The following is a 230,686-nucleotide window of genomic DNA, read 5'->3' as shown; positions in this document are numbered from 1 at the left end:
TACATTTATTTGTAGTACACAAGTAAATATGTAAAAAAACTCAAACATTTTTTATTACTAAATTTCAATTAAATAAAAGATAAACCAAAATTCAGATCTTCTTTTATATCATTAACATTTTCAATGCCAACTGATAACCTAATTAATCCATCTGTAATTCCAGATTTATTTCTTTCATCTTCAGAAACACTAGCATGAGTCATTGAGGCAGAATGTTGAATTAGGGTTGCCACATCGCCTAATGAAACTGCAAGCGAACATAATTCAAGGTTATTAATTAACCTTCGTCCTGCTTCAACTCCACCAACATCAAAAGAAACAATTCCCCCATAACCATACATCTGTTTCTTTGCCAATTGATTTTGAGCATTTGAAGGTAGTCCAGGATAATAAACTTTTTTAATTTTGGGATGCGAATAGAGGAAAGATGCTATTGTTAATGCATTTGAATTATGCCGTTCCATCCTTAGAGCAAATGTTTTTAATCCTCGTAATAATAAAGAGGCACTGTGAGGGGAAATAGTTCCACCAAGTATTTTACTTGTATTCCACCTAATGTTATTTATTATTTTTTGAGAACCAACTAAAACTCCTGCCATTAAATCTGAATGCCCACCTAAAAACTTTGTTGCACTATGAGCAACTACATCGACACCAAGGTCAATTGGATTTTGATTAAAAGGTGTTGCAAATGTATTATCAGCAATTGTCAAAATATTGTTAGCCTTTGCGATATCAGTAACAGCTTTTATATCTATCAGGCTGAGAATCGGATTTGATGGGGTTTCAAGATAAAAGGCTTTTGTATTTTTGTTTAAAGCTTTGTGATAGTTATCTGCATTTGTTGCGTCAATAAATGTTACTGAAATCCCATATTTATTAAGAAGTTGCTTAAACAATTGATGAGTAGTCGCATAAATTGACTTTGGGATAATGATATGATCATTTGGTTTTAAAACTGAGAATAATAGTGATGATATAGCTGACATTCCAGATGCGAATGACAGAGCGGCTTCACCACCCTCCAACTCACACATTGCTTGCTCAATGGCAGATTGAGTCGGATTTCCCATCCTGCCATAGAAATAACCATCAACCTCCCCCTCATGAATCTGTGCTCCTCTTTCTGCATTTGGAAAAATGAAAACTGATGAATTATATAGAGGTGTGTTGACTGCTCCCAAATGTTTTTCAGGATTTTCACCGGCATGAACAGCTAAAGTGTAAATTGATTTGTTCTGTTTTTCCATAGTTGTATTTGTAACCTACAAATGTATAAATAAAAAAATTATTTTTTGATACTCATTTTCATACAAATTGCTGTTGAAGGGCAAATAGATCGGAATTCTTCAGATGATTTTATACCTTCATCAACTACATCCCTCGAAACCTCTTTAAATCCAAACGATCGAAAAAAATCTGGTGCTGTTTCTGTTAACAAATATACATCTGATAACCTTCCTTTATTAATGATTGAGATTAGTTCTTTAACCAATGATTTAGCAAAACCATTTCCCTGAACTCTTTTTTCAACAGCAACGGATCTCAGTAATGCTTTGTCACCATAAACTTCATAACCGGCAACTCCGACAATCTGTTTTTGATAAATTAAAATAACAAAGTTTTCAATATTTTCTTTCACACCAATTGTTGTTAGGTTAGAACTTTTTAACAGAACTGCAATGTTTTCAAAATCTGATGGCTTGGCTATTCTTTTGTTCGTTTTTATTTTAGTTAATGTCATTATGGCCTTATTTAAAATTTTGTCCCTTTTGGTAAGAACTTTCTCGTTTTAATTTGCTTTGAATTGCCTTCTACTTTTTTCCAAACACGAATAATATTACCAGAACATATTTTTTCAATGTCTGATTCTGTAAACCCATTTTTTAATAATTTATAGATTAAATTCGGATACATAGAAACATCTGTCAGACCATTTGGTAAATTAATAACTCCATCAAAATCAGAACCAAAACCAACATGATCAACACCAACAAGATTAACAACATGTTTAATGTGCTCAACAACTTCATCAATTGAAATTTCTAAATTACTTTCATTTTTCATTCTCTTGAGTATATCTGCTCGCTTCTCGTTGTTATAGTCATTCTCTTTAGCTATCTTATCTGCTTTATCCCATAACTTTTGAAATTTTGAATTCACAAAATATGATCCAAAATTAATCATAATAATCCCTCCTTTTTCAGCCAACGACTTTATCATATCATCGCTCATATTGCGTTCTAAACCTGGTATAAAGTGCCGACACGATGAGTGAGAAGCTATGGGTGGGGTTTTACTAACTCTGAGGACATCATAAAAAGTGGAATCTGATACATGGGAAATATCAACCATTATACCCAATCGGTTCATTTCTCTTACAACATCTACCCCAAAATCTGTTAAGCCATCCGAACTTCTTTTTTTATCGAAAGATGAACCTCCAATTAGATTGTTTTTTGAATGAGTAAGAGTAATATACCGTATACCTCTTTCATAAAAATGTTGCAGATTTTTTAGATTACCATCAATCCCACTTCCGTTTTCCATACCCATTGGCAGAGAAATTATTCCAGTTTTAAAATTTGTTATTACATCTTTTACAGATCGCGCTATTTTGTATTTTTTCGGCCACTTATATTCTAATGATTCAACTATATCTATTAAACTGTCAGCCAAATCTTTACCTCCACCCTTTTCTTTATATGAAGCCGGAATATAGATTGACATAAAAGGTGCATCCAAACCTCCCTCAATTAAGCGCGGATAATCTGTATGCCCATTTATTGTTTTTTTAGAAACATCCTCATAATGTTCTTTAAGCCTATACGGTAAATCAATGTGTCCATCAATTATAAGAGTCTTTTTTGCTAATTCTTTGGCATAGCCTAATGTAATATTTGTAGGTTTAGTATTTTCTATACACCCTATAAACAAACTTAGTATTAAAATTACACAGTATTTCATTTTTATCCTTTTGGGTTATTGAAATTATATAGAACTCTGTTACTCATTATAGAGTTAAAGTTTATTCATAGAGACGTTTGAAGAACTAAAAAGACTCAATCTATTTGTATATTACAAATATCACCTCAAAAAAATATTATTTATACTTTACATGTACTATGCCATTCAGAAACAGACTTATTGAGCTTTTTTAAAAAATCAATCAACAATTCTTTTTGTTCTGAATCAAAGTTATCCAGAATTGCTTTTTCTGATTTAAAAATATTATCCCAAGATTTCAAATATACTTCTTCACCCGATTTTGTCATTTTATTAAAATAAACCCTCCCATCATTTGTATCCTGTTCTCGAATAACATATCCCTTTTTAACCAACTGATCCACTACCCTAGTTATTGTACTAATTGATAGATACATCTTTTCTGCAAGTACTCCAACTGTTAAAGATCCATGAGTATGTAGTGTTTCTAGTATATAGCACTGGCTTACAGAAATTCCACAAGATAGAATCTGATCACGATCACGAAATTGATATTTTTTAATTAATTCAACAATCTGCTCATGAAAAACTGAAACTTGGTCTTTCATTATTTTTCTCTTGGTTTGCTTTATTTTCATTTTATTTGCAAGTTACAAATAACTTACTCATATTGGTATATATTGTCAAAAAAATTTAAATCTAATAAAGTATTACATCAAAATAAAATACTTTATTTTAAGTTATTCATGTTATGGAGAAATTATATGATTTTTAAAGATATCTCATTGCGTCAAATGAAATATATGTTAGTTATTATGGTTATAACGTCCGGAGTACTTTTTGCAAGCAATAAAGTCCAAAAGCCATCAATTGATAAAACAGCAAAATCTCAAGATACTCTATCAATAGAAAATAGAGCTTATTTTGCTGGTCGGATTTATTCTGCCATTAAGAAAAACTTTGCTCATTGGGATAATATTCCAGATTTTGATTTAGACAGTGCCTTTCAATCATATTTGAATAAGGCAATGACTGCTAAATCCCGTAAAGAATTTTCTATGGCTTCACTAAAATTTGTTGCCGATCTTAATAACAGCCATTCAGGATTTTGGGATACTGATTTACTTAAAGATGTTGGTGGCTTTCATGGCTTTTCAGTTAGATATATAAGTGGACAATGGATAATTGACCAAAGTTCTATTGACAATTTACATCCTGGAAGTACCATTTCAGCTATAAATAATGTTCCAATTGAGCTTTTTTATCAAAAAAATAAAAAATATATATCAGCGTCAACTGAGAGATACCGCCGTTATCGCCTTTTTGATTATTGGCAACGTTTTCTTTTTCCAGTAAAATACAAAATTACGCTTAATAGTGGAAAACAGATTAAAATCAATCGCAGTAAAGATAATACAATCAAATCACCAGAAAAAACAATGAAGACATCAGGGAGATGGATTATTGAAAACAATATAGCATATATTAAAATACCCGCATGGAGTGAAAATCGTTTTGAAAAGAAAGCATTATTACTTCTATCCAAATTTAAGAATGCGCATAGCTTAGTAATTGATGTAAGAAATAATAGTGGTGGTAGTTCACCTTTAAAATTAATTGGGGCATTAATGGAAAGAAAATGGCGTTGGTGGACAGAATCAACTCCACTACATATTGCTGTCCATTCTTACTATGCAAAAACAGATCCCAATTATGCTGAATTTCTGAAACCTCATTTAAAATGGTCATCATTTCCTGAGAAAGGTGATTCTCTTTTTCTGGGAAAAATAGTAATATTGATGAATGAGGGGAGTCATTCTGCTTCGGAAGATTTTATAATGCCATTTAAGGATAATGGAAGAGCGATTTTAGTAGGGAGAGCCACAGCTGGCAGTACGGGTCAACCATTTGTTCAGTCATTTGGAAATGGAATGGGAGTTGCAATCGGAACCAAGCGCGAATATTTCCCTGATGGATCATCATTTGAGGGATTTGGTATTCAACCTGATATCAAGGTGTACCAACCCCAGAAAGTTTAAGAAATGGAAAGGATTTGGTTCTTGAAAAAGCGATTGAAGTCCTTTTATCCAATTGACTTCTAAAGGTTACTAATTTTCCTTTATTTTAAACTTCAACTGTTAGATTATTGATTTTTATATATCATAACTTTCTAAAAAAATTAATGACCAAAAATTTTAAGTAGTCTAAAAAATACATAAATAAAGTTCGTGAATGAATTCATCATTGCCAACAATATTAATTTCCCGCATAGTTGTCATCCCATGTCCTATCTGAATTATGGTTTCTTAAATCTACAGCATAATCAACAGCGGCTTTTAAAGATAAAAGTACAGAAACCCAGCCAGCAATCACTTCACATCTTTCTTTTGATAAGACGTTTTCATTTATCAGCGTGAGATCTGTTCCATTGTCATCAGCTTCCAAAAAAAAGTAACTTTACTATCTCCAATATATTTGACACTAAAAACCGAATTTTCAATTCTCTCCAATATTTTTCCTCTCCATTGCGTTCCATTAGGAAAAATAAAATCTACATGACCATCTGTTTCGACCGCAGACTCAGCCCAAAATTTTGCTCTTCCATCATCCGTAATGAGCATTTTAAAAACTTTATCTCTTGACGACTTGAAATGAACTTTCCACTTTATAGCGTCCACGTCTTTTTGAAAACACACTTTGCCCCCTTCTCAGTAATTTCGGATTTTCAAGAATTTCATTTTAAGTTCAGAAAAATTGCACCCCAGAGTTTTTATTTGTATGTTACAACTAAATTAAACAATTAATAATGCTCTGTCAATTTATAGGAGACTAACGCATGACATTTGATTTTGATATTCAAATTGTTGCTCAAGGTTTAAAAAAATTTTATGATGATTCTGTTTCTAACAAAAAACAGGTAATTAACCAACAAAAGTTGAAAGATATTATTTCAGCCTTAAATTTAGAAGGCTACACCTCTCGCGGTGGATTAACCGGTGAAAACCTATCCACCTTTTTAAAAAAATATCTCTCTTATTCTACTAGGTTGCACCACCCATTATATCTCGGACATCAATGTGCAGCCCCTCACTATTCAAGCGCTTTAGGAGCTTTTATAAATAGCTTCACAAATAATGTGGCTAACGTTTATGAAATGGGGCCAGCTTCTGCAAGCATAGAATATTTTTTAGTAAATTGGATGCTAGGAAAAATAGGCTGGAAAAAATCTCCTACCCAAATAGATGAAACATATTATGATTCGAAGTTTGGTGGCGGTGTATTTGTTGATGGAGGATCAATAGCAAATCTCACAGCTTTGATTATAGCGCGCAGTAAAATTGCCCCAGATGTATGGAAAAATGGGAATCCTTCTAACCTTGCAATCTTATTGCCTCAAGAAAGCCATTATTCTTTGTCAAAAGCCGCTGGTATTTTAGGTATTGGAGAAAACTCGATCTATGCACTTGATATTGATAATAATGGGGCTATTATTCCTGATAAAATAGAAAACACCTACAAAAAACTAATTAAAGATGGCAAAAAACCAATCGCTTTAGTTGCAAATGCTTGCAGCACATCAGTAGGAATTTATGATCCATTAGAAGAAATAGCTGATTTTTGTAATAAAAACGAAATCTGGTTCCACGTTGATGGAGCCCATGGAGCAAGCGCGTTGGTTTCTGATAAGTATAAAGGCTTATTAAAAGGAGTTAATAAGGCAGATTCACTCACATGGGATGCACATAAATTACTTCAAGTACCATCATTATGCGCTGCGCTTCTTGTTCGCGACCATAGATACTTAGATCAAGGAATTCACCAAGAAGCTAGTTATTTGTTTCATGAAAAAATACAGCCTGGATTTGATTTAATTCAAAGAACAATTGAAACTACAAAATCTGGATTAGGAGAAAAACTATTTTTTGTACTAGGTGCTATTGGAGAAAAAGGGCTTGCCGATTTTATCGAAGATCGATATCAACTTACGGAGGAAGCATATTTTTATATAAATCAACTCGAAGATTTTGAATGCCCTGTTCACCCACAAAGTAATATACTTTGTTTTAGAATTGAGGGCGAAGATAAAACTCAAATTGAAATAAGAAACCAAATGTCTACTGAAGGAAGCTATTATTTTACAACAGCAATGTTTAATAATAAGCGATATCTAAGACTTGTTTTCATGAGCCCAAATACAACACTTTCAAATATTAAACAACTCGTTACAAAAATCAGAAAAATTAAATCATCTATTAATGAAGAGGCTAAAGTTTGTTGCTAATAATGAATTGTTTTTTCAATAAGACTTAATTTTTTTTGTATTAAATCTAACATGTTGGTGGTAGTAACTTAAAGATTTAACACTAATTAAAATTATTTTTTTTCAACAGCAATGTTTAAATAAGCGAATTATCCAATAAAGAAATGAGGAGGTTGAAATGGCAATTACATATGATTTAGAGTTCGATTTTGAAAAAGGTCCTTACATATTTGGATTCAGGCCAAATACTGATGATTTCAGTGTCGTAGAAATTGAACAAACGAAAAAAACTGGTGGAGTTTGGAAGCTTGTTCGAAGAAGACCTTTTGTTGAAACTCATTGTCTTGAATGTGTTGGTAATATTTCCTCAGAATCTGAATCATGGGTTTTTTCAAGAGGATTTAAGTTATATCGTGACAAAACTTACCAAGCAATAATTTACTATCGCGGTGGTGGGGATTTGTTTACAACCCCAACAAAATTTTATGGGGTTAAGGGTAAAATGAAAAAAAATAATGCCCGCTTAAACTTATGGTTATGCAGAGAACAGAATTCAAAAACGCGAATTCGAAGCTTAATTGAAGTCGGAATATCCCATAAACAGTATCAGTACTTAAGTGTTATGTTTAAGGTGAGTGAAGATAGAATATATTTCTTTGGTGGACAAGCATTGATTAGAAAAAGTACTGCTAGAGTGGCTTTAGGATTAAATGGTTTAATAGCGGATAGTGGTAAAATAAACCAATGGCTATAGTTTTTATATTTAAAGCCCAAAGTACCCATTAAAGCTCATAAAAAATACACAAGTGAATAAGTTAAAAGTCAGTGTTTATCTCAATGACAGACCAGTTTGCAATATGACTCACCTTTCAAAAAAATACTTACCTTTTATAACTTTTTTTTTGCTTTGTTTTATATGGAGTTCAACCTGGGTGGCAATAAAAATTGGATTGGTTTCTTTACCACCATTTTTATCAGCAGGATTACGATTTATTTTAGCTTTTTTGTTCCTATCAGTATTTGCAATAACAAAAAAAATTGAATTTCCTAAATCGCTAAAAACGCATTTATTTCTTTTTGTTTTTGGAATGATCTTATTTACCGGAGGGTATTCATTTGTTTATTGGGGGCAACAACATATCTCCTCCGGGTTAGCAAGTGTTTTGTTTTCCGTATTTCCATTTTATGTATTACTATTTTCTGCCTGGTTATTACCAAAAGAAAAAATTAGTTTAAAAAAAGCTACAGGCGTTTTTGTAGGATTTGTTGGAATAGTTATTATTTTCTGGGATAAAATTGAATTTGAGGATTCAAGCAAATTTGCTATTTGGGGAATGGTAGCTTTTCTAATTGGTCCGATTTTCTCTTCACTGGGGACAATATTAGCAAAAAAAGCAAGCAATACAATTAATCCAATCACTTTAAACACATTGCCTATGCTTTATACTTCCATTTCATTCTTGATTATCTCGTATTTTTATGAATCAGATTTGCAGCCGGTTTTTGATGCTTATGCAATTTTTTCCATTTTATATTTGGCTCTGTTTGGCACGGCCATTGCCTTTGTACTTTATTTCTGGATGTTAAAAAATACTTCGCCAGTATTAATGTCCATGATAACTTATGTTACTCCCCCGCTTGCTTTAATTTGGGGTTGGGTTATTTTTGATGAAACAATTAGCCCAATTTTGATATTAGGTCTATTAATTATTTTTTTTGGTATCGGTATCCTCAAAAGATGATACATTTTTATGCTATTTTTCACAAGGTTTTTTATAATAGTCCTGTTTGAATTGGTGCAGAAGAAAAATCTTCACCTTCAATAGGTTTATCATTTAATCTTTGTAGCATAGAAATTTGTCCAATATGCGTTAGGATATCAGAAAAAGGCCCCTGTAATAGTCTTTTAGCGTGTTCAATTTTCAACCCTTTGGTTTTTAGAATATTGTCAATTCTTTTCAATTCTACCTTAAACCTTTCAATTTCCATTGTTAAACTTAGTTTCTCCGGGATTTCATCTACATACTTTTCTTTTTCGATAAAAGCTTTCGTAAAAAGTAAGATATGATACAAGTGATTTATTATCTCATTAATACTTCTGCTTCCTTTTCCGAGGTTGAAGCTACCGAATTTATCATCTGTGTTTTTTGTAGCTTTTTGAAACCTATAGTTTATAGTTGAAATGGTATGTCTTAAATATTCGTTTTTCATTCACTTTTCTGTTATATGGCCCCCAGATAATGATTTTCAATTTCTGCATTTATCTTTGTGAACGCCTCTCCAATAATTTGCCCTGCTCCCCAATTAGTTAAAATTACAATTCCCAAATTGTGTTCTAAGTAGAGCGTTAAAGATGAGGCATAACCATCCATATCTCCACCATGATATATGATCTGGGTATTTCTTTTCTTCGAATCTACTATAAAACAGCCTAAACCGTAACTCCATGTTTCATTAATCTTAAAGTATTTCGATTGCTGAATTTTATTGATTTCATTATTAGACAACATAATAATCATGAATTTATTTAAATCTAAAATCGAACTATAAACATTTCCGGCACCAGATAAAGCCCCCATATTCCATGGCTCTGTTCTTTTATAGGGGGATACCTCTAAGTAGGGAATTGAAAGCCTATCTTTAAAATCATCTTTGAAAATCAATGAAGTGCTCTTCATAGAATACGTTGAGAATATATTTTCATACATCAATTTTGAAAGAGATTTTCCCATTATGTTTTCCATTGCTATTCCTAAAACACCATATCCGAAATTGGAATAATTGTATCTGACTCCTATTACGGTATCGATAGAAACTAATTCAATCCCTTTCAGCATCTCTTCATTTGAGTATCCTTTTATTGGATTTGGGTCAATTCTCTTCAAATTCTCAGGGTATCTCGGAAACTCGGACGAATGAGTGGCTAAATCTTTAATTGTTACAAATTGACCTGTGGGTGAAATAGGAAATTCTATTGATGCTGGAAAGTACGAAATTATAGAATCAGATAAAGAAATGTATTTTTTGTTAATTAAGTTAGCTAGTAAATATCCTGTAAAAATTTTGGTTACAGATCCAAGTTGGTAAATTGTGTTTTTAGTCGCGGGTATTTCCTTTTCCACATTTGCGAAACCAAACCCTTTGGCAAAAACTGTTTTTCCATCTTTTACAACACCAATTGCGATACTTGGGATTTTCTTTTCAAGAATCAGGTTGTTTACCAAACTATCCAAGCATAAACCCAAAGATTTGATATTTTGCCATTCTTGAGCACTGCAAGTATTACTTAAAATCAGGATGAGTATTAATAAACCTACTTGTTTCATGTTTAGTGTTTCTCATTTTTCAATTATGTGGTTATTAAGAACATATATATATGCTGCACATGTTTTTTTACTTTTCCTTAGTACTTTCGTGGAAATCCTTTTATATTCTTTTCCTTCAAATTTATCTAACTCATCCCAATGATGATGAAGATTCTCTGATATAAATACATGGCCTTTGATATTAGCTCCGGTATCATTTAAAACAATACCTGGGTAACCTATTTTTGCACCCCACCCTTTTTCTTTGAGATGCCCTTTAACAACAGCTTCTTCCCATATCCCCCCAATTGTATTGAGGATATGTTCATTTGGCTCACCACGCCCAAGACTTCCATAAACAAACAGATATTGTTTCATTATACACCTCAATACAAAAAACACCTTTATATATAGTTGATCAATTGCAATAGAATCTTTAACATAAAGCGTTATTCTGTAAATAAGCTCTTGATAAGATTGTTAAGTTTTGACTATTAATACAGCCCCAGTAGTAATCAAAGCACTCCCGGCAATACGATTCATCTTTCTTTGTGTTGTTTTATTGGAGAATAATTGCTTAGCTTTTGATGCTGAGTATGCATAGAAAAGCATTACTGAAGCAAGAACAACACTCACAACTATGGCAATAATTGCAACTTCCATTCTAGTTAATTCTCGTAGATTGACAAAAGTTGGAAGAAAGCCAAGGTAGAAAAGGATTACTTTTGGATTGCTTAAAGTAATTGATAGCCCTGTAAGAAAACCAGAGCTTTTAGAAATCTTCGATGGTTCTTTCATGACTGTACTACTATTATTAGACCTCCATGAATTAATTCCAAGCCATATTAGATAACCTCCTCCTAAGTACTTAATTATAATAAATAATTCGAAAATGGAATCCGCAATAGCTGATAAACCATAAATGGCCATTAGAAGGAAAAAAATATCGCCTATTACAATACCTATTACAATTGGTATTGCATGATTGAACCCATGCTTTAATGAACTGGTAAAAGAGGTGAAAGCTCCAGGACCAGGGGTAAGTGCCAGTAAAAACATTGCTCCTGCAAGACTTAGAATAGTGTAAAAAGTCATATATACTACCAATCTATATAATGATTACAATAGAATATTATAAGAGCAATCACTATTATCGTTTGTAAATGATTTATAATTTCTTCCATATTATTTAACTTGTTGTGCTGGTTCTTAGTGGAGTAAATTATAATATCTCTTTCATATAAATTTATTAACATGAGACATATTGAAACAAAATGATTACATTTACTTTTCAAATTTAGTAATGAAACCCCATCCGCCAAATTGCTCAGTAACAACAAATAATATTTGATTTTCACCCTTCACTAATGGAATTGTCAATGTCTCATTATTAACACCTACAATTCCCAAAAATCTAGGAGATTTCGATCTGAATGAATTATTTCCTTGAAACATCAGTTTGCCATTTACTACGATTTTGATTTTATCACTATATCCAAATGATAAATTAATGGTTCGTTTTTTATTGGATGTAATTGTACTCAGTGCAATTACATCATCCCAGCCGTTTTTGACCGGGCTTGAATGAATCTGCGTAATCTTTTTTCTATATTTTGAGATATCTAGCATACCATTCTGATCTGTTACTACATCAACCCAATCTAACTTTTTAAGAAAATCATTATCAATCTGATCAATATTTAAATCACCCTCCTTAAAAACATTTGAGAGTTTCCATCTATCAATAAAGTTTGGATTTATTGGTTTAATTTGATTCAATTCAACTTCAACTGGTTCTGGATCAGTTTTGGTATAACTGAAATTAGAAAAGTGTCCAGGTCCGTTCAAAGCCCAAAGTCCTATTTCCCCTTCAGAAACTTTTTGTTTTAAATCTGTTATAATTAAATCTGGCTCACTAGAATCATTTACATAAAAGAATGCTTTTTTACCCTTAACTTCTAATTTTAGATGAATCCATCTGTTATGCGGTATTTCTGTATTAGCTATGTGCCCTTTATTACTATAAAGTTGCCAGCCCATAACCCCATTAAATCTTGGTGCATACTGTATTGCATTTGGTTTATTAGACAAATGACATCTCAGGTATACTAATTCGTGTGATTCTTTATTTTTTGATCTAAAAACTATTCCCGCAAAGCCCCTGTTACCATGTGCATTAAAATCTACTTCAATAGTCCCATCCGTTAGCAATAAACCTTTTAAAAAGGCAAACCCCTGATATAGAAATAGACTTTTTCTCCCCATGTATGTAGTAATTAAACCTCCTTCAGGATCGTTTATTGACCATAAATGCGGTTTGAATTCAACATCTTTCGCTATCAAATTTTTAACTGTGAGAATTATTAATACTAATAAAAATGTTTTTTTCATAACCTAATCCTAATTTAGATCAACGTATTTTTAGCTGCTTCAAAAATAGCAATGCCATTTTCTCGTCTTCTCTAAAACTCAATATCATGAATCCTAAAACATAATCATTCCAATTTTCTTTTTTCGTTTTCCGTTAACTTACTGTTCACCAAGTATCTTCTTTATTTACCTCATTTATTAGCACCGTCTCGACTAGCTTCATTTCAAAAATTTTCTTGACAAGTAATTTTATTTACTATTTTCCACCCTTCTCCAGTTTTAAGCATGTTCATATAATGAGTGTATTGAAATGTTTCATATTTTAGAGATAGCTTTACATTGGCTGCTGTGCCAACTATATCTATATAGAAGATATTCTCTTCAAATTCTCTCTCTTTTTTATTCGAAAAAAAAGTTAGATACCTTTCAATAGAAATAATTTTATATTCATTATCTCTAATGCTAATAAACTTTAAATTTGCATCCGAATGAAATACTTTTTTTATGAGCTCCTGATTATCAGTGCGTTGGCCTTCAATGTAGATTTTAATCGTTTCGTTGATAACTTCTTTATCACGTATTTCTCCAGCCAATATTAATTGCGTGGATAACATAATCAAAAGGTTTATAATTAGTTTCATATATCTGTACTCCTTTTAAATAACCAATTCTTAATCTTTTATCCTTGAATAATATTTTTCTCTTCTCATAGCAGTTAAAACATATTATTATCTATACAAATCACCATTGAGATATCTTAATCCAGAATCAATAATCACTGTTACAATTTTTTTCCCTGCACCGATAATTCTAGCCCTTTGAATTGCTGCCCAAACATTGGCACCTGACGTTATTCCTCCGAAAATCCCTTCTTTTTTTGCTAAATCATTAGCTGTCCTATAAGCATCTTCATCCTTAACAGGAATTACATCATCAATCAGATCTTTACGTAGTATAGTTGGAATAAATGAAAGACCTATTCCTTCCAAAGCATGCTTTCCAGATGTATCACCGCCAGAAATATTTCTTACGTAAAATGGTTCTATAGCAATAGTTTTCATTGATGGTATTTTTTCTTTTAAAATTTCGGAATTTCCTGAAATACAACCTCCTCCCCCTACTGCCATTACGAACTCATCTATTTCAGTTCCAAGAACGTCCATAATTTCAAAAGCCATTTTATGATAACCTTTTTTATTATCAAGATTGTTAACCTGGTCAGGCCAAAATGTATTAGGTTGACCTATTAACTCTTTTGCCCTCGCAATCATTTTGTCTATTATCTCTGCTGTTAAAATACCATTTTCAGCATGAATTATTTCTACTGTAGCTCCAAAAGCCCTCATTGTTTGTAGTTTTTCTTCGGCAAAACCGTTTGAAGAAACGAAATGTGCTTTATATCCCCTTGTTGCACAAACCATTGCCAAAGAGCTACCGGTACTACCTCCAGTATATTCAACAACCCTCCCACCAGTTGTTAATTCTCCTCTTCTCTCAGCTCCCTCAATCATTGATAACGCCATTCTGTCTTTCATACTACCTGTAGGATTTCCACCTTCATATTTGACATATATTTCTGCACAATTTGGTTCAGATAACCTTTCAAGTTTTAATAGTGGGGTATTTCCAATGGCCTGCATAAAAATTCCTTACTGTAAAATTGACTTTCTTGTTTTGAAATGGAAAAAATAATCAATTATTTGTATAATACAAATAATTGTTGCTAAAATATTTACTCTTTTGCCAAAAAGTCTCTAAATGCTTTGTTTTTTGACACCATTAACGAAATTACAGATAATATTCCTCCACATATTAAATAAATATTAGGAATGTTTTGATTGGATAAATCAGCAATTACACCAGAAAATCCCATTGCTACTGGTGCTAGTCCCATGGTGAGAGTGTTTAGGAGTCCGAAAATTCTTCCCCTAATTTCGCCTGGAGTAGTTATTTGCAAAATTGTAATTACATTTATATTAAAAAAACCATTGAGAGCTCCAATAAAAAAAACAATAATTAGAACTATTGACGGAATGAAAACCACACATAGAGAAGAAAAGCTAGATGACATTACTATAAGTACACCAATAAGTATATTACTCCTGGCCCTCCCTCTAAGCTGAATTGTGCCTGATACGGTATATCCCGTTATAGATCCAATTCCAAACGCAGCAAGTATATAACCATACCAATCTGCTGATACTTTCATAAAATCTTCTACATAAAAAGGAAATAAGACAAAGAATGGCATTGCAAAAAAATTAAGGACTGTTGCAACTAGAAAAAGTGACCTCATTCCTCTCGATTTCCATACATAATTTAAGCCTTTAATTGTATCTGTTTTAAAAGCTTTTAAAGTCTCTTGCCAGTTTAATGGTTTTTCTGGCAGAGTTTGAGGAATTGTTGTAAACAGTTCACTAACCGCTGAAAAAAAGTAACTTATTCCGTTAAAAAGAAAAAGAAAAGGAGCACCTAGTATCCTAAATAGGACTCCTCCGATCCCTTGGCCAATAAACGTAGCAATTTGAACTGAAGACTGGATTAACGAGTTTGCAGTAGAAACTTTATTTTTCGGAACAATATCAGGAATTGCAGCTGTAATTGCGGGTCTAAAAAAGGAACCAACGCTTGCAACAATGGTTGCTATAATGAAAAGTGATATAAGAATTAATGTCTTGGCGGTAGGATCAGAAAATAAAAAAACAGTAACAATTAGAACAGCTCCTCCATTTATCAAATCACAAAAAATGATGATTCGACGGCGAGAATACCTGTCTGCAATTGTACCAGCTAGTGGTCCTAATATAACACCGGGTAAGTGCGATATCATCATAAGCATTCCAACCAATGTTGCTGAGCCTGTTTCATGTTTTACCCAAAATGTCATGGCTATTACGAAAGCTTGAGACCCTATTTGACTTACTAATTGTCCCTGCCATAATAAAATAAAATTACGGTTAAAAAGTTTATTCATTTATTTCCGTAATTAAGTTAGTATTTTTAGCTCACTTAAAATCTCAACAAGAATAAAAATTATATTTGTAATGTACAAATATAATTGTGTGAAAAATTATTTCCAATATGATTTTATTAAACTCAAAAATATAATAAAGTTACTTAGAATCTACTTAATTTGGTATTACTGCATTTTTATGGGTAAGCCTTAAGAGAAAAGAGTTGACATAATTTCTTCACGCATGTTAAAACCCAATACATGGATTAAATCATGTTAGCAGAAAATCTATGATCCTTTTAAAATATTACCTTTTTCGAATTCTATTAACCATTTTTTCCTAGCTATACCACCTCCATACCCTTTCAATTTCCCATCACTACCAATTACCCTATGACAAGGAACAACGATAGCAACTTTATTTAACCCATTCGCTGAAGCAACTGCTCTTATTGCTTTTGGTTTATTCATATTTATAGATTGAGCTTTGTAGGATATGGTTTTGCCATATGGAATAGATTTTAAGAATGACCAAACTTCTTGCTGAAAATCAGTTCCTTGTATGTGTAATGGTACAGTAAAGAAAGTTCTTTTTCTTTGAAAATATTCACCTAATTCTACTTGAAGCGTATCCAAATGTTTATTTTGACCTGGTAAAATTGGTGTTTTAAAATGAATCTCCAAACTCCTTAATTGAACATCTAATATATCACGGTCACAAAATTCAACAAGGCAAATGCCCTTTGATGTAGCACATCCAAACATAGGTCCTAATGGAGTTGTGAAACGAACAATATTAATTGCATTTTTATAATTTACTTTGGTTGGTGCTTTGCCAAAAATTGATTTATCGTTGTCGATGAAACCACTTAATGAATCGTAACCATTATCAAATGCCGTTTGCGTTACTGATTTTCCTTTTGATATATTCCTTAAAGCATTGTTTGTTTTGTACATTCTTTGGTAAGCATGAAAGGTCATATTTAGATTTTTTTTAAACCATCTGCGTACAAAATTAGGTTCTATTCCGGCAATGACTAAATCTTTATCCTTTATTTTTTTAAACGGTCTATTAACTAATTCACTTAGAATATATTTAATGACGTTAGGCATACTTCCGGGTGGTTCAAGCGGTTTGCATACTTTGCATGGTCTATAACCGTTTAAAAGTGCTTCATTAACTGAATCATAGAACACAACATTTTCGGCTAATGGTTTTCTTGCACGACATGTAGGTCTACAAAATATTATAGTTGTTTTAACTGCAGCATAAAATATTCCTTCATAAGTGGAATCTTTTCTTAAAAGTGCTTCATATTTTTCTTTAAATGTTAACATTATTTAATCTCTAATAATTAAGAATCAAAGTTTAACGGCCTGGATAAATAACTTCCCACTTGTTTCTGTGTAAGTTTCATCCAAATGTCCTCCATAGATTTTGTCAATTTTAAACCCAGCCTTTTCGAGCATCAGTTGGATTTCATATCTAAAAACTGGTCTCCAATATACTTCATAATTTTGTCTTTTAACGCTTCCATCATCTTCTATTTCATCATACCAACCATATAATTTTTGTTTTTGATCAATCATCATCTTGCTCCTTGCCGCAAACCGTGTATATATATTGCCGTTATGAGGATTTTTTCTGGTAAAAAAGGGGATAGGAGTTTCATCGCCAGCAATACTTAATACTAGTGGATTCATTAAATCTAAAGCCAAAAGACCTTTTGTGCGGATATGTTTTGCAGCATTTATTAATGTTTTCTGTTGCAATTCAAAATCTGGGATGCATAGCAAACTATTAAAGGCACAAATTATTAAATCATAATCCTTCTTTTCCAATGATAATTTAGTTACATCTTGATTAATAATTTTTAATCGATTTGATATTTTATTGTTTAATTGTTTAATCTTGTTTTGAAATTGTTGGAGCAAGGTAGAAGAAAAATCAACAGCAGTTACGTCGTTTCCATTTTCAGCCAGTGGAATTGCCACCCTACCGGTACCACAACAAAGTTCTAAAACATTACTTCCAAATTGTTTTGCTAAATTATTGTATTTTTCCACGTCATTCGATAACCCTTGTGAAATAACAATTTCATCAAAATTATTTTTGTATTTTGAATACTTTTCAGAAGGATAGTCACTGTCATAATATATAATAGATGGGTGCTGCGTATTTTCTATTCCTGAATTCATAAAACCTCCAATAAAAATTTTAATGCTGAATTAGAAAGGAAATTTACATTTTAGATTTAATAAAACTACCGAAAACTTGACAACCATATTATAAACCTATCTCAAATATTTCTCTCTTTAAAAGAATACAAGAAATTTATGTTATCACCCACATTAATTTATTAACCGACAATGGTTTATAAGATTTTTTTTATTCTCCTCCATTGTGGCTTTGTTTGCCAGGATCTAATATCATTTTATGTTCATCTATTTACTTTTAGGGATGTAACTTAGATCAGGTTGGTATTTCCAAACCTCGCTTTCTACTGCTTTGACAGACTCAGAGAGTGTTTTTAAAATTCTATCAACTTCATTTGCTTCTACTTTTTTTTCTATTACGTTTGTCAAAAAAGCATTGTTTGTCCCATAACTTGACCAGTTTTCTCGCATTACCATTAGTAAATAGCTCGGCTGATCCCCTCCAACTGTTAATTCATACCAAGTGTGCTTCAATTCATCTTTTAATTGTTTCAAATTTGTATTTATTGTTCTAATGGTTTTTTCAAATTTTTTCTCATGGCCATAATTAACTTTGTAATAAAAGACTTGAATGGAATCAGAAGGTTTTTTGTGTTCTAATGGTGTTGCGGTGCTAATGTCTGATCTAAGTGTGTAGACTGTTCTATATGCAATATCAGCAAAAGGAGCTGTAGTTTGGATGAAGTCAGCCATATCACCTGAAGGATCTATCCTTGAGTCAAAAGCAGCAAAAGGGATACCAAAAGCACCATCTATAAACATCCCTGTTCTTTTACCAACTGTTACGTACCAACCATACCAAATAGTTTTATCTTTTTTTTCTTTATGCCATTGAAGATGTCTTTTATATCCTTCATGAAATAAGGATTGCATACCGTCTTTAGGATAATAAGCAAAAATAAATGCTGCTGTATCTTGGTTTGTATTAACTTGGGAGAAAGCAACTATTGGTAAAAGAAACACTATAAAAAGCATTATTACCTCTATGAAATTGTTAGCAAAATTCAAATACATAAATAATCCTCCTCCATTATTAAGGGTTGATAAATAATTCAATGTAATCTATAGTTAATAACATCAATTAATTTATCGAGCCTTAACTAAAGATGCCTTATCATTTGTTAAGAATATTAATGAGGATTAAGTTAAATATTATTTTTTAAACGGGATAGAGAGACTTCACTAATTCCGAGATATGAAGCAATGTGGTATTGAGGGATTCGTTTTAATAAACCCGGATAATTTTTAGCAAAATCAAGAAAGCGCTCTTTGGCGTCTTCAATCAGGAAACTTCTTTCTCTCAACTCTTTTTTAATTAACAACCATTCTGCCAACTTTCTTCCAAGTCGATCAAAAATTGGGTGGCTATCATAAAGGGCGTTAAACTCATTATAATTTGCAACCAATAAGCTGGTTTCTTCTAATGTATGCATGCCATAATACAATGGGATATCCAAAATAGAAAACGCAACCGGGCCTCCAAACATATTCTCACATATAAATGATTTATTAAATTCTTTGCCTTTTTGATCTAAATAATAAAGACGAAATAAACCTTTATTAACAAAAAATAGTTGAAAAAAATTTTCTCCAGGTAGTACAATATGTTCATTTTCAGAATATTCCATTATAGTAAATATACTCTTTAAATCTTTCCACTGCTTTTTCTCTAACTCGAGCCATTGGTTTATGACCGTTCTTAATTGTAAATATCTAAAGGACATTATTTGTATTTTCCTTCCAACTTTGAAAATCAACATTTTTCATTCACTTTTCCGAAAAATATTTTTCGCTATTTTAAATTCCACTCTCCTATTTTACTTTGTCCGTCCTATTACGAGTTTTTCATATTCAATATCATTAGGCTCCCATAATTCAACCTTATTACCTTCTAAATCTAGAATATGGACAAACTTCCCATATTCATAAGTCTTTATTTTATCAGTGATAACCACGCTATCTTTTTTTAATTTATCAACCAAAGCTTCAATATTTCTCACCCGATAATTAATCATAAAATCTTTTTGTGATGGTTCAAAATATTTTGTTTTTTCTGAAAACGGACTCCATTGTGTAAATCCTTTTTTAGTAGTGTCAGCACCTTGGCGCCACTCAAAATTTGTTCCATATTTATCAGTATCTAAACCCAAATATTTTTTATACCATTCTCTAATTTTTTTTGGATTTTTACTTTTAAAAAAAATCCCTCCAATCCCCGTTACTTTTCCTTCTATTGTCTCATTATTAGATTGCTCAATTCTAATTTCATTAAAAGAAAAACCAATACTAAATGATATCATAAAACCTAGAACGATAAATATTCTTTTCTTCATATTATTCTCCGGAATAGAACTATTCTTATGTTGATAACATTATTAATTTATTTAATTCTAATTCTGTTCTATATATTTTTTTAATCCTTCTGTAAAAAGTAATTTCCAACCCGATTCAATTGACTGTTTTTTTGCCTCATCAACTACTCCATATAAAGAATCATATATTTGTAAGACAGTAGTACCATTATTTTCAGACAAATTAATTTTCAACAACGAAGTTGCAGGTCCACCAAATTCAGGACGTAAATGACCAAATAATTCGATTGTTTGATCTTTATGAATTGACGAAACTGTATACCATAAACCTTCAGAGCCATCAATAGTTTTTTCGTATAAACGGCCACCGGCAAATGGCTCCAAAATTATTTGTGACTCAGCTAAAACATAGAAATCTTTGTGCCACCAACTTTCAATGTCATTTAAAAGTGCATCCCAAACTTCTCTTTTGGATTTGTTAATTGGTATCTGGACGTTAATCTGGATATTTTTTAATACCTGCATTTGATACTCCTTTTATTCAAATAATATTAATTAGCTTATTCTGTTCTAGATATAAATGAAAAATGCATAATTTCAAACCTTTCTTAGAATCAAATATTTGCAAGTTACAAATTTAAATTTGTATTTTACAAATAATTTCAAGAAAAACAAATCTAATATCTAAATTTCTGTTAAATAGAAAACCTCTATACATCAAAAAAGGAAAGGCTTATGAACAATTTCATAGGACTTATAAAAATTATTATAGTGTTTGGTATCCACCCAATAAATGTCAATCACATAGGAGCTTTTGTAATTGAATTAGCCGATCAAAATTCTTGTTCCAAAGAACTTATTGGATATAAACAATGGCCACAAGTTATGGAACCTGAATGGACTATTCATCTTCAAGATCCAAATTCCGGAGGTATTCTTGTTTATGAGGGTGTTCACCACTCCTTTAATTCATCCCATCCTCAATATGATCGGTTAGTAAAACTTTGGACAGCTTTTAAACCGACTATTTCATTTTATGAAGGGACCGGTTCAGGATTTAGTTCCTCTCTAAATGAGAGCATTAAAAAAAGCGGAGAACCTGGTCTCATTCGCTTTTTAGCATCCAAAGACAAAATTGAAGCTCGATCCCTGGAACCACCAAAACAGCTTGAGATTAACCATCTTTTAAATACTTTTTCTGCAGACCAGGTTATGCTTTTCTATGTTTTACGCAATACTGTTCAATTGAGAGAGAGAAGAAGTCTCAATATAGAAAAGCTTCAAGCAGTAACTACAAATACATTGAAACACTATTCCAAATATGAAGGTTTAAACTCATCAATTGCAAACTTTGATGAGTTGGATAAGGCTGTAGAAAAGTATTGGCCTGATAATGATCTCTCTTGGTGGCAATTTCCAAGCAACTGGTTTTCCCCTACTGCAACCTCCAAAGAAACCGGAAGTGTATTCACTAATGAAGTGAATCGAGTTTCAAGTGAGTACAGGGACAAGTATATGTTTGAAAAGCTCACAGCATCAGTTCTTGCAGGACATCGAGTTTTTGGAGCAGTGGGAAGAAACCATGTAGCAATGCAATCTCACGCATTACGGTGTGCAATTGACGGTAATAAATAATTTTTTAAACTAATATTGTTTGCAGTGGTGACAAATTAAAAACATTAGAACATTGAAAGTCACCAACCAACTTTTAATTATTTTTACAACTATAATCTATTACTCTGCCTTTATTATCAAACTCATAAATACAACAATCAAACATCATTTTTTTAACTTTTTCACGACCTCTTTGCACACGAGTTTTAACAGTTGAGTAAGGAATTGCCAACTCTTTAGCTATCTTTTTTTGGGGCACCAGCTCCAAATCAGATAATATTAATGTTTTGCGATATGGCTCTTCCAATTGGTTGATAAAAATTTCAATTGAATCGGCAACCTTTTTGAAAGCTGGCTCATTTTCAATTAAGTAACTATTATTTATAGAATTTTCTGTTTCGTTTTTTCTCTTTGATCGATAAAAGTCAATAACTGCATTTTTCGCAACACTGTACAACCAGCTTTTAATATTTTTTATACTGCTTAAATTAACTAAATCTGATTGCATTTTAAGAAAGATATTATGCACTATGTCTTCCGCATCACCCAAATTATTTATCTTATTTGAAACAAAATGTATTAAATTCGAATGGTAGTTTTTATAAACTTGTGCAATGTCCATATTATTTTCAATAATTTGTTTAATGAAATTTATTAAACTTACTAAAAGGATTCTATTTATTTTCTTAACAACCCTTGCCATTTTACATTTTTTTCAGGTTTTGGATTACAGCATGATGAATTGATACCGACGCCCTTTTCAACATTATTTTCACTTTTTCTTGATTGTGACTTACACTCAGAATTTTTGCTTTTAAATCTAAAAGTTAAAAATTTCTCATCAGTTTCAAATTGGTCAATCAAGAAATTGCTAATATTTACATTATTATTTCCGTATTCAAAAAATACCGTAGAGTCCTTATCCATTTGATTTATTCTATTAACTGTAGTTAAAATATTTAATGCTTTTTTCCCACTCATTGGATATCTTTCGGATTCTTTTTGAGGATTCCATAGTTGTAATATCGTTTCATTCCAATTATTTTCCACCCCTCCACAATCTACTGAATTTATTTTTAGATTTTTAACTTCAGTTATGTGAAAATTAGATTCAACGAATTTTCCAGGTTTATATTCAAACCTCAATGTTTTCTCTTGATTTGTTTCCAAAATATCTAATAATTCTTGCGTCTTCATCTTAGTTTCCTTTCAATGTTTTTATTCTCTAAGACGAATAGCAAAAAGAAAAGACTCAAATTAATACAACCAATATCATATTATGATAAAAAAAATAATTTATTTCAACTCAAACCGTACTTGAATTTGGAGGATTACCTTTTTTAACAAAAAGGTGTCTTTATTAAAATTGTTTAACCGATTCACTAGACCTGCACCTGTTTTTGATATATCCGTTTCGTATTTTATTTTAGTAAGCATGGATTTCATAAATTATATACTTCTTATTCATATTCATCCTCATATTACCTAGTTTCCACATTCGGGACGCTGATATGTATCATACGAATGTAATAGTATTTAAAGAATCAGGCTCAAAGAAAATCGAAGAAAAAAAATGAGATTGAATAATAATTTTGTGGAGTTGATGTAATTGATAAGGAAAAGAAAATAACATAGTACCGATATAGTACCACTTTGAGAATTTTAGGAGTTTGCTTAAAATAAAAAACCCTGCAAAGCCAGTGTTTACAGGGCCTAAGAGTGTGGCGTCTCCCAGAATTGAACTGGGGACACACGGATTTTCAGTCCGTCAAAAGCAACATCCTCCAACTTCAATAAAAACAACATAAACTTATTAAAATTCAACTACTTACCCCATCCAAAAATGGCATCAATCGTCACCATTTATTACCATAAATCACCCACAATTTACCATCTGCATGGCACGCATATGGCACGCGTTTTTAGATACTTATTTGCCTTAAATGAGTATTAAGTTCTTCTTTTTTTAGACTACTGCACCATTTTAATATTTCGTTCACACTATATAAGTATAGAGGAAGCAAAACGAAACCAATTCTTTGGAGGTGAATATGTCTAAATATTTTGTAAACAAAAATGCCCAGTCTACAGGGGAACACGAAATCCATAAGGAAGGATGTTCTTATTTACCTGATGTTCAGAACAGAATAAACCTTGGTGACTTTTCAGGTTGTAAAGCTGCAATGAAGAAAGCAAAAGACTATTACACAAATGTTGATGGTTGTTATTACTGCTCAATCGAATGCCATACAAGGTGAAAATTTGAAATAAGTTTTCATTTTCACCTGAACAAAGCATATTATTTCATAACTAATAACATAGATTAACCGGCATAACGATACTAAAACTATAAACCGAAATCACACTCTATTTGGTTAGGATTGATATTTCCTTTAATGACCTCCCATCCCAAGACTAAATCGAAAAGGCCACCCTAACTGTCCTAATTACAAGCAACCGAATTATCAAATTCATCAATCACATATTCACCGGTCTTCATCAAAACAAAGTATCCTTCATTTGTGCTAATAATATCACTATATTGCCCTTTTGGTAAGTTCACTGCTGTCATATCCAGGTCAATTCTTAAATCACCAGGGGAATAACAACCGATATCCCCTCCACTTTCTTTACCTGGGCCTTCAGAATACTTCTCAACGATTGTTTTAAAGTTTCTTCCTTCATTTAGTTCATTAATTACATTCATCGCAGTAAAACTATTTGTAACAAAAATGACGCTAAGATGGATTTTTATTTTTAATAATTTTTTAATTTTATACTTAGCATAGTCAAGGAATTCTGTATCATTTGCGGGCGATGTTTCAATAAATTTTGTAAAAGATTTTATTGCAGTACTGCCTTCACCAAGCTGTTCCTCCAAAATCGCCTTATTATAATAAGCTAATGAATATCCCGGATCGACTTCTGTTGCTTTAGAATAATTTACAATTGCTTGCTGAACATCGCCTTTTAATGCATATGAATTTCCGAGATTGTAAAAAGCTTCTTTATTTGAAGGTTCCATTTTGACAACCGCAATATAGTCTTCGATTGCCTGAGTATAAAGACCTTGAGCATGCAACAAATTTCCCCTATTAAAATAACCTAAACTATATTCAGGATTAAGTTCAATTGCAGTATTGAAATCAATCATTGCCAGATCTGAGCGCCCTACATATTTATAAATAATCCCGCGATCATTATAAGCATGATATAAACTTGGATTAAGATCAATGGCAGTATTTAAATCGATGAGCGCTTCTTCTGATTCCCCTTTAAATGCAAATAAACGCCCTCGACTATAATACGATAATGCAAAATTTTTATTCAGCGTAATGGAATATGAATAATCTGAAAATGCCTTATCATATTGCCCGTATTCTTCATATATATTTGCACGATTAAAATAGGCCAAAGCAAAGTCCGGGTTAATCCTTATGGCATTATTAAAATCAGATATTGCCAGATCAAACATTTCTTTTTTCATATAAATCAGCCCACGAAAGTTATAGGCTAGATCAAAATCTGGGACAGAAACAATAGCATTGCTAATTTCAATTATCGCTGCATCCCAATTTTCATTATCTGCATATTGTAGAGCTGGAAAGATGTTGAAAAAGTTATTACTACTATCTGAGTATATTTGGCTTTCAGTAAAATTAATATTTTCATTGAATAGTTCTTGGTAATTGGATATTGATGACAGGCTCTTATTTTCTTCTCCTGTATTTAAAAAGACTGAATCTATTGAGCCTGCATTCACACAAACCAGCATTACAAAGATAGGAGCAAATAGTTTTAGAAAAAGAAAGGTTATCCGGTTAATTGGCTTTTTCATTTTTTTTCTGAATTATCATTAATAGATTTAGAACTTTCATTTATATACTCTTGTGGATTTTCGTCAAACTGCTCTTTGCATAATTCGGAGCAGAAATAATAGACTTTGTTTTTAAATTCGCTCTTAGTTACAGGCACTTTACTATCAACCTGCATTCCACAAACCAAATCTTTTGCCATGATTTATCTCCATTGTAATATCATTGCTCAACAATTAATTTTCCTCGTAGCATACCCATAGCACATTGAAACTCATACTCTCCGGGGACATCCGGTGTAAATTCAACAGGAACTGTTGTAAAAGGTGTAAGTGTTGCTTGCTTATTAAAATCTGAAAACAAAACCTGTTCTGAGCAAAGCGCCGTTTCTTCCCTATGAAAATTTAGACGAACAGGTTTACCTGCTTGCACAACTATAATATCCGGGCTGTAGCCTCCTTTAACCTTAATCATTGCCTCCTGAACATTGCTATTGGATGATGTTACATGAGTTGCCTTCCTTTCAGAGAACCAGAAAAACCATGCAACCCACACCGATGAAAGAATACCGACAATTGTTACTATTATTTGATCAAGTTCCATTTCATTTTCCTTTCATATTCCTATTCTAAAACATACTTCGAATTATTTTTGCGGTGAAAACCTTCGTAAACGATTTGCATTTGTAACCACCGTTACCGAACTAAATGCCATTGCTGCACCTGCTATCAATGGAGATAACAGTAATCCAAAAAATGGGTAAAGAATACCAGCAGCGACCGGAATACCAAGTCCATTATAAAAGAACGCACCAAATAAGTTCTGCCTTATGTTTTTCATTGTTGCTTTTGACAATTGAATTGACGTTACCACACCTTTCAAGCTACTTTTAATCAGTGTAATATCAGATGCTTCCATGGCCACGTCTGCGCCAGAGCCAATGGCAAAACCAATCTCAGCCTGGGCCAAAGCTGGTGCATCATTAATACCATCACCTACCATCGCAACATGTTTTCCTTCCTGCTGTAATTTCTTAACATTCAATGCTTTCTCTTCCGGTAATACTTCAGACAACACTCGGTCAACATTCACCTCTCTCGCAATTGCTTCTGCGGTTCGTTTGTTATCCCCCGTTAACATAATTACTTCCAAACCCATTGTTTTTAGCTTTGCGATTGCGTCTATTGAATCCGGCTTTACAGTATCTGCAACAGCAACAATCCCTGCTGCTTCATCATTAATGGCAATAAACATTGGCGTTTTACCATTTTCAGCAAGGTGGTCACTCTTAGTTTTTAGGTCACTCAAGTCGATATTTAGTTTTTCCATCATTTTATAGTTACCTAAAGCAATTTTTTTACGATTTACATTTGCTTGTACACCATGCCCGGGAATAGCTATAAAATCTGTTGGATCCTTTAAAGAAAGAGATTTTTTCTTTGCTTCATGTAAAATTGCTTCACCTAATGGATGCTCTGAGGCTTTCTCTACGCTTGCTGTATACATCAAAATCTCATCAATCTTAAATCCGTTTTCTGTTATAACATCTGTAACTTTTGGTTTGCCTTCTGTAATTGTTCCTGTTTTATCCAATACAATGGTATTGAGCTTTTGCCCCATTTCCAGCGCTTCCCCACTGCGAATTAAAATACCATTCTCCGCTCCCTTACCAACTCCAACCATCAATGAAATCGGGGTGGCAAGCCCTAAGGCGCATGGGCAGGCAATAATCAGCACAGTTACAAATACTATCAGGGAGTAAATCAGGTTGGGTTGTGGACCAAAATCATACCAGGCGACAAAAGAAAGAATAGCGATTATCATTACAGCAGGTACAAAATAACCAGATACTTTATCAACAATCCTTTGAATGGGTGCTTTTGAACCCTGAGCCTGTTGAACAAGATCGATGATTTGAGCAAGTGCCGTATCTTTTCCTACTTTTGTAGCTTTAAACTTAAAAGATCCTGTTTTGTTGATTGTAGCACCAATAACTTCGTCACCTTGTTTTTTTGCAACAGGGATAGCCTCTCCGGTAATCATTGATTCATCCAAGGCAGACGACCCATCAATAATAATTCCATCTACCGGGATCTTCTCACCTGGTCGTACAATAATAATATCATCCAAAACCACTTCTTCTACCGGAACATCCTGTTCTTTTCCATTACGAACTACACGTGCTGTTTTTGCCTGTAGACCCATAAGTTTTTTTATCGCTTCAGAACTTTTTCCTTTTGCTCTTATTTCCAGTGCCATGCCAAGAACCACCAAAGCAACAACAACGGCAATAACATCATAAAACTGGTCGGCCAACTCAGCTTTTGGGAACACATCCGGAAAAAAAGTAGCAGTAGTTGAATATAACCATGCAGCTGTAATGCCCGTTGCAATTAATGTATGCATGTTTGCCGAACGGCTTTTTAAAGCGGACCATGCCCCGGAATAAAATTGCGACCCTGCCCAAAACATAACTGCCAAAGACAATATTGACATTATCATCCAAGTATAGCGAAGCCACTCACCGCCATGTTGAAATTCTTCAGGTAAACCAATCAAATCAGGATAACTGAAGGCCATGATGAACAGTGAGATAATTCCAGAAAAAATAAATTTCCGCATCAGTGATTTATATTCTAATAAACGGGCCTTCTGGTTTTCATCCTCTGCACTATCCTTGTTAGACGAATGTGATGATGTATCGAACACCTGATACCCTTGGTCTTCTATCTCTTTTTTTAAGTCCTTTATTTTAATAGATGATGGAATATATTTAATTTCTGCTGACTCACTACCCAAATTGACGTTGGCAGAAATGACACCTGCTTTTTTAATTAAACCTGCTTCAATATCAGTTACACAAGAAGCACAATGCATCCCGCCTATGCCTAAGGACAATCTAGCTAAACCGGATTCATATCCAGCCGTTTTAATACTTCCAATAACATCTGTCAGGGTTACTTTGTCCGGAGAATACTCAATAAATAGTTTTTCTGTTGCCTGATTAACAGAAACATTTTTAATTCCATTTAATTTGGACACTTGTTTCTCAATTGTTAAAGCACATGATGCACAATCCATACCAATTATTGGAATCTCACTACGCTGAATACCATCATTAGAAATCTGATACGTGCTTTCAGAATGCATCTTTTTCGTGCTATAATATTGTGGTGCTTCATCAAACTGTTTTTTACATGTTTCTGAACAAAACTCAAAAGTTTGTTTCTCAAAATTACTAATAAACTTTGATGAACCTTCAAGTTTCATTTCACAAACAGGATCACGATATGACATTTTTCTCTCCTATGATCATTTTCCCATACCTCTTACAATTTGAATGCCAAAAGCTTATTTAGAACAAAACTGCTATGACATGGTATGGAGGGAAACATTGTAAGTTATATTGAGCATTATCCTACAATTTGGTTGGAGAATATTCAACAAACTGTCAAATATAAAAAGGGTGAGCTCAGTTTAACTCACCCTCATTCATTCTCCCGGAGGTCACCAAGAGAAAATTTAATTTTAAAAAAAAGAGCGGTAAAAAAATCCGCTCTCTCCGGGGACTAATGGAAGGTACTCAGGGGGTTTAAAGAACGTAGACTTTTGATTATATTATCCACAATGTGGACACTTAATTTTCTTTTCTTCAGAAGATGCTTTTTTATCCTGGATATTAAAATTCCCAATACTTTTTCTCAATTTATTACTGATAAAAATTAGCACGATTAACAGGGTAAATGCTAAGACAATTAATTCAAATAAGTTGTACATAAATTGAGTCCGTGGTTTTATTTATTTGAGGGACACGTTGTTTTTATACAACTGTCACCAGATTTAAGACCACACATCAAACAGCGATTTCTTTTTTTGTTTTTATATACAAAAGCTAATGCGAACCCGAATATTGTAAAAACAAGTGAAGTATATAATATGTTCATCAATATGCTGCTCATAATAATTCTCCAACAGAAAAGTTAGCTAATCTGTTTATATTGCAACCGCTACATAACATTATGATTTACTTTTTCTGGAATCCACTTTATTATCCAGATTTGTATGATGACATGTAAAATCTGATGTGTCATGTTTAAATTTACGTCCCCTAACATTTTTAATAATCACAACAGCCAGGATACTAATTAAAACAAAAAGAACCCAAGATATGAGTATTGCACCAGGATCATGAAACATGACAACCTCCCTTGATAGTTTAGAAGAACTGTTTATGTTCTTAATACAAATGGCATGCCAATATGCTCATTAAGCTATAAACTGTTGAATTTATAACGCCTTGCATTATACATAATTAAAATATTGGACAATTAGTTGACTACTATCCTACATTCTGGTGTATAATATTCATAAAAGAATATTTTAGAAGTTTTGGATTTAGGTAAAATGAAGGCATACCAGCTTGACATTGACATTAGAGAATAAATTTACAACTCCTGCTTTAAACTATTTTAGAATACTCTCTTCAAAACTTACAACATTTTTTAAATTTTCAATGAACTCCAATGGATTAATTAATTGCTCAATATGGAATACTCCCCCATTAACAGATTTAGATTTCAAGACAAACTCAGCAACTTGTGCTGCTACCAATGCAGTGATTTTTGCTTCTCCCTCACCGCTTAATGAACATTCGTATAATACTTCCTCTTTTTGACTATTTCTCGCCTCAACTTTAACTATAAATTGTTTTGATCCAAAGTAAGACACCTTTAATATCCGAATGAGAAAATTTTGTATCGGTTTAAAATCAAATATTTTACTTAAACCAGTTTTTTTAAGAACGGCAATAAAAAGGGTAATTATCTTGGAATCAAAACACAACCATGATGAGGCAGAATTTATTTCAAGAGTTCTTGGAATTACATGTTGATCAGAAAAGTTCAATCGGTAAGCAGTTCTTTTCCCAATATTGTCAGGAAAAATTGTGTGTTTTCCATTCTCAAAACTGCTTACTTGAATTTTTTCACCAAAATCAGTAATGAAATATTTGGTATTTATATTTTCAAGTGTCCACCTAATGGCTGCTTCTCCATGTGATTCTCCAAGACCGAGCATAACATAAATATCAGCATATTTCATATCCTTAATTTTGGATTTGCATAGTTTTGCCAAAAGATTAGTAAGCCCAGGGATCAAACCGACGCTTAAAACCACAGTAGAGCTATAGTTTCTAGCTTCACTATTTAACAACTCGATTTTCGAAAGAAACTCATAAGATGCAGAAACATCGATGTAGTGAATTCCTTGACGTATGCACTCTTTAACAAATTTTATATTTTTTTGATCTATACACACTATGACAATTTTTATTTCGCTTAGTCGTTCATCGTCTATAGAAATTGAGGTTATATCCAATTCTAATGGAATGACTTTCCGATCCAAATTTATTGAAAGCTCTTTTGCTTTTTGATAATTTCTCCCAGCAACAATTACTTGATTTTGAAATATGCTTCCCAGTTTTATTGCAATTATACGTCCAACAGCGCCATAACCTCCTACAATTAAAATCTTATTATTTTCCATAGTTTTTTTTTAACGGAGGTCCAGAGTCAATATCCTCTGACTTGATGATGCATTATTTTTAGTCAGAGGTTTAATCATGTATTTTTCAGGATAGCTTTCGAATTTTTCCTTGCATCCGGGAGTGCATAAAAAATATTCTTTTCCTTTATAGATTATCACGATATGCGCATTCAAACGATTTATTCGTTTATGGCATACTGGATCCGTTTGGATAAAATTGTTTTTCATTTTGAACTCCTTTCATAATTAATTAGGGTACTTTTTTGCTTTATAAAGAATGAAGCCAGCTATTTAGTATATTCTTCCTTGTTGTGTTGACCATGGCTACCACAACCTCCTTTTCCACCATGCCCGCGATGCATAAAAAACATAAACAAAGCAAATAAAATTATATAAATTAATGAGTCTGACATGACTTCCTCCGTCTAAATTGTCTTTATTTTTTTCCAGGTCAGATGTTCGTAGTAACTTGACCACAGCATTCCAAAAGTATATGCAAACACCAATTCTTCTATGGGTATACCAATTATTGATATTCCCGAAATCGCTGATAATGTCCATACTTTCTCAACATATCCTGGCGCAATCCACGCCAAGGCGAGAAAATATATTGCATATAATAAGAGGAATAAAACTCCTCCAATCCATATTTTTGCTTTTAAATCCGGCCGACACCAAAGCGCCGCAAGACCTGCCAGAAACATTGTTAGCGTTGCTGTGTAAATCACATTCCAGTTGATAGTAAAATACAGTATCGGAAAAATTGTCAGCGGTGAAATGAGTGTATAAATATGAAACCGATGATGTTTATGATGCTTTTCATGTTCAGCCATTGCTTCGTGATCAACTCTAAAAACAATATCATACAATACAATTCCTATTCCGCCAATCGCAAAACAAAAAATAAGGCTTTCAATATCAAAACCGGTGCGGTGAGCCAAATCAAAAAGAGATGGGGGATGCCAGTATTCAGGAACAAAAATTGGTTCTGTTAATCCAAAAGGCATTGTAAGTAAACTAGCATACCACATTCTTTTTCTTGCTTTAATATTAATAATGTAAATACCAAGCCAAATAACAAGTAAACCAAGCGACCATGTAAACCATACATATGTGTCCGACATTTATCTTTCCTTATTTTGTACTATAGCGTTTTTTGCAGTGATGCAACAGTTCCTCTATTCTTAGGGGATATCAGGCAATCACTGCAATCTTCCGGCTCTTTTTCTTCATGGCAGCCTGGTGCAGATTTGTTACTTAAAGACTTTACTTTATCGCCCATTCTGAATACCAGGTAACCAAGAGAACCGATCAATACAGTTCCTGCTAAAGTGTTTAATAATAAAGATTCCACGATACCCTCCTGTTTTTATCTATGTAAAAACAAAAAACATGCCATTACTAAATGCATTATTTATACTGGTTTGAATTGATATATAGTGCTATAAATGTAGGATTTTATACAAGTGATTGTAGATCTTTATACAATCTTAAGGTTTTAAGTGAGTAGGTTGATTATTGAGCGATCATTCCACCAAATCCCATAAAGGCCAGGGCCAGGATTCCAGCTATAATCAGGGTAATAGGGCCTCCTTTAAAAGGTTCCGGTACATCTGCAAAATCAAGTTCCTCTCTTATACCGGCCATAATAATAATAGCTAAGGTAAAACCTGCACCGGCCCCAAAACCAAAGGTAACCGCTTCAAAGAAATTGTACTCGCGTAAAACCATAAAAAGAGCCAGACCAAGGATTGCACAATTTGTGGTAATCAACGGAAGGTAAATGCCCAGGCTTCGGTATAATGGTTCAAACATTTTATGAATAACCATTTCTACAAATTGGACTAATGAAGAAATAACCATAATAAAGCTAACATATTCCAAATATTCCAGACCAAGCGGATGCAGGATTTTGTGATAGATTACCCAGGTAACTACAGATGTAATTGTCATCACAAAAGTAGTGGCCAACCCCATTCCCATCGCAGATTCCCATTTCCCTGAAACCCCCAGGAATGGACAAATACCCAGGAAATATGAAAGAACAAAATTATTCGTTAATACCGCGCCTAAAAATATCAGGACTAATTTTATTTCCATAATTACCTCATAATAAATTATTTACAATGAGCTTCTGCCTGGGATTGAGTTATATAATTAACCAAGGCTATTAAAAATCCCAATGTTATAAAGGCGCCTGCTGGTAATACCATTATAACCCAGGGCTCAAACCAGTTACCAAGAACCGGAAAATTAAAGAGAGTCCCTGAGCCCAAAATCTCCCGGACGGCTCCCAGGACAATCAGCGCCCAGGTAAAGCCCAATCCGAAGCCAAGTGTATCCATTAATGAAAGCCCAATTTTGTTCTTTGAAGTAAAAGCTTCCTGACGCCCCAGAATTAGGCAATTAACAACAATAAGAGGAATATAGGGACCGAGGTTTTTGCTTATTTCGGGAACTTTGGCTGCCATAAACAGGTCGGCAATTGTAACAAAAGTAGCTATAATTACTGTATAACTAACAATCCGAATCTCTTTTACAAATACTTTTCTTAAAGCAGAAATAACCAAACCGGATGAAACTACCGCAAACAATGTTGCTAATCCCATCGATAAACCATTTTCAGCTGAATTAGTAACAGCCAAAGTAGGACACATTCCCAATAACTGTCTGAATACGGGATTTTCTTTCCATATTCCACGCATAAAAACAGACGATTTTTTTAATGTATTACTACTTGTCTTCATTATAAATTCACTCATCCGCTTACTCCGGTATGGATTTTACCTCTTGAATCCTTTTATTAACAATATTTACAACAGCGCGGGTTGATATAGTCGCGCCGGTAATAGCCTGTATTTCAAACGGCGCTTGAGGGTTTTTATTTAAGATGTACTCAATAGGTTTATTGAGTAGTTTTCCAATAAACTGATTTTGAAACTTATCTGAGGATATTTTTGAACCCAAACCCGGTGTTTCTACATTCTCCAATATTTTTAAACCGGATATTTTCTTTTTTAATATGTCAATGCCGATCATTATTTTAATAATACCCTGGTAACCACCACCTTCCGCAACAAAAGCATAACCTGTCCCAATACTGTCTTTGTTTAGCCCTTTGTAAATATTGTTTTCATTATTTACTAAATGGTATGTTTTTGTTTCTGGAAGAACAGTATAAATTGATTTTCGCAACCTGGCTTCCCTGTTTTTTTCAATCAATGGGTAAGCATAATCGGCCATTAGGGAAAGAAAAAATGCCGAAAAAAATCCTATGCCCATTAGGACACCCGCCACCCTAATAAAATGAGGCATCATTAGCTCCTTTGATTTTTGAGTTGCCCAAAGACACGTGGTTGTGAATAGCGTTCAATAAGTGGTGATAAAGCGTTCATTAATAAGATTGAATACATCACACCTTCGGGTAAACCGCTGAAATTACGTATAAGGATGATCAATAAACCTATCCCTAAACCATAAATCCAGCGCCCTTTTGATGTCGCAGGGGATGCTACCATATCTGTAGCCATAAAAAATGTTCCCAGTAGGAATCCACCTGAAAGGATATGGGAAAGTGGATCTGCGTATTGAGAAGGATCCACTTGCCACAAAATTCCACCCAATAAAATAGTGCCTAAAAATACCCCCGCGACTATACGGAAATCTGCTATTTTTCGGATTATTAAATAAAGCCCGCTCAAGGTTATAATGAAAGCGGATGATTCACCTAAAGAACCGCTAATATTTCCGATAAACAAACTTTTAAATTCTGTAAACTGATGTTGAAATTTCATGGCCGCGAGTGGAGTTGCGCCGGTTAGTGCATCCAGTTTAAAACCAAATATTTCTTTGGTTGGATTTGACCATGAGGTCATCAAGACTGGAAAAGAGGCTTGCAAAAAAGCTCGGCCAACTAAGGCTGGGTTAAAACGGTTATATCCCAATCCGCCAAAAACCATTTTACCGATAGTTATTGATACAACAGCACCCAAGGCGGCGGTCCAGAGTGGGAGAGAAGGCGGTAAGATTAATCCTAATAATATTCCCGTAATTAAAGCACTGCCGTCTTGTATTGTCGTTTCCCGTTTACGAAGTTTCTGACAAATATGCTCGGTAATCAGACTTACAACTGAACAAACAGCAATTAATAAAAACGCCCTCAAACCAAAAAAATATATTGCCGATAAGACTACCGGTATAAGCGCCCATACCACGTTAAACATAATTTGCTGCACGTCCTGGCCTTTATGAAGATGCGGCGATGTACTGATAAGTAAAACTTTTGACTTCATAAGTTGCTAGCCCTCGGTTTTGTCTATCGACCTATTAGCACAAAATTCCGATTAGGTTTCTTTTGAAATAAAAATTTTGTCGTCTTTAAGATCGACTTTATACGGTGCCAGCGGTCTTGGCGGCGGCCCGGCGATATTTATCCCATTAAGATTATAATGCCCATTATGGCAAGCGCACCAAATATGCTTATAAGCTTTTCGATACTGAACAGTGCAATCCAAATGCGTACAGATTGCACTAAAAGCTCTTAATTCACCATTTTCCAGGCGTATCAAAATAACAGGTTTTCTTCCAAAACGTATTATCTTACCACTGTTTGGCTCAATCTCATCCAACCTGCCCGCTTCTATTGAGTTGGGCACAGCCTCTGTAATTTTTGGCGGGATTAAGTACTTTACCACAGGGTAAAAGACCATTCCGATTAAAGGGATTGATGTAAACTTCATCAACATATTGAGAAATGAACGTCTGGATTTTTGAATCATTTTTAAAGCACTTTGTCCGAAGATGCTGTACTGTTCTTGCCAAGATATTTTTCAGGGTTCTTCTCAAAAGCTTTCTTACAATCTTGCGAGCAAAAATAATAGGTTTTACCCTTGTATTCACTTGTAGCAGCGGGTGTTTTTTTGTCAACCTGCATTCCACAAACCAAATCTTTTGCCATGATTTTCTCCTAAAATTGATTGGAATTGTTTACTTATTTAATAAATTTTTCCGGCGTCTTTTCGAATTCAGACTGGCATTTAGGGCAACATAAATAATAATCTGTTTTTTTATATGTAATAACTATGTGCGCTTTGTTATGATTAATTTTTTTTCCGCAAACCGGATCTATATGGATAGTTTGTTTTTTCATTTTTTTGCTCCTCGATTAACTTATTTGAGTTGTTTTTTTTAAATCAATTAATTCCTGGTTTTTTGTAGTTTTTAGTAAAAGAAAAACCATTAAAGCAACAAATAAATAGGCCAATGCTCCAAGGTTAACCGCTGTCGAAAAGCCCGCCAATATTCCAACTATGACTGCCAATACAGAACCTGTTACAGAAGCGATTCCGTTAACACCCCACATAATATTTATATAATTCTCAAGCTGATATTTTTTCATTAAACGGATAGACAGCGGAAACGGAAATCCAAGAAAAATACCCAGTGGAAATAACAAAATCACGGCAATTATTTTTGAATCCATGTTAAACTCAAAAAAGAAAGGAAATGCTATGTTATAAATAATTGTGAGCGTTACTACAAACAACGCGCTTATAATAATCGACTGTTTCAAGTACTTTAATATTTTTCCACTTAATAAGCTTCCAGCTCCCGTTCCCAGAAGAAGTGAAAACAATAAGATTGTTAAAGCCAACACCGGTTGTCCTAAATAGAGGTTTAGTTTTTGAAAAAAAGCAATTTCCAATAACATAAAACCATTCCCAGTAAGGAAAAAAATGACCAGAAATACTTTGAGTTGTGGCTTTTTTGCAAACATGTGAAACCGGCCAGATGTGTTTCGTGCCAATAATGGAAGGATAAACAAAACTCCAATTATAATGAGAAACAGCGTAAACAATCCAAAAGGATCGGGTAGGCCGACCTGAAAATTGTAGAAGAAAGGACTATCATCAAATACCGGGCTTATGTCTACTACAGCGCTTTTTATTAGTTGCTCAAACTTGAGCTCACCAGAAGCTATATCTACCAGTATTTGGTCAAACATTCTCCAGGTCTTATCGATATTTACAGATTCATCAGGGTTAACCAACATTTGATCTATAAATGGGACAAAATAGTTACCCCTGTCAAAACCCAATTTGTGCATAAAATCATGACGTATAGATGCTTGTGTCGAATCGAAAGGGCTATTTTTTATCACAATAGTCGGCATCATTCCTGAAGCAATTGTATAAATATGTTTCATAGCTTCCGAATCAGTTATTCCTTTTTCTTTAAAGGAAGAAATGGCAAGAGAAATTATTCGGTAAACCTCCTTATCATTATGGGCGACAATTATTATCCTTCCTTCAGGCGTAAGATGCTTTAGATAATCCGTCATGGCCTCCACTGTAAATAAATAATTTTCTGTCAAAGCATAACCATCAATACTTCGGCTGCTTTTAGTTATTGGAAGAGACATCATAATTAAATCAAATTTTTCAGCACTATTTTTTATATAGTTACGACCTTCGTTGACCACAACTGAAACATTTTGCAGACTACTATAAAGCCCTCCATTGAAAGATTCATAATCTTTAACTATATCTACTAAATCGGGATTAACCTCCACGGCTGTCACTGAGTTAACATCACCCAGCAAAGCCACTATCACGTCCCGGCCTCCACCTGACCCGATAATAAGGGCATTATCCTTCTCATTTTCTTCTAAAAAAAGAAAAGGGAAATATCCGCCAAAATGATATCTAAAATGACCCAGCTTAATTGAATCATTTTGAAGTTCTTGCAGATTATACATGGATGTTCCTGCCGCACCATCTACATAAAGAATCATTTGATCTGGCAAACTTTTACTTTTTACTAAATCAGTTCGGCCAAAAGCGCTCCAACGGCTTTCAACTATCTCTGCCTGTTCATTAACATTATTTAACATGCGGTTCATGTCTTTATTTATATCTTGTGTTACAGGAACCTCTGCATTCTTATCAAAAAGTATTAAAGAGCCGGCAATGGCCAATAAGATAAATACAGAATATAGAACATATCGCTTGATCTCTTTTCCTGTAAAAGCAAGTACTATCGAAGATAAACCGGCAATAACAGTGCTAATTAAAGCGGTATTTACTGCTCCCATAAATTTTATGATTGGGATAATAATTACAATCCCCGTTGCTGCGCCTAATAAATCAAATCCGTAAATAAGGGAACTTTTCTGTGCGAAATTTTTAAAAATTCCCGCCAGAGTCATTCCCAAAAAAAAGAACGGCAATGAAGCTAACAATACATAGATCCACACAATAGATCCCTGAAGGAACTTTATTTCAAACAACGGTACTTTAATTATAATTAGTGTTACCAAACCTATCATGATCGCAGATAACATTGCGTGGGTCTCGTAAGAAGTTTTCGGTGAGATCAATTTCCATCGGTCAAGTAGAAATCCTCCCATTCCAAGTCCAAACATGGCCACTGATAATATCAAAAAAACGTAATGGTAGCTCAGCATTACAGAGAATATCCGTGTTAAGACAAGTTCAAAAATAATCATGCTCATTGATATTAATGCCGTTGCCATAGTAACTAATACAACGTTTTTCCTGGCTGGTGTATTATTTTGAATGTTCATAATATTTTCTCGGAATTGAACTTTCTATAAGTTTTTCACATCCATTGTAATGGGGATAGAATTGTTTTCATCACTTTACCTTTTTTCAGGATGATGTTTTTCATGATCATCTTCATTCACTGATTTTTGTGTCGTATCTTTTGATTGCATCAACATGTTTTTCATCATTGAGTGCATATCATTATCTTTCATCATCATTTTACACATACCCATCATTTTGTCTGAATCCGATCTACATGCGTCCATCATCTTCTGCATCATTTTTGAACGCATATGATCATCTTTTGACATGTGCTCCATCATCATATTAACCATGGTCGTATCGTTCATCATTTCTGTAATTTGTTTATTTTTTTCCGAATTCATCTTTTTGTCCTGATCCTGAGCAGAAACAAATGATAAAAACAGACTTGTAATTAAGATTGTATATATTAGGTTTTTCATAGTTAAATCTCCTTTTGTTGTGAGCAAATTTTTGTTAAAACAAATTCAATTAATCAATTTCATTTTTCTTTTCTAAAAATTCTTTTTTATTTATTTCTCCCCTTGCAAAACGTTTCTTTAGAATTTCCAGGGACGTATCTTCATGGGTGTCTGTACTTTGACTGAAGATCCATTTAGTGCCCATTATTATTCCAATTATTATAAATCCCCACCAAAAGATCATCATTCCGCCACCAAACCAGTTTAGATCATGCATTTTTTACTCCTTACAGATATAAATTTCTTTGCCTAACTTTCCAATTTATCTTTGTGGAAAAAGTTATAAATTGGCACAAAAACCACAGCGGTATAAACCCCATAACCAACCGTCCCGACCAATCCAATAAGAAAGCTAGACCAGCTTATCCATGAAAATCCGGGTAAAACAGTTTCCCATATCTTGGACATTGACCATTGTGGAAAAACAAAATCAAAAAGAATACACAGAACGTAGGTGATAATTAGAAAGATAGTTGTTGTATAAGCCACCGGTATAATTGATAATTGTTTCATAATAATGCTCCTTTAGTACTAAAAAATGTAATTACCAGAACCTCTTGTTCTTCGGGATAAATGCAGGAACTTGTTCCCTGTACAAGGCATATTCCTCCCTGAATTGTGTTTCAACTTCCCCTTCTTCACGCCGTGCCAGCATATAATATGCGTACATTAAAACAGGCCACATAATAAGTGTAATTAGTGTTGGCCATTGAATTAGCATCCCGATTGTTATTAAAAATAATCCGGTGTATTGAGGATGGCGTACATGTGCGTAAATACCATCCTTTACAAATTTCCCTTTCGCACTATGGATTTGTCTCCAACCATTGCTCATAATAGACAATCCTAAAAACATAACTAACCCGCCGAGCAAGCAAATAGCATATTTCAGCCATTCCGAGGCACCAAACAATGTGCCCAACAAATGCCCGTTTACGTGCTGAAAAGGATCAACAAGAGATAAATTATCACCAAATAAAGAGATGATGACATAAATACTTAACGGAAAACCATACATCTCCACAAACAATGCAACGATAAACGCAGTAAAAACCCCTAGTGTGCGCCATTCATATTTTTTCTTCGGTCGTAAGAACCCAATAACAAACACTCCGAAAAGTATTATGTTGAAAACTACCATGGTCCATAGACCGTAATCATAAGAATCATGCATTTTTATGCCTTTTTACCTCTTAAAGAAAAACAAATCCCAAAAACATTTTAAATATCCCTTTTTAAATTTGATTAAAACTTTTATTTACTATTCAATGAGTAGCCATTTTCTACCCATTCTTGCATACCACCCTCTAAATTATAAACATTAGTATAACCTAAATCTGCTAGTTTTTGAGCAGCAATCCTGCTCATATTGCCACTTCGGCAGTACAAAATCACAAGAGCATTTTTATCTTCAGGAAGTTTATCCAAATTCATTTCGATTTCGTCAAAAGCAATTGTGTAATCAGTTTCGACTATATTTCCCGCAAGTGGTTTGTGGGTATTTATTAAAAAAATATCTTCAATCTCCATCCATTCATATAACTCGTCTGGGGAGACTGTGAAATATGAGTTTATATTCTTTGTCCAAGTATTTTCCTGTGTTTTTTCCGGACAATTTTTTGTGAACTCTACAGGTTCAATTACCTCTATTAGATTTATATTTTCAAAATCATTATAAAAATTGCCTCGTCCCGATACAATAATTGATTCACCACTGAGTTCTGTCATTAATGCAATTTCTTTTTCATATACCGGGCATTCTGCTTTGCCATTTGCATATCGGATTTGCCCTGAAGTAACAACGACACCTGAAAAAATAAATACAATTAGAAATGATTTTGAGTATTTTGAAATATTCATTTTAAAACTCCTTATGTATAGTTGATTATTAGTATTACAAAGTATATGCCAGCAATCTTGAACACGCCTAAACAGTTGATTTCCGGCGGTTTATAACTATTTGATACTTTTCAATGAGATTCAGGTGGGTAATATCCTACAAACTATTTGGGGACTATTATGCAGATAAAAAAAGGCAAACACAGAAGATAATGCTTGCCTTGGTTAAAAATAGTTGATGATTTCTTGTTTACAAACGAGAACGTTTTAATCGTAATGAGTTACTTATGACACTTACAGAGCTTAAAGCCATGGCCCCAGCGGCAAACATAGGATTTAATAAACCCAATGCAGCAATAGGGATCCCAATTATGTTGTAAATAAAAGCCCAGAAAAGATTTTGTTTAATCGTTCCCATTGTTTTTCGTGAAAGATTAATAGCTGAAGTCACACCTTTTAAATTCCCTTTTACCAGAGTAATATCGGATGCCTCAATTGCAATGTCTGTTCCTGATCCGATAGCAATACTAACATCTGCATGAGCCAAAGCCGGTGCGTCATTGATGCCATCACCAACCATTGCAACTGTACGACCTGCGGTCTGGAGTCTGTTTATTTCAGCCAGTTTATCTTGAGGGTATACTTCAGCTTTTACATTCTCAATGCCAGCCTCTTGTGCGATTGCTAGAGCAGCTTCATGCTGATCACCGGTGAGTAGAACAACATTTATATTCATTTTTTGCAAAGCCGTAACTGTTTCTTTAGCCTCTGGTTTTAAAGTGTCAGCAAGGGCAATTGTGCCTACAATTTCCTTTTTTAGAGCCACTGCAATAATAGTGGCACCCTTAACATTTGCTTTCCTTGCCGATTCTTCTTCTCCATTCAAATTAATGCCCTGATTCTTTAAAAATGCAAAGCGGCCAATTGATACTTCATTGCCATTTACCATGGCCGAAATGCCAAGCCCGGTATGCGAATTAAAATTCTCTATATTTAAAAGAGAGATGTTCTTTTCCCTGGCATAACTTGTTATAGCATTGGCTAAAGGATGTTCAGAATAATTTTCTACTGAAGCGGCTAATTGAAGTAACTCCTCTGAATCCATTCCATTAAAAGTTTTAACTTCTTTAACTGTAGGTTTTCCAACCGTTAATGTCCCTGTTTTATCCATGACAACTGTATCCACCTTATGGGCAAGTTCAAGGCTTTCTGCATTCTTAATTAGTATCCCCTTAGAAGCCCCTAATCCGGTTCCAACCATTATTGCTGTTGGAGTAGCCAAACCAAGCGCACAAGGGCAGGCAATAATTAACACCGCAACAAAAATCACCAATGCTGCCGTTAATGGTAATCCAAAAACAATCCATGCCAGAAATGAAACAAGCGAAACTGTAATGACAGTAGGAACAAAAACAGCGGCAATCTTATCTGCAAATGCCTGAATGGGTGCCTTTGAGCCCTGAGCTTGTTTTACCAACTCTACAATCTGAGCTATCATTGTATCCTTTCCGATTGCAGTTGCCCTAATCATAAGGCTGCCGTTTTGATTGATTGTTCCACCGATAACCTTGTCCCCCGGCTGCCTTTCAACCGGCAAACTCTCCCCTGTCACCATAGATTCATCTATTGCTGTGGATCCGCTAATAATAAGTCCGTCCACAGGGATTTTCTCTCCGGGTCGTACTATTAGCTGGTCATCAAGTATAACTTCACTTAAGGGAATCTCATATTCCTGATCACCACGTAATACACGAGCGGTTTTGGGTTGCAAATCAAGAAGTTGTTTTATAGCATCAGTTGTTTTGCTTTTGGCCTTGGCTTCTAAAAGCCGTCCAAGTAGAATCAGCGTGATAATCGTAGCCGCAGTATCAAAATAAATGTGCTGACCTGCGTTCGTAATCCCCAACCATTGTGAAAATAAAACTGCAATAAGACTATACCCGTAAGCTGCCCCTGTCCCGACTGCTACCAAAGTATTCATATCAGCAGTTAAATGTTTTGCTGCTCCCCAGGCCGCAGTAAAAAACCGTTTTCCCGGGCCAAATAAAACAATTGATGTAATTATCAGGAGCAACTTGTTTATTGTATCTTCTGTTACCGGGATAGCCTCAGAAAAAGCAGGCCACATCATTAGCATACTGACAATCATAACCGGCAATGCCAAAACGGCACTAAAATAAAAATCAGATTTGAGTTTCGAAAACATTCCTGATTGAATTGATTGTGCCCCTTCAGTTGCTGTAGTCTGGGTTGTATTACTATCATTTGATTGCGGCAAATGAAGTTTATACCCTGCCTCTTCAACAATTGTAGCAATTTCTTGCAAATCTTGTTTCTCTGAATCTAAATCGAGGGTGACCTCTTCAGTGGCAAGATTTACATTCACATAATTTATGCCATCAATTTTGTTTAAGGTTTTTTCTACCCTCGCCACACAACTGGCACAGGTCATTCCCTCTACAGGTAATGTCATTTTTCGTATTGACACAGCCTCCATTATATCCTCCATACTATTTTGATATTAGAGTGAAACCGGCTGCTTCAACTGCTTCATTCAGCTCATTACTTGATACCTGATCTGTTTCATATTCTACTAAGGCTGTTCCTATATTTACTTCTTTAATAGTAAGTTCCTGAAGATTACTCAGTTCTTTTGTTAATGACATAACACAGTGCTGGCAAGACATTCCTTCGATCTTAAGATTTTTGACAGACATAATATTCTCCTTATGGTTTGGTTTATTTAAATAATTTGGAAGAATATAAGGACACCAAAAATCAAAGCATTACACAATTTCGGGATTTTGTTATAGGATTTTAAGATGGATTATAAACGTTTGAAAAGCGATTTGAAATAAAGCGGGTTAAACTACCTTGTCAAGAGGTTTACGAAGGTTGGCAGTCATGTTTTTAAACTGGCTGGCGGTTAAACCGGTAACATTTTTGAATTGAGCAGACAAATGTTGGACACTACTATACCCTAATTTATATGCGATTTCACTTAAGTTATTTTCATCATATTTGAGAAATTCCTTGGCCCTTTCAATCTTTTGCAGAATGATAAATTGCTCAATTGTAATGTTGGCTACTGAAGAAAAAAGGCCGCTAAGATAATTGTAATCCATATGCAACTCATCTGAGATATATTTTGAATAATTCGTTTTTTGGGGATCATAATCTGCATCCTTTTGGATTAAACGAATAACAATATTTTTTATGGTTTCAATTAAACGAGCTTTTTTATCTTCGATTAATTCAAACCCATTTTGAATAAGCGTGCTACGAATTAAGTCCTCAGGCGGATCGTTCACATCTGAATTTATTTCAACTTCGCCAAGTTCAACATGCGAGACCTTTAAACCAATGTTTTGTAATTCGTCCTTAACTACACGAATACAGCGATCACACACCATATTTTTGATATAAAGAGTTGTGTTTTCATTTTTTTGCATAATTAATTGTTAAAATAATACATGATTATTATGATATTGAATACCAATCTAATCCTTATCTGAATATTCGTCAATCTTATGAAAAATTCTTACCGCTATTTTTTTATATGTCAAAAAGGAAGCGAAATCCAAATGACGCTTTCCAGTCTTCTACTAACTGAAAGCTATCCCAACTATTAATTATTGGATATTGAAAAGATGATTCAACCAGCCAGCGGGAGCCAACGACAAATTGTAAACCCGGGGACAAAAAAAGAGAGCTCCCGCCCGTGTCGTTTATAGCATTACCAGAGACTTCATCTTTATATTTTATTAATCCATTCAGTTCAAGAAATATATTTACTTGGTCCATGGGATATTGGTTATAAATTCGTGGCAAGAGCCGATATCCAAAAGCCAGGTTATAAAAAAATGTATCCCCAAATTCACGGCTCTTATAAGAGCCCGTTAAAGCGTATTTAGCTTCAAGGTAGATCCCAACCCGGTGTTTGATCCAACCGGCAATAGTAGAAAAGACAATATCCGTTGAACCGCTTCCCAAAGCTGGCTGTAATGTGGCATCCCCATTGGCAAATTTTATGTTTGTCTTTGCTGCAATCCTGAAAGTTTCATTCTTGGCATCCTTTTGAAACAATAGATATTTTACAAATATTTGACCGTCACCCATGCCACTTGTTTTATTTTTGTTTCCATTTAGTTTTAAAGAAATATTCATATAAGGCAAAATGAACCCGGCCTGGAATTTATCATTAAATAGATTTACAGGAATGACCAATGGAACGACAATTGCTGTTACTTTAGGATAATTTTTGCTTTCGTCATCAACTGATTTATGGATAATTTTTGCAAAACTGCGCACTCCGCTCCCTTGCAAACCGAGCATTATAGGCGTTTCGGTATTAATGGGAGGTCCCTGGGTAAGTAAGTTTTGTGAAAAGAAAAAACAGATCATTATTAAAAACTGATTTACAGTTTTATTCATCAGCTATCCAGCCAGCGTAAAAGAGGCGTTAAAAAATAGGCAAAAAAGAGTCCGATGAAATAAATTATGATTGAGATGTAGAGCATCACTTTTGAAAAATTCCCTGCAACCTCACAACCATCACCACCGGTAATTGTGCAAGCTAATTTACTTTGGGGACGGAAAGTAAAAACAGCACTTATCAGAAGTAAAACACCTGCTATCAGGAAAACCCACTCTTTGTTTTGAGATAAGGGAATAAGCCACGGCAATGTACTTATTAATGATGTAACCGCAGTCCCACCTGCAATAGCTGCCAAAATCGCCGGGAGGGCGCAACATAATAATGTTCCGGTGGATGTGAACAGGGTAAAGAAACTGACAGCTTTTTCACGTAACATTATTTATCACCAGAGTTGTTTTTAATTTCATACTCTTTCCCATCAACAACGAGCTTGCGAAATGTAAACCCTGCTTCGGCTACTTTTTCCCGGATTTCCGTTTTACTGATTTGTTTGTCTTTTTTTAAAAAGATTTTAATCAAGCCTTCATTTATATTTATATCAAGTGTATCTATACTGTCCAGGGCTTTTAACTTTTTTTCCAGGCCATAAGCGCAAAATGGGCAGGATAAGCCATCCACTTCTATATGGATTTTCTCACCTTTAATAATGTCATTGTTTTTATCTTCAGCAAGAACAGAAACATTAACAATAGAAATCAATAAAAAGAGATAAATGTAATTATATTTTAGACTTATTAAATTATTCATAATTATGCCTCTTTTACACTTAATACAATGGGGGGAAATGAATTTCTAAACCAAGAATATATTCATTACCTGGTAATTTTTGTGAACCATTTAAACCATTCAGAATGGGAATTTTTATACCTGCCTTAAGCATAATATTACGGTAACTGAACAAAAGACCGGGGGCAATACTTATCAAATTTCCCCCACTATCAGGATTATTAACGCCGTTAAGACTGTTTTGGTCAATTATCTCACCAGTCAGTTCAATCAAGAAAACAGGATCCGGTTGCAAGTATTCCAGTAACCAGGGGCGTATCCCGTAAGCCACATCATATTTGAACACATGCCCTCGTTCCAGGTTATCAATAGGTCTATTATAACGAAAACGGGCAGATGTAAAAAAATAATGGCGACGTGATTCATACCCAAATGAGAGCCCCGCAAAAAAATCAGTAGCATCAATACTGTTTTTACCTGTTGGTAACTGGATACCTGCATGAATAGCAGCCTGTTTACTGGCACCCTTCATATCATCACGGTAAAAACGAAACTTACTGCGCAGGGTCAATCTTCCCAAGCTGCCATTTTTATTATCATTGGTAAATTGATAAGGCAATGCAATAGTTACGGCCCAATCAGGTGTGAAGCCATAAAGCAGTTCAAGCTGGTTTACAAGTTCATCATCACTCTTTTCAAATTCTGTCTCAATGGCATATCCTGCTTCATAGATAGTATGTGGCCCCAGGCCAAACAAAGGCTCATGGGCGAACAACGCGCCGGATAATACGATCACAATTAGAATGGTGAATATTTTATTTCTGTTCATCCTGTTTTTCATCTTTTGCTTGCTTTTTGATTTCAAAATTGGTTTTCTTAAGGGCTTCTTCAATTTTTACTGCATTTGTTACTTTAGGATCAAACTCCACCACGGCAAGATTTTCTTTACGTTTTACATCATAACCTGTTACCCCATTAACTGCCTTCAATGTTTCCTGAACATGCTCAACACATCCTTCGCAGGTCATTCCGTTAACCGTAAAAGTAATCTCGTATGATGTTTTAGCTTTCTTGTTTTCATCCTGGGCAAAAAGGTTTGCGGCTATTAATACCAGGTTGATAATTATAATTTTGAATATCTTCATTCTATGCCCTTTCTTTGTTTTAATTCTTATCGGTGATTTATGTGCCTGCTATGTGGCACAACAGCTCAATTCTTCTACACTTTTACTAAAGGTGATGGCCGCCAGCTTTATTCCTTCGCCTAAAATAAGGTAAGGATGAAACATTTCTATAATCTGTTCTGTGGTGATACCAAACTTTATGACCATGGCCACTTCCATCAAAAGTTCCGAACCTTCCGGTGCAAGTATGCGGGCGCCAATCAGTTTATCTGTATTTTTATCACGTATCAATTTTATAAAACCACGAGTATCTTTAGCGGCAATAGCACGCGGTACATGGCTCAAAAGTAAAACAGCCGTATCAGCCTCAATGCCTTTTTCGGCTGCCTGGTTTTCATCCAGACCAACACCGGCTACTTGCGGATCAGTAAAAACAACCCAGGGAAGGGCAGTATAATCGCGTTCCTTCTGAACAGGGTTAAACATATTGTTTGCCGCCAGCTTACCTTCATAAGCAGCAGTATAAACAAACATGTTCTCGCCTAATACATCACCTGCAGAATAAATAGTTGATACAGATGTTTGCAGGTTATCGTTTACCTTTACAAAACCAGAAGAGTTCAATTCAACTCCAATTTCTTGTAAACCCATGTTGCTTGTGTTCGCCTGACGCCCTGTAGCAACGATCATTTTTTCCGCTTCAAAATGACGTGTTTCACCATTTATAAGTGATTCAACACTAATCTGTCCATCTTTTTTATTCACGCTCACTAAATTATTACCGGCTACAACAGTTATACCTTCCTCTTCAAAATAGCCAGTGAGCTCATCAGTTAAATCTGCCGTCTCTGTGGGCAAGATACGATCCGAACGCTGAAGAATGGTTACTTTACTTCCTAATCGTGAAAACATCTGGGCTATTTCCAAAGCAATATAACGCCCACCTAAAACAATGACAGACTTTGGCAATTCTTCCAGTTCAAAGGCTTCTTCATTGGTTAAGAACGGTACATCATTCAACCCGGGAATATTTGGGATGAGCGGCCTGGCGCCTGTGGCAAGCAAAATATGGCTACCGGATATCGTTTTGCCATTTACCTCTACAGTTGTGGGTGAAGTGATTTTAGCCCGGCCTTCAATCTTCCGGAAATTTTCCATATCCTTGATGACATTTATATATTTTTGCTGGCGCAGATCAAGGACAAGATCACTTTTTTGTTTGATTAAATCCTTAAAGCTTGTCAGACGTCCACTACTTTCAACACCCGAAAACGGATTATGATTGGCTTTATGCATGGCTTCGGCAGCTCTGATTAGGTTTTTCGAAGGTACACAGCCCACATTTACGCAGGTCCCACCAATGGGCAGCCCACCATTGATCATGGTTACTTTTGCTCCATGCTTACGGGCTTGAATAGTTGCAGCAAAAGCTGCTGAGCCACCACCAATTATAATCAGGTGATTTTCGTTTCCAAAGTTTTCCTGCAACTCTGAAGAACCAGTTACTTTATAATGACCAAGGCCATTTACTAGATTGGTAATATCTTCGCTGCTTATTTTATTTTCATCAAAAGAGATCTGACCGCCCGCTTCCTTGTAGCTGACACTTTTTTCAATGATACCATCCGCATCCAGCTTTTTTTCAATGCTCGTCGCACAATGGTCGCAGGTCATACCTTTTATATCGAGTTGCAAGGTTTTAATTTTCATTTCATTCCTCGTTTAATTTTTTATCAACGGGTGTTGATGGATAACCGGCATTGGTCGTCGCTTCAATCATTTTTTCTAAACTGACTATAGCCGGGTTATAAATTACGACCGCTTTTTTATCTTCCAATGTTGCCTTGGCCGAGACAACGCCATTCAGCCTTTTCAAACTTTTTTGAACAGTGAACGGGCAGGCCGGGCAATTCATCCCGGGGACATCCAAAGTAATTTGCTTTAAATCCGCCAGTTGTTCACTAAGTCTATCTGCCTTAGCATTTTCACTGGAAACCAATTCTTCCGCGATATAGGGATTTGCCAGCAACCCTAAAACAAAAACAGTGCTAATCCATAAAGTAATTTTATTGATTTTATCCGACTTGGGATTGGCGCAATAGCTGCCCGGTTCGCAGATTTCAGCCTTGGGCTTGTAGATTTTATAAAAAGCATAACCCAAAACGCCAAATGTAAGTGCCTTTAAATAAGGCCGAAATGGTTCAAGTGCTGTAAGATTTCCCACCCATGCGCCGCCAACACCAAGGCCAAGTAATACCAATGGGCCAACACAACAAACAGATGCCGCTAAAGCCGCTATAATAACACCAGCAATAGTACGCCTTTCTTTTTTAGTTGGATCAATAGCTGCCTTCATAAAACTCTTTAAAACCTCTTGTTAAATAATCTTATCTTAATTAGATGCGCTGAAGTGTGATTTAGGGCTTCAATTAGTTTTCCAAAACGCGTAAAATAGGACAGGAATCTGTTGATTTGTCTGGGGAACATTGATCAATAAGCTCTTTTAATACTTTTTTAATCCTTGTTAACTCATTTAGCTTTTCTTCTACGATTTTTAGTTTTCCCCTGGCCAGCTCATGAACAGGTTCGCATGGCTGATCTGTCTCAATCCGCAAAGTTAGAAGTTCCCGGATATCATTCAGGGTAAAACCGATTTTCTTTGCTTTTTTGATAAAAAGAAAACGTTTTAAATCTTCATCGCTAAAAATGCGGTACCCCGATTCTGAGCGTTCAACATTTTCGATTAACTCCATTTTTTCATAATAACGAATTGTATCAATTGAAAACCCTGTTTCTTTAGATATGTCTCGAATATTCATCTTTTATCCATTTTTCTATTAATATATTTGACTGGAGTATAGTCCAGTCAATTATTTTTACACTGGTATAAACATTTAAGGACTTAAGATAAAAACTGTCTTTTTAACATTATTATTCTTTATGACAATTTCATGTAACAAAGAAAACAGTCAGGAGCTAACAATGAACATTGAATTATACTATTTTGAAGGATGCCCTTCTTATGTTGAAACCGGTGACAATTTAAAAAATGCTTTGAAAGACCTTGGATTTGATTCCAGCTACAACATCATTGAAGTATTGGATGCGGACGATGCTGTTAAAAAAAAGTTCTTGGGCTCACCCACTATCCGCGTGAATGGAATTGATTTTGAAGAAAAAGATGGTAATTACATTTTTGGCTGCAGGATTTTCTCAATTGACGGGAAAATGACAGGCACTCCAACCAAAGCCTTTATTAAGGAAAAATTCTCTGTTCTGTTAAAATATCCAAAGTAACAATATGTTATTTGAGCAAAAGCATTTTTCGACTTTGCGAAAAACCATTAGACGTAATTAACCTGTAGAAATATACCCCACTTGGTAAACCTGCTCCATCAAATAATACCGACTGTTCCCCAGCATTTTGTTGTTGATTAACCAGTGTTTTTATTAAACGCCCAGAAACATCATAGATTTTTAAGGAAACAAAACTATTTTGTGCTAAGTGATAATTTATTTTAGTAGATGGATTAAAGGGGTTGGGAAAGTTTTGACCAAGTTTATATTCTTTGGGGTTATGGTCTTTTTTTTTAATTGATGTTATAAGATTATATGAATATAATCCCTTTTTTGTACCAACGAATAACTTTTGGGTTGTTGAATCAATAAATAAATTTGCGTTTTTTCCTTGAACACCAGAGCTAAAGTTCAAATCCAAATATTGAGACCCCTCCATTAATGTCCACAACTCCGCTCTGTTAATTGTTATATAAACACCGAGTTTTGTTGACATATATAGCACATTTGGGTCTTGCGGATCAATTATGCTGAACCAATATTTCCAACCAGATGGAAGGCCGTTGTTTGCATTGATCCAACTTCCCCCCCCATCTTCTGAGCGAAGTGGAAAAGCGAAGACATATATTAAATCACTTTGACTCCAATCAACAATAATTTTATCCGATGAAACAGAGCCTGCCATAAAATTCCAATTGGCCCCTTGATTGTTGCTTATATAAAACCAGTGTTCTCCAAATTTATCATCTATTGCTGCATACATCTTCGTGCTGTCCACAGGATCATAAGCAAAAACTAGAGTTGAGCCATGACTTGACGAGGGAAAACCACCATTGATATATTCCCAATTTATGCCATTATTATTAGAACGATATAGATAATCAATGGTTGCCCCGCTCCGCGTTTGAATTATCCCAAAAAGAGTGTTTTTGTTATGCGGTGAAACATAAATATCCGTTACCTCTGTATTTTGGGGCCAAGGTTCTTGGTCAGGGTAAATTACTGTCCATGCTTTACCAGCATCTGTACTTACTACACCCCGACCCTTTTTTGTACGGGCATAAATTATTAAACCATTATAGGGGTTCACCTGAATTAACTTTAACCAACCACTTATTAGTGTATCTGTATCTGAAACCTTGTTCCAGGTATCGCCTGCTGTAAAGCTATAATGAACCTCGCTTTTAAATGTTGAATCAATTGTACTAACCCATATTGTATCACCATTGACATAAACATGCTCAATTGAAAAATCCCCAAACCCAACAAGCCGCCAGTTTTCTTGTGCAGTCAAAAATGAATTAAAAAGTAGAACAGTAATTATCGTTAAAAACAGTTTTAAAACAATCATATCGTCATTTTTTGTAATTAAAGGCGTCCCTCTTTTCAATAATATAATTAGTTTCAGGGGGATACGCAGTGCTATTTAACCAGTACTATCTTTTTCTTATCTGTAAAAAGCCCGGCTTTTATTCTATAAATATACGAACCGCTGGGCAAATGTTTTGCATTAAACTCAACCGTATAGCGTCCGCTTTCCTGAAATCGATTGACCAATAGCGCCACTTCCATGCCAAGCATATTATAAACAACCAGGTTTACAAAAGTGTTTTCAGGTAGGTCATAACTTATCTTTGTGGATGGGTTAAATGGGTTGGGATAAGCCTGTTTTAGATTAAATTCTTTGGGAATAGTATTGTCGTTTTCACTAACAAGTGGATCCACCCCTGATTTATTAAGACCGCTGTATTGTGTACACTTTTGCCATGCTTGAGCTGATTCACGGCCGGTAATATTAAAAGCAGATACTTTATAACAGGCATATGGGGCAAATTTTCCGCTACCTATTATAACACCGCCATCTTCAAAAGAAGTGGTGTTTCTGTCAAGCGTTATAAGCAAGTTATAAGCCCCGCCATCGAGTGACCTATAAAGTTTATAACCATCCAATCCAGTGTCGGTGCTCGCATTCCAGCTAATAATTGGATTCTCGGTAGGATTGCCCGAAACTGATACTCCCGTTGGTGTCGTGATGGTTGGCAAAACATCAAAAATGTAAAAACCTTTATTAAAGCTTCCGGCATAAACTATACCGGGCCGATTAGGATCTGGGTAAACTCCATAAACTCCTTGATACCAAGGGCTTCCAGTGCTTATGCTTTTCCGGAAAAAATAATCTGAACCACCAACGACACTTAATGTGGGATAATCATCATAATAACCGATTTCTTGGGGGCTTTCGGGGTCGTAAATATCAACCACTCGCATGCCTTGAGCATAGTGTGCAATATATAGACAATTACCTTTTGCATACATTTGATGAACGCTGCTTGGAACCATAGTATTGTTTATGCTAGTTAGGTCTGTTACCCCAGCGGCTTGCCCCTGAGGTGCATAGTGTCCGCTTTTTAAGGCACTGGAAGTTCCAAGCTGTGATGTTTTCCAGGTACGCAGAAAATCGCCTTGGCGGTGGGCATCTTTTAAAACACCCGTAACATATAGATTAACATCTGTTGCAAGATTAACATTTTCATTATCCGGTGGCCAAACGCTTAATTCATCTGTTGTGAAAACATAAGCACCGTCATCGGTTGGCCAAGCACTATGGGTGTTTCTGAAATCGAAGGATGCATCTGTTGAGTTGGTTTTATCTGCGTCTGCTTTATCAGCATCATATAAATGTTGCGTTATTGTATAACTAAAGCCCATACCAGACATATCTAAGCTAATTACCTGTAAGCCATCCCGCTTGCAAGACGCATAAATTGTAGAGGTTGCAGAACCCGTACTTTTTACATACATTTCATGTACACCCCAGCTTTTTAAATTGTTTGTGGGGGTTGTAATTACGCCCTTGTAGGAAGGGTTTGTGGGGCTAGCGTTTAAATCATAAACGGGTAGTTTGTCTTTTTGAGAGGCAATATATAAATATCCACCCGCTATTGTTAGCGTATGGGCTTCCCAGGCAACAGATGTCGGAAATTCAGGAGATGGAAACGGATTTTCAATCCTACCAACAAAAACAACATCAAGGCTCCCTTCTGGATCAATAATCTTCTCTCCGCCCGATGGGATATTCTCTTCTTTGACGGCTTCATTAAGGTTAATTATTAATATATAATTTTCTTCTGATGTTGAATGAATTGCCAGGTAGGCATATGTTTGACCACTGGAAGTAAATGTTTCTACATCAACCGCATGTATTTCTCCGGGGGAAGCACGGTTTATGTGAACAACCTCGTCCGGCGATGTTGTGTTGTCAGTGTTTACAATACTTAGCCCACCATTTAATGTAATTAACGCATAGTGTGTTTGCCCGTTCTTCCAACCCCAAACATCCGCAACACTACCACGACTATAATCCGTAACACATTTAAGTGTTATGTTGCTACTCCATGTTTGTCCAACTCCCTGGCCACTAACAATACCAATGCTACCAATAACAAATATGAAAAAAAAACAATCTAAGCTTATTCATAAAAACCTCCTTGGGTTTGTTATGTTGAGTGAATAAAATAGATTTGAATTGTCCAGATGAAAAACGGGGTGGTTTATGTGAGGTGTAAAAGAGTAGGAAGTAATTTTCTTTTGAGGAGTGGCCACGTTTTTTCTCCGTGTTCTCAGAGACAAGCCCCCCTCGGTCATGTATCAGAAACTTTTCTTTTTTATGAAACAGTTTGTGAAAATTTTAACACGTATAATAATTACGTTATATTTTGGTTGCGCATAATATATGTAGATATTTTCAAAAAGCAAGGCAAAATTATTTTCTCCGGTTAATCAATTCAACAAAAATATACCTTGTTGGATATTTCACGTTCTTTAAGATTAGTATATTTCCGCCAAATAGAAATACAATTGTGTATCAATTTATTAGAGCCCCGTCAACCAACTGAATATTGCGTGTTGCGAATTGTAAATTCTGCTCATCGTGAGTTACCATGATAATTGTTTGTCCTTGTTCATTCAATTGTTTGAATAATTTCATTATAACATTTGTTGTGCCAGAATCCAGATTACCCGTCGGCTCATCAGCAAGGATTATTGGTGGCTCATTAACCAAAGCCCTTGCAATAGCAACCCGTTCCTGCTCACCGCCGCTTAGCTCATTTGGTAGTCTTTTAGCTTTGTTATCCAGACCTACTTTTCTTAACATTAACATGGCCATGGCCTTTTTTTGAGATGGTTTTATATCGCTGATCGCTAAGGGGATCATAACATTTTCGAGTACAGTTAAGTAAGGCAGAAGATGAAAAGATTGAAATACAAAACCTATATACTCTTTACGAAAATCAGCGCGCTGTTCTTTTGATAAATCATATATATCTATTTCGTCTATTACCACAGTTCCCTTTGCCGGTTTACTCAATCCTCCTAAAAGAGTTAAGAGTGTGCTTTTTCCAGAGCCAGACGCCCCGGTTACAGACACAAATTCCCCAAGGTCAATTTTCATGGAAATATTATTAACTGCTTTGACAATTTCATTACCGCTTTGATATGTTTTTTTAAGATTCTTTATTTGTATTAAGCTCATGTTTATTTCCTGAATCACATTTCTGTTTTTTTAGTTATATCGACTGCAGAGCAATAGTTGGATCAAGCCTCGAAGCTTTAATCGATGGATAAAGACTTGCACCGATTCCGATAAAAGTTGATATCAGCAAAGAGAGAGCAATCATATTAAAATTTATCGATATGCTGACAGAATCTGCTCCTATCATTGGGGCGGCAAATATTGAAATCAGTAAACCAAAAAAGTAACCGAAAACCCCCGCGATACTACTAAGCAGTAGAGCTTCCTGCAGTATAATCTGGATTATATGTGATCGCCGATATCCAATTGCCCTGAAAATACCGATTTCCCTTTTACGCTCATTTACCGATGCACTCATAGTTGTAAAAACAATAAGTCCTGCTACCAGAAGGATTACAATTGAAATACCCATTGAAAAATTCTCAAATTGATTAATTGATTTCATTTTTGTTTTAATAGTTTGCTGAATAGCAGTTACCTTTGCCCCTGGCAACTGCTCTGATGTTTGAGCGACTATTTCCTCAATCGGGCAATCATAACATAATGCGGCAACTTCAATAAGGCTTATGGCGGATTCCTTTTTAAACAATTGTTGTGCTCGATTAAGGTCGATTAAAACGAGCTGATCATCCTGAGAACCGCTTTCTTCAAGGATACCTTTTATTTTAAAAGGTTCGCCATTTATTAAGATGGCCTGGTCAAGACCGAGATTTAGTTTCTTTTTAACTTCTGCTCCAATCAAAGCTTCGTCTTTTTCTCTGGGAGCTTTCCCAATTATTGACCACCATTTTTTTAATGCCAGTTCCTGCTCAAAATCAACACCAACCACCATTACCTTTTTTTGTTGAATGTCTGTTACATTAAGCAGCTTGGGAGAGATAATCTTAATATTATCTTTGTTTTTTATTTGTTTAATTTTAGAAATATCAACTTGTTGCAGTGGTTTTACATCAAATGACACTCCTGATACAGTCATTCCTCCATATGAAAGAGAGAGTTCATCCGATAGTGGAACGATTAAAATATTCGCGCCATATTCATCAAGCTTATTGGCAATATCACTGTTCATCGTTTGAGAAATATTCAATAATATTACAACTGTGCTTACAGCAATAAGCAGCCCCACTAATAGAAAAAACATACGTGCTTTACGGCGCCAAAGACTGTTGAGCGAAATGTTATATAACTTCATTTTTCACCCCTCATATTCTTCGCCGCCAATTGGCAACAAGAGATTCGTCTATTTGGATTTCGTTTCCAACAACTATACTGGGCAACGCATCCGGTGGATATTTCTGACATGAACCTTCAAGACCATTTAAGTTGTCCAGCTCCCAGGTTGTACCGCATGAATTACAGACCAGTTGGTCACCACGAATATGAAATGTTGTTGAATTACATGGTTCACACATGCTTACAGCAGTAACTACTTTTCCTTCTTCTGATATGTAAGCCAGAAGTGGTGTGTTTAAATTATTTGATGAATAATTAAATTTTAAGAACTTTTCTTTTTTTAAAGCATCAAATGGGATGACAATTTTTCCATCCCGAACTGTTGCCTTAGTTGCTGACATTCGCTTTGGTAAATTTGGATATTTAAATTCAGCTACTACAACCGGCTGCTTTTCAATAACCGGATTGGCTAATGCAGGCAGACTATCATAAAAAGCCGCAAAACCCATTAGTGCTAAAACAGAAATAATAGAATAAACCGTTTTTTTATTACCAGGCTTGGTATTGTTCTTAGACAATACTTTTTGCCGTTTTAATGAAAAATTTGGTTTATTGACTGATCTGTTTTTTTTATCTTCTTCAGATTTATTTTCTTTAATCTCATTTCCGCAATTATTACAAAACTTTGCGTTTTCAGTAAGCTGCTTACCGCAGTAGGTGCAAAAATATGCCATGTTACTCTCCTTATCTAATTCTTGCTCCATATTGTGCTTCCACAAGTTGGATTATGTTTTCTTTTGTATATTTTTCTTCCTGGATTTTTTGATCAATATATTTTTTAACTTCTATTGCACCACCAGGATGATTACAACTGCAATCTTTTAGCTCGTCAATCTGACATTGTCCACATGTACAGGCAAAGCTTGATATAATGGCTTGGCGATCAGCGAAAGATGCCACTTTCATTTCATTTTTCTGGGCCATAATATCTAAACCCGGTGTTAAAAGTGTTTTTTGGTTTGAGCCTAATTTAAACTTTCCCGGGCCATATTGAGCTGCAAATTCCGGTTTTATCCAGCCGTATTTAGAATTGACAGACTTGATTATTGTTTCTTGATCCATTTTATTTTGCAGACCGTTGCGAATAAATTGTCTTTCTGTTTGAGCAACTTCACATGTGCAGGTATTTAAAGGTTGTTCACCGCAGGTGCCGCAAGAACAAATAAATTTAGAGGCGATATCCATTGCCGCAGTTTCCATTACAGGATCAGCAAGTTTTTGCTCAACAATTCGTGATGTTTGCACAGTTCTCTGAGCAGTTTGAGGTTGATTATCATTGAAAGCCAGGAAATAAGCAGCAATTGCTACCACCGCTATTAATACAATTTTTAACGGTTGAGATGACTGTTTTGTCTGAACTTGTTTTTTTCCCCTTGCTTCTCTATTCTGTTGCTTTTGTTTTAACTTTTTGGGAATCTCTTTTTGTTTAAACTTCTCACCACATTTAAAACAAAATTTTGAATCATCATTATTTGGAAAATCGCAATTTTCACATTTCTTTTTATCCTCACCCAGAAGTAGCTCATTACCGCATTCATCACAAAATTTTGCATCTATTCTATTTCGAGCATTGCAGCTTTGGCATATTTTATTCTCTTCCATAATTATTGTCCCCCACTAGGTATTGTGGTTTTTAAATCTAAAGTACGCCTCTTCATTGCTAGTATTGTTCCTAATGTAAGTAGTATAGTTCCAATCCAAAGCATACTCATAAAAGGTTTATTGCTAACTTCAACAACAATCTGACTTGACTTTTCCTTAACCGGTTTTTCTTCATTAAGGCCTTCAAAAGAAAGTTGTATATTTTTTGTATCAGGATTCATACCACTTAATGATATTTGGGCTTTTGAATTCTGATTTTTAATAAAAGGAAGATGGGCCGGCTCATTAATTTTTTCTTGCCCTTTTAAAACGATTGCCGGCTTTACTTCGAATGTTTCATTGTCTTTACTAAATTGAAGAACCGCAGCTACTTTGAAGTCTCCTTCTATTTGTTCATGGTTGTCCATATCAAAGCTGCTAAACTGGACATCATAACCTGCGAATTGCTTTTTTTCGCCTTTCTTCATTGTAAGTGTATTTTCTTTCCCTGCTTCCGTTTTATCCATTACTTGTAAAGGAGCGATGTACAAATCACTTAAGAAATTTTCTTCAACATGGGGTTCACGCATTTCACTTTTAGTGTAGCTATTTTGATACAAACGCGGATTTGCCGTAAATTTTGAATTGCCGTTCTTCACTTCAATTAACACACCATTTTTTCCATCCGGACCATTGTATTTTCCCTTGTAAAGCAAATCATAGCCTAGAACATTATTAGCTGTGTTTTCAGTTAAAACTACTCTTTCGGATTTATCAAAGACTCCGGAAATAATAATTCCTACTAACATTAAAGCAACACCAACATGTGCAAGAGGCGCAACAATCAATTTCCAACCATATTTTATATTTTGAATCAGAACCATCATATTACTGGAAAAAGCAAACACGGCTGATATAAGAAATATAGTATTCAATATACTCACCATACCAAAGCTAATTGCTACAACTGCACTGAGACCGGCAATTATAACAGATACAGAAAGCTTAGAAATAACTGTTTTTAGTTCTTCAGTCTTCCATAATAATACAGGGGCTATGCCTAAAGAGAGTGACATCAAAATCCCAATTGGTAAATTAATTCTATTATAAAAAGAAATATTAACCTGGGCTGGTTTTCCAAGTAATTCAGTAATTAAGGGTGAGGAAGTACCCAAAAGAATAAAAAATGCACTGGTAACAATGATCAAAACAGCAATTACCAGGATGTTTTCTTTTGTAAGACTGTCAAAAGATATCCCTACAAAGGGAATTTCATTTTTTCTTTGGTACAGTAATGCAAATCCCACTAATAAAGAAGCAAGTATATAAAGTGTCAAAATGCCATTAATACCTAAATCTTGAAAAGAGTGTACAGAAAAATCGGCAAGGACCCCGCTTCGTGTTAAAAACGTTGCATAAAGAACAAGGGCAAAACTTAATATTGCCAAAGCAAAGTTAGTTTTTTGAAAACCTTCCCTAAAACGACTGACCAGCAAACCGTGAAAAAGAGCCAATACCACAAGCCAGGCAATTAGTGATGAATTCTCAACAGGATCCCATCCCCAATATCCACCCCAGCCTAAAACTTTATATGCCCAATAACCACCAATTATTATGCCTGCCCCCATCGTAATTGACGCAAATAACGTCCATGGAAAAGCAATTTTAATCCATTCTTTAAAATCACGATTTAGTAAAGCAGCTATGGCAATCGCGAATGGAACTGTTGTAGCCGCATACCCCAGGAATAAAATTGGAGGGTGAATAACCATCCATGGATTTTGCAATAAAGGATTCAGTCCTGCGCCTTCTGGAGGAATACTGCCAGACAGGGCAAATGGATTTGCTTTAATCAGCAATAGAAGAAATGCGCCCTGAACGATATTTACTGTCAACATCGAAATGGATTCAAGCTTTTCAGCATATCGAACGAAAATTACACCCATCAGAGCGATCATTAAAGCCCAAAACAAAAAGGATCCCTCTTGCCCTGCCCAGAATGCAGAAAACAAGTAACCTGTCCCTAGGTCACTCGATGTATATCTATAAATATAATCTACCTGGAATTGGTGAGTAAAAATCAAGTACCACAAATAGAAAGAAGCAACACTTATCCATGCTGTCATTGCATAAAACCCAAAGCGGGCGTGCTTAATATTGTGATTGAAATTGTTATCTTTTTGCTTATTCGATTTATGGTTTCTATCCGTTTTATGTGCCTGGTAATAAAACCATGAAGAGTAGATAATCGAAATCAGTGCTACATAGATACTTAGGTTTCCAAATTTCATATATTGTCCTTTCAGTCAATAAAGCTATATTAATAAGTTGTTTTTTCTTGTTGAATAGTAGACCATACAACTTCCCCGCTACTTGTTTTAATCAGGCTGAGGCTCAATTCTATTTTGTCTTTTTGTTTAGCAATATATCCTGTTATAAAACCCTGTACTCCAATTAGGCTACCAATTTTTACCGCCTTTGTACTATCTATTGTGCCGGTCAGCGTAAGACTTTGTTCAGATAATAATTCATCAAGATGTTCTCGTGACACAACTTTGATTGAAGTATTATTTACAAGACTGTTTATAATTTTCTGGCGAACATTTTCACTGTCTAAACCAGATCCTTGTGATTTAATATCCCAAACAGCTATAAATTCAATTGACTTTTTTTCAGATTTAGAAAGGTCTTTAATTGCATTATCTATAAGCTGATCGATCAACCCTGATTCGTTCAATTGCTCCGATTTAGCTATTTCAGAACCAGTTAACCGACCTAATTTATGAATACCCATCATACAACTTGTAAGAATGGATAACCCGATTAGCAAAATAGAAAGCCGAATTACATTATTTAATTGTTTTAACGGAGGGGAAGGATATGTTAGTTTCATAGGGTAAAGTTTCTATTTATAATGTGTTTAAAAATATTATCCTGTTTCAGGCTTTTTAATCTCTTTTACAAATTAAGTGCCAGTTTTCACAAATATTAGTTGTGCTTATTTTATAGGGTTCATCATGAGATACAGGAGGGATACAATTGTGAAATAGAAGATTATTCTACAAGGAGTTGGAGAATATCCTACAAATGAAATTTATTGATCAAACAGATTGTTTGGATGGTTGGCTTTAGTAATTCATTCATGCTCGAATTAAAAGTTTTAAGGAATGTATTTATCTTTAAAGTGGGGCTTTATTAAACCATATTCTCTGTTTAGAGCTACGATTATACTATCAGGATGCTCTTTTTTTATTAATTTTTCCCTTATAAACTGCCGTTCACGAATTGCTACATCACATTTACATATATCGAGGGATTTTTTTTTGCACTCTCCGCATGAACAAACAAACTTTGTTGCAATTTCCAATACATTTGTTTCCAATTTATGATCGTTGCTTTTATTTTCAACCAAGGTTTGTAAACTATGTATGCGTTCGCTTTTTGCAATATCACCATAAATAATATAAAGGAAAGCCGCAGCTAATATTCCGGCAGCTATTAAAATTTGATTCAAAGTGGGACCTGAATATTTTTTTCTTTTATTTGTAGGATAATTTCGTTTTTTCCTTTTAGTTTTTGCCATAGTTATTGTCCTCCTATCATCTTTTATCAAATACGATTTTGTATTGGGCTTTAATCATAATGAAATTCGGGAGTCGCCATATTCGTTTATAATGTTGACTCCCAAAATCAATTCACTTTCATTACAACTCTTCAATCACTTCAGATAATAAGTTTCCTATTTCCAATGCTATTTCTTCAAGTTCCGGATTTTCAACTGCCATCATTGACGCCATTGGATCTACTGCAGAAACTTCAACCTCACCATCACCGATTTCCTGAACAATTACATTACAAGGCAGCATTGTGCCTATTTTATTCTCTCCTTGTAATGCTTTATATGCAAATGGTGGATTACATGCACCAAGAATAATGTATTTATTAAAATCTACATCCAGCTTTTTCTTTAATGTTGCCTGAACATCAATTTCTGTTAAAATACCAAACCCTCGTTGTTGCAAAAGATTAGTTACCTTTTCAATTGCCTCATTATAGGAATATGCTACTGTTTTTGAAAAATAATAACTCATGTAAATTCCTTATTTAGTTTGCCATTTTTAAGAATTCAACAACTTTTTCCGTTTCAACTGCAGTTAAGCTTGCCCGTACCCGCATATGCATAGCAATTGTTTCCCATTGAACATCACTAAATGCTGTTGGTGACGGCCCATTATGGCAGCGAACACAATTCTCTCCCCATAATAGCGCACCTGGTTTTTGTTGGGTTCCTTTGGGTGCAGTTGTACAGCTTTCGCTTATAAATAGAATGGAAAGCATTAAAAACCCAGAAATTCCGAATAATCTTATACCTTTTAATTTCATGATGATCTCCTTTTAAATGTGTTAGAATCCAAACGACCAATGCAGCAAGATAGCATCGCTGGATGCATGAGCATCTGCTGCTTCATCGCCATGTCCGCCTTCTGATTCTTCAGTTTGATATGAGAGTTTTATAACTGTTCTCCAATCAAGCCAATAATTAATCCCAAATGCATATTGTGTTTCATGTCCTTCCCATAAAGCGCCTTCCGGGAAATCCAGTGAAGAGTAGCGTCCAACAAACTCAAGATCCTCAAAAAATGAAAGTCCGATATTGGCTGGGCGATATGATAGCTGCACATAATACGCTTGGCTTAAGTTATCAAAACGATAAGAACTGGAATCCTCTCCATTAAGGTAATTTGCCTGGTCAACATCTACACCATTAAACTGCCCTTTAATATCCACAAATCCTTTTAAAAAATTAATCTTATTTACATAAGAAAAATCAAATGCGTATAAAAGAGCACCTATATCTTCAAAGTCAGAATCATGATTGCCAACTTTTGCATATTGTCCGGAGATCCCGATCTCGATGCTTGAATTGCTTAAAGGCAAAATACCCAGTCTTCCTCCGATGGCCTTATTAGGATTATTATCATCTGAATTATCATAATTTAACATTCCTGCTTCCTCAGCTTCGAGCTCAGGATCTGTTCCATCGTTCAGTCCCGGGCCGTTTGAAACATATACAGAATAATTAATTTTTCCTGTTCCTAAATCAGAGCCTCCACGTAATTCTATTCCTAAATCACGGGCAGGACCTACACTTTCATGTCCAAATCCCAAAGGATTTGATGGTAGACGGTTGATCCACCTCGGATGCAGCCGTTCGGCAAATGTACCAAATGGCATTAAAAATTTACCTAATCGGATCGTAGCATAATCATTAAGTATATATGACATGTTTGCATACTCTAGCGCGAGATGAGTTTCACCGTCTTCCAATTCCAGTTCCAATTCTGCTTCAAAAAGTAACCTGTCTGACTGCTGCCATAAAAAAATTGGATTAAAGCTTCCCCCAACAAAACTTGATTCATCATCAAGAACTTCAAGCCCTGAATGCGCATAGCCACGCAACAAAAACCGGCTATCCCCAGGCTGGACCCTGTCTATCTTTTTTTTGAGATCGTCTGTGTTCTGACCCCAAATGGATGTAATAATTATTAAACATAATAGAATAACTTTCTTCATATTTGCTCCTATTCTTAGTTGTCCTCTGCTAAATGTCGAATATAATTAACCAGCTGCCAGCGTTGCTCTTCAGTTAAAGATTCTTGATAGGCTGCCATTGGTGGTTTACCGTTTGTTAACTTCCAGAAAATGGCCCCATCGCTTTGTTTTTGAACTCTGTCGAGTTTAAAGTTTGCCGGACGTGGTTTTAGGGCTATACCAGCTATGCCGTCCCCAAGGCCATTTTCACCATGACAAATTGCGCATAACGTATTATATGTTTCTTTAGCTTTTCCCCACGCGCTCTCATCCCCTTTTAGCGGATTAATAGTCTTATCCGCTTCTACAGGTGCAAGCCAGTCAGTATTTTCATTTTTCTTATTAACTGGATGCACCAAAAACGACATTAGATAGAACGTTGCTACAAACAACATCAGAATGTTGAATGAGGATTTAATTGACATATTTTCTCCTGTTTTATTAGTACTAATATTAATTATTTGGGTCTTGAGAAAGCTTACTATACATATCTATTGTTTGATGACTCCCCTTCCAAAAAGCAAAATCTCTTAACCTCCCTTCTTTTTTAAAGCCATTCTTTTCTAAAACCTGCCCAGAAGCGATATTTTTGGGATGAGATTCTGCTTCAACGCGGTGTATTTTTAATACGTTGAAACCAAATTGAAGAACTTCTCTTATTGCTTCTGTACAAATGCCCATGTTCCAATACTTTACATTTAGTGCAAATCCCACTTTACCAGTATGGAAAGGCTCAAAATGACTAAATCCGATATTTCCAATTATTTTTTTCTCATTTTTTATAGATATCCCCCATCGAATTCCAGTTCGATTTTCAAATGATTGTTTAAATAAATTAATTGCATCTAATGCGTGATTAATTGAAGTAAATGAATAACAATCATCATATTTAGTAACATAGTCATTGGAATAAATTTCGAATATATCTTTAACGTGATCTTCAGTGAGTTCAACAAGGTTTAGTCGCTTTGAGGATAATACCGGAACTTCATCCGGAAAAGTATATTCCTGATGATTAAGAGACATCATTAGTTCACATCTTTCTTAATGATCATGATTACCGTGATCTTCATTTTGTTCTTGAGATTGAATTTCAGAAGCCTCAATACTATCATCTTTTATATTGGTTGCAGAATCAATGGACTCGGTTTTTATATTTTTCAGTAATATTTTGCCTTTTCCAGAAAATATAAATCCTGTCTGACCAGAGGGTAAATCCTTACCATGTCCATGCAGCACTAACTCATCATTAACATATCCCCGGAAATGCCCTTTTGTACCTATCGCCTTCAAGCTGAACCATCCTTTTGTGGATATCAGAGCTTGATCAAAGAGCATTGTTTTACCATCGGTGCTTCGACCCAGGCGGATTTCTTTTCCATCAACATCCAAAAAATCGAACTGTGTATTACCGGTAACATGATGAACTAGGGAAAACCGGCCATTAAAAGCATCCAGGTTAATCTCAGCCATAAGGGCAATGTCAGAAAAACCTTGATCATATATATAGAAATAGGTTTCATTGTCTGACACAGTAATAGCCAATTGTTCTCCTTCATCTTCCAAGTTTAGGTTATTATTATTTCCTTTTATCAGAGTGAATTGCGAGTCAAGAACTACTGCTGCGTTGTTGTTCATTATCCATTCCCAGGATCCATTTTTTTTCTGAATCAAACCATTTTTTGGATGAATAGCTTTTTCGGTCATATTTAGTTTTGATAATATTTGTGTTCCCATTCCATATCGATAAACCAGTTCAGCGCCTTTATCTGCGGTTTGCATAACAAGGAAAAAACCGATTAAGCCAAAAAAAAACATTAAGACTGAAAGACTCCGATTCTTGTCTTTGCTAAACCTGAACATCAGAGTGCGAATAATTGCATAAACAATAAAAAACAGGACCGTATAGAAGGCTACGTTTGCGTGATTGCTTATTGCAGGATATACTTCATAATACCCTTCCGGTATAGTGAGTGAATCTGCTGCATATCTTCCACTAAAAAAAGAAGCGATTACTCCAACTGTGCCAAGAACATATAATATCGATACCCACTGTTTAATATGGTCTATCCTTTTTATTATTGATAATAGATCTAATGCTATGGCAAGTGTTATTAAAACAATTGGAAAGTGAATTATTAGAGGATGTATCCCAGGAGCCCATTCAGGTAATATTTGCATAAGTCTCTCATTTTTTAATTGTTATTATTTGATTATTAAAACTAAATAGTTACATCCATGCCTATTGAAAAGGCAAAATCAGGACTGCTTTCTCCAAATCCTTTGGATCCATAAAAAGAAATTCCCACATCCTTAGATATTAGCCTGAAATAGGCAACTGAGAATTGTCTGGGTGGATCAAGACCACTTATAATCCGTCCGTATTCCTGGTAATAAAAGGAGACTGAAGATTCACCGTTCTTAGCGTGTTTTGCTACTCCTATTCCATAAACAAAAGGATCATCATAACTAAACTGCCTAGGATCACCAAAAACAAGATATCCGGCATCAGCAAACAATTTATAGGTTCCATACATTTTTCTAAATGCTAAACCAATACCATAATCAAACTCTCCTGAACTAAATAATGTACTACCTGTTGAAGTCGGTATTTTTATTTGGCCGGTAACGAAAAATGAACGATACAAATTATATTCACTGTATAGATAAACATCCGAAACACCAGCCGTAATTGAATGATCGCTATCCATATGTGAATTACTGGTATTTGTTGTACCTAAAGTATCAAGATTGTCCCGCTGCATAGTAAAAGGGACCGTCATTGATATACTAAACTTGTCATTACTATAACGCCCTCCTAGATAAAGCGTATAATTATCCACACCACTCTCATAAATGTATTTACCAGTGCTATATGATAGAGACGTGTTTAGTGCCCATTTTTCTTTGGCATTTAAAATGCTTATTGGTAAAACTAAAATCAGTATAATCAGAAATCCAAGGCCCTTAATTGGGCCTGTGGATTGTCTCTGTTTAATAAAAACCATTCTTATTCTTCTTTGTTTTTTGGCGTTTGCAGATCATCTAGATTTTTAATCATCCCATCCATTGCATTCATCATGCTGCTCATATTATTATGCATATCTTCCATATGTTTTTTCATGTCTGGATCTTTCATCATATCTTCATCGGACATCATTTTTTGCATTTGCTCCATCATTTTTTGCATATCTTTAGTCATCTCATTCATATTCATTCCCATTCCCATCATGCTATTTTGCATTTCTCCAGACATCATGTTCTTCATTTTATGACCGTCTTCGCCATGCATTGATTTCATCATCTCATCCGTGTGAGAAACCATTTCGTTCATGTGCTTCATCATCTGGTCCATGTTCATTTGCATATGCTGCTGGTTCATATGCTGCATGCCTGAATTCTGCATGTTTTTCATATTGTCTTTCATGTTATGACCTTGTTTATCACCACCCATGTGCTGTGCGCTCGCATGGGAAACGACTAAGAAGAACGTTAATGTAAAGATGAAAATCACTTTGTATATTGAATTATTTTGTTTCATTTTATTTCTCCTGATTAGATTAATAGATATTATAGTTTTGTTTATCTCCTTTTTAAATAGATACTATTCGAATCTCTTATTATCACGTATCATGAATTTTGTAACATTTATTTAATATTTTATACCTGATCATAAGGCGTCCTCCCCAACAGACCCGGTGCGAATTTTAACAGCCATCTCAACTGGAGATACATAGATCATCCCATCACCTTTCATACTGCTATAGGCAACCTTTCTAATAGTCTCAACAATTTCATGCACATCTTCCGACTTACACACAGTTTCAACCTTTGCCAGGTCACAATATTTTTCTATTATTTTAATGGAAAACTTTGCCTCATTAGGATCAGCCATGTGCTCACCGATACCCATCACATCAATCAGTGTTATATCAGATACTCCAAGGTTTTCTAGAGCTTCAATTACTTCTTCCGCTTTTATTGAGCGGATAAATGCTTTTACTTCTTTCATCATCTACTCCTTGTTAATTATTTTTCTAAGCAGGTTCGCTGTCATTATTCTCATCAATGGCAATTTGTATGGCCATATGTTCAACCTCTCGGCTTTTCCACAAATAATAAATTGCCGGAATAACAACCAGGGTTAACACCGTTGAGGAAACCATTCCACCAACCATTGGCGCCGCAATTCGCTTCATAACCTGTGATCCCGTTCCATGACCCCACATGATTGGTATTAATCCTGCCATAATTGCCATAACTGTCATCATTTTTGGCCGGACACGGTTTACAGCCCCATCTATAATTGCAGCATACAAGTCCTTAACTGAACGCATCATACCTTTCTTTTTCATTTCGTTGTAGGATTGATCCAGGTATATCAGCATTATAACACCTGTTTCCGCAGCTACACCTGCCAGGGCAATAAATCCTACACCCACAGCTACACTAAAATTGTAATCAAGGAAGTACAGGAACCAGATCCCACCAATCAGTGAAAAAGGCAATGAGAGCATCACAATTATACTCTCCTGAATATTTTTGAAATTGAAATAGAGCAGTAGAAATATTATTACCAGAGTGATAGGGATTACAATCTGCAACCTTTTTTGTGCCCGTTCCATATATTCATATTGACCAGACCATACTACACTATACCCTTCCGGGAAATCGACTTTTTCCTCAAGAATTTTTTTAGCGTTTTGTACATACGTTCCCACATCAATTCCGCGGAGATCGACATACAGCCAGGCTGTTCTGCGGGCATTTTCACTTTTTATTACAGGAGGCCCTTTTTTAATGCTGATATCAGCAACATAACTTATAGGAATCTGAGCACCAGTCGGTGTTGGAACCAAAACACGTTTAAGAGCTTCAAGGTTGTCACGGAGCTCACGGTTATAACGAACATTGATTGGATAACTTTCAAGCCCTTCTACAGTTGATGATACATTCATACCACCAATAGCTGACATGATCACTTCCTGGACCATTCCAACAGTCAACCCATAACGAGATGCTTCTTTGCGATTTATATCAAAATCAAAAAAGTTTCCCCCAACCGTCTTATCCGGAAATACGCTGAGTGTGCCTTCAACATCTTTGATAACGAGCGCAATTTCCTGACCTAAATCAGAAAGAGTCTGTAAGTCTGGTCCCATTATTTTAATCCCAACTGGGGTTTTAATCCCGGTTGAAAGCATATCAATTCGGGTTTTAATGGGCATTGTCCAGGCATTGGTTAAGCCTGGAAACTTAATGGCTGCATCCATTTCTTCAACCAATTTTTCGATAGTCATTCCCGGACGCCAGTTTTCTTCATCCTCCAGCATGATAGTCGTTTCAATCATAGAAAGTGGTGCAGGATCAGTTGCAGTTTTAGCACGTCCTATTTTTCCCAACACGTGATGAACTTCAGGAAAGCTTTTGATAATCTTATCCGTTTGTTGGAGAAGCTCTTTGGCTTTTGTAATAGAAATACCCGGATCGGTCGTAGGCATATATAACAGATCCCCTTCATTCAACGGAGGCATAAACTCCGAACCAATTTTGCTCAATGGCAGTACTGAGATTAACAGTACACCAACCGCTGCAATGATTGTTGACCATTTAAAGCGAAGTACTAAATGAATAACAGGACGGTATATATTTATAAGGAAGCGGTTAATGGGATTTTTCTCCTCAGGCATAATTTTACCTCGAATAAAATAACCCATAAAAACAGGAACTACTGTTAAAGCCAATAGGGCCGCCGCTGCCATTGAATATGTTTTTGTAAAAGCTAAGGGTTTAAATAACCGTCCTTCCTGGGCTTGAAGGGTAAAAACTGGTAAGAACGAAAGTGTGATAATCAATAGCGAATAGAATAGCGCAGGCCCTACCTCTTTGGATGCATCGATTATTATTTGCCAGTGATCTTTCTTACCGGCATCCCGTTCCAAGTGTTTGTGCACATTTTCAATCATTACAATTGCGGCATCTACCATTGCACCAATAGCTATAGCTATTCCACCCAAAGACATAATATTTGCATTAAGTCCCTGGTAATTCATTACGATAAAAGCCATTAAAATACCGAGCGGCAAAGTAAAAATGGCCACAAAAGCGCTGCGAAAGTGAAGTAAGAAAATAATACTTACCAAGGCTACAACAATGCTTTCTTCAAAAAGCTTAAAACTCAGGTTATCAATAGCTCTTTCAATCAAACTTGAACGGTCATAAGCAGGTACAATCTTGACACCTTCTGGTAAACCTTTTTCAAGATCTTTCAACTTTGCCTTAACTAAATCGATTGTTTTGAGGGCATTTTCACCAAAGCGCATTACAATAATACCACCAACCGTTTCACCCTCGCCATTCCATTCAGCAAGCCCTCGTCTCAGCTCAGGGCCAATATGAACATCAGCAACATTTTTTATTAAAATGGGTGTCCCGTCTTTATCTACCCCGAGAGGAATATCTTCAATATCTTCTATTGATTCGATATAACCCAGACCTCGGACCATATACTCGGTTTCACTCATTTCAACCAGTTTACCACCAACATCATTATTGCTGTTTTTAATTGCCATACGTACTTTTTGGATAGGCATATTGTAAGCCAGCAATTTATTTGGGTCTACTTCCACCTGGTACTGTTTGACATAGCCACCTATACTGGCAACTTCAGCAACACCCGGTACACTTGTTAATTCATATCTTAAATACCAATCCTGAATGGAGCGTAATTGTTGCAGGTCATACTTATCTCCACCATCTAAAACATATTCATAGACCCAACCAACACCTGTCGCATCGGGACCAAGTGCAGGTGTTACTCCTTGAGGTAAACTGCTGGAAACATAATTCAGATACTCAAGAACACGACTGCGAGCCCAGTAAATATCTGTACCATCCTCGAATATGATATAAACAAAAGAGAGTCCAAAAAATGAATACCCACGAACAACTTTCGCGAATGGAACTGCCAACATGGCACTGGTTAAGGGATAAGTTACCTGGTCTTCCACAACTTGTGGAGCTTGACCAGGAAATTCTGTAAAAACTATAACTTGAACATCACTCAAATCCGGTATGGCATCCACCGGTGTATCAAGCAGTGTATATACTCCTGCAAAACTGATAAAGGCAGTAAAAATTAATACCAGAAAGCGATTGTTTACCGAAGCTTCTATTATCTTTTCTAACATCTATTTTCTCCGTAAGAACTTTGCAATTCACTATGATTTATGAATGAGGATTAATGATCACTATTATCGTGCTCTTCTTTGTCTTTTTCTTTATCTGATTTCTTTGTTTCTTCCATATCCATTCCGTCACCACACTTCATACCGGAATTTTCATGGCCTTCTTTTTCAGATTTCTTTGTTGCATTTTTGCCTTGCCCCATATCCATATCACCACCGTATTTCATCTCTGCACCTTCATCGTTATTCATTTTATGTTCATCGGTTTCATCCATATTTGAGTGATCATGCTCTTCCATATCCGGGTTTTTTTCCGTTTCCATGGAAGAATGATCATCCATGGTTTCATCATCTTCCATTTCTGGCTTGTCTTTTTTACTGTTTGATTTTTCAGCTAACATTTTCTGAATGGCTTCTTGCAGGCGGCTTTCACTATCAAGTAAAAACTGAGCTGAAACAACTACCTTTTCATTTCCTAATAATCCAGACAGAATACGTATTTGACGGGATGCACTTTCTTCTCCTACGATCACTTCACGTGGCTCAAAACGACCTTCTTCTCTGCTTATAAAAACTACATTGCGCTGACCAGACCGAATCACCGCTTCAGTTGGCACAACTATGGCATCCGGAATTGGAGAGGTTTCTATGGTAACATTTGTATACATTCCCGGTTTTAATTCAAGACCAGGATTGGGGAATTCAAGGCGGACTTTAATATCACGGGCTTTGTCGCTGAGATATGGGTAAATATAACTTACCTGGCCTTCAAGCTTTTTACCAGGCAAATAGGAAAGCTCCATTTCAGCTTTTTGTCCAATTTTTATCCATGGAACTTCATTATCATAAATACTTACATAAACCCAAATCTTTGAGAGATCAGCAATTTGATAAAGTGATGATCCTTCTTTTACGTGTAATCCTTCAACAGCATTCTTATGAATTACTACACCACTTGCAGGAGATTCCAAGGTCAAGGTTTTTTTAACCGTTCCGCGTTTTTCCAATTTTTTAATTTCTGATTCCGGAATATCCCAATATAAAAGACGCTGACGGGTTGAATTTAACAAAGACTCAGCACCTTCTTTTATGCTGGCATATTTTGTATCACTAATTAATTCTTTGTTTTTTAATGCCAGCAAATATTCCTGCTGTGTCGTAACCAGTTCAGGTGAATATATCTCTAACAACGGCTGATTTTTTCGTACTTCTTTACCTGTATAATCCACATATAATTTTTCAATCCAACCGGATACTTTGGTCGAAACAGCATATATTTTTTCTTCATTATAATCGACTTTACCCACTGTACGAATGATCCTGCTGAAGTCAGTCCGTTCAACAGGGGCAAATCGCACCCCCATATTTTGGACTGTTGTTGGATCGATACTTACTGAGCTTCCCGATGAAGTTTCACCTTCATAAACCGGGACTAAATCCATTCCCATATTAGATTTACCGGGTTTATCATAAATCTCCGTCGGATTCATCGGTGCCTGCCAATATAAAATTTTTCGTTCTCCACTTGTGGTTGCAGTATTGGCCTGAGATCCTTGCGAGTTTTTCACAGGCACGAGGTTCATGCCACACTTTGGGCACTGGCCCGGCTCATCCAAAATAACTTCAGGGTGCATTCCACATGTCCACAATTGATTTTCATCAGCAGTTTCCATATTTGCTGTTTCTGCTTTTTGTTCTGACTCATCTGACCCACACGAAATAAAGATTAGCGGTATAAAAAGTGAGCTAAATATTAATAAGCGTTTAAAGCTCTGTTTCATCTGTTCCTCCGATAAATTTTTTGTTCATCTATTTTAATTATTCGAACCAGGTAACTCACCACCAGCGAGATATTCCAATTCAGCAATGTTTTTGTTGTATTCACTCAGGATTCGCTCATACTCTAACTCCAGGTTAAACAGAGTCATCTGGTTATTTACGAGTGTTAAAAAATCTACCTTATCTGTTTGGTAGCCTATCATTGCTGATTGTAAAGACTGGGCAGCCTGTGGTATAATGCCCGTTTCATACAGCTCCAGGCGTTCATCATTTTTTGCAAGATCTGTTATGGCATTATCCAAGGCAGAGAAAGTTTTCAGTTTTATATTACCGTAGCTATGCTCAATACTTTTCCTGAAAAGCTGCTTTTCCTCTACCTGCTTACGTTGTTTGCGCCAGAAATAAAGAGGAATATCAAGTGTAATTCCTGCAGATAAAAAATCAGCTCCACCCATTCCATTTTGTAAAACATCACGTTGGGAATAAGCGGCAAAGAAGGAAAAGTCGGGCCAGTATTGTTTTTTTGCCAATGCTACCTTTTTATCGTTTTGTTCAATTCGCAGTTGCCAGGCGCTAAAAAGTGGTCTTTTCTGCAGAATCAATTGCTCAATGGTTTCCTGGTCAATTTTCAATTCCTGATAACTTATTTTTTCTGTCTTACCAAAAGGCTGGTTAATTTTTCGATTTAAGAGTGCATTAAGACGCGCTTCAATTTTTTCACGCTTCTGTTTTAAATTAATTAACCGATCGAGCATTTTTGAAAGTTCAACCTGTGCTTTCAATACATCCTGCTGGACACCTTTTCCGACTGTATACTTTTGTTCAGCAATATTTACAAATTCAACCAACAGCTCGCGGTTTTTTTCTGTTGTTGAAATGGCTTCATCTACAAAATAAAGATCATAGTATGTGCTTTTAATGTTTCGGATTAACTGTATCTTTAATTCCTGCCAATTCGCATTTGAAACATCAGCACCTTTTTGGGCAATTTGTTCTTTTAGACCAAGCTTTCCTGGAAAAGGAAATTTTTGTTTTATAGCAACTTGCTTTCCGGTCATTGGCTCCTGATCAAAAACATAATTATCTGTTGGCAGATTAAGAATATTCAGACTTATCATAGGATCAGGTAAAGATCCTGCTTGAGGTATCTTTGCAAGATCGGCTTGAGATTTTGTATAAAATGCATGCAACTGAGGATTATTAGCTATGCCCTCGACAATCAAATCATCAAGGACTATTGTACTTTTAATATCCTGACTTATGCTAATCCCTATGAACACACTAATAATTAGCGTTACATTTTTAATTAAATTTATCTGCATTAAATCCTTCCTCCATTAATCAATTAAGGGTTTTAGCCCTTTGCGTGTTTCTACGTTTTAAGCTATAAATACTAAAAGAAACCAGAACCAGGCTACCCCACCAGATAAAAGCATAGCCTCCCATATAAACATCCATCATCCCGGTGCCGTGATGATCACCATTTGATGCCAGATTATCACTATGTTCATGACCCAACACTGGAAAGTCTGCATCAAAAATGCGATGGTAAAAACATGTATAACCATCGGATAGTTGGACAGGGAAAAACAATAATCCACCAAGGGTACCTAATACTAAAAGTGCAATTATTATATGTTTAGCGGTTTTGTTATTCATTCTCTGTTTTGCATAAGTATTAATCATGATGCCTTTATGTCAACTTGTGTGCCAGTTATTTTAGAAATGATTATATTATCTGTGAAGTATTGATTTTAGTGGCCTTAAGAAAGGAGAGCTTCTATATAATTATGAAAACTTGAGGAATTTGGAGGAAGAAGAACTAAGATGTGTAGAATATTCTACAGTACATTGTAGAATTGTATTCTATTTTTTGGGCTGCGTATAGAATGATAGTGTATTTGTTAATTTTTGTAAGATCTGTGTTTATTGGGGAAGAAATATTTTAAGTAATACTTAAAAAAAACTATTCTTCAATACCAAGCTTCTTGATACGATATAAAAGGACATGTCGTGGAATTTGCAAAAGTCTGGCAGTTTGCGACTGGTTACCTCCGGTTCTCCCTAACACCTCCCTTATGACCAAGCGCTCTATTGAATCCAATGAAATACCTTCATCAGGTATTTTGATAGCAAATGATGCTGGGTCATGACCTTGAAGTTCAATGTATTCAGGTAGGTCGCTATTTGTTAAAGTATTCTCCGAAGCAAGTGTAACCATGCGCTCGATAACATTCTCCAATTCACGTACATTCCCAGGCCACTCATATGCTTTCAACGCAGATATTACTTCATTGGAGATGCTATAGGATTCTTCGCCATAAAAACGTTTAAGAAAAAACTCAATTAAAAATGGGATATCCTCAACCCGGTTTCTTAAAGGCGGTATATTAATAGGTACTACGCTTAATCGATAATATAAGTCTTCACGGAATTTCTTTTGTTTTACAAGTTCGAGAAGGTTTTGATTGGTTGCCGCGATTACACGTACATCCACTTTTATTGGTTTTGAACCTCCAACCTGGTCAAACTCCTGTTCTTGTAAAACACGTAAAAGTTTGGCCTGTAGCTCTTCATGCAAATCACCAATCTCGTCAAGGAAGATAGTCCCGCCATTTGCTTGTTCAAACTTACCGGCCCTGTCTTTGATAGCACCTGTAAATGATCCCTTTACATGACCAAACAACTCACTCTCCAGCAAATTACCGGGAATTGAAGGACAGTTTACTGTAATCAGTGCTTTGTCTTTACGGGAACTATTATAGTGAATCGCCCTTGCTATCAGTTCTTTACCAGTGCCGCTTTCTCCAAGAATAATTACCGTCGCATTGCTTGACGCAACTTTTTGAGTAATCCGTAAAACATTTTGCATAGCACCACTATTGGCAACCATATTCTCAAAACTGAATTTATCTGTAAGTTCATGGCGAAGTTGTTTGTTTTCAGACTGTAATGTTCTTAAACGAACTGCTTTTTCAATAGTAAATAAAAGCTGCTCTTGTCCAAATGGCTTGGCAATATAATCATCTGCTCCTAAACGACATGCCTCAACAGCATTATCAACGCTGCCGTAAGCTGTAATCATTACAACAACAACTTGATTATTAATACGACGAACTTCTTTTAGCACCTGAATACCCGAAATGTCCGGCATCTGTATATCACTAATAACAATATCATAAGAACCTTTTTTAAATTTGGTAATTCCATCGGAACCATTTGAACATTTGTCTACTTGAAATCCATTTTGTTCCAATTGGTAACCAATAACTTTGCCTAAATTTATATCATCATCAATTAACAATATACGCATTTTATCCTCAAGATAATTGAGTGTCGGAACCATTTAGGGGAATAACTATCGCAAATTCAGTGCCAACACCTTCTTTACTATTTACATAAATATGCCAGTTGTTTTCATCAGCAATCCTTTTAACAATCGCTAATCCAAGTCCTGTCCCTTTACTTTTGGTTGTATAAAAGGCTTTAAATATCTGATTTATTTTTACATCCGGGATACCCTTACCTTGGTCCTTGATTATCAGCTGAATTTTATTCTTGGATATTTTGTCGGGCGAAAGTATCACTGCAATCTCACCACCATCAGGCATGGCTTGAATGGAGTTTAAGAGGACATTCATAGTAATTTGCCACACATGATTAGGATCTCCTTTTAAGGTTATGGTTTTTTCAGGAATGTCAGTCTTCAACCGGATTTTATTTTTACGTGCCTGGGCACCGATCATTAAAGCTATATTTTGTATTGTTTCATTTAAACTGTATGTGGAAAACTGTTGAGATTGTTTTTTGGAAAATCCAAGATAGGTTTCAACAACCTGGTTTAATCTTTCTGTATCCTGGATCAGGATATCAAAAAATTCCATTTTCTTTATATCGGCTGGAACGGAATCGCGGATGATTTCGACAGCACCCCGTATTGAACCCAATGGGTTTCGTACTTCATGAGCAAGGCTTGCTGTTAATTCTCCAACAATAGCCAACCTATCAGTTGCACGGGCTTGTTCTTCCATTTCTGATATTTGGTCTGATTGAGTTTTTAACTGGGCGAGGGACTTCTCTAAATTTTCCGCAGCGATTTGATATTTTTCTTTTTCTGTACGTTCACCTTGAGCTTTTAATCCGGTTAAATAACCAACTGCATTAAACAATACAATTTGGAGAAAGCGCATGAAATTATTTTCTACTAGGCCACCATGCTGAAACATTATATGTGGTAAATATACAATACTAACTATAAGTGCTGTTCCAAGCCCTCCTTTTTTTCCGAGGACAAAAGCACCTAAAATGATTGGTATAAAGTATGCCTGCATGTAGACAAGGTGGTACTGCCATTTCATTGTATCTGTATTAAAGTGAAGGACTGAAATACCTGCTATTAAAGCTAATATTAGGAGTTTGTATTTATTTTCTATGCTGAGGATGTTAAATGGGCTCATATTTCATATTAGTGAAAAATTGTAAAAGCAACAAATTCAAAAAATAGTGATGAGGTTAAATAGGGACTTTCTCTTTGACCCGTATAATTCCCAGTTTATGGTTCCTCTACCCGTTTGCGGCTGCGAGTCAACACTTTATACGAGCGACAGGTAAATCCTACCAGATACCACTAACCTGTGTTAGCCAAACCAATTAGGCCATATTCCACGCCGTTGTAACTCCAACCCCAAATGTCCGAAACAGGGTGTTGAGCAGAAAAATCGATAATCCTTGTTGGGTCAATTTTACGATACAGTGTTTCTGTATCAATATATCCCGCACGTTGTAGGTTTTTAGCAACCTGAGCACTTAGCAATGAAGATATAAAGAAAAACAATAAATACTTAAACATAAAAACCTCCAATAAAAATTATGGTAAATATATAACCTTCCTTGTAAAAATTGAATTTCCCATTCGAATTTGAACAAAATAAATGCCTCCAGATATAGCTTCCCCATGCTCGTTTTTCCCATCCCAACTAATTTTGTGAAATCCATCTTGTTCAGTCTGGTTAACAAGATTTTTTACCTCCTTTCCGTTAATATTATATATCATTAAATATACAAATTCCGTTTTTAGCAAATCATATAGAATTGTAATTTTATCATTGAAAGGGTTTGGGTATGTCTTTATAAAAAAATTCTGCTTGGAGATTGTATTTTTATCTTGGATAGTTGTTGGTTTTGACAATTTAAGTTTATATAATCCTCGCATTACAGATTCCCTATTAAATAGTCCCAAATATGCATAAATAACGTTAATAGAAGCATCGTATTTGAGATTTTCGCAACTCATATAAGGCAGGGAATCTGGCAGCCCATTGTAGTTGATTGCCCATGAATTCCCACCATTCCTGCTTATGAATACCCCACCAACTAATGTGTCAGGATAAAATGCCGTTTGCGATGCAAGAATAACTGTGTTTGTATCACTTTCTAAAACCATAATCTCTGAAGGACTGCTTACAAATAAATCTAAAGAAAACCACTTGGCGCCATTATTATAACTTTTATAAACACGCTGAATCGAGCCATTTCCAATCGTATCCACCACACAATATATAGTATTGCTGTTTTTAGTGGCTACAATTTGTCTAACGCTTAAATATCCAAATTGATCTTTCGGTAATCCTTCACTAATAGAAGTCCATTGCTCTTCTTCCAAACCCTTCTTCCAAACTCCGTTTGAAGCAAAGTATAGTGTCCCATCATCTTCATCTACAGCCAAGTCTTTTCCACCGGGTACAGTAGCGCCTATATTTTTCCAATATTGTCCGCCATCGGTGCTTTGATAAACAGGTTCAACATTATCATAGGCATATAAAAAATTTCTGGTTCTATCAATTTCAAGGCCAAATATTTGATCACCATGAACATAATTGGCAATACCGCTGTCACTTTTAAACCAAGACAATGCCCCATCTATACTTTTAGCAATGGCCATCCATTCCGGCAAAACACCTGTTCGTGGAGTAGGGCCACCTGCCCATAGTACATTGGAGTTCTTGTGGTCAACAATCAGTTTTACCGGACGGTTATTAAGGCCGGTGCCAATTGTATCCCAGGTTACACCGCCATTTATTGTTTTATAAAATCCGTTTCCTCCGTCTATATAAAGAACCTGGCTATCGGTTGGGTCAATAGCCAGTGCGCTAACCAGGTAATCATCGGTAATCAATTCCCATTCGGGTTCCTGGGCGCTGCAAAAAGTAGCAATTGAGAAAATGGTTAGAATTAAGACTATGCTTTTCATAACTTTATCCTAAAAAATGTTTTATGGCAGGTTGGTCAAACACAGTTTATAACTAACGGAATTAAATTGTTATTCCTGGCTGTCTTTTACAATATTATCAGGTTAGTAATATTTCACCCAATTATTTGCGAAAAAAAATCCCCGTTACTATTCAGCATCGGGGATCGCATGGAAAATTTGTGGAACGGCTATTACTTCACAAGCATCATTTTACGGACTGTTTGTTGCCCATTACTAATTAGAGCATAATAATATATTCCTGAAGGAAAATTATCTGCCCTGAATTTTATAGCATGAACCCCACTATTCATTGATTCATTTAAGAGTGTAGCAACTTTCTGCCCAAGGACATTATAAACCGCAAGACTAACCAATCCGGGATTTTTAAGCTCAAACTCAATATTTGTTTCGGGATTAAATGGATTTGGGTAGGCTTGAAAAAGTTCAAATTGGTAAACACTTATTTGATCATCCGTAATGCTTAACACTGATTCATCTATCACCACAAACTGCCCCATCATTCCCTGATCCTCATGTGTAAGCATGTGACAGTGATACATATAAGGAACCGAATCGTTTGCAAAATCTTTAAATTCTGTTATAAATCTTACTGTTTCCATCGGCTTGATAAGCACGACATCTTTTTTTCCTTGTTCAGATAGGTTCGGAGCAGACCCATTTCTGTCTAAGATATAAAACTGAACATCATGAATATGAAATGGATGTGCGATTGGTGACTGATTAGTGATAGACCAAACTTCAACATTATTTAACGGAATGACTTCATTAATAATATTCATTTCAAAATATGCGTCATTAATTAAAAATTCACCATTAAGAGCATTTTGTCCATGTGTTGTGGCTGTTAAAATAAAATCCCGTGTTGTATCTGCACTTGCTTCCAAAAGGGGATTTACCAGAGCTAGGGATGAAGGGATTTCCGTAATAGCGTTATCGGTCTGAGAACCAACATTGAACTGAACAATAGTAAAATCATTTCCATTTAATGGATTAGGATTATATCCGGTCATACTCATGCCTTGTCCCATTCCGGGATTTGTTGCGCCGTAAATACCATTCGAAAACTCAGATGCATAGCTTTTTAAATAAACAGTTTGTCCCTCTAAAGACGAAAAATCAATAAGTATTTCTGCCCTTTCCCCCGGAGATATTTGAAGCCGGGTTAGCTCATTTGAGTTCGATAATAATCCTCCATCCGAGCCTATTTGATAAAATGATTTATTATCACTTAAACCAATATTGAAAACCCTCTGAGAAGAACCGTCGAGTAATCTAAAACGAACTACTTGTGCCGGAACATTTAATACAGCATTGATAGTAGCATTAACCAGCAAAACTGAATCCGAATTTGATGGAACTACGATTTCCATATCATTGTCAAAGGTTTTTGTTTGGATAGCTAAAGGAAAATCATCTATACCGTATCTTCTTGGTAGGTTGAGTCCCGCTTCTTCTTCATCTCTAACTATAATAAATCCGGCGATACCTTTTGACACATGTTCATTTGTCTTTTGGTGCAAATGAGGATGGTACCAATATGTCCCGGCTTTGTCCAACACAGTAAAATGAGGATTCCAGATTTCCCCCGGGGCAATTGTCGTATGAGGTCCACCATCATTTTCTGCTGAAACGTGCATACCATGCCAATGAATTGTTGTTGTATCTTCTAATTGGTTTTTCACAAAGATGTCTACATAATTACCTTTATTGAAAATAAGTGTTGGACCTAAAATATCACCGTTAACCCCCATTGTCTTTGAATCCAATCCTGGATAAAATTGATATGTCCCATGCTGGAGGGTTAAATTCACAATTTCTCCATTTAGTGTATCAGGAAGGAGTAAATTATTTTGAGCACTTAACAATGTTACAAGATGAAACACAGTAAGTATTAATATTTTATACACAGAACCTCCAAAATATATTAATCAAACAAATATCATTTTATTGTTTATAGCTTCTTTGATTTTATTCCATTGGTTACGGCATCTGCGTCTTTCCCTGAAGATCCAAAACTGTCTTTCGCCCATAACCAATCCCAATGTAGCAGATAATAATGCCAAGCAAATCCAGAATACCGACTAACGAGAAAATAAACTTTGGCTTAAATGTCCCCCATCTTTTGGGAAAGATGAATTCTTCTTCATTTTTCATAGTTTAAACTCATATTATTTTGACAACCTCAATATATTGGTTGCACCGCGTATTACAATTAAAAACACAATGGTTCCTATAATTAAATCCGGTTTGTTGGAGTTTAGAATATTAACTAAAATACCAGCCAAAATCACCTCGCAATTAATAATAAAATCATTAAATGCTTCTTCACTTTTTTTTGAAGAAGATACCTTTTACTACCAGTGCTGGTACAATTAACTATTTTACTTGACGTACATCAATTGTTACATGTACGATACTTTTAACTATTTTAAGTCGGCGGCGTTAATCTTCAAAATTAGAAGAATCGGATGATAGTATTTCTATGATAGCTGCATACTGGTTTGAACCAATTGACCAAATGTGCAGATCGGAGATTTTACTTTGACCATCTTTTTGTAAAACTTCTTTAACTTGATTCATTAGTGATTCAGGAGCCTGATGATCCAGCAAGACATGACTTGTTTCTCTCAATTGACCAATCGACCAGCGTGTAACCAGTATTGCACCTATTATCCCCATCATTGGGTTCATCCAATTCAGACCATAAAATTTTCCGGCCAGCAAAGCTGCAATCGCTAAGATTGAAGTTAATGCATCCGCAAGCACATGCAAATAGGCTGCTCGGTAAATTATGATCTTGATGACCGTCATGATCTCCGTGTGAATATTCCTTAACATTTAAGATAAACACACTACTACACTTACTACTAATCCTAATATTGCCACAAAAATTGCTTCATTGAAAGCAATTCCAACAGGATTCAAAAAACGTTCAATGCTTTCTATTACCATGATCAATGCAAACATTGCCAAAAGAACAGCACTGGTAAAACCAGCCAAAGAACTTACTTTACCTGTCCCAAAACTAAATTTTTTATCACGAGCATGCTTCCTCGCATAAACATATGCTAAAGCACCAATTGTCAGAGTTGGTAGCATGAGAAGCCATATGCAGTCCATCTGCCAGCAAAGCCATTGAACCAAAAACCAAACCAGCGATTATTTCGCCGGTCATGGTTATTGCAGTTAAGATTATTACCCAACGGGTACGAATTTCACCAGCTTTGGGTTTATGTTGATTGAAATGGTGTTCATGTTTATATTGTTTATTCATCTCTAAATTCCTTTTCTTACTCCCCACTTTTCAAAAAGAACAGGGATAACAATCATATTTAAAAAAGTGGCCGTCAATAATCCACCAAGAATTACAATGGACATCGGCGCCTGAATTTCACTGCCCGGCTCTCCCATTGCCATGGCCAAAGGCAACAACGCAAGCCCTGTTGTTAATGCAGTCATCAATATAGGATTTAGCCTTTCCAATGAACCCTGTACAACTGCATCGTGTAGGGATTTTCCTTCTTCCTCTATTAAATGGTTATAATGTGAAACCATAATAATTCCATTACGCACGGCTATACCAAACAAAGTAATAAAACCAACCATTGACGCAATTGTAATAATTCCTTCGCTAAAAAACAGGGCAATTACTCCACCAATTAAGGCTAGTGGTAAATTAACCATTACAAGTAATGATTGGCGGAAATTCCCAAACTCCATGTAAAGGGCTACCAAAATAGCAATAATGGAAAGAATACTAAGTAACATAATTAAGCGGGTTGCTTCAGTCGCACTTTCAAATTGACCGCCATACTCCACATAATAGCCTTGTGGAAGGTCTTCGTTTTCAGCAACCTGTGATTTAATATCATCAACCACACTTTGCAAATCCCTGTCAGCCACGTTGGCCTGAACTACAATCTTGCGTTGTACATTTTCACGACTTATATAGTTTGGACCTTTATCAACCTGAATATCAGTAACCATTTTCAAAGGTATTTGAGCACCACTTGGCAGATCAATTAATGAATTACGTACTGCATCGAGGTTATGGCGAAATTGCGGCGCGTAACGCACAACAATGTCATGACGGTTCTGTCCTTCATAAACCTGAGACACTGGCATTCCCAGGAATGAAATATCTATCATCTCATCCACATCAGCAGCGGTTAATCCAAAAAGCGCAATATTATCACGGTTTACTTTTAGCCGTACCTGTGGAACATCTGTCTGTTGATCTTTGGACAGGTCAACAATGCCTTCAATATTTTTCATTTGTGATTCAATTTTATCGGCCAGGCTGCGCAGCTTATACAAATCAGGACCAAAAATCTTTACAGCAATATTAGCCCTTGTACCGGACAGCATATGGTCAATACGGTGGCTTATAGGCTGTCCAATCGTAATAACTGTTCCGGGTACAATAGATAAATTGTTTCGTAACTCTATCAACAATTCATCTTTAGTAATTTGCTCTAAATCTATCTGAACCTCCATTTCGTGGGCGTGTGATCCCATAGAGTGTTCATCCAATTCTGTTCTACCGGTTCTTCGTGCTGTAGATTTAACAGCAGGATGCGCCAAAAGAATTGATTCAACCATCTGCCCGATTTTATCAGACTCTTCCAATGATGTCCCAGGAACGGTTGCCATACTGATATTAAAGGTACCTTCATTAAATTCTGGTAAAAAGGAACGCCCCATAAAAGGAAGTGTAACCAATGCAGAAATTATAAAAACCACTGCCATAGAAATTATTATACCCCCATGTTGTAAGGCCCACTGCAGACTAGGTTGATATATTTTTTTTAGTTTTCGAACAAGCCATGGTTCCACTTGATTGAACTTTCCTATCTTCCTAAGCAGGAAAGAACTAAGCGCAGGTGTAACGGTAACTGCAACTAAAAGTGAGGCAAAAATGGAAACAACATAAGCAATACCAAGCGGCCTTAACATACGTCCTTCAACACCGCTTAGGAAAAACAGAGGTAAAAAGACAACAATGATAATGAAGGTTGCCATTACAATGGGCGTTCTGATTTCTGATGAAGCATCATGCACAACATCAATAAAGGATCGCTGTTCCGGTTCAGATTTTAAAACGTTTTGCCGCAAGCGCCGATGAACATTTTCAACATATATAATAGCATCATCAACCAGTACACCAATAGCGATGGCCAATCCACCGAGGGTCATAGTATTGACCGTTAAATCAAATACTTTTAGTACGATCATTGTTATTATCAGGGACAAAGGAATGGCTGTGATAGAAATGATAACCGTACGGAAATTGGCCAGAAATAGCATCAAAACTACAATAACTAAAATAGCGCCATCACGCAAAGCGTCAACTACGTTATTAATAGCCAGTTCAATAAAATCTGATTGTTTAAAAATATCAGTGTGCATCACAATTCCAGCGGGCAAGGTGTTTTTCGATTCATTAAGAACCATTTGAATTCGGTCTGTCAACTCAAGGGTGTTAGCATCCGGCTGTTTGCTGACAATCAGCATAATTCCTTTTTCATTATTAATGGATGCTTCGCCAATTTTTGTGGCGGCTGATATTTTAACTTCCGCAACATCGCCAAGTAGCAAAGGAACACCTTTACGCACAGCGACAACAGTTTTCTCTAATTCGGAAATATTCTCAATGCGGCCTATGCCACGGATCAAATATTCTTTTCCAGATTGTACAAAAATCCCACCTGCAGCATTAACATTAGTACGCGAAACAGCGACTAATACCTGGTTCAGGCTAAGATTATTGTTTTTCAAATGCCAGGGATCAATCTGTACCTGGTATTGTTTTGTTTCGCCACCATAAACAAGAACCTGTGATACACCGGGCACGGCCATAATGCGTCTGCGTAGGGTATAGTCTGCTATTGTTCTCAAGTTCATTGCAGTCAGGGTATCGCTGGTTAATCCCACCAGCATGATCTCACCCATTATGGAAGTTACAGGAGCCAGAAGAGGTTGATCAACTCCTGAGGGGATAGCATTTGGCAATGCCTGCATTTTTTCATTCACTATTTGACGGGCTTTAAAAATATCCGTACCCCATTCGAACTCAACCCAGATGGTTGATAAGCCTTGAATAGAGTTTGAACGTACCCGACGTACCCCCGATGCGCCATTCACGGCGGTTTCAATTGGAAAGGTTACAAGCATTTCCACTTCTTCGGGCGCAAAACCGTGTGCTTCGGTAAGTATGGTAACCGTGGGCGCCGTTAAATCCGGAAACACATCAACCGGTAAATCAATAGAAATAATTGTTCCGGTAATTAGTAGTGCCGTGGATGCAAGTATTACTATCAGCCTGTTTTTAAGACTTATTTGCATTAATTTATCAAGCATAATTTTTCCTGTTTTCTTTTGTCATACCCGAGAAACCGGGCATCAAGATTCATTTATTTAGTGTGCATGTGGGTGACCAATTTCTTCCGAAGTGGAAGCCAATTTAACCTGATACCCACCAAGACTAACAACTCTTTCACCGGCTGAAACACCTTTTAAAATAGAAATATAATCCCGATGTACCGGACCCGTTTCTAATTCACGCTTTTCAAAAGATTCACCAGAAGAGTGAACAAATATTACTTTTTTCGAATTGTCATCATAGACAGCAGACAAAGGAACGGTCAGCATGTCCTGCTCCGGGTTTGTATAAATTTGCGCACTAAAAGTTTGTCCAATTAAAAATTTGCGCTCGTAATTTTTTGCTTCCAGCCAGAGAGTAAGCGTCCTTTTTTGAGGATCAATCATCTCGCCACGGCTAATCAGCTTTATATCATCACGATCAAGATTTATCTTTTTATCATTGCCGGGGATATTGATTGAGGCGCCGGAAATATCTGTAAGATTTTTGGCCTGTTCCGCAAACACGTCCAACTTTAACCACACCATATCAGGGTTAACAATGCTGAATAATTTTTGATGGCGGTCTATTTTCTGGCCTGGTAAAATGGACACATCTGAAACAATTCCACTAATTGGCGCTGTAATTAAGAACTGGTTGTTCTTTGAATCAAAACGTAAACTGCTGCCATCAGAATCAAAATAATTTGAAAATCCGGCCTTGTTTATTTCATAATTTCGTTTTGCCTGCTCAAAGTCCCGCTCAGAGATTGCCGCTCTATCTTTTAAACGTTGCGCTCTTTCGTACTCCGTTTTGGATTGCTCATAATCGAGATATATTTTCGCCCAGCTATTTTTGGCAACTAAAGGTGGAACAATAACGGCCATAGTTTGGCCAATACTTATTTTTTGTCCTGGCTTAACCAGCCTTTTTGCTTCAGTAATGCTTATTATCCCTTCTACCGGAGATACAATTTCTGCGTATGAAGCTGGTCGTACCCTAACTTCACCCACAACCCCAACAGAAGATTTAATTGGACGCATCTGAGCGACCTCTGTAGCAAAAGATGTTTTCCACTGTTGCTCTTTCAGATAACTGATTTCCTCGCCAGCATCTTCTTCTTCGCTTGCAGGGATATCAGCAAATGTTTTATAAACCCGAAAAGTGCCTAGTGAAAAGGATTCCGTTGCTTTAGCTCCCTGATAGTTAATGCTGAATTGATAATCACCTTCTGTTTCAAATATTTTTACGGGTGTAAAAATACCTTCACGCAGTAGTTCATCTTTTTGAACTGATATCGTTGATCCATTCGGCTGTTTAAAATGCAGTGAAACCATACCTTCACGAACCGGTTGAAAATCAGCCATAGTAGTTAAATGAATGATGAATTTAATCTCCTGGCCTACGACAGCTGTTTCATATTCCATAAAGATTTCCATCTTTTCTGTCCATTGAGTTATAGCAATAGCAGGAACTTCCGTTTCAGCTGCAGATTGTTCGAGCTCATGATCATGCGGTTGACAGCCGATTAGCAGCAACCAACCCGTTAGCAAAATTACTAATAATTTTTTCATTGTTTTCCTCTGTTAAAATGTTACAAGTTGTCGACCATACATGGCCTCTAATTCAAACACAGCCCGATAGTATCCGGTCAACTGTTCAGTATATTGTTTGCTAGCTTCACGATAAATTTGTATCGCATTAAGGAACTCGGCCAAAGACATTGTTCCCTCTTTATAAGCAGCTAATAAATCCTCAACAAGTGTGTTGTTATACTGCTCATTCCCATATTCATGCAATAATTCCATTTGCCTCTTAACCGTCTCAACCAGGATATCAATTTGCGATCGCATTTTTTGACGGTAAAGAGCGTTTTCTGTCATCTGCATCTGATGAATTATTTTTTGTTTTTCAATTTGCGGGCCATTCCAGTTTAAAAGCGGCAATGGAATAGACAGGCCAAAAGTATAACCCTTCCAGCCCGGATCTATTTTTTTATATCCACCATGCAATGATATTGAAGGAATAATTCGGCTTTTTTCAAATGTAATTCTTTGCTCCAATGCGGATAGCCTTAGCTGACCAGCTTTTAGTCCGGGATGGTTTTTTGTTAATTCCGCCCCTTCAAAAATATCTGTGTCAATTTTTAAAAATGGGATTGATGTACTTAGAATAATATCGTCTGAAGAATCAAAACCCAATATCTGTTTCAATGAACTTAATGCGAGGCTATTTTCCTTTTTAGTAAGTAATAAATCGCCCTCTAATCCAAAGATGCTCATGGCCAGCAGTCGTGCTTCCATTCTTGAAATTGCACCTTCTTCGCTTTGTGAGTGGGCGGCCTGTTTAAGTTTTTTAAAAACTTCTTTTAGACTTATTTGTTGTTCAGATAATTTCTTTAGCAATCCTGCTTTTATATATCCCGTGCGCACAGATGCCAGCAACAGTTTCGAGTCTTGTTCCATGTTTAACTTTGCGGCTTCAAGATTAGCTTGCCATATACTGCGCTGTTGCCAATAATTCCATGGTAGGCTAAAAGTTTTGCTTATATAAGCCAATTTTTCAGTTTCTTTGTTTCCGTTATTTTCAACGTATTCTTGATCATAGCTCAGCTCAGGATTTGACCATTGCAAGGCTTCATCGCCTTGGGCTTTGATTATAGCTTGTCGAGCATTAATCAAGCTTTGCTGCGGACTTGTTTTTACAAGCAATTCTGGCAAATCTGTAATAGCCAATGAAACTTGCTTTCCTTGTGCAAACAAGCTGCCAGCAATTAATAAAAATATTAAAAAGCTTCGGATGGACACTTCTATCCTCCTTGTATTGTGTTGTGTATAATTGGATATAATTTTCCGAAGACTATTTAAAAAAAATTAAACAGCATCGGTTGATGAGTTATTTAGACAAAAATGGGGGGGGCGCGATTTGGAAATGATAAAGGTAGATATTGACTCGGGATTTTTAAAGGTATATACCTCGGTATCCTGCTCAAAACCTGTGGTTCAATCTCTGAAGCTACATAACTCTTAAGAGTTTTTGCAGTAATTATAGAATTTGTTGTTTTTGCATGAATTGTATAATCACTGTCTCCATCAAAGTGTGTGTCTTCATGTTCATGCTCATCAGCCTGATCATTATGATCGTCATGATCAAAACTGTCTAATTGTACTTCCGGGGGATGAACACTTAAACGAAACGCTACATCATCATGGTGTTCCTGAGCATGCCAATGTACAACCGGATATATTTGAGCAAATACTATATAAAGTAATATTATGCTTATTTTAATTAAATGATTCATAGATATTCACTAATAAAAGGTCGGGAATATAATAAAATTGTTTTTTTGCGTCAAAAAATTTTTTCTTCAATATCGTTAGAACGCTAGAAATAATCCGGCAGATACACCGGATTATTCAAATTGTCAACTATCAAAATAGATTAACTTTACTTATTTCAAAATACTTTATCCCTGACTTTTGAAACTAATCCAGCTGAGTTTTGTCGCCATTATCAATTGAAAACCATTTATAAATAGCCGGAATTACCAGCAAGGTCAAAATGGTCGATGTAATCAGTCCACCCACTACCACTGTTGCCAACGGTCTTTGTACATCGCTGCCGGTACCTGTTGCCAGCAATAAAGGAATTAGCCCGAGACCGGTTGTTATGGCAGTCATCAATACTGGACGTAAGCGCAGCATGGCGCCTTTTACAGAAGCTTCATCTATTTTAACGCCGTCTTTTAATAACTGGTTTAGATAAGTTACCAACACCATACCATTTTCCAAGGCAATGCCAAATAGTGCTATAAAACCCACAGAAGAAGGAACAGACAGGTTTTGCCTGGTAATCCAGAGTCCAACAACCCCACCAACCAGCGCCAACGGAATATTTAATAGAATCAGAAATGTGTTTTTCATAGAACCGAAGCTGGAATAGAGTAATAAGAATATAATCAAAAGTGTAATCGGTACTACGACCGCCAGCCGCTTATTTGCTTCCTGTTGCAAGCGGAACTGACCGCCCCAGGTAACCAAGTATCCCGGTGGTAAATCCACATTTTCTTCAATGGCTTTCTGTCCATCAACCACAAAAGAACCTATGTCCCGGCCAACAACATTGCTTTGAATAACAATAAAACGCTGGCTGTTTTCACGAGTGATCTGCCGCGGTCCAACCAATTCTTCAATCGATGCCAGCTGGCTTAGTGGTAATTTTATTCCATCGGGTGTTTCAATAAGTAATTGGCCAATAGCATCCTTTGTTGAACGGAATTGTTCATCAAAACGCACCAGAATATCAAAACGGCGCACGCCTTCAAAAAGCTGTCCGGCAGTTTCGCCACCAATTGCCGCACGGATAGTTTGTTGCACTTGCTCTACATTAACCCCATAGCGAGCGATGGACTGGCGATCCACTTTTATCAGTAATTGTGGTGTCCCGCTAATCTGGTCAGCCTGTACATCCGCGGCGCCCGGTACCTTACTGACGGCTGCTACAATTTCATCTGCTTTTTCTTTAAGTATATCAAGGTCATCACCAAACAATTTTATGGCGAGTTCGGCTCGAACGCCTTCCAACAGTTCATCGACAGTCATTTGAATAGGCTGTGTAAAGTTAGCAAGCACTCCATGGATTTCACCCACTTCTTCGCGGATCACTTCTTCCAAATCCGCCTGTGTTTCAGCAGTTCGCCATTCGTCCTTGTCTTTCAGAATCACATACATTTCAGCACTGTTAATCGGATCGGTATGTGCGCCGACTTCACCCCGTCCAATTCGTGTCACTACATGGGTCACTTCCGGCACTCTCATAACCCGTCGTTCTACGATCTGTGTAATGCGTGTACTTTCGGTTAATGAAATGGATGGCGCCATTGTTAAGCGTAAAACTATTGTGCCTTCCTGCAAGGTCGGAGTAAACTCGGAGCCGAGCCGGGGATAAATAAGTCCGCCAATAAGCAATAAGCCAGCAGCCAAGACAATCGCAAAGGAACGACGTTTTATAAAAAACCGCAACAGGGGTTCATATAATCGCGTCAGGAAACGGACAAGAAACACTTCTTTTGGTTTCTCATTTTCACCTGATTGGGATTTTGGCCGGCGCATCATCATGTGTGCAAAAAGTGGCGCCAGGGCTATGGCAAAAATTAACGAACCCAACATGACCAATGAGACAGTCTCTGCCAAAGGACGGAATGTTTTGCCTTCTACCCCTTGCAAAGTAAACAATGGTAGAAAAACAACTATGATAATGGTGATGGCAAACAGAATTGGCCGAGCTACCTCAAGGCAGGCGCGCGCCACTATATGAATGCGTGACTCTGTTCCATTGGCACTGCGTAGCATGCGATCCACATTTTCCACCATGACAATTGTACCATCTACCATCATGCCAATGGCAATGGCCAACCCGCCAAAAGACATCAGGTTTACCGAGATGCCAAAATAGCGCATACCTACCATGGCAAACAGAATTGAAAACGGAATCGAAAGAGCAACCACCAGGCTGGGTCGGAATGATCCCATAAAAATAATCAGTACAAGTGCTACAAGAAAAATGCCTTGAACTAGCGCATCTGTTACGGTGCTTACTGCGGACTCCACAAGTGTTTTTTGTTGATAATAAGGTACAATCTGTATTCCTTTGGGCAGGGTTTTATTTATCTCTTGCATTTTAGATTCTACTTTGCTGATTACCGTACTGGAATTGCTTCCATACAATTTTACAACCATCCCGGAAACAACTTCTTCTATGCCATCACGGGTTTGCACACCACGCCGGACAGCACCGCCTATTTCTATATCAGCAATCTGTTTTAAGAAAACCGGGATTCCGTCTTCAGCCTTGATGACAATATTTTCAATGTCATTTATATCCGTAACCAGCCCGACTGAACGCACAATAAACTCTTCAGAATTTTTTTCAATAAATTGTGCGCCGACATTAAGGTTGTTTGAGCTAATCTTTTCCAGTATTTGATGAACAGTAACACCATATTGTAGTAATGCAGAAGGATTTATAACTACCTGAAATTGCTTTTCCCAACCACCAATTCCAAGCACTTCTGTTACCCCGGGCACAGTTTGCAATTGGTATTTGATAAGCCAATCCTGAATAGTTCGTAATTCTGTTGAGGAGTATTGCCCTGTTGTATCTTCCAGGTAGTAAAACAATATAAGTCCCATACCTGTGGAAATTGGCCCCATGGCCGGTTCGCCAAAACCTTCAGGTATTTGCTCACGAGCTTCTTGCAACCGTTCATTTACCAATTGCCGAGCAAAATATATATCTGTTGCATCTTCAAAATATATATTAACCACACTTAGACCAAAATTTGAAACCGAGCGTATTTTTTTCAAATTTGGCAGACCGTTCATGGCAGCCTCTACAGGAAACGTGACATACTTTTCAATCTCTTCCGGTGCCAATCCATCGGTTTCGGTAAATACCTGGACCAAAGATGGTGATACATCAGGAAAAGCGTCTATCGGCAACTGTCTATAGCTAAAATAACCAGCGGCCATTATCAACACACCCAATGCAATCATCAGTAAGCGGTTGCGTAATGAGAATTCAATTATTTTTTTCATTTTAGATTAAAACTCCATTATTAAAATTATTAACCCTTTCAGAAAGTTTTCCTTTTTCTAGAAATGCTTACCTCCTGCTTGGATTATTTTTAGAAACCAATTGTAATGACAAACAGATGGATTAATGTCCGTGCCCTTCACCCATTTCTCCTTTTTGTAGCTCCGATTTTAGTGTGAATCCACCCTTACTTACAAAAATATCACCGCTTTTTATTCCACTGATAGCTTCTACATTAAGGTGGTTGGTTTTTCCGATAATTACCTCACGTGGCTCAAAACCCTCATCATTTTTTACAAAGACTACCGTTTTGCCTTCAAAGGTTTCCAGTGCTGTTTTTGGAATGACAACATCGACTTCACTTTCAGAAGTAGCGATAGATCCTGTCACAAATAATCCTGGCTTCCAATATCCTTTTCTATTGTTTAAAATGATCCTGGCTTTCGCTGTTCGTGTTATTTCATCAATGATAGGCGAGATATAGGCAATTTTTCCTACACTTTTCTCCATTTCCGATCCCAGGGAAATTGTTACTTCTTGTCCTGTTTTAACAAAGGGAAGGTCTTTTTGATACAGGGTCAGCATAGCCCAAACCTGGCTCAAATTTGCCACAACAAAGCCATGATCTGTTCCTTCCACCACCTCCCCTAAAGAGAAGTGCTTTTCAACAACGGTACCATCAATCAATGATTTTATCTGATATTCCGCTAAACTCTCATTGCTTTCTATTACGGCAAGTACATCGCCTTTTCTAACTTTATCTCCAATATGTTTGCGGACTTCTTTAACTATTCCTGCAAAACGGGGATGAATGTGGGCAAGGTTATCTGGAGGAATAATAATCTCACCTGGGAGAGAAACATGAATTGCTAATTTTCCTGGTCCTGCTGTCGCAAGCTCGATTCCAAATTCCTGCAATTCCGCATCACTTATTTGGACAACTTCATTATACCCACCTTTTTCACTTATGCTTTCTTCATTATGTACTTCAGCGTTTGTTTTTTGCTTTTCTCCACAACTTATAACTAAAATTGTAACTACTAATAATGCCGCTACTTTGATTAATGCAAATTTCATCGTTTTTTCCTTTATCAATTCTTAAAATATTATAAACTTTGTAGATCTCGCCCGATCAATCGTTCAAGCTCTGTTATTGTCATTTTGAAATCTAACAACGAATCAACTAACCTGCGACGTGCCTCAAAAAGAGTCCGCTGCGCATCCAAAACGTCAATTAATTGAAATTTGCCGCGTTGGTAGCTTTCGCTGATAATTACAAATGCTTTCTCTGCTTGGGGAATAGCTGTTTGTCGCAGTGCAGATATTTCTGCTGCCAAAGCTTCTGCGTTGGGATAAAGACTTTCCAGGCGTGTATTTAAATTGTTTCGTACCGTTTTCTTTTCCCAAACACCCTGTTTTACCCTGATCTGCTTTTTTTGGACGTTTCCCTGATTACGATCAAAAAAAGGTAAAGGAATAGATAGTCCAGCAACCAATGCATTATCTTTAGACTCATTAATTCTGCGATAGGCCAGGCTTATTGTGGGATCGGGCACTGCCATAGCTTCTGCCAATTCCAGGGAACTGCGTCGCCTTTCCATTTCGACAGACCAGCGTGCTAACTCTGGGGCTTGATCTAGTTTTTGTTTTATTATATCTTTTTCCGGGATTTTTCGGTTGGCTTCAAGGCTTCCTTGTATTGTAGCAAAAAGTCCTTTGCCATTCCAGGTAGATGCCAATAATGACCGGGTAGCTAATAGCTGCCGTTCTGTGCGCTGGAGGGTAATTTCTGCATTACTTACAACAACATTGGCCCGCGCTGTTTCAGCAGGGGACAATCCACCAGACTGTACACGCTTTTTAACAGATTCAACCAATTTCTCTGAGATGTTTAACAACTCTTTATCAAGCTCTATTTTTTCCTGAAGGGCCAGAACCTGTATATAATTCCTTACAACAGAAGTATAGACTTGCAGTTTCAACGCTTCATAGTCCCAGGCAGCAAGGTCACTCTCAAACACCGCCACTTTTGTTCGTTTTTCACGCTTTCCAGAAAGCTCTAATAATTGCCCAAGCGAGATTGTTGTTTCAGTAGCATCGATCCCTCTATAAACCCCACTTCCCGCAAAGTTCTCTGTTTCAATTTCAATTTCAGGATTGGGAAAAAGGGAAGCTTGTAACGCATCTGCATCTCGGGCACGGATTTCCAGGGAATAAACAGCTAACCGTGGATTTTGCATCAGGGCGAGTTGTATAGCTTTTTCCAAAGTTAGGATACCTTGTGGATCTTCAACTTCTTTTGCTGGGAAGCCGGTTTTTGTTTCGGCTTGTATTGATTTTAGTATTGGTTGGCTTTCCGGAATTACTGCGGTTGTTCTTATTGAAGTACAACTGGAAAAAAGTATAAGTAAACCAATACTTGTAATAAGTATGAATTTCATCACTCACTCCATAATAAAATTTGGATTTTAAATACTATTTTTCGCACAAAAACATTTGCCTTGCGAAAAATTATTTATAAAAGTTTTTGATTGAGAAAACAAGAGTTCTGTTTTCAATGAAGTGAGATCAAATTAGAAGAATAGTAGTTTGAATTGAGGTAATAGTGTGTTTATTTGTATTAGATATAATATTAATATTGCTTTTTATTGAGGGCTTTGAGGTGTGTAGCAATGCATTGGGTACAAATACAAAAGAGTTGTGATTAAGATTTTTATTTGATTTCTTGATGACATCGGCATTGCTGAAATGCCAGTCTAAGTTTATATCGGTACAGTCATCAGAATCATTTTGATTAAATAGTTTGACTAAATCACTAAAGTGATTTTTATCATGCTTATGATCTGCGTCCCTTTCAGAGCTTTCAAGTGCAATATGGCCATCATCACCAAAACAAAGCACTAACTCGGGTAATGAAACCTGAAAAAGAAGTGATTGAATTAATACAAAAAATGCTAATACAACTTTTAAATTATTTAGTATCATTTCATTAGTTACTTTTATTTTCCCGAATATGTTCCATTATCAATATTTCATTATATTTGAACCATTGTTCAAATATACACATTACCTTTCATTATAAAAACATCCTAATTGATTATTATATATTTATTCGTCGTTCATGGGTGTTATCTTAAAGTCAGTTGAAATTTAAAAAGAAAAGGTTCCTCACAAAACCAAATTTGGTTAGTTTTATTTAGCCATAAATAAAAAAAGAGGAGGAACCCTTGAGATGAAAGTAAAAACAACAAGCATAAACCGCAATAAAATAAGCTGGCTTTTAGATCAGGAACTGGATGTAAAAATGCAGGCATTACAACATCATTTAGATATCTCACGAATGTTGGTAAACGATGTCTTAGAAGATGAAGTCAGGCAATTTACCGGAGAGCGTTACACACATGGCAAGCCCAACAATGGCCAATACAGCCGTTGGGGCTACAATCGGGGTAGTATAAAATTAGGACATCAACGCATCCCAATCGATGTACCACGTATTTATGACAAAGAAAACAAGTGTAATAAAAGCCTGGAAAGTTATAACAAACTGCGCGAGTTGCAAGAAATAGATGACCGTGTTTTAAAAGCTGTTCTCTTAGGTTTGAGCACACGCGATTATGAGCCCGTAATAAAAAATATGATGGACAGTTTTGGGATCAGCCACTCCAGTGTCAGCAAGGAATTTATTGAGCAAAGCAGCCAGCGCCTGGAAGCCTTTGAAAACCGCAATCTAAAAGAATATGATTTCATCAGTCTGTTTATCGATGGAAAATATTTGGCCAAAGAACAGGTCTTAATAGTCCTTGGTGTCACCATTCACGGGGACAAAATCCCCATAGGCTTTATCCAGACAGCCACAGAAAACCATAAAAGTATAGCCCAACTATTGGGCAGCCTTGTAGACCGTGGATTTGAAATATGAAGATGGCCTGCTGGTTGTTATTGATGGCTCTAAAGGGATTTTTAAGGCCGTGAAGAAAGTATTTGATAAATATGCCATTATTCAACGATGCCAATGGCATAAACGTGAAAATGTGCTCAGCTATCTGCCGGAAGACAAAGCCAAAGAATACCGTAAACGTATGAACAAAGCTTACCGGAAGGAAAGTTATGGCGAAGCAAAAAGTGAGCTAAAGATTATACTAGATGACCTGAAGATAGACAACATGGGTGCTTCCCGTTCCCTGCAAGAAGGATTGGAAGAAACACTTACCCTGCACCGTCTTGGTTTGTATGAAAACTTTGGAAGAAGCTTTGCCACTACAAATGCCATTGAAAACCTCAACTCACAAATTGAAAAGTACCTGCGCAAAGTGAAGCATTGGAAAACATCATCGCAAAGGTACCGATGGGTGGCCAGCGCTTTATATGAAATAGAACATAAAATGCGCAAAGTAAACAACTATAAAAAACTGAGTGAGATGCGTGAAGTATTAAAAGCTGAAGTAAATAAACAAAAAAAAATATTACTAAACGTGGCGTGACCTTTTCTTGAAAATTTCAACTAAGATTGGACATCGCCCGTTCATGTTTTATCAATAGTATATAAGTCAGTAATCTTATTCCAACGCTTAACTTGTCCTGTTTTTTTCATTCCAATTTTATGCAAAACATGTTTAGATGAAATATTATTATCTATAACTGATACAACACGCAATACATTTAGGATTTCAAACGAATACTTGATACATGCCCTCGCAGCTTCTGTTGCATATCTTTGGTTCCAACATTTCCTTAGAATTGAGTATCCCAATTCAATTTCTTCATGTCCATCGATTTCATTTTTCATTAAGCCACATTGTCCTATAAACTTTTTGTTTTTTGTATTAAAGCACAGCCACATGCCAAATCCATTCTTTTTATACGATGTAATTACATGCTCAATCCATAGTTCAGCTTTTTCCCGCTTTTGTGGTGAGGTATAAAAAGTCATTGAAATCGCTTCATCAAAGATTTGATGCAAATAATCTAGATCGAGTGTGTTCATTTCACGAAGAATAAGTCGATTGGTAGTAATTATTATTTTTGGATTCTTTTGCATTACTAAATCTATTCATTTAGAATCCCTTTATCAAAAAGAACAGACAAGGAGTTCTAAATAAAAAAAATAAGATGATGCTCTATATCCCCTTAACTGCCGAAGCAACTAAGGGGTATAATGCCGCTCAACATCCGTTAAAACATCGTCCAGCTGTTCTTCTGTATATGATTTAGGAAGGAAAGCAGAAATTCCATTCGAACCCAAATGCTTCTCGAAAAATTCTGCTTCCATTACTGCTGCTACATGAAAGAGCATTTCAAACGCTTGCAGCTCTTCCAGTGTCTCGAATTTTAGTGTTAACTCAAATGGAATCAGGCTTGGTTTGGTTGATACTTTCATAAGAATCTCCAGGTTGGTTTACCAGAGTTCTTATGCCAAATATAGAGATAAAAAGAGCCCATAAAGGGCTTCTTATTTTAGAAAGTCTGATTCCAGGCTTTTGTAAATCCTGTTAATTTGAAAATGAAGGAAGCATTTGTTTCATCATCCTTAAATACAAGGAGTCTCCCCTTTTTCATATATGGGATATCTTCCCTGGAGATGAAGATTTTTGTTACGCCATATATCGTTCCTTCAATGTTGCAAACTGTTTTATAGTTAAGATCTACATGCATCATTATATACCCAAAGTTTCCATAATTATACTCCGGGACATACATAGTATACGACAAACCAGGTCCCTTAATTATCGATGCAAACCGTTCACCATCTTCGATATATGCAACAACATTCATACCTTTTAATGTCTGCGCCTTCCATTCACCTGAATATCCAACGACTGTAAATAGCAGTACAATAAGTATTACCTTCTTCATAACGTTACTCCTTTTAGTGGTTAATACCTTTCTTATTCCATAAAAGCCGCTCCTGCAAATTTGTTCTTATAGAATATGAACTACTTATGGAGGACCGCCCTTGTTATTGATTTAGGTTTTGAACCAATTCTCTTTTACAATTTCTCTCGTTTAACCCCGGCGAAAACCCATCCAATAATCATTTGGATTATTAAGGCAATTGCAACAACAAGTACATATGTACCAATAATTGCACCCAAAACAACAAATACCTTTTCTATAACCTTTAACGCCTCAAACCCCTCCCTAAAGTGGTCACTAACCAAACCATGGTTTATACTATAAATTATATACACTGTAAGTGGGCTTAAGACACCTGATATCAATTTTAATATTCTTTGCCACGCCTGTGAAAACACTTGGCGATGATAATTAAACAATATCCAAAGAAATAGAAAAAATACACTTAATAGTAATCCAAAGATAACTAGAACCGTAAAAATATTTGGTTTGATTTGGTTATACCTTTGATACCCTTCAAAGAGTAATATTTCACCAAGACAAATCAATACCAATAAACTAAAGGATGTTTGAACTATGTTTGGTAGTAAGTTCTTGATCTTCATTTTTATCTCCTTTTGTAATCCAATTATAAACCATGTGAATTGCGAAAACTAAAAACGTGAAGCTTGTATATGTTACAAAGAATGAGAAAACCATTTTGAATAGAAACTCTGGGTCTCCATCGACAACTGTTGACATTGCAACCAATATTGAAAAAATAGATGTTATTGCTATTATAGTTGTTTTTACCACTTTACTAGATAATGACCGAAGATACTTATTGGCAACCATAAACATGAAAATTAGTATGAAAGCGATTATGAAAAACGGAATTACTAACCAATTGCTTTTTATCGATATCGAGCTCAGAAGGGATACATGTATCATCGAAAGCACCGTAAATAATAATCCACCAGCTAAGCTTTTATAAATTAGAACCTTCATTTTCTTCTCCAGTTAATAAATTAATTGTAGTTTTTCTTCACCAATCGCCCCAAATATTTCCCGGGCTAAATCGCCAATAAAAAAAGTATTGAAGAAGAAATCGCCATACTTATCCCCAGCCGAGGCGGCTGTATTCAAATTTTAATGAAACCAATGAAATAAAAGCTCATTGAGGACTATTTTAAAATGTTTGGTTGAAGGCTTTTGTGAAACCCTTTAGATCATATCGTAGCATTACGTGTGTGTCTTTGTCCTCAAACATTAGACGGTTTCCTCTCTTCATAGCTTGTATAATTTCCTCAGCAATGTAAATTTTTGTTAATCCGTGAGTCGCCAGTTTGATTGGGCAAACTCCTTTACCTTTACCGTCTATGTACAGTATTAAGAACGTGGCTTCTTGATCGTAATTAAGGACATGCATAGTCCACATCATTGCAGGACCTTTACTTATACTGGCGATAGGTTTACCGGATTCTTTATACACCATTTCACGTGTACCGTTCGTTACCAACGTGGCCCATTCACCTGCATTTGAAAAACTAATTAATAGCAATAAAATCAAGATCATCTTTTTCATAAGTAATCTCCTTAATGAGTAAATAGTTAGTTATCATTCTTCTTATACCAAAAATCACGCTATAAACAACAGTCGTAATCTATGAAATAAAACAATGCTTTGCCCACTATTGTGGGCGGATAATGGAAATAATTATTGCTACTTTGGTTTATGAAAGAAAAACTAACATTAGCAGTAACCTTTGGTGAAGTGCTAAAAGAGGAACGATTACGGAATAACCTGTCCCAGGAAGCCCTGGCTTATGCAAGTGGTCTGGAACGTAATTTTATATCTTCTATGGAAAGGGGTATCAGCCAGCCTACCATAACAACCCTTTTCAAGCTGGCCGAACAGCTTAAAATTTCTCCCAACGATTTGATACAAAAAGTATCCGACAAGAAGTAAATACTGCTTTCTTTTCCGGCATAAGAGTAGTGTATATATATATTTTGGAGCTTCTTATGTCATCGCGTAAAATCTGGTTAACCATCCTTCCGCTTCTTTTCCTTTTGGCTACCTTTGAACACTGCTATTCCATACTTTCCTTATATGGCCAGGGATTATTGTTTCCATTTGTGACCACAACCCTGCTTGTCCTGGCCATAGATTCTTCAATCTATTTTTCCATGCAGCATATCCAACTGCTTCCGGCCAAGATCATTCTATTACTTGCTGCTACAATCAGCATTACACTGAATGTGAAGTATATGATTGACTGGAAACCACCCGGAACCTTTGCTCTGATTATTGGAATCACAGTGGGATTTTTGATCCCGGCTATGTTGGGACTCTTTGGCTGGTTGGAAAAGGAAATCAGGGAAAGTGTTATTTCTACAACATCCAATGGACAGCTGCAGGAAGTAGTAAAATTTCATATTGAGAAATATCCGGATATGAGCAGCAGGGAGATAGCAGGACTTATCGGTTGCAGTCACACAACCGTTCGTAAGTACAGAAATGGAAAGTAAAAGAAGAGGATCAATTCTCTTCTTTTTTTTCTATTTCACTATGAGTTTTTCCATTTAACGCTTCGCACACAAACGAGTATCAAGCAGTTAATTTCTTTCTGGTAAACTCTTGCACCGCCTCCTTTATTAATTGATTTATAGGTTTCTGCGTTTGCTGTTTCTTTTGATACAGCGCTTTCATTTCTTCTTCACTCAAGGCACTTGATGGCCACCTGTATACCGATTCATAACACCGGGAATAAGGAATCGAGTATAACTCTCAAAACGAAGTGGCAAAGTACGACACTTCTGTTCGAGTAACTTGCTATTCATACCCGACGCTTCTTACTGTTATAATCCGTACAGTGAAATCCCTTCCCTTTAAAGTGTGCGACAGGAGCACCCATTATTTTATCTGTTTCACCTCCACAAATGGGACAGGGAGGATAATCCTGCTCAAGACCGCAGATTCTCTCAAAGACATAGTGACAACTCAAACATGAAAAATCGAATAGTGGCATTTATCCCTCCTTTAATATTTTACTTATTGTGTTATAGACTTTCTCCTGTTTTTTTCTATCTTTTATAAACTGGATTTTCTTTATAACAGACTCCATAAAACTGTTTATCATAAGAGGCTTATTCATACCTTTGGATGTTTGGGCAATAAAGATCGAAGTGGTCACTTCACGTAACTGGTTCTTATCCAATCCGTCATCACCCAGGTTTTCATTATGCTTGAGGACCTGTTTATAGATACTAAACCACAAGCCCTCAAAATCATATTTGTAATAAGGCATTGTTTTGTCCCTCCAGTGATTTGGGTAAACGGATTTTGGATTTGGTCTCATTGAATATCTCTGTTGAGACAATACCAAGCTTACTTTCCAATGCTTTTATTTTTTCCTTAAATGCCAGGTAAGCCTGAACAAGGCCTTCGTTGACATTTTCCAGGGCCATACATTCAGCAAAGTCACTATCATTCATTCTCTGCGGATCTATGTCAGCTTCAAACGATTCCGACATCTGGATTTTTACCAGCATATATTTTCCACGTAGTTCTGCTAACTCTGATTTTAGCTGGCTGGCATTATAGGCTATATCTTCCATAAAGGGATTAGCCGATACGCTTTGCAAACCGCCAAAGTCTTCACCAAGCCCATCGATATTAATACCGATATCAGAGAGGAAAGTAGCCGAGTCTTCATCCAGAAACAGTTTCATCTTCTCCGAGTGGATATCCGACAAGGGTGAGTAATCCGGGATCTGGTTCTTGAAAGCCAGGATGGTATCTGAAAACTTTCGCTCCAATGTTGTATCAGCGATGGCTTCCATATTGGATGGTGTAAAGGCTTTGATAATATGTCTTTTACCAAACTTGTCAGATTGATCTTTGAAGTTCCTGGAGAGTTCCTGAGAATAGAAAACTATGGGATTATTGGATTCGGGATCTCGGGTTACTTTAATCTTTGCAGCAGTGTAGTTTGTTTCTGTGTCGAGGCTATCCAGTTTAAAATCTTCTATATTATCTTCGATCTTTTCAGCAAAGTCTATGACCAGGTTATTATCCATCATTCCTCCTGACCGGCATGAGCAGGTTCACCACATTTTCATCATCTGTACTATTTAGAATATTGGGGCCATCGCCATCGATGAATTTCCACTCGATTAATTTTCCGTCCATAGTGTTTATGCTCTTTTCCAATAAAGCGAGATTAAGCGCTACATCCATCTCAGCGCCTTCTCTTTTTTCTACGTCCATCGTTGAATGATATTCTGTGTTCATATCAATATCCGTAGATTTGAATTCAATGGAGCCATTCATAGCCTTAAGCTCAGCTTGATTTGTGTTGGAATTGGAAAAATTCTTGGCTGATTTTATATGTTTTAACAGTTTGTCTTTGTTCAAGGTGAGCGTATTAGGCAGCTCGATAGGAATTACTTTTTTGAAATCCACATAAGGATCGTCAATCTTTCGCACCACAAACACAATACCATGGCCCAGCTTAAACATCAGGTACTTCTCTGACTGCCAGACTTCTGTTTTGTACTGCACATATCTTGCTATTATTTTGATTACTTTTGCCGGGATGATGCATTCGTATTCTTTGAAGTGCAGGCATTTATTGGCAGTATCCAGGTTTTTAATCCACTGTAGCACATGACCATCAGTGGCTACGGAACTGAGATATTCATCCTGTTTTACGAGAATGCCTGTCAGTGAGACACGCATAATATCCACCGAAGCGAAAGTAATCTGCTTGGCCAGCTGCATAAAGACATCACGGTTCCACTCAGCAATCTTTTCAAAATCTTCACTCTTTGGATAAGCCGGATATTCATCTGTGTTTTCGGTAGAAACGATAATCTGACACTCATCAAACATTATACTTAATTTATCTTCTGTAGATTTTTCAATACTTAGGGTGGCAGGTTTGGTGGCAAGTATTTTCTTGAGGACTTTTATGGGCAATGTATAATTCTGGCTGTCTGACTGTCGGGTATTTTTAATGGGCATCCGGACAAAGATATTCAGATCGGTCATCATCATAAATCCATCCCGGATACATATGTTGTGCAGGATATCGATGGTTGTTTTTCGGTCATAGACTTTGTCTGCAATGGGCAGGAAAGTTTGTATTTCAAATAACATAACTACGGTTCTCCAAATTTTAGTGTGGTTTGGTTACAGACTGAATTATAGGGTTTCTTGGAGCAGAAGCTTTCGGTGCAAAAACTGTTTGAGTCGAGCTTTACCGGCTGGCCTTTGTAGCGGCAGTAATGATGCAGTTTATTCTGTGTTTTAAGATGCTCGCTGAAGATATTGAAGAACTCCACAAACTCGATTTTTCTTCCTGTCCCCGCCGGGGGTCGGGCAAGCTGCTGCTGGTAACTGACAAAACTCTCCGCCAGTTTTTGGGCAAGATCGGCCTTAACCGATGGACTTTCGATGGTCCTGTACCATTCCGGTAATGCAGGACTATAGAGTAGTTCTTTCTTTACTTCATCCACATTAGCTGGTGCGCTGCTCTGTTTTATATTGATTTGTTTTGATTGTGGTGTGATTTTTTGTGGAGAAGATACCCGATTCACAAGCGGGGATTCCGGTAGATGGATGTTTTGCAGGAACTGGTTTACACTCAGGATTATGTCATTCAATGTATCAAGCGGTTCATCAATCGGTCGCGGTATCCGCCCACCGGCGGATTTTTTCTTTTGAGTATAGGGTTCGTTCTTTAAGACCAGTTCCACACTGTTAAGGTCAAGTTCCAGGTTATCGGGCAGGAAAATATTCAGTTCTGCAACCAGGTGTTTGCCCTTCTTACTTCCGCTGACCACCGGTATAATATTATTGCCGGCGTGGAAACCTTTGGGATATAATACATTCCACTGTTTTGTCAAAAGCAGCGTTGGGTGCTTTTGTTTCACCTCTTCTATCCATTGATTGACAGCATCCTTAATCTGCTGATTGATCTGGCTTTTATAGTCTTCGCTCATAAGCCAATCCCTTCCAGTGCTTTTCGCTCTGCCGATTCCTTATCCAGCTTTTCATATTCATTGAAATTGATTAGTGCATCATCACCACATTCCTGGCAAGTGAGCTGGAAGGATGTCTTACCCTGGTCGGTCAGTTTCTCCTCCAGAGATTCCAAAGGTTTTACATACAGAATGGAAATAGTGCCTTCTTCGGTAAACTTGAAGGTGGCGCGCACCCAGAGCGGAATCAAAAACTTTTTATGGTTGCCACAGGACGGGCAGTTTATTTTCATGGCTTTTTCTTTCACCTCTTAGTTGTAATAGTGATTCTCTGTTTTTTAGCATTTCTTCATCAAGGGTTATTGAAGCCTTTCTGGGATACCAGTCTGAAAAAGGACGGCAGACTGATCCGGAGCAGCAGACGGCGCAGCGCAAGTAGGGATTATAATCTTCCATCGACAATTCATCAGCGCTCATCTTTTCTGTAGACAGTACAGCTTCCTTTACCTGGTCGCGCACATTTTCCTCAGCATAGTTCCAGCCTTCAAACTTGGCCGGTTGTAACAAAAGGCCTTCTCCGGATATCTCGATCTGCATGACGGTTTCCACCTCGCAGTCAAAGAACTGTTTATTGCCGCAATCTATACATATTATACTCATGCATATTCCTCTTTTTGATTACTGCATTCTGAGCAGGAAATGTTTTCGGGTTTTAGTTTTCTTTTTATCAGATCGCTGCTGATGGTTGGTGTGGCCAGAGTGAAATGACCTGTGTTGGAAACTTCGCATTGGTAATCGGTTTGCAGATCCATATAAAAACTCTGTTTTTCCTGTTCACAGTTATTACAGACCGGAATCTTTATACCGGATGGGAATTCTTTTTCACTGATCTGAACATCAAATATACTTAAATGTTTTGGTTTGGAAACCATCCAGGGCATATAGATGAAGGCATTGATCATAGCTATCTTGGTCAGCAATAGCGAGATGTCCTGGCCGAATAGATTCAATGAATAGTTGGAAGCAAAGAGCAGCATGCCGCCTGTTCCACAGCACGGATCAAGAACACTCTTATTTTTATGTTCGTGGCTTGGCTCTCCACCAAACTGCATCTTGACCATCATCTCAACAACAGCACCTGGCGTAGCAAAGAATCCGAGAGGGTTATTCTTTCCCATCACATCCATGGCCAGATCGGGCCAATGGTCGGCCGGTTCCCTGTAAAACAATCCCAGGTTAAACGTACGGTACCAATAATCATCAATCTTCTCAGTAACGCCAACAGGAAATTCTTTTCCATAATTGAAACCCCACAGTATCCAGTCCACAAAACTATGTAACGGATGGGAGAGCTGATAAGCTGCTTCTTTCAGGCAATCCTTTAAATTCTTCTGCACTTCTTTTTTGGGATACTCATGGATGGGATGGAACTCAATATAAGGAATAGGTTCTTCCGGAATCATGTTTTTGCTACATATGTTCAGCCAGTAATCCCACCTTTTATAGAACATCAGGTCTAGTGAAACCAGGTAGGGTAATAACCATCCCTTTTTATCCTTTGTCGTTTTCAGCATTTTAATTTTCTCGCTTTTTTTTAACCACGGATAGACATGGATTTTCACTGATTTTTTATCCGTAGATTTCGCACAATTCGCTCAACGGATTTTCAATAACTTTTATAGTTTTTCTTTTCCGTGATAATTCGTGAAATTAGTGGATAATTATTTCTTGTATCACCAGAAAAAATGAGGACTCGATTAAACTAAGTCCTCATTGTCGTCTGCTAATAACCCGCATCCCGCTTTAACTCTTCCAATGTCATCTCGTAATGCCTGCGTACTGCTTCAAGACCATTATCATAATACATGCATTGATAAGCGCAGTCTTCCTCTTCGATTTTTCCTTTGTTTTCCCTGAGGCATTCTGTGCAGGTCTCAATAAGATCTTCCTTATCTATATAGCTGCCGCAGACATCACAGCCGGGACAACCCACTTGCCAGCAATAGTCCAGCAGGCGTTCCTGACGGTCTACACCGGGATTCTTACAATTAGCGCAGTTGATCACTTCATTGTCATTATCCAAAACCATATCCATATTGGTAGCAATGGAATGAAAGACTTTCTCTGTTGTTTTGGATGGTTCAACAAGAATGGAGTTGTCACTTTGAATAATGACCTGGTGCCTGAGCTTGAGATCGATGAAGAAAGCTGTGGTATTTCCACAGTAGATGCATTGTAGGTTCTGCTGAAGGTAGCGACGGGATTCGGGCGGGTAGTACTTAACCGCTCTCATTGTTATTATGCTTGTTGAGGGTGTCGGTAATTACCCTGGTGAGTGAAGCAATGGATGTGGCAATCTCAGCTGTCAATTGCAGGTTCTGGTTGCGGCTCATTGTTTTCTGCTCGCGAAAGCTGTTGGCAAAGCCTGTTCCAATCAGGTATGCGTTTGCTGTTAATAAAACGCTGTTGGAGATCAGGCTGGCTGTTTTGGCGATTGCCTGTGAGTTAACATTAAATCTCAACTTTGTGGCCATGGCTTATCTCACCGGTGATGCAATTATGAAGCGCATTACTTTCCAGGCAATTGTTCCAATCCCTACATATGTAAGTATCCTCTTGCCTTTGTTTACTTCATCATTGCTGATAAAATATCCGTCTACTCTTTTTTCCATTTATTTCCTCCAATATTGGTAATGGAATTTATCAGGTTGCTGAAGCTGTCAAAAAATGACTTCTGCCGTTTGAAGCGGATATGGTCACGTACCAGCACAATGGTTGTGCCCACAACGGCGGTGCCAAAAAGAATACCGCCAAAGGCCAAAACTATATGCTTGAGTGACACATCCACGACATTATCTTCTGTTTCCGGTGGCATCATGTCGCTAGGCCTTTCCGCGAAACAATCCTGTGACCTGAAGGGCCAGCTGCACACCTGATACTATGACGGATGCAATGACAGCGCCTTTCTCTATCTTTGTTTGGGTTTCCTGGGTCATCTGTTTATCTCCTTTTTAGGTTAATGGTTATATCATGTCCTGAAATATCTTCTATTCTGTAGGGCATATCGGATTGAAGCGGGATGATTATTTTTGTAGCGGTGATTTTGATCCGGGCATAACGGCGGGCGATATTCAGGATTAGCTTTAGTATCCAGTTTGTGCCGGATAGGTTGTACTTCAGAATGAGTTTCTGTTCGTGGCTGTTGAAGCGGGGTTGTATAGTGAGGATGATATTTCTAGGCAGGATTATTTTTTTCCACAATGCTCCTCCTTCCCTTTTGATTGATAGGCTTATCACTCTTCTTATGCCATAAAAACTGGCATAAGAAAAGTATGTTGAACATTAGTGGGGTTGTTATGAAAGAAGGTGTGAAAAATGAGCTGAATATCTTGTTGGGTGTTATTGAGGGTGTTCAGAAATTCTTGAAGCAGGATGGTAGTACTATGGCTATGATGTTGAGTAGTGCTTTGTTTGATCAGTTCTGGAGGTTGAAAGATGAGTTGGAAAAAGGAAGCCCTGAATGATAATATGGGCTCTTCTTTTACTCAATCACCTCCTTCAGCACAAAATTGGATTTTATTACTTCTTTACCAAACCAGTTCGATTTTGGGTTTGCATGCGGTTTTCGAGGTTTCCCATCTTTACGAAACACCCCTATAGAGTCTGATATATTAGAAAAGATATTTCTGTCTTTACAAAATATTGAGCGGCTGGTTGTCAAGAAGGAAAAGTCTTTTTTTTAATATAGAAGAAGCAGCTGATTATCTTGGTTTGTCAAAATAAACATTATATGCTTATACCAGTAAAATAAGTTGAATATTTACATTTAAGATCAACATTTTTCAATTAATACCCTTCCCGGATCTCTTTAACCGCATCTAACAGCGTATAGTATAACATATTCCCGGGAACGTGAGCTTGAGGGTGCAAATATGAGATAACAAATTTACCAGGTTTGTAAGAATGATACCAAACTCCTCGGGATGTCATTTTCCAGTCGGGCTTTTCAGGGAACTCGATCAACTCATGAAATAGATCTGAGACTACCCTGCTACAACAAATAATGATATCAGGATCATACAAGTTAAACTGACTGTTTAAATAGGTTTTATCTTCCTTTGCGACCTGATCTAATTCATCATTAACTGTCGCGGTGGTACCAGGTGATTTTTTCAAGTTCATCACACAGATCGATTTTAAGATTTCTTCGCGATCTTTCTTTTCAATTACTTCTATTTGTTGCCACTTATATTCTTTTTCCAAGCTTTGAATACCTTTTACCCAGCTTATTCTTCATCATTATTTTTGATGATATGACATATGGGTCATTCTCGTATGGAATATGTGCAAGTTTTTCAATCGCTTTTGTTATCATTTGTGGCGTATAAAGAACCCAGGACTTTGCCTTAAAAAAAGTTTTTAGTTGTTCCTGTTCCTTTATAAATATATTTCCTGCTGCTAATCCAAATGAAAGCTTAGGCTCAGGTAAAATAAGTTGCTTTTCGACTAAATCTGATACTAATCTTTTAAATACTACTTCCCGATACTTTTTACAGGTAAACATTTTATATCTCCCTGTAGGAATTTCAAAGTTTTCAGCAAGCTCTTTAAATCTAACTCCAACACTATCAAGAAACGATTTAACTTCAAGAACAAGTAGCTCATTCGTGTTTGCCCTATAACCAACAATATCAATTTCAGGTCGAGGAATTGTTGGTTTACCAATTGCTCGTTTTTCTTTTTTTGTCAAATTTACTTTAAATGATTGTCTTACCCAATATCCATCCTCTTCAACTACACGTTTGATTATATTCTCAAAATAATCCATAAATTCTAATTTTTCCGTTTATTATACTGACGTTGCTTTTCAGTTCCAGGATTTTGTTTTAATAATTTGTCAACTTCCGAACTTTTCCCGTTAGCAATTTGTCGAGCCTTTTCTCGAATCAATTCTACATAGTCTGGTTGCAATGGAACAGGCAATGGAAGATCCGGCAGATAGTCATCAACGTCTTCTTCCTTTACTTCCATATCCTTTTTATAACGTTCTGGAATATCGCTTAACGCTATCTCCCCTCCGTTTTTAAATTTACGCATGAGACTGGATATCCATTTTTCAAGACCACGAACATTGTCCGGCCAATCATGTTCGAGTAGAAAATCAATTACCTCTTTTTTCAGAATTGTTGCCTTTGGTGATCTGTTTAAAAAATAATTGATCAGGTCTGGTATATCTTCTTTTCGTTCACGTAATGGAGAAAGATGGATGACTTCATCAAAGCGGTCTTTCAAGTCTTGGGCAAAAATTTGGAAATCATTGATATCCTTATTGGTAGCAGCAATGATCTGCGTTTGTACATCTTTTGTATCTCCCCCGGTTATCTGTATTTGTCCAGCGGACAAATAGCGCAAAAGATTCTGTTGAGCAGTTATCGGTAAGTTGCCTATTTCATCTAAAAACAGCATCTTTCCATTACATGATTCTATTATACCAACTTTATTTTCGACAGCTCCCGTAAAGGCCCCTTTTTTATGACCAAAAATCTCTGAGGCTATAAGGCCTTCAGCAAAAACGCTACAATCCCTAGTGGTTAATTCTTTATCCTGTTCTTTTTTATATCGCTGCCAAATGGACTGGGCAACAACTTCTTTTCCCGTTCCCCTTTCTCCAGTAATCAGTACATGCGTTGTTTGATCAATATCCTGGGTGATCTGCTCTTTAACCTCTTTAATGGGTGGTGAACTTCCTATTAGCAAAGGAATACTTTCTTTTAAATCAAAGTTGGTAACTCTTTCCTTAAGATGATCTGATTCACGTTTTAGGGCTGTAAGTTCTGCTTTTATTGAATCGGGTGCTGTTACCTTTGGAAAATCATCTGTGGGAAATTCTACAACTTGATACGACTTCCCCTTTTCCCTAGCATAAGCCGGTTCGAATGATTGAATCAATTCTGCATTTTTAATAATACCAGATTGTTGTAGCAAAACCCAACAAGTTGACATGGTTGGTGTGCCTGAAGTAATATTTATTATCTTCTTTTCGCCTTCTATTTTGGCCTTTTGAATTATATCCTGAATAGTCACCAGCAACCGAGGATAAACAACATTAAATTCTACAGGATTGGTTAACTCAATAGGAATCAGATTTACATTGACTTTAGGATTAATTGATAGAATTCGTGAACGATTTTTATCAGCTATTTTTTTGTAACTAACTTTTGTTTTAAGGTTTGTTGGGGAAACTAGAATATAAACATCAGTGATACTGTCTTTGAAAGAAGCATAAATATTGAATAAGGCACCTAGAGTATCATCAGGTTTTAAATCATCATGATTACCTGCAAATGTAAAGTAAATCATTTTAATTCCTTAGTTTTAGCTAAACATAGAAAAATCCAAGTACCTTGTATAAAACTTATTAATCAATTTTTCATATTCTTCAGAATTGCAGTTATTAGTTCTCTCAACAAACTCTTCAATATCTACTTTTATGATTTTATTTTTAAATTCTGTATTCAAAATCTCTTTAAAAGCGCTGATCTCTTTGTGGGAATGATGATCTTCCTTTGGAGAAAGAATCACATGTTCAAAGTATTTCAATTTATGTACTTTTTTATAGGCAAGTGTCAAAAGGAAATTACGGTCTAGCTGACTGTATTTTTCTGGTACATATGCTGGATCAGAAAATATCCTTTCTTCCTTAATCAACTTCTTTTTAATATCTGGTTCTTTTTGAGAGGATGAGTTAGAGCCTAACAAATCAGTGTATTTGGTTTCAATACTTATTATTCCTTCTTTTCCTTTTCCATCTTTGGCAAGAATCATAACATCAAAAGCAGACTTATCATTTGTGTAATTTGGAATTGGTCGTGGAATAAATTCCACATCCAGAAAAGAAACTTTATCTATCCACTCAATACTTGGAAAAGCGGCTTTAATGATCTCTGTAGCAACAGGGTTTTGATCTTCAAGAAATTTTCGAATTAAGCCAAACAGGTTAAAGGCCATTGGCATGCTGGAAAGCATGTTATTAAAAAGGCGGTGCTCATCAATTGTTAAAACGGGATTGATCTGTTTTTCTAAAACTTTGAATTTAACATATTGGAAAGTGTAATCATTTAAAAAGTTGGATCCGCTTTTTTCACCATTTATCAACATGTTTCCATATTTATTTGGGCTATTCGGATGAGGACCTTTACCATAATATTCTTTTAAGATTGTTTCTCGGTGAATGGATTGTAATAATCTACACCTTGCGGTGAAGGTATTATCACTTTCTGACTTTGCGCCCTTATCCATTTTAATTGTCCTAGCAGGTTATTGTCTTATATAAGTTATCTCACAGGCTTTACATTTTCTTTTTTCCGGCATAACATCTGCAATATTAAAACGTCCTTCAGGTTTTAGATAAATATCCAGTCCGCGACCCAAGATTATTTTCCAACCATTATTTGCGCGGATAGATCGATCATGAACATTTGGATTCATGTCATATTCCATGTGAATGCCTAAATCAAAAACGGACTCTGCAACTTCTTTAAAGTTTTCAATACTTTCATTCAATTTTTCATCCGGTTCATTCCAGGAGATTACTTCTAAGTTTATTTCCTGATCTTCTTCTTTCAATTCCGCGAGAAGTGAGCAAAACTCTAACAACAATCTAAATTGATGTGGATATCTTATATAAGGATCTACTAGCTTTATCTCGGTCGCTTCTTTTAGATAAGCGGCAAACAACATTTTAAACGACACGCCTTCCTGATTATCACTAAGAATTATTTGCCCTGGTTTTGCTTGAAAAGTTTCTTTCTTAGGCTCGTTTTCTACATCTGCATTTTCTTCACTTTCATCATCTGGCTGAATGTGAAGATGTTTGATATTTTCGAGGGTCTCAATTCTTATTTCTTTATTTTTTCGTTTATCATGATAAACGAAAGAGACATTTTCAAAGGTGTCATCCATTTTGATGAGCTGGTCCTTTACCCGTTTTCGACTCTCCATTGCAAATTCTATTAACTCAATAGTTTCTTCATAGGAAATAGTGCCTCCGGGATATAAAATTTTTGCCAAACCTGAAAATGTTTTTAGAATGCCTTCCCGGTCACGGGTTGTTAAGGAGGAATCAAGATCAACAAATTTTTCAGCAAAAGATGAATAATCCTCTTTCCGCATTTCTTTTAAGATCTCAGCAAGGTAATCCACTATAAAACCATAACTGTCTGTAAACATTTCGTTGCGCAATTTACTTATTTCCCAGCCAGGGATGTATAGATGCAATCGATCCAAGAAAGCAGAATCATAATATGCCTTTGGTAACGCATCAAAAAGATTTGAATTCTTAAGCATATAAGGAACTGCGTGCTCCGTGTTTCCAACAAACGCAAAAGCAGCTGTTGCTCCCAAAACATCGCGGCCTCGCGAAAATGATTTATTGGCCATATAATTTTTCATTATATCAACTAATTTCTTATCCGGCTTTTTAGTACTACCGGCAAATTCATCAAAAGTGATTACATCCCAAAAACCAACAAGACCAATCTTATTATTTGAATTATTTACAAAAAGCTTCGCTTGAGAAACATCGCCACCAGAAACCAAAATACCATGGGGAGATAGCTCTGAGAAGATGTGCGACTTGCCTGTTCCTTTGGGTCCTAATTCGATAAAATTGAAGTTGTTTTCACAGAAAGGAATTAACCGGGCTATTTGTAGCAGTTTACTTCTAAAATTAAAATGTTCAGGCTCGAGACCCATGCTACTGATGAGTAAATCAACCCACTCCTCTTTTGTAAAGTCCACCCGTAGGTTGATAAATTCTTCAATATCCACACTGGAAATTTGAATCGGTTTTAAACTGTCAATTATCCATGGCGATGAATCAGACTCCTCGCTTGCTAAATACCCCATATTAATAATACACCAAACTCCACCGCCGGAAAGTAGTCGTTTGTGTTTTTTTATAAGATCACTGCTAATTTGAACTTTAGATATACCAAGATTCGAAAAAGTGGCTTCGTAAATATCTTTTTTCTCATTTAATGTCGCTGTTAGTTTATCTATAATACGATGTTCGCCTTTTTCTTTAATAGTTGATTTTACATATTCAGCCTCATCTCGGTGGACAAAATGATCTTTAATAACAGACTTCACTTTTACCAAACCCTGATCAATAATATCCTGATCGAAAGATGCGCAATGTTGACCCAATAAGTATTCAAGCACATAGCTTGGCACAACAGCATTTCCTTTTATTGTTTTTGTCAAATCTTTGCGAACAACTTTGCCTTCGAAATTCTTAAAAATTTTATCCTGTAAACTCATCTAAAAATCCGTTTCAATTAATGATTTATTGATTACCTTCTGTTTTATCAACGGGTTTAATTTATCCGGATCATCCATAAGGTCATAAATAATCAGATAACAAAAGGAAACATTTGACGCGTTGTTAGTCAAATTTATTATCAACTCCTTGGTTCTACCCGATGGAGCTGCAGCAGTTGAATCTAAAGACATGTCAGAGGTATTTGATATTAACTCATTAGTGCTGTTATAAAGCCCAATAAAAATTGAGCGTGGTTTAATATCTTTGTTGATTAAATCAGTCTGAAGTATTTTAATTTTTAAAGCACCGGAAATAATAACCAGCTCTTTGTTTAACAACGTAAATTTAACTTTTTCTGCCACTTCTTCTCTTTTACGGCTACTTTCGATAACAGGAACAATTACTTCTTGTAAACTGGCACCGCCATGAACATATTGTGTACTGCTACCCTGATGTTTGAAACGATTTATCGCTGTAGGAATGGTTACATATAAATCTTCATCCAAAACAGTTGTATTTTTTATTGGAAAAGTATTCGTTTTATTCTCTTTCCCAGACGAGATGGTAAAACGATTATGTGTAACCTCTGTTTTTTCTTTTGGAAGGCTTTCAAACATGGCGTCATTTAATTTGGAATATTGATAGATAAAACCATGATCGGCAGTTATCAATACCCTTGAGACATTCCAGGATGAATGAATTTTTCGAACGATTGCTTCAATATCCTTGATAGTTTTCTCAACTGCATCAAATACCTTGTTTTCTGTTTTCCTGTCATCACCGGTGGCATCAATATTATTATGATAGATATAAACAATTTTTTTCTTAAATAATGCTCTTGCTTCGGATTGTTCCATCTTAATCAGATCTGTATATTGAATGGCTGCTGAATCCGGATCATATGATTGCAATATTTTCTGACGATTTACAAGTCCTTCGGTAGAAATTCCATTAATGGCATAGTTGCCTTTATTCCAGGTGATCCCATTATTGGGTAAAAGGTTGGACATACCCATTTTCGTATTCGATGGGACAGATGTAATCATATGGCTTATTTTGGATTGATTTTTTGTATCGCTGTGTAAAGCATTTAACAACTCTTCTGCCGCTTCATAACGTAAACCATCAGAAATGATTACCGCTGTTTTATGTTCACTGTCTTTTAAGTAATGATTATAAAAACCATACTGTTTTGGGGAGTCAATCGATTTAAAGTTAAAACTATTTTCTTCAAGACATTTCATCCATTGTTTATTCAGATCTAATAAATATGCTTCATAATCCTTGTGCAACTCCTGATAGAAACCATGAAGTTCCAGTTTATCTATATTAATTTGAACTTCAGATTGTAAGAGTTTATGCAACGCTTTACGGTAATAAAAATCGATTTTGACAAAATCATTTGTATAGGCATTTACATATTCAACAGGTCTGTTCAGGATATAAGTGGTGATGGCATTTTTCTCTTTGTAAAAATGAGCAGCGAAGGAAATGGAATCAATTGTTTTACTCATTTGTTTTGCCAAGGAACTTAATTTTCCCATCATTTTGCTACACAACTCAATTGCCTGGCCTGGCTGATGCGATAGTATACTGATGACTCTGTGTATAATATATTCAGCCATCTTTTCTGTAACTACCGGGAAATTCAGGTCAGAACCATAGCAGCTAAAAACTGGTTCATATTTAACATCATCGGCTAATGTGTCCAGAACATAGTCAAGCTTTTCAGAAAACTTTGGATTATTCTGCCAGTCATTAAGCAACGAATAAAGTTTATTTATTTTTGCCGGCTGGGTTATCTTTAGTTTTTGGTATGGGTCATCATCTTTGGTTTCCCTTATATCAAATAACAGGATATTATATTTAAATTTACGTGTTGCAGACAGGATATTTTCATAAGCTAATTCAACCGAATCTAAATCCAGATACTGTTTAAACCATTTTTGTACTAGTTCAACAGCATCTATATTAAGCAGTTTCTTTTCTATTTCATTAATATTTTTATCTGACTCGGCTAAAACAAAAATCTTTGCCAGACATAAACCAGGATCGACAATATTGTTAAAGCCAAGGTAATAACTAATCAGGCCACGTTTCACATTCTGTTCATCAAAGTTGGAATCATTTAAGATTTTAGCAAGAACTCGTTGAACTTTTTTGAGTTTTAATTCCTTGATATATTTTCCGACCAAACTACGATGATAACTTGCTAAGCCATATTCTTGTATCAGATCAGCGACATCATCAATTTTGAGTTCGAGATTAGCTTCCAGAATATCCAGTAGCGCAAACTGACGGAATTGTTCAGTGGTGGGTTTATCATAAGGAAAAAAAAGCAAAACTTTCTTGTCTTTTAGTTCATACTCCAAACGATATTTGATATTGAACAGCGCCTGATCAGCAACAATTAATTCAACATCAGACAAATGCCATTTTTGAATTTCTTCTTCATGTTCTTTTTCAGAATCAAAAAAGAATAGTACTTTAAGATCAGGATATTTCTCAAAATAGCTGGCTACTTTTTCTTTTAACATTTTTAGTTTTTTAACTCGGTTAATAATTTTAGAACTAATACGATGTCATTGTAAATGAGTACAAACTCATTTTCGCTATAAATCATTTTCTCATGAACAAGTTTATTTCTATCAAAGCCAAGCCCTCCTAAGTTCCTAAGTAATCGATCCTCTTTTTTAAGAAGGTCAAATTTTCTCTCAGGAAGATAAGATTGAAACTGATAAATCGATTTTAAATTTGAACCTAAAGCAAAATAATACAAAAGGAAGAATAGTGTTTTAACACCATCAGGACGGAATCCTTTTTTATATTTATTAATCCCACTTGCTATTTTTTTTAGATTCCATAAATCTTTTTCAAGTTTTTTTTCATTCGATAAATCACTATTTATTATTCTTGATGCTGTTTTTAAAATGCCATCAAAATAATAATTAAAATGTTCAGAAATTTCAATTTCTACCGCTTTTAGAAAATCAAAGAGTAAGGGGCTAAAATCAATTATATCTTTTTTGTCTTCTGAAAAATACATTTTATTAAGATATTGATTAGCTGCATTTATTAATGTTTTAGTCTTATCATTTAAGCTGTTAAACCAATATTGCTCTGACATTATCAGTAGATTTGAATCAAGGCCCAATCTCTCTTTTATAAATTTTATATCTGTTTCTCCACAAATTAAATCTTCATAATCAATTCCTAATACATTTATCCCGTTTATAACTAGACCTGCATAAGTTTGCACATCAACATCCTCTTCATTTTTCAATCGTATTTCATTTTCTAAATCAGGGATATATTCCGTTAATATTTTTTGGATTGTATCAAACATCATATGACTACATAAAGTGTTTAACTTCAGCGAAATCTTGGAAATATCTTGAGCAATTGCTTCTGAATTTAAAGATAATTTTCTTTTAACTTTTGCTCGAGCTTCAAACAAACCATCACGTGTTTCAATAAACTCATTATTATAGATAAATCCAAAGGGGATGTCTTCATCATTTTCGTAGTCATTTAAGATGTAGTATACATTATAGAATAAATCAATATAATAATCGCCACGAGATAGTAAATAAAATACATCTTCAAATTCTGGAGCCTTGACAATTTTCTTAAATTCAGAAATTAATTTTTCTCTAAGATTATACATTTTTTATCCAAATTATATCTTAACCACAATCCCCTCAAACTTGGCGTGGTTTACTTTGACCCCATCATCCAGGTCAAATTCGATTTGTTTATCGGCAAAGTCTTTGAGTAGCTTGTCATACGCGCGGCATTCAACCAGGGCTTTGCGCAGGCTATCCAGACGCCGGGCATCGACTTTAGACAGGCTTGCTTCATCCTGTTGCAGACGGCTGATTTGCTCATTTAGCCAATTGAGATATTTTAACAGGTAGTTATTACGGATTTTCTGTATCGTAAAACGGTTCATGCGGTGCATATAAACTAATACCTGGAAAGATTTACTGGGTGATGCAAAAAGCCAATAGATAGGTTTCTTTTTGTACATCTTTTTATGGAAATCCCAGAACTTGGAGACCATAAACTTTTCCATATCCATACCCAGGGCGTCATTGATAAAGTTAAGATTTCCGGTAAGGGTTTCTTCACCCCAGATAGTCAAAACAAACTCTTTAACGCGCAGAACCACATCATCGGAAAATGGACTCTCTGCGCCCATCATAGGGATGATGGCGTCTTCATCGATTTGAAAAGGGTGATTATTGTAGCTATAGCCGGAAAGTTCTTGCTGAGTGGGATCGGGATGGGCAATATTGAGACCCGGTTTATCCAGACGGTAACGCCCCATAAAGCAACCCGTAGCATAACTCAAAAATTGACTTATGACCACATCTTTCTTAATAGGTAATTCGATAGCATCTTTGCCTTTTTCACGAAACAAGATTTCTGATTTTTCTAGGTTATTAAAATCGAGCTCATCTTGACAAATTGTTACATCTTTTAATGAAACTTCTGGACTTAGCTCATCAACTAAGTTATAGGTTTCAATAAAAATTCTATTTAGTCTTTCTTCATTTGTATGCAAAAGAAAAAAATCTTCTTTAATTAACTTCAAATAATCTTGATAAGAATTAAATATGTTTTTCGATTTATTTATCAGTGGCGAATAATTAAAATCCCAAGAAGTTTCATTAGAGTCCCAATCAGATTTAGAAATTTCAATATTAACTTTTGTTAGTTTTTGAACGATTTCGTTTGATTTTACTATTATTGGGATACTTTTAATACTACCTGCAGTATAATTCAATGTTGGGTTAATTATAATTAGCAGTTCATAGGCTAATTTTGTATTCAAAAAAGCAATTGAATAATATAAAGTCTCATCCGTACTTAAAATGCCAACTAATCCGGCATCACCATAAATATTTCCAGTTTCACTAAAACGAACGCTAAATGAGCCAGATGTGATTTTTGACCATGTTAAACCCCTTTTGAAATAAGTAGCATAATTTTTCAGCTGACTCGTTTTATACATTTTCAAAGCATTGCCATCATTTTTAAAATCAACTACATATTCTAGATTCCCGTACCATTTTCTGAATGCACCACCCTTATGGAAAGGATAAAACTTTGAATTGTTGTCAATTGTCATTTTTGGACTTTTAAGTTTAAATCCAATTTCTCTGAAATTAACCTCATGCCAAAATCTTATAAATAAGTCATTATTTTTAGTAGAAAGTCCTTCTCCAAAATGACCAACTTTTGCGAGGAGATCTTGCTCAAAAAGTTTATAAATTTTATCACTAACCCAATAACCGATTGGACTGAATGGTATTTTTTCAAAATTGGATTGATTTGACTCATAAAAGCCATAATCACGGTTAAAAAATCTTCGCTCTTTTTCTTCAACTGAATCTACTTTAACATGCTGTTGAAAAAGCCTTCTATAAATCCCTGTTCTATCTTTATGGTTTTCATTAATTACACAGAAACAAACTGATCCAAAATCTGACCCAAAAATACCACGTCCTTGATGAATTAGTGTTGATATAAATGTTTTTTCTAATAAGGATCTTCTTAATTTTTCATAACTTGATAAGAACATCCAAGAGGGCAAATTAATCATGCCTAGAATCCCTGAGTTAATAAGATAATGAACACATGCCTCCATAAATACTGTACATAAATCACTTTTACTTTTTGGATAGTTAGATCTCACGTATTCAGTTAGGCTTGGATTCATACTTTTTCCACCCATATAAGGTGGATTGGCCACTACAGCATGGAATTTATCGGTAAGTATTAGAACTGGTTCTATAAAAGAAGCGAAAACCGCATAAAAAGCTTGCCAGGCTAAATCCAGTTGTCCCTTTTGCTGCTGTTGTTGTAATTCCTGCAGGCGTTGTTTTATAAAAGCATGGGCCGGTTTGCTCAGGTCCAGAATCAAAGCGGAGCCAATGTTCTGGGCCTGCTGCATCTCTAATAAAGCCTTTTCCAGTTCATCGGCATAGGCCGTGCCTTGTTCGCCTAAAAAGTCATAGACATCCTGCCTGCTAAAGGCGCGTGGTTCGGGCATGGCAAAAATGTTGGGTTTAAGGTCGCCGTTTAAAATATCCGGGTTGTATTGCGCTGCTTTGAGTAGCACGGCAAAGTTGGCCAGCTGCGCTGCCCGTTTGCAGATATCCAGTCCAAACAGGTTGTTGTGTATAATCTGCTGCGCCGCATTACGCGGGGTGTAACCTTCTTCTTTGTACATCTCCAGCAGCAGGTCAAAAGCCACCAGCAAAAAATGCCCGGAGCCCACAGCCGGATCCAGCACTTTGAGCTCGCTTACATCGTTTATTATGGGTTCATCTTTTTGGCGGTTTTCAGCGGCTGGTTCCACCAGGTATTTCATCTGCTGTTTTAAAGGACTATCGGGATAGCGGTCCAGCCAGATGCGTCCCACCGTGTTTTCCACCAGGTATTTTACAATCCACTTGGGTGTAAAAATCTGTGTGGCAGCGGGGATATCTTCGGCGCGGGCTTTTTTGTTTTTCTTAAAACCGGCAAACACGTCGTCTTTCTTATCGGAGATGTAAAACTGGTAGAGCCAGCCAATCAGCTCCAGTTCCTTATAATCGCTCTCTTCGATGGATGGCGTGTTGTTGAGCAGTTCGATAATGCCATTGCTGCTGAGCAGGTTATTGGGTAACAACAATTCGGTATAATCATCGATGATGCCAAAAACACGTTTCAGCAAAGGCTGGCTTTTGCAATAGCTGCTTAACAGTAAGGCAAAGGCCTGTTCGTCTTCATTTTCCAGTAAGGCGCCGGTCAGCTTGGCTTTTTCATTGGATTTCAGGAAATCCGCCTGTCCTTTACGGGCATGACTTAACAGCAGCGGTTCCTGCAGTTCAGCGGATACATAATGCAGCACAGGTGGGATGTAATTGTTTTCTTCCAGGATTTTTATGGCCACCAGGCGGTTAAACCAGGTGTAGGCCGCTTCTTCAACGATATCTTTGGCTGTATGCCTTTGCACTGCTCTTTTCAGGTTTTGCCATTTCTTTGGTACATCAGGATCATCGAACACCTGCTCACGAAAAATATAGCCGCCTTTGGTCGGTTGCAGGTCTTCCAGCGTCTGCCCTTTTTCGTCAAACCCCCAATAGCGCAGGCGGTTTTCTACCCCTTGCATTAATAGTTGGCGGGCTTCCTGGGCAAATGTTTTTAGTTTGTTGGTGTTCATAAATTCCTTTTTTTGGATTATTATCGTCATGCAGAACTTGTTTCAGCATCCCTTGAACCATGTTTGTCATCCTGAGGCACGAAGGATCCCAGCCGCGAAAGCCTCAGCCAAAAACAATGGGATTCTTCCCTGCGTTGCACTCCGTTCAGAATGACAGCAACTATTCCTTAACCAGGAGAATAATTTTATTCTCTTTCAACTTTTTCATTAGCTCACTGCGTAACCAATTCAGGTGTAAATCAAGTTCCTCTTCGCTGGCAATTTGCGTTGCCTTTATATCAAAACGTTCAATTTGTTTCTTGTTTTCAGGATCTTTTTGGCTTGCTTTAATAATCTGCTCAACAGCGTCTGTTCTAAACATTCCTGCATTGGCTTTTAAGAGCTGCAAGTGTGTCAGATTTGTTTCCTTGTCAATTTCAGCCAGTTTTGACGTCTTGTCATAATAACCGGAAACATCTGCTACTTTTAGTTCAGTCGCTTTATTATCCAGTTCAACAAAAATATCGGCATAGGCTGATCGTGTTTCTTTTTGTAAATTTTTGGATTGATCTTTGATGCTGTTTTGAATCTCTTCATAGATCTTTTTCATTTGTGGGAAGCGGTCACCAGGTCGGTCTTCTTTCTCCAGATAATCACTCAGGCTTTCCGCGTTTGCTTTTTCAGCCACATCAAGCACCTCAAAATTCTGACGGTTTTGCCGCTCAAATTTCTGAATAGTTTCATAATTTTTATATTGATGATCAATAAACTCGATGACATCCTTACAGGTATCATTCAGTTCTCTAATATCATCTTTGCGTTCAATAACCTTATCAAACAGTTGTTTTGGTTCGCGGATTTCCAACCATTCACGTAGCACTTTACCTATTTCATGAAAATGTTTACCAAAAGGTTTCATGCTGTAGTTGTCTTCATAAGACGCGTACTTTTTTGCTGTAATGCTTAATTTGCTTTTCAGCCGATCAAATACAATATAGGAATCGGTTTGATCCGATAATTGCTCATTAAAGATGGACAGGTAGGCACGCTTAGCATCCTGAACTTCCAACTCGCCGACTTCAACAATGTCTTTGATAACAATAGCGTTGCGTTCATTGCTTTTTAGTGCGTATTCAACAAATTCCTTAAAATCTATTGGCTGGTTACGCCACTCAAATTGGCGTTTGCGTTTTAAACCAAGCTTTAACAGAAGACCAATGGAGGATGTATCTTTCCAGCCATAAGGAGGCTTAAGAAAGTTTTTAATCAAATCTTCCACGGTCATTATTTGGCCATAGGTGTTCAGGTAATTCTCAATTTCAGATTCACCCGTTGTAAGTGTTTTATCGGCACTAGTTTGGGAATGGGTCATGGCCTGCTTTTTAAGTTCATCATTGGTATAAGACGGGGCCAGTTTATTTTTTTTATATATCTCACTAAAATGACCTTGCAGAACCTCAGCAAAACGTTTAGCCGGTTCTCTACTACTTAAATCGGCAGGATTAATAACCTGCTGCCCGGATATAAAAGGCGTCTCAATAAATTTTGTCTGGAATGTTTTAATCAGATCCGTTTTACGGTTGCTGTTTTTGTTGCCAAACATTTCAATCGTTTGTTTACGTGTACCGGTTGCTGAATCCGAATTTTGTCTTATGTATTTTTTAGTTTTTGTAAAAAGCTCGATTTCACTGAGAATTTCCGGATGATTAAAAAACCATTCATTAATACAGACGACGAGATCATTCTTATTATTGGTGAGAGCCTTCTGAGCAGGAGTTGTGTTTTCAAAAGCGGATATAAATACATAAATATCACCTCCCTTAAAGATATACTTTTCATCTACTTTGAGAGAGAGGCTGAAATTATTTGATCCATAAGATACACGTCGTTGAAGTGAAAGAATATTAATAACAATATCTTCCCAAATAGCAGTTATACGGTCTTCTCTATTTATAATCTGATTCTGGATTAAAGCAGCTACTTCAATCTCATCTTCTTTAAAGAATCGATAGTCACCATTCTCCGGGCTGATGATACTGTTTTTAATCAATAGGTCCAGCACTTTTTCAATACGGTTCTGCAGTTCAAGTTTATTAACATCCGGCTGATCCATTAAAAGCAGCGTCAGGTTATCCAGGTTTGCAGGGAAAGTTATCCGCTTAGTATCAGAAAGATTCGCAATCATAAAAAGTGTGTAAACCACCCGTTTTGCAAAACCATCTTCTTGAACAGACTGAAGCTTGCTGGCACGATCAATAATACCACGGGCATGATGGGTCAGGTTGCGTTGAAAGAGTTGATTAAAAAAGGCATCGAATGGTATAAAGTGACCAACCTCTTCGTTGCTGCTGTTCAAAGCGGTGCTATGTGTTATAGCAAGTACCGAGCGCTCGTTGTCTTTTACTTCCTTAATTACATAACCAATACCGCTGAACGAATCAAAGACGTCGGCAATCAATCTAAACTGGTATGGTAAAAAAGGATAAGCTAGCAGGAACTGATCTCGATTCACATAACTGCTATATAACTCATGATTAAAAACGTATTGATTATCAATTGTATCTTTATTTTTATCATAGAACTGTATCAGCTCTTCGGTACCTGAAGAATTTTTATCCAGAATTCTTTTTTGTGTGATATAAGCGGCATCCTGGCTCTGTAAAGAAATACGTGTTTCAAAACGTCCCAGGATTTTGCCAAAATCTTCACCGTGTATTTCGGTGCTGTCAATTATCTGGTCAAGCGTCTGCTGTGCTGTACAAGCCAACCAGATTTTATTATCACAATCCGCGCTGATCTCTTCAACTATCGTTTGCAGGTTTAGCAGCAAGTTTGTATTAACACCAATATATTGGCTGACTTCATCCACCATATACACCAGGCGGTAATTATCGTCTTTTTTGCTTAAATAATCTTTAAACTCAGGGATAAGTGTATCTTTAATGGTAATATCATCCGGTGATTTTAATTTTGCTCGTAAAGAATCAAGATCAATATCGCCATCATATTTTTGAGCAATATTCAACACATCTGTTAATTTTAGAGAAACCAAAGTGGATGCATCTGTTTTCCACTCTTTTTTAAATTTTTGATAAATGTCCTTTTTAAAGTCCTTAAAAGAACCAACTTCATCCAGATGTTTTTCCAGTAATAAAGCTAAGGCAATATTTGTACTATTAAATCCTCGAAAGGCATTAAACTGATTTAGAAAAATTTTGGTGATTTTTTCCTTTTCATTTTTTTGTCCCGAAACGGCATCAATATTAAAAATAATTGTATCAATCTCATACTCAGCGATTTTATTTTTCAGTATTTTGATATTGGATGGCGTTGCATCTGAAAAAGCATCTGCCACTTCTGCGGCATTTTTAATAAAATGATCGATTGCCTGTTCGGATGTCTGCGGATTCAAACAGTAATAAACATATTTGATAAAGTGTGATTTTCCGGAGCCATAATAGCCACTGATCCAGATACTGGTTTTAGCGTCTTGTTTATGGACTATATCATGTAAAAAGCGATATAGGTTATCGACCAGGTCTTTGGTGAAAACATATTCATTTATTTCAATTTTGATGGTTTCAGCATCTTGTTTTCCAACAACAACGGCTGGATTAACCTGGCGATCAATTGATTTGCTGTATAATTCCTTTAGTTTCATTTTCCTCTCACACTTTTGGGTTTAGCAATGTGGCGCGATAAATATTATCGTCGTTGATCATATTAAACAGATGATAGTATTTGTTTTTATATTCACCGGGGTAAAAAACTATAAGCTTATAGCCTGCCCCGGATAAATGTTTTTCAAAATTCTTCAGAAATTCACTCGACCTTAAATAAGGATATATTGAGCCAAAGCCATGAAGCAGCAGATAGACTTTTTTATATTTTGCAGGGAAATTAAAATGTTTTGTGGCCGTGTTATGCAGATATTCAAGAAAGACATCACTGTGGGCATGTTCGCTAAGTAAGCCCAGGGCTTCTTCAGGATCTTCTTTTTCTTGTGCTAAAATCAGCTCCAACAATGATTCTCCAAGCAGCTCCTGTTCACGCAAATAAGTAATAAATTCATCAAAGATATTGAGAATAAGGCAATCAACATAAATATCCGGCCTGATTAACCTACCATGCAGATCAGCTATACTTTGCCTGATCTCATACTCTTTTTTAGGATCGTATTGATAAATGTATGCTGGGAAAAATAGATTACCAGTTGAAGGTTCCTGGAAATCTTTGTCAGCTAATTCAATAAAAAGATCTTCAATCTTCATAGTTATCCATTAATTCTTTGCGTTGATGTTGTGGCAGCAAGGCTAACTCGAGAAACCAGGCTTCATCATGTTTAATAAAATAATTCCAAAAATAATCCGCTGCCTGAGGCTGATTGATTGTGTTTTTTACTAGTATGCCACTTTCTCTAAGTATTCGCACTATTACTGTTGCTGCTTTGGTTCTAGTTGCTTCTGTTCTTGTTTCTATATCTGGATAAACTTGGGTTTTTTTATCAAAAAAATAAAGTACATCATTTTTATCTAAATGAAGATCTCTTGAACGCCATTTTTCTAGAATGACTTCACTTTGAAAATCAAAAAAAATGGGTGTTGCCTTGAGCATCACAAAAAACAGAATTAATTTTTGCTCATCAAGGTTACTATTCTTAAGAAACGTCCAGACCCATGAATCGACCGCTTTATATCTACGACGAATTTCAGTTACAATTCTGACCCGTGATGCCATTGCATTTGTTTTAAGGATATCGTTTTTCTTGATCGCATCATTTAACTCATTAACTCGATTTTCAATTAGATAGTCAAGCAATGAAAGTATCTCATCCAGCAACAGACCACCTGCCGTAAAGGTAAATGCATAGTTTTGTAAATTAGTCTTTGGCATTTCAAATTCGATTTAATTTCTTGTTTGCTCTATTATACAAAGACCAATATTCACCTAAAAAAATGAAAATGTCTTTTTTATAATCTAATCGTTAAGCTTATTTATTAAAAGGGGTTTTCAAATTAAAAATAACCGACTGTACATATACTTATATCAAATAGTGGAATTACATTTACATAAGACCAGTACTCACCTAAGTGAATGTCCAGAGCTTCGATAATTTCATAATCTAAAGGCATACTACCCCCTATTATATTTGTTATCTTTTTTGTTTATTTCTCTGATCATCTGTAAAACGTATTTTGTGTTTTTTCTGGCGTAACGCTGAAATGTTTTCAGACACAGCAAGAAGTGCATCAGAAATACCATCATTATCACACTGAAAGGTTAAGCTGCTGTCACTTGCTATCCCAAGATCACCCGCTTCTTTAATTGCATCCTGGTTAGCGCCCAAAAATATAATATCCCATTTCTTATGCTTAGCGATCATACTGAATATTAGATTTCGATTATATTCCGTGCTGGCATTTTCATAACCATCCGTAATAATTACCACCACCACTTTCTCGGGTTTGAATTCAGATACCCTGCTATCCGTGTCAATAATTGTTCTGCCAATAGCATCCAGTAGTGCTGTGGTCCCACGAGGTTGGTAAGATTTATAATTCAGTGAACCAATTTTCTTTAAATCCCTGGCTTCATAAACGCGTTCATATTCATGATCAAACTGCACTAAAGTCAAAGTAGCCTTCTTATCCAGTTTTTGCTGCTCTCCAATAAAGTTGTTGAAACCGAGGATAGTCTCTTCATGAATTTCTTCCATCGACCCGGACCTGTCCAGAATAATTGTTATATCTGTGTAGTCACTCATGTTAACCTCCTAATTGTCTAAAATTATTGTGTTAAGATTTGCAACAGCTGCGCTGACTTCATCATTTATGATTGTGCTTTGCGAAAGGATTTTATCTGCTTCTTTGTGGATATTATTGGCAGCGGTTTTAATACTGCGAAAGCTTTTAATAGAATTGATGATGGCATTAATTTCATTTTCTACTTCTGACCTGTCGATGCCATCAATCTCATTGTTTTCCAATATCAATCTCGAAACGGCAACTTTCAGTGCTATTTCCAATAAACCAAAATGGGTAATCAATTTATCATCATCATATTCCTGGAACAGACCCACCTGTTTGTGTAACTGATCTTCATGCTCAGTTAGGTAGATAACGTAGTCAGCATTACGATTTTCTTTGGTAAGCTTTATATCAACCAATACATTTTTAAGGGCTGGCATTGCTTTGCTTTTGGCTTCGATGGCAATCTTTTTACCTATAGAGCTAATCGTGTAATTAAAGTCCCCTTTTTTACTGCGGGTAACATCACCTGCTGTAGTGCTTAAATTTTCAACAATATCTCCACGGGTGGCTGCTAAATCTTCGAGCGTATTTTCCAACACATCCTCAAAGGCAAATCCTTTTTTGGGTGTTGATTGGATTATCAACTCTTCAGCTTCAGCAGCACTTTTTGTTGCTTTAACTTCCTGTTTTATGTCTTCCAGCTTCTTAAACACCTGGCTGGCAAAAGAATCTGAGCTATCCAGTGAAAACCTCTTTTCAACGGATTGAAGTAACTCGCCATCTTTGCCGAATTGATCAACCAGCATTTTTTTAAGATCATGGGTTAAACTGCCTGCCTGTTTTACATCAAAGCGTTTTTCGATATCTCCTTTAAAGGTATCAACAAAGTCTATCAACTGCCCTAGGTAACTGCTTTTGATGTCGGGATCTAATGAGCCTTGAATTTTTTCTTTTACAAGCTTGTTTTGATTGATTAGCTCACCAATAGCCTTTTCAGCTGCCTCATTAAATTCACGGCTTTTTTCCTGGAAGAAGCGGTTCATACGTGCTGTATAACTTTCTTTCTGGGCAGGATCAAAGTTTTTATCAACTTCCTGAATCATTTCTTTTTGAATTAGCTGCATCTGCGATTGGAAACCATGGGTCATATCCTTAACTCGCGATTCAATAAAATCAGTATCCATTACCATTTCCACTTTAGATTTCACAAAAGAACCAATCGCAATTACTTTCCGTGCTTCCTGGATTTGTTCGGCGGGCGTTTCCTGCTTATTGATTAAATGAAAGAATTCAGGCGTATTTACATTTAGTTTGTTTAATGTCACCTGTCTTAGTGATTCATCTATGCTCAAAGTGGCATCATTAATATTAAGAATGTTTTGTTTGGCTGTATTGCTCATTGTATCCTCCAATTAATGTTTTGTTTTTTGGAAGCTTATATTACAACGGCTGTGCCAAACGAAAGAATAGGCTTTGAATGCTGTTTCCAGCTAAACAAAGTAACACTTGTTACTTACTAAAGTAGTATTTGTTACCTGAAAAGAAGTGTCATGGATTTATAACTATTTAAAATGTTTAATTAGCTAAAACCGAAATGAGTATACTGCTAAAAGGTATAAATTTAATCCTGACTTGAAGTTAATCTTTCCATTAGTGATGAAGAAGTTTAAAGGGGTGACTTTGTACACAACACAATAAAAGTTAGATTTTTATTGTGTTTTAAACGTTTTTAGGTTAGTATTATATATAGTAAAAAGAGGAGTCGAATTCTGTCTTCAACAATTTTTATTTTTCCACTAAGCTTTTATAGGGGCTTAGTGTAGGGTAATTAGCTTATTCGTGTTTAAAACTCTTATATCAGTTAAGCCGGAAGGAGTAATATGAATTTAGATAAACAAAACAAATTGACCCGAATTGGTGTGTTTTATGATGGTAATTACTTCCTGCATGTTAGTAATTATTACGCTTATGTTCATGAAAGAAAAGCTCGTATAAGTGTTTCTGGATTACATGATTATATAAGACATAAAGTAGCAGAAGTTGAAGGTGATTCATCTGGTTATCGACATTGTCAAATTGTTGACTCTCACTATTTTCGTGGCAGATTAAACGCCCGTGAAGCAGCAGAGAAATCAAATTCTCTTTATTATGATAGGCTTTTCGATGATGTATTAATGAAAGAGGGTGTTACAACTCATTACTTACCAATAAGAACATCTGTATCAGGAATAAAACACGAAAAAGGAATTGATGTCTGGCTTGCCCTTGAAGCATTTGAATTAGCTTTTTATAAGCGATTTAATGTTTTGGTTCTAGTTGCTTCTGACGGCGATTATACACCTTTAATCCGCAAGTTAAACACATTAGGAACCAGAGTAATGTTATTGTCTTGGGACTTCAGTTACAACGATGATAATGGAAAGAAGAGAACAACAAGAACCGCTCAAGATTTATTAGAAGTCGTTACATATCCAATCTCTATGCATGAAGAAATTGACAATAGGGTTTCTAAAGGTTCATTTCAAATCAACAATATTTTTATGCAACAAAAATTTGAAAGAATCAAAGAAAATATTAGCGCAAACAAGGGGTCAGGTGAAATCCTAAATATAAAAAATGGTTATGGGTTTATTAAAAGATCACCGGATAACCTTTTTTTCCATCACCAGTCAGTTAATGGCGTTGATTTTAATGATTTAAGACCTGGTGATCAAGTTAAATATAAAATTGTGAAAAATGATGATGGTAAAGAAATAGCATCTGATGTTGAGTTGAATGATTAGCTATACAATATTGGTAAATAAATATTAACGATCTGGCATTCCCGCGTATCTAATTCTTTAAATAGGTAGTTAAAGTTTCGAATATTACAAATAACAAGCCGATTCAAATGAATCGGCTTTTGCAAGTTATTCTATCTTTAAGCATACTGTTAGAGTACATTAACATACTCTAAGTGTGTCGTTGGAGTACATAAGAGTACCGTAAGTATGTCGTTCGAATACAAAAAAGTACTTTCAAAAAAGGCTTATTCCATTGTTTTTTAAAGACTTAACTGAAAATTATTAATTTTCCCAGCTAATGGCATCGGCCGGTGCATTGCTTCGATTGCTTTGCCAATCATGTATTTGCTTGTAAGGACTACTGGGCAGTAAATCATCCCTTTCAAGATAGTAAACCAGCAGGTCTACTCCCAACTCGGAATAGTGAAAATCTCCGAAATCGTAGACTATGAAGTTTTCATTAATCCAATTATAATAATCATCAAATTCATCTGTAGCACATTTGAAAATTCTTTTCCTAACCCAATATATTTTCATCTTTCTCTTCCTCAATATAATAGTTCTCTGTGATCTTCCAATTGCCCGTCTGGGCAGCCAATGCTAAAAAATCTGGCAAGGGGCGTTTCCAACCTTTTTCTCTTGCCAGGTGCCAGATTACTTTTGGAGATGCATCCAAAATTTCACCTGCCATGTATATTCCATGCTTAATCCAGGTCTCCTTTATATATGACTCAGAATATTCTTGCAATAGTTGATATTTTTGAGAGTTTTTGTGAATGCCTTTCTTTCTTATTTTTGGGTAATTGTGTTTTCGTTTCCTTATAGGGGTTTTGGTCTCAAGCCATTTGTCCCATGCGTTAAGTTGTTCCATATTTATTCGGTCCTAGGTTTATTAATTAATTATTCTTGCTAGAAGCGTTGCAATTATTACTCTATGATTATATAGAAACTGCAACTCTTTTGTTTTTTCGTTCTGTTCCAAAGGGGACAATTACTACTCTATATTATATAGAAACTGTCCCCTTTGCGAAGTTCTTATTATGAATTTCAATTCCTGCATCATTTAAGATTTCTTCAATCTCTGGATTTCTATTCAGAGTCTTCTTCAAGGTATCAGAATTTAAACCCAATGAGTTTTTAGGAATCTTACTCTCCCCTTCTTTAACCCTGTTGATTACCTGTTCAACAATCTCTTCCGCTATACCCGTAAGTCTGGCTTTTGAAATCTCTTTTGGCTCCCATTCTTCCATTTTACAGCCTTCAAAATATCCTTCGATAAGATTAAGGAAATCAGGGTCACTAACTATTAGATAAGCCTGAACATCTTGTTGCAGGTTATGACTACGCAAGCGTGTCCGGTAAACTTCCTGTACAAAATCCTCTAACCAGGAAGACATTTTTATGATTTCAGTATTACGGTCTTTGAACTTTCGGGATTTACGGTGTTTCTGGGCATTCAGGTTCATGGAGTAATCCTGGTTCAAGACCAGGCTCTCACTCAGGTAGTTGAGTTCACCTTTATGTATCAGTCCTGTAAATATGATAGTATCACAATCACGCATGGAATTATCACCACGGGTAGAACCAAAAGTTCTCAGGACTACTTTTCCTGATTCTATCTCAGGTGTAAATTCTTTCGCATAAGATTCCATGTTTTCCTTATAAACCACTACATACACCTTATTGCGTTTTTTAATAACCTCCTTAATATCAGAGACCAAACCCGGAATCAGGTTTTCTTTTTTCTCATATGTGCTGCGACTGAGGTTAAATTTATTATAGTACTTGAAGGTCAAATGCTCATAGGTATGAAGCTGAGGAACATAGACCTTGTCAAAAACTGTTGATTTATACCTCTGTGAAATATCAGCTGTACCATCTAGAATAATTGTGCGGTCAAAGTCCCAGCTATTGTTTAAGTAGTAACCGGTAGATATTTCCGGTAAGCCGCCCAGGTTCTTTTTGATATAGATCCCGCCATAATTATAAACACTCTCAAGGGCCACAGGAAGTCCATTAAGCGAAGCCATGTCAAGGGTATAGTCTTTCCAACTATTCTCAAAACGTGCATCAAATTTAAACTCAGGGACCTCTTGTGGTTTAATTACTTCCCTGGCGTTTGTTCTTCCATCAATGTTTTTGATTAAATCAAGAACGGGTTGTGTATAATCCTGCACATACTGAACACCATTGTCTAAGTTTGGCAAAACGGACAAGAAGTTATTCAGAGTGTCACTATCAAAGCGCATAAGTTCCAACAGCGGAGGTTGTTCATCGATTATCAAATGTGTTCTTCTGAATTTTGAACTCATCGAATTATGCCAATTCTGGAAACGCTTCATTTCAGAACCATACATCTTAAGACGCTGGTGGGACATTACAACAACCCGATAATTATACTGGATCAGATGGTTCATCTTAACGCGGCATTTTGTCATCGGTATTGAGCAGTTTTTCTTATCACACATCCCTGCCTTATATGACTTGTGGCCTAGCAGGCAATCTTGTGGATTTTCAGGATCGTAACCATAGAAAGGATAGGCCGGGCCAAACATACCAAAGGAATTATTGATCTCTTCGGCAATCCTAATCACATCCCTGTTGCGTTCCACCACAATAATAGCCCCAAATTCTTTATCCTCATTAAGTGCGTCAACCACCATTTCAACTGTAGCTGTAGTTTTAAAACCACCGGGAATCGTGTTCAATACAATCGCATTGCCGGCTGTACTTTGATCATTCATGGCAAAAATATCCTGATAAACCTTAATGGCTTTTTGTGCTTGTGGAACAACGTCAGCAGAATAAATATCCGCCATCTGTTTGTTCAGGTTTACAGATGCGCTTGCCAGGCTAAACAATGGTGGGTTTGTAGAAGTACTGACAAAGTTTGAGCTTTTGTCCTGGACATCATCCACAAACATGGGATAGCTGTCTTTCAAATGATCAAATGGGGTTACCGTGCGGCAGGGATGATTGCAAAATCCATTATCAACGGCAAACTTGCAGCCAATCGGATGATGATTACCCATACCACTCATTAGTTTTGATAAATGGTAACTGGTGGTTTGCTCGTTGTAGTCGAAGGCATTACTTCTAAAAGCTTCATGCACTTTCTCGGTAAGGTTCAACCGGCCAAACACCGCACCAACAAATATATGCCAATTATTGGATTCTGTTGTTCCTTCCGGTCGCGCATTCCTCAAAGCTACACAGCGTTTTTCCAATCGCTCCAAACCTTCTGGTGTAGATTTAATGAATTCTACTTTACCGTTAATTCCTGGTTTAGGTACGTGTTTATTTCCCTTATATTTCTGCTTTTTTTTACTTTCTTTGAGTTTTTTTATCTTCTCTATATCTTCCCATTTCAAATCAACTTGTTCCAAGTCCGGATTACACCAATAAGCCCGGTGACCTGATACTCTGTGAATGGCAAGAGGTAGTTTTATTAAATTACCATCTCCTGAAGTTGTGGCTTGTTTAGGGAATTTTTCTATGTGAAAGATCTGTCTTCTAAAATAAATCTTTTCTTCAATAGTTGTTAAGAAATCAAAAACATCTTCTGATGGTAGTGGTTTTTCAAAGAACACCCAGACATGGGCACCCTTTCGTCCACTGAATTCAAAATAATGCGGATAATCCTTTAAGTACTCATCAAACTGTTTTAGAATATGTATTATATCATCTTTGTATTCTTTAAAAGCGCCTATTGGATCTTCATGTTTAGAATAAAAATATTTGTTAATATCAATATCCCAAACGCCGAACAGGCAGTTGTTTTGGTAGGTTGTATAGGCACCCATTGTAATGATGCCTTGTAGATGCTGGTTAAATACGTTTTCATCCACAGTTCCATTCTGTTTATAATAATCTCCATCATTGGATTGCAGCGAATATCGCTCATCACCAGCTTGAAAAAATAGTTCTCTTGGTTTCATTTTTTAGTCATGTTTTTTACCTCATTTAAGTGTCTGTTTCGATACGCATTTGGCGTATTTAGTTTGTTTTTCATATAATATTTTCGGTTGTAATCAGCTTTGCAACTCTTGCACAAATAGTTCTTGCGGTCTTCTGTATTAAATAGTTTTCTGCACATTGTACAGACGTTTTGGTACATATATAGCTCCTAATTGTTTAGAAATTAAGACGATTTTGGGTCAAGAAAAACCCTGGAAACCAGGGCAATTCTATTCACTAAGAAATAAAGTTGAGAATCAACTATTATAGTATAATTACATCCATTCCATATGTCAAGTGTTCTGGAATTTTCTTAAATTAAGCTAATTTTCCATACGGCAAACACTAAATAAAAGCTGGAAACCACATGTCTATTATAACCGTAGATCGTTATACCCTTAATGAAATAATTTGGCTATATCTTTTTCGTACCTGGTTTGAAATAAGGTTTGGGAAACGGTTTGAGATGCCAAAAGATATGTTACTCAATAAAATTGACTCGTTAAAAAATGTAATAATTTCAGATATAAATCTGAAATATGATAGTATGACTTTAGACTACTATAATATATATAATAGAATTATGGATACTGGTATGTCGAATAGGGATGATATTAAAAACATCATATTATCTGAAAAAAAAGACATTGAGAGTCAAAAAAATAAAAATATTGAGGAAATAAATAACCTTAATAATGAAGAAGTCATAAGCAAATTTCTAAATAGGTATAATTTAAATCTAAATACAAAAGAATTAGAAAAATATGATAATCTTCATTTCAGTATTAAGCAATTATTCGATTGGGGATTTTTTATAAAAGATCAAAATAAAGACAATGAAAGTAACATAATACAATTAATGTTATTAACATTGGAGAAGTACTGGCAATGTGTTGGGGCGGATAATATTTCACCTTTTTCTTTGAATTTTGATTCAGATTCGTTTTTTGAGCCGAGCAAAGTTCTTAATTTTTTACACCATTTTAAACTATTTGGTCTTTTTGGTGAAGAAAACACTCAATCGGTTGCGGATCTTATGTTTAATTTAGTTAGTCATCAAACAATTTATCGATTTAATGAAAATGAAATAAAAGGAAAAAGAAAAAAAGGTGGTCAACGACACCTCCTAGAATCAGAGTTTCTCATAAAAACTTTTTATTTGAAACTGGGAAGATTTAAAGAAATTAAGTTTAGGAAAAGAAATTTTGATTTTCTGAAAATCACTAGAGATGAATGGGTGTGGAATTTTCATAAACAGTTAAAAAGTGTAAAAGAAATTGATTATAAAAGGGTAAACATTAAAATTAATAGTTTAACCTATCGAGATTCAAGGACTTTTATTGAAAAAGCCAGTAAATACAAACCAAGAACAGAAGACAATCTAGAGTATATCCAAACAAAAAATAAATTCACCACGCATATTCGTAAAAAATAACCGTAATTGCCTCTATAATCTGCACAAATCTCAAATTCATTTGTTTCCACAAAGTGTTAAATATCAACCACTTAATTAGTATTTTTTCACCCTTGTTTTAATATTACCATATAAATTTTATTCAAAACAACCCACTCAATCACACAGCTCCTTTATGTTTGTTATGAAAAAAATGACATGGAAATAACTCCAGGTCAAAACAGAAACAAAGGAGTTCATGATGAACCACTTACTTTTAACCGCCTTCTCAGCCGACGTTGGCATTAGCATCCGCACACTAAAGGCTAAATACGGTGATTGTATCCACCGAGAAGGTCGTCAATCTTTCATCGATCGGGAAAAATTTGAGAAAGTATTCCCGCTTCGATCTAACAAGGGTACTAAGACAAAGGCAACTGTCGAACGCTCACCACATATCGGGCAGGTAGAATTCCACCTCGAAAGGCTTGACAAATACATTGAAAAATGTATGAAGGTCATTGAAGCAGCTAAGAAAGCTTTTGAGGCAGCCACTGAACCTAAAGCCAAAGAAAGGAGGCTCCTTATCTACTTGGATGAAAAACAGAATCTCAAGGCGATGGAAATTAAGAGAGAAAAATTGAACTCTCGCAAAATCCAACTCATTGAGAGAAAGAAGGAAGAACTTTCATCCTTTGACGAAGACGGTTTGCTTGCATCATTATAAACCAAACCTAATGAAGGGCTGGTATTTCACCAGCCCTTCTTTTATGGAATAAGAATAATGGATAGAGATCATAAAATAAGCTATTGGCCTGGAACGGAAGAACTAACAAAACCGGCTAAAGAAGTAGCTAAAATATTAAATATTCACTACAACACTCTCTTCCGCTGGATCAAATCTGGCAATATTGAATGTGTTCGTTTTGGACGGTCTTCTATTCATTTCACATATGACCAAGTGGAGAATCTTATAAATGAAAATCGAGAATTAGTAAAAGTAAATGGAGATATTTAATGGCATCATTGAGGAAACGTGAATATAAATCCGGAAAAATAGTCTGGGTTATTGATTACTATAAAGGAAAGAAACATCTTATGAAGACGATAGGCAGTTGCGATAAACGAACTGCAGAAAAAATCCTTCATAAGTTTGTTACCGAACAAAGTAAAACTGATGCTGGGATTAACGAGCTAAAAAAAATAACATTATCAACTCTTCAAAGTGAATATTTAAAGAATTCATCATCTACAAAAGCCGAGCGTAGTATTGAAAGAGAAGAGCTCGTTTTGAGAACATTTCTCGAATACATTGGCGATACCTACATATCAGATATAAGTATTTCTGATGTTCAGAATTATCGTAATTTTAGGCTACGAACGATAAGCCCTGAGACTATAAACTTGGAATTCCGGCATCTGAAGGCCATTTTCAATTGGGCAAAAGAGAGAAATTATCTTTCACAATCTGTTTTTACTAAAGTGAAGCCAATTCGGGTTCCTGAAAGTGAGTTACCAAAATTTCTTGAGGTTGAGGAAATTCAAAAAGTGCGCGAGGTTTTTAACGATGATCCATTTCAGTGGATTGTTGAGTTTTACTTGTTAACAGGTGCCAGACTAAAAGAAGCATTAGTACTCAGATGGAGCAATATAGATCTGAAAAGACAAATGATCACTATTCCAAGCTCTGGTACCAAAGCAAAGAAACACCGTATAATTTCTTATATAGAAGACAAACAATTGAAAAAGCTGTTGAAAAAAATTCCAAAACGGAATGATAATTTATTATTCGGTCCTACTAATAGAAAGCAATGGTCTTCATGGTGGGTCAGTCGAAAGATATCAAAAAGATTAAATGAAATTGGTTTGTCCTGGGCAAGCTGTCACACATTTCGTCATACATATATTTCCCACTTAGTAATGAATGGCGTTCCACTTACTACCGTAAAAGAAATTGTAGGTCATAGCAGTTTTACAACTACCCTCAGATATGCTCACCTCTCTACTTCTCACAAAGAACAAATGTCATCCAAAAGAATGTATTAAATAGCGACGTATTAGCGACTTAACAAAAAAGGGTTTACAACAAAATGCTGTAAACCCTTGCTATGACTGTGGCGTCTCCCAGAATTGAACTGGGGACACACGGATTTTCAGTCCGTTGCTCTACCAACTGAGCTAAGACGCCAGTGTTTTTCAGAGCATGGAATATACAGATATCAAAATAACGATGCAACCCGTTTTTTATGATTTTTCTATTTTATCAAACTGCATAAATCTACTTTATTACCTGTCGGTACATCCAAACACTCAAAACTTATTCCCTTATCCATGCAACGTTTAAAAGACTCCTTCTCATTTTTGTTTAAATATAAATATGAAAGAAAGCTATCCCTTCCTTCCTTAAAGTGAATTCCACCCACATTTATATTAGTTAAGTCAACACCCATAGCCAGCAATTCTTCAATTACTTCAGGGCCATTTACAAGCATAATTGTTTTAGAAAAATCTTGAGAATTATCTTTAAGAATTTTTGCAGTTCCAGCTACATTGAGAATCGTAATTTTTAAATATTCAGGGGAACACGATAAGTAAAGTTCTTTCTCCCAATCATTTTCGTAAACCGAATTATCGCATAGTAAAATTGATTCGGAATTTAGTGCAGTTGCCCAGGTTATTACAACCTGTCCATGAATAAGACGGTCATCAATTCGAATAAGTTGAATATCCATTTATTTTATTGCCCGTATGGCTTTCTTTGAGTCAACTTCGATTTTCTCAATCAAATCTGACCACTCTAATTTATTAAAATTAGTAGAAAATGAAACCAGGGAAGGGATGTTGACTCCTGTAATTATAGAAACTTTTTCAAAATTTTTTTTCAGCGTCATTGCTGCATGCCAACAGCTTCCACCCATAAGATCTACGAATATGATTATATTATCCGCTTTACTTTCAATTATTATTTCAGAAGTATCACTAACAATTTTCTCTATACTGTCTTTTTGATTTGAGTACGTATAAGTGGACACCTCTGTTGGCAAGAATTTTTGAGAAACCTTGTTTAATTCGTCCGCCAGGTTTCCGTGAGTAATTATAAAACTAAGTATTTCTTTCATTCAAAATCTTTTTCCAAATAATCATGGTCGCTTGCCAAAGGACTGGCTTTTTTTGCTTTAATTCGTTTTTGTAAATTTTTATTAAACTCTTTTGCTGTATGATAGCCATATGTTTTTAGAAGCTGATTCATTGCAATCGTTTCTGAAATAACTGTAATATTTTTACCAGGATTTATAGGCAAAACAACTTGAGGTATATCTACACCTAATATGTCTACCATCTTATCATCAAGACCAATCCTTTCATATTCTTTAGATTCATCCCAATCTTCTAAGTGAACCTCTACCTCAACTCTTTTTTGCATTCTAACGCCCCGGATTCCAAACATCCTTTTTACATCTATGAGACCAACACCGCGAATCTCCATCATGTGTTCAGAATTTTCAGTACCATGACCGATAAGAACGTCTTCCGATTTCCGTGTGACAATCACCAAATCATCTGCTACCAACCGATGACCTCTTTCAACAAGGTCCATTGCAATTTCGCTTTTCCCAATTCCACTTCTACCTGTAAATAAAATCCCAATCCCATATACATCCACCAGTGAACCATGAATAGATACATGTAATGCGAATTGTCTTTGAAGATAGTCTGCTAATAAATGACTAAAATCTGTTGTTTGGATTGAAGTAGTAATAACAGGAATGTACCTACGTGTTGCCACCTGAATTAAATAATCCGGTGGTTTATTACCCGATGTTACAATGATGACCGGAATGGGGAACTCAAGAACCTTATCAATCGATTTTTGTAATTCCTCGTTTGAAAGTTCATTTAAAAATGAAATCTCAGTGTTTCCCAAAATCTGGATACGATTATAAGTAAATGTTCCGGTAAACCCAGACAACGCTAATCCTGGTCGATGCAATTCTCCTGTTACAATCTTTTTATTTAGACCGTTTACAGAACAAAGCAATTTAAGCTTTAATCTGCGTTTATTATTTTCAAGAAGAGAGCGAACAGTTATAAAATCATTCATAGGGTGGACAATATAGTAAAGAAATGGTACTGGGAAAAGAAGAAAAGGCGCCAAGGAAGGCGCCTTAAGTTTTATTGTTCTAGGTTTTCTACAATTTTTGTTGTACTGCGGTCTTTCATTCTATCTTTTGCCTTTGCAATTTGCCTTTCAACATTATCTATAGCAAGATCAACCGATTTAAAAACATCTTCAGATTTTTCTTTTACCCGAATTACTTTGTGCTTCAATTTCACCTTAAACTCAACTACCTGGTCTAACTTTTCATAGGATATTATTGCTTCATTGCTCATAATTATGTCAGAAAACCTTTCTAGTCGAATCAACTTTTCGTTAACATAATTTTTTAAGCGTTCGGGCGCTTTATATCCTCTGGTAGTTATGGCGATGTTCATAAAGTCCTCCTTATTTAAGGGTTATTCTTTTTTATCGGCTTTAGGATGAGCCTTTTTGTATACTCGTTGTAAATGTTCTATAGAAAGATGTGTATAAACTTGGGTCGTAGACAGGTTTTGATGGCCTAGTAAATCTTTAACCACCCTTATATTTGCACCTTCATCCAACAAATGTGTAGCATAACTATGGCGCAAAATATGAGGGCTTGCCGTATGCACATTTACTACTTCATTAATGTGTTTTTTTACCAATCGCTGGATAGCCATGGCATACATTTTTTTGCCAGATCCCAGAACAAACAATTCCTGGATCCCAACCTGTGCTTTTTTTTGCCTTTTATCTAAATAATTTAGTATTGCTTTTTTTGCATGTTTTCCAATCGGGATGATACGTTCTTTTTTTCCTTTTCCCAACACACGGATTGCATTTTCTCGCAGCATTAAATCTTCAAGTTTTAGGTTTATAAGTTCAGCAAGGCGAAGGCCGCAAGAATAAAAAAGTTCCAGAATTGCGCGATCCCTTAATCCTTCAAAACTCTCCAGATCAGGTTTATTTAAAATGTCTTTTATCTCTTCATCAGACAAAAACTCCGGTAGCTTTTGGTCAAATCTTGGCATTTTTATTGAAGAGGCGAGACTATTAATAATGACTTCCTGTTTTTCCAAATACTGAAAATAGGACTTCAGCGTGGCTACTTTTCTTGCAATTGAACGTTTGCCAAGTCCACGATCTTGTAGTTCCATTAAAAAATGACGTATATTTTTTTTATTGATATTTTTCCAGGCAATATCATAGCCATCGCTAAGCTCGCTGAGAAAATCAGAGAATTGAGACAAATCAGTGGAATAACTTTTAACAGTTTGAGGAGAATATCGTTTTTCTAATGCAAGGTATCTTAAATAACTTCGAACAGTTTTGTCCATTTATTTCCGAATTATTAGATGGGCTCGTCTTGTATTTATAATCGATAAATATTTTCTAATATGCAATTTTATTAATTAAAAATATCAATACTTGTACATTCTTTTTGTGAAAATGTTCGGAACTCAAAAAAAACAAAATCCAATTTAGTTTAGTAAAAATATTAACCAGCTTTTTAATACAAATTTAAACGCTTTATGCAGCAAAAATATTCATTTTTTCTTAAAGGATTCGGTTTTTATTTAGCAACCGATTAAGTTGAAATTATTTTTTCAAAACAAAACTTGATAAAACCATCAATAAATCATATTATCAGGCTTTTTAAAAAAACCAAATTTGTGCACAAAAAGAAACAAACCGGAAAGTAGTTTAGAATATGAGCAAGAACCTGGTTATAGTGGAATCCCCTGCTAAAGCGAAAACAATAAATAAGTATCTCGGTACCGATTTTCAGGTAATCGCATCCTTTGGACATGTACGTGACCTGGTCCCTAAAGAAGGCGCTGTAGATACTGAAACATTTCAGATGAATTATGAAACTGTAAAAAAGAACAAAAAAAATATTGATGAAATTTTAAAAGCCGTTAAAAAAACTGATGCTATTTACCTCGCCACTGACCCTGACCGTGAAGGTGAAGCCATTTCCTGGCATATTTCAGAATTATTAAAATCCAAAAAACTGATCAAAGAAAAACCTGTACACAGAGTTGCTTTCTACGAGATCACAAAATCTGCAGTAACCGAGGCACTTAGTAATCCTCGTACACTTTCAGATGATTTGATAAATGCACAACAAGCCAGGCGTGCTTTGGATTATCTGGTTGGCTTTAACCTTTCTCCACTGCTATGGAAAAAAATTAAATACGGCCTTTCTGCAGGAAGAGTACAAAGCCCGGCATTGCGTTTAATTGTTGAGCGTGAAAAACAAATTGAAGCTTTTATTCCAAAAGAATATTGGTCTGTCACAGCTGAGTGTAAGCAAAAAGCACAGCCCTTTACGGCAAACCTAACCCGTTATGAAAATGACAAAGCCGGTCAATTCTATATTACAAATGAATCACAGGCAACATCTGTACGTGAATCTCTTATGACCGCCGCAAACGGACAGCTTACTGTAGATAATATTGACAAAAAGCAACGTAAGCGCTCACCAGCACCACCATTTATTACCTCAACTTTACAACAGGATGCATCTCGTAAATTTGGGTTTTCTGCAAAGCGAACCATGAGGATTGCACAGCAACTTTATGAAGGTATTGATGTAGGAAGCGGAGAAGAGGGGCTGATTACTTATATGAGGACAGACTCTGTTAACATGGCCCAACAAGCACTAAATGAAATCCGTAGTTTTATAAATAGCGAATATGGAAAAGAGAATTGTCCGGATAAACCAAATTTTTACAAAACAAAATCAAAAAACGCTCAGGAAGCTCACGAAGCCGTCCGGCCAACCTCGGTTAATTTAACACCAGAATCGATCAAAAAACACCTCTCTACCGATCAGCTAAAACTATACGGCCTTATCTGGAAAAGAGCTGTTGCTTCTCAAATGGTTCCGGCAAAAATCAATACTGTTGGGATAGATTTTGTTTGCGGCGACAAAGGAATGTTCAGAGCCACAGGATCGACTATTGAGAGCCCTGGATATTTACAAGTATATAAAGTCGGTGTTGATGATCCTGCAGAAAATAGTGATGAAAAAATACTTCCAAAGTTTGAAATTGGTGATCATGTCGATTTAAAAGAAATTGTAAATGAACAACATTTTACAAAACCTCCGGGACGCTTTTCTGAAGCTACTTTGATAAAAGCACTGGAAGAATTTGGTATTGGCCGTCCATCCACATATGCTGCTATTATTTCTACCTTGACTTCGCGTGAATATGTTGAGCTGGAAGCTAAAAGATTTCACCCAACCGATATTGGAAGGGTTGTTAACAAATTTTTAACAGATCATTTTACTCAGTATGTGGATTATGAATTCACTGCCCAGCTGGAAGACAAACTGGATGCAATCTCCAGAGGAGAAAACAATTGGATCCCGCTGATGGAAAAGTTCTGGAAAAATTTTAGTCAGCAGGTTGAAGAAAAAGAAAAAATCCCACGCAGCGAAGTTATCCAAAGCAGGGTTCTTGGAACCGATCCTAAAAGCGGACGCCCGGTTAGTGTCAGAATGGCAAAATATGGGGCTGCTGCTCAAATCGGGACTGTTGATGATGAGGAAAAACCGTTATTTGCCAGTTTATTAAAAGAACAACGTCTTGAAAGCATTACTCTTGATGAAGCTTTAAAACTATTTGAGTTACCGCGGGAACTCGGTGAATCGAAAGATGGTGAGCCAATCTCTGCGAATGTTGGGCGGTACGGTCCATATGTCCGTGTTGGTAAAAAGTTTGTTTCAATTAAGGATGATGACCCCTACACCATAACCTTGGAACGTGCTCTTGAGCTAATTGCCGAGGATGCAGAGAAAAAGAATAATGCTGTAATCAAGGAGTTTGATGATGGTAACATCCAGGTTTTAAATGGGCGTTACGGCCCTTATGTAAAAAGTGGCAAAACCAATGCAAGAATTCCAAAAGGCAAAAAGCCGGAAGAATTGACCCAAGAAGAGTGTGTTGAATTGGTAGAGGCTACTGCGGCCAGAAAAAAGAAAAAGAAGAAATAACCAAGTAGCAAGATTAAAGAATCAAGATCAAAGAAAAAAAAATAAAAGAGATTATAGAGAGGGAAAACAATTACGAAAGCTACGGGAGCATCGATCTTTTAGTCTTACAATCTTACAATTGTTAATGAATGGTATTCGTTCCCTGGTGAAAGAAAAAGCCTTCTAAAGAAGGGTTTGTTTCCGGATTAAAAATCACTGATGCAGCCATAGATTTAATATCTTCCAATGAAATATGTGTGCTGCCAATTGACAATGCCCTTTCAATAACATCTTCCATATCTACTTCTTTAATCATTCCCAAATGTAGTAACTGAAGTAAATAGCCATATGCTTCAGGGGCAATTACTAATTTTTCAAGATCATGTAATACACGAATAGAGTCCGGGGCATAATTAAATTCTAACTGATCTTCACCGGATTTTTGCAAATGATTAAATATCCACGAAAAAGCAAAGTTAATTTCGCTTTCAGTATATCCGCGGGATATTAATTCTTTGGAAAGATCCGTATAGTTTTCGTTTGTTGGTGTTTGTTGAAATTCTTCTAAAAGATAAACGATTATTTCAATAATTCTTTCTTGCATTCTAATTCCATAATTATGTTCAAAAAAGCTGTCGTCTGTTTTTTTAGAGATAGCCTTTAATTGTTAAAACTAAATTTACAAAGCCGAAATCACTAAAATGTGCGTGAAATCATCTGCACACTAGTTATTTATCTGAACGTCTTCTACAGTAAGCTGTAGTCGAGGAGTTCCTTGAAATACATTAATATTCATTCTGAAAACAACGTCACAATTAGAACCCAACCTTAAACTATCCTTATAAATTCCCCCACTCCACCACAAACACTCAAACATGATGTTTGCTTTTTGAATGTAAAACTTTATATGCCTGCCTTCACTCATGATACGTACATCTCGAACTGTACCATTTTTTAAAAGTAATACAGGCTCAGGATTTGTTTCTCCAAATGGACCCACTTCCTGAATCTTATCAGCAACTCTTTCATTGATCTGATCTATTTCTACTACAGAATCGATATCAAGTTCAGGTGTCAAATCTGCACCGGCCAGTTTTTTATTTACATAGCTGGTAAATTCTTCTTTGAAAATGGAAAAGTGTTCCGCAGGGATTGTTAAACCAGCTGCTTTATGATGTCCGCCATAATTCAAAAAATATTGGTTAAAAACAGTCAAAGCTTCCGTTACATGCAATGCTTCTATACTTCTTGCAGAACCAACAAAGTTACCATCACCATCGCGAGTAAAAGCCAGAGCCGGGCAGCAAAATTCTTCTTTTAAACGACCGGAAACCAGCCCAATCAAACCTGCCTGCCACTCTTCATTTTCAACAATAATTATTTTTTGATCATCTTCAAAAGATGCTTTAATGTCTTTAGTTGCATTTTCCAGATAATCACGCTGAAGCATTTGCCGTTCTTTGTTTAATGCATCTAATTCCTGTGCCAGGGTTTTGGCGTGCATTGAACTTTCTTCAACTAGCAGATCGACAGAAAGTGAAGCATCATCCATTCTTCCGGATGCATTTAATCGCGGTGCCAAAAAATATCCCACAGTAATTGGTGTGATGATATTTGTGCGAACTCCACTGATTTTTTTTAGCTCGATTAAACCGGGTTTCTTTGTATTGGAAAGTACCTTTAATCCGAATTTTACAAGGGCATAATTCTCATCTCGAATTGGCATTACGTCGGCAATGGTGCCTATGGCTACAAGGTCGAGATGTGAAAGCAGGAATTTTTTGTATTCGTCTTCTGACATAAGCCGCTGCCCCAAAACCCAGGCAACTTTGAAAGCAACGGTAACCCCGCAAATTGCTTTAAAAGGATAAGTTGAATCAGTTCGATTTGGATTAATTACAGCACATGCATTGGGCAATTCGCCTTCCTGCAAATGATGGTCTGTAACAACCACATCAATTCCAAGAGACGACGCATAATCGATGGCATCGTTTGCGCTTATGCCGTTATCTACAGTAATGATTAGCTTGGCGGCCATGGCATTAACACGATCCACGCCAGAGTTACGAAGGCCATAGCCATCTTTTTCACGATGAGGAACTATATATTGGACAGGGTAGTTTATGGCTTTAAAAAAGAACAACATCAAAGAGGTTGATGTAACCCCATCAACATCATAATCGCCAAAAATGACAATTTTCTCGTTATTATTGATTGCCTGAAGAATCCTTTGAACACCCTTTTCCATATCCGGCAACAATTCCGGTTTATGCATACGATCGGTTAAGCGGAAGGGCTCCATGTGGTTTGTTGGCAAATTCCTGTTTTCCAGGAGAATGTCAATAATTGAACGCGATGTGTCTTTGTTTTTAATCTTCCATAACTTCCGTGGTAGGGAATTCTCCATGTTGGATTATTGTTTCCATTTTATTTTTCATTTTTATTTTTTATTCAAATTTTAAGGATTTGGCAACGTATATTTCGTCATTTTGCCAAACCTGATTATGCTATTACTTTTGTATGTGAAATGTACCACAATTATAAAACAGGTACAAGGTGTCGTTTTAGTTTAGTTTGTAAACCCTTGGAAGTCCATTATGGCCACAGTAAAGAAAGTATAGATATTCGATTAATGAGGTTTTCTATTATTTTTCTTTCAAATGTTTAATAATATCTCTCAAAAATGGAGAGGATTTCTGAGCACGGCCAAACCGGTTTTTCACCGCTGTCATAATAATCTCTTCTTTGGCACGTGTTAAGCCTACATACAACAACCGTTTTTGCTCATCCAGTTTTTTATCGACAGGGCGATCATCATAATCATTTTCCTTATAGGCAAAATAGCTGGGCATGCTGTCATCTTCCATCCCCATTATAATTACCTTTTTAAATTCCAGTCCTTTTGCAGCATGGAAAGTAAGCAGAGAAACAGCATCAGCCTGGGATAATTTGTCCGTAGGGTTTACAAGCATGATAAGAGATAAAAATTCCGCCATTGCCAGGTTCAGCGGTAAATTTTCAAACTCTGCGGCAATATCAAACACACGTCGCTTAAAATCATCCTGATGGTTATACAGCAAAATCCCGGGATATAACTGTTGTGCTTTTTGTGCTATTTGCCCGTAGAGTTCCTCGTTTTTATAATTATGTGAGTTGCAATATTCCTCAAATATTTTGGAATATGGTGAAAGGAGTTTTTGTACTCCGGCCAGAAAAATAACTTTATCTTCATAAGCAACCAGTTTGTTTTCAAGAAAAATGGCCAGAGCTGCATATTCAAAAAGAAAATCACCGCTCACTTTTTTTTGATTGTTATGTTTTTCTTCCAAAATTTTCTGGAAAATATGATGCAATACTTTAACATCATCAAGTGCACGATGTCGATTTCCCGGATCAAGTTCAAACTTTTGAGATAGAGCATCTATTGAGTTTCGGTCATTGGGGTACATTTGCCGGGCAAAAATTAGCGAATCGTATCGCACGTTATTAATTTTTGTTCCATCTATTTTTTTTGCAAATCGATCAATTATACGGAAATCAAAAGCATATCCATTATGTGCGATAAGAATATCATCTCCAATAAAGTCTTTAAACTCTTTCCATACGTTTTCCATAGTTGGAGCTTTTGCAACATCCGCATCAGAAATATTATGTACTTTGGCAGCTTCGGGATCTATGGCCATTTCTGGATTAACCAGGGTTTGATAGTTTTCGACAATTTCACTGTTTTTTACTTTTACAGCCGCAATTTCCACAACCCCACATTTATTTGGGTTGCGTCCTGTCGTTTCTAAATCAAAAACAACATAGTTTTCAAAAATGATATCGCGCTTAGCTAAATGGTTTTGACACCAACGAATCAAGGTTGAAAAAACAGATTCCCGCCTTTTGGATGTTTCACGAAACAGAGTAAAATATTTTGCTTCAATTGTTTCTTTAAATGGAGACAAGAGTACAACAAAATCGGATTTATTTATCTCATTGAAATTTTCATCCAACAGGACTTTTACTCTGCCCGGGAAAATAACATCAACAATTTTTTCGGCGATAAAAACAAATCTTGGCTCCGAATGATAAACCCAAATTGCGTTTCGTGATGACATCAGTTTTTCATCAACTTGAGCTGAAAAATCCTCAAACTTGGGGGCCTTTTCCTCAATATAAGATTTGTCCATATCCTGCAAACCAATGATTATTTGATTTATTAATTGGCCAAAACTGAAGAAGGTTTTCAGGTTTACAAGGTTTGCCAGGTTGCCTATAAAAGTAGCCAGAATACGGCGCAGATCTTCGCTTATTTCCCGCCTAGAACTGAGGTCATATAAGGCTTTCCGGTAGCTGCTTTTTGAAGTTTTTTGAATGTTTTGGATTTGTTTATGCGGATTGTACCCAAGTTCGCTTTCAACCAATTCTTCCAGCAAAAGAGAATCAAGTGGATCGCGGATAACCTGTAAGTAGAGAATTATTTTTTTCATTTGCGGATTATCAGCAAAATTTCTACCAGAGGCCTGTTGAAATGGTGTGCGTTCACGAACCAGCTTCAGGGCCAGTTGTTCAGAAAAACGATGCTGAGGGTAAAGAACTGCCATTTCCGAATACGGGATTTTTTTTTCGCTTTTCCATAACTCCAATTTTTCAAAAATGAAATTCAGCTCCTGCTCTTCATTATCAAAAAACTGTGTGCGAATCGAATCATTGACCACATCGCCCGCTTTTAAAAATTTCTCCGGTTCAACACGCTCAGTATCTTTTACAACTGAATGAGCTGCATCAATAATTTTTGGGCCAGAGCGATAATTAACTTCAAGAAAAACTGGTGTATCAATACTAAAATCTTCCATGAAAGTATTTATATTTTCCGGGTTAGCCCCGCGCCAGGCATATATTGATTGGTCATCATCGGCAACTACAAAAATATTGCGGTGTTTTGTAGCCAGCATTTTGATAATTTCATATTGTACTGTGTCTGTATCCTGAAACTCATCAACATGAATTGCTTCATATAAAAAACTATACTGCTCACAAATATCGGGATTATCAATAAGCAACGCTTTTGTTTTTGCCAATATCTGGTTAAAATCTATTAACTTATGTTTTTGTAAATGCTCAACATACAGGTCATAAATCATTGCAGTAAAAGGAGGCATTGGTTTCTCGCGAATCACAAAATGATCTATGCTAGTACGGATTCCCCTTGCCACTTTATCTCTATCAGTACGCACCTTATCGGCAATAAGATTTTCAAGAAGACTGTTTTGGTATTCGTCATTACAAACGGTAAAATGCGCATCAAGTCCGACCTGCTGATGGTATTTTCTTAAAATATCCAGGCAAAAACTATGAATCGTGCCTGTCTTAACTTTATCAGCTTTACTCTTCAAAATGCCCTTCAAACGATTGTGCATTTCAGAAGCTGCTTTATTACTAAAAGTGAGGGCAAGAATATGTTCAGCAGGAATTTTGTAATGATTAATCTGGTAAACTATGCGGGCAACTAAGGTGCGTGTTTTTCCTGTACCCGGACCGGCCAACATTAATACAGGAATGCGTGGCTTTTCTACTGCTTCACGTTGCTTTTTATTAAGTGAGTTGAGGACTTTGTCAATGCGCATGATCTAAAAAATATCCGTCATTGTTTTCGTTAGCACATTATACTTAAAAAAAGTTACCGTTGAAAATGGAATTATGAGATGATCTTAATTAACCTGTTCTAGAGAAATGGTCTTCTTTGCGAGAATTGCCCCAAGCTGTGTAAAGTGCAGATCAAATTTTTCCGAATCACGCATTTGTTTAAAACGTTGGCGGCTTTCCTGTTTTTTCTCCGAATGATAAACTTCAGCAAAGTCAAAAACCAACTTGAATTTTTCAAGCTCATTAAGCGGCAAAGGATCAAAGAGGATTAATGCTTCTGTTTGTGGAATTAAATCAATTGATGAGGAAATCGATACCGGATCAGATGAACCATTCTCCGCAGTGGAAATTGAATGAGGGATAAAACTGTCTTGCTTCCATGTCCACAGCAAATCGTTTAATTGATTTGCTGATTTTAACTCATTGGTAAAAATTGAAACTGAGATGTTATTATCAAAAAGCTTTTCTGCAATGTCGCACACATATTTATTTTTTGAAGCAATTTTTAGCTCTACAAAAAGCACTATTGGTTTCTTCATTAAAAGCGCTGTCCAATTTCTAAACGGATATCAATCATTGAATGGTCTTTTCGTTCACCCAGCTGCTTGGCAAAAGGCATAAAACGATACTGTGTACGAAAACCAAAAAAGTATTTTCCATCCACATCTGCATCAAGTCCGGCACCTATAATCGCTGCTCCGGTCCAGCGAAATTCATCTTCCCGCTTTACGCCTTCAACAGTCCTGTCAATTTCCGGAAAGTTCATTCCGAATACCGGGCCTACCGCAGCTGTAATAAATGGCCGGAAACTATCATCAACCTGCTCAACAAAAAGCCGTTTTTTTACCGTGAACATTAAATCGAACAAAAAGACGTTATTCTCTTTACCATATGTCCTTGGATTTCCAAAAATATCGGAATAATTAATTTCATTTCTATCGCGTAGCATAAAAGCATCAAAACCCAATCCAAGATGGAAAAAACTTTGAACCGGCAACTCGTAAAAAAAGCCTAAACCAGAGCCCGTTTCAAGTAGGCTGTATGCCAATCCACGATGATTTTTTATGGTTGGTTGCGGATCATCTTCTAAATAATCATTTATTTGGGCAAACAGACCCAATGGCAAAAACACTAAAATTAATATGAAGGAATATTTACGCATCTTCTCCCCCTTTATAAAAATTGTTAAGCAAACTTACAGGATGCAGGATTTTAAAATCACTATTAAACTTGTGGTTTCCATAAGCTAACTGAATCATACAGCCAGGGTTCCCTGATACAACATAATCAGCTTTTGTTTTTTTCAATTTATCGAATTTTCTTTCCAAAAGTATCATAGAATGATCATAATGCGTAATATTATATATCCCGGCACTACCACAGCACCAGTCCGATTCTTCCATCTCAATAAATTCAACGCCGGGAAGCGCCTCTATTATTTCCCGTGGTTGTTTTGATATTTTTTGCCCATGAACAAGGTGACAAGGTTCATGATAAGTCACTATCATTTTTCGGTTTAATACTGGCTTTATAAACCCCTGATCCACTAAAAATTCACTAATATCTTTTACACGATCAGAAAACCAAATAGCCTTTTCTGCATAGATTGGATCGTCCTCCAACAATGTGTGGTACTCTTTCATATACGATCCGCAACCTGCTGAATTAATAATTATATTATCAACATTCTCGGTATAAAACTGGTCAATGATTTTTTTTGCCTGATGCCGGGCGCTGTCCAATTCACCATTATGCCCTGAAACCGACCCACAGCATTGTTGTGATTTTGGAGTGATCACCTCATAACCATTATAGGCCAAAACCTCAATGGTATCGTGGTTTACATTATTAAAAAAAGCATCCTGCACGCAACCGGTAATTACACCAACCTTGCCCTTTAATGTGGATTGTTGGTTTTTAGTATAGAACTCATATTTTTTATATTCAGGAACTTTGGGCACCATAAAAGAAAGGTTGTGTAGTTTTTTTGAAATTAAAAATAAAATCTTGCTTTTCTGAACCAAAAATTCCAGTCCACTTTTTTGATACAGCTTAAGAAAAAATGCAATGCTTAAAAGTCGGCTTTGTTTTTCAAACAACTTATTTAAAATCAAAGTTTTAAAAGAGTTTTTCCCATTTTGTTTTTGGTGCTCAGATATTTGATTATGTGCCGCCTCAACCAGTTTGCCGTATTCAACTCCCGCCGGACATGCCGTTACACACGCCTGGCAGTCAAGGCAAAAATCTAGTGACTCGATATAGTTTTCAGTAATGGATAATTCACCATCGGCAACAGCTTTTATCATTCGGATTCGACCGCGGGGAGAATATTTTTCCAAACCTGTCATTTCATATGTTGGACAGCTTGGTAAACACATTCCGCAATGCATACAGTTTAAAATCTGTTCATAATCCGGAACCGGGATTTTAGAAAACAAAGTAGATTTATTTGTGGAATTTTTCGTTTCCTGATGGGTGTGCGTCATAAAGAAAATATTTTTTCTGGATTTAAAACATTGTTGGGATCGATAGCCTGCTTAATTTGCTGCATCATTTTTAAGGCAGGAGATTCAATTAATTTGGAGAGATACTTTTTCTTTGCAAGGCCAATACCATGTTCGCCTGTAATGGTTCCTCCAAGCTTTATCGTTTCATCATAAAGTTCATCAAAGAATTTTTCTACTCGCTCAATTTCATCTGTATTGCGCTCATCCGTCAAAACCGTCGGGTGCATATTACCATCGCCTGCATGTCCAAAATTACCAACAAGAAGATCATATTTCTTTGCCAGTTCATTTACTTTTTCAATTAAAGCAACAAGGTTAGAACGAGGAACCGTGGCATCTTCTAATATTGTTGTGGGTTTAACCCGGGCCAAAGCAGAAAACGCTGCCCGACGCGCAGTTTTCAACTGGTCCGCTTCAGCTTCATTTTGTGCGATTTTTACTTCGGAGGCACTGTTCTGTTTTAGAATTTTTGTAATCGTATCAGCATCTTCAGCGACTTGTGCTTCATGGCCATCGGTTTCCAGAAGCAAAAGTGCATCAATATTTGTTGGCAATCCAATTTGAGCAAACTCTTCAACGCATTTAATTGTTGTTTTATCAAGAAACTCCATCGTACACGGAATAACATGGTTTGCAATAATATCCGATACGCTTTTCGCTGCATTTGACATTGAATCAAAATAAGCAAGAATGGTTTTTGACGATTTCGGTTTCGGGATAAGTTTTAATAGTATTTTTGTAAAGATACCCAAAGTCCCTTCAGAACCAACAATCAAATCGCGCAAATTGTATCCGGCTACATCTTTTACATTTTTACCACCATTTATAAAGACCTCACCATTTGGCAAAACCATTTCAACTGCCATTACATAATCACGGGTAACACCATATTTTAACCCCCGCAAACCGCCGGCATTTTCAGCTACATTTCCCCCAATCGTACAAATTTTCTGACTCCCGGGATCAGGTGGATAAAAAAGCCCTTTTTGCTCAACGGCTTTATGAAAATCATGAGTCTTTACACCTGGCTGAACCCAGGCAACAAGATTTTCCTCATCAATTTCAATAATTTTATCCCATTTATGCATTAACATAATAATGGAATTTGGGGTAGCAACCGAACCACCGCTTAAGCTTGTCCCGGATCCGCGCGGTACAACAGAAAACTTTTCCTTATTAGCCAATTTCATAATTGAACTTATCTGCTCAACAGAATCAGGTATTATTATTGCTTCCGGTTTTTGAGAAATCATCGGAGTCCCGTCATAAGAATAAACCAGTTTATCCTCTTCCGAATCCATAAAATTTTTTGTGCCGACTATTTCTTCTATTTTATTGAGTACACTTTTTTCCATATTATAAACTTGACAATATTTAAGAACCCGTTAAGATAATATTTTTAAAGAAAATTTGACATTTTTTAAGGCTATCTTTTTGATTGTTTCAATATCAAGACAATGGCCTTGATAGAATTTTTTAAATAAAAATGAAATCTGATTTAAATCACAATGGTTATTTCTTAAAAACAAAAAAAAATCCCTTCTCAAATAACCATGAAAAGGGAAGAAAAAATTGTTGACAATTCTTTATGTATTATCGAAACATTGCTTTTATTGCGCCCCATGTTTTAAAAATACCGGAAATATTTGGGTGAACCATCATCGAGGCTGTTTCTATTTTTGTTCCATCTCTTTTAAAAGCAACTATTTTATAGAACAATGCGCCACTACTTTTAAACAGAACATCTTCATCTATATACTCATATCTATAGCCGGGCCCTTTTAGTGAAACCCTATCCAATTCAATGAAATTTTTATCATCATAACTACGTTTAACGATAAAATGCTTCAATTGACTCTCATCTTTTGTTACCCATGAAATACGGACACGGTTTCCGTCTGGCTGTGCACTGGATTCAGTAAATGTAGGATCATCATTCCCTGCAAAGGAAAAAGATAAAAAGAGAAAGAATATAAGTGATGTAAGTAGTTTTTTCATTTTTAGGTATTATATAAATGAAGTAAGACAATATACGTTTTTCTCACTTTAAGTCAAGGTAAAACTGGTTAATAAAATAATTTTAATTTATTTGAATGTGATTTATTTGTGAGAACTTACATCTATAATTTGCACGTCTATTGGAAATAAACTATTTTCACGGTCAAAAATTTTAACTAATTATTAATTTATCCTAATCAGGAGGTATGTATGAATAAGTCATCAAAGACTTTAGCAAGACTAACTCTTTTAGCAACATTCATCGGTTTTGTTGCTTTCTTTACAACTAGCACTGCAACCGCTTACACTGCAAATGATTCAGGTTTTGAAGTTGCATCGTTTGACGATAAATGCGGTGGCGATAAAAAAGCTGCTAAAGAAGGCAAGACGGAAGCAAAAAAGGAATCAAAATGCGGAGAAGGTAAATGTGGTGGCGATGAAAAGAAAGCTGCTAAAAAAGATGCCAAGTGTGGTGAAGGCAAATGTGGTGGCGATGAAAAAAAGGCCGCTAAAAAAGAAGCAAAAAGCGCTGATAAGAAAGCTGAAAAAGAAGCTAAGTGTGGTGAAGGCAAATGTGGTGGTGACAAGAAAGCTGCTAAAAAAGAAAGTACCGATAAAAAAGCTGAAGCTAAATGTGGTGAAGGCAAATGCGGCGAAGGTAAATGTGGTTGAGAATCACTTAATATATTTTTATAAAGCGTAAGGTTTCTTCTTCTTACGCTTTTTTTTATTTCCTTCAATCTACTTCAATACTTTTTTTATTTCTATTACATCCTTATAATTGGTTTTAAACAACCAAGCGATACATAATATGACAAACACATTTATTTATTGGACTGGGTTTCTCACCTATAGTTTTATTGTTTTATGGATAGGTTTCTCTGTTTGGAAAAAAAGCAAAGGAAAGTCTGATCAAAATGATACAAAAGAATTCTGGTCTGCAAATAAAAGCCTTTCCAGCTGGTCGGTCGGATTATCGATTTCCGCAAGTATGATGTCTATAAGCTGGTCATGCGTGTATGGTGTTCAGATTTTTTACTGGTATGGTTTGGGCGGTGCATGGTTATTAATTATTCCTTGGCTTCTAACAATGGCTGGGTTTTATTTTTTGGTTCCTTTGTTCAGAAAGTTTAATACCTTTTCTCAACCTGAACTGCTTGAAAAACGATTTGGTAAAAACTCAAGAATTCTTTTAGCACCGGCATTGATAATTGTTTTTATTACCTGGACAGGCGGAGAAATATTTGCTGCCGGAAATATCATAGCTCCATTTTTAGGAATATCTCCACAACTCACCTTTTTACTGATTGCTGTGGTTGTTGCAACTTATAGTTTTAGCGGTGGTTTTGAAGCTGTCATTTCAACTGACAAAATTCAATTTATACTTGTTGCACTTTTCATTTCAATAATTGCCTACTTAGGCTGGAACGCCATTCCTGAAAATGCAGTGAGCATAACCCCACCCAAGTCCGTTTCTCATGATTCAAATATTTTTTCACCAGGAGCAGCTTTAATTTTCATGACCTTTTTTGCTTATCTCCCAGGTTGGCTAATTGAAACTGATTTATGGGTGCGGATTCAAGCCGCAAAATCTAACAAGGCTGCAAAAAAGGGCATTCTCATTGCAGGATTCAATTCCCTTGTTTTTGTAGGAATTATGCCGTTAGTAATTGGTCTCTCTGCCCTGGCACTTTTTCCTCCTGTTGATGGAATAATCCCGGAACAAATTAAAGATGGTGCGCTCATCTTTACAGAAATTATGAAAAATTATTCGCCAATTTGGCTAAATCTCCTTTTATCGGTTGGCCTTATTGCAGCTGCAATGTCAACCATAGACACATGTGGAAATATAGTTGCACTTTCTTTTTCCAAAGATTTAATCGAACCCAAATTAAAAAACCGTTTTACTCCTGCTCAAATACAAAAATTTGCACGTTTTTCTTCTGTTCTGGCCATTTTTGCGGGATACATTTATGCTCTCTTCACCGATAATCTTTGGGATATTTTTTACCTTTCTTCAGGAATCTTAACGACGACGGTATTTATACCTGTACTGGCCAGTTTTTTTAAAAGCGTCTCTCGGTTGGAAATAAATATTTCTATTTTCACAGGCCTTATCTTTACTCTACTATTTTATTTTCTTGAAAAGAATCAATTACTCTCGCATATCCAGCCAGATGTTATCTCGGAAACCGGTTTAGGATATATTGCCTGGGCTTTCTTATTGACACTGCTTTCATTTATCGCAGCATATACTTTTGATAAAAGAAATCGCACATAAGTAGCTAAAATCACATCAAAAAAATTCTTTCTTTAAATGCTTGATGCTTAGTCATTTTTTTCTATATTATGCGAGTTCGAATCTAATACTAATACTAATAAATTACATGGAGGCTTTATGAAGAGAACATTTATTTCCACTATTTTACTATTTTTATCTTTAACTACATTCACTTTTGCACAAATTGGGTTTAATGGTATAGCTGCTCAGGCTGGACTTGTTCTACCTACTGAAACAGGTTACACAGCCGGATTTGGGCTTGGAGCCAAAGTAGATTTAGGCGAAGTATCTGATAATTTGAGATTAATGCCTATCTTTCAGTTTCACAAACCAGGTTTTGATGTTCCTACTGGTGCGGGTGACGCAACAATAAGCATTTTAGTTTTTGGAGCGGATGTACATTATGCTGTCAATGATGATTTTTATGCTGGCGGTGGTATCAACTATAACAGTATCACTCTTGAGTATGAAGTTGACTTAGGCTTTTTTGGCAAACAAACTTTTGATGCCTCTGGAAGTGAAATTGGTTTTTCTGCTTTAGGTGGATATAATTTAAATTTGGGTGGATACCCTGCGGCAATTGAAGCCAGATATAATGTTGTTAGTAATTATAATAGTCTTTTTGCAACATTAAACGTTTTCTTTGGTGGAAAGTAAATAGATATTTTAAAAGGCTGTCCAACCAGACAGCCTTTTTTTTATTTAAGCTAATACTTCTAATGCAGCCTCATAATTTGGTTCCTGAACAATTTCCGGAACCTGCTCTGTGTAAACAACTTTTCCATGTTCATCAACAATAACAACTGACCGGGCAAACAATCCTGCCATGGGGCCATCTGTAATTAAAACGCCATAATCTTTTCCAAAACTGCGTGTACGCAATCCACAAACACTAACAACGCTTTCAATTCCTTCAGCTTCGCAAAAACGTTTATGAGCAAATGGTAAATCCAAAGAAACATAAAGAATAGCCGTATTATCCAATTTATCCGCCGCAACATTAAATCGCCTAACAGAATCAGCACATATACCAGTATCAATACTTGGTGAAATGTTTAATATTATTCGTTTACCGGCAAAGTCTTTCAAACTTACATCAGACAAATCTGTTTTTGTAAGTACAAAATCAGGTGCTTGCGAACCAACTTCCGGTAAATTACCAATGGTGTTTATTGGATTTCCCTTTAGTGTAATTTGAGCCATGTTTTCTCCTTTTATAATATTATAGTTTTTTTTCAGCAATCTGCCTGTTTACAATAGATTGCAATTTTTCAAGGCCATTTTCTGAAAGCGTGTGAACAATTATTTCCAATGTTGTTTTATTTTCATTTTTATTTACTTTTTGAATTTGTGGCTGTAAATATGATAAATGCCAGGGAGAATTTATCAAAGCAGTTCTTATTTTTTCAAATGATTCGTTTGAGATTTCATCTTTCGGTTCAACATAAAAAGTATAAGTAAATACTGTAGAGTTTTCATTTTTATTATAGGTGATATCTGCAGATATTTTACTATACGGAAGCCTGACAACGGTGCCATCATTTTTTTCAAGTTCAAGATTCAAATAGCCAAGTTTACTTATTCTTCCATTTATATCATTGATAATTAATTTTTGGCCGGTTTCATAACTCGCCTGGCTACGCCAAATGATTCCGGCAATATAATCACGTCCGGCAAACCAGCCAATCCAAAATAGTATAATTAATGAAAACGTTATAAAAAAAACAGAATAATAAACTGGGTCACTTATCGCTTCTTTTAGGGCCCAAAATGAAAACACAATCCATACGACCATTTCAACAACCGGAAAGTATTTCTGGTTTTGTAATGGCAAGTCATATTTATTTTGTAATATTTTTAATCCACGTTGAGCCAATCTTACAAAAATGAAAAGAAACACTGCTGCAACAAATACTTTTATCAAGCCCCATTGCTGCCATTGATCGCCAATCATTTGTTCCATAACAACCCCATTTGTATAAATTTTTCCAAAAACAAATGCTCCATGTATGGATTAATTTTTAATACTTCATTCTCATCGATAATAAAACCACTGCGTAATAATGCTTCAACCATTTGTTTTACAGCTGTCTCATTAGACTCAAAGATGTTTTCAAGTCGCTGACGTGTTAGTTCTTTATGCAACGTAAATTCTACCAGCCACATAAACCACTCTTTAGGCAAATCTGAAAGAATTGACAGACTTGGCTTTTCAATATATTTAAGTGTTATCGTATCCTCACTGTATGACTCGATCATAGAAAGCCAGGTTTTAAGCGCAACGCCTATTGCTCCATTTGAGTATTTAAAAATATCAGTAAACAACCCTGCCATGCGAAAATCAGAAATGTTGTCTTCAAGATGTTTTCCAATTTTAAACTGGATCCCAGTAGAACGATGTCTGTGAAGAATTGCTGATTGAATCTCTTTTGCATTAAATGCTTCATTTGTAATTATGCCGACAAAACTATCTTCAATATTTCGAATATTGTTTATCAATTGGAAAGCATATTTATTAACTGTAATAATAAAAAATACTTTAGAGCTGTATGAATCGATCAGGTTAAAAATAGTGTCAATTACTTCAAATCCTTTTTCACTTCTTTGCCACCACATCTCCAGATCATCTAAAACTATAACACTTCTGGGTGCTTGTTTATTAAAAATATCTTTCAGGTTACTATCAGTTTTGAAAGATTGTTGAACTTTGATAAGAAAGTCCTCAGGATCAGCAGTACCACCAGCAGGTGCTTTAATATGAAAAATCCGTTTTTTGTCAAAAAATCGGCCGGCTACCATTTTGCTCAAAGTTGCTTTTCCACTGTCAGGTTCACCGGTAATTAACAAAGCGCCATTATACCCCTGCTGGTAATGTTTAATTATCCTGTCTGCTTCTTTTAGAGAACTATTTCTCTGCACAAGGAATTGGCGATTAATTGTCTGTTGGCCATAAAATAATTGTCTGTAATAGCGAGGAATATGTTTTATAATATCCGTTTTAGGCGAAAGCTGTTTACTTAATGTTATTAAAGAATCAATTTTGCTTTTAGAATTTGTCTCAAGCTTGCCCAATTTTCTGGCAAAAAGGATTCCTTCACTTTGGGTAAACTGCAGATTTACTGCTAACTTTTGGAAAAATGAACTGATTTCTTGTTTTACTGAATCAATCCTGCCCAATACTTTTTTCTGTTCATGAGCAAAAATATATTGTTTTAATTTATTGGTTGAGTGGGTCATCAAGTATGGATTCATTTTATCAAATGCCGTATGCAAACAATCTGATAAGAAGTGTTGCATACTCTGATAACTTTCTTCAAATGAGTTCTTTATTTCTGTTAGTCTGTCAAATCCATTTTGTTTAATAATTTCTATATCTGTCTCTTCTGAGTTTTTAATATCCAGGTCTTCATCTCCATCTGATAGTCCTGCCGAAAGCAAACCTTGAACATCATCAATGCGGACAAAAAAGTTTTGAAGCTCCTGATTAAACAGATCTACCTTTTCACTTATTGTATTAATTAAATCTGTATCAATTATATAACCAATTAAACGGCGTAAATACACCGAAACGATATCTTGCTCTTCAAATTGATTCTTTTCCAAAGATTGAAATGAGTTTTCGCTTATCACATCAATATTTTCAGGTAAATCTAAAATGATTTTTTGTATTTCTTTTACGACCGGTGTAAAGGCTAAATTAATTTTTCTTAATGGACCAGAACCAAAAGCAATTATACTTTTTGTGGTCTTATTATCTATGTTTAGTTTGGGATCTCCTAACACATTTTGGATTTTAATAATATGGCCTGTGATTACAGAATAAACGGATGAATCAAGCTCATCCTGCCATTTACGTGTTATGCTTTTCAAGCGGTGTTTAAAGTCTTCCAAGACCAGTTCCATCCCGGCAAAATTAATCATCCAAATCAGGTTTGCCGTCCATTTTGGAGGCAGTGTATAAAAAGTTTCTCTGGACACCGCTGTGGTTTTTATTGTATAGTCTTGTTTAATTTTATTATTAATATTTATATTATCAAAAGGAGTGGCCATTTCCTGAAATGTTTTACTGGTTATCTGCAAAAATTTTTGCAGTTCCATTTTAAATTCTCGCCGAACTTGATTTTCATATTCCGAAAACAGATCTTCAATTTGTTTTTTCACCGCTGTGATTTGCACTTCCGAAATCTTTCCCGATGATTGAAATGAGGCTTCCAGATTTTTCATAATATCAAACAAGCGGCTAAGTGTTTTTTGCAAAAGAGAAATTATATTATAGCCAACTATCCCAATCTGCCCGATTTGATTGTAAAATTCTCTACGGAAAAAACCGTTAACATAATAATTAAACCAGACATTTAGTTTGGCTTCAATACGAATTTCTGTTTTAAAGAACCTGTTTCGTAACAACTTTTTTGCCTTCAGGAGCTTAACAGAAAATGGATCTGTATAGCTTATTGATAAATCTTTTGGTTCAAAATATAGAGAATGAAGCAAAGGGGTATTCTCTAATAACTTTTTATTTTGAGTGAATAAATTTTCCATTCCCGTTAGAAGGTTTGATTCAAAATGTTCGGGACTCTTTTCTTTGAATGATTCTAAAATCCGGCGGGTATTAAATAGAATATCACTTTGAACATGTGCCAATAATCTTGTAGAACGAAGTAATTTGGATGTCTGTAGTTTTTTTTCTATTAAATGAAAATTGCTCTCAGCAATCTTTTTTATGTTTACTCCAACATCAATAAATTCCTGCCCTATTTCTGCAATATAACCACTGTAAAATTCCTCAATCGATGTGTTGATTGTATCATAAGTTCTTTTTAGCCGTTTGGCTAATACCTCATCTGCCGGAAGTTTTATTATAGCAAATTCATTTTGTATTTCTTTTATAACTGATTTGGTTTTTTGATCTGCTGCCCTTTCTATTCCAATAAAATATGGCTCAAAAAATGAGGAAGCATTTATTAATAAAACAGAATTTAAGTTATGAATAAATGAATTGGTACTGCTTACAAAATCCTGTCCATCAATATTTTCCAGATTTGGCATCCCAACAATAGTTAAATCTGTTGCAGCCGATTCGACTTTCATAATTTCATGGAAATTTCTTTTTTCAATAGCGTTGTTGACAATCCTTATTTCTCCATTTTGTCTCAACTCTTTCAAAAGGTGATCCATGTTTCTATGCACCTTATTAATTAAAGCACTGTCTTCAACTATTATAAAAATTCGCAATTTTGCTTTAGACCATTCTTTAGCATTTTGTAGAAAACGCATTAAAGCCATTGCCAAAGTAGCATTATTGCTTCCACCACGCCACCACAAATCAATTGTTGTAAAGGAGCCAAAAGGATTGTTTTTGTCTTCTTCCAACAACAAGATATTGTAATCCAAACTTTTAAGTTTTTTAAGGAGTGCTAACAATTTTTGCGGGTGAGGAGAGTTTTTAGGCCAACCCAGAATTACTGTGTTTGGTTCAACCCCGGAAAATCCATAAAACTGTGCTACGGATTCAACCCCGGAATAGACATCATTGCATTCAAATCGGCGCTTAAAAGTACCATCGCCTGCTAGGTCATCCCCTTTCACAAGCTGGTTTGTTTTTGTAAACTGAACACTGCCATCCGGGATTTCAACAAGCTCAAAATCTGAAATAATCCCACTAGTACCTGTCAGCCATTTTCCAAAATCAAGTAAATGTGGGCGATCCCCCGAAGCACCACGGAAAAGTAGAATATTTGGGCGCCAGTTTCTTTTGTGCATCTCAGAGTCATTTAAACGATGCAATCCGGTGCGGACAATTGCTGACCAAAAGCTGCTCCAGGTATCGCCAGTTTCCAGGGTCAGCTCTTTCTTTTTTAAATAGAGGTAAAGAGTACTAAGAACAATCGTTGCTGCTGTAAAGGCAACAACATCAAGTTCAAACATGATTATTGCACTTGCCAACGCACCAACAATTCCTACCCAGATTGGCACTTTAAATGTTGGCCTAAAATCTGTACTCGCCCAGCTTTCAATCGCATAACTTAAGTTTATCAATCCATATGTACTTATAAAAAATATGGAGACAATCCGCGCAATAATATTTAACTCACCGATCAGGATTCCTGCTTCTGCAATCAAAAAAGTAAAGATTAAAGCCCGGCGTGGTTCATTGGATGCGCCATAGCCTTTTTTGAAAATCTTTGGGGTAACATTATCGGCAGAAGTGGCTTGTAGTATGCGCGGCGCCCCTAAAATGCTTCCCAGTGCGGAAGAAATTGTAGCACCCCAAACACCTGCAATAACCAACTGTGGAATCCAGGAAATAGATACCAACACATTAGGGTCATTCATTAATTTGCCGGCATCAATTTTATAGGCGATAAATATTGCCAATCCCACATAAACAAAAAAGCCAAGTACAATTGCTGCCATCGTTCCAAATGGAATAGATTTTTTAGGATCTTTAAGATCGCCGGACATTTGGACACCTGCCGTAAATCCGGTTACAGCCGGAAAGAATATCCCAAAAAGAACAAAAAGATCAACTCCTTCCGGAGATGGTTTTAAAACATATTGCTCTGCCGGTAAATCAAATCCACCCATAAAAATAGAGATGAGAGAAAGCAAAACCGCTGCAAGAATAAAGTATTGAAGTTTTATTGCAAGCGATGTACTGATGAAAATTATGATTGTTAGCAAGACAAGCGTTATGCTGCCGTATAAGCGAATTGAAGAAATTTCTATCGGAATTTCCAAAACGCTAAGCAAACTTTCACTAAAACCAATAATGTATAAACTGATGCTGAAAGAAAGACCGACAAATAGCGCAATTCCCAATGTGCCGCCAATTGGCAAACCAAGGCTGCGCGAGATAATATAATAATTGCCCCCTGCTTCTACCTTTTTATCTGTAGCAATTGAGGAAACACTTAAACCGGTGGTTACAGAAACAATATGAGCAACAATAATAATGGCCAAAGTATAAAACAATCCGCCTTGCGAAATTATCCAGGGCAAGCGCAAATACATAATCACGCCAAGAATTGTTAACAAGGAGGGTGTAAATACACCACCAAACGTTCCAAACTTTTTAGATTGTGCCATTAACAATTTCCTGATTAATACTTTGTCGTTATTCCGAATTAATCGATTTTATAAAGTGTAAGTTTCCAGAGAATGGATTCTTTTTAGAATGATATTTACCCGATTTTTCCTAGCTCATTCTAAACATCCAAACCAAAATAGTTGTGGATAAATTCTTTTCTACCGTCCTCTAATTTAGAATAAAGCATCATTTGATATAATTTTTCTTGTTCGCGTTTTAACTTTACATCAAGATATTCCTGATCGGTTAATTTATCAGGAATTTCAGAAATAACCTGTATATTCTTCGCTTCTATATTCCCAACAATTACCGCATAACGGTCAAATATGGACAAAACCGTTTCTGCCCTGAAGTCACGCCGGTTCTTATAAGTTAGCTGCTCCTTCAAATAATCAATTCCCTCACCATTAACACGCTCAATATCACTGCTAAGTAAATTATGTGCCCGGTAGTAAAACTCTGCTGTAGGATTATTCCACTTCATAAACTCCATGTGAATATTCAAATCCTGCTCATCGTATAATAGTAAACACAATGATGGTTTTCCATCACGTCCAGCGCGTCCAATTTCCTGGTAGTAAGATTCAATTGATCCCGGAACCTGGGCATGAACTACAAATCGAATATCCTCTTTGTCAATGCCCATTCCAAATGCATTTGTGGCTAAAATTAATTGATCGGATTTGGATTTCATAAATCGTTCCTGGATGTGCTTGCGTTGTGCTGTTTCCAGCTTACCATGATAAATGGTATGCCTTACTCCTTTTTTGGTCAACAGATCGCTCATATTCTCCAGGTCTTTAATCAAAGAAAAATAAACAATACCATTTCCCGGATGTGTTTTAAGCACATTTAGGATTTCTTCCAGTTTTTCATCTTCACCCCAAAGAGGAATAGTTTCAAGATTTAGATTCGGTCTGTTTATTCCTTCATGAAAAAGCTTAACTTCTTTTTTTGATAAACCAAGCTGCCCAACAATATCAGTCTGAACATCGGGTGTTGCCGTTGCGGTTAAAGCGACCGTTACAGGGTTTCCCATTATTTTCCGGAATTCTTTTAATCGCGTATAATCCGGGCGAAAGTCATGTCCCCACTCACTAATACAATGCGCTTCATCTACAGCAAGCAGACTTATTTCCCTACTCTTTAAAACTTCCAAAAATTCTTTTTTACGAAAACGTTCCGGTGTAACATAAAGCATTTTATATTTGCCATCTTTTAAGCCTTTATATCGCAATAACCTATCTTTTTTTGATAAAGATGAATTGATATATATTGCATCAATTTTTTTTTTATTGAGAGTATCTACCTGGTCTTTCATTAGGGCAATCAAAGGTGAGATAACCACGGTTAAATCATCCAGAAGTAATGCTGGAATTTGATATAAAATTGACTTGCCTGAACCAGTTGGCATAATTACCAATGCGTTATTTTTCTGCAAAACGTGTTTAATAACATCTTCCTGAATACCCCGAAATTGGTTATATCTAAATTTTTCTAAAAGAACATTCTTATAGTCCATTAACCCCATTCTTCTTATTAAATAAATGATTTCTGAAAATAGAAAAAAGAAATGGTTCAAAAAAATTAAATCGTATTATCCATATTAAATAAAGATAAATTTAATTTGATTTTTCGCAGTACTTTTGGTAATATTTTTGTGAAAAAAATAACATTGTTGAAAAGAAGTCTTCATCCTCCAATATTAATAACTAATCCATAAAAGGAGGGCCCCGCAATGAAACCTTCAAAAATTTTAGTCCCAGTTGATTTTAGTCCTTTTTCAGACTATGCAACCGATTATTCCATTTTCCTTTCACAAAAATACAATTCACAAATATCATTGTTTCATGTTATTGTTTTATACGAAGCAGATGTGGATGAAGAAGCGCATGTAAAACAGTTGGAAGAAATAATTAAGCGTAAAGAAGAAAACACGAATGAACTTTTTGAAAGACACAGACAAAAATTTTTAACAAAGAGCCTGGAAATAGACTCAGAAATTACGAGGGGGATTTCACCGGCTAACACAATTTTAGAATATATTGATGAGCATAAATTTGATCTTGTTTTAATGGGAACTCACGGGCGAACAGGTATTAAAAATTGGATATATGGCAGTGTAACAGAAAAAGTTGTCCGTTTATCAAAAATACCAGTGATGACGATTCACAGTAATCCCAAAAGTATCCAGATTGACAAAATACTTGTTCCAGTAGATTTCTCAGAAAATTCCCGTGAAGGAGTAAAGGAAGCTATAAAAATAGCAAAGGATTTTGAGGCAGATATTGATTTTATCCATGTTGTTGAACAACACCTGCAAACATCTTTTCATGTTGTTGGAATTGAATCAATCTATGCTACTAATCCGGATCTAAAAAAAATAACTGGCAGCAAGCTACAAGAGTTTTGTAATTGCAATGATATTGAAGCCAGTTACACAGTCATTGAAGGTACAGCTCATCAAACAATAGCTGATTACTCAAAAGACAGCGGTGCGGATTTAATTGTTATGTCAACACGTGGATATACGGGATTGGATCATCTTCTTATCGGTTCTACAACAGAAAGAGTAGTCCGAACTGCATCATGCCCCGTTTTAACTGTTGGAAGGCATCGCAAGGATTAGACGAAATTAAAATTAAGTGTTCAGGCCTCGAGCTCATTAAAAGTGATGCGGGGATTAATGGGCGTCCTGAACACTTATTTATTTTTAGAAAACATCTATTTAAATCTTTTTTACATAAAACGTGAGTTGCAGCTGCATTTCTTCATTTATTTTGAAAATCATTAATTGCGGGATTTTGATATTATAATCTGAAAGCTTAATTATAAAATTTGATTTTACCTGGTAACCTTCTTCATTTTTTGTCATTAGAGCGTTTACTGTTAGCTTCCTTTCAACTCCATGTATAAACATTACTCCATCAGTTGAAATTTTCAAAATAGAATCTGTGCTATCTTTTACATCAACTATTTTTCCGGTATAGTGCGTATAAGGAAAACGATTTGTATGCAAATAATCCTCGCGCATATCTCTATCCCTTTTTCCATTACCAGTCTCAACTGTATTTAATTCGACCTCAAAATATAACTCGCTTTTATTTGTTAGTTTTTCACCATCCCAATAGACATATCCGTCTATAAAACCGGTTACTCCTTCAAAATTTTCCCATATAGCTTCTGAAATGAACTTAACTTCATTTTCTGCTTCCCGGTCAACCACATATTCACCAGCAAGGCCGTTGACATTGAAAATTAAAAAAAGAAAAACAATTGCGAGAAATTTACTCAATGAATTCTTTCCATTTAGTATTGGAAAATCAAGTTAAATGAAAAATATCAACTGCCTGAATTTTGTCTTTGTTGATATACACTATTTTGGAACTGTTTCCTGGTAAAATATATTTCCAGTCCCCTTTTTCGTTTCTAACGACAGAACCCCAAATTTTTCTTTTGCGAGATTCACTAAATACTTCCCAAAAAAGGTGACCAAAATATGCAACTGAATCAATGAGATAAAATCCGGGATATCTAAAACCAGGGTTAATAGTTGTGTGTTTTAATGGAAGAGGAAAAAAGTTATTTCGTTTTAGGCAAGTAATAAATAGGTCACTATAATCAGCATTGTCATAAACCAGATCATGAACAGATCGCTTAACGCCATTTCCGAGGACTATATCATTAAACGCTTCTTCAATTTGGGATATGTTCATAATTATGTAATAAAAGGATGCCATCACTCAAAATGATGGCATCTCTACACTTGGTCATTTAATTAAAAGCATTTTCCGGGTTTGGACAAAAGAGCCGGCTCTAAAGGTATAGAAATATGTGCCGCTGGAAAGATCTGTTGCATTAAATTTTACAGTATAATTTCCGGCATTTTGATTTTTGTCGATCAGGGTTTTAACGCGTCTACCCTGAATATCGAAAATAGTAATTTCTACGTCACTTGCATTAGCAAGATTATAATTTATTGCAGTAAGGGGGTTAAACGGATTAGGATAATTCTGGCCCAATTCAAATTTTTGCGGATTATTTTGATGAACTTCCTTAATAAATGTAACCGGATCTTCATCAGGGGTTTCAAGCTTTACATCCGTATAAATATGGAATTCGCCCGGAGCCAGAGCAATTGGCTCAGTGGCATTTGCTACTTCAATACTATCGCCAGTAAAAAAATCGTACCAGGTGCCTGTGTTATGAAAGTCCGGATTTAGTTCCTTAGTTACAACATCAAAATTGCCAATAATTGAGACGTTAATTTCACCATCTGACAATTTTATTCGTTTAGCTGGAACAGAAACTGCCAGGTTAACAACTGAATTCGGATCTCGGAAAACATTAACATCTTTACGTAACTTTAATAACGCCGCATATGTTTTATACAACTTTTTCCGGTCAGGATCCTGGAAATAATTCCAAAGAATGGGTTTGTTTCCGGTTCTTCCATTTTGATTGATAGAAATGTCATAGCCGACTTCCATAAATTGCCAAAACAACTTTGGTCCCGGAATTGTAAAGAAAAATGCGGCGGCGGCCTTCATCCTTTGTAATGCCGTTGATAGATCCTTGACATTGTAATCACCACTACTATTACCATGCTGTAAATTTTTGTACATCAGTCGTTCTTCATCATGACTCTCTATTTTTGCAATTAAATGTGGTTTTGCCCATCCACGAGTTTTAAAGTATCCTAATGAAAAATCTGATTTGCCTCCATCATGATAACCCATTGTCGCTTCATAATACCCGATATCTGGATTAGTGCCGCCTGGGTGTCCCCATAGCATTATACCATGATCGGCCAATTCTTTTTCTTCTGTGTTATCACCCAAGTGTTCAAAAGTAATATAAGCAGTAGAATCAACCTTCCACAATTCATCTGCCATACGTTTTAACAATGCTATACGGGAGGCATTATAATCGTAAAAATCACCCGTTTGCATAAAACCTTTTGTCAAATCAAAACGATAACCATCAATGTTAAATTCATTCAGCCAATATGCATTTATTTGATCTACCCAATCTTGTGTGAATTTACTTTCGTGGTTAAAATCGTAACCTACATTAAATGGGTGTGTCGCTTCAATGTTAAGCCAGGGATTTTCAGCTGAAGGAGGTCCCCAAGCACCTGTTGCATAAAGCCGTACCAATGGCGACTGCCCAAAAGCATGGTTCAAAACAGCATCAAAAATTACAGCAATTCCACGTTTATGGCATTCATCAATAAACTTTTTTAAATCTTCAGGCGGACCGTAATATTTATCCAATGCCATGTGGAAAGATGGATTATAACCCCAACTTTCATTGTTCTCAAATTCATTGACTGGCATAAGCTCAATCGCGTTAATTCCCAGGTTCTCCAAATAATCCAACGTATCAGTTAGTGTTTTATAATCATGAGTAGCTACAAAATCACGAACAAGAAGCTCGTATATTACAAGTTCTTCTTTGGGTGGACGTTCAAAACTAGGAACTTCCCACACATATTCTTCCTGGCCTGTTTCTAAAACTGAAACAGCAAAATCAGTTTTCCCTTCTGGATAAGGTTTTAAGTTGGGGTATGTAGCGCCACTAATGCCTGAATCATGCTTATGCAGGATTTTTTCAGAATATGGATCGGCTACTCTGATTTCGCCATTGACAAGATATTGAAAAGCATATTCCATCTGGGCAGTTAGTGAGTCCAATCGAATCCACCAATGAATATTAGTGGGATTACCCGTATCTTTTTTTAATTGATATTTTTCATCAACAAACCAATCATTAAAATCCCCAATTAAAAAAACATGTTCTTTATATGGGGCAAAAAGAGAAAGAATTACTGTATTAGCATCTATATAATTAATGCCATCCACAACTCCTTCAGGGCGTGATTCAATAACGCTTTCCTGAGTAATCATCACAGCAAACTCGATCGAATCTTTTAAACCGCTTGTATCTGCACCAGTGATTTTAAAAACTTGCATCCCTGATTCGTACATGGGAGTATAAACATAATCCAGCGTATCACTTGTTTCATCTGCAATCAGGATATCGTTTTGATACAGCTTATGAGTAGAAATTTTTGTACCAATTGTAACTGCAATTGACTGAATTGTTAATTCACCGTCTGTAAAAACCGGCGACCTGCGCGGATCACCAAATGAAACATCTATAAAAGGCTCGTTGAGCGTCAATGTTAAACCAGGTTTAAACAACTCAAGAAAAACATCCGCACCTCCAACATCACGCCCGGTTGGCCCATCTGATCCTGCGCTCCTAAAAACAAAAGAAAGTTCAGTAATTTTATCAGAGGGATTTACAGAATAAAAAGAATGCGGTTTGCTAATTACAAGTTTGTAAAGGTCGGTACCGATTTTTGAAAGTTCAGGCTGTGCATTAATACCAGTATCCTCGCCCCAGGAGCCAATTACATTTTGCCAACGCGTTCCGTTAATCGTTGCCCCTGTGTGAGTATATACTTTACCAGTATAACCCATCAAACCTTGGTCACCCTTAGTTGCATCAAAGATGATAACGATTGAATCGTTTACAGTTGCAAATGGAGGGTCTGTTGTGATAACCTGAGAAATGGCTGAGCCAAAAAATATAAAAAATAATAGGATCAGAAATGTGCGCATTTTAATTCCTTTTAGATTTCATTGAGGGTATTCACTCTTTTTAGAGTTACTAATTCTTAGGGGTTTAAATTAATAAAATGAAATGGCGTTGGCAAATTCATATTTTGTACTTTTGTTTTTGCTACTTCAGGAAGAAAATATTAATCTTTATTGGTTTGTAGGCTTTTAATAATCGAGGCTACTGTTTCAAAATTTTGGAATGCCCATAATGCGGTTTTCAGGATCATTGTCAAAAATAATTGTTGGGACTGAGTGAATATTCCATTTCTCTCCAAGCCGCCTGCCTGTTTCCCCGGCAAGGCTAATAATTTCAAAGTCGATTTCATCATTTTCCTTTTCATATTTTTGCATACGCCGAATAGACTCTCCACATCCAACACAGGTAGGATGTGTAAAAAGGACAACCCTAATTTTTTTGCTCATACTTCAAATCCCAGGCAGTGGACACAATCTGTCAAACCCCATTCGTCAAAGTTTTTCTTGTATTCTTTACCTGCAGTTTCACCATCCAAAAGATACTCGCGGACATCAATATTATCATCCGGTTTAATTCTGATAATCCAACCTTTTGTATAAGGAAATTGATTTATCGAATAAGTATTTTCTAACAACTCTTTGTTATAATCTATGATTGTAACAGGAAATGGAACGCGTATTACCCCCAACCATTTTGCAGCTTCAAGCATCGCGATAGGTTTGTTCCCTTTGCGCTTAACCCCAATTTTCCAAGGTTTAAAATGCAATACTTTTCCCCCTGCAGTTTGAGCCATGTCCGTTAAACCGACAGTCCATGTGCCATCTCGTTCATCACGCAACCAAAGATGATTTTTAACATCATAGAATAATTCATGTGGGATAATACAATTTCTTACATTTGAATGAGGTTGGTCAATTTTAGGGCCAAACATAGTTTTAACCTAAGTACGTTTAATTTGCGTTAAACATCTATGGCTTCAAGTAGCTGGCTTGCGGCATAATTTTCATTTGGAGTTTGCCTGTTGTGGATCTCAGCAATATTTTTTGATCCTTTCTCAAAATCAATTAGGCGGTTGATAAGATAAAACATATACATGGTTGTGAGCCAGTTGGTAAACTCTTGCTTACTGCCAAGATGTTTTTTCATATTGAGCATAACCCAGGAGAAATGCTGCCAAACATCAAAGCATGATGAACAATCTCGATCAACTCCGGTACAGCAGCGACGGGTTGTTTTTAGGTCGGCATTATAAGCACGAAAATCCGGAGCAAATGGGTTCCCATTTTGCATGCGTTTATAATTAACAGGATTATTCGTACTAAAGCTGGTACAAACATCATAGCCCCAGGATTGATCATACAATTTTCCAGTTGAGACGACTTTACTTAAATAGGAAGTCATAAAAATTTTGCCCGGAAATCGCTCAATAACTTTATCAATAGCCTTTCTGGTTTCCTGAAAACCACGACGGTGATCCATTTCATTTCCAAGTGTTTCGAGGTCACCATAAAAATTGAACAACACATGGTTGCCATTTTCCACACATTTTTCTACAACAGGCTCAATCTGATCAGCATATCCGGGAATGGCCGTAAAATACCAAAAAGCGCGCGGATCATCTTTATAGTTTTTTAATGCTTTTGAGAAAATATCTAATCTTCCATCACCCCTAAGCCGCATGTCTGTTTCATGATCTCCCCATACAGAAACACCAATAGACAAATTTTCTTCCAAGCCATCCATCGGTATTTTTTTAAGGCCATTTGTAGAAACGCTTGCTTTAAAGCCTTTTACAATCTTGCGCATGCGGTTTGGTTTTAAACTTGGTTCTCCACCAACGATGGTGATAAAATTTGTGCCTCGTTCTTTCTCCTGTTGGAGAAATGAATCAAACGTTTCCTCATCAGCTGTTGGATGTCCAACATCCATATTGTCATTAAAATAATAACATCCGGCACAGCGAATGTTACAGGTATGCGTTAAGTCAATTGAAATAGATTGTATTTTTCCGGCAGAGCGCACCTCCGAATATAGCTGTTTGAGGAATGGATCCGACAAGTATTCTTTTAATTTATTGGCCATGATTTCTACCAGACGCTTGTGAAAGTACCTTATCAACATCACCCTGATGCATGTTAACTAATCCGGCACATATTTTTTCAAAACCAACATTTTCTGCTTTTACACGTGTAACAATTTCTTTGTCTGTTCTAAAACTGAAATTGAAACTGTGGCCTTTCTTAGCAATTTTTCTATTATGAATGAATACATCAGCTGAGATTTTTAGCGGCTTCTTTTGGATTTCAGATTCTTCATTATTTTTATTTTTAGTGATTTTTACCGTCAATTTTTCAAGTTCATTTCTGGCTGTATCGTTTTCTTCTGTGGTCAATTTATCATTTTTTATCGATCGGTTAAAATAGTTTGGCAATAACCCAATCAGTTTTTCAAACACCTCTTTTACTGATAGATCAGGCGCACATTGTTTTAAAGTATAAATCCTCTCTTTAATCGCTTCACCCGACAATATATTAAAACCAGACCAGGGCGATTTCCACACTGAACTCATTGCCTCATAATCAAAATCAAAAAGAAAGTTTCCCACAATAACCGCTGCATCACCAATCCGACCACCACCAATTCCTGCAATTCGTTTGCCATTTACTTCAATTTCATTTAATGCTCTTAAATTACAATCGAGTCCAAAACTTTTTAAAGTTTCAACAGGAGCTGCAAGAAATTTTTTATACGCTTTCTCCAGGAAAACCGGCACACGAGAGTGATGAAAAATAAATTGGTAAAACAACTGGTTGCAATCAAGATATGTTGCACCGCCGCCTATGCGTCTACTGTAAACAGGTAGGTTTAGGCGTTTAACTTGATGATAATCAAAAATCGAATTAAAAGATTGAAAATGGCCTAATGACAAATAAGGTGTGTCTGGTTGGCAAATTATTATTGTATCCTGGCTGTCCTCGGTCATTCTCTCAGCAAGAGCATGATAAACCGCCTGTGTTTTCCAGGATTCAGTTTTTCCAAGGTTGATCAATCGGATTGATTTATTTATGGACACCGTTGCCATTTCCATTTGAGGGTTGTAGTTCTTTTAACCTCATTTGAGATTCGATAACTCGCAGATCGTTTTCATTTGGCGGGAAAGGATAATCACGAAATTCCTCGCCCGGGCGATACGATCCATATGGGCGGTTACAACTCATCACACCATGACGATCCGGGCAGCCATCAGTCATAAAAGCAACGCCTCTCCCTATAGCTGTATTTAGTATTTTTTGATCGACATTTATTCTTGAGATAAAGTTACTTTCATTAAACTCAACTGCAGATTTATCAACATCCATGTGTTCTATCAGATATTTTGCCAGCTGAACATGTCTGTGCCGAGCAATCGGCTGACGAGCTTCATGCTGCATAGCCGTTCCTTCTTCCGGGTTAAAAGAAAAAAGATAACACGCTATTTTCTTTTCATGCAACCCGGCAAACAGGTCTACCAGTTCCCGATCGTTTTCACCAAGACCAACCACTGTATGACAGTTTACATTCATCGGCCCATATAATTCCCTGGCACGGTTTATTATTTTCCAATGACCTTCCCAATCATGCGGGCCTTTTGTGCCTTTTCCGCGTGTTTCATAAAAAACTTCTTCCGAAGCGCCATCCAAACCAACACCGATTATATCTACACCCTCTTCTTTTAATTGGAGTAAAACTTCCTCGGTCATGGTAGTTGCATTTATTAATGCTGAGATTGGTACGGTAGGGGCTGCTTGGTGAATAATTCTGGTCATCTCAATTAAATCATCATTATTTCGCGGATCCTGAACCTGGGAAATACACACTCGCCCAACCTCACTCTGAGCTTCCTTCTCAGCAATTTTTTCAGCCACAAGCTGGGTCGGGTATAACGGCCAATCAACACGGATAAATGAGTTTTCTTCAGCAACACCTGGCCGTTCGCGGGCAAGACCACAATAGCTGCAATTGGCAAAGCATCCTTCCGGGTAATTTTGCAGAAGATTAATACATCCGCATCCGCAACCGCGCATCAATTGTCCCGGTTTTAAACCAAGCTCTATGGCAGCTGCCATACTAATGCGCACATACTCAGGGCTTAATTGATATACTTCCGCCTGCTCGGCTATTGAAAGTTTTGCTTTGCTCATTCATTTCTCCATTTTGTCTTCATAAACAATCCTGTCATTCCGAGCGGAATAAAATGAAGTGAGGAATCCCACTGAATCAATGGGATGCTTCGTCCCTCAGCATGACAGCTCAATCAAATACATTTACCAGTTAACCCCACAACAAGCATTTATAAAATTTGGATCAACCCCTTGCTCACGGGCATATTCAACCATGCCATCGGCGGGGTAAGCCAAACCATTTAACCCTGCATCTAAAGCCATTTTGTCAATTTCTAATTTCATCGGTCCCATCGGCCTGGCACAACCCAAAATTATGGGAGTCTGCGGTAATGATTTTCGTGATAATTCAAAAAAGCTGCCAATCTCATCCAGCGATGGTAATTTTTCTACAACCATGCCTGTTCCCTGAAGTGGCATTAAAATTACCAGCACCATCGTTTTGGGTGGATATTTTTTAATCATTTCCAGGGCCGCCCACTCACCCAGCATTTTACCATAATAATGGCCCAAAATAATATGGGGAATTGCTGGTAATTTGTATCGGTGTAATCGTTCCAGCACATCTTCATAATCCTGAGGCGTTTTATCCAAATGATAAATTTCAGTAATAGTTTCCTGGTCTCCGATTATGTCCAACATAACGCCATCCACATCAACTTCGGCCAAACCGGCACAAGTCTCTTCATCTGGCAAACCCGGATGTACCCGAATAGCCAAACCCAAATCCTTTCGTGCACGGATCAAGTCAGGAATATGTTTTAGCAATGGCACCTGGCCATGAATATCACTTCCACCTGAAATCAACACTCCCTTTGTCCCCTTTTCAGCTAACCTATCACACATGTCATACATGCTGCCGTTAAAATTCATCAGATCTAACATGCCATGCAGCGATTTCGATTTACAATGTTCACAATCAAGTGCACAGTTTTCGCCTGTCACACTAATCGAGACAAATTCTGTAACAGAGTGATCTTTGTATTCTCCGGTTGAATATTGTTTTAAACCAGGTGCGTAAAATGTAACCTTATCGGCAAAATTTTCTTTGCGGATTTCCTGACAGATGGGATTTATTGTAATGGTTTGCGGTGCAAATTGCGGCGCATAAAGAGGTAGTGCATTAGACATGTACTCTTCCTCCCGGCGTTACAAAACAACCATAAGGTTCCGATGATTGTTTTTTTTCGAGTACTCTCGCCCTGTTTAAAGCAAGAGTTATTGCTTTTTTTAGAGCGCCAAGTGGTAATGATGCTAATTCATTTTTACGCAATTTATATACCTTATCTAAGGTCAATTCAATTTTTTGCTGATTTGTGCTGTGCCAACGAAAAGATCCCTCCAAATCGGCTACTGCATTTTCACCTGCAAAAAAATCACCCCGAATAAACAAGGCTTTGATTTGCTGACCGGCCAAAGTAAGGCGAATATCTAAAAGTCCTTTTTCTGTTTTTAGCTTAGCTGTTCCAATAGCATCTTTAACCTGCGGCGTTTGATAAATCCAATCTTGCTGAGCATATTTTTCTTTTTCTAAAATTGCAATTTCTCGCTTTTCTGTTTCGGCAAAACTACTCTCAGAAAGGGAAATATTTAATGAACTTTTAAATCCACCGGCAATACATTTTCGCATTTCCGCCATATTGATATGAGAATTGGTTTCCTTGAAAACTGTCGTTATTCGTTTTGAAACCGTGTCCACTTCCTTATCAGAAATTTTTTCAAAAGGTGTATTTAAAACATTCAACATCATTTCAATATCCATATCAACCAAAAGGGATGAATGAAAAAGAAGGCCGCCACTGTTATCGCGATAAATGCCCAAACCGGCTATTTTTTTTCCATTAACTTCAATATCATTTTTCCTGCGGAATTGAGCCGGAACTCCAATAGAATTTAATCCGTTAATTATGCCTTCTGAAAAGTGCCCCATTAATTCCCGCGCGCGACCATAATTGTCATCACTTTTACCAGGGATACACATAGCAATGCCAAGTTGATCCTCACCCATAAAAATGGCGCCACCACCGGTTGGTCTGCGGTTAATGGCAATTTCCTTTTTTCGGCAAAAGTCAACATTTAGTTCGCTTTCAACTTCCTGAAAACGGCCAACCAAAGCCGAGTAATTTTTGTAGGAATATAATCTTAGAACCGGGATGGATTTCCCCTGGCCAATGTGTTTTGTCAAAACCTCATCAGCAGCCAGGCCAAAACTGGCGCTCACATTCTCATCACATATTAGGCGCCAATGCATCAGGCATCAAAACCTTGTGTTTCCATACGATGAATTTCTGCTTCAATCCAGGGCTGAAGGTTCTCGCCGGAAATCAATTGGTTGTTTTCATTTTCCCATTCTGTTGCTTCAATGGAAACCAACCAACCTTTGTTATACTGATCTTCATTTACAATTCCAGGATTTTCAACACATGCGTTATTTATTGAAATAATTTTCCCGGATACCGGGGCAAAAATATCCCCAGTCATTTTTGCTGCCTCTAAGGTTCCAATGGACTCGCCCTTTTTTACTTCCGTTCCTTTTGGTTTCAAAGTTATGTAGGCCAAGTCGCCAAGCGTATCCAGCCCGATAGCATCAATGCCAACCAGGATGTGGTTATCACCGTCCTTTTTCAACCACATATGATTTTTACCATCGTAAAATAAATCTGTTGGAAAAGTATATTCTTTTTTTGCCATTATTCATCCTCTACTTCAATTTCATCTTTTGCCGGCACCAGGGCGTTAGCAACCAAATCAGTAACACTTTCAATTTTTGCTTCAATCCCAAAATGATCCATAACCTGGCCCAATTGCATCTGGCAGTTTGCACATGCTGTCGCTACAATTGTAGCGTCTGTTGCTTTAACCTGGTCCGCTTTTTTTGTCCCGGAATCTAACCTGTTTTTTTCATATTCCGGCATCGATAACATTCCACCGCCGCCGCCGCAGCACCAGTTGTTTTCACGGTTCGGGGTCATCTCCACAAAATTATCCGACACTTTATTTATAATATCACGAGGTTCTTCAAATATTCCCGAGTTGCGTCCCATATTACAAGGATCATGATAAGTGACCCGTCCCTTGTTTTTAGTTGGGTCAAGTTTTATGCGTCCTTCCTTGATCCAATCATCTACAGCTTCAACAATATCCTGTACTTCAAAACTATATTCTTTTTGCAACCAGTTTGGGGCTTCCCAGCGCAAGGCACGGTATGCATGCCCGCATTCAGATACAAGCAACGTTTTAATCCCCAGACGCTCTGCCTCTTCAATATCTTTCATTGCAATCGATTTGGTTGCGGCATCATCGCCGTTAAAAACGCCATAGTTGGTTACATCATAGCGAACCGAACTGAAAGTGTAATTTACTTTGGCCATGTAAAATATTTTTAGAATGGACATAATTGTTTTAGGAAATTTCATCATTTCCAGTGAGGCCGGGATAAACAAATAGTCTGCATTTTTTTGATCGATCGGAATTTCATAATCGTCATCATCCAACTCATCCTGCAATTCTTCTTCAAACCATTCCAACCTGTCAAGAAAATCCTGTTTGGTTACGCTTAAAGGGCTGCCAACTGTGCATGCTTTTTCAGTATGCTCTTCCAGCATTTCCGGGGCTTTACCCATTGCGGAAAGTATTGATCTGGATGTCCGTACGATCAGAGCATTATCGATTCCGATTGGGCAATTGATAGAGCAACGCCGGCACATGGTACACTGATAAATGCTATCTTTCCAGCCATCCATTTCCTGATCGGTTAAATTACGGGCGCCAACCAGCCATGGAAAAAGTTTACCCATCACCGTGTGATGCCTTTTATAAACCCGGCGCAGATTCTCTGCTTTATAAAATGGCATATGGATCGGGTCTTGATCGATGTGATAGAGATGACAAGAATCCGCACAAATAGCACAGTGTGTACAAGTTTCAAGATAAGTAACCAACGGCATGGAAAGTTTGCTTTCCAGGATATCAAACGCTTTCTTAATTTCTGCAGGTTTACTCATATTATATACCTTTTTTTATAAAACATTCCAGGTTTCTAAAACCTGGAATGTCTGGTTTTTAATAACTTAAAGGAGTGCCATGTTTAATTACACCTCGGCGGCCAAACTGCCAGCCAAACAATAACCGGGATACAAAAAACAGCAACATATGGAAAATTTTCCCTAAAGGAATCCAAAATAGTAAAAGAATCACAGCCAACCTCCATAGCGCTAACCATAAAAAATCGTAAGCTGTTAAAACGGCTCCCAATAAGTAAAAATCTACAAGCAAATTAGAGAGAAAATCATCCAGATTTGAAACGATACGCATGTGCCTTACAACGTTTCTTTTTATAAACAGCCCAAATGCCATAATCAACCCTGCCGGACCAATCCACTGAACAATGATTTGCATAACATTCGGCCAAAGATCGAATCTGATACTTATGGCATAAAGAAAGGCGCTAAATACCGCAATATGCATTAGCATCCCTGCAGCATATGTTGCCCAATGTGTTTTGGTACTTTCTTTTTTCCAGGGAAGCATGGCAAATGTGAGTGCGTAAAATGCTCCAAAACGGGAACTGCCTTTTGGCTGGGATAAGTCTTTTTTATACGGGCGTTGCAATATTGAATAGAGACGAAGCGCGGAGATGACAACAAAAAAAATCAAAAAATAATTAAAAAGCTCTTTAGTCCAGAAATCTAAACTTTGCATATATTCTCCAATGCACTTTTTAATGTTGGATATTTAAACTTATAACCGGCCTTTGAAATTTTTTCCGATGAGACCCTGCTACCTTGTAAAGCTATCATTGACATTTGACCAAGAACAGCCTTTAAAACAAATGACGGTACTTTGGGTAGCCACAGTGGCCTGTTCAAGACTTTGGCCAGGATTTTTGTAAACTCTTCATTTGTAACATGTTCTGGTGCTGCTGCATTAAATGCACCACTTAGATTTGAATCTTCCAGTGCCATAACAAAAATATTGCACAAATCTTCAATGTGAATCCAGGGCATAAACTGCAAACCACTCCCAAGCGGACTGCCCAATCCCATTTTTATTGGCAGTAAAATTTTTGAAAGCGGGCCCTCATTTGAAAGCACCAGACTTGTTCTTAATTTAACAGTTCTGATTCCGGCTTTACTAAATAAACCTGCCGCTTCTTCCCATTCCCGGCATACAGTTCCTAAAAAATCGTCTGCCGCAGGATCTGATTCAACAAAAATTTTATCTTTCGTTTCTGTTCCATAAAATCCAACGGCGGATGAAGAAATAAATGCCATCGGTTTTTTGTCTAATCTTGAAACTGACTCAAACAATAACTTTGTTGTACCAGCGCGACTATCAACAATTTGTTTTTTTCTTTTTTTACTCCATCTTTTGCTGCTAAGGTTTGCCCCGGCCAAATGAATAATGTAGTCTGTTTTCTCTAATGCAGTTTTATCAATTGCATTCTCTACCGGATTCCAATAAAACGCCTTGTATTCTGATCTGGCCTTTTTTTGGCGGCTAAGGATTTTTACATCATAACCCTTTTTTTGCAATTTTGAGCAGAGGTGTTTTCCAACAAGTCCTGTTGCTCCGGTTACCAGAACGGATTGCATAAACTCATTTCTTCTTAAATGATATTTGAAATTGTCATTCCTGTTTGCTTTTAGCAGGAATCTAAATTTTTTGATTCCTGACAAATATACTCGGGAATGACAAAATAGATGAATTGAAAAAATTGCCTTTATTATTTAGCCGGAACCTCAACAATTTCTTCTGCAGCAGGTTCACGGATATCCATTGCTTCAAGCACGTAATCGATAATATCCATTACTTCAATCTTACCTTCATTGCCAGACGTTTTAACAGCATCCGCATACATGGTCATATCTTTGGGACAAGCGACTGTAAAATAATTTATTTCACCCAGGCTCATGGCTTCTTCAATTCGGTTTTCACTTGGGCGTTGGGTCATATCATCATGGTCTTTCATCCAGACACGTCCGCCTCCGGCACCGCAGCAAAATGAATTATTTTTATTTCGCGGCATCTCAACAAGTTCAACACCACAAGCTTTCATCAATTCACGTGGCGCATCAAAAATGCCATTGTAACGGCCAAGGTAGCATGGGTCGTGATAGGTCACTTTTGCACTTACTTTTTTCTTCAATTCAATTTGACCGTTGTTGATCAAATCCAACAAAAAGGTTGAATAATGGTGCACTTTATATTCCCCGCCTTTTGCAGGGTATTCATTTTTAAGTGCATTAAAAGTATGTGGATCTGTCGTAATAATTTCTTCAAAATCACAGCCTTCCAGCATGGCTATATTATCTTCTGCCAGTGCCTCAAAAAGCCCTTCTTCGCCTGCACGGCGTACATCATTTCCTGCCGATTTTTCGCCTTTGGCCACGATACCAAAATCAACACCCGCAGCATTTAATACCCGGGCAACCTTTTTTGTCGTATCCTGACAGTTTTGATTAAATGATGCAAAGTCTCCAACAAACCATAAATACTTAACCGGTTCTTTGGTCGGATCTTTTATTTCATCCAGTCCTTTTGTCCACTTTGTGCGCTTGCGTGCAGACTCGCCAAATGAATTGCCTTGTTCATCGAGGTTGCGTAAAACCTCTGCGAGTTCATCGGGCATTTGTGCGTTAAAAACCATTTTACGACGCATTTGCAGAATATCGGCCATCGGTTCATTTCCAACCGGGCAAACTTCAACACAGGCCATGCAAGTTGTACAGGACCAAACCGCATCTTCAGAAATAACACTTTCCAGAAGATTATCAGGGCAATTCCCGGCAGCGATTTCTTTACCTTTTTGGTTTATCAGATAACGCTTATTTATTTCAAGTGCAGATGGGCTTAACGGTGTTCCCGAATTATGTGCCGGGCATACTTCATGGCAGCGAGTACACATAATGCAGGCATAAGGGTCAACAATTTGCGGCCAGGGTAAATCCGTAAGTTTTTCAGCCCCTGGCGAATTCGGATTATAAATTGAATCCATCAAACCATTTGCTGTTCGGCGGCCCAAAGCGAGGTTTACCGGCGCAATCATCAAATGAATATGTTTGCTATAGGGAAAATATGGGAGGAAAACAACAATCAATCCCATTGCCAGCCACCATGTCAGGTGAATTCCAAATGTAAGGGCATCGGGACTCATTCCGCTAAACAAACCAGCCACCATGCTTGCAGTTGGCAAATAAGGATCACCGTGACCATGTTCAGCCAGATGAAAAGCCGTTCCCAGCCAGCGTGAACCAACATGAATGAGAATAAAAATCCCGACTATTAGCGAATCTCGTTTTACACCACCGGCTGCGACCGATGGATTGAGCAACACATTCTTGTTAAACTCAAATACTTTGGGTTTTCCAATAAAACGACGGATCAAAAAGAAAACCATTCCAACCAAAACAAAAACGCTGAAAATATCAGAAAAAAGATTGAAGGCAGAAGCTAGAAGTCCGCCCCCAATCGTTGTCCACCCTTCTACGTAGGCTTCGAGTACATCGTTAATATTAACGAGTAAATAAAAACTAAATCCAAAAAAGATCATGGCATGAAAAGTACTTGCCAAAGGCCTTGCTTTAAATATGGTTTTTTGTAAACCCACATCAATTAAAGCTTTAATAAATCGGCCAACAAGATTGTCGCTGCGGTCAGCCGGAGCGCCTAGTTTTATGATTTTAAAAATCCTGCTAAATCCAACAGCAGCTATTGCACCGCAGATTATAACAAGCAGTATAAATGCAATTTGTTCTTCAAACGAGAGCATTTAAATCTCCTGAAAAAGAGTATCAATTTATCTGTCATTCTGAGTGGCGTGTAACATAGCGAAGAATCCCCTTCCCGGATGGGATACTTCACTGCGTTCAGTATGACACCTTGCTTAGAAAAAACAAAATGTTATTCAAGCGCTTCTGTCAATTCCTCGGCAATATCAAATAAGTCACCCACCATGCCGTAATGAGCTACATCAAAAATTGGTGCATTTTTATCTGTATTGATGGCAATAATTGTTGATGCGCTTTTCATACCTTCAATATGTTCCGGCGCTCCGGAAATGCCCAGGGCGATGTAAACTTTGGGTTTTACTTTTAATCCTGACTTACCAACCTGTCGTGATTTTGGCATCCAACCTGCATCAATTATCGGACGTGAAGCTGCAACAGCTGCGTCTAAAACTTCCGCCAATTCATCGGCTACCTCGATATCATCCTTACTACCAATTCCTCGGCCTATTGCCACAAGTACTTCTTTAGCAGTGATATCAACATCAGCGCTTTCAGGCATAATCACTTTATTAAAGCGAACTTTCCCTGCCGTTGCTGGCATATCAATGTTTTCTGTTGCAGGAGAACCATCAGCCCTGCCTTCATCTGCAGATACGGAACCGGCTGCCACAGTTACTATGCATGCACCTGCGCCTAAATCGGACGTAACATTAATTTTCCCACCAAACAGACCGGCCTCAACAGTTGTGTTTCCACCGCCTGATATATTTTTGCAAGCCGCAGCAAAGGGCAATCCGTTTTGGACAGATAATGTATTGGCCATATCCATTCCCATAGAGCTGTTGCCAACCATAATTACCTGTGGTGATTTTGCATCAACAACTGCTTTTAAAGCAGCGGAATATGATTCAGGATTATAATCACTACCGCAGTCAACACGATACACATTTGATGCAGCGCCTAGCTGATTAACCATTTCATCTGTGCCACCAAGAAGAGCAATGTTAATATCTCCACCAAGGGATTTGGCCATTCCAATCATTTCAAATGTTATTTCTGCCAATTCACCATTCAGGTGTTCAGCAACTACCAAAACTTCTCCCATCAGGCCACCCCTTTCTCTTTTAAAATATCAACAATCTCATCAACATCGGAGAGCATTTTTGCCCCACCACCTTTTTCCGGATGGGCGATTTTTGTAACTGTTGAACTTGCGGCTCCGTCTGTTGAGCCGGCAGCAATTTCTTCAAGTGAAGCAGATTGTTGAATCTGACGTACTTTTGAAACCGGTGCATATCGAGGTGTTTGACGTGCAGCTTGTATTCCTAAAACAGCGGGCATGTCAACTTCAAATTCTGCCATCACACCCCCGGAATATTCTTTTTCAATAGTTACAGAATTACCGGATGCTTTTACACTTGTTATAACACTTACTGATGGCGATCCCAGATGAACAGCCATCAACGGACCAAGTTGGCCATCACGGTCACCGGCAGATTGAACACCCGTAAATACCAGATCAGCACCCATTCCCGAAACGGCATCTGCCATAACTTTTGCCAAGGCATGATTATCAGCATAAGGATCGGCACCTGTAATTTTTACTGCCTTATCCGCTCCTTTGGCCAACGCAGTAAATAGCATTTTATCGACATCATCGCCATCAATAGCAACAGCAACAACTTCTGCCCCATCGGATTCTTTTAGGAGTATTGCTTCTTCCAGAGCATGGTCATCAAATTCATTAAGTTTCATTTTTAGATATTCATAATCCAGCGAAGTCCCACTATCATCAATATCCAGATCTTCTACTAAATCCGGGACCTGTTTCAAGAGTACAACAATCTTCATAGTATTTCCTTTAATTAGTTTATTTAAAATATTGTATGTCATTCTGAGCGAAACGCAGTGCAGAGAAGAATCCCCTATTAGAGATATGGGTTATCAATTAAAAAATGACATGATCTATCAATATGGGATTCTTCGCTCCGCCAACTCCGCTCAGAATGACAACTCCCTCGTTTCATAAAAGCTTCGTGTATTTCCGTGGTACGCTTTCTACATACAGCGATCTATAATTTCAATAATATCCAGAACCTCAAGCATACCTTCATTTCCTGTGGATTTTACAGCGTCTTCAAATCGCGAAACCTCGTACGGACAGCAAACAGCCAAAACTTCAGCTCCGACTGCAATAGCTTCTTTGACCCGGTTTTCAGAAAGTCGTTCATTGATATTGTCTGCCATAAATCCATCAAGCCACATTCCGCCACCGCCACCGCCACAGCAATAGCCCTGCTCTTTGCAACGGAACATTTCACCAAATTCTATTCCCGGAATGGCATTAAGCAAAGCGCGCGGTGCATCATATTCACCATTGTGGCGACCCAGGTAGCATGGATCATGAAAGGTCACTTTTTTATCAAATGATTTGGTCATGAGCGGTTTAAGCTTTTCCAGCATTCCGGATAAAAACTGAGTGTAATGATCTACATTATATTCCCCACCCATTTTCGGATATTCATTTTTTATGGCGTTATATGCATGAGGTCCACTTACAACAAGCTTATTAAATTCCTGATTGTTAAACTGCTCAATGTTATGCTCTGCCATCATTTCATAAAGGCCTTTTTCGCCGGCTAAACGTTGAGAATCACCATCACATTTCTCTTCTGTGCCAAGCGTTCCAAAATCAACGCCCAGTTTTGAGAACACCCTGGCCATTGACTCTGCCGCATCATTTCCTCGTCCGTGATAAGCATAATAGTCCCCAACAAACCAAAGTACATCCACCGGTTCCGGATTCTTTGACAAATCACGAACATCTACATCAAGCTTCTTGGCCCACTTTGTTCTTTTTCTGGCGGATTCACCCATCGGGTTGCCATATTCCGCGGTGTTCTGAAACATTTCCTGCAATTCCGCGGGCACTTCTTTACCATCGAGAATCGCTTTTTCCCTGGCAGCGGGCATAATCTTAATCATATCCACTTCTTTTGGGCAAACGCGCAAACAATTCATGCAGGTTGTACATTGCCACAGATCAGCACTTTCTAAAATATTTAGGCCTGTTTGTAGTTTACGGTAAATTTTTCGTGGACCATAATCTCCCACATTATCTACCGGACAAACCCCAATACATTGAGCACATTGATAACACCATCCTATTGACTCAGCTCCCGGAATATCCCGAAGTTCATCTAAGCCGCTTGTATCGTACGATGTGAGTTCCCTGGGTTCATACATTCTGTTCCAATGCCCGGAGATATCGATTCCATCAACTATCGCGTTTTCTTTTTGTACAAAAGATTGATTTTTATCCTTCTCTTTGCGGTTCATTGTTTTATGGATCGTACTCATCTATATCTCCAATTTTTGGACACCAAGCACCCTTCGCGCCAGCTCCGGAAGTTGTGGCAGAATGCGATTAAACTCTTTTGATAATTTTATTTTGAAAACTGTAAACATATAAACGGCATAAACACAAGCCAGAAAAATATGAGTGCCGTAAAGTCCGCTGGAAATCCGTGAAAACCCTTCTACCTGGCCTGCCTGGTTTACCATGTGCATTGCTTCGCCTATTGATTTATACAATTCGCCCGATGTTTCACCTTTCACTTCATAGTCATTCTGCAAGATTAGGGATAATGCACCACCCTTTGTTTTTGGATCCCAAATCCAGTTATTCATCAACCAATATTTTTCAGGATTAGTAAAAAACAATAGTTCGCTTGCCAGGCTTACAGATAACATTTCATTTAATCCACTGATTGTGCTGACAAACCGGTTATAACGTACAGCCAAATCTTGCTCACCATATAATAATGTTGTGATTTCATTACGGATAGATTCCATCGTGTTGCTTTGCAATAAAATTGCTGATTTACGACGCAGGAAAAACATATATTTGAAAAGTGTTTTTAACTTCTTTTCACTTAAATCAGCGATAGAATCCGGTTGCAAAACAGCTTGGAATAAGGCGCTTTTTTTCTGCATCCTCTGCCCGATGTCCTCAAGTTCGGATGAAGACGCTAACCGCGTTGCCTCCATTAGAAACTCATGGGCCGATTCACTGTCGATAGATTTATCTATGGTTATTTCGTCGTATAACATTTTTTTGGATTGATTATTTTTTATTGAATATTGACAATTAAAATGACTGTCATGCTGAGGAACGAAGCATCCCCTAAAAGATGGGATTCTTCGCTTCTTTGCTTTTCGCTCAGAATGACAATTAAATGATTAACTGTTTCGTACAAAAGCAGCAGCCTTCATTGCTGCGGCTCCACCCATGGAAACCGAGTCTTCCAAATCCGCAGGACCACCAGCTGCACCGGCAATAAAAACACCATCGCGTTCAGTAGAAACTGTGTTCATACAACCACCTGTTGTAGCGATCCATCCATGATGTTCCAATGGCAACTTGAACAAATCGGCCATAGCTTTTGTGCCTTCACTTGGCTCCATACCAACCGAAAGAACAACTACATCCATGGGGATTTCCATTGGGCGGCCCAAAGTCGTATCCTCGCCTTTCACCACAACTTGCTCACCACGTTTGGTAATTTCAGTTACAATACCACGCACAAAATTTACTTTATGCTGCTCCTGCGCTTTCCAATAAACATCATCTTCCCAAAATCCATAGGCACGAAGATCAATATAAAAGACAAATACCCTGGCATCCGGAATTAGCTCTCGAACTTCAATGGCTTGTTGAGAAGCAATCCCACAGCACACTTTAGAGCACCACTGATTTCCAATCTGCCTGTCACGGCTACCGACACATTGAATAAAACAAACATCTTTTGGTTTTTCACCATTGGATGGGCGAACAAAGTTTTTTTCTTTAAACATTTTTTCAGCATCGACCAGCGTAATTACATCATCATACTCATAATAGCCATACATCTGTGTTTCTTTGCCGGGATCAAAATGATCAAAACCTGTTGCAACAATCACTGAGCCTACCTCGATTACCTCTTCATCCACTTTGCCTTTTAAAGTAACCATCATATTCGGTGCATCACCATCTGTCGCAATAACTGTTGAGTTGGTTTTAATATCCACCATTTCATTACCCGTTACCGCATCAATTTTTTCCTTCATCGCGGTTTCAGCATCTCTTTGATCCGGGGTTAAAACAGAATAATGTTCTTCGATTGGCTTACCGCCAAGGAAATCATTTTTTTCAACAATAATTGAATTGTAACCTAAATCTGCCAAACCACGCGCTGCCTCAAGACCGGCTGGTCCGCCGCCTACAATTAGTACAGGTTTCATTCAGCATCCTCCCATGACATATATTCAATTTCACCTGATTTAATTCTTTCAACTTGTTCTTCAAATTCCGCCCAGGCTTTTTTATGGTCAATGCCCATTTTTTCCATAAGCGGTTTGTTATCAACTCCATGCCAGTGTAGTTGACAAACTTTATACGGATGCGCACCCATCGCAAGCGCCGCAAACTGAGCGTCTGATAATACAGGAATGCCAACTTTTCTATCATGTGCCTGTGTTGCAAACTGGCTTTTATCCAGAGTGGTCACACAACCTGTGTCATGAGTAATCACAACATCCGGGTTAGCTTCTTCCTTCATGCGTTCAATTTTTCTGATCGTGGCAAAGGAGCGTGAAAAATCCCGGCTAACCAAAATATGACGGAAACCAAAACCACAGCAGTCGTGCCAGGTAGAGTAATCTGCCAAATTTGCACCAACAGCTTTCACAACACCGGAAACAGTTGCTGTACGCTGGCCATCATATAAGTCGCGGTCATATATGGCATCTTCAACCACCAGCTTGTGATAATGGCAGGCCGGATGAACAGTTGCGGTTACATCGCTAAAATCGACTTTCTGTTTTGATTTGATCTGATCGCGCATTACATGAATCCATTCAGAATAATGGACAATTTCTTCTGGAAAAACCAAAGGCTTGCCAAGCTTATCTAAAATTCTGCGAACCTGATCACGCAATTTTTGATGGTGCAGAATTTCATGACGCGTTTCTTTGTAGTGGCCATAACTGGTTCCGCAGTGAATCAATGGGAAATAACCATCTTCGTAAGCCTGTGCAAAATTACGGATGGCGATTGCTGCTTGTGCTGCAGAATTGGAAGCAGAAGAAGCATAGTAATTCCAGGCTGTACACGAAGTCTGATCTTTCGGATCGTGATACTTATACCCCAGCTGCCGGTGAAGCCAGAAAATTGATGTTGAATATCCGGGAATATGCCCACATTGGCCACAGGATTTATGGTGCCAGGTATTTTGTATCGGGATTTTTTTCTTACGTCCGTATTTCGTATCAACTTCGACAAAATTATCATCGGCAATTCGATGAACGATTAATTCCCCTTTTGCCTCAAGCTCGAAAAGCTCATCCTTAAAATACTCAGTCGGGATATCTCCTTTACGATCAAAAACCCTGTCTTTCGCTTTCGAGGGGCTGTTTAAAATGGGTAGTGAAGACATACATTGCCTTTCTTTTCAAATTTTTCAGCTTGTTGATTACTTGCTTCCGTCATGCCGAATTCAGTTCGGCATCCTTCGATTTTAGCATTTATAAACTCACAATGACGATACTGCTTACTCACTTTTATAACTTACTACACCTTCTTTAATCCTTGGAACAGCTTGTGGTGTTTTTTGGGCTTCACCTATATTTAAAACATAAGCGGGAAAATATTTATCCTCATCAAAACCAAGAAAGCGTGTAAGGCCGCTTTCCACTTTTTGCGAAATGAATGAGATAATTCCAGAGTCAAGCCCTTCAGCTTGCGCCTGTAATAACATATTTTGTGCTGCACACCATAAAGACGCAATATTATGCCGGGAATGATGAATGTTGCTATCACGCAAGGCCATGCCAACAATTAATACCGGGGCGCTGCCCAAGTCTTTTCCAAAATCCTCAATCAAATTTACCCAGCCTTTATCGTCATCACCCCACGATGTGCTTTCATACATTACCCGGATATATTTTAGAACAGTCGGGTCTTGCAAGATGAGTGAAACCACTTCATCACGTGCTTTTTCTGTTAAAACAACAAACTTCCATTCCTGTAATTGATAGATGCTAAAAGGCGCCCAAAGACCTGCTTCCACAATACGGTCTAAAATTTCCTTTTTTATTTCACTAAACTTGTCAAAATACCGAGATGTTCGCCTGGCTTTTATTAAATCAAAAGTTTGTTTTGCTAACATCATTTATCTCCCTTTTGATATGTTCAAGGAAAATCACGCGGGAATTTTCTGATTCAACCCACCCCTAACCCCTCCAAGGAGGGGGATTTTAGCTTCCCCTCTTGGGAGGGGACTGAGGGGTGGGTTTACTAACTTTAACAAATGGGCTTCCTGCTCAAACAACCACATCAATTTCATCAAGATCGTATCCGTGTTCTTCCAAAAGTTCCTCCATCACCTCAGTCAGGATCATAAAAATTCCTTCATCCAAAATTTCAATCTGATCAAGGTTACCCGATAGTTTCCAAATTAAATAAAGCTCCAACTGGGTTTCTTCACTTACGTCCCAGGCAAGTTCGGTTGTATGCATTGTTTCAGGCGGAATTGCACGTCGCCAATTTTCCAGATTCTCTGAAACTTTTACAACATCAGGGCCCCAATCAGGGAAAAAATCCGGTTGTAGCATGTCTGGCGCCACCTGTGTTCCTGTTGACATCACCTTATAAATAATCCTGCTATAAGCCTGCAGTGCCGTTTTTGCAGATTGCATTCCATTGTTCACAGCCACTTCGCGCATAATTGTAATTATACCGCCCGGATTGTTTTGGCGTGGGCAGCGCGTGCATGAGAAACACTGTGAACAGTCCCAAACAGAATCATTTAGAAGTTCATAAAAAGTATGAATATCCTCTCGCGCCATTACTTGTGCATAAACACGCGGGCTAAATTCATAAAATCGGGCCGATGGACATGAAGCCACACAAATACCACACTCATAGCAACCATATAAGGTTGTTTCCCAGCGCATGTCAGCTTTTACTTCGTCAAACAACTTCTGTTTAACTTCTTCACTGACATCCTGATATTTTGCATCTGCATAAATTGACGGCATACTTTTTCCTTTTTATTGCTGAATCGACTCCAAAAAAAACTGGACACCCGTCATCCTGAATCATGCTGGCAAGCGAACCAGCCAACTTGCTGGTTTATTTCAGGATCCATCGTTGTGTTGGGCAAAAGGATTCCGAAACAAGTTCGGAATGACGACTCCCTCCTTTTTATCAGACTCAAGCGATAAAATCTAAAAATTTATCTATTTGAACTTTTTGAGGTGTACCTACAATTCGTTCAAGTTCAGTTTCACCTTTTGTAACAATAATTGTGGGAATGGTTTTTATTTTTTCCCTGTGTGCCTCTGCCAATCCTTCTTTGTTTTCCAGCTTAACAGTCCGCATTTCAAAAACATCCACATGATCCTTGTAAAAGTTCCAGACAAGGCGAACCGCATCCCCACATCCTGTACAAGCCGGATGTGTAAACACACGAATTAAAATCACTATCCTTCAAATCCTTCACAATGGATGCATTCACCAAGCTCTTTTTCGGCCATGTATCCTTCAAATCCGGCAACAGCATCTTCACCTTGAACCAGTTCTGCCATATCTGTAGAAGCATCGTCGGGTTTTATTTTTGCAATCCAACCTTGTTTATATGGACTTTTATTAAGGAGAGTCGCTTCACTTTCTACTGCATTATTAATTTCAACAATTTCACCTGTAAAAGGTGACTTAACCGGCCCAACCCATTTTCCGGATTCAACGGTAGCAACACTTTTATTTTTTTTGACTTTTTTCCCGGCGGCTTTTGGCTTGCAATGAATTACGGAGCCAGCCAGAGTTTGAGCAATATCTGTCATTCCAACTTGAAATGTGCCATCCCCAAGGTCGCGCGCCCACACATTATTTTCCACACTATAATAAAGGTCATCCGGTAACATGCAATTTTTAACATCAGCCATAGTAACACCTCTTTATTTACTTCAAGGTAAGCGGAAGTCGAACCAACCCTCGTCTTCGCTTGGGATGAAGATTTAAAGTTTTAGTAGTTTAAAACAACATCAGCCTGGAGTGCTTCATCCATCATCCATGCAGCACCTACCACATCATCAATTTCATCAATAAGGTCATCTTTTGTCATATTATGAAGATCGAGCGCGGCCGAACAGCAATAAAGTTCGACGCCGGCTTCTTTGGCTTCTTTGAGAAAGTCAATAATTAGCTTACCACCTTCTAGCGCCATTAAATTGTCAGCTATACCTTTTTTTGCAAGCAAAACACCATCTATTTGGAAAACTATTTTTACCTCACTATCCATTACTGCTGCGATATTTGCCATGTAGAAAGGTGTTGCACAACGCTGTGGAGTTTCCGGCCCACTTGTCATAAAAATAAATACACTTCCCTCATCATCCATTTGTTAAATCTCCAAATATTTTCTTTTTTCAGTTCTTTAATCCGCTACTGTTTTGCAGATTCTTTTGCTTGATTTTTTTATTATTTATCAGTTTCGCATCCCAGTCATAAATTAAATCCATCTCTTCGGGCATTGGCATCGAAGGAATCAAAGCCAAGTCAAAAATTTCTTCAAACGAACTTAGTAATGCTTCGGCACTTCCTTCTAATGAGGGCACTTTTCCCAACTCTTCTGCCACAGAGGTTATTATGTTCCCTGGCAGCAGCTTGGAATTTAACAATGACTGATCGATGACACTTTTATCCAGGTTTAAAGCACTAAAAAAGGAAAATGTATTATTGTAGAGGCCCAAACTTGCCATTCCAATTTCTTTTGAACCTGCATAAAACCGATTATCCGGATTATATTTTACAGTGACGCCCAATTTGTTAAATGCCAGAATCACTGCCTGGGTGAGATTTGCCATACTTTCATTTGATCCAAAATGGTCGCATCGGCTATTTGAAAAAACGAACATCAATAGTAACTGATTTGGGTCATGATAGAAATTTCCAGCTGCAATCTTTCTGTTTATTTGCGGGATATCATTGTCTGTTAAAAACTGTTGCTCCAAGCCTTCATTTTCAGGCTCAGTATTGAATGACAAATAGGATGTTTCCGGTCGCAAAATTATTAAAGCCGGTTCGCTATCATTCTTCATACCTGAAGCAATTGCATGATAAATACTCTGCGAGCGCAAAACATTTACCATCCCCATATCTAGTAAACGTGCATACATTTTAAGAATTATATTTACTAATAAATTAGGTCGTCTGTTGTTAGTTGGGTCTTACATTTTATATGTTAAACAAAAAGCTGAATATCTGATTCTGCAGCAAACTCAAGAAATGTTGCAGCACCGCCAAGTTCCACACCATCCACAAAATCGTCTTTTGTAAAACCAAAAACATCCATTGTCATCTGGCATCCAACAAGCTTTACATCACTCTCAATGCAAATATCACGCAGCTGTTCGATTGTAGCGACACCCTTGTTTTTAAATGTTTGCTTCATCATGCTGGTGGCCATATCATTAAAACCCGGAATATTCCCGGAAAGAATTTTTGGTATTGGCATATCAAAGTTTTGCAAGCCTTTGGGGCCAAAAGGCATCTTCATTGGCATAGATGGATTAGAAGCAGGATCAACTTTGGACTCAAGCTTTTTCTTTAGTAAAGTTAATCCGTAAAAAGTAAAAAATACTTGAACCTCCATATCCATTGCCGCCGCCGTAGACGCCAATATAAAAGGTGGATATGCCCAGTCCAGTGTTCCTTTAGATGCAATTAATGCCATTTTTTTTGTGCCATTGTCCGACATAACTCCCCCTATTATTTTTTGCGGATAAAAAAGATATAGTCGTTACCGGTTTGCTCATTGCTTACCAGTTCATTACCTGTTCTCTTTGTCCAGGCATTCATATCATTTATTGAGCCGGGGTCTGTCGCAACCATTTTCAGCACTTCCCCACTATTCAAATTGTCAATTGCTTTCTTTGTTTTCAAAATTGGCAATGGACAGTTTAAACCACGGCAATCAAGCTCCATGTTTGCTTGCACGTCATTCATAATTACTTCCTTTCTGGATAGATGGGCTTTTGGGTTTAGTACACTTAATTATGCAAATGGTGTACCATTAATTTAAAATTGAAAAGAGGATAGTGTATAATACGGATTAAGTTTGTAAAAGCAAGAAAAATATAGCATGGCTACTGATATTTGCATATTGCTACATTTCAAAAAAGATAGTGTTTTATGGCATTTTTACCACAGTAGAGGCAAACTTACCTTAAGAAGGATCTTGAATAGTGTTAATATAATCCCATTTCTTGATATTATATTTTTTCATTTTTTCACAAAAGTTCTTGTAATGCATCCCCGAGGTTTTTGCTGCTTCACTTATATTTCCATTGGTCTTTCCTAAAACCCTGGTGATATATTCACGTTCAAACTTTTCAAGAAGTTGGCCTTTTAAGGTATTAAATGGAAGCTGGTCATTTATAAAATATTGATAATTTGATGTTTCCGGATAACGGATACATTTTGATAAAGTGTCTTTGGAAATTTCATCCTCTTTTTCTTTAATAACTGCCCGTTCCAAAACATTTTCAAGCTGGCGAATGTTTCCCGGCCACGGATGATCAACAAGCAATTGAATGGCCTCTGCTGAAATACTCTTTATCTTTTTATTAAATTTTCCGGAATACTTGGATAAAAAATGCATTGTTAAAAGAGGGATGTCATCTATGCGTTTTCTTAAAGGAGGAAGTTCCATTGGGATTACATTGAGCCTGTAAAAAAGGTCTTCACGGAATTTGCTTTCTGCCACATCTTTATGAAGCTGGCGGTTTGTAGCTGAGATAATGCGAACATCTACACTCATTGTTTTATTGCTACCGACGCGTTCAAATTCTCTTTCCTGCAAAACGCGCAATAATTTCGATTGCGTGTTAGCAGAAATATCCCCTACTTCATCAAGAAAAAGAGTACCTTTATTGGCTTGTTCAAATCTCCCAATCCTAGTCGAAAGAGCTCCGGTAAAAGCTCCTTTTTCGTGCCCAAAAAGTTCACTTTCTAAAAGTGTTTCGGAGAGAGCGGCGCAATTAACCCTGACAAATGCTTCATTCTTACGAGGGCTGTTATAGTGAATTGCTTTGGCGATCAGCTCTTTCCCAGTTCCTGTTTCACCATTAATTAATATCGTTGCATCTGTCTCAGCAACATCAGTAATCAAATCAAAAATAGCTTGCATTTTTTCGTTTTTTCCAATGATTTGATCAAAGCTGTAAACAGATTTTATTTCCCGCCGCAGCCAGATAACTTCCTTCCTAAGGTTTTGCTGTTGTACTGCATTTTGTACAACGGATAGCAACTCATCATAGTTAAGCGGTTTCGTCAAATAATTTACTGCTCCATGATGCATAGCGGAAACAGCCTGTTCAATCGAGCCAAAGGCTGTTACAATTATTAACGGAACATCAAGATGGTTTTCCTTCATTTTTAATAATAATTCCTGGCCATTGAGATGCGGCATCAAGAAGTCTGTAATTATTGTATCGTAGTTTTCAGCCTTAATTTTTTCCAGAGCAATTAATCCGTCTTCGGCTGTATGAACCTCATAACCTTCCCGCTCCAGGTTGGCTTTCATCACTTTCAAAATCGATGGTTCGTCGTCTACCACCAGCAATTTGTTAATTTTCCTCATCCTAATTTTTTTCCAATGGTAAAGTTAAAATTGCCTCAGTCCCTTTGCCTTCAGCATTTTTCAACAAAAATGTACCTTTGTGATTATCTATGATTCGTTTTACAATTGTTAGGCCCAAACCAGTTCCTTGTGTTTTGGTTGTAAAAAATGGCTTTAAAAGCTGATTCATTTCAAAGTTTTTTAATCCTGTTCCTGTATCCGAAAAAGAAATAATAATAGAATTTGCTGAATCTTCACCGTTTGAAAAATCGGGTTTTACAGAAATCTTAATTAGGCCTCCTTGTTCCATGGCATCAATCGAATTGAAAAGAAGATTAATAAATGCCTGTTCAATCTGTCCTTCATTAAACATAATTTTAGGAAGGTTCTTCGAAACATTCATTTCAATTTTGATTTTTTTGTGCATTAGTTGGGGCCTGGTAACTTGCAATGCACGGTTCAAAGCGCCTTCGATTTCACCAATTTTTAAAACATGTTCAAGCGGTTTTGATAAAGAAAGCAATTGAGTTGTCACAGCATTCACCCGTTCGGCCTGTTCTTCAATCAAATCAAGATAGCTTTTTGCTTCCGGGTCATTTACCTCGCCATGCAAATAGTGAGCCGCGCCTTTAATTGCATTAAGCGGGTTTCTCACTTCGTGGGCAACTTTACTTGCCATTTGTCCAATATCCGCAAGACGTTGCGTGTGTTCCAGATCCGTGCGCATATTAACCGCCTCAGTCACATCTTTTATGTACTCTAAAATTTGGCTGACCTCACCTTCTTTATTAAATAATGGAAAATTATGCACTTCAAAAACTTTTTCTTCATTGGTATTAAAAAGATTTTTGGTGCAATATGTATAGCGCGCTTTTCCTTTTTCAAACACATCATCCGCATTGCAAAAACTGCAATGGCTTTCCGTACCTGTACACATTTTATAACAAGATTCGCCAACAATATCACCTTTGGCGTGCCCCATAATTTTTTGCATAACAGGATTGGAGGCAACCACTTTAAAGTTCTTGTCAATAATCATTACACCATCAGGAATCCCATTAAAAATTGTTTGTAAAATCTTTGAATTTTCTGCTAACTCCCGCGAAGATGACAAAGCATTTTCTTTTGCCGAAGTCAGTTCCTGTATGTTAATTTTGAGACTTTGGATCATGTGAGCAAATCCATCATACAGGATATCCATTTCATCAACAAACGTTCGATCCTGTATGTTTTTTAAAGAAACATCAAGATTTCCTTCCCTGACGGCATTTACTTTTTTTGTTAGTGAAACAACAGGCCGGATCATGATTCTGGCAAAAATAAGCAACGCTGCGATACCAATAACAATATAGCCAACCGATATCAAGGTTATATAATTTGCAGCATTTTGTGGATTATTTTGAATTAGGGAATGAAGATAATACGATCCCAAAACCACAACCAGGATTACCCCCGAAGTGCCCAAGACTAAAAACTTATATTTTAGGCCTGCTTTTTTAAACATTTCTATTCACCAAGAATAATTGCCTGATGGGGGTGCAATATAATTTTATTTTGGGTTATACTAAAATTCTTTTGTGAGTTAAACAAAACAGCCGTTTTTTTCAGTTTAGCAGAAAGCTCTTTTCCTGGTTCGATAAAAACTTGTTCTGAACGCATGTTTAAAAATACAATTATTTTACTTTTTCCACTTTTTTCGTAAATCAAAATATCAGGAATTTTATTGTGCAGGCAGACTTTTATTTCCGAAGAACTCATGGCCGGTATTGATTGTCTCAGCTCAATCAGAGATTTATAGACCCGGCTCAAATCTTCGTTGTTTAAAACCCATTCTATTGGTTCCTTTTCAAAATGTGAAAGAAAATTGCTATCTCCTTTTTCCTGACCATTATAAATAAGTGGTAAACCATCCATCGTAAATATGAAAGTCAAAAATGGGGCTATCCCATCCTTTCCAAAAGTTTGAACCGCGCGCGGCAAGTCGTGGTTTTCCAGAAAACGCAACGGGCACGAATTTTCAGGATAACTTTGTCGACGGATATTTTGCCATTCCAGCAAGATAATTGCCGATTCTTTTCCTTCTTTTACAGACTTCATCAACTCATAAAGTACCCAATCGTAAGAACTGTGAAATGCATTTTTATGTAAATAAGACCCTTCCCACTCCGCCAGCATAAAAATATCTGGATTAATTTTTCTAAGATGGGCAACCGTTTCTTCCCAAAAATCGACTGGGACCATACCGGCAACGTCACAACGAAAACCATCCAAGCTAAATTCTTTTAGCCAGTAAACCATAATATCCCGGATATGTGTTCGAGTAGCGGGATAATTATAATCAAGATCTACAATGTCCGTCCAATCAGCATATTTTCTAAAAGGTTTTCCATGATCATCGTACATTAAAAGTTTTGGGTCTTTTTGAGCTGCATTGTAATCAAAAGAAACATGGTTGGCCACCATGTCAATAATAACTTTCAAATTCAGATTATGGGCTTCGTTAACAAAGTTCATAAATAATTCTTTAGAACCGTATTCAGGATTTATTTCATAATAATTGGAAACTGAATATGAACTTCCCAAGCTGCCTTTTCTATTTACTTTGCCAATAGGGAAAATAGGCATTAGCCAGATAATGTTTATGCCCAATCGTTTTAGTTGTGGAAGTCTTTTAGCCGCCGCGTCAAAGGTTCCTTCTTTAGTGAAGGAACGGATGTAAACTTCATACAGCGTTTGTCCGGTAATCCAGTAAGGCGGTTTTGGACCGGAAGTTGATTCGAGGTTTATTGAATGATTGAATTGTTTTTCAACAGCATGCTCTTTTGTTTTTTTTATTATTCTATTAAAGCGCTGTTCAAGAGTGGCTATCATAATTAATCCATACTCTTATCTTCTCTTTCTAAAACAACATCAGATGAGTGCGTTAACAGTTCCTGGAGTTCATTAGAATCTCCTTTTTGCATGGAAATGACCCTATCCGAAACATCCACTTTGTTACGTAAACCATATAATGTTATATCGAGAATCATATGGTTAGTCGCAATATCCACAATAGCGGTGTTTTGTGTCCAGGCTGTCTTTTTTGAAAATTTATTGTCCGCCTCGCCCATTAAAAGTTCTTTTTGATCCACCACCATAATAATTTTATGGTCCCAAAATTTTTCCAAATCATCTTCACGCAGCTCATAGCTATAAGTACATTCAGCAGCCAGGTCTAACTCTGTAAATGAAAAAGCTACAATTATAACACCACGTTTAAAAGCATTGTCCAATTCCGTTTTTAAAAGATCTGCTTCTCGCTGCCATATAGAAATGTAAATTGACTTTTCAGCACGGTCGATCATCTCTCTTGATTTGTGGATCATATTTTCATATCCAACGATATTCCATAAATGACCCGGTTCAACAGAAGTTTCAAATTCCTTCATCGAACCACGTACATCGTCGATTCTCTCTTTAAATTGTCTTTCAAGGAGATCAAATAATTGATCCGGAGGAAGGGGCATATACTTCTTAGGCTCTGTATAAAGTCCGTTTACCGCACCCAGGTTTTCTAACTTCCGGATTGTATCGTAAATCGCAGAACGAGGAACGCCGGAATTTTTACTTAACTCATATCGTGTTGCCGGGTGGTTTTGCAATAAGGATATGTAGGCTTTTGCTTCGTAAGTTGTAAACCCCAGTTTTTTCATTCTTTGCGCAATGCTCTCCAATGACATTTAAATACCCTTTCTTTCAGTCAATAAATATATTAAGGCACTGTCAAGATGTCCCATCCAATTGCCCCAGGCGTGGCCTTCATTATATTTCTCAAATTGAAATGATTTTGATTTTTGTTTAAAAAACTCGATTACGGTAGAATCATAACTATCTTCTTCAAAAAGCCCATAATCGAAAAACAACTTTGTGTCATCTAAATCAACATCTCTTAACTCATCGATTATTTGCAAACTATCCAACCAAAATGATGGTGATTGCCCAAAGACTCCATCAATCTGAGAAGAATATTTTTTTAATGAGTGATATGCAGTTAAACCCCCTAAAGAAACTCCACCAACAAATATTTTATTATCAGATGTGAATTTATAATCTTGTTTAAGCTTTGGTATCAACTCATCAAATAGTAATTTATGATAATCATCATTAAGCCAATATTCTTTCATCCTGTTTCCGGGGTTAACAAAAAACGCATGACAAGCCGGAATTTTATCCTTTTCAATCAAATTATCTAATACCGTATTTGTCAGCCCAAAATTCAAATAATCTGCCCCATCATTAAAAATAATAATCGGTGAGTTATTATCTGCAAGCGGGTGACTGTAAATAAAGACATTCCTCTCACCAGGCAAAATATTACTGTTAAAAACAAACGTATCGATACGTGTATAGTTTTGAAAGCGGTTAACAAGAATTTCTGCTGGAAATTTGTACTCCGGCATTAAAATAAGAGAATTGCTCCCATATCCCCCCGCTGAAGTTTGTTCATTAAGTGGATCAAGAATATATTCACCTTCGACAACAAATTTATATTCTACACGGGCATCTGCCGGGTACGATTGTTCAAAATAATAATAACTTGTACCAATTATTCGCATCATCTGATCTGCATCAGGTTTCCAACTGTTCATTTCTCCACTTACAAAAACAGAAACATCTTTAACATTTTGATAAATAAAAAAGACTTTGTTGTTTTCGATTATTGGGGCTTTTTCTTTTTTGTTTAGCCAGGTTTGAAACATTTCTTCACGTTTTTCTTCCTGAACATCTGCCAATTGGTATAATAATCCCATGAATGTATCATCAGAATTATTACAGCCAACAAGCATTAATAAAGCCAAAAAGAAAAAAGATTGGTATTTAAGTTTATTTTTTTGCATTTGTAATTATTAAAAAAACCCTCTTCTCATAAATATTGTGGATAACCTGTGGACAACAGGCCTTTATTGTTAATAAGATATTCCGGGTTTTTACCTCCTTGCTGCTTAACACCAACCACAACAGGAGGCTAAGCTTATGTTTTTATTGTTTTTATAAAACACGATTTAATGTTTAACTTTAACTTTTAACAAGTTTTCGAAAAAATGATCTCCTTCTAAAAGCAAATCAAAATTGTGCATAAGTCCACTTTATCGACATCAATTCTCAATTTTTACTTCTTTTGAAAGGTGGCGAAACCAGTTAAAATATAGGCCTGCAGATAACAAGGCCAGTATAATGGCCAGCCATGTAAATTGATCCCATCTTTTCAAGATTACGGCCATACCGGTCAAAAACAAAACAACTTGCCATGGCACTGCAAAAAATGTCGACAGAATATCCCGTTTATTTTCTTTATTAATTTGTGTTAAAGTTTCTGCCTCAATTTTTTTACGTATCGGTCCCCAAAAACCAAATGGGCGTGTTCGTTTATAAAACTCCAGTAAAACAGATTCTTTTGTTGGTGCGGCTGCATACGTTCCGACAATCATTCCAATCAACGAAGATGTTGTTGTTATAATAAAAGCTGAATACTCTGGAATGTCCGGCAAGAAAATACGCTGTAAGACAGCAGAGACCATTCCAACAGCCGTACCTGCTGCAAAACCATATCCATTCATTCTCCACCAATACCATCTTGCCAATGTAGGGATAAGTAAACCTGCTCCCAGGCTTGATGTTATCCAGCCCCATATTTCATTTATATTATTAATTAAAAGCATAAATCCTAAACCCAGAATAACAAGAATTACAGATGACCAGCGGCTATGGCTCATCAATTGTTTTTCAGTAGCTTTTGGATTTATATATTGGTGATAAATATCTTTAACCCAGTAAGCGGCGCCGGCATTTACCGTAGAATCAAAAGTGGACATGGCTGCTGCCATTAATCCTGCCACTAACAAACCTTTTATTCCTATTGGTACAATTTGGTTTATAACAACAGGCAATACTGTTTCCGGATCCTGAATAACGCCTTGTTGACTTCCAAGAACAACACCCATGGTTGCAATAGCAACAATAAACGGCCATCTAAAAGCTAAAAGTGTTGTCCAAAACAATGATAGCAAACCTGATTCACGGTCACTTCTTGAAGCAAAAAAGCGTTGAATCATATACTGGCTTGTACCACCGCTACCTTCGATAGTAACCTTTACCAGGTAAAATAAAATGGCTATACCAAAAAGATTATAAATTGAATAAGCCGACATTTCTGGCATTTCTAATGTCCAGGAAGGCCATAAACTTGTCCAGGCATCTTTTGTTGTATCCAACGCCATAAAACCACCATCCCGCATTGGAACAGAAATTTGAAATGTCTCAGGAAGATCGAACTGAAAAAAGGCAAGGGCACAAATAAAAAGAATGGTCATAAAGATCAGAACACCCTGGAAAACGTCAGTCCAGACCACACCATATAACCCCGAGGCAACAGTATAAATCATTGCCAAAATGATCATTAATGTGGCTGCCCAAAATTGTGGAGATAGGCCAAAGAAAGATGGGATACCTAAAAACTCCGCAACAAATTTACCTGAACCAATAGCAAAATATGTAATCATGGCAATGGTCATTATTATTATTGAAATAGCGGCGATCAGTCTTGCAAAGTCGCCTTGCTTATCAGTTCCAAAACGAAAGTGCATCCATTCTGCTAATGTCATAACCAAAGCACGTCTATTCCATTTTCCTTGAAAAATCATCAGGAAGGCCATAATCAATGTTACGCCTCCTCGAATTTCGATAAAGAAACCGGCAGCTCCCAACGCAAAAATGAAAGCAGTGTTTATCATTGTTCCGCTAATGTCCAGGTTAGAAGACATACCTGAAGCGCCCAACGCCCACCAAGGCATGCCACGTTCTCCAAGGAAGTATGAATTAATACTGCTCGATGCTTTTCTCTGGAAGTAAACACCAACTCCGATCATTGCCAGCAAATAAACAATAACAATTGTATAATCAATGGTTGCCACGGGTTTCTCCTTAAATTGTTGATCTTAAAAATTAAACTGTATTAATTATAGAAATTTTACTTTCTTTGTAGCTCTATAATTCTGGATTTTAGCACAGATAACCTAGGAAAATTTGTAGATATTTTTTCGAGTTCTTCTATCTTTTCTAACGCCAACGCATATTCCTTGTTTAAATAATAGGCCCCGCCAAGGTTATAAAGCAATTGGCTATCTCTGTTGTTTTTTTTATAGGCAACTTGCAAATATTTTAGACCTTCCGTGTTCTTTGTTTGACCTAATAAAATTTGCCCCAACCATTTATTGGCGTAAAACGAGTTTTCATATTTCAAAGAGGTTTTAAGGAAAATACCGGCCTCATTAAACCTATTTAATTTAATCAACATTTCCGCTGCTTTTATATATGGCGAAGAATTATATGGCGTGATTTGAGTAAGGGCATTATACTCGTTAAAAGCTGCCTCAAAGTTATTCTGCTTAGAATAATATATAGCCAAGTCTACATGGCCTCGTTCCAAAGTATATCCGCTTTCTTTCCAAACACGAAATGCAAGCGTATCAATTCTGTTTTTAGCTTTATAATTTGCTAAAACTGTATTTACTGTAGATCGCTTTTTAAAAGGCCAGCCACCTTTTAATATATTTATTTTTAGTGCTGCTAAGCTGCTATCCAGTTTAGTAATCCCAGGTTTTAGATTTTTGTGTACTTTATTTATTACAGGCCATTTTGAACTAATAAAGTTGTTGTTTCTCATTGTAATAATAAAGGCTTCTGCCATCAGAACATATCCTTTAAAATTTGGATGCAGGTGCTCCAGCATGAGATTATTTCCTGTAATGCCATTCCTGGAGTTTTCGCTGTAAAACTGTTTTAAAGGAACAACAGGTATCTCATTTAAAGCAGCTAAGCCTTGGATAATCGTATTAAACTCTTCCGGAGCTCTGAAACGCAACATATCATAATCTTTGGCTTTAAAAAACAATTCTTTGGCTTTGGAAAAATTCCCTTCTTTTTCAAAATCTTGCGCAAGAGCAAACGTTGAATCCGCGTTGTATTTTCCTCTTTGAGAAACAAATGGTTTTTGATGACCAATATTGCTGACCAGCTCACTTAATAAAATTTTTACCTTTGCATCTTTTGCCTTTTGAATTATATCTGCAAGGTTTGTTCGAAATTGATTTATCCCCGCTTTATAAATGTCCGATTGAAAATAAATCGATTGTTCCTCAACCATCCTTTCCATCAATGTTGAATTAGGAATGATTTGCTTTTCACTACTGAAAAGAGAAAACAGGTTGTTTAAAATATTTCGCATCAAACGAATTGTTTTCATTTGCTGAAATTTAAGAATCCAATTAATTATTGAAGGAGACTTCCCTAAAGACTCTGAAGACCCAATCCCTAAAGCTCCATAAAACTCGTTGTGTCCACCGTAGATTAAAATGGCATCCGGCTCATTATCCAGGATTTCATCAACAAAATCCAGCATGGCATAACTATTGATTGCGGGCATAGCTGTGTTTACTACTTCTATCATTTTATCGGGGAAAGTATTTGTCAACCTGCGATGCAGAATACGCGAAAACATAACATTTTCGCCATACGGATACCCGGCTGCCGATGAACCTCCCAGAACAAAAATCCTGTACCCATTTTTTGGTTTCACTTTTAAAAAAATATCCTGAGAAGGTGCAGGCAATCTCTTCTCCTTAACAAAATATCGCCTGGCTACAGCAGGATTACATGTTTCATAGGCAGAATATTCACCGCTTTTGCTAATAAACAAATCCAGATTGCCACCATAATTAAACACCCTTAGCCCAACTTCTAAAAGAGTGAGAAATAGAAACGGCAACAAAAGTGAAACGATTTTAAAAAGTGGCTTCTTTGACTCTACTGATTTTTTCATATAAGTCTTTATTCTTGAAAATTTCCTTTCAAGAGTTAATTTATTTTTTCTTCACCAAAAAGATTAGTGTTCATAAATTTTGATTTTGCCGAAACTTCAATCTTGCCCTGCTTTTTGTTTTGCAGGAGAATTGTTGCGATCCCGGCTTCAGCCTTTATTGGGTTTTGACCAATCAGAGTAGCTGGTCCTACCAGATCAAACTGAACTTCTCCAGAAAAGTCTGGCACAACCGTACCATTCTCATCAATAATTTTTGCATACGCAAAAACAATATCTTGCGATTCTCTGTTAAAAGGTTTCCCGGAGATATCAAATTCGATTTTTATTGCCGCTGGTTTCCCGGGTGTTTTTACGGTGTGTCGTGCTTCTTCATGTTCATCAATTAAACCCACTGCAGTTAACTCACCCGATGTAAATTTTTTAAGTTTAAATGTAAATGGCGGATGTTTTAAATGAGAAGTAAACTCGTTTTCATCGGGTTTTTGCACGCCAATTAAATCACCATTTAGAAAAAGCTTTACTTTAGTGCAATTACTGAAAACCCGCACATCCAATGGTGAATTATCCGTCCAGTAATTTGCAATAAATACCATTGGGTTTGATTCACCATTTTTTAAATCAACCTGAACATCACGCTGGCTTTGAAAAAAGTAATGTGAAAATTTAGGAAGACGAAAAACATCCATTGGCCCGGATGCTTCGATGGTATTGTCATATCCGCGGTTGTAATCAAACATCACCCATAAGCCATCACCTGCAGCAACTGTTTTTTGATTATCATTGTGCGCCTCTTGAAAATTCATTGCCTGTTGCAATAATCTTTTCTCTCCGCTGGCACGAAACTGACGACTATTTCTTTCTTCTTTTAACAGGTTTTTAAAGCCCGGTTGATCCAATCCGGCATTTTGAGCAAAGTATTCCCAATCACCATATTCACTAATAATAGCACCGACCTCAGGATCATTATACTCATTTAACCCGCCATGCTGCCTTGCCTGTATAAATACATCAAAACCTTTTTGCCAACCACATGAATATGTATATTTTCCGGGAAGTTCTTCGTGGGTGATTTTTTGGCTCGTTTCAATAAAGTCATCTTCCATCCAGGATTCGTTTAATGAAGTTTCCCACAGAATCACAGACGGGCGATTACGGTCACGCCTAATCAAATCGCGGATATTTTGATAGCACAATTCCTGAAATTTTTCGCCGCCCATAAATTGCCAACCGGGAATACAATTCATTACAACCAGCCCCAGCTCATCACAAGCATCCATAAACGCGTCGGCTTGTGGATAATGAGAGAGACGGATATAATCAAATCCAGCCTGCTTGATTTTATAGGCATCGCGGTATTGAGCTTCATCGGACAGAGCATTTCCGATATATGGATATTCCTGGTGACGGTTTGTTCCGCGTAAATACTTTTTCTTCCCATTGATAAGAAAACCATCATTGACAGAAAATGAAATGCTGCGAAAACCGATATTGGTTTCCAGATAATCCACAACTTCTTCTGTAAAAACATAAGATTTCACAGTATATCTCTTGGGCGAATCTATGTCCCATAACTGAGGTTTTTTTAGGACAAAATCCTGTTTAAAATGTGTGTCTGACATTGCTGTGACAGAATCAATCTTACTTTTTCGAAGTATCACAATCTTTCCATCAGGATCTGAAATTTCGGTTTGGACTCCTACAGCTTTCGGTTTATTCGATTTATTTAAAATGTGTGTTTTTACACTAAAGACAGCGCTATCTGATGAAACATCATCGTATTGTACAAAAATGCCCCCACCGGCAATTTTTTCAGCTTCTATTGCATTGCTAATATGAAGCGGGTTGACAATATGCATTTTTACATTTCGATAAAGTCCGCCATAATAGCAAAAGTCTAATGTTTTAATTGGTTTTCCGGGAGGCACATTTATATTGTCCCTGTTATCCAGTTTAAGCGCAATCAGGTTGGATTGGTCAAAATTGACGTAATTCGTAATATCCAATGAAAACGGGAGATAACCACCATAATGGGTTTCAATATGTGTTCCGTTTACCCAGATATCTGCAACTTGCATGGCTGCCCCAAGCTCAACATAAACAACTTTGCCAGAGTCACTCTTTTTTAAAGCAAATTCTTTCCTGTACCAGGCTATCCCTTGCCATTGGTCATTAACCACAAGAGGTTCAATATTCGCTGTATGCGGCAAATTTACTTTTTGCCATTTTGAATGATCAAATTCAGTTTTGCTATATTTATTATCATCAACCGAATCGTTTTCAATTTTTGAAAAAAACCAGCTTTTATTAAAATTTATATCCCGTGTAATTTCATTATTTCTTTTTACCCTTTCTTGCGAACATGAAAATAAAGCGATCAAAGCCACAGAAAGTAAGATATTTAAAAATATTGGTTTGTTCATAAAATACACGGTATTTAGTTTTTACTTAATCGAATTGAACTGAATTGAAGAGTCTTAACATTTGCTGATTCTATAAACTTTTCTGTCGGAATGCTGATTTGTATATAATTTAATTTTGCACCGGGATCCACTGTCGAGCCGGTTTTATTTTTAAACGAATATGGCAGGAAATGTGGATACGGGCGAGGTAGCAAAACAAACTCATTTGATTTAAACACACTCAAAGGAATTCGGATAGCGCTTTTATTTTCAGAAATATCAATGTCCTTTTGGACAGACTGATAATTCGTGTTTATTAATTGAAATTTAAAACGCCTTATATTTGTTTTCTGCAGATCTATTTCAAACTCTACATATTTAAAATCAGATAAATCCATTTTTGAAACCAAATCATTATTTAATTCAATTTGAAACGTGAAATCATTTATTGGTCTTTTAAACTTTGTAAGGTTTAAGTTTAGCCAGGACTTCTCAAATTTATTCCATTTGGTTGATGCGTTAAATTCAACTGAAGCCCAAACATTAGGAAAGTTTAGATTTCCTTGATCTGTTTCCGGGTTGAATAAAATTTTGGGGATTACTTTTACACGCCAATTATCTGATGTGAAATAATCCCAGGAGTTTGGATTTTTAGCAACCTGTGCGGGATAAGACATTTCACATTTATTTGTTTTTAGATAAATACAATATTCAATTATACCGTTTTGGATTCCCTCACTTACTTCTGCTTCATATTCATATTTACCCGTTTTATTTAAAGCTACAGCTCTATAATTTCGCCAATTTGGTTCCTTCAAATATAAAATTGCCGTATCGATTTTGGAGCTTGAAATAATCGTAAACTTTGGATTAAAGCGTTCTCCATCGGTTATTTTTGTAATAGGATTATGCATTACTTTCTGGCCATGATCGATAAAATTAAAATTTGGATATTCACTCAACGATCTATTATAAAAATCAAACTTCAAGTCTTTTTTTAAAGTTGTGTTTTCATTTGAAAGTAAATACACACCCGGCTTAACTGATATTTTATTTTCACTTGCAGTAAAATCAGATTCACTATTTGTCAGGCAATGCACTCTATAATTTTTCGACAATCCAGGTAAATTAAGATTCATATCTGAAGGGTTTTTAAGAACAATTCTCACTTTATTATCGAGACTGTTCTTACCATAAGAATTCATTAAGTCAATAACATCAGGATAGAGTTCCAGCCTCCAAACACCATCATTAATCTTATCCAAAAAATATGCGCCTTTTGCATTTGTTTGTATCAAAGACGATTGCCCATATCCTGCTATATGAATTAATTTTTCTGGTTCAATTGGTGTACTGAGTGTTGAATTCGAATAATAAAACTTCTCTCCATTATTCAGCTCAGATAAATCATCTTCATAAGAAATTTTGAATCCATCAAATTCTGTATTGAGCGGATAGGACTTAAATTTTTGATATGTTTTCAACGTGCGAAAAACATTTGCAGCAATCATCAAACTCAATGCTTTCTGCGGAGTATAAATCAAATTTAAATAGTGCGTTGAATATTCTGTGTTATACGCTGCAATAAAAGTTGGATCGTAGCTAAACATGGTTGCCCATTGCATACCGGCTTCACGAAAACTACGCGCCATTGCAGGATACATTATTGACTGATCAACATCAGCAGCATCAAATTCATAAACCATACGCGTTTTATTTTTAAAATTAGGATCACTTATTTCCGGCACCGGGTAGTGATCCACATGGGCTAAATAATTTCCTTTTAGTGGAGCATATTTTACTAATCCCGTTGGATACCACTGAAAAGAAATTCCATCAATTTGTGCATTGTAAACTGCGGCTGCCTGCTTGTCGCTCCAGTTTTGGCTGATGTTATAATATATTGGTTTAGTAACTCCTTGCTCCCGAAAGATCGAAGCCATTTCATTTATATATTCGGTAACAAGTGACGTATCTGGTGGATGTCCAGGCTCATTAATAATTTCGAAAGCTATAATATCAGGATCTTTTTTATAGGATAACCCAGTGTATTTGTTTTTATGATTTAGAAATTGTTTTGTATAATTTTGCTGTGCATCCCTTGCTTTTGGATCAGTCAACAGCTCTACCTTGGAATAGTTATTAGAAAATCCCGGTGAAGGTGGATCAGGCTCCGGCCAGCCTGGTCCCCACCAGGCTATGGGTGTTAAAATAATATTGATATTCTTTTCTTTTAACTTATAAATCAGGTAATCCAACAATTCCAGATGTTCATTTTCAATAAGGTTGCCTAGTGAATCTGCAACTTCCCTGTCCCACACATGAATTCGGTATGCATCAAATTCTAATCTGGCAAATTGTGATACATCCATATCAATAGCTTTTTTGTGAGATAGCCCTAGTTTTTTAATCGCTCTAAATGCATGAGCAAATGGGGCAGAGTAATTTACCCCAAACAAAGCGACTTCCTGCCCTGATTCAGTCCACTTTAAAATCCCATTATCAACATAAACTTTATCTTTATTAGATTGGGCAAATGTAAATAAAACCGAAATAAAAACTATGAGAATTGAATAAAAAATTGTCTTCATTTTAGTAATAAAGCTTTTTTTAATTGACTATGTGTGTCTGTTTGCAATTGAATAAAGTATATTCCACTACCAAGATATTGACCAGAATTATTTTTACCATCCCAAGTTGTTGAGTAGTTACCGGCTCTTTTATAAGTATTTTCCAAAAGACGAACTTCTTTTCCCAAAACGTTTAAAATAACAAGCCGTACTTGTGTTGTTACATTAATTTCATATTCAATATTTGTTCTCGGATTAAATGGATTTGGATAATTTTGTAATAGCCTTATATCCTTTGGTAAAAATTCTGTAGCAGACTTCAGTGAGCTTATTGTAGCCTTGTCAAAATATACCCAGTGAAGAGTTGTATCATTTGCGGATAATATGTTTTCTGAAAAAACTAATTCCCGGGCGGATACATTTTCCCAACCGTCGTCATCACTGTTTTCAATATAAAATTGATATGATAGTTTAGCATTTGAGGCTAAATCCGATTTAGAAAAATATCCTGTTCCTGACCAAAAGGAGCCATCGTTAACACTATTTTCTTCCCGGCTCAAAATTAATTTAGATTTCTCCCAACTAAGGACGCCGCCTGAATTTAAACTATCTCCGCGAACAGCCAGCGGACCATGATTATCCGGATTAAATCTTCCGGACAAAACAGCATTATTCATATTAACCCGGAAATATACAGCGATGCTATCCTCTGAAATATTATAAGGTTTCCAATATTGGGTTTTTGTTTCCGGTGAAGAATTGTAAAATTGGATGTTGATGGTCGTATCAGAAAATCCTGCTACTAAGTTGCGCCTATTTGTTGTCGAGCCATTGAATGCTGTTATTGCGCCTTCCCACCCACCACGTAAATGGGTCCCGGTGTTTTTATCCAAACCAGTCCAGATTTTATAGGATAACTCGTCTTCAGGATACATCTGAAAGCTTGCCTGCCAATAGTCACCACCTATGTTTTCCAAAACAAGTTCGGACGAAGAATCCCAGGTGACCTTTTTACCATCCGGTAAAACCCCAAAAGAAGTGCCTTTAATTTCGCCACGTAATTGAACAAAATGGTTTTCCTGTAATGTGTCCCAATTTGTAGCTGTATTAATTTTTAATGTAACATTTATCGGGAGCAATGAATCTGGCAATTCTTTAAATACTGCCATCGATTCTAAGACGTTGCCTTCAAAATCAAACAAGGCAAGGTTTTCCCAAGGTGAGCCGAGCGGCTGAACAGAAATATATTCTGGTGCCCAGTAAAAAACACCTTTGCCTTTATCTTCAGAAACATTGCCGATTATCTGCATTAAATCTCGTAAAAAATTCGCCTGGCCTGTAACAGTTGCAGGGTAACCATCATGTAGTTGAGCAGAAGATCCTACAATATTGTTTTTGCTATCATACCAATCCAATGTCCATGGATAAGCCGTTTCTGCAATTATTAAATCTTTTCCATACCGAGTGACTAATTTATTTAGAGTCGATTTCACCTCATCCATGTCCCCATGCCACCATGGATAATAGGACAACCCTATAATATCAAACTCAACATTTTCATTTCGCAAATTATCAAAAAACCACTTGTTAGCATTGTAGTCTTCTGCACCGGCGCGGTGAATCATTATTTTGATTGAATCGCCCTGCAATGAACCATCACGCACACCTGTTATACCTGCATTTATAAGACTTGCCAGATTCTCCCATTGTGTGGGCGTGTTAAATTCTCCACCAACTTTGCCATCATTCCATAACATACCCGAGTTAATTTCATTTCCAATTTGTACCATATCCGGTAAGGTATTCTGGTTATCCAATGCTGCTATTACATTTCTTGTATATAAATAAAGACTATCTGTCAAATCTGTAAAAGATAAATCTGCCCATGCAGCCGGTTTTGGTTGATGTCCTGGGTCAGCCCAAGTATCTGCATAATGAAAATTTAGTAAAAACTTTAATTGATGATCTTTTATTCGCTGCGCCATTTCAAGAATTCGGGGTAGACTATTATAATTCTCCTGTGGTGTATGCCATAGTTTTAGTCGGATGTAATTAAACCCATTTTCTTTAAAAATGTAAAGCGGATCTGTATTAATACCTTCTCTTAAATATTGCCCGCCTAAGTCTTCAATTTGGGGTATAAAAGAAACATCCGCTCCTTTTATAAACAATGTTGAATCTGTTTGCCCAAAAGCAGGTTTGAAAAAACTATTTAGTAGAATCAGGAAGGTTATTGAAGTTTTAAGAATTGCTGAAAAATATTTCATTTCACATTTGCTCATTAAAAACAAAACGGGTATGAAAATCATACCCGTTTTGGATAAATCTAAATTAGCGAATCAGAGTCATTTTACGGAATTTGACAAAATCACCTGCTTCAAATTTTAGGTAATAAACACCAGAAGCAACTTTTTTGCCGAGATTATTTTTAGCATTCCAAACAATCTCATATTTACCAGCATTATGATTTTGATCTACTAATGTCAAAACTTCCTGTCCCATCAAGTTATAAATCTTCAACTTAACGTCAGATGTATTAGCAACATTATAACGAATAGTCGTAGTTGGGTTAAATGGATTCGGATAGTTTTGCTCAAGAGCAAATTTTTGAGGTAATTCACCATTATCAACAATTGCAGTTACTGTTAAATCAGGTGGATCTTCAACTAATAAATCAGTCTCAGTCCATGGAACCATCGGTAGGTCAAAGTCTGAAGGCCAAACTGTATCTAACCACTGTCCGGAACCATCAACAACTGCTGTTGGATGGATATACTGGTAATAACGGCGACCTCTTACAGCCCCACCAGTACCATTTACAACAGCTTCTGCATCTGTAGAATAGGCAATCCTGTATCCTAACTGATACCAGATACCAGGAAATGTTTCTGACACAGCAAGTGTAAATGTACCAGAATAAACCATATCACCATCGCCATCTGTTAGTTCTAAGAAGCGGGCATCAGCATCCCACATTCCTGTACCTTGAGACCATGCAGTTAATTCACCATCCCACTGTACCCAAACCGTATCAACACCAGGTCTGAAAAGTGTATTTGTATTATTTTCAGACTCAGTTGCTTGAGTCATATCAACATTAAAAGTAACTGTGATATCGTGATCAGAAACTGCATTTGCAGGAACACCATTAAAGAACTGACGATCGAAACCAAAATCGCCACTCACAGTTTGTTCTGCTGCATTTTCAAATACATGAACCCTGTTTCCACCTCCAGTTGGTGCAGGCTCTTCCCAGCCCTGACCAATATCTAAATTAGGAATATAATTTGGGCTAGCCATATCAATACGTGAAGAATCCCAGCCAATAAAGTATTTATATGCTATTTCAGCGCCTTCTTGGTTTGTAAATTCTTCATTTGTAGATGTCCACTCTTGAAGAAGAGGATTGAATACAAGCTGAACACCGTCTCCGGCATCCCACCCATTTGGTCCACGAACCTCAATAAAGTCACCAACACCGCGATCAAAAAGACCAATCGCTTCAAGTGCTTCTGTACTTACGCGCCATGTTACAACACTAGTAAGAGTTTCTTTACCTGTTGGTTTTTTGTTGTTAAAGTAATTCCACTGGATTGTTGAATCTTTTAAGCCCATTGGATAATTAAATGACCTGTTATCAATTCCCTCCCATGTAACTGCATCATCACCAAAAACAAATTTATATCCTTGGCTTTCACCTTCAGTGATAGCGGACTTTGCGAAATAACCAACACCAGAATAGAAAGAACCATCAAACTGACTGCCTGTTTCACGCGTCAAAACAACTCTGTTTTCACCCCAGTGTAATCCACCAACTTCAGATGTTGAATCTCCACGAGCAGCAACCGGCCCGTTGATATCAGGATTGAATTGTGCTGCTTCAATTTCTCCGGCCATACTTACGCGGAAGTAAATTGCAACAGAGTCAGCTTTAGTTTCGAACGGTGCGGCATATTGTTCTACAGGCTCATTGCCATCATTTGGGTTATAATACTGTACTTGAACAACCGTGTCACTTACTCCTGAAATAAAAACACGAGTGTCTCCACTTCCTGTTTCATTAGTGATTCCACCTTCCCAACCACCATCAGGCATTGTTCCGTTAGTACCATTAAATCCAGTCCAGAATTTATATTTCAATGTATCGTCAGTTTCCATTTGAAATGTAACTTCCCAATAATCACCACCGACGCTTTCCATACCAAGATCAGAATCTGATCCCCAAGTAATTTGTTTTCCACCACGCAGACTATCACCTGCTAATTCACCACGAACCTGGACAAATCCGTTATCAGCATTAATAGTATCTAAGTTTGTAGATGTATTTAGTTGAAGTGTAACCATAATGGAACCATCACCAAACTCATGTGGATGTGAACCAAGATAATCCCAAGTATTTTGGTCAAAAACGATCCATTCTGAATCATCTGCATTTGTACCTGCCGCAGAAGCCCAAATGGAATTACCTGTCATTACTGCTGCTTTTCTAACAAGTGTATGATTTGCTGTTGCATTTTCAACTCCCGCAACATCCCAACCACTACCGGGGTCTGGTCCAGTAACACCAATTACATCTAATAATGTTGTGTCTGTACCTACGACTTTTGCGATTGCTCTTGCATCATCACCATTGTGGTGTACAACACTTGGAAAACCTAGTATTTCATCAGCAACGTTTTGTAGTACTGTATCCGCTTGATCTGTTACAATCACCCAAACATCGCCCGGGTCTATTGAAGCGCCTTCTGGAAAATTATGGAAGAATTCCCATTTTGTTGTATCGCTCCCATTTGATGTTTGAAAAATCTGATAATCGGCCAAAGATACTGCCGCATCTGTTGGATTATAAATTTCTAATCCTTTATGGTTACTACTTCCTTCTTGGTATTCCGAGAAGAAAAGTGTCTGTACATTGTCATCAAAAATAACATTATCAATATAAACTGAAGGTGGTGTAGCAGAACCAGTGCTATAAATTCTAATATATCCTGAAGTACTTAAATCTGCTTGACCTGTTAATGTATAAGAATGGTAAGTAGAATCTGTTGTAACAACCACCATTGGATCTGTAGTGCTAAGGCCCTGAACAGAAAGTTCAAGATCTCCAGTACCCCAGGCATCCACATTGATATCGATTGTTAAACTATAGCTGGTGCCCATTGTAGCTGTAACAGGGCGTTTAGCCAATATTGTATAGCCACCGTCTGTAAAATGCAGCCCACCGGTACCATCTACACCACCGGTTGCGTCCCATGCTTCCACTGTAAAAACATTGCCTTCATCATGATGGCTCCAATTAGCAAGATCAGTATCATCTTCAAATGCCAAATCTAAATCATCTGCAAAGGAAAGTGACACAAATGAGAGTAGAACAAAACTTAGAAAAAGTAACATATACTTCTTCATAAATCCTCCTTTGAATTAAAAGTTATAGTAAACAAAAATTAAAAATTTTTATGTGTGAAGCCTCCTTTCTTGTTAAAACAAAAGCATTAATGAAAATCGGTTTACATTGTTTAAATGAACAAATTCCTGAAAAGCATAATCAATTCTTAAGTTAAAATAATTTTCCAGATTTGTATTAAAACCAGCACCCAAAGTTAGGCCTTTTTCCCTGTTTTTTAATAACATTTCGTTAAATCCGCCACGAACAACGAACATATTATTAAACATGGATAGTTCAGCACCTGTATTTACACTTTGGTCATTATCGCTTGGATTTATTCCATCTATAGAAATTATCAATTTGTTCTCATCAAAAGTGAAAGCTTCATAAGAGAGGCCCACTTGCATCATCAAGGGTAAATCAAATTCATCCGTTTTTAATTGCGCAACAATACTTTCATTATTGCCCCTTATGGTTCCATCTATATCTACCGGCACATTCAGGTCTTCACCCGTAATGTTCATTTTTGTTCCAAAATTGGAAATATTAAACCCAAGCTTTAATCCTTCCAGAGGAGTATCATAAAGGGTACCTATATCAACTGCAATTCCTGTGGCAGATGAATTATAAATTCGTTCATTTATGAATTTGAACGTTGCCCCAATCGAAAAGCGGTCAGTTAAATATACACCATAGGAAAAGCCAACGGAAATAAATTGTGCATCAAATACTTCCCCCGTCCCCATTGGATGGTCAAGAGTCGTTATATCCATTTCTTCTGTAGAAAGCGAAGTAATACTCAATCCAATGGTTCCAAAGTTTTCAACAGGCAAAGTAAGTCCAATAAAATTATGTTGTAGTCCCGGTAACCAGGGAGAATGATCCACCATTAATGCAAAATTTTCAATGCGGGCAATTCCACCAGGGTTCCAAAATAATGCACTTGGATCATCAGCCATAGCCACAAATGCGCCTCCAAGAGCTGTTGCCCTTGCGCTAACAGGTATTTTTAAAAATGGCGCTGCAGAAGTACCAACTTTAGAAACTTCCTGGGCTGAAACTGAGCCGATCAGCAGAAAAAATATAAAGGAAAATAGTCCTGCTTTTAATAAATTAATAATCTTCATAGTCTTCCCGTTTATTTTATGATTGCAAATGTACCACTTTTTTGGCCTACTCCGGGTGCATCGATATGATACAAATATATTCCGTACGCAATTTCCAGGTTATCTCTGCTTAGCATATCCCATATTGCTGTTCCATTATTTACACCGCTGTCAGATCCATTAATAAATCCGTTTATTTCATCGCTGTTGGCTGCTTCACCATCAAAATTAATTTTGTCTACTAACTCGCCATTTACAGTAAAAATACGAATTGTACATTTTTTTGGAAGGTTAATAAAATGTATTTCACGAGGGCCCCGGCCACTTGTGTATGGATTAATTTGTTCCCAGGACTCTGTCACAATATACGGATTTGGGACAACACGAATATCCTTCAAGTCAGATTTAGCTATACTGTTTGAGCTGGCTTCTCCTTTAGTAGTAAACCTGAAAACATCTTTGGATTGAAACGGTTTTGTAACCGACAAAGTTAATGTGTCACCCGCTTGAGGATTGCGTCCACCAATTGGTAAGGTGTTTAATATTAGTGACCAGGTATAAATTAGGTTCCCATTCGGCCCTTTCTCCAGAAAATATATCAAATCTGTGAGATTAGCATTTGTAGTATCAATAGTAAATCGGCCGTCATCACCATTTAATTCAAAAAATGTAAATTCAACCGGCGTATCATTATCGGAGGAATTTATTATTTTAAAATTAACTTCCTCAGAGGGCAGGGGAATTCCTGCAATTGACGTGTCTTTTGAAGTACCAATCCCAACCTCGCCAAAAATTAATTTATAATCATTAGGAAAGCTGGCCCCTCTTAAATTCAAAAATACAACCGGTGCAAACTGGTATTCAAAAATATTCGCATCCGACCAAACTGAATTTTCCTCATCCAGCTTTATATCACTTACAGGCAAATTAAACAACGATAATCTTATACCATCCGCAACCGGTAATTCTTCGCCATCCAATTTAGTACTTTTTTCGATTAACATTGAATCCATTGTTACATTTTTAAGACTGAAATTCTTAGTTGTTACAAGAGTAACGCTTCCAAGATTTTTTACTGTGTCTTCAAATGTAATTTCATACGTATGGCCTTCCTTTACGCTTCGCGGATCGACAACTTCAAACTCTATGTCAGCCGTTGTAAAACCGGAAACATGCTCAAGGCTGGCAATGGAAGCAGGTATATGTCCGGCAACCGCTGCCCTTGGCCTTACAATTGCAATATTCGTACCTGATGTAATGTTTCCTTCAGGATCTACATCAATTCTAATAGCAGATTCTGACGGAGGAATATTTCCTGTAAGATATCCAAAGTCATACGATGTTACTGCATAAAAATATCTTTGGCCGTTTGTTAAATTTGAATCTATAAAACTGTGCTTCAATCCTGTATCATCACCCAGGTAGTATTGAACACCGGAGATAGGAACGGGATGATACCCTTCCAGTCCATCTGCTTTATCAAACTGAGCTATTGGCTTAAGAAGCAGTGGTGTTCCTTTTCCATCCGTAATAACTTTGGGATCAAGAAAAGCCGCATCCGTAGAGCGGTAAATACGATATCCCTCAAAATCTTCTGCATCACCACCTTGACGTTTAATAAATCCATCGATTGATGATTCTGCGATATCATCCCAGTATAGAGTTACTTTACCATCACCCGGGACAGCAGTTACAGTAACCTGAAGCGGTGCTTTTGCAAACTGATAATCTGATTCATAAGCAACCCGCGCTTGTTCTTCTTTGGCAACGGCTTCTTCAATATCGGCACCCAAAGATGGACCACCACCTGCCATTGCAACAGAAATTGCCATGCGTTGTCTTTCACCAGGTTCAATCGGAAAATGCCCCGATGTCATCCATAAATCAAATTCACCGGCCTGGCGTGGAACATCAAATGTTCCCGGTGACATAAATTTTCGCCACAACTGCCGATCGTCATTCCAGTTCCCCACAGAGCCTGCTGCAAATTGAACAGCTCCTGAAAGACCTAATAGATCAGTTTCACTAACGTCTGTTTTATCGATGTTTGGCTCTCCGGGAAAGTCGGTTCCCGATCCTGTGGTGGGCAAGCCATCACCCTCACCCGTATCGGCAAAAAGATCCAGATCCTCATTACTGTCCCGGCCATCTAAACCAACATCATCCTGAATGGCATCCCAATCGCCATCATTATCAAACCCGTCATCACGGGATTCATCAATCATGGGCGCCACATTTTCATAACTGAACTCGGCATTTTTACCGGCAACGATAAAACCCCTTTTAACCGTATCGCCAATTTCAAATTGTAAATAATCAATATACCTGACTGGTACTTCTGTTCCGGTAAATTGGTTATACCGTTCAAGATGCAAGCTTTGTGTTTCATCAATCACACCATCAAGATCGCCGTCACGCAAATCAATTAAGGTATCTTCAAGAAGTGTCGTTCCGCCTGGAGGTAAATCATAATAGAAACCTAAACTTTTTACTGTTCCTCCACCTGCTGGGTATTCAATAATATGTCTTTCAAAAGTGAGTGAATCAATTAGAACAATTTTATCACCGGGGCCAATTGTTCTTGGATCAAAATCTTCTTCCGTAAACAGCGGGGCCCGTTCTTCAAAATTTTCAATTCCTGCTAAAATACCTAAATTCTGATCCAGGTCTGCATCGCCGTCATTATCAATGCCATCAACCTGGTTGCCTGGAGTTTCCAACAATTTTATCGCGCCCAAACCAACAAAATCCTCACCCCAGGGCTCCACTTCTCTACGATCGCCATCCGTATAAAAAGTGATGTCAGTTTGAATATCCAGGAAAGGAAGATCATCCTGCGAGTTATTTCCAATAAGGTCAGCCATCCAGAATGTAAAAGTAGTTTTACCAACGCGTTTGGTACCATCGTTTAAAATATCGAAAATAAAAAACTGTACATCATTAATAAGAACTTGTGTCCAGGCCATTGCCCTTACATCAAAAAGAAATCCTAAACCACCACGGGTAATATCTGTGCTATCGGGAGTATAGTCATCTGAATAATGATAGGGGTCATCGCTGGCTTTGTAATACATTTCCAGATCGGCATTAAATATGTTTTTACCAAAAAAACCATTCCATGAACCAATCCAACCTGGATCATTTGAGTCTTCGCGCTTATCAGCCCAGCCTCCCTGCGCATTTGTTGGCCATGTAATTTTTTCATCACTTCGCGCAACAGATCCGGCATCGGGGTTTAGGAAACCTTCAACAGGCTCATTTGTCCAACTAACATTGCCCGAAACATCTGTACGGCCTGTTGGTACAGGGCATATGTAAATAACTTCACCATTTTCATCAACAACCTCGCCACCCATCCACAGCTGAATAAAATAGATATATTGGCGACCTGTGTTTTTTGGCCATTCAAATCGAAACTCATCAGGTGTACCGGCATCTGCGCCTTTTACACCATAATTGTGGACCGTAGTCCGAACATTATTTCCATCCAGATTAGATTTTCTGCGATATAAACTGTTTCCTCTAAAATCTGAAGGAACGTGGTTTGCAACCTGAGCCATTACATCGGTCCCCAGGAAGATCAAAATCAGGACAAAGGTTAGTTTTGAGAAGAAAGTATTTTTCATAAAAAAATCATCCTTTTAACCATTAATAAATACTTGTTTTCAAACCCACTACAATCCTGCGGGGCTGAGAGTAAAAATCCGGTCTTACATACCAGGTAGGATCTGTTCCTACAGGAGCAATTCTCTCACGTAACGTAAAATTCTCTTCGCCTGTATCGGCGAAAACATTTACCGGACTGTTTGAATCTAAAAGGTTATAAACCTTTGCATAAACCTGAAAATTGAAATCATCAAATTTAAAATCATAATAGGTATTTAAATCCATTGTAAACTGTATTGGTTTTTCTCTGCTGTTATCAGGCAAACCCGATGTAATAATCAAGGCGCCTCTTGTTCCTTCAACAGCTTCCGGAGTATAGGGCTGACCGGTATTAAACCTGGAAATTAAATCTGCTCCCCACTTTTCTCCACCAACAAAAATATTCCAATTTAAAGTATGTCGCTGATCCCAGTTAAGGGGTGTAAGAATTTTTGTTGGCTCTGCACCACCTTGTTGTGAAAAGAATTCCTGGGTTGGGTCTGAGTTTGTTCCCTCAGCAATCTGAAAAGTATAATCCAGGTTAAATGCATAATTATTGGCAAATCGTTTTGTCAAGGCCAGCGTTATACCCCGCACATTTGCAAAATCGCGATTAATGTAGGTTACATAATTTTTCCCGCTGATAACCGTTTTAAACTGTTGTGAAGTAGAAACCCAATCACGAATATCACGGTAAAAACCTGTTACATCAATTGAAAAGTTTTCTGAAAATTGTTGTTGTAACCCAACTTCATACATTGTTGTCCGTTGCGGCTCAAGATCGGGATTACCAAATGGTCCAAAAGTACCGCTACCGGGCCCAAGCCGGATTTGATCGCTAATATATAATTGAGAGTATTCTGGAATTTGCTGAAAAATCCCGTAGGAAAAATGTAATACACCTTCATCCGTAATTGGATAAGCAACTCCCAGGCGTGGACTTAAAAGAGTTTTTACCTTTGTGTCTTTATACCAAAATTCTTTACGCTCATCCAATGTGTATTCATTTGAAGGATCTATTTCAGCTAAATCTATTGTGCTGTTTCCGTTTGTGTCTTTGTATTTGTGGTTTAAATCAAGTGGCTCCACAATGTAGGGATCCGCAGGATCGGCAGGTAGTTTTCCTTTTGGATCAAAATAATCATATCTCAAACCAACATTTACAATCAGGCTTTCAAATTCAATTTTATCCTGAATAAATCCTGCAATTTTTAATGGTTTTCTGGTAAAATCTTCTCTTACATTTAGTGCCGGATTCAGAAAACTTGTATCTCCATCAGCCCTAAAAATATTTCCTTCAAAATAAGAGACTCTGTCAAAACTAACTTCGATACCTGTTTTTACCTGGTGTTGCTTATTTACCTGGCTGGTTAATTCCCATTTAAGAATGTTGCTTTGGCTATCCCGTTTAAAACGTCCGGCATCATTTCCTGCAATCGCAAAGCGGTTGGCGCCTGGAGAAATTGCCAAATCAGGGTCAACATAACGGTCGTCATTAAAAGTTTCATAAAGGTTTGATTTTAATTCATAAAATTTATGGGCAAATGTAACTTCCTGATATGTAGTTGGAGAAATTGTATGGGTCAGTTTACTGATGATGCTAAATCCCTGATCTTTGTTTCCCCGGTATCCTGTTGGATTAAATTTGTAATAGTGATTATAGCCAATTCTTTCCTCAATATGAGAAAAGAAATCCACTTTTAGCTTCAATGCATTTATAATATTCCAATCCAGTGTTGTCTGTATGCTTGTCCGTTCTGATGAGTTCATTGAAACGGCACTGCTATCTGATCTCTCACCGGTTGGAAGATAAACTTTCGGGCCATAAATATAACCATCTGTAAAATATCGACGGGCTGTTACAAAAAACCCAAGTTTATCTTGAATTATTGGCCCGCTAACAGACCCCTGCAAATTGTGATTTGCAAATGGATCAATATCATCAATATTCCAGAATGTCTTCTTTCGGCTGCTAATGTAATCTCCAGACCAAATATCCAAATTTGCTCTCAAATCACTAGTACCCGATTTTGTAACGATATTTACAATACCACTCATGGCATTACCATATTCAGCGTTAAACGTTCCGCTTATCACCTGCAATTCCTGAATAGATTCATTTTCAACCTGAAAAGATTGGTTTCTGGAAAAATCATCGGTTATGGTAATTCCATTAACCATAAAAGAAACTTCACTCGAACGGCCACCTCGGATATGGATCGCACCACCGGCATCTTTTACAACACCGGCTTGCAGACTAAGTAAATCGCCAATATCCTGTACAGCCATGCGGTCAATTTCTTCAGATTGTACGCGTGCTTCTGTAGAAGTTAAATCTTTTCTAATAATCGGTGCTTCTGCAATGACAACTATTTCTTCACCTTCAAAACTCTCTGCTTCCATTTTAAAATCAAGAGTGGTTGTTAAGTCAGTCAATACTTCAACATCTTGATAGGTTACTTTTTTATAACCAAGATATTCGGCTATGACATTATATTTTCCTGGAGGGACTTTTAGAATTATATATGTACCATCTAAATCTGTAGCAGCTCCAAGTGGAGTGTTTTCAAAATAAATATTTGCCCCAATCAATGGTTCGCCATTATCAGCATCAGTAACATACCCAACTATTTTTCCATATGTCTGAGCAACTACCTGAGAGGAGAAAAGTATTGAAAATAAGCCAAAATACAGAAATTGAATTATCCGTTTTTTCATATAAAACCTTTCTTAATTATAGCTGATATTCCTTAACTTATCGGGATAAGATGAAATCTTAACTTGAGATTTTATTTCTTTTAGTTTTTTTTGTACTGCTGAATTAAAAGTCTCATTTTTTAACGTTTCTGAAATTCTAAGTTTAACATCCGCGAAAGACATGAGAGACGATTTTTTCTTTTCTACACATTGAAGAAAAATAAAACTCTTATCTTTAACAAAAGGCCCGCGCCATTCATTTGGTTTAAGGGAAAATATTTGTTTTGCAAAATTGCCAAGCTGAATTACAGGTACGAATCCTGTTTCACCTGCATTAACGGCTGTCTTGCTTATAGAGTACGCCTTTGCTAAATCTTGAAAGCTTTTCCCTCTCTTCAACTCAGTAAGTATATGATCCGCTTCATGTTTTTCAAGCACAACAATTTCCCTCAAATTAATCATATTAGGAGAAATGAACTCCTCACTATGATCAGTATAATAGCTTTGTAGCGAATCATCCGGGATATGAATATTGTTTTTTATAGCAGATTTAACTCTGTAAATTAAAAAAGTGTTAAACTCCCAATCTACTGAGTTTTTAAAATCTACTCCTTCATCAAAACCCTTTTGCTTAGCAGATTGTAGTATGTGCTTCCTCGTTACTAAGCCATAGATAAAATCTTGAAAGTTTTCCTTGTTTTGAATCCAGCCTCTTTGTGATTTGGAGCTAAACTGCACTAAACTTAGAAATTCCTTTACAGTAATTGGCCCTGACTTCGTGTTTGCAAGAATCTCTTTTGAAAGATTTGGGTTTTCTAATAAAACAAAATATTCTTCCAATGACTGGTTTTCAAGTGTCTTTTTTTTAAATTTTTCAAAAAGCATATTAAAAACAGATTGATTTATTTCGATTTGCAAACTCTTAGCAAGTGAATCTGCAAATTCCTTTGCGGCTCTTTTATTTTCTCGTTTTAATAATTCTTTTGCAATTTTTGATCTTGCTTTTAAATATTCAGTTTCGGTTGTCAAAGGATTTACAATTCTGTCGTCTAAATAAATTACACTGTAACCATTGTTGGTTTTAACGGGTTTTGAAATTTCACCGACCTTTAAACTGTATGCTGCATCGGCAAATGAAAGCTCCATATCGAAATAAGAAAAGTAACCTAAATCGCCGCCACGTTTTTTTAAGAATGGATCACTAAAAATCTTTTCCGACAACACATTAAATGAAACGCCCTGCTGTAATAAATTATATAATGAATCCGCTTCTCTTTTTGTGGCTGCATAAAGATGACGGGCTTTTAATTTTGTTTCTGATTGTATAAACGCTTTTTTAATTTTATTTTCGCTGATATTCACTTTACTAAGTATCTCTTTTTTCGTAAAAGTATCCAACAGGTTTTGAATTGTAAGTCGTTCTAATTCTTTTTGGCCCTGCTCATCTGTATCGAAATTATTTCTCTTTGCTTCAATTAGCATCAGTTTTTCATTTACTATTTGCTGCAAAACTCCTTTTCGTACCTGTCCATTGTCTGGAACATTCATCCTTTTTTGTGTGTCTTTTAAACGGGTCAGAAACTCTTTCTTACCAACAACAAAATTATCTATCTCAGCAAGTACAACTTTTTCGTTTTTACAGGAAAACAGAATTGATAGAATTAATAATATTAAAAACGATTTGCTCAATTTTTTTCCCGTTTTAAAATTCTCGCTCTCTTTGCTTCAATTGGTACGCTCAAATACTTCCCTTCCGTGGAATAAATATCACCCTCTACCAAGTCTTTCCAACTGCTTTTTTGGATTGGATAAACCATTTTTGTGCTATTTGATGCATTGTTTATAAAAACCAGGATTTGCTCGTCTTCTAGCTCCCGCGCATAAATAAGCTGGTCTGTCGGGTTATCCGAATATACAAAGCGAAAGCTGCCACTACGCAAAGTTGGTTCACTGTTTCTAATATCAATGATTGTTTTATAAAAATCAAAAAGCGAGGAATCAAATTCTACAGTATCAATCGGACGCGGGGTTTGGCTCAAATTGGCTTTTTCAGGTTCATAATTAAACTCTGGCCAAACCATAGGTTTTCTCTCGCTGGGATCATCCGCACCCCACATACCTGCTTCAGAGCCATAGTAAACCATCGGTGGTCCCGGCATTGTCATCTGAACCGTAACAATTAATTTCAATATTTCCAGTTCCTGCGCATTGGGTTTGCGTACATCATAGGTTGGATTATCATGCAGATTTACCATCTTATCAAAAAATATGTCCGGATTGACGATGTGAGATGAGAGCCTGTCTGTATCATGGCTGTCCATCAAGTTTAACAATTGATAGCGTGTCTCAGGATGATAACTCTGGTCAAGATCATATAATCTATCTGCAAACTTACCGGCTGTGATTTTCTTTTCTTTATTTATAAAAAACTCTGCCATGGCAACAGACCATCGGTAATTCATTACGCCATCAAACTGATCGCCATTTAACCAGGGTTTCGGATCCATAAACTTATAGTTATTCCAGTCTTCCCAGAAAATTTCACCTGTAATATAGGCATCGGGATTAATAGCTTTCACCTGTTTACGGAATTCTTTCCAATAATTATGGTGTACCATTTCTGCTACATCAAGACGCCACCCATCTATTCCATCATCCGGGTTGCCATCACCATTTGGATCCATCCAACGTTTTAATACGGAATGAATATGATCACTTACAGGTTTGATTAATCCATTTTCATCTTCATTTAGTTCAGGTAATTCACGGACTCCAACCCAGCCGGCATAATCAAACTCATCTTGCTCGGTTTTAGGGTCATCCCACGATTTAATTATATACCAATCCTTAAATTTTGATTGTGGCCCATTTTTTTTAACATCCTTAAAAGCCCAAAAATTAATCCCGGTGTGGTTAAAAACACCATCCAAAACTATGCGGATATTTTTTTGATGTGCTTTTTTGATTAGTTCTAAAAAAAGTTTGTCCGCAGAAGTCCATTGCCAATCTTGAGGGTTTTCAGGATTTTCCTTTTCCATAATTGCAAAATCGCTTTGCGGATCTGGACCAAAGTATGCATCTACATGATGATAACTGGCTGCGTCATATTTGTGAAGTGAAGGGGAATGAAAAATGGGATTCAAATAAATTGTATTGATTCCAAGGTGGGATAGATAATCAAGCTTGTTTATAATTCCTTGTATGTCACCGCCATACCGCCGACGCTGAACATTGTGATGGAATCCTTTACCATTATCTTCTTCCCATGGCTGAAGATGATACCAATCTGAAGTCCAGGGGCTTACCTGCCATGCACTCTCATTATCATGTGGCCAGGACCCTCTAATACTTTCCATTGTTGGATCATTTTCCGGATCACCATTATTAAATCGATCGGGGAAAATTTGGTAAAACACTGCTTTTTTTACCCACTGAGGATGGATGGGTGCAACCTTTTCTTTACAGCCAAACCAAAAAATAAAAATCAAAAATAAATAAGTGATTTTTCTTAATAAAGTAATTTGCATAAGAATCTCAAGATTCATTTTAAAAGCATGTAGTAACACTAAATATAGTTACTAAAAATCAACTGTCAAAAAAAATTTTGAGATCACTCAAAAAAAAAGTGTAAAATCCTGTAATTTTTTAGAAAATGGTATAAATAAATGGAGCTAAAGCACTACCGCCTGTAAGAACGATTATAAGACCTAACAAAAGTAAAATTGCAACTATTGGCCATAACCACCATTTTTTATTCTCTTTTAAAAATGAAAAATATTCACTTATTATTTTAAACTTTGACACTTATTAACTCCCGATTAAGACATTTTTGTATAATCAATTTTGGGATTAACCCGTTTTTTCCAATATGAATTTTCGTTCCTTCCAAAACCAGTTTCAATAAATTTTTTTCCAAAAATTCTGGTAATAAGGCCAATTGGGGTTACAACAAAAAAATAGATCAGACTTAACAAAAATCTTGAAACAAACCAACCCATAATAAAGGCAAGTTTCATCCATATTTTATGAGTCTTTTTTACAAAAAGAGGTTTAAATAATCCGATAAAAAATACCACAAAAAACACAAAAAAGAACCCAATCCAGAATCCATGTGGCTCAAAATAGAAATATATCAATCCTGCGCTTGAGATTAAAAACATTAATAAACTGAATTGTTTTAGTTTTTTTGGAGACTGATCAAGGTTGTTAACCTCTTCATTTACATCGCTAATCAAGCTCATATTGATCCTTCCAGTTTTCATCGTCTTCCAAAGCAGGTTGGTTTTCTTTTAGTAGAACTTGATTTCCTAAAACCAACATGTCCATTTCTGTACGCATAAAACAGGTATATGCCTGTTGAGGTGATTCAACAATGGGTTCACCACGAACATTGAAAGAGGTATTAACAATTACCGGGCAACCCGTTTTCTTAAAAAAGCATGAAATTAATTCATGATATCTCGAATTGGTTTTTTTACTAACAGTTTGAATCCTTGCTGAATAGTCGACATGAGTTACCGCAGGGATTTCCGAGCGGGGAATATTTAGCTTTTCAATGCCAAACAACTTTTCCTGTTCATCCGTCATTTTAATCAGCTTGTCTTTTTTAACATCCGCCACCAAAAGCATATATGGGCTTGGCCGGTCAATCTCAAACCAGTTTTGAACCTCTTCCTCTAAAACTGATGGCGCAAAAGGTCTAAAACTCTCACGATATTTTATTTTAACATTCATTCTTTTTTGCATTTCAGAAGACCGAGCATCGCCAATAATTGTACGGTTGCCAAGAGCACGCGGGCCAAATTCCATTCTATCCTGAAACCAGCCGATTACCTTTCCACTGATTATTTGATCACTAACAAAGTCAAACAACTCTTCGTCTGATAATTTCTTAGATACAGCTTGCTGACTGTTTAAAAATTCATTGATTTCATTATTAGAATAGGCCGGGCCAAAATATGATCCTTTCTGTAGCCCGGATGAATTCTTTTTAATAGGATTCCCCAAATGTTGATGATGAATAACCAGCGCAGAACCCAATGCACCGCCGGCATCTCCCGCTGCAGGTTGAATCCAGATATCTTCAAAAATCTTTTCACGGAGAAGTTTACCGTTTGCTACGCAATTTAATGCAACACCACCAGCCAGGCATAAATATTTTTCACCGGTTTCTTTTTTTACATTGCGTGCCATTCGCACCATAATTTCCTCAGTAACTTCCTGTACTGATCGTGCCAAATCCATCTCTCGCTGCGTTAAATCGCTTTCCGGTTTACGTGGCGGCCCATCAAAAAGATGATCCAGTTTTTTACTTGTCATCCTTAAGCCAGCCGGATATTTAAAAAAGTCCATATTCATCCGGAAAGAACCATCGTCTTTTAAATCGATCAAATTATCATAAATTGACTGAACGTATTTTGGCTCACCGTACGGCGCCAAACCCATCACTTTATATTCTCCGGAGTTTACCTTAAAACCTGTAAAATATGTAAATGCCGAATAAAGCAATCCGAGAGAATGTGGAAAATCGAGTTCAGAAAGTATCTCAATTTTATTTCCAGTCCCAAAACCAAAAGATGAAGTCGCCCACTCACCAACGCCATCAACCGTTAAAAATGCAGCCTGCTTAAATGGAGATGGGTAAAAAGCTGAAGCGGCATGAGATTCATGATGCTCAGGAAAAAGAATTTCGCCATCATAATTCAGCTCTTTTTTTATTAGATCCGGGATCCACAGCTTTTGTTTTAGCCACAGCGGCATTGCTTTTACAAATGAAGAAAGGCCTAAGGGCGCATACTGGAGATAGGTTTCTAACAGGCGGTTAAATTTTATAAAAGGTTTATCATAAAAGGCTATATGATCAACCTGATCAATATTAATATTTGCTTCTTTTAAACAATATTGAACCGCCATTTTTGGAAAACGGTAATCGTGTTTTATCCTTGAAAAACGTTCTTCCTGGGCAGCGGCGATTATTTCACCATCTTCCAGTAAGGCGGCAGCTGAATCGTGGTAATATGCAGAAATACCCAAAATTTTCATAAATACAAATCTCTTTTCAAAATCAATTAATTAAATATGAGATTGTAAAATACATTTATTTTTATTGTATTGCTGAAAATTTTATTCGCTTCTTTTGTAAAAAAGAGATGACTTTAAATTTAAGAAGTCTTGGCGGCTGTTTCCATCAGTTCATCGGAAAGCTCTTTTCCCAGGTAGCGGTTTATCATTCCATGGCCAAGATAAATTAATGGAGTTATCAGGATGGCGATTAGAACTTTGTAACTATAGTTTGTAATTGCAAAGCCTAAAAATTGTGATAAAGATATTTTTCCTGGCAGATAAAATGCAATTCCCAAAATAATAATACTATCAATAAGCTGGGATACAATTGTTGAACCTGTTGCACGCGCCCATAACATTTTCCCACCTGTTTTTCTACGGAAAATATGAAAAACAATTACATCAACTATCTGACTGACTAAAAAGGCGATTATTGAGCCGACAATTATCCACATTGACTGGCTTAAAACCTGACTGTATGATTCATCGGAAACAGGGGAAATTCCTTTTGCGGCATCAGGGATCATGGTTACAAAAATTATTACAAAGACATACAAGATTAGGATAACGGCAATGTTTGTAATTTGCCGAACACCGCGTTTTCCAAAATATTCATTAATCAAATCAGTAGATAAAAAAACAATTGGCCATGGGAAAACACCAACGCTGAGAATAAAGGGACCAACCTGTGTTTCAAAGAAGCCAAAATTTAATAAGAAGTTAAAAGAGGGATCACCAAGTACAATTAATTTACCACCAATAATTTCTGCAATGATTGCATTGGCCACAAAAAAGGTTGCCAGAAACAGGAAGAGTTTTTCTTTTTTTGATTTCATTTGATCAAGTATTAATTTTTGCAAATCAAACTAATTTTTCTTTTGGAATAATCCAATTTAAAAATTCTTTAAAAGGAATAACCCCAACAGAAGGAGTAATATGCTCGAAGCAGGAACCAAAGCCCCTGATTTTAATTTACCCGACCAAGACGGGAATGAGCAATCTTTATCTGAACGAAAAGGCAAATGGATTGTCTTATATTTTTACCCAAAAGATATGACTCCTGGCTGCACAACTGAAGCTTGCAATTTTCAGGAAACACTACCCGATTTTGAAAACCTGAATACCGAAATTATTGGGATCAGCAAAGACTCCGTTGTAAGGCACCGAAAATTTGCTGATAAATATTCTCTGGGATTTACACTTGTAAGCGATGAAGACGGCAAGGTCTGTGAAGCATTTGGAACATGGCAGCTAAAGAAAAACTATGGCAAAGAATATATGGGTATTGTTCGTTCAACTTTTATAATAAACCCGGAAGGGATAATTGCTAAAGTTTATCCAAATGTAAGAGTGAAAGAACACCACCTACGGGTTCAGGAAGATTTAAAAGAATTACAAGCGTAACGAATCAACCTTGAAAGTTAAAAGGAAACCTTCAAGGTTATTCAACTTTCTATTTCTTTTTATTGCGCAAGGCTGCCTCAAAGCCGAGTTGAGCCCAACGAACCATTTCATCACTGTTATCTAAAGCTTCTGCTGGTGCGCGATTGTAGGACATGGCCATAGGTTTTTTGCCTTTTGTATAAACAAATGGTTCCAAATCCAGCCGTTCAAATTCAAAGCGGTTAAAGTCGTCCACTTTTAAATACAGAGTATCCTCTGCAACAAGGCCAAACATTATGCCGTCCTTGTAAATCCCATATCCGCCAAACATAGATTTTGAAGAAACTCCCCCAAAAGGCTCCATCAATTCCATTAAATAACTTACAAACTCGTTTTTTTTCGCCACTTTTATCTCCTTAAAAAAAAATTTAAAAAGTAAATGATCTTTATTTTATTCCGAAAAAAAATACAAAATTGAAATCGTAATAAAAATTAAATAGATTTTAACAATGTTTAATGTGTTTATCAAATGATCAGAATAGGCCTCTTAGCAAATCCGCGCAAAAAAACTTCAAAAAAATGCAAACTATAAAATCAACTGAAATACCATTTTTAATTCATATCGGTAAAGGAAAATGATTCGCAAAACTTTTCATGTCCAAAACAATTCTAATGAACCTATAAATATTGATCTTCGCCACCGTGAAGACGCCCATGAAGCGCCTGCTGTCATTTTAGTACATGGATTTAAAGGCTTCAAAAATTGGGGGTTCTTCCCTGATTTGGCAGACCGTTTAACCATGGCAGGTTATGTTACAATAACCCCAAACTTCTCACGCAATGGCATAGGTTACGATTTTAATACTTTTGAAAAGCTGGACGAGTTTGCTGAAAACACGCATACACATGAGTTGGAAGATTTACAGAAGGTGATTGACAATATTAAGGAAGAAAAAATTGGAAAACGCGTTATCGATACAGAACGCCTGGCTTTGTTTGGACACAGCCGTGGTGGCGGTACAGCTATACTAAAAGCAGCCGAGCTGGGTGATGATATCAAGTGCCTGGTAACCTGGGCTTCGCTTGCCACATTTTTCCGCTATTCAAATGATCAAATAAAGCAATGGAAAAAAGACGGCTTTATTGAGATTGAGAATTCCCGGACAAAACAAATGATGCGCATAAATAAAAACTATTGGGACGACTTAAATAAAAACAAAAAGCGTTTTGATATTTTGAAAGCTGCAGAAGAATTGGAAAACCCATCATTATTTATTCACGGACAAAACGACGAAACTGTATCTTATGAGGATAGTGAGCAACTTCATGAAAAATGCTCTGCTTATGTAAAAAGAATTGAGCTGATTGAAAACAGCGGGCATACTTTCGGCATTCCCCATCCCATACAAAAACCAACTGATGAATATTTAACCGCTGTTGAACTTACAGAACACTGGTTTGATAATTATTTAAATGTTTTATAGGCCTACCTTTTAAATTTTAGGAAAATATATCAAAATGAAAATTGCAGATTATGAAATCTCAGTTCTTGAAACAGGCTTTGTGAGTCTTGACGGTGGTGCTATGTTTGGGGTTGTTCCAAAACCGCTTTGGAGCAAAAGCAATCCGGCAGATGATTTAAACAGAATTATTTTAGCGATGCGACTTTTGTTGATAAAATCTGCAGACCGGCTAATGATTGTTGATACGGGTGTAGGCAAAAAGATGAGTGAAAAACTTGCCCAGATTTATAATGTCGATCATAAAAAGTATGATTTAGAAAGCAGCCTAAAACAAAAAAATCTCGCCCCAGAAGATATAACGGATGTAATTGTAACACACATGCATTTTGACCATATCGGCGGAGCAACTTACTTCGATCAAAGTAACAATCTGCAACTTACATTTCCAAATGCCACTCATCATGTCCAGAAGAAACACTGGGAATGGGCAATGAACCCATCTGAAAAAGATGGTGCCAGTTTCATGAAGGAAAACTATGTCCCAATTCAGGACCATGGAAAACTAAACTTAATAGATGGTCCGGGAGAGCTTTATCCCGGAATTGAAATGATTGTGCTAAATGGCCACACGCCTGCAATGCAAGCACCAAAAATAAGCGATGGGCTAAATACACTTTTTTATTGTGCTGATCTTTTACCGACCGCAACACACATTCCACTTCCTTACATTATGGGTTACGATGTAGAACCACTGAAAACGCTTGCCGAAAAAAAGGAACTTTTACCTAAAGCGGTCGAAGAAAACTGGACATTTTTATTTGAGCATGATCCTTATAATTTAGCGGGCAAAGTGGAATTGGGAAACAAGGGTTTCAGATTAGCGCAAAAAGTCGATCTATAAATTGATCAAAAATGTAAAGAATCTTTACCATCATTCAATCCAGCATCTCATTTTCCCTTTAGCAGATCCTCTTAATAGCCATGTTTTCTAATCATTGCACTTTGGTATCGTTTTTGCTATAATCACCCCGAAAAGTTTAATTTGCAATAAGTGAGAAACAGGATGTTACTTAAGAATAATAGGATTTATAAATCAGTTTTAACTTTCCTGGCTTTTAATCTGGCAACACTATTAAATGCCCAAACTGTTCCAAACAGCCAAATATTTGCTGACGATCAAGCCGCAGATCAGGATGATATGTGTATTTGGATTCATCCTGACCCATCAAAAAGCACAGTAGTTACATCCGATAAAAGTGCCAGAAAACTTTTTGTTTATGATTTGGACGGTAGTACAGTTCAGATAATTAACTATTCTGAAAAACCCAGAAACATTGATGTTAGATATAATTTCTCGCTTTCCGGCGAGAATGTTGATATTGTGGGTGTTGGCCTTGGTGACCAAAAAATATATTTTTACACAGTCGACAAAGCAACCCGGAAGCTAATCCCCGCCGGAAGTTTTGATAGTGACATGAGTAGCCTCTATGGGTTTTGCTTGTATCACAATATGACAAATAATAAATATTATGCGTTTGCTTCTACCAATAGCGGAAGCGGAACAATAAAACAATGGGAATTAATTGACAATGGTGACGGGACTGTCGGTGGAATTCATAAACGTACCTGGGAAAATGGTAGCGGTGGATTAACTGAAGGATTGGTTGCCGATGACGAAACAAAAAAATTCTATGCCGGCAGTGAAGATGATGCAATTTATAAATACGATGCAGATCCTGTTTCAGAAAATCCAACCGGAGAAAAAATTGTTACTGTGGGAGAAAATGGTTTAGAAGCAGACATTGAAGGCATAGCACTTTATTTTGCTGCAGATGGCGAAGGGTATTTAATAGTATCAAGCCAGGGGAATAGTACATTTAAGGTTTATGACCGTAAACCACCACATAATTTTGTAAAAACTTTTGAAGTTAATTCAGTAAGTGGAACTGATGGCCTTGATGTAACCAACGTAAATATGGGCAGCCTGTATCCAAAAGGTCTGCTTGTTGTACATGATGGAAAACGTGCTTATGGTGCAAAATATGAAGATATCGGGTTATCTGTTGATACGGATTACTGGAAGCGAGACACTACAAAATGACGAACCAATTTTGTAGTCAGAAATTTTGCCCTTAGGGAGTATATCCCAAAGGGCAATTTTTATTTTACCCTTATCGGCCTTCTTCTCAATGTTTACTTCAATATTTT

At 36.6% G+C, this 230,686-nt stretch carries 218 protein-coding genes, 1 tRNA gene and 3 pseudogenes; 27 read left to right on the top strand and 195 right to left on the bottom strand.

The genetic code is table 11. The features are described from left to right. Nucleotides 1-68: 68 nt before the first annotated feature. From HND50_17785 to HND50_17770, 4 genes are all read right to left on the bottom strand, one after another. Nucleotides 69-1,250: a PLP-dependent transferase gene (locus HND50_17785; protein NOG47097.1), complete on the bottom strand. Its 1,182-nt coding sequence runs from the start codon at nucleotides 1,248-1,250 to the stop codon at nucleotides 69-71. Between the two features lie 38 nt (nucleotides 1,251-1,288). Then, nucleotides 1,289-1,744: a GNAT family N-acetyltransferase gene (locus HND50_17780; protein NOG47096.1), complete on the bottom strand. Its 456-nt coding sequence runs from the start codon at nucleotides 1,742-1,744 to the stop codon at nucleotides 1,289-1,291. Nucleotides 1,745-1,755: 11 nt separating this feature from the next. Next, nucleotides 1,756-2,973: a membrane dipeptidase gene (locus tag HND50_17775; GenBank protein NOG47095.1), complete on the bottom strand. Its 1,218-nt coding sequence runs from the start codon at nucleotides 2,971-2,973 to the stop codon at nucleotides 1,756-1,758. A gap of 134 nt (nucleotides 2,974-3,107) precedes the next feature. Next, complete coding sequence (locus tag HND50_17770; GenBank protein NOG47094.1) at nucleotides 3,108-3,584, bottom strand: MarR family transcriptional regulator; 477 nt, start codon at nucleotides 3,582-3,584, stop codon at nucleotides 3,108-3,110. A 126-nt stretch (nucleotides 3,585-3,710) separates the two neighbouring features. Between HND50_17770 and HND50_17765 the strand changes: the two genes are divergently transcribed. Next, nucleotides 3,711-4,985, top strand: a complete 1,275-nt coding sequence (locus HND50_17765; protein NOG47093.1) for a hypothetical protein — start codon at nucleotides 3,711-3,713, stop codon at nucleotides 4,983-4,985. 217 nt (nucleotides 4,986-5,202) lie between these two features. On the opposite strand, the gene HND50_17760 is transcribed toward HND50_17765, so the two are convergent. After that, a complete protein-coding gene (locus HND50_17760) occupies nucleotides 5,203-5,391 on the bottom strand; it encodes a hypothetical protein (protein ID NOG47092.1) in 189 nt (62 codons plus the stop codon). 391 nt (nucleotides 5,392-5,782) lie between these two features. On the opposite strand from HND50_17760, the gene HND50_17755 reads away from it, so the two are divergent. The 3 genes from HND50_17755 (at nucleotide 5,783) to HND50_17745 (ending at nucleotide 8,949) form a co-directional block, all read left to right on the top strand. Continuing rightward, entirely contained in the window at nucleotides 5,783-7,228 is a 1,446-nt protein-coding gene (locus tag HND50_17755) for an aminotransferase class I/II-fold pyridoxal phosphate-dependent enzyme (protein ID NOG47091.1), read from the top strand. 157 nt (nucleotides 7,229-7,385) lie between these two features. After that, nucleotides 7,386-7,961, top strand: coding sequence for a hypothetical protein (locus tag HND50_17750; protein ID NOG47090.1), 576 nt, complete (start codon nucleotides 7,386-7,388; stop codon nucleotides 7,959-7,961). 52 nt (nucleotides 7,962-8,013) lie between these two features. After that, a complete protein-coding gene (locus tag HND50_17745) occupies nucleotides 8,014-8,949 on the top strand; it encodes an EamA family transporter (protein NOG47089.1) in 936 nt (311 codons plus the stop codon). A 31-nt stretch (nucleotides 8,950-8,980) separates the two neighbouring features. Here the strand turns inward: HND50_17745 and HND50_17740 are convergent, their stop codons facing one another. From HND50_17740 to HND50_17675, 14 genes are all read right to left on the bottom strand, one after another. Further along, nucleotides 8,981-9,418: a hypothetical protein gene (locus HND50_17740; protein NOG47088.1), complete on the bottom strand. Its 438-nt coding sequence runs from the start codon at nucleotides 9,416-9,418 to the stop codon at nucleotides 8,981-8,983. Nucleotides 9,419-9,429: 11 nt separating this feature from the next. Then, complete coding sequence (locus HND50_17735; GenBank protein ID NOG47087.1) at nucleotides 9,430-10,533, bottom strand: beta-lactamase family protein; 1,104 nt, start codon at nucleotides 10,531-10,533, stop codon at nucleotides 9,430-9,432. A 12-nt stretch (nucleotides 10,534-10,545) separates the two neighbouring features. Further along, nucleotides 10,546-10,890: a gamma-glutamylcyclotransferase gene (locus HND50_17730; protein NOG47086.1), complete on the bottom strand. Its 345-nt coding sequence runs from the start codon at nucleotides 10,888-10,890 to the stop codon at nucleotides 10,546-10,548. 102 nt (nucleotides 10,891-10,992) lie between these two features. Next, nucleotides 10,993-11,607 carry a LysE family translocator gene (locus tag HND50_17725; GenBank protein NOG47085.1) on the bottom strand — a complete coding sequence of 205 codons (615 nt, stop codon included), beginning with the start codon at nucleotides 11,605-11,607 and terminating at the stop codon, nucleotides 10,993-10,995. Nucleotides 11,608-11,796: 189 nt separating this feature from the next. Then, on the bottom strand, nucleotides 11,797-12,903 hold the full coding sequence (locus HND50_17720; protein NOG47084.1) for a hypothetical protein: 1,107 nt from the start codon (nucleotides 12,901-12,903) through the stop codon (nucleotides 11,797-11,799). Between the two features lie 203 nt (nucleotides 12,904-13,106). Next, a complete protein-coding gene (locus HND50_17715; protein ID NOG47083.1) occupies nucleotides 13,107-13,523 on the bottom strand; it encodes a hypothetical protein in 417 nt (138 codons plus the stop codon). 87 nt (nucleotides 13,524-13,610) lie between these two features. Further along, nucleotides 13,611-14,522, bottom strand: coding sequence for a cysteine synthase family protein (locus tag HND50_17710; GenBank protein ID NOG47082.1), 912 nt, complete (start codon nucleotides 14,520-14,522; stop codon nucleotides 13,611-13,613). A gap of 92 nt (nucleotides 14,523-14,614) precedes the next feature. Further along, complete coding sequence (locus tag HND50_17705) at nucleotides 14,615-15,856, bottom strand: MFS transporter (protein NOG47081.1); 1,242 nt, start codon at nucleotides 15,854-15,856, stop codon at nucleotides 14,615-14,617. A gap of 267 nt (nucleotides 15,857-16,123) precedes the next feature. Then, nucleotides 16,124-17,173, bottom strand: coding sequence for a methylated-DNA--[protein]-cysteine S-methyltransferase (locus tag HND50_17700; GenBank protein ID NOG47080.1), 1,050 nt, complete (start codon nucleotides 17,171-17,173; stop codon nucleotides 16,124-16,126). A 24-nt stretch (nucleotides 17,174-17,197) separates the two neighbouring features. Beyond that, nucleotides 17,198-18,034, bottom strand: coding sequence for a class I SAM-dependent methyltransferase (locus HND50_17695; protein ID NOG47079.1), 837 nt, complete (start codon nucleotides 18,032-18,034; stop codon nucleotides 17,198-17,200). 246 nt (nucleotides 18,035-18,280) lie between these two features. Next, on the bottom strand, nucleotides 18,281-19,066 hold the full coding sequence (locus HND50_17690) for a hypothetical protein (protein NOG47078.1): 786 nt from the start codon (nucleotides 19,064-19,066) through the stop codon (nucleotides 18,281-18,283). A 131-nt stretch (nucleotides 19,067-19,197) separates the two neighbouring features. After that, nucleotides 19,198-19,776 (bottom strand): Crp/Fnr family transcriptional regulator, encoded by a 579-nt coding sequence (locus tag HND50_17685; GenBank protein NOG47077.1) that lies wholly within the window; start codon nucleotides 19,774-19,776, stop codon nucleotides 19,198-19,200. 93 nt (nucleotides 19,777-19,869) lie between these two features. Continuing rightward, nucleotides 19,870-20,286, bottom strand: a complete 417-nt coding sequence (locus HND50_17680; protein ID NOG47076.1) for a VOC family protein — start codon at nucleotides 20,284-20,286, stop codon at nucleotides 19,870-19,872. A gap of 156 nt (nucleotides 20,287-20,442) precedes the next feature. After that, nucleotides 20,443-20,889: a hypothetical protein gene (locus HND50_17675; GenBank protein ID NOG47075.1), complete on the bottom strand. Its 447-nt coding sequence runs from the start codon at nucleotides 20,887-20,889 to the stop codon at nucleotides 20,443-20,445. A gap of 210 nt (nucleotides 20,890-21,099) precedes the next feature. Here HND50_17675 and HND50_17670 point away from each other — a divergent pair, with 210 nt between their 5' ends. After that, nucleotides 21,100-21,999: a hypothetical protein gene (locus tag HND50_17670; GenBank protein ID NOG47074.1), complete on the top strand. Its 900-nt coding sequence runs from the start codon at nucleotides 21,100-21,102 to the stop codon at nucleotides 21,997-21,999. A gap of 73 nt (nucleotides 22,000-22,072) precedes the next feature. Here HND50_17670 and HND50_17665 read toward each other — a convergent pair whose 3' ends face one another. Both HND50_17665 and HND50_17660 read right to left on the bottom strand, forming a co-directional pair. Further along, the gene (locus HND50_17665; protein NOG47073.1) at nucleotides 22,073-22,681 is read right to left on the bottom strand and encodes a sigma-70 family RNA polymerase sigma factor; all 609 of its coding nucleotides are present in this window, start codon (nucleotides 22,679-22,681) and stop codon (nucleotides 22,073-22,075) included. After that, on the bottom strand, nucleotides 22,657-23,175 hold the full coding sequence (locus tag HND50_17660) for a hypothetical protein (GenBank protein NOG47072.1): 519 nt from the start codon (nucleotides 23,173-23,175) through the stop codon (nucleotides 22,657-22,659). Before HND50_17660 ends, HND50_17665 begins: the two co-directional genes overlap by 25 nt. 854 nt (nucleotides 23,176-24,029) lie before the next feature. Here HND50_17660 and HND50_17655 point away from each other — a divergent pair. Continuing rightward, entirely contained in the window at nucleotides 24,030-24,236 is a 207-nt protein-coding gene (locus tag HND50_17655) for a hypothetical protein (protein NOG47071.1), read from the top strand. 185 nt (nucleotides 24,237-24,421) lie between these two features. Here HND50_17655 and HND50_17650 read toward each other — a convergent pair whose 3' ends face one another. The 33 genes from HND50_17650 to HND50_17490 all read right to left on the bottom strand — a co-directional run bounded on the left by HND50_17650 (nucleotide 24,422) and on the right by HND50_17490 (nucleotide 50,351). After that, complete coding sequence (locus tag HND50_17650) at nucleotides 24,422-25,816, bottom strand: tetratricopeptide repeat protein (GenBank protein NOG47070.1); 1,395 nt, start codon at nucleotides 25,814-25,816, stop codon at nucleotides 24,422-24,424. Continuing rightward, on the bottom strand, nucleotides 25,813-25,995 hold the full coding sequence (locus HND50_17645; protein ID NOG47069.1) for a YHS domain-containing protein: 183 nt from the start codon (nucleotides 25,993-25,995) through the stop codon (nucleotides 25,813-25,815). Before HND50_17645 ends, HND50_17650 begins: the two co-directional genes overlap by 4 nt. A 20-nt stretch (nucleotides 25,996-26,015) precedes the next feature. Further along, complete coding sequence (locus tag HND50_17640) at nucleotides 26,016-26,396, bottom strand: cupredoxin domain-containing protein (GenBank protein NOG47068.1); 381 nt, start codon at nucleotides 26,394-26,396, stop codon at nucleotides 26,016-26,018. A 42-nt stretch (nucleotides 26,397-26,438) separates the two neighbouring features. Continuing rightward, nucleotides 26,439-29,090, bottom strand: a complete 2,652-nt coding sequence (locus HND50_17635; protein NOG47067.1) for a heavy metal translocating P-type ATPase — start codon at nucleotides 29,088-29,090, stop codon at nucleotides 26,439-26,441. Between the two features lie 720 nt (nucleotides 29,091-29,810). After that, a complete protein-coding gene (locus tag HND50_17630; protein ID NOG47066.1) occupies nucleotides 29,811-29,990 on the bottom strand; it encodes a hypothetical protein in 180 nt (59 codons plus the stop codon). A 267-nt stretch (nucleotides 29,991-30,257) separates the two neighbouring features. Then, nucleotides 30,258-31,337 (bottom strand): Saccharopine dehydrogenase, encoded by a 1,080-nt coding sequence (locus tag HND50_17625; protein ID NOG47065.1) that lies wholly within the window; start codon nucleotides 31,335-31,337, stop codon nucleotides 30,258-30,260. A 9-nt stretch (nucleotides 31,338-31,346) separates the two neighbouring features. Beyond that, nucleotides 31,347-31,565, bottom strand: a complete 219-nt coding sequence (locus HND50_17620) for a YHS domain-containing protein (GenBank protein ID NOG47064.1) — start codon at nucleotides 31,563-31,565, stop codon at nucleotides 31,347-31,349. A 197-nt stretch (nucleotides 31,566-31,762) separates the two neighbouring features. Beyond that, the gene (locus tag HND50_17615) at nucleotides 31,763-32,461 is read right to left on the bottom strand and encodes a hypothetical protein (GenBank protein NOG47063.1); all 699 of its coding nucleotides are present in this window, start codon (nucleotides 32,459-32,461) and stop codon (nucleotides 31,763-31,765) included. Between the two features lie 20 nt (nucleotides 32,462-32,481). Then, entirely contained in the window at nucleotides 32,482-32,691 is a 210-nt protein-coding gene (locus HND50_17610; GenBank protein ID NOG47062.1) for a hypothetical protein, read from the bottom strand. Nucleotides 32,692-32,852: 161 nt separating this feature from the next. Continuing rightward, nucleotides 32,853-33,437, bottom strand: a complete 585-nt coding sequence (gene rsxA / locus HND50_17605; protein ID NOG47061.1) for an electron transport complex subunit RsxA — start codon at nucleotides 33,435-33,437, stop codon at nucleotides 32,853-32,855. A gap of 17 nt (nucleotides 33,438-33,454) precedes the next feature. Then, complete coding sequence (locus tag HND50_17600; protein ID NOG47060.1) at nucleotides 33,455-34,084, bottom strand: electron transport complex subunit E; 630 nt, start codon at nucleotides 34,082-34,084, stop codon at nucleotides 33,455-33,457. A 19-nt stretch (nucleotides 34,085-34,103) separates the two neighbouring features. After that, nucleotides 34,104-34,619 (bottom strand): FMN-binding protein, encoded by a 516-nt coding sequence (locus HND50_17595; protein NOG47059.1) that lies wholly within the window; start codon nucleotides 34,617-34,619, stop codon nucleotides 34,104-34,106. Between the two features lie 35 nt (nucleotides 34,620-34,654). Further along, nucleotides 34,655-35,629: an RnfABCDGE type electron transport complex subunit D gene (locus HND50_17590; GenBank protein NOG47058.1), complete on the bottom strand. Its 975-nt coding sequence runs from the start codon at nucleotides 35,627-35,629 to the stop codon at nucleotides 34,655-34,657. 51 nt (nucleotides 35,630-35,680) lie between these two features. After that, a complete protein-coding gene (locus HND50_17585) occupies nucleotides 35,681-36,115 on the bottom strand; it encodes a Rieske 2Fe-2S domain-containing protein (protein NOG47057.1) in 435 nt (144 codons plus the stop codon). Nucleotides 36,116-36,117: 2 nt separating this feature from the next. After that, nucleotides 36,118-36,294: a YHS domain-containing protein gene (locus HND50_17580; GenBank protein NOG47056.1), complete on the bottom strand. Its 177-nt coding sequence runs from the start codon at nucleotides 36,292-36,294 to the stop codon at nucleotides 36,118-36,120. Nucleotides 36,295-36,327: 33 nt separating this feature from the next. Continuing rightward, nucleotides 36,328-36,486 carry a YHS domain-containing protein gene (locus HND50_17575; GenBank protein NOG47055.1) on the bottom strand — a complete coding sequence of 53 codons (159 nt, stop codon included), beginning with the start codon at nucleotides 36,484-36,486 and terminating at the stop codon, nucleotides 36,328-36,330. 15 nt (nucleotides 36,487-36,501) lie between these two features. Then, entirely contained in the window at nucleotides 36,502-38,922 is a 2,421-nt protein-coding gene (locus HND50_17570) for a hypothetical protein (protein NOG47054.1), read from the bottom strand. A 75-nt stretch (nucleotides 38,923-38,997) separates the two neighbouring features. After that, nucleotides 38,998-39,366 carry a hypothetical protein gene (locus HND50_17565; GenBank protein NOG47053.1) on the bottom strand — a complete coding sequence of 123 codons (369 nt, stop codon included), beginning with the start codon at nucleotides 39,364-39,366 and terminating at the stop codon, nucleotides 38,998-39,000. Between the two features lie 49 nt (nucleotides 39,367-39,415). Then, nucleotides 39,416-39,622, bottom strand: a complete 207-nt coding sequence (locus HND50_17560; protein ID NOG47052.1) for an SHOCT domain-containing protein — start codon at nucleotides 39,620-39,622, stop codon at nucleotides 39,416-39,418. A gap of 32 nt (nucleotides 39,623-39,654) precedes the next feature. Next, a complete protein-coding gene (locus HND50_17555) occupies nucleotides 39,655-39,918 on the bottom strand; it encodes a hypothetical protein (protein NOG47051.1) in 264 nt (87 codons plus the stop codon). A gap of 31 nt (nucleotides 39,919-39,949) precedes the next feature. After that, nucleotides 39,950-40,579 carry an isoprenylcysteine carboxylmethyltransferase family protein gene (locus HND50_17550; protein NOG47050.1) on the bottom strand — a complete coding sequence of 210 codons (630 nt, stop codon included), beginning with the start codon at nucleotides 40,577-40,579 and terminating at the stop codon, nucleotides 39,950-39,952. 80 nt (nucleotides 40,580-40,659) lie between these two features. Further along, nucleotides 40,660-41,265: a rhodanese-like domain-containing protein gene (locus HND50_17545; GenBank protein ID NOG47049.1), complete on the bottom strand. Its 606-nt coding sequence runs from the start codon at nucleotides 41,263-41,265 to the stop codon at nucleotides 40,660-40,662. Nucleotides 41,266-41,494: 229 nt separating this feature from the next. Then, nucleotides 41,495-43,741, bottom strand: coding sequence for a copper-translocating P-type ATPase (locus tag HND50_17540; GenBank protein ID NOG47048.1), 2,247 nt, complete (start codon nucleotides 43,739-43,741; stop codon nucleotides 41,495-41,497). Between the two features lie 13 nt (nucleotides 43,742-43,754). Next, nucleotides 43,755-43,961: a heavy-metal-associated domain-containing protein gene (locus HND50_17535; protein NOG47047.1), complete on the bottom strand. Its 207-nt coding sequence runs from the start codon at nucleotides 43,959-43,961 to the stop codon at nucleotides 43,755-43,757. Between the two features lie 147 nt (nucleotides 43,962-44,108). After that, nucleotides 44,109-44,657: a helix-turn-helix transcriptional regulator gene (locus HND50_17530; GenBank protein ID NOG47046.1), complete on the bottom strand. Its 549-nt coding sequence runs from the start codon at nucleotides 44,655-44,657 to the stop codon at nucleotides 44,109-44,111. Nucleotides 44,658-44,799: 142 nt separating this feature from the next. Beyond that, nucleotides 44,800-45,678: a hypothetical protein gene (locus tag HND50_17525; GenBank protein ID NOG47045.1), complete on the bottom strand. Its 879-nt coding sequence runs from the start codon at nucleotides 45,676-45,678 to the stop codon at nucleotides 44,800-44,802. Beyond that, nucleotides 45,678-46,058 (bottom strand): hypothetical protein, encoded by a 381-nt coding sequence (locus HND50_17520; GenBank protein NOG47044.1) that lies wholly within the window; start codon nucleotides 46,056-46,058, stop codon nucleotides 45,678-45,680. The genes HND50_17525 and HND50_17520 overlap by 1 nt, the downstream gene beginning before the upstream one ends. Beyond that, complete coding sequence (locus HND50_17515) at nucleotides 46,058-46,429, bottom strand: heavy-metal-associated domain-containing protein (GenBank protein NOG47043.1); 372 nt, start codon at nucleotides 46,427-46,429, stop codon at nucleotides 46,058-46,060. The genes HND50_17520 and HND50_17515 overlap by 1 nt, the downstream gene beginning before the upstream one ends. A gap of 19 nt (nucleotides 46,430-46,448) precedes the next feature. Beyond that, nucleotides 46,449-47,237 carry a hypothetical protein gene (locus tag HND50_17510; GenBank protein NOG47042.1) on the bottom strand — a complete coding sequence of 263 codons (789 nt, stop codon included), beginning with the start codon at nucleotides 47,235-47,237 and terminating at the stop codon, nucleotides 46,449-46,451. Beyond that, on the bottom strand, nucleotides 47,224-47,553 hold the full coding sequence (locus HND50_17505) for a heavy-metal-associated domain-containing protein (protein ID NOG47041.1): 330 nt from the start codon (nucleotides 47,551-47,553) through the stop codon (nucleotides 47,224-47,226). Before HND50_17505 ends, HND50_17510 begins: the two co-directional genes overlap by 14 nt. 48 nt (nucleotides 47,554-47,601) lie before the next feature. Then, complete coding sequence (merA, locus tag HND50_17500; GenBank protein ID NOG47040.1) at nucleotides 47,602-49,242, bottom strand: mercury(II) reductase; 1,641 nt, start codon at nucleotides 49,240-49,242, stop codon at nucleotides 47,602-47,604. A 1-nt stretch (nucleotide 49,243) separates the two neighbouring features. Beyond that, a complete protein-coding gene (locus tag HND50_17495; protein NOG47039.1) occupies nucleotides 49,244-49,888 on the bottom strand; it encodes a hypothetical protein in 645 nt (214 codons plus the stop codon). Nucleotides 49,889-49,961: 73 nt separating this feature from the next. Then, a complete protein-coding gene (locus HND50_17490; protein ID NOG47038.1) occupies nucleotides 49,962-50,351 on the bottom strand; it encodes a heavy metal-responsive transcriptional regulator in 390 nt (129 codons plus the stop codon). A 163-nt stretch (nucleotides 50,352-50,514) separates the two neighbouring features. Between HND50_17490 and HND50_17485 the strand changes: the two genes are divergently transcribed. Beyond that, nucleotides 50,515-50,829, top strand: coding sequence for an alkylmercury lyase (locus HND50_17485; protein NOG47037.1), 315 nt, complete (start codon nucleotides 50,515-50,517; stop codon nucleotides 50,827-50,829). Nucleotides 50,830-50,836: 7 nt separating this feature from the next. Here HND50_17485 and HND50_17480 read toward each other — a convergent pair whose 3' ends face one another. The 39 genes and pseudogenes from HND50_17480 to HND50_17290 form a co-directional block, all read right to left on the bottom strand. Continuing rightward, on the bottom strand, nucleotides 50,837-52,180 hold the full coding sequence (locus HND50_17480) for a T9SS type A sorting domain-containing protein (protein NOG47036.1): 1,344 nt from the start codon (nucleotides 52,178-52,180) through the stop codon (nucleotides 50,837-50,839). Between the two features lie 71 nt (nucleotides 52,181-52,251). Further along, a complete protein-coding gene (locus HND50_17475) occupies nucleotides 52,252-53,631 on the bottom strand; it encodes a T9SS type A sorting domain-containing protein (protein NOG47035.1) in 1,380 nt (459 codons plus the stop codon). Nucleotides 53,632-53,667: 36 nt separating this feature from the next. Next, nucleotides 53,668-54,303 (bottom strand): annotated as a pseudogene (locus HND50_17470) (hypothetical protein). A gap of 391 nt (nucleotides 54,304-54,694) precedes the next feature. Continuing rightward, nucleotides 54,695-55,363, bottom strand: a complete 669-nt coding sequence (locus tag HND50_17465) for an ABC transporter ATP-binding protein (GenBank protein NOG47034.1) — start codon at nucleotides 55,361-55,363, stop codon at nucleotides 54,695-54,697. Between the two features lie 34 nt (nucleotides 55,364-55,397). Continuing rightward, entirely contained in the window at nucleotides 55,398-56,555 is a 1,158-nt protein-coding gene (locus tag HND50_17460; GenBank protein ID NOG47033.1) for an ABC transporter permease, read from the bottom strand. A 10-nt stretch (nucleotides 56,556-56,565) separates the two neighbouring features. Further along, nucleotides 56,566-57,270, bottom strand: coding sequence for a DUF2318 domain-containing protein (locus HND50_17455; GenBank protein ID NOG47032.1), 705 nt, complete (start codon nucleotides 57,268-57,270; stop codon nucleotides 56,566-56,568). 10 nt (nucleotides 57,271-57,280) lie between these two features. Continuing rightward, nucleotides 57,281-58,198: a hypothetical protein gene (locus HND50_17450; GenBank protein NOG47031.1), complete on the bottom strand. Its 918-nt coding sequence runs from the start codon at nucleotides 58,196-58,198 to the stop codon at nucleotides 57,281-57,283. A 2-nt stretch (nucleotides 58,199-58,200) separates the two neighbouring features. Next, nucleotides 58,201-60,468: a heme lyase CcmF/NrfE family subunit gene (locus HND50_17445; GenBank protein ID NOG47030.1), complete on the bottom strand. Its 2,268-nt coding sequence runs from the start codon at nucleotides 60,466-60,468 to the stop codon at nucleotides 58,201-58,203. 29 nt (nucleotides 60,469-60,497) lie between these two features. Further along, nucleotides 60,498-61,070, bottom strand: coding sequence for a hypothetical protein (locus HND50_17440; GenBank protein NOG47029.1), 573 nt, complete (start codon nucleotides 61,068-61,070; stop codon nucleotides 60,498-60,500). 267 nt (nucleotides 61,071-61,337) lie between these two features. Next, nucleotides 61,338-61,760: a hypothetical protein gene (locus tag HND50_17435; GenBank protein NOG47028.1), complete on the bottom strand. Its 423-nt coding sequence runs from the start codon at nucleotides 61,758-61,760 to the stop codon at nucleotides 61,338-61,340. Between the two features lie 121 nt (nucleotides 61,761-61,881). Next, nucleotides 61,882-62,268 (bottom strand): DUF302 domain-containing protein, encoded by a 387-nt coding sequence (locus HND50_17430; protein NOG47027.1) that lies wholly within the window; start codon nucleotides 62,266-62,268, stop codon nucleotides 61,882-61,884. 13 nt (nucleotides 62,269-62,281) lie between these two features. Further along, complete coding sequence (locus tag HND50_17425) at nucleotides 62,282-62,560, bottom strand: cytochrome c (protein NOG47026.1); 279 nt, start codon at nucleotides 62,558-62,560, stop codon at nucleotides 62,282-62,284. A gap of 21 nt (nucleotides 62,561-62,581) precedes the next feature. After that, a complete protein-coding gene (locus HND50_17420; protein NOG47025.1) occupies nucleotides 62,582-63,751 on the bottom strand; it encodes a hypothetical protein in 1,170 nt (389 codons plus the stop codon). 14 nt (nucleotides 63,752-63,765) lie between these two features. Further along, the gene (locus HND50_17415; GenBank protein ID NOG47024.1) at nucleotides 63,766-64,194 is read right to left on the bottom strand and encodes a cytochrome c; all 429 of its coding nucleotides are present in this window, start codon (nucleotides 64,192-64,194) and stop codon (nucleotides 63,766-63,768) included. A 28-nt stretch (nucleotides 64,195-64,222) separates the two neighbouring features. Further along, on the bottom strand, nucleotides 64,223-64,798 hold the full coding sequence (locus HND50_17410; GenBank protein ID NOG47023.1) for a GNAT family N-acetyltransferase: 576 nt from the start codon (nucleotides 64,796-64,798) through the stop codon (nucleotides 64,223-64,225). 15 nt (nucleotides 64,799-64,813) lie between these two features. Continuing rightward, nucleotides 64,814-65,950, bottom strand: a complete 1,137-nt coding sequence (locus tag HND50_17405) for a hypothetical protein (protein NOG47022.1) — start codon at nucleotides 65,948-65,950, stop codon at nucleotides 64,814-64,816. A 41-nt stretch (nucleotides 65,951-65,991) separates the two neighbouring features. Next, nucleotides 65,992-66,777 carry a hypothetical protein gene (locus tag HND50_17400; protein ID NOG47021.1) on the bottom strand — a complete coding sequence of 262 codons (786 nt, stop codon included), beginning with the start codon at nucleotides 66,775-66,777 and terminating at the stop codon, nucleotides 65,992-65,994. Between the two features lie 2 nt (nucleotides 66,778-66,779). After that, the gene (locus tag HND50_17395) at nucleotides 66,780-67,310 is read right to left on the bottom strand and encodes a hypothetical protein (GenBank protein ID NOG47020.1); all 531 of its coding nucleotides are present in this window, start codon (nucleotides 67,308-67,310) and stop codon (nucleotides 66,780-66,782) included. Nucleotides 67,311-67,439: 129 nt separating this feature from the next. Further along, on the bottom strand, nucleotides 67,440-67,781 hold the full coding sequence (locus tag HND50_17390) for a P-II family nitrogen regulator (GenBank protein ID NOG47019.1): 342 nt from the start codon (nucleotides 67,779-67,781) through the stop codon (nucleotides 67,440-67,442). Between the two features lie 25 nt (nucleotides 67,782-67,806). Next, on the bottom strand, nucleotides 67,807-70,959 hold the full coding sequence (locus tag HND50_17385; GenBank protein ID NOG47018.1) for an efflux RND transporter permease subunit: 3,153 nt from the start codon (nucleotides 70,957-70,959) through the stop codon (nucleotides 67,807-67,809). A gap of 50 nt (nucleotides 70,960-71,009) precedes the next feature. Then, nucleotides 71,010-72,737, bottom strand: coding sequence for an efflux RND transporter periplasmic adaptor subunit (locus HND50_17380; protein NOG47017.1), 1,728 nt, complete (start codon nucleotides 72,735-72,737; stop codon nucleotides 71,010-71,012). A 33-nt stretch (nucleotides 72,738-72,770) separates the two neighbouring features. Beyond that, entirely contained in the window at nucleotides 72,771-74,057 is a 1,287-nt protein-coding gene (locus HND50_17375) for a TolC family protein (GenBank protein ID NOG47016.1), read from the bottom strand. Nucleotides 74,058-74,076: 19 nt separating this feature from the next. After that, nucleotides 74,077-74,394, bottom strand: a complete 318-nt coding sequence (locus HND50_17370; GenBank protein NOG47015.1) for a hypothetical protein — start codon at nucleotides 74,392-74,394, stop codon at nucleotides 74,077-74,079. 307 nt (nucleotides 74,395-74,701) lie between these two features. Beyond that, nucleotides 74,702-76,048, bottom strand: a complete 1,347-nt coding sequence (locus tag HND50_17365) for a sigma-54-dependent Fis family transcriptional regulator (protein ID NOG47014.1) — start codon at nucleotides 76,046-76,048, stop codon at nucleotides 74,702-74,704. Nucleotides 76,049-76,055: 7 nt separating this feature from the next. Further along, complete coding sequence (locus HND50_17360) at nucleotides 76,056-77,192, bottom strand: sensor histidine kinase (GenBank protein ID NOG47013.1); 1,137 nt, start codon at nucleotides 77,190-77,192, stop codon at nucleotides 76,056-76,058. 170 nt (nucleotides 77,193-77,362) lie between these two features. Continuing rightward, nucleotides 77,363-77,584: a hypothetical protein gene (locus HND50_17355; protein ID NOG47012.1), complete on the bottom strand. Its 222-nt coding sequence runs from the start codon at nucleotides 77,582-77,584 to the stop codon at nucleotides 77,363-77,365. A gap of 18 nt (nucleotides 77,585-77,602) precedes the next feature. Next, complete coding sequence (locus HND50_17350) at nucleotides 77,603-78,985, bottom strand: T9SS type A sorting domain-containing protein (GenBank protein NOG47011.1); 1,383 nt, start codon at nucleotides 78,983-78,985, stop codon at nucleotides 77,603-77,605. Nucleotides 78,986-79,176: 191 nt separating this feature from the next. After that, complete coding sequence (locus HND50_17345; GenBank protein ID NOG47010.1) at nucleotides 79,177-80,913, bottom strand: multicopper oxidase domain-containing protein; 1,737 nt, start codon at nucleotides 80,911-80,913, stop codon at nucleotides 79,177-79,179. A gap of 73 nt (nucleotides 80,914-80,986) precedes the next feature. Then, complete coding sequence (locus HND50_17340; protein ID NOG47009.1) at nucleotides 80,987-81,160, bottom strand: hypothetical protein; 174 nt, start codon at nucleotides 81,158-81,160, stop codon at nucleotides 80,987-80,989. 14 nt (nucleotides 81,161-81,174) lie between these two features. After that, nucleotides 81,175-81,321: pseudogene (locus tag HND50_17335) on the bottom strand (cation transporter). Nucleotides 81,322-81,448: 127 nt separating this feature from the next. Next, a pseudogene (gene dmeF / locus HND50_17330) lies at nucleotides 81,449-82,280 on the bottom strand (CDF family Co(II)/Ni(II) efflux transporter DmeF). Nucleotides 82,281-82,282: 2 nt separating this feature from the next. Beyond that, the gene (locus tag HND50_17325) at nucleotides 82,283-85,366 is read right to left on the bottom strand and encodes an efflux RND transporter permease subunit (GenBank protein ID NOG47008.1); all 3,084 of its coding nucleotides are present in this window, start codon (nucleotides 85,364-85,366) and stop codon (nucleotides 82,283-82,285) included. A gap of 57 nt (nucleotides 85,367-85,423) precedes the next feature. Then, nucleotides 85,424-86,941, bottom strand: coding sequence for an efflux RND transporter periplasmic adaptor subunit (locus HND50_17320; GenBank protein ID NOG47007.1), 1,518 nt, complete (start codon nucleotides 86,939-86,941; stop codon nucleotides 85,424-85,426). 12 nt (nucleotides 86,942-86,953) lie between these two features. Further along, complete coding sequence (locus tag HND50_17315; GenBank protein ID NOG47006.1) at nucleotides 86,954-88,174, bottom strand: TolC family protein; 1,221 nt, start codon at nucleotides 88,172-88,174, stop codon at nucleotides 86,954-86,956. A 92-nt stretch (nucleotides 88,175-88,266) separates the two neighbouring features. Then, a complete protein-coding gene (locus HND50_17310; protein NOG47005.1) occupies nucleotides 88,267-88,668 on the bottom strand; it encodes a hypothetical protein in 402 nt (133 codons plus the stop codon). A gap of 184 nt (nucleotides 88,669-88,852) precedes the next feature. Then, nucleotides 88,853-91,963 carry an efflux RND transporter permease subunit gene (locus HND50_17305; protein NOG47004.1) on the bottom strand — a complete coding sequence of 1,037 codons (3,111 nt, stop codon included), beginning with the start codon at nucleotides 91,961-91,963 and terminating at the stop codon, nucleotides 88,853-88,855. 121 nt (nucleotides 91,964-92,084) lie between these two features. Continuing rightward, nucleotides 92,085-93,038, bottom strand: coding sequence for an HlyD family efflux transporter periplasmic adaptor subunit (locus tag HND50_17300; protein ID NOG47003.1), 954 nt, complete (start codon nucleotides 93,036-93,038; stop codon nucleotides 92,085-92,087). A 29-nt stretch (nucleotides 93,039-93,067) separates the two neighbouring features. Then, a complete protein-coding gene (locus HND50_17295; protein ID NOG47002.1) occupies nucleotides 93,068-94,402 on the bottom strand; it encodes a TolC family protein in 1,335 nt (444 codons plus the stop codon). Nucleotides 94,403-94,529: 127 nt separating this feature from the next. Then, on the bottom strand, nucleotides 94,530-94,946 hold the full coding sequence (locus HND50_17290; GenBank protein NOG47001.1) for a hypothetical protein: 417 nt from the start codon (nucleotides 94,944-94,946) through the stop codon (nucleotides 94,530-94,532). 247 nt (nucleotides 94,947-95,193) lie between these two features. Between HND50_17290 and HND50_17285 the strand changes: the two genes are divergently transcribed. Further along, nucleotides 95,194-95,883 carry a hypothetical protein gene (locus HND50_17285; GenBank protein ID NOG47000.1) on the top strand — a complete coding sequence of 230 codons (690 nt, stop codon included), beginning with the start codon at nucleotides 95,194-95,196 and terminating at the stop codon, nucleotides 95,881-95,883. Next, the gene (locus HND50_17280) at nucleotides 95,873-96,445 is read left to right on the top strand and encodes a hypothetical protein (protein NOG46999.1); all 573 of its coding nucleotides are present in this window, start codon (nucleotides 95,873-95,875) and stop codon (nucleotides 96,443-96,445) included. Before HND50_17285 ends, HND50_17280 begins: the two co-directional genes overlap by 11 nt. A 41-nt stretch (nucleotides 96,446-96,486) precedes the next feature. Here the strand turns inward: HND50_17280 and HND50_17275 are convergent, their stop codons facing one another. The 6 genes from HND50_17275 to HND50_17250 all read right to left on the bottom strand — a co-directional run bounded on the left by HND50_17275 (nucleotide 96,487) and on the right by HND50_17250 (nucleotide 99,381). After that, entirely contained in the window at nucleotides 96,487-97,002 is a 516-nt protein-coding gene (locus HND50_17275) for a GNAT family N-acetyltransferase (GenBank protein ID NOG46998.1), read from the bottom strand. Between the two features lie 105 nt (nucleotides 97,003-97,107). Beyond that, nucleotides 97,108-97,341 carry a hypothetical protein gene (locus HND50_17270; protein ID NOG46997.1) on the bottom strand — a complete coding sequence of 78 codons (234 nt, stop codon included), beginning with the start codon at nucleotides 97,339-97,341 and terminating at the stop codon, nucleotides 97,108-97,110. A 77-nt stretch (nucleotides 97,342-97,418) separates the two neighbouring features. Continuing rightward, the gene (locus HND50_17265; protein ID NOG46996.1) at nucleotides 97,419-97,817 is read right to left on the bottom strand and encodes a hypothetical protein; all 399 of its coding nucleotides are present in this window, start codon (nucleotides 97,815-97,817) and stop codon (nucleotides 97,419-97,421) included. A 134-nt stretch (nucleotides 97,818-97,951) separates the two neighbouring features. Next, complete coding sequence (locus HND50_17260; protein NOG46995.1) at nucleotides 97,952-98,422, bottom strand: hypothetical protein; 471 nt, start codon at nucleotides 98,420-98,422, stop codon at nucleotides 97,952-97,954. Then, on the bottom strand, nucleotides 98,376-98,804 hold the full coding sequence (locus HND50_17255) for a hypothetical protein (GenBank protein NOG46994.1): 429 nt from the start codon (nucleotides 98,802-98,804) through the stop codon (nucleotides 98,376-98,378). Before HND50_17255 ends, HND50_17260 begins: the two co-directional genes overlap by 47 nt. A gap of 181 nt (nucleotides 98,805-98,985) precedes the next feature. Then, entirely contained in the window at nucleotides 98,986-99,381 is a 396-nt protein-coding gene (locus HND50_17250) for a hypothetical protein (GenBank protein ID NOG46993.1), read from the bottom strand. 135 nt (nucleotides 99,382-99,516) lie between these two features. Here HND50_17250 and HND50_17245 point away from each other — a divergent pair, with 135 nt between their 5' ends. Together HND50_17245 and HND50_17240 are read left to right on the top strand one after the other, a co-directional pair. Beyond that, the gene (locus tag HND50_17245; GenBank protein ID NOG46992.1) at nucleotides 99,517-99,765 is read left to right on the top strand and encodes a helix-turn-helix transcriptional regulator; all 249 of its coding nucleotides are present in this window, start codon (nucleotides 99,517-99,519) and stop codon (nucleotides 99,763-99,765) included. Between the two features lie 56 nt (nucleotides 99,766-99,821). Further along, on the top strand, nucleotides 99,822-100,328 hold the full coding sequence (locus HND50_17240; GenBank protein NOG46991.1) for a hypothetical protein: 507 nt from the start codon (nucleotides 99,822-99,824) through the stop codon (nucleotides 100,326-100,328). A gap of 308 nt (nucleotides 100,329-100,636) precedes the next feature. Here the strand turns inward: HND50_17240 and HND50_17235 are convergent, their stop codons facing one another. From HND50_17235 to HND50_17180, 12 genes are all read right to left on the bottom strand, one after another. Continuing rightward, the gene (locus tag HND50_17235) at nucleotides 100,637-100,828 is read right to left on the bottom strand and encodes a hypothetical protein (protein ID NOG46990.1); all 192 of its coding nucleotides are present in this window, start codon (nucleotides 100,826-100,828) and stop codon (nucleotides 100,637-100,639) included. Next, nucleotides 100,829-101,107 carry a hypothetical protein gene (locus HND50_17230; protein NOG46989.1) on the bottom strand — a complete coding sequence of 93 codons (279 nt, stop codon included), beginning with the start codon at nucleotides 101,105-101,107 and terminating at the stop codon, nucleotides 100,829-100,831. Beyond that, nucleotides 101,088-101,879 (bottom strand): hypothetical protein, encoded by a 792-nt coding sequence (locus HND50_17225; GenBank protein ID NOG46988.1) that lies wholly within the window; start codon nucleotides 101,877-101,879, stop codon nucleotides 101,088-101,090. Before HND50_17225 ends, HND50_17230 begins: the two co-directional genes overlap by 20 nt. Next, nucleotides 101,872-102,960 carry a hypothetical protein gene (locus tag HND50_17220; protein NOG46987.1) on the bottom strand — a complete coding sequence of 363 codons (1,089 nt, stop codon included), beginning with the start codon at nucleotides 102,958-102,960 and terminating at the stop codon, nucleotides 101,872-101,874. Before HND50_17220 ends, HND50_17225 begins: the two co-directional genes overlap by 8 nt. Nucleotides 102,961-102,962: 2 nt before the next feature. Continuing rightward, nucleotides 102,963-103,736, bottom strand: coding sequence for a hypothetical protein (locus HND50_17215; GenBank protein ID NOG46986.1), 774 nt, complete (start codon nucleotides 103,734-103,736; stop codon nucleotides 102,963-102,965). A 65-nt stretch (nucleotides 103,737-103,801) separates the two neighbouring features. Continuing rightward, complete coding sequence (locus tag HND50_17210) at nucleotides 103,802-104,035, bottom strand: hypothetical protein (protein NOG46985.1); 234 nt, start codon at nucleotides 104,033-104,035, stop codon at nucleotides 103,802-103,804. A 7-nt stretch (nucleotides 104,036-104,042) separates the two neighbouring features. After that, nucleotides 104,043-104,381: a hypothetical protein gene (locus HND50_17205; GenBank protein NOG46984.1), complete on the bottom strand. Its 339-nt coding sequence runs from the start codon at nucleotides 104,379-104,381 to the stop codon at nucleotides 104,043-104,045. Between the two features lie 59 nt (nucleotides 104,382-104,440). Beyond that, complete coding sequence (locus HND50_17200; GenBank protein NOG46983.1) at nucleotides 104,441-105,358, bottom strand: SAM-dependent DNA methyltransferase; 918 nt, start codon at nucleotides 105,356-105,358, stop codon at nucleotides 104,441-104,443. A 209-nt stretch (nucleotides 105,359-105,567) separates the two neighbouring features. Further along, nucleotides 105,568-105,849, bottom strand: coding sequence for a hypothetical protein (locus HND50_17195; protein NOG46982.1), 282 nt, complete (start codon nucleotides 105,847-105,849; stop codon nucleotides 105,568-105,570). A gap of 214 nt (nucleotides 105,850-106,063) precedes the next feature. Then, nucleotides 106,064-106,318, bottom strand: coding sequence for a hypothetical protein (locus HND50_17190; GenBank protein ID NOG46981.1), 255 nt, complete (start codon nucleotides 106,316-106,318; stop codon nucleotides 106,064-106,066). 122 nt (nucleotides 106,319-106,440) lie between these two features. After that, nucleotides 106,441-106,662, bottom strand: a complete 222-nt coding sequence (locus tag HND50_17185; protein NOG46980.1) for a hypothetical protein — start codon at nucleotides 106,660-106,662, stop codon at nucleotides 106,441-106,443. Nucleotides 106,663-106,784: 122 nt separating this feature from the next. Further along, the gene (locus tag HND50_17180; protein NOG46979.1) at nucleotides 106,785-107,045 is read right to left on the bottom strand and encodes a hypothetical protein; all 261 of its coding nucleotides are present in this window, start codon (nucleotides 107,043-107,045) and stop codon (nucleotides 106,785-106,787) included. A gap of 95 nt (nucleotides 107,046-107,140) precedes the next feature. Here HND50_17180 and HND50_17175 point away from each other — a divergent pair, with 95 nt between their 5' ends. Together HND50_17175 and HND50_17170 are read left to right on the top strand one after the other, a co-directional pair. Continuing rightward, complete coding sequence (locus HND50_17175) at nucleotides 107,141-107,308, top strand: hypothetical protein (GenBank protein ID NOG46978.1); 168 nt, start codon at nucleotides 107,141-107,143, stop codon at nucleotides 107,306-107,308. Continuing rightward, nucleotides 107,280-107,444: a hypothetical protein gene (locus HND50_17170; GenBank protein ID NOG46977.1), complete on the top strand. Its 165-nt coding sequence runs from the start codon at nucleotides 107,280-107,282 to the stop codon at nucleotides 107,442-107,444. Before HND50_17175 ends, HND50_17170 begins: the two co-directional genes overlap by 29 nt. Nucleotides 107,445-107,630: 186 nt before the next feature. On the opposite strand, the gene HND50_17165 is transcribed toward HND50_17170, so the two are convergent. From HND50_17165 to HND50_17105, 13 genes are all read right to left on the bottom strand, one after another. Continuing rightward, complete coding sequence (locus HND50_17165) at nucleotides 107,631-108,047, bottom strand: hypothetical protein (protein ID NOG46976.1); 417 nt, start codon at nucleotides 108,045-108,047, stop codon at nucleotides 107,631-107,633. Continuing rightward, nucleotides 108,031-108,612: a hypothetical protein gene (locus HND50_17160; GenBank protein ID NOG46975.1), complete on the bottom strand. Its 582-nt coding sequence runs from the start codon at nucleotides 108,610-108,612 to the stop codon at nucleotides 108,031-108,033. Before HND50_17160 ends, HND50_17165 begins: the two co-directional genes overlap by 17 nt. Nucleotides 108,613-108,617: 5 nt before the next feature. Continuing rightward, nucleotides 108,618-110,144 carry a sigma 54-interacting transcriptional regulator gene (locus HND50_17155; GenBank protein NOG46974.1) on the bottom strand — a complete coding sequence of 509 codons (1,527 nt, stop codon included), beginning with the start codon at nucleotides 110,142-110,144 and terminating at the stop codon, nucleotides 108,618-108,620. Between the two features lie 15 nt (nucleotides 110,145-110,159). Next, entirely contained in the window at nucleotides 110,160-111,083 is a 924-nt protein-coding gene (locus tag HND50_17150) for a hypothetical protein (protein ID NOG46973.1), read from the bottom strand. Nucleotides 111,084-111,101: 18 nt separating this feature from the next. Further along, on the bottom strand, nucleotides 111,102-113,105 hold the full coding sequence (gene brxL, locus HND50_17145; protein ID NOG46972.1) for a BREX system Lon protease-like protein BrxL: 2,004 nt from the start codon (nucleotides 113,103-113,105) through the stop codon (nucleotides 111,102-111,104). Then, nucleotides 113,106-115,643 carry a BREX-1 system phosphatase PglZ type A gene (pglZ, locus tag HND50_17140; GenBank protein ID NOG46971.1) on the bottom strand — a complete coding sequence of 846 codons (2,538 nt, stop codon included), beginning with the start codon at nucleotides 115,641-115,643 and terminating at the stop codon, nucleotides 113,106-113,108. Between the two features lie 2 nt (nucleotides 115,644-115,645). Continuing rightward, entirely contained in the window at nucleotides 115,646-116,773 is a 1,128-nt protein-coding gene (locus HND50_17135) for a hypothetical protein (GenBank protein ID NOG46970.1), read from the bottom strand. A 12-nt stretch (nucleotides 116,774-116,785) separates the two neighbouring features. Beyond that, nucleotides 116,786-120,319: a BREX-1 system adenine-specific DNA-methyltransferase PglX gene (gene pglX / locus HND50_17130; protein NOG46969.1), complete on the bottom strand. Its 3,534-nt coding sequence runs from the start codon at nucleotides 120,317-120,319 to the stop codon at nucleotides 116,786-116,788. A 160-nt stretch (nucleotides 120,320-120,479) separates the two neighbouring features. Beyond that, on the bottom strand, nucleotides 120,480-123,959 hold the full coding sequence (brxC, locus tag HND50_17125; protein NOG46968.1) for a BREX system P-loop protein BrxC: 3,480 nt from the start codon (nucleotides 123,957-123,959) through the stop codon (nucleotides 120,480-120,482). 7 nt (nucleotides 123,960-123,966) lie between these two features. Next, entirely contained in the window at nucleotides 123,967-124,569 is a 603-nt protein-coding gene (locus tag HND50_17120; protein ID NOG46967.1) for a DUF1788 domain-containing protein, read from the bottom strand. Then, complete coding sequence (locus HND50_17115) at nucleotides 124,559-125,191, bottom strand: DUF1819 family protein (protein ID NOG46966.1); 633 nt, start codon at nucleotides 125,189-125,191, stop codon at nucleotides 124,559-124,561. Before HND50_17115 ends, HND50_17120 begins: the two co-directional genes overlap by 11 nt. A gap of 259 nt (nucleotides 125,192-125,450) precedes the next feature. Further along, nucleotides 125,451-126,062: a VWA domain-containing protein gene (locus HND50_17110; protein NOG46965.1), complete on the bottom strand. Its 612-nt coding sequence runs from the start codon at nucleotides 126,060-126,062 to the stop codon at nucleotides 125,451-125,453. Between the two features lie 9 nt (nucleotides 126,063-126,071). After that, the gene (locus HND50_17105) at nucleotides 126,072-127,448 is read right to left on the bottom strand and encodes a hypothetical protein (protein ID NOG46964.1); all 1,377 of its coding nucleotides are present in this window, start codon (nucleotides 127,446-127,448) and stop codon (nucleotides 126,072-126,074) included. A gap of 480 nt (nucleotides 127,449-127,928) precedes the next feature. On the opposite strand from HND50_17105, the gene HND50_17100 reads away from it, so the two are divergent. Beyond that, nucleotides 127,929-128,831 carry an NYN domain-containing protein gene (locus HND50_17100; GenBank protein ID NOG46963.1) on the top strand — a complete coding sequence of 301 codons (903 nt, stop codon included), beginning with the start codon at nucleotides 127,929-127,931 and terminating at the stop codon, nucleotides 128,829-128,831. A gap of 282 nt (nucleotides 128,832-129,113) precedes the next feature. On the opposite strand, the gene HND50_17095 is transcribed toward HND50_17100, so the two are convergent. The 3 genes from HND50_17095 to HND50_17085 all read right to left on the bottom strand — a co-directional run bounded on the left by HND50_17095 (nucleotide 129,114) and on the right by HND50_17085 (nucleotide 132,769). Then, on the bottom strand, nucleotides 129,114-129,368 hold the full coding sequence (locus HND50_17095; GenBank protein ID NOG46962.1) for a hypothetical protein: 255 nt from the start codon (nucleotides 129,366-129,368) through the stop codon (nucleotides 129,114-129,116). Further along, nucleotides 129,349-129,702 carry a hypothetical protein gene (locus tag HND50_17090; protein ID NOG46961.1) on the bottom strand — a complete coding sequence of 118 codons (354 nt, stop codon included), beginning with the start codon at nucleotides 129,700-129,702 and terminating at the stop codon, nucleotides 129,349-129,351. The genes HND50_17095 and HND50_17090 overlap by 20 nt, the downstream gene beginning before the upstream one ends. Before the next feature lie 133 nt (nucleotides 129,703-129,835). After that, a complete protein-coding gene (locus HND50_17085; GenBank protein NOG46960.1) occupies nucleotides 129,836-132,769 on the bottom strand; it encodes a hypothetical protein in 2,934 nt (977 codons plus the stop codon). Between the two features lie 386 nt (nucleotides 132,770-133,155). On the opposite strand from HND50_17085, the gene HND50_17080 reads away from it, so the two are divergent. The 4 genes from HND50_17080 to HND50_17065 all read left to right on the top strand — a co-directional run bounded on the left by HND50_17080 (nucleotide 133,156) and on the right by HND50_17065 (nucleotide 136,227). Continuing rightward, nucleotides 133,156-134,223, top strand: a complete 1,068-nt coding sequence (locus HND50_17080) for a hypothetical protein (protein ID NOG46959.1) — start codon at nucleotides 133,156-133,158, stop codon at nucleotides 134,221-134,223. Between the two features lie 220 nt (nucleotides 134,224-134,443). Continuing rightward, nucleotides 134,444-134,908 carry a hypothetical protein gene (locus tag HND50_17075; GenBank protein NOG46958.1) on the top strand — a complete coding sequence of 155 codons (465 nt, stop codon included), beginning with the start codon at nucleotides 134,444-134,446 and terminating at the stop codon, nucleotides 134,906-134,908. Between the two features lie 57 nt (nucleotides 134,909-134,965). After that, the gene (locus HND50_17070) at nucleotides 134,966-135,199 is read left to right on the top strand and encodes a helix-turn-helix domain-containing protein (protein ID NOG46957.1); all 234 of its coding nucleotides are present in this window, start codon (nucleotides 134,966-134,968) and stop codon (nucleotides 135,197-135,199) included. After that, nucleotides 135,199-136,227: a site-specific integrase gene (locus HND50_17065; GenBank protein ID NOG46956.1), complete on the top strand. Its 1,029-nt coding sequence runs from the start codon at nucleotides 135,199-135,201 to the stop codon at nucleotides 136,225-136,227. Before HND50_17070 ends, HND50_17065 begins: the two co-directional genes overlap by 1 nt. Nucleotides 136,228-136,296: 69 nt before the next feature. Here HND50_17065 and HND50_17060 read toward each other — a convergent pair. The 6 genes from HND50_17060 to HND50_17035 form a co-directional block, all read right to left on the bottom strand. Further along, nucleotides 136,297-136,369: transfer RNA gene (locus tag HND50_17060), tRNA-Phe, on the bottom strand. Between the two features lie 67 nt (nucleotides 136,370-136,436). Further along, nucleotides 136,437-136,913: a PTS sugar transporter subunit IIB gene (locus HND50_17055; protein ID NOG46955.1), complete on the bottom strand. Its 477-nt coding sequence runs from the start codon at nucleotides 136,911-136,913 to the stop codon at nucleotides 136,437-136,439. Beyond that, nucleotides 136,914-137,300, bottom strand: a complete 387-nt coding sequence (locus HND50_17050; GenBank protein ID NOG46954.1) for a hypothetical protein — start codon at nucleotides 137,298-137,300, stop codon at nucleotides 136,914-136,916. It lies immediately after the preceding gene. Further along, nucleotides 137,297-138,283, bottom strand: coding sequence for an HPr kinase/phosphorylase (locus tag HND50_17045; protein NOG46953.1), 987 nt, complete (start codon nucleotides 138,281-138,283; stop codon nucleotides 137,297-137,299). Before HND50_17045 ends, HND50_17050 begins: the two co-directional genes overlap by 4 nt. A gap of 71 nt (nucleotides 138,284-138,354) precedes the next feature. After that, nucleotides 138,355-138,675: a ribosome-associated translation inhibitor RaiA gene (gene raiA, locus HND50_17040; protein ID NOG46952.1), complete on the bottom strand. Its 321-nt coding sequence runs from the start codon at nucleotides 138,673-138,675 to the stop codon at nucleotides 138,355-138,357. A gap of 21 nt (nucleotides 138,676-138,696) precedes the next feature. Then, on the bottom strand, nucleotides 138,697-139,599 hold the full coding sequence (locus HND50_17035) for a tyrosine recombinase (GenBank protein ID NOG46951.1): 903 nt from the start codon (nucleotides 139,597-139,599) through the stop codon (nucleotides 138,697-138,699). Nucleotides 139,600-139,973: 374 nt separating this feature from the next. On the opposite strand from HND50_17035, the gene topA reads away from it, so the two are divergent. Next, nucleotides 139,974-142,265, top strand: a complete 2,292-nt coding sequence (gene topA, locus HND50_17030) for a type I DNA topoisomerase (protein NOG46950.1) — start codon at nucleotides 139,974-139,976, stop codon at nucleotides 142,263-142,265. A gap of 121 nt (nucleotides 142,266-142,386) precedes the next feature. Here topA and HND50_17025 read toward each other — a convergent pair whose 3' ends face one another. The 8 genes from HND50_17025 to HND50_16990 all read right to left on the bottom strand — a co-directional run bounded on the left by HND50_17025 (nucleotide 142,387) and on the right by HND50_16990 (nucleotide 152,380). Next, nucleotides 142,387-142,848: a DUF494 family protein gene (locus HND50_17025; protein NOG46949.1), complete on the bottom strand. Its 462-nt coding sequence runs from the start codon at nucleotides 142,846-142,848 to the stop codon at nucleotides 142,387-142,389. 120 nt (nucleotides 142,849-142,968) lie between these two features. Continuing rightward, on the bottom strand, nucleotides 142,969-144,651 hold the full coding sequence (gene recJ / locus HND50_17020) for a single-stranded-DNA-specific exonuclease RecJ (GenBank protein NOG46948.1): 1,683 nt from the start codon (nucleotides 144,649-144,651) through the stop codon (nucleotides 142,969-142,971). 238 nt (nucleotides 144,652-144,889) lie between these two features. After that, complete coding sequence (locus HND50_17015; GenBank protein NOG46947.1) at nucleotides 144,890-147,856, bottom strand: UvrD-helicase domain-containing protein; 2,967 nt, start codon at nucleotides 147,854-147,856, stop codon at nucleotides 144,890-144,892. Between the two features lie 84 nt (nucleotides 147,857-147,940). Then, nucleotides 147,941-148,414 (bottom strand): hypothetical protein, encoded by a 474-nt coding sequence (locus HND50_17010; GenBank protein NOG46946.1) that lies wholly within the window; start codon nucleotides 148,412-148,414, stop codon nucleotides 147,941-147,943. Beyond that, on the bottom strand, nucleotides 148,414-149,037 hold the full coding sequence (locus tag HND50_17005; protein ID NOG46945.1) for a hypothetical protein: 624 nt from the start codon (nucleotides 149,035-149,037) through the stop codon (nucleotides 148,414-148,416). Before HND50_17005 ends, HND50_17010 begins: the two co-directional genes overlap by 1 nt. Continuing rightward, the gene (locus tag HND50_17000) at nucleotides 149,030-150,361 is read right to left on the bottom strand and encodes a (Fe-S)-binding protein (protein ID NOG46944.1); all 1,332 of its coding nucleotides are present in this window, start codon (nucleotides 150,359-150,361) and stop codon (nucleotides 149,030-149,032) included. The genes HND50_17005 and HND50_17000 overlap by 8 nt, the downstream gene beginning before the upstream one ends. Next, nucleotides 150,358-151,737, bottom strand: a complete 1,380-nt coding sequence (locus HND50_16995) for an FAD-binding protein (GenBank protein NOG46943.1) — start codon at nucleotides 151,735-151,737, stop codon at nucleotides 150,358-150,360. Before HND50_16995 ends, HND50_17000 begins: the two co-directional genes overlap by 4 nt. A 238-nt stretch (nucleotides 151,738-151,975) precedes the next feature. Beyond that, nucleotides 151,976-152,380, bottom strand: a complete 405-nt coding sequence (locus HND50_16990) for a hypothetical protein (protein NOG46942.1) — start codon at nucleotides 152,378-152,380, stop codon at nucleotides 151,976-151,978. Nucleotides 152,381-152,590: 210 nt separating this feature from the next. Between HND50_16990 and HND50_16985 the strand changes: the two genes are divergently transcribed. From HND50_16985 to HND50_16975, 3 genes are all read left to right on the top strand, one after another. Then, entirely contained in the window at nucleotides 152,591-153,052 is a 462-nt protein-coding gene (locus tag HND50_16985) for a hypothetical protein (protein NOG46941.1), read from the top strand. A gap of 139 nt (nucleotides 153,053-153,191) precedes the next feature. Next, the gene (locus HND50_16980; protein NOG46940.1) at nucleotides 153,192-154,661 is read left to right on the top strand and encodes a sodium:solute symporter family protein; all 1,470 of its coding nucleotides are present in this window, start codon (nucleotides 153,192-153,194) and stop codon (nucleotides 154,659-154,661) included. Nucleotides 154,662-154,778: 117 nt separating this feature from the next. Further along, nucleotides 154,779-155,318, top strand: coding sequence for a hypothetical protein (locus HND50_16975; protein ID NOG46939.1), 540 nt, complete (start codon nucleotides 154,779-154,781; stop codon nucleotides 155,316-155,318). Between the two features lie 45 nt (nucleotides 155,319-155,363). Here HND50_16975 and tpx read toward each other — a convergent pair whose 3' ends face one another. The 4 genes from tpx to HND50_16955 form a co-directional block, all read right to left on the bottom strand. Further along, on the bottom strand, nucleotides 155,364-155,864 hold the full coding sequence (gene tpx / locus HND50_16970) for a thiol peroxidase (protein ID NOG46938.1): 501 nt from the start codon (nucleotides 155,862-155,864) through the stop codon (nucleotides 155,364-155,366). Nucleotides 155,865-155,883: 19 nt separating this feature from the next. After that, the gene (locus HND50_16965; protein NOG46937.1) at nucleotides 155,884-156,624 is read right to left on the bottom strand and encodes a mechanosensitive ion channel; all 741 of its coding nucleotides are present in this window, start codon (nucleotides 156,622-156,624) and stop codon (nucleotides 155,884-155,886) included. Then, the gene (locus HND50_16960) at nucleotides 156,612-161,750 is read right to left on the bottom strand and encodes an AAA family ATPase (protein ID NOG46936.1); all 5,139 of its coding nucleotides are present in this window, start codon (nucleotides 161,748-161,750) and stop codon (nucleotides 156,612-156,614) included. Before HND50_16960 ends, HND50_16965 begins: the two co-directional genes overlap by 13 nt. A 119-nt stretch (nucleotides 161,751-161,869) precedes the next feature. Next, nucleotides 161,870-163,273 (bottom strand): ATP-dependent DNA helicase RecQ, encoded by a 1,404-nt coding sequence (locus HND50_16955; GenBank protein NOG46935.1) that lies wholly within the window; start codon nucleotides 163,271-163,273, stop codon nucleotides 161,870-161,872. 216 nt (nucleotides 163,274-163,489) lie between these two features. On the opposite strand from HND50_16955, the gene HND50_16950 reads away from it, so the two are divergent. Continuing rightward, nucleotides 163,490-164,380 carry a universal stress protein gene (locus HND50_16950; GenBank protein ID NOG46934.1) on the top strand — a complete coding sequence of 297 codons (891 nt, stop codon included), beginning with the start codon at nucleotides 163,490-163,492 and terminating at the stop codon, nucleotides 164,378-164,380. A gap of 99 nt (nucleotides 164,381-164,479) precedes the next feature. Here the strand turns inward: HND50_16950 and HND50_16945 are convergent, their stop codons facing one another. From HND50_16945 to HND50_16705, 49 genes are all read right to left on the bottom strand, one after another. Continuing rightward, nucleotides 164,480-165,046, bottom strand: a complete 567-nt coding sequence (locus tag HND50_16945) for a YceI family protein (protein ID NOG46933.1) — start codon at nucleotides 165,044-165,046, stop codon at nucleotides 164,480-164,482. A 28-nt stretch (nucleotides 165,047-165,074) separates the two neighbouring features. After that, the gene (locus HND50_16940) at nucleotides 165,075-165,467 is read right to left on the bottom strand and encodes a hypothetical protein (protein NOG46932.1); all 393 of its coding nucleotides are present in this window, start codon (nucleotides 165,465-165,467) and stop codon (nucleotides 165,075-165,077) included. Between the two features lie 54 nt (nucleotides 165,468-165,521). After that, complete coding sequence (locus HND50_16935) at nucleotides 165,522-168,380, bottom strand: T9SS type A sorting domain-containing protein (GenBank protein NOG46931.1); 2,859 nt, start codon at nucleotides 168,378-168,380, stop codon at nucleotides 165,522-165,524. 186 nt (nucleotides 168,381-168,566) lie between these two features. Then, nucleotides 168,567-168,803, bottom strand: coding sequence for a hypothetical protein (locus tag HND50_16930; GenBank protein ID NOG46930.1), 237 nt, complete (start codon nucleotides 168,801-168,803; stop codon nucleotides 168,567-168,569). Next, complete coding sequence (locus tag HND50_16925) at nucleotides 168,800-169,288, bottom strand: hypothetical protein (GenBank protein ID NOG46929.1); 489 nt, start codon at nucleotides 169,286-169,288, stop codon at nucleotides 168,800-168,802. Before HND50_16925 ends, HND50_16930 begins: the two co-directional genes overlap by 4 nt. A 29-nt stretch (nucleotides 169,289-169,317) precedes the next feature. Then, a complete protein-coding gene (locus HND50_16920; protein NOG46928.1) occupies nucleotides 169,318-170,439 on the bottom strand; it encodes a radical SAM protein in 1,122 nt (373 codons plus the stop codon). Further along, a complete protein-coding gene (locus tag HND50_16915; protein NOG46927.1) occupies nucleotides 170,429-171,430 on the bottom strand; it encodes a lipoate--protein ligase family protein in 1,002 nt (333 codons plus the stop codon). Before HND50_16915 ends, HND50_16920 begins: the two co-directional genes overlap by 11 nt. Continuing rightward, complete coding sequence (locus HND50_16910) at nucleotides 171,417-172,538, bottom strand: radical SAM protein (GenBank protein ID NOG46926.1); 1,122 nt, start codon at nucleotides 172,536-172,538, stop codon at nucleotides 171,417-171,419. The genes HND50_16915 and HND50_16910 overlap by 14 nt, the downstream gene beginning before the upstream one ends. A gap of 123 nt (nucleotides 172,539-172,661) precedes the next feature. Continuing rightward, entirely contained in the window at nucleotides 172,662-173,648 is a 987-nt protein-coding gene (locus tag HND50_16905) for a radical SAM protein (GenBank protein NOG46925.1), read from the bottom strand. Then, complete coding sequence (locus tag HND50_16900; GenBank protein ID NOG46924.1) at nucleotides 173,641-174,768, bottom strand: lipoate--protein ligase family protein; 1,128 nt, start codon at nucleotides 174,766-174,768, stop codon at nucleotides 173,641-173,643. Before HND50_16900 ends, HND50_16905 begins: the two co-directional genes overlap by 8 nt. Further along, on the bottom strand, nucleotides 174,768-175,208 hold the full coding sequence (locus tag HND50_16895) for a glycine cleavage system protein H (protein NOG46923.1): 441 nt from the start codon (nucleotides 175,206-175,208) through the stop codon (nucleotides 174,768-174,770). Before HND50_16895 ends, HND50_16900 begins: the two co-directional genes overlap by 1 nt. Then, entirely contained in the window at nucleotides 175,208-176,521 is a 1,314-nt protein-coding gene (locus tag HND50_16890; GenBank protein NOG46922.1) for a (Fe-S)-binding protein, read from the bottom strand. Before HND50_16890 ends, HND50_16895 begins: the two co-directional genes overlap by 1 nt. 58 nt (nucleotides 176,522-176,579) lie before the next feature. After that, nucleotides 176,580-177,218: a hypothetical protein gene (locus HND50_16885; protein ID NOG46921.1), complete on the bottom strand. Its 639-nt coding sequence runs from the start codon at nucleotides 177,216-177,218 to the stop codon at nucleotides 176,580-176,582. Further along, on the bottom strand, nucleotides 177,206-178,111 hold the full coding sequence (locus HND50_16880) for a TIGR01777 family protein (protein ID NOG46920.1): 906 nt from the start codon (nucleotides 178,109-178,111) through the stop codon (nucleotides 177,206-177,208). Before HND50_16880 ends, HND50_16885 begins: the two co-directional genes overlap by 13 nt. 131 nt (nucleotides 178,112-178,242) lie before the next feature. Beyond that, nucleotides 178,243-180,288, bottom strand: a complete 2,046-nt coding sequence (locus HND50_16875; GenBank protein NOG46919.1) for a 4Fe-4S dicluster domain-containing protein — start codon at nucleotides 180,286-180,288, stop codon at nucleotides 178,243-178,245. Between the two features lie 131 nt (nucleotides 180,289-180,419). After that, on the bottom strand, nucleotides 180,420-181,352 hold the full coding sequence (locus HND50_16870; protein ID NOG46918.1) for an electron transfer flavoprotein subunit alpha/FixB family protein: 933 nt from the start codon (nucleotides 181,350-181,352) through the stop codon (nucleotides 180,420-180,422). After that, complete coding sequence (locus tag HND50_16865) at nucleotides 181,352-182,098, bottom strand: electron transfer flavoprotein subunit beta/FixA family protein (GenBank protein ID NOG46917.1); 747 nt, start codon at nucleotides 182,096-182,098, stop codon at nucleotides 181,352-181,354. Before HND50_16865 ends, HND50_16870 begins: the two co-directional genes overlap by 1 nt. Before the next feature lie 207 nt (nucleotides 182,099-182,305). After that, nucleotides 182,306-183,493, bottom strand: a complete 1,188-nt coding sequence (locus HND50_16860) for a (Fe-S)-binding protein (GenBank protein ID NOG46916.1) — start codon at nucleotides 183,491-183,493, stop codon at nucleotides 182,306-182,308. Nucleotides 183,494-183,607: 114 nt separating this feature from the next. After that, nucleotides 183,608-184,360, bottom strand: a complete 753-nt coding sequence (locus HND50_16855) for a hypothetical protein (GenBank protein ID NOG46915.1) — start codon at nucleotides 184,358-184,360, stop codon at nucleotides 183,608-183,610. Nucleotides 184,361-184,489: 129 nt separating this feature from the next. Further along, nucleotides 184,490-185,530 (bottom strand): CoB--CoM heterodisulfide reductase iron-sulfur subunit A family protein, encoded by a 1,041-nt coding sequence (locus HND50_16850; protein ID NOG46914.1) that lies wholly within the window; start codon nucleotides 185,528-185,530, stop codon nucleotides 184,490-184,492. Then, nucleotides 185,527-186,723, bottom strand: coding sequence for a heterodisulfide reductase subunit B (locus tag HND50_16845; protein NOG46913.1), 1,197 nt, complete (start codon nucleotides 186,721-186,723; stop codon nucleotides 185,527-185,529). The genes HND50_16850 and HND50_16845 overlap by 4 nt, the downstream gene beginning before the upstream one ends. A gap of 114 nt (nucleotides 186,724-186,837) precedes the next feature. Next, entirely contained in the window at nucleotides 186,838-187,458 is a 621-nt protein-coding gene (locus tag HND50_16840; GenBank protein NOG46912.1) for a nitroreductase family protein, read from the bottom strand. 151 nt (nucleotides 187,459-187,609) lie between these two features. After that, nucleotides 187,610-188,326 (bottom strand): heterodisulfide reductase subunit C, encoded by a 717-nt coding sequence (locus HND50_16835; protein NOG46911.1) that lies wholly within the window; start codon nucleotides 188,324-188,326, stop codon nucleotides 187,610-187,612. A 175-nt stretch (nucleotides 188,327-188,501) separates the two neighbouring features. Next, the gene (locus tag HND50_16830) at nucleotides 188,502-188,771 is read right to left on the bottom strand and encodes a hypothetical protein (GenBank protein NOG46910.1); all 270 of its coding nucleotides are present in this window, start codon (nucleotides 188,769-188,771) and stop codon (nucleotides 188,502-188,504) included. Then, nucleotides 188,771-189,232: a glycine cleavage system protein GcvH gene (gene gcvH, locus HND50_16825; GenBank protein NOG46909.1), complete on the bottom strand. Its 462-nt coding sequence runs from the start codon at nucleotides 189,230-189,232 to the stop codon at nucleotides 188,771-188,773. Before gcvH ends, HND50_16830 begins: the two co-directional genes overlap by 1 nt. Before the next feature lie 80 nt (nucleotides 189,233-189,312). Then, nucleotides 189,313-189,687, bottom strand: coding sequence for a sulfur reduction protein DsrE (locus tag HND50_16820; GenBank protein ID NOG46908.1), 375 nt, complete (start codon nucleotides 189,685-189,687; stop codon nucleotides 189,313-189,315). A 28-nt stretch (nucleotides 189,688-189,715) separates the two neighbouring features. Further along, on the bottom strand, nucleotides 189,716-190,438 hold the full coding sequence (locus HND50_16815; protein NOG46907.1) for a hypothetical protein: 723 nt from the start codon (nucleotides 190,436-190,438) through the stop codon (nucleotides 189,716-189,718). A 92-nt stretch (nucleotides 190,439-190,530) separates the two neighbouring features. Then, nucleotides 190,531-191,046, bottom strand: a complete 516-nt coding sequence (locus HND50_16810; GenBank protein NOG46906.1) for a peroxiredoxin family protein — start codon at nucleotides 191,044-191,046, stop codon at nucleotides 190,531-190,533. An 11-nt stretch (nucleotides 191,047-191,057) separates the two neighbouring features. Continuing rightward, nucleotides 191,058-191,294, bottom strand: coding sequence for a sulfurtransferase TusA family protein (locus HND50_16805; GenBank protein NOG46905.1), 237 nt, complete (start codon nucleotides 191,292-191,294; stop codon nucleotides 191,058-191,060). A 220-nt stretch (nucleotides 191,295-191,514) separates the two neighbouring features. Further along, on the bottom strand, nucleotides 191,515-192,930 hold the full coding sequence (locus HND50_16800) for a sigma-54-dependent Fis family transcriptional regulator (GenBank protein NOG46904.1): 1,416 nt from the start codon (nucleotides 192,928-192,930) through the stop codon (nucleotides 191,515-191,517). Between the two features lies 1 nt (nucleotide 192,931). After that, nucleotides 192,932-194,413, bottom strand: a complete 1,482-nt coding sequence (locus tag HND50_16795; GenBank protein NOG46903.1) for a PAS domain-containing protein — start codon at nucleotides 194,411-194,413, stop codon at nucleotides 192,932-192,934. A 2-nt stretch (nucleotides 194,414-194,415) separates the two neighbouring features. Then, nucleotides 194,416-195,780: an alpha-amylase gene (locus HND50_16790; GenBank protein ID NOG46902.1), complete on the bottom strand. Its 1,365-nt coding sequence runs from the start codon at nucleotides 195,778-195,780 to the stop codon at nucleotides 194,416-194,418. Nucleotides 195,781-195,782: 2 nt separating this feature from the next. Continuing rightward, nucleotides 195,783-196,601, bottom strand: a complete 819-nt coding sequence (locus HND50_16785) for a TrmB family transcriptional regulator (GenBank protein NOG46901.1) — start codon at nucleotides 196,599-196,601, stop codon at nucleotides 195,783-195,785. 27 nt (nucleotides 196,602-196,628) lie between these two features. Beyond that, nucleotides 196,629-197,786 carry a hypothetical protein gene (locus tag HND50_16780; GenBank protein NOG46900.1) on the bottom strand — a complete coding sequence of 386 codons (1,158 nt, stop codon included), beginning with the start codon at nucleotides 197,784-197,786 and terminating at the stop codon, nucleotides 196,629-196,631. Nucleotides 197,787-198,044: 258 nt separating this feature from the next. Next, on the bottom strand, nucleotides 198,045-199,859 hold the full coding sequence (locus HND50_16775) for a sodium:solute symporter (GenBank protein NOG46899.1): 1,815 nt from the start codon (nucleotides 199,857-199,859) through the stop codon (nucleotides 198,045-198,047). A 56-nt stretch (nucleotides 199,860-199,915) separates the two neighbouring features. After that, nucleotides 199,916-201,766 carry a hypothetical protein gene (locus tag HND50_16770; GenBank protein ID NOG46898.1) on the bottom strand — a complete coding sequence of 617 codons (1,851 nt, stop codon included), beginning with the start codon at nucleotides 201,764-201,766 and terminating at the stop codon, nucleotides 199,916-199,918. Between the two features lie 35 nt (nucleotides 201,767-201,801). Continuing rightward, on the bottom strand, nucleotides 201,802-204,186 hold the full coding sequence (locus HND50_16765) for a DUF4982 domain-containing protein (GenBank protein NOG46897.1): 2,385 nt from the start codon (nucleotides 204,184-204,186) through the stop codon (nucleotides 201,802-201,804). A gap of 14 nt (nucleotides 204,187-204,200) precedes the next feature. Then, the gene (locus HND50_16760) at nucleotides 204,201-206,756 is read right to left on the bottom strand and encodes a membrane or secreted protein (GenBank protein NOG46896.1); all 2,556 of its coding nucleotides are present in this window, start codon (nucleotides 206,754-206,756) and stop codon (nucleotides 204,201-204,203) included. Then, the gene (locus tag HND50_16755; protein ID NOG46895.1) at nucleotides 206,753-209,002 is read right to left on the bottom strand and encodes a T9SS type A sorting domain-containing protein; all 2,250 of its coding nucleotides are present in this window, start codon (nucleotides 209,000-209,002) and stop codon (nucleotides 206,753-206,755) included. Before HND50_16755 ends, HND50_16760 begins: the two co-directional genes overlap by 4 nt. Before the next feature lie 64 nt (nucleotides 209,003-209,066). Next, a complete protein-coding gene (locus tag HND50_16750; protein NOG46894.1) occupies nucleotides 209,067-212,141 on the bottom strand; it encodes a T9SS type A sorting domain-containing protein in 3,075 nt (1,024 codons plus the stop codon). Nucleotides 212,142-212,213: 72 nt separating this feature from the next. Next, on the bottom strand, nucleotides 212,214-213,248 hold the full coding sequence (locus HND50_16745; GenBank protein NOG46893.1) for a PorV/PorQ family protein: 1,035 nt from the start codon (nucleotides 213,246-213,248) through the stop codon (nucleotides 212,214-212,216). Between the two features lie 11 nt (nucleotides 213,249-213,259). After that, nucleotides 213,260-216,853, bottom strand: coding sequence for a hypothetical protein (locus tag HND50_16740; protein NOG46892.1), 3,594 nt, complete (start codon nucleotides 216,851-216,853; stop codon nucleotides 213,260-213,262). A 22-nt stretch (nucleotides 216,854-216,875) separates the two neighbouring features. Continuing rightward, a complete protein-coding gene (locus HND50_16735; GenBank protein NOG46891.1) occupies nucleotides 216,876-219,590 on the bottom strand; it encodes a TonB-dependent receptor in 2,715 nt (904 codons plus the stop codon). 12 nt (nucleotides 219,591-219,602) lie between these two features. Beyond that, the gene (locus HND50_16730; GenBank protein ID NOG46890.1) at nucleotides 219,603-221,258 is read right to left on the bottom strand and encodes a hypothetical protein; all 1,656 of its coding nucleotides are present in this window, start codon (nucleotides 221,256-221,258) and stop codon (nucleotides 219,603-219,605) included. Continuing rightward, nucleotides 221,255-223,096 (bottom strand): alpha-amylase, encoded by a 1,842-nt coding sequence (locus HND50_16725; GenBank protein NOG46889.1) that lies wholly within the window; start codon nucleotides 223,094-223,096, stop codon nucleotides 221,255-221,257. The genes HND50_16730 and HND50_16725 overlap by 4 nt, the downstream gene beginning before the upstream one ends. A gap of 118 nt (nucleotides 223,097-223,214) precedes the next feature. Beyond that, nucleotides 223,215-223,373, bottom strand: a complete 159-nt coding sequence (locus HND50_16720; GenBank protein ID NOG46888.1) for a hypothetical protein — start codon at nucleotides 223,371-223,373, stop codon at nucleotides 223,215-223,217. Between the two features lie 14 nt (nucleotides 223,374-223,387). Further along, entirely contained in the window at nucleotides 223,388-223,810 is a 423-nt protein-coding gene (locus HND50_16715; protein NOG46887.1) for a hypothetical protein, read from the bottom strand. Continuing rightward, nucleotides 223,797-225,611 carry a carbamoyltransferase gene (locus HND50_16710; GenBank protein ID NOG46886.1) on the bottom strand — a complete coding sequence of 605 codons (1,815 nt, stop codon included), beginning with the start codon at nucleotides 225,609-225,611 and terminating at the stop codon, nucleotides 223,797-223,799. Before HND50_16710 ends, HND50_16715 begins: the two co-directional genes overlap by 14 nt. 119 nt (nucleotides 225,612-225,730) lie before the next feature. Further along, nucleotides 225,731-226,468 (bottom strand): queuosine precursor transporter, encoded by a 738-nt coding sequence (locus tag HND50_16705; GenBank protein NOG46885.1) that lies wholly within the window; start codon nucleotides 226,466-226,468, stop codon nucleotides 225,731-225,733. 100 nt (nucleotides 226,469-226,568) lie between these two features. On the opposite strand from HND50_16705, the gene bcp reads away from it, so the two are divergent. Continuing rightward, nucleotides 226,569-227,036 (top strand): thioredoxin-dependent thiol peroxidase, encoded by a 468-nt coding sequence (gene bcp, locus HND50_16700; protein ID NOG46884.1) that lies wholly within the window; start codon nucleotides 226,569-226,571, stop codon nucleotides 227,034-227,036. Between the two features lie 49 nt (nucleotides 227,037-227,085). On the opposite strand, the gene HND50_16695 is transcribed toward bcp, so the two are convergent. Then, nucleotides 227,086-227,388, bottom strand: coding sequence for a TfoX/Sxy family protein (locus tag HND50_16695; protein NOG46883.1), 303 nt, complete (start codon nucleotides 227,386-227,388; stop codon nucleotides 227,086-227,088). 262 nt (nucleotides 227,389-227,650) lie between these two features. Between HND50_16695 and HND50_16690 the strand changes: the two genes are divergently transcribed. The 3 genes from HND50_16690 (at nucleotide 227,651) to HND50_16680 (ending at nucleotide 230,579) form a co-directional block, all read left to right on the top strand. Then, nucleotides 227,651-228,499, top strand: coding sequence for a prolyl oligopeptidase family serine peptidase (locus tag HND50_16690; GenBank protein NOG46882.1), 849 nt, complete (start codon nucleotides 227,651-227,653; stop codon nucleotides 228,497-228,499). Between the two features lie 34 nt (nucleotides 228,500-228,533). Beyond that, the gene (locus HND50_16685; protein ID NOG46881.1) at nucleotides 228,534-229,379 is read left to right on the top strand and encodes an MBL fold metallo-hydrolase; all 846 of its coding nucleotides are present in this window, start codon (nucleotides 228,534-228,536) and stop codon (nucleotides 229,377-229,379) included. A gap of 162 nt (nucleotides 229,380-229,541) precedes the next feature. Continuing rightward, entirely contained in the window at nucleotides 229,542-230,579 is a 1,038-nt protein-coding gene (locus tag HND50_16680) for a phytase (GenBank protein NOG46880.1), read from the top strand. The last annotated feature ends 107 nt before the right edge of the window (nucleotides 230,580-230,686 follow it).

The organism is Calditrichota bacterium (genome assembly GCA_013112635.1).
Taxonomy (GTDB): Bacteria; Calditrichota; Calditrichia; order Calditrichales; family J004; genus JABFGF01.
Note: the sequence above shows the minus strand (reverse complement) of the source record. Positions and strands in the feature narration are given on the sequence as shown.

Coding starts and splice junctions, on each gene's coding strand:
- HND50_17485 (NOG47037.1), top strand. CDS start 50,515: ATGAACATTGAATTATACTATTTTGAAGGATGCCCTTCTTATGTTGAA.
- HND50_17155 (NOG46974.1), bottom strand. CDS start 110,144: ATGATTTACTTTACATTTGCAGGTAATCATGATGATTTAAAACCTGAT.
- HND50_16800 (NOG46904.1), bottom strand. CDS start 192,930: ATGAGGAAAATTAACAAATTGCTGGTGGTAGACGACGAACCATCGATT.
- HND50_17250 (NOG46993.1), bottom strand. CDS start 99,381: ATGAAAAAGATGATCTTGATTTTATTGCTATTAATTAGTTTTTCAAAT.
- HND50_17220 (NOG46987.1), bottom strand. CDS start 102,960: ATGTTATTTGAAATACAAACTTTCCTGCCCATTGCAGACAAAGTCTAT.
- HND50_16850 (NOG46914.1), bottom strand. CDS start 185,530: ATGAAACCTGTACTAATTGTAGGCGGCGGACCAGCCGGTCTTGAGGCA.
- HND50_16780 (NOG46900.1), bottom strand. CDS start 197,786: ATGCAAAAAAATAAACTTAAATACCAATCTTTTTTCTTTTTGGCTTTA.
- HND50_16870 (NOG46918.1), bottom strand. CDS start 181,352: ATGGGAGAAGTTTTGGTAGTTGCTGAACACCTGAATGGTGAATTGGCA.
- HND50_17770 (NOG47094.1), bottom strand. CDS start 3,584: ATGAAAATAAAGCAAACCAAGAGAAAAATAATGAAAGACCAAGTTTCA.
- HND50_16810 (NOG46906.1), bottom strand. CDS start 191,046: ATGTCGGACAATGGCACAAAAAAAATGGCATTAATTGCATCTAAAGGA.
- HND50_17705 (NOG47081.1), bottom strand. CDS start 15,856: ATGAATAAACTTTTTAACCGTAATTTTATTTTATTATGGCAGGGACAA.
- HND50_17505 (NOG47041.1), bottom strand. CDS start 47,553: ATGAAGATATTCAAAATTATAATTATCAACCTGGTATTAATAGCCGCA.
- HND50_17455 (NOG47032.1), bottom strand. CDS start 57,270: ATGGCATATTTTTGCACCTACTGCGGTAAGCAGCTTACTGAAAACGCA.
- HND50_17420 (NOG47025.1), bottom strand. CDS start 63,751: ATGAAGAAAGTTATTCTATTATGTTTAATAATTATTACATCCATTTGG.
- HND50_17055 (NOG46955.1), bottom strand. CDS start 136,913: ATGGATATTCAACTTATTCGAATTGATGACCGTCTTATTCATGGACAG.
- HND50_17575 (NOG47055.1), bottom strand. CDS start 36,486: ATGAAAAAACAAACTATCCATATAGATCCGGTTTGCGGAAAAAAAATT.
- HND50_17670 (NOG47074.1), top strand. CDS start 21,100: ATGAACAATTTCATAGGACTTATAAAAATTATTATAGTGTTTGGTATC.
- HND50_16925 (NOG46929.1), bottom strand. CDS start 169,288: ATGTTTGGCCCTAAAATTGACCAACCTCATTCAAATGTAAGAAATTGT.
- brxL (NOG46972.1), bottom strand. CDS start 113,105: ATGAGTTTACAGGATAAAATTTTTAAGAATTTCGAAGGCAAAGTTGTT.
- HND50_17430 (NOG47027.1), bottom strand. CDS start 62,268: ATGAGTTATTATTTTTCAAAAACAGTAGCATATTCCTATAATGAGGCA.
- HND50_17010 (NOG46946.1), bottom strand. CDS start 148,414: ATGAAGAAACCAATAGTGCTTTTTGTAGAGCTAAAAATTGCTTCAAAA.
- HND50_17640 (NOG47068.1), bottom strand. CDS start 26,396: ATGGAACTTGATCAAATAATAGTAACAATTGTCGGTATTCTTTCATCG.
- rsxA (NOG47061.1), bottom strand. CDS start 33,437: ATGGAAATAAAATTAGTCCTGATATTTTTAGGCGCGGTATTAACGAAT.
- HND50_16770 (NOG46898.1), bottom strand. CDS start 201,766: ATGAAAAAATCAGTAGAGTCAAAGAAGCCACTTTTTAAAATCGTTTCA.
- merA (NOG47040.1), bottom strand. CDS start 49,242: ATGAAAATTAAAACCTTGCAACTCGATATAAAAGGTATGACCTGCGAC.
- HND50_17295 (NOG47002.1), bottom strand. CDS start 94,402: ATGAAATTCATACTTATTACAAGTATTGGTTTACTTATACTTTTTTCC.
- HND50_16860 (NOG46916.1), bottom strand. CDS start 183,493: ATGTATGAACCCAGGGAACTCACATCGTACGATACAAGCGGCTTAGAT.
- HND50_17520 (NOG47044.1), bottom strand. CDS start 46,058: ATGTTACGTGAAAAAGCTGTCAGTTTCTTTACCCTGTTCACATCCACC.
- HND50_16805 (NOG46905.1), bottom strand. CDS start 191,294: ATGAATGACGTGCAAGCAAACATGGAGCTTGATTGCCGTGGTTTAAAC.
- HND50_16685 (NOG46881.1), top strand. CDS start 228,534: ATGAAAATTGCAGATTATGAAATCTCAGTTCTTGAAACAGGCTTTGTG.
- pglX (NOG46969.1), bottom strand. CDS start 120,319: ATGAACACCAACAAACTAAAAACATTTGCCCAGGAAGCCCGCCAACTA.
- HND50_17465 (NOG47034.1), bottom strand. CDS start 55,363: ATGAGCTTAATACAAATAAAGAATCTTAAAAAAACATATCAAAGCGGT.
- HND50_17435 (NOG47028.1), bottom strand. CDS start 61,760: ATGGCAAAAACTAAAAGGAAAAAACGAAATTATCCTACAAATAAAAGA.
- HND50_17160 (NOG46975.1), bottom strand. CDS start 108,612: ATGGATTATTTTGAGAATATAATCAAACGTGTAGTTGAAGAGGATGGA.
- HND50_16680 (NOG46880.1), top strand. CDS start 229,542: ATGTTACTTAAGAATAATAGGATTTATAAATCAGTTTTAACTTTCCTG.
- HND50_17120 (NOG46967.1), bottom strand. CDS start 124,569: ATGAAGATTGAAGATCTTTTTATTGAATTAGCTGACAAAGATTTCCAG.
- HND50_17685 (NOG47077.1), bottom strand. CDS start 19,776: ATGTCCTTTAGATATTTACAATTAAGAACGGTCATAAACCAATGGCTC.
- HND50_17275 (NOG46998.1), bottom strand. CDS start 97,002: ATGCAAAAGAATCCAAAAATAATAATTACTACCAATCGACTTATTCTT.
- HND50_16845 (NOG46913.1), bottom strand. CDS start 186,723: ATGTCTTCACTACCCATTTTAAACAGCCCCTCGAAAGCGAAAGACAGG.
- HND50_16910 (NOG46926.1), bottom strand. CDS start 172,538: ATGAGCAAAGCAAAACTTTCAATAGCCGAGCAGGCGGAAGTATATCAA.
- brxC (NOG46968.1), bottom strand. CDS start 123,959: ATGAAACTAAAGGAATTATACAGCAAATCAATTGATCGCCAGGTTAAT.
- HND50_17590 (NOG47058.1), bottom strand. CDS start 35,629: ATGAAGTCAAAAGTTTTACTTATCAGTACATCGCCGCATCTTCATAAA.
- HND50_17170 (NOG46977.1), top strand. CDS start 107,280: ATGAGTTGGAAAAAGGAAGCCCTGAATGATAATATGGGCTCTTCTTTT.
- HND50_16885 (NOG46921.1), bottom strand. CDS start 177,218: ATGCAAAGTTTAGATTTCTGGACTAAAGAGCTTTTTAATTATTTTTTG.
- HND50_17440 (NOG47029.1), bottom strand. CDS start 61,070: ATGAAACTAACATATCCTTCCCCTCCGTTAAAACAATTAAATAATGTA.
- HND50_17015 (NOG46947.1), bottom strand. CDS start 147,856: ATGCGCATTGACAAAGTCCTCAACTCACTTAATAAAAAGCAACGTGAA.
- HND50_16940 (NOG46932.1), bottom strand. CDS start 165,467: ATGAACATATCCCAAATTGAAGAAGCGTTTAATGATATAGTCCTCGGA.
- HND50_17620 (NOG47064.1), bottom strand. CDS start 31,565: ATGAAAAACAATTTTATCCAAACGGATCCAGTATGCCATAAACGAATA.
- HND50_16895 (NOG46923.1), bottom strand. CDS start 175,208: ATGGCAAAAAAAGAATATACTTTTCCAACAGATTTATTTTACGATGGT.
- HND50_17000 (NOG46944.1), bottom strand. CDS start 150,361: ATGACGCACACCCATCAGGAAACGAAAAATTCCACAAATAAATCTACT.
- HND50_17495 (NOG47039.1), bottom strand. CDS start 49,888: ATGAAGGCAGCTATTGATCCAACTAAAAAAGAAAGGCGTACTATTGCT.
- HND50_17095 (NOG46962.1), bottom strand. CDS start 129,368: ATGAAAATATATTGGGTTAGGAAAAGAATTTTCAAATGTGCTACAGAT.
- HND50_17115 (NOG46966.1), bottom strand. CDS start 125,191: ATGCCAAAGACTAATTTACAAAACTATGCATTTACCTTTACGGCAGGT.
- HND50_17600 (NOG47060.1), bottom strand. CDS start 34,084: ATGAAGACAAGTAGTAATACATTAAAAAAATCGTCTGTTTTTATGCGT.
- HND50_17425 (NOG47026.1), bottom strand. CDS start 62,560: ATGAAATTAAAAGGTATAAGATTATTCGGAATTTCTGGGTTTTTAATG.
- HND50_16950 (NOG46934.1), top strand. CDS start 163,490: ATGAAACCTTCAAAAATTTTAGTCCCAGTTGATTTTAGTCCTTTTTCA.
- HND50_17630 (NOG47066.1), bottom strand. CDS start 29,990: ATGTTTCATGATCCTGGTGCAATACTCATATCTTGGGTTCTTTTTGTT.
- HND50_16755 (NOG46895.1), bottom strand. CDS start 209,002: ATGAAATATTTTTCAGCAATTCTTAAAACTTCAATAACCTTCCTGATT.
- HND50_17080 (NOG46959.1), top strand. CDS start 133,156: ATGTCTATTATAACCGTAGATCGTTATACCCTTAATGAAATAATTTGG.
- HND50_17200 (NOG46983.1), bottom strand. CDS start 105,358: ATGCTGAAAACGACAAAGGATAAAAAGGGATGGTTATTACCCTACCTG.
- HND50_16795 (NOG46903.1), bottom strand. CDS start 194,413: ATGTTTAAAAAAGCAGGCCTAAAATATAAGTTTTTAGTCTTGGGCACT.
- HND50_17150 (NOG46973.1), bottom strand. CDS start 111,083: ATGGATAAGGGCGCAAAGTCAGAAAGTGATAATACCTTCACCGCAAGG.
- HND50_16985 (NOG46941.1), top strand. CDS start 152,591: ATGAATAAGTCATCAAAGACTTTAGCAAGACTAACTCTTTTAGCAACA.
- HND50_17665 (NOG47073.1), bottom strand. CDS start 22,681: ATGGCAAGGGTTGTTAAGAAAATAAATAGAATCCTTTTAGTAAGTTTA.
- HND50_17185 (NOG46980.1), bottom strand. CDS start 106,662: ATGATGCCACCGGAAACAGAAGATAATGTCGTGGATGTGTCACTCAAG.
- HND50_16820 (NOG46908.1), bottom strand. CDS start 189,687: ATGGATGATGAGGGAAGTGTATTTATTTTTATGACAAGTGGGCCGGAA.
- HND50_17475 (NOG47035.1), bottom strand. CDS start 53,631: ATGTATGTAAAAAGTACGGGTTCTGCAACCTCTACAATTTATGCGTCT.
- HND50_17340 (NOG47009.1), bottom strand. CDS start 81,160: ATGAAAAATGAAGAAGAATTCATCTTTCCCAAAAGATGGGGGACATTT.
- HND50_17555 (NOG47051.1), bottom strand. CDS start 39,918: ATGAAACAATTATCAATTATACCGGTGGCTTATACAACAACTATCTTT.
- recJ (NOG46948.1), bottom strand. CDS start 144,651: ATGGAGAATTCCCTACCACGGAAGTTATGGAAGATTAAAAACAAAGAC.
- HND50_17370 (NOG47015.1), bottom strand. CDS start 74,394: ATGAATAACAAAACCGCTAAACATATAATAATTGCACTTTTAGTATTA.
- HND50_17050 (NOG46954.1), bottom strand. CDS start 137,300: ATGAAAGAAATACTTAGTTTTATAATTACTCACGGAAACCTGGCGGAC.
- HND50_17105 (NOG46964.1), bottom strand. CDS start 127,448: ATGAGCAATACAGCCAAACAAAACATTCTTAATATTAATGATGCCACT.
- HND50_17780 (NOG47096.1), bottom strand. CDS start 1,744: ATGACATTAACTAAAATAAAAACGAACAAAAGAATAGCCAAGCCATCA.
- HND50_16725 (NOG46889.1), bottom strand. CDS start 223,096: ATGCAAATTACTTTATTAAGAAAAATCACTTATTTATTTTTGATTTTT.
- HND50_16890 (NOG46922.1), bottom strand. CDS start 176,521: ATGAGTAAACCTGCAGAAATTAAGAAAGCGTTTGATATCCTGGAAAGC.
- HND50_17365 (NOG47014.1), bottom strand. CDS start 76,048: ATGCGTATATTGTTAATTGATGATGATATAAATTTAGGCAAAGTTATT.
- HND50_17515 (NOG47043.1), bottom strand. CDS start 46,429: ATGAATAATTTAATAAGTCTAAAATATAATTACATTTATCTCTTTTTA.
- HND50_17070 (NOG46957.1), top strand. CDS start 134,966: ATGGATAGAGATCATAAAATAAGCTATTGGCCTGGAACGGAAGAACTA.
- HND50_16840 (NOG46912.1), bottom strand. CDS start 187,458: ATGATGTTAGCAAAACAAACTTTTGATTTAATAAAAGCCAGGCGAACA.
- HND50_17190 (NOG46981.1), bottom strand. CDS start 106,318: ATGGCCACAAAGTTGAGATTTAATGTTAACTCACAGGCAATCGCCAAA.
- HND50_17715 (NOG47083.1), bottom strand. CDS start 13,523: ATGAAACTAATTATAAACCTTTTGATTATGTTATCCACGCAATTAATA.
- HND50_17025 (NOG46949.1), bottom strand. CDS start 142,848: ATGCAAGAAAGAATTATTGAAATAATCGTTTATCTTTTAGAAGAATTT.
- HND50_17545 (NOG47049.1), bottom strand. CDS start 41,265: ATGAATATTTCAAAATACTCAAAATCATTTCTAATTGTATTTATTTTT.
- HND50_17570 (NOG47054.1), bottom strand. CDS start 38,922: ATGAACATTCAAAATAATACACCAGCCAGGAAAAACGTTGTATTAGTT.
- HND50_17645 (NOG47069.1), bottom strand. CDS start 25,995: ATGGCAAAAGATTTGGTTTGTGGAATGCAGGTTGATAGTAAAGTGCCT.
- HND50_17510 (NOG47042.1), bottom strand. CDS start 47,237: ATGAACAGAAATAAAATATTCACCATTCTAATTGTGATCGTATTATCC.
- HND50_17785 (NOG47097.1), bottom strand. CDS start 1,250: ATGGAAAAACAGAACAAATCAATTTACACTTTAGCTGTTCATGCCGGT.
- HND50_17175 (NOG46978.1), top strand. CDS start 107,141: ATGAAAGAAGGTGTGAAAAATGAGCTGAATATCTTGTTGGGTGTTATT.
- HND50_17400 (NOG47021.1), bottom strand. CDS start 66,777: ATGGTTTTTATTAAACAGAGACAATCCACAGGCCCAATTAAGGGCCTT.
- HND50_16875 (NOG46919.1), bottom strand. CDS start 180,288: ATGCTCTCGTTTGAAGAACAAATTGCATTTATACTGCTTGTTATAATC.
- HND50_16905 (NOG46925.1), bottom strand. CDS start 173,648: ATGTCTAATGCACTACCTCTTTATGCGCCGCAATTTGCACCGCAAACC.
- HND50_16865 (NOG46917.1), bottom strand. CDS start 182,098: ATGAAGATTGTTGTACTCTTGAAACAGGTCCCGGATTTAGTAGAAGAT.
- HND50_17260 (NOG46995.1), bottom strand. CDS start 98,422: ATGAAGATCAAGAACTTACTACCAAACATAGTTCAAACATCCTTTAGT.
- HND50_16750 (NOG46894.1), bottom strand. CDS start 212,141: ATGAAGAAGTATATGTTACTTTTTCTAAGTTTTGTTCTACTCTCATTT.
- HND50_16920 (NOG46928.1), bottom strand. CDS start 170,439: ATGGCCAATAAATTAAAAGAATACTTGTCGGATCCATTCCTCAAACAG.
- HND50_17255 (NOG46994.1), bottom strand. CDS start 98,804: ATGAAGGTTCTAATTTATAAAAGCTTAGCTGGTGGATTATTATTTACG.
- HND50_16930 (NOG46930.1), bottom strand. CDS start 168,803: ATGAGCAAAAAAATTAGGGTTGTCCTTTTTACACATCCTACCTGTGTT.
- HND50_17725 (NOG47085.1), bottom strand. CDS start 11,607: ATGACTTTTTACACTATTCTAAGTCTTGCAGGAGCAATGTTTTTACTG.
- HND50_17740 (NOG47088.1), bottom strand. CDS start 9,418: ATGAAAAACGAATATTTAAGACATACCATTTCAACTATAAACTATAGG.
- HND50_16790 (NOG46902.1), bottom strand. CDS start 195,780: ATGATAGCCACTCTTGAACAGCGCTTTAATAGAATAATAAAAAAAACA.
- HND50_17265 (NOG46996.1), bottom strand. CDS start 97,817: ATGAAGAAGGTAATACTTATTGTACTGCTATTTACAGTCGTTGGATAT.
- HND50_17230 (NOG46989.1), bottom strand. CDS start 101,107: ATGCCTTATTACAAATATGATTTTGAGGGCTTGTGGTTTAGTATCTAT.
- HND50_17490 (NOG47038.1), bottom strand. CDS start 50,351: ATGAATATTCGAGACATATCTAAAGAAACAGGGTTTTCAATTGATACA.
- HND50_16745 (NOG46893.1), bottom strand. CDS start 213,248: ATGAAGATTATTAATTTATTAAAAGCAGGACTATTTTCCTTTATATTT.
- HND50_17595 (NOG47059.1), bottom strand. CDS start 34,619: ATGGGCATAGGATTTTTTTCGGCATTTTTTCTTTCCCTAATGGCCGAT.
- HND50_17350 (NOG47011.1), bottom strand. CDS start 78,985: ATGAAAAGCATAGTCTTAATTCTAACCATTTTCTCAATTGCTACTTTT.
- HND50_17300 (NOG47003.1), bottom strand. CDS start 93,038: ATGAAATTTGCATTAATCAAAGTAGCGGCATTATTAGTAGTTACAATT.
- HND50_17625 (NOG47065.1), bottom strand. CDS start 31,337: ATGGAAAATAATAAGATTTTAATTGTAGGAGGTTATGGCGCTGTTGGA.
- HND50_17700 (NOG47080.1), bottom strand. CDS start 17,173: ATGTTAACATTTAAAGAAAAATATGAAGCACTTTTAAGAAAAGATTCC.
- HND50_17580 (NOG47056.1), bottom strand. CDS start 36,294: ATGGCAAAAGATTTGGTTTGTGGAATGCAGGTTGACAAAAAAACACCC.
- HND50_17765 (NOG47093.1), top strand. CDS start 3,711: ATGATTTTTAAAGATATCTCATTGCGTCAAATGAAATATATGTTAGTT.
- HND50_16960 (NOG46936.1), bottom strand. CDS start 161,750: ATGGCACAATCTAAAAAGTTTGGAACGTTTGGTGGTGTATTTACACCC.
- HND50_16710 (NOG46886.1), bottom strand. CDS start 225,611: ATGAAAATTTTGGGTATTTCTGCATATTACCACGATTCAGCTGCCGCC.
- HND50_17535 (NOG47047.1), bottom strand. CDS start 43,961: ATGTCTGTCAAAAATCTTAAGATCGAAGGAATGTCTTGCCAGCACTGT.
- HND50_16955 (NOG46935.1), bottom strand. CDS start 163,273: ATGGACTATAAGAATGTTCTTTTAGAAAAATTTAGATATAACCAATTT.
- HND50_17755 (NOG47091.1), top strand. CDS start 5,783: ATGACATTTGATTTTGATATTCAAATTGTTGCTCAAGGTTTAAAAAAA.
- HND50_17585 (NOG47057.1), bottom strand. CDS start 36,115: ATGATTCAAAAATCCAGACGTTCATTTCTCAATATGTTGATGAAGTTT.
- HND50_17415 (NOG47024.1), bottom strand. CDS start 64,194: ATGTCAATTAAATCCTCATTCAACATTCTGATGTTGTTTGTAGCAACG.
- HND50_17385 (NOG47018.1), bottom strand. CDS start 70,959: ATGTTAGAAAAGATAATAGAAGCTTCGGTAAACAATCGCTTTCTGGTA.
- HND50_16705 (NOG46885.1), bottom strand. CDS start 226,468: ATGAAATCAAAAAAAGAAAAACTCTTCCTGTTTCTGGCAACCTTTTTT.
- HND50_16855 (NOG46915.1), bottom strand. CDS start 184,360: ATGTTATACGACGAAATAACCATAGATAAATCTATCGACAGTGAATCG.
- HND50_17480 (NOG47036.1), bottom strand. CDS start 52,180: ATGATTGTTTTAAAACTGTTTTTAACGATAATTACTGTTCTACTTTTT.
- HND50_16835 (NOG46911.1), bottom strand. CDS start 188,326: ATGCCGTCAATTTATGCAGATGCAAAATATCAGGATGTCAGTGAAGAA.
- HND50_17450 (NOG47031.1), bottom strand. CDS start 58,198: ATGGAAGAGAATAAAATATGCCAAAGCTGCAATGCTCGAAATAGAATA.
- HND50_17675 (NOG47075.1), bottom strand. CDS start 20,889: ATGCAGGTATTAAAAAATATCCAGATTAACGTCCAGATACCAATTAAC.
- HND50_17410 (NOG47023.1), bottom strand. CDS start 64,798: ATGATGTCTCTTAATCATCAGGAATATACTTTTCCGGATGAAGTTCCG.
- HND50_17110 (NOG46965.1), bottom strand. CDS start 126,062: ATGAGTGACTACACAGATATAACAATTATTCTGGACAGGTCCGGGTCG.
- HND50_17035 (NOG46951.1), bottom strand. CDS start 139,599: ATGGACAAAACTGTTCGAAGTTATTTAAGATACCTTGCATTAGAAAAA.
- HND50_17045 (NOG46953.1), bottom strand. CDS start 138,283: ATGAATGATTTTATAACTGTTCGCTCTCTTCTTGAAAATAATAAACGC.
- HND50_17310 (NOG47005.1), bottom strand. CDS start 88,668: ATGAATCATTTAATTAAAATAAGCATAATATTACTTTATATAGTATTT.
- HND50_16880 (NOG46920.1), bottom strand. CDS start 178,111: ATGCAATCCGTTCTGGTAACCGGAGCAACAGGACTTGTTGGAAAACAC.
- HND50_17285 (NOG47000.1), top strand. CDS start 95,194: ATGAAAGTAAAAACAACAAGCATAAACCGCAATAAAATAAGCTGGCTT.
- HND50_17325 (NOG47008.1), bottom strand. CDS start 85,366: ATGCTTGATAAATTAATGCAAATAAGTCTTAAAAACAGGCTGATAGTA.
- HND50_17460 (NOG47033.1), bottom strand. CDS start 56,555: ATGAAGTTATATAACATTTCGCTCAACAGTCTTTGGCGCCGTAAAGCA.
- HND50_17635 (NOG47067.1), bottom strand. CDS start 29,090: ATGTCATATCGTGATCCTGTTTGTGAAATGAAACTTGAAGGTTCATCA.
- HND50_17540 (NOG47048.1), bottom strand. CDS start 43,741: ATGGAGGCTGTGTCAATACGAAAAATGACATTACCTGTAGAGGGAATG.
- tpx (NOG46938.1), bottom strand. CDS start 155,864: ATGGCTCAAATTACACTAAAGGGAAATCCAATAAACACCATTGGTAAT.
- HND50_16765 (NOG46897.1), bottom strand. CDS start 204,186: ATGAACAAACCAATATTTTTAAATATCTTACTTTCTGTGGCTTTGATC.
- HND50_17405 (NOG47022.1), bottom strand. CDS start 65,950: ATGCAAATATTACCTGAATGGGCTCCTGGGATACATCCTCTAATAATT.
- HND50_17720 (NOG47084.1), bottom strand. CDS start 12,903: ATGAAAAAAACATTTTTATTAGTATTAATAATTCTCACAGTTAAAAAT.
- topA (NOG46950.1), top strand. CDS start 139,974: ATGAGCAAGAACCTGGTTATAGTGGAATCCCCTGCTAAAGCGAAAACA.
- HND50_16690 (NOG46882.1), top strand. CDS start 227,651: ATGATTCGCAAAACTTTTCATGTCCAAAACAATTCTAATGAACCTATA.
- HND50_17320 (NOG47007.1), bottom strand. CDS start 86,941: ATGAAAAAATTATTAGTAATTTTGCTAACGGGTTGGTTGCTGCTAATC.
- HND50_17355 (NOG47012.1), bottom strand. CDS start 77,584: ATGTTTAAGTATTTATTGTTTTTCTTTATATCTTCATTGCTAAGTGCT.
- HND50_17615 (NOG47063.1), bottom strand. CDS start 32,461: ATGTCGGACACATATGTATGGTTTACATGGTCGCTTGGTTTACTTGTT.
- HND50_16695 (NOG46883.1), bottom strand. CDS start 227,388: ATGGAATTGATGGAGCCTTTTGGGGGAGTTTCTTCAAAATCTATGTTT.
- HND50_17065 (NOG46956.1), top strand. CDS start 135,199: ATGGCATCATTGAGGAAACGTGAATATAAATCCGGAAAAATAGTCTGG.
- HND50_17695 (NOG47079.1), bottom strand. CDS start 18,034: ATGAATTCAGGAATAGAAAATACGCAGCACCCATCTATTATATATTAT.
- bcp (NOG46884.1), top strand. CDS start 226,569: ATGCTCGAAGCAGGAACCAAAGCCCCTGATTTTAATTTACCCGACCAA.
- HND50_17360 (NOG47013.1), bottom strand. CDS start 77,192: ATGAGCCCATTTAACATCCTCAGCATAGAAAATAAATACAAACTCCTA.
- HND50_17710 (NOG47082.1), bottom strand. CDS start 14,522: ATGCAGGCCATTGGAAATACCCCACTATTAAAACTTGAAAGGTTATCT.
- HND50_17750 (NOG47090.1), top strand. CDS start 7,386: ATGGCAATTACATATGATTTAGAGTTCGATTTTGAAAAAGGTCCTTAC.
- HND50_16995 (NOG46943.1), bottom strand. CDS start 151,737: ATGGAAAAAAGTGTACTCAATAAAATAGAAGAAATAGTCGGCACAAAA.
- HND50_16740 (NOG46892.1), bottom strand. CDS start 216,853: ATGAAAAATACTTTCTTCTCAAAACTAACCTTTGTCCTGATTTTGATC.
- HND50_17090 (NOG46961.1), bottom strand. CDS start 129,702: ATGGAACAACTTAACGCATGGGACAAATGGCTTGAGACCAAAACCCCT.
- HND50_17525 (NOG47045.1), bottom strand. CDS start 45,678: ATGAATAAAACTGTAAATCAGTTTTTAATAATGATCTGTTTTTTCTTT.
- HND50_17100 (NOG46963.1), top strand. CDS start 127,929: ATGAATTTAGATAAACAAAACAAATTGACCCGAATTGGTGTGTTTTAT.
- HND50_17380 (NOG47017.1), bottom strand. CDS start 72,737: ATGAAACAGAGCTTTAAACGCTTATTAATATTTAGCTCACTTTTTATA.
- HND50_17530 (NOG47046.1), bottom strand. CDS start 44,657: ATGGTGTGTGATCGCTGTATTCGTGTAGTTAAGGACGAATTACAAAAC.
- HND50_16735 (NOG46891.1), bottom strand. CDS start 219,590: ATGAAAAAACGGATAATTCAATTTCTGTATTTTGGCTTATTTTCAATA.
- HND50_17135 (NOG46970.1), bottom strand. CDS start 116,773: ATGTATAATCTTAGAGAAAAATTAATTTCTGAATTTAAGAAAATTGTC.
- HND50_17655 (NOG47071.1), top strand. CDS start 24,030: ATGTCTAAATATTTTGTAAACAAAAATGCCCAGTCTACAGGGGAACAC.
- pglZ (NOG46971.1), bottom strand. CDS start 115,643: ATGTTAAAAGAAAAAGTAGCCAGCTATTTTGAGAAATATCCTGATCTT.
- HND50_17270 (NOG46997.1), bottom strand. CDS start 97,341: ATGAAAGTATCAACCAAACCAAGCCTGATTCCATTTGAGTTAACACTA.
- HND50_17550 (NOG47050.1), bottom strand. CDS start 40,579: ATGCATGATTCTTATGATTACGGTCTATGGACCATGGTAGTTTTCAAC.
- HND50_17565 (NOG47053.1), bottom strand. CDS start 39,366: ATGAAAAACCTAATATATACAATCTTAATTACAAGTCTGTTTTTATCA.
- HND50_16815 (NOG46907.1), bottom strand. CDS start 190,438: ATGGTAAATGTTTTGCGCTCGCAGAGTATTTATCATGCAATTGCTTCA.
- HND50_16935 (NOG46931.1), bottom strand. CDS start 168,380: ATGCGCACATTTCTGATCCTATTATTTTTTATATTTTTTGGCTCAGCC.
- HND50_17205 (NOG46984.1), bottom strand. CDS start 104,381: ATGCAGATCGAGATATCCGGAGAAGGCCTTTTGTTACAACCGGCCAAG.
- HND50_17290 (NOG47001.1), bottom strand. CDS start 94,946: ATGATACTAAATAATTTAAAAGTTGTATTAGCATTTTTTGTATTAATT.
- HND50_17650 (NOG47070.1), bottom strand. CDS start 25,816: ATGAAAAAGCCAATTAACCGGATAACCTTTCTTTTTCTAAAACTATTT.
- HND50_17660 (NOG47072.1), bottom strand. CDS start 23,175: ATGAAGACGCAAGAATTATTAGATATTTTGGAAACAAATCAAGAGAAA.
- HND50_17735 (NOG47087.1), bottom strand. CDS start 10,533: ATGAAACAAGTAGGTTTATTAATACTCATCCTGATTTTAAGTAATACT.
- HND50_16965 (NOG46937.1), bottom strand. CDS start 156,624: ATGGAACAAATGATTGGCGATCAATGGCAGCAATGGGGCTTGATAAAA.
- HND50_16980 (NOG46940.1), top strand. CDS start 153,192: ATGACAAACACATTTATTTATTGGACTGGGTTTCTCACCTATAGTTTT.
- HND50_17395 (NOG47020.1), bottom strand. CDS start 67,310: ATGAAACAAAATAATTCAATATACAAAGTGATTTTCATCTTTACATTA.
- HND50_17375 (NOG47016.1), bottom strand. CDS start 74,057: ATGCAGATAAATTTAATTAAAAATGTAACGCTAATTATTAGTGTGTTC.
- HND50_16900 (NOG46924.1), bottom strand. CDS start 174,768: ATGCATTGGCGCCTAATATGTGATGAGAATGTGAGCGCCAGTTTTGGC.
- HND50_17240 (NOG46991.1), top strand. CDS start 99,822: ATGTCATCGCGTAAAATCTGGTTAACCATCCTTCCGCTTCTTTTCCTT.
- HND50_17730 (NOG47086.1), bottom strand. CDS start 10,890: ATGAAACAATATCTGTTTGTTTATGGAAGTCTTGGGCGTGGTGAGCCA.
- HND50_17225 (NOG46988.1), bottom strand. CDS start 101,879: ATGGATAATAACCTGGTCATAGACTTTGCTGAAAAGATCGAAGATAAT.
- HND50_17305 (NOG47004.1), bottom strand. CDS start 91,963: ATGAAAAAAATAATTGAATTCTCATTACGCAACCGCTTACTGATGATT.
- HND50_16760 (NOG46896.1), bottom strand. CDS start 206,756: ATGAAGACAATTTTTTATTCAATTCTCATAGTTTTTATTTCGGTTTTA.
- HND50_16715 (NOG46887.1), bottom strand. CDS start 223,810: ATGAGCTTGATTAGCGATGTAAATGAAGAGGTTAACAACCTTGATCAG.
- HND50_17075 (NOG46958.1), top strand. CDS start 134,444: ATGAACCACTTACTTTTAACCGCCTTCTCAGCCGACGTTGGCATTAGC.
- HND50_17560 (NOG47052.1), bottom strand. CDS start 39,622: ATGCATGATCTAAACTGGTTTGGTGGCGGAATGATGATCTTTTGGTGG.
- HND50_17085 (NOG46960.1), bottom strand. CDS start 132,769: ATGAAACCAAGAGAACTATTTTTTCAAGCTGGTGATGAGCGATATTCG.
- HND50_17005 (NOG46945.1), bottom strand. CDS start 149,037: ATGCGTAAATATTCCTTCATATTAATTTTAGTGTTTTTGCCATTGGGT.
- HND50_16975 (NOG46939.1), top strand. CDS start 154,779: ATGAAGAGAACATTTATTTCCACTATTTTACTATTTTTATCTTTAACT.
- raiA (NOG46952.1), bottom strand. CDS start 138,675: ATGAACATCGCCATAACTACCAGAGGATATAAAGCGCCCGAACGCTTA.
- HND50_17445 (NOG47030.1), bottom strand. CDS start 60,468: ATGAAATTTGGAAACCTAAGTATCTATGTAGCACTGATTTCGATTATC.
- gcvH (NOG46909.1), bottom strand. CDS start 189,232: ATGGCTGATGTTAAAAATTGCATGTTACCGGATGACCTTTATTATAGT.
- HND50_16990 (NOG46942.1), bottom strand. CDS start 152,380: ATGAAAAAACTACTTACATCACTTATATTCTTTCTCTTTTTATCTTTT.
- HND50_17690 (NOG47078.1), bottom strand. CDS start 19,066: ATGTATTTGAATTTTGCTAACAATTTCATAGAGGTAATAATGCTTTTT.
- HND50_17390 (NOG47019.1), bottom strand. CDS start 67,781: ATGAAAGAAGTAAAAGCATTTATCCGCTCAATAAAAGCGGAAGAAGTA.
- HND50_17235 (NOG46990.1), bottom strand. CDS start 100,828: ATGCCACTATTCGATTTTTCATGTTTGAGTTGTCACTATGTCTTTGAG.
- HND50_16785 (NOG46901.1), bottom strand. CDS start 196,601: ATGAAAAAACTGGGGTTTACAACTTACGAAGCAAAAGCCTACATATCC.